The 226,105-nt window shown below is 69.9% G+C and carries 205 protein-coding genes, 4 tRNA genes and 3 pseudogenes (2 of these 212 cut by a window edge); 72 read left to right on the forward strand and 140 right to left on the reverse strand.

Translation table 11 applies throughout. From position 1 onward, the window contains the following. On the forward strand, positions 1-1,089 hold the 3' portion of the coding sequence (locus tag H9I38_RS05325; protein WP_226337724.1) for a C4-dicarboxylate ABC transporter substrate-binding protein. Its footprint begins 75 nt before the window's first position; 1,089 of the gene's 1,164 nt are visible here — the last part of the coding sequence; the start codon falls outside the window, past its left edge; it ends in the stop codon at positions 1,087-1,089. Positions 1,090-1,228: 139 nt separating this feature from the next. Here the strand turns inward: H9I38_RS05325 and H9I38_RS05330 are convergent, their stop codons facing one another. From H9I38_RS05330 to H9I38_RS05360, 7 genes are all read right to left on the reverse strand, one after another. Further along, entirely contained in the window at positions 1,229-1,717 is a 489-nt protein-coding gene (locus tag H9I38_RS05330; RefSeq protein ID WP_226337725.1) for a hypothetical protein, read from the reverse strand. A gap of 88 nt (positions 1,718-1,805) precedes the next feature. Beyond that, the gene (locus H9I38_RS05335) at positions 1,806-2,330 is read right to left on the reverse strand and encodes a DUF6328 family protein (RefSeq protein WP_226337726.1); all 525 of its coding nucleotides are present in this window, start codon (positions 2,328-2,330) and stop codon (positions 1,806-1,808) included. 9 nt (positions 2,331-2,339) lie between these two features. Next, complete coding sequence (locus H9I38_RS05340; protein ID WP_226337727.1) at positions 2,340-2,630, reverse strand: Rho termination factor N-terminal domain-containing protein; 291 nt, start codon at positions 2,628-2,630, stop codon at positions 2,340-2,342. Positions 2,631-2,690: 60 nt separating this feature from the next. Further along, entirely contained in the window at positions 2,691-5,117 is a 2,427-nt protein-coding gene (locus tag H9I38_RS05345; protein ID WP_226337728.1) for an ATP-binding cassette domain-containing protein, read from the reverse strand. Positions 5,118-5,192: 75 nt separating this feature from the next. Beyond that, a complete protein-coding gene (locus H9I38_RS05350) occupies positions 5,193-6,047 on the reverse strand; it encodes a hypothetical protein (protein ID WP_226337729.1) in 855 nt (284 codons plus the stop codon). Between the two features lie 178 nt (positions 6,048-6,225). Then, a complete protein-coding gene (locus H9I38_RS05355) occupies positions 6,226-7,602 on the reverse strand; it encodes an NAD-dependent succinate-semialdehyde dehydrogenase (protein WP_226337730.1) in 1,377 nt (458 codons plus the stop codon). 233 nt (positions 7,603-7,835) lie between these two features. Continuing rightward, positions 7,836-8,723, reverse strand: a complete 888-nt coding sequence (locus H9I38_RS05360) for a fructosamine kinase family protein (protein ID WP_226337731.1) — start codon at positions 8,721-8,723, stop codon at positions 7,836-7,838. 136 nt (positions 8,724-8,859) lie between these two features. Between H9I38_RS05360 and H9I38_RS05365 the strand changes: the two genes are divergently transcribed. The 3 genes from H9I38_RS05365 to H9I38_RS05375 all read left to right on the forward strand — a co-directional run bounded on the left by H9I38_RS05365 (position 8,860) and on the right by H9I38_RS05375 (position 11,823). Beyond that, entirely contained in the window at positions 8,860-9,750 is an 891-nt protein-coding gene (locus H9I38_RS05365; RefSeq protein WP_226337732.1) for a trypsin-like serine peptidase, read from the forward strand. A 51-nt stretch (positions 9,751-9,801) separates the two neighbouring features. Beyond that, positions 9,802-10,743, forward strand: coding sequence for an L-lactate dehydrogenase (locus tag H9I38_RS05370; RefSeq protein ID WP_226337733.1), 942 nt, complete (start codon positions 9,802-9,804; stop codon positions 10,741-10,743). Positions 10,744-11,031: 288 nt separating this feature from the next. Next, positions 11,032-11,823, forward strand: a complete 792-nt coding sequence (locus H9I38_RS05375; protein WP_226337734.1) for a trypsin-like serine peptidase — start codon at positions 11,032-11,034, stop codon at positions 11,821-11,823. 124 nt (positions 11,824-11,947) lie between these two features. On the opposite strand, the gene H9I38_RS05380 is transcribed toward H9I38_RS05375, so the two are convergent. Both H9I38_RS05380 and H9I38_RS05385 read right to left on the reverse strand, forming a co-directional pair. Continuing rightward, complete coding sequence (locus tag H9I38_RS05380; RefSeq protein WP_226337735.1) at positions 11,948-12,250, reverse strand: HigA family addiction module antitoxin; 303 nt, start codon at positions 12,248-12,250, stop codon at positions 11,948-11,950. Between the two features lie 11 nt (positions 12,251-12,261). Then, positions 12,262-12,543, reverse strand: a complete 282-nt coding sequence (locus H9I38_RS05385) for a type II toxin-antitoxin system RelE/ParE family toxin (protein ID WP_226337736.1) — start codon at positions 12,541-12,543, stop codon at positions 12,262-12,264. Between the two features lie 700 nt (positions 12,544-13,243). Between H9I38_RS05385 and H9I38_RS05390 the strand changes: the two genes are divergently transcribed. Continuing rightward, complete coding sequence (locus H9I38_RS05390) at positions 13,244-14,215, forward strand: DUF3644 domain-containing protein (protein ID WP_226337737.1); 972 nt, start codon at positions 13,244-13,246, stop codon at positions 14,213-14,215. A 1,877-nt stretch (positions 14,216-16,092) separates the two neighbouring features. Here H9I38_RS05390 and H9I38_RS05395 read toward each other — a convergent pair. From H9I38_RS05395 to ychF, 3 genes are read right to left on the reverse strand one after another with little or no spacing between them, the layout of a single operon-like run. Then, on the reverse strand, positions 16,093-17,091 hold the full coding sequence (locus H9I38_RS05395) for a restriction endonuclease subunit S (protein WP_226337738.1): 999 nt from the start codon (positions 17,089-17,091) through the stop codon (positions 16,093-16,095). Next, on the reverse strand, positions 17,088-18,950 hold the full coding sequence (locus H9I38_RS05400; RefSeq protein ID WP_226337739.1) for a class I SAM-dependent DNA methyltransferase: 1,863 nt from the start codon (positions 18,948-18,950) through the stop codon (positions 17,088-17,090). The genes H9I38_RS05395 and H9I38_RS05400 overlap by 4 nt, the downstream gene beginning before the upstream one ends. A gap of 35 nt (positions 18,951-18,985) precedes the next feature. After that, on the reverse strand, positions 18,986-20,089 hold the full coding sequence (gene ychF, locus H9I38_RS05405) for a redox-regulated ATPase YchF (protein WP_226337740.1): 1,104 nt from the start codon (positions 20,087-20,089) through the stop codon (positions 18,986-18,988). Positions 20,090-20,181: 92 nt separating this feature from the next. Here ychF and H9I38_RS05410 point away from each other — a divergent pair, with 92 nt between their 5' ends. From H9I38_RS05410 to H9I38_RS05425, 4 genes are all read left to right on the forward strand, one after another. Next, complete coding sequence (locus tag H9I38_RS05410; protein WP_226337741.1) at positions 20,182-21,111, forward strand: ABC transporter ATP-binding protein; 930 nt, start codon at positions 20,182-20,184, stop codon at positions 21,109-21,111. Beyond that, positions 21,112-21,873, forward strand: a complete 762-nt coding sequence (locus H9I38_RS05415; RefSeq protein ID WP_226337742.1) for an ABC transporter permease — start codon at positions 21,112-21,114, stop codon at positions 21,871-21,873. Positions 21,874-21,940: 67 nt separating this feature from the next. After that, positions 21,941-23,158, forward strand: coding sequence for a sensor histidine kinase (locus H9I38_RS05420; RefSeq protein ID WP_226337743.1), 1,218 nt, complete (start codon positions 21,941-21,943; stop codon positions 23,156-23,158). Beyond that, positions 23,155-23,766 (forward strand): response regulator transcription factor, encoded by a 612-nt coding sequence (locus tag H9I38_RS05425; RefSeq protein ID WP_226337744.1) that lies wholly within the window; start codon positions 23,155-23,157, stop codon positions 23,764-23,766. Before H9I38_RS05420 ends, H9I38_RS05425 begins: the two co-directional genes overlap by 4 nt. Here the strand turns inward: H9I38_RS05425 and H9I38_RS05430 are convergent, their stop codons facing one another. From H9I38_RS05430 to H9I38_RS05440, 3 genes are all read right to left on the reverse strand, one after another. Continuing rightward, a complete protein-coding gene (locus H9I38_RS05430) occupies positions 23,767-24,549 on the reverse strand; it encodes a DUF4184 family protein (protein WP_226337745.1) in 783 nt (260 codons plus the stop codon). 162 nt (positions 24,550-24,711) lie between these two features. Beyond that, on the reverse strand, positions 24,712-25,809 hold the full coding sequence (locus tag H9I38_RS05435; protein WP_226337746.1) for a 4-hydroxy-3-methylbut-2-enyl diphosphate reductase: 1,098 nt from the start codon (positions 25,807-25,809) through the stop codon (positions 24,712-24,714). A gap of 41 nt (positions 25,810-25,850) precedes the next feature. Beyond that, positions 25,851-26,699 carry a hypothetical protein gene (locus tag H9I38_RS05440; protein ID WP_226337747.1) on the reverse strand — a complete coding sequence of 283 codons (849 nt, stop codon included), beginning with the start codon at positions 26,697-26,699 and terminating at the stop codon, positions 25,851-25,853. Between the two features lie 90 nt (positions 26,700-26,789). On the opposite strand from H9I38_RS05440, the gene xseA reads away from it, so the two are divergent. Continuing rightward, on the forward strand, positions 26,790-28,046 hold the full coding sequence (xseA, locus tag H9I38_RS05445) for an exodeoxyribonuclease VII large subunit (protein WP_226337748.1): 1,257 nt from the start codon (positions 26,790-26,792) through the stop codon (positions 28,044-28,046). Positions 28,047-28,136: 90 nt separating this feature from the next. Beyond that, on the forward strand, positions 28,137-28,457 hold the full coding sequence (locus H9I38_RS05450; RefSeq protein WP_226337749.1) for an exodeoxyribonuclease VII small subunit: 321 nt from the start codon (positions 28,137-28,139) through the stop codon (positions 28,455-28,457). Positions 28,458-28,695: 238 nt separating this feature from the next. On the opposite strand, the gene H9I38_RS05455 is transcribed toward H9I38_RS05450, so the two are convergent. From H9I38_RS05455 to H9I38_RS05465, 3 genes are all read right to left on the reverse strand, one after another. After that, positions 28,696-29,511: a PPK2 family polyphosphate kinase gene (locus H9I38_RS05455; protein ID WP_226337939.1), complete on the reverse strand. Its 816-nt coding sequence runs from the start codon at positions 29,509-29,511 to the stop codon at positions 28,696-28,698. 383 nt (positions 29,512-29,894) lie between these two features. After that, positions 29,895-31,133, reverse strand: coding sequence for a pyridoxal phosphate-dependent aminotransferase (locus H9I38_RS05460; protein WP_226337750.1), 1,239 nt, complete (start codon positions 31,131-31,133; stop codon positions 29,895-29,897). A 45-nt stretch (positions 31,134-31,178) separates the two neighbouring features. Further along, positions 31,179-32,144 carry an ABC transporter substrate-binding protein gene (locus tag H9I38_RS05465; RefSeq protein WP_226337751.1) on the reverse strand — a complete coding sequence of 322 codons (966 nt, stop codon included), beginning with the start codon at positions 32,142-32,144 and terminating at the stop codon, positions 31,179-31,181. Between the two features lie 133 nt (positions 32,145-32,277). Between H9I38_RS05465 and H9I38_RS05470 the strand changes: the two genes are divergently transcribed. Then, the gene (locus H9I38_RS05470) at positions 32,278-32,751 is read left to right on the forward strand and encodes a MarR family winged helix-turn-helix transcriptional regulator (RefSeq protein WP_226337752.1); all 474 of its coding nucleotides are present in this window, start codon (positions 32,278-32,280) and stop codon (positions 32,749-32,751) included. A gap of 19 nt (positions 32,752-32,770) precedes the next feature. On the opposite strand, the gene H9I38_RS05475 is transcribed toward H9I38_RS05470, so the two are convergent. Continuing rightward, positions 32,771-33,748 carry an N-acetylglucosamine kinase gene (locus H9I38_RS05475; RefSeq protein ID WP_226337753.1) on the reverse strand — a complete coding sequence of 326 codons (978 nt, stop codon included), beginning with the start codon at positions 33,746-33,748 and terminating at the stop codon, positions 32,771-32,773. 76 nt (positions 33,749-33,824) lie between these two features. Between H9I38_RS05475 and H9I38_RS05480 the strand changes: the two genes are divergently transcribed. Further along, positions 33,825-35,648 (forward strand): hypothetical protein, encoded by a 1,824-nt coding sequence (locus tag H9I38_RS05480; protein WP_226337754.1) that lies wholly within the window; start codon positions 33,825-33,827, stop codon positions 35,646-35,648. Between the two features lie 31 nt (positions 35,649-35,679). On the opposite strand, the gene H9I38_RS05485 is transcribed toward H9I38_RS05480, so the two are convergent. The 3 genes from H9I38_RS05485 to galU form a co-directional block, all read right to left on the reverse strand. Further along, positions 35,680-36,543, reverse strand: a complete 864-nt coding sequence (locus H9I38_RS05485; RefSeq protein WP_226337755.1) for a hypothetical protein — start codon at positions 36,541-36,543, stop codon at positions 35,680-35,682. Positions 36,544-36,607: 64 nt separating this feature from the next. After that, entirely contained in the window at positions 36,608-37,240 is a 633-nt protein-coding gene (locus tag H9I38_RS05490; RefSeq protein WP_226337756.1) for a GNAT family N-acetyltransferase, read from the reverse strand. Positions 37,241-37,249: 9 nt separating this feature from the next. After that, positions 37,250-38,140, reverse strand: a complete 891-nt coding sequence (gene galU, locus H9I38_RS05495) for a UTP--glucose-1-phosphate uridylyltransferase GalU (protein WP_226337757.1) — start codon at positions 38,138-38,140, stop codon at positions 37,250-37,252. Positions 38,141-38,225: 85 nt separating this feature from the next. Between galU and H9I38_RS05500 the strand changes: the two genes are divergently transcribed. Next, the gene (locus tag H9I38_RS05500) at positions 38,226-38,897 is read left to right on the forward strand and encodes a 5-formyltetrahydrofolate cyclo-ligase (RefSeq protein WP_226337758.1); all 672 of its coding nucleotides are present in this window, start codon (positions 38,226-38,228) and stop codon (positions 38,895-38,897) included. A 23-nt stretch (positions 38,898-38,920) separates the two neighbouring features. Continuing rightward, positions 38,921-39,559: a hypothetical protein gene (locus tag H9I38_RS05505; protein WP_226337759.1), complete on the forward strand. Its 639-nt coding sequence runs from the start codon at positions 38,921-38,923 to the stop codon at positions 39,557-39,559. Between the two features lie 380 nt (positions 39,560-39,939). On the opposite strand, the gene H9I38_RS05510 is transcribed toward H9I38_RS05505, so the two are convergent. The 9 genes from H9I38_RS05510 to groES form a co-directional block, all read right to left on the reverse strand. Then, positions 39,940-43,734: an AAA family ATPase gene (locus H9I38_RS05510; RefSeq protein ID WP_226337760.1), complete on the reverse strand. Its 3,795-nt coding sequence runs from the start codon at positions 43,732-43,734 to the stop codon at positions 39,940-39,942. A gap of 49 nt (positions 43,735-43,783) precedes the next feature. Then, the gene (gene guaA / locus H9I38_RS05515; protein ID WP_226337940.1) at positions 43,784-45,361 is read right to left on the reverse strand and encodes a glutamine-hydrolyzing GMP synthase; all 1,578 of its coding nucleotides are present in this window, start codon (positions 45,359-45,361) and stop codon (positions 43,784-43,786) included. A gap of 138 nt (positions 45,362-45,499) precedes the next feature. Further along, positions 45,500-45,922 (reverse strand): DUF3817 domain-containing protein, encoded by a 423-nt coding sequence (locus H9I38_RS05520; RefSeq protein ID WP_226337761.1) that lies wholly within the window; start codon positions 45,920-45,922, stop codon positions 45,500-45,502. After that, the gene (locus H9I38_RS05525; RefSeq protein WP_226337762.1) at positions 45,919-46,788 is read right to left on the reverse strand and encodes an SURF1 family protein; all 870 of its coding nucleotides are present in this window, start codon (positions 46,786-46,788) and stop codon (positions 45,919-45,921) included. The genes H9I38_RS05520 and H9I38_RS05525 overlap by 4 nt, the downstream gene beginning before the upstream one ends. Before the next feature lie 14 nt (positions 46,789-46,802). Continuing rightward, positions 46,803-47,933, reverse strand: coding sequence for a GuaB3 family IMP dehydrogenase-related protein (locus H9I38_RS05530; RefSeq protein ID WP_226337763.1), 1,131 nt, complete (start codon positions 47,931-47,933; stop codon positions 46,803-46,805). Between the two features lie 94 nt (positions 47,934-48,027). Further along, positions 48,028-49,551, reverse strand: a complete 1,524-nt coding sequence (guaB, locus tag H9I38_RS05535; RefSeq protein ID WP_226337764.1) for an IMP dehydrogenase — start codon at positions 49,549-49,551, stop codon at positions 48,028-48,030. Positions 49,552-49,633: 82 nt separating this feature from the next. After that, positions 49,634-50,026 carry a hypothetical protein gene (locus tag H9I38_RS05540; protein WP_226337765.1) on the reverse strand — a complete coding sequence of 131 codons (393 nt, stop codon included), beginning with the start codon at positions 50,024-50,026 and terminating at the stop codon, positions 49,634-49,636. A 123-nt stretch (positions 50,027-50,149) separates the two neighbouring features. Then, on the reverse strand, positions 50,150-51,763 hold the full coding sequence (gene groL, locus H9I38_RS05545; RefSeq protein WP_226337766.1) for a chaperonin GroEL: 1,614 nt from the start codon (positions 51,761-51,763) through the stop codon (positions 50,150-50,152). Between the two features lie 101 nt (positions 51,764-51,864). Next, positions 51,865-52,161, reverse strand: coding sequence for a co-chaperone GroES (groES, locus tag H9I38_RS05550; RefSeq protein ID WP_226337767.1), 297 nt, complete (start codon positions 52,159-52,161; stop codon positions 51,865-51,867). A gap of 239 nt (positions 52,162-52,400) precedes the next feature. On the opposite strand from groES, the gene H9I38_RS05555 reads away from it, so the two are divergent. After that, on the forward strand, positions 52,401-53,711 hold the full coding sequence (locus H9I38_RS05555) for a class I SAM-dependent methyltransferase (RefSeq protein ID WP_226337768.1): 1,311 nt from the start codon (positions 52,401-52,403) through the stop codon (positions 53,709-53,711). Positions 53,712-53,735: 24 nt separating this feature from the next. On the opposite strand, the gene H9I38_RS05560 is transcribed toward H9I38_RS05555, so the two are convergent. Both H9I38_RS05560 and H9I38_RS05565 read right to left on the reverse strand, forming a co-directional pair. Continuing rightward, positions 53,736-54,575 carry a shikimate 5-dehydrogenase gene (locus H9I38_RS05560; RefSeq protein ID WP_264177455.1) on the reverse strand — a complete coding sequence of 280 codons (840 nt, stop codon included), beginning with the start codon at positions 54,573-54,575 and terminating at the stop codon, positions 53,736-53,738. An 8-nt stretch (positions 54,576-54,583) separates the two neighbouring features. Beyond that, positions 54,584-56,311, reverse strand: coding sequence for a glycoside hydrolase family 3 N-terminal domain-containing protein (locus H9I38_RS05565; RefSeq protein WP_226337769.1), 1,728 nt, complete (start codon positions 56,309-56,311; stop codon positions 54,584-54,586). A 62-nt stretch (positions 56,312-56,373) separates the two neighbouring features. Between H9I38_RS05565 and H9I38_RS05570 the strand changes: the two genes are divergently transcribed. Continuing rightward, on the forward strand, positions 56,374-57,546 hold the full coding sequence (locus H9I38_RS05570; protein WP_226337770.1) for a glutamate--cysteine ligase: 1,173 nt from the start codon (positions 56,374-56,376) through the stop codon (positions 57,544-57,546). Here the strand turns inward: H9I38_RS05570 and tsaD are convergent. Genes tsaD through alr form a run of 4 tightly spaced genes read right to left on the reverse strand, consistent with a single transcriptional unit; the run spans position 57,543 to position 61,688 of the window. Beyond that, on the reverse strand, positions 57,543-58,661 hold the full coding sequence (tsaD, locus tag H9I38_RS05575) for a tRNA (adenosine(37)-N6)-threonylcarbamoyltransferase complex transferase subunit TsaD (protein ID WP_226337771.1): 1,119 nt from the start codon (positions 58,659-58,661) through the stop codon (positions 57,543-57,545). The genes H9I38_RS05570 and tsaD overlap by 4 nt on opposite strands. Next, the gene (gene rimI / locus H9I38_RS05580) at positions 58,658-59,167 is read right to left on the reverse strand and encodes a ribosomal protein S18-alanine N-acetyltransferase (protein WP_226337772.1); all 510 of its coding nucleotides are present in this window, start codon (positions 59,165-59,167) and stop codon (positions 58,658-58,660) included. The genes tsaD and rimI overlap by 4 nt, the downstream gene beginning before the upstream one ends. After that, complete coding sequence (tsaB, locus tag H9I38_RS05585; protein ID WP_226337773.1) at positions 59,164-59,919, reverse strand: tRNA (adenosine(37)-N6)-threonylcarbamoyltransferase complex dimerization subunit type 1 TsaB; 756 nt, start codon at positions 59,917-59,919, stop codon at positions 59,164-59,166. Before tsaB ends, rimI begins: the two co-directional genes overlap by 4 nt. After that, on the reverse strand, positions 59,916-61,688 hold the full coding sequence (gene alr / locus H9I38_RS10955; protein WP_226337774.1) for an alanine racemase: 1,773 nt from the start codon (positions 61,686-61,688) through the stop codon (positions 59,916-59,918). The genes tsaB and alr overlap by 4 nt, the downstream gene beginning before the upstream one ends. A 318-nt stretch (positions 61,689-62,006) precedes the next feature. Between alr and H9I38_RS05595 the strand changes: the two genes are divergently transcribed. Beyond that, positions 62,007-63,404, forward strand: a complete 1,398-nt coding sequence (locus tag H9I38_RS05595; protein WP_226337775.1) for a sugar transferase — start codon at positions 62,007-62,009, stop codon at positions 63,402-63,404. Between the two features lie 61 nt (positions 63,405-63,465). Here H9I38_RS05595 and H9I38_RS05600 read toward each other — a convergent pair whose 3' ends face one another. After that, positions 63,466-63,819 carry a holo-ACP synthase gene (locus tag H9I38_RS05600; protein WP_226337776.1) on the reverse strand — a complete coding sequence of 118 codons (354 nt, stop codon included), beginning with the start codon at positions 63,817-63,819 and terminating at the stop codon, positions 63,466-63,468. A gap of 188 nt (positions 63,820-64,007) precedes the next feature. After that, complete coding sequence (glmS, locus tag H9I38_RS05605; RefSeq protein ID WP_226337777.1) at positions 64,008-65,897, reverse strand: glutamine--fructose-6-phosphate transaminase (isomerizing); 1,890 nt, start codon at positions 65,895-65,897, stop codon at positions 64,008-64,010. Positions 65,898-65,968: 71 nt separating this feature from the next. On the opposite strand from glmS, the gene coaA reads away from it, so the two are divergent. After that, positions 65,969-66,952, forward strand: coding sequence for a type I pantothenate kinase (gene coaA / locus H9I38_RS05610; RefSeq protein ID WP_226337778.1), 984 nt, complete (start codon positions 65,969-65,971; stop codon positions 66,950-66,952). A 183-nt stretch (positions 66,953-67,135) separates the two neighbouring features. Then, a complete protein-coding gene (gene mscL, locus H9I38_RS05615; protein ID WP_226337779.1) occupies positions 67,136-67,513 on the forward strand; it encodes a large conductance mechanosensitive channel protein MscL in 378 nt (125 codons plus the stop codon). A 206-nt stretch (positions 67,514-67,719) separates the two neighbouring features. Here the strand turns inward: mscL and glmM are convergent, their stop codons facing one another. Both glmM and nagB read right to left on the reverse strand, forming a co-directional pair. Beyond that, positions 67,720-69,069, reverse strand: a complete 1,350-nt coding sequence (glmM, locus tag H9I38_RS05620) for a phosphoglucosamine mutase (protein WP_226337780.1) — start codon at positions 69,067-69,069, stop codon at positions 67,720-67,722. Positions 69,070-69,175: 106 nt separating this feature from the next. Continuing rightward, positions 69,176-69,916, reverse strand: a complete 741-nt coding sequence (gene nagB / locus H9I38_RS05625) for a glucosamine-6-phosphate deaminase (protein WP_226337781.1) — start codon at positions 69,914-69,916, stop codon at positions 69,176-69,178. 111 nt (positions 69,917-70,027) lie between these two features. Between nagB and nagA the strand changes: the two genes are divergently transcribed. The 8 genes from nagA (at position 70,028) to H9I38_RS05665 (ending at position 79,613) form a co-directional block, all read left to right on the forward strand. After that, positions 70,028-71,191 (forward strand): N-acetylglucosamine-6-phosphate deacetylase, encoded by a 1,164-nt coding sequence (nagA, locus tag H9I38_RS05630; RefSeq protein WP_226337782.1) that lies wholly within the window; start codon positions 70,028-70,030, stop codon positions 71,189-71,191. Between the two features lie 157 nt (positions 71,192-71,348). After that, positions 71,349-72,950 carry an ABC transporter substrate-binding protein gene (locus tag H9I38_RS05635; RefSeq protein ID WP_226337783.1) on the forward strand — a complete coding sequence of 534 codons (1,602 nt, stop codon included), beginning with the start codon at positions 71,349-71,351 and terminating at the stop codon, positions 72,948-72,950. Between the two features lie 137 nt (positions 72,951-73,087). After that, on the forward strand, positions 73,088-74,041 hold the full coding sequence (locus tag H9I38_RS05640; protein WP_226337784.1) for an ABC transporter permease: 954 nt from the start codon (positions 73,088-73,090) through the stop codon (positions 74,039-74,041). Positions 74,042-74,044: 3 nt separating this feature from the next. Further along, on the forward strand, positions 74,045-76,087 hold the full coding sequence (locus H9I38_RS05645; protein WP_226337785.1) for a dipeptide/oligopeptide/nickel ABC transporter permease/ATP-binding protein: 2,043 nt from the start codon (positions 74,045-74,047) through the stop codon (positions 76,085-76,087). After that, a complete protein-coding gene (locus H9I38_RS05650) occupies positions 76,084-76,950 on the forward strand; it encodes an ATP-binding cassette domain-containing protein (protein WP_226337786.1) in 867 nt (288 codons plus the stop codon). The genes H9I38_RS05645 and H9I38_RS05650 overlap by 4 nt, the downstream gene beginning before the upstream one ends. Next, a complete protein-coding gene (locus H9I38_RS05655) occupies positions 76,947-77,873 on the forward strand; it encodes a dihydrodipicolinate synthase family protein (protein WP_226337787.1) in 927 nt (308 codons plus the stop codon). The genes H9I38_RS05650 and H9I38_RS05655 overlap by 4 nt, the downstream gene beginning before the upstream one ends. After that, entirely contained in the window at positions 77,857-78,924 is a 1,068-nt protein-coding gene (locus tag H9I38_RS05660) for an ROK family protein (RefSeq protein ID WP_226337788.1), read from the forward strand. The genes H9I38_RS05655 and H9I38_RS05660 overlap by 17 nt, the downstream gene beginning before the upstream one ends. Continuing rightward, positions 78,921-79,613 carry an N-acetylmannosamine-6-phosphate 2-epimerase gene (locus H9I38_RS05665; protein ID WP_226337789.1) on the forward strand — a complete coding sequence of 231 codons (693 nt, stop codon included), beginning with the start codon at positions 78,921-78,923 and terminating at the stop codon, positions 79,611-79,613. Before H9I38_RS05660 ends, H9I38_RS05665 begins: the two co-directional genes overlap by 4 nt. On the opposite strand, the gene H9I38_RS05670 is transcribed toward H9I38_RS05665, so the two are convergent. The 40 genes and pseudogenes from H9I38_RS05670 to rpoB all read right to left on the reverse strand — a co-directional run bounded on the left by H9I38_RS05670 (position 79,597) and on the right by rpoB (position 115,294). Next, positions 79,597-80,706: a low temperature requirement protein A gene (locus H9I38_RS05670; RefSeq protein ID WP_319002203.1), complete on the reverse strand. Its 1,110-nt coding sequence runs from the start codon at positions 80,704-80,706 to the stop codon at positions 79,597-79,599. The genes H9I38_RS05665 and H9I38_RS05670 overlap by 17 nt on opposite strands. Before the next feature lie 277 nt (positions 80,707-80,983). Next, positions 80,984-81,481: a 30S ribosomal protein S9 gene (gene rpsI, locus H9I38_RS05675; RefSeq protein WP_226337790.1), complete on the reverse strand. Its 498-nt coding sequence runs from the start codon at positions 81,479-81,481 to the stop codon at positions 80,984-80,986. Between the two features lie 42 nt (positions 81,482-81,523). Further along, positions 81,524-81,967: a 50S ribosomal protein L13 gene (gene rplM, locus H9I38_RS05680; protein ID WP_226337791.1), complete on the reverse strand. Its 444-nt coding sequence runs from the start codon at positions 81,965-81,967 to the stop codon at positions 81,524-81,526. 306 nt (positions 81,968-82,273) lie between these two features. Next, a complete protein-coding gene (gene truA / locus H9I38_RS05685; RefSeq protein WP_226337792.1) occupies positions 82,274-83,299 on the reverse strand; it encodes a tRNA pseudouridine(38-40) synthase TruA in 1,026 nt (341 codons plus the stop codon). 24 nt (positions 83,300-83,323) lie between these two features. Then, a complete protein-coding gene (gene rplQ / locus H9I38_RS05690; protein ID WP_226337793.1) occupies positions 83,324-83,791 on the reverse strand; it encodes a 50S ribosomal protein L17 in 468 nt (155 codons plus the stop codon). Between the two features lie 77 nt (positions 83,792-83,868). After that, entirely contained in the window at positions 83,869-84,876 is a 1,008-nt protein-coding gene (locus H9I38_RS05695) for a DNA-directed RNA polymerase subunit alpha (protein WP_226337794.1), read from the reverse strand. 159 nt (positions 84,877-85,035) lie between these two features. Then, complete coding sequence (gene rpsK / locus H9I38_RS05700; protein WP_226337795.1) at positions 85,036-85,437, reverse strand: 30S ribosomal protein S11; 402 nt, start codon at positions 85,435-85,437, stop codon at positions 85,036-85,038. A 95-nt stretch (positions 85,438-85,532) separates the two neighbouring features. Continuing rightward, positions 85,533-85,910 (reverse strand): 30S ribosomal protein S13, encoded by a 378-nt coding sequence (rpsM, locus tag H9I38_RS05705; RefSeq protein ID WP_226337796.1) that lies wholly within the window; start codon positions 85,908-85,910, stop codon positions 85,533-85,535. Positions 85,911-86,120: 210 nt separating this feature from the next. Beyond that, positions 86,121-86,342, reverse strand: coding sequence for a translation initiation factor IF-1 (gene infA / locus H9I38_RS05710; RefSeq protein WP_226337797.1), 222 nt, complete (start codon positions 86,340-86,342; stop codon positions 86,121-86,123). Positions 86,343-86,564: 222 nt separating this feature from the next. After that, the gene (gene map / locus H9I38_RS05715; RefSeq protein ID WP_226337798.1) at positions 86,565-87,395 is read right to left on the reverse strand and encodes a type I methionyl aminopeptidase; all 831 of its coding nucleotides are present in this window, start codon (positions 87,393-87,395) and stop codon (positions 86,565-86,567) included. A 3-nt stretch (positions 87,396-87,398) separates the two neighbouring features. Beyond that, entirely contained in the window at positions 87,399-87,980 is a 582-nt protein-coding gene (locus H9I38_RS05720; RefSeq protein WP_226337799.1) for an adenylate kinase, read from the reverse strand. Next, positions 87,977-89,293 carry a preprotein translocase subunit SecY gene (gene secY, locus H9I38_RS05725; RefSeq protein ID WP_226337800.1) on the reverse strand — a complete coding sequence of 439 codons (1,317 nt, stop codon included), beginning with the start codon at positions 89,291-89,293 and terminating at the stop codon, positions 87,977-87,979. Before secY ends, H9I38_RS05720 begins: the two co-directional genes overlap by 4 nt. Before the next feature lie 287 nt (positions 89,294-89,580). Beyond that, positions 89,581-90,045 carry a 50S ribosomal protein L15 gene (gene rplO / locus H9I38_RS05730; RefSeq protein ID WP_226337801.1) on the reverse strand — a complete coding sequence of 155 codons (465 nt, stop codon included), beginning with the start codon at positions 90,043-90,045 and terminating at the stop codon, positions 89,581-89,583. A gap of 2 nt (positions 90,046-90,047) precedes the next feature. Beyond that, positions 90,048-90,254, reverse strand: coding sequence for a 50S ribosomal protein L30 (gene rpmD / locus H9I38_RS05735; protein WP_226337802.1), 207 nt, complete (start codon positions 90,252-90,254; stop codon positions 90,048-90,050). A 2-nt stretch (positions 90,255-90,256) separates the two neighbouring features. Beyond that, positions 90,257-90,931, reverse strand: a complete 675-nt coding sequence (gene rpsE / locus H9I38_RS05740) for a 30S ribosomal protein S5 (protein WP_226337803.1) — start codon at positions 90,929-90,931, stop codon at positions 90,257-90,259. A gap of 29 nt (positions 90,932-90,960) precedes the next feature. Then, positions 90,961-91,344 (reverse strand): 50S ribosomal protein L18, encoded by a 384-nt coding sequence (rplR, locus tag H9I38_RS05745; protein ID WP_226337943.1) that lies wholly within the window; start codon positions 91,342-91,344, stop codon positions 90,961-90,963. A gap of 2 nt (positions 91,345-91,346) precedes the next feature. Beyond that, positions 91,347-91,883 carry a 50S ribosomal protein L6 gene (gene rplF, locus H9I38_RS05750; protein ID WP_226337804.1) on the reverse strand — a complete coding sequence of 179 codons (537 nt, stop codon included), beginning with the start codon at positions 91,881-91,883 and terminating at the stop codon, positions 91,347-91,349. 27 nt (positions 91,884-91,910) lie between these two features. After that, positions 91,911-92,309 (reverse strand): 30S ribosomal protein S8, encoded by a 399-nt coding sequence (gene rpsH / locus H9I38_RS05755; RefSeq protein ID WP_226337805.1) that lies wholly within the window; start codon positions 92,307-92,309, stop codon positions 91,911-91,913. Between the two features lie 64 nt (positions 92,310-92,373). Continuing rightward, a complete protein-coding gene (gene rplE / locus H9I38_RS05760) occupies positions 92,374-92,940 on the reverse strand; it encodes a 50S ribosomal protein L5 (RefSeq protein WP_226337806.1) in 567 nt (188 codons plus the stop codon). Further along, a complete protein-coding gene (gene rplX / locus H9I38_RS05765; RefSeq protein ID WP_226337807.1) occupies positions 92,940-93,299 on the reverse strand; it encodes a 50S ribosomal protein L24 in 360 nt (119 codons plus the stop codon). The genes rplE and rplX overlap by 1 nt, the downstream gene beginning before the upstream one ends. A 3-nt stretch (positions 93,300-93,302) precedes the next feature. After that, positions 93,303-93,671 (reverse strand): 50S ribosomal protein L14, encoded by a 369-nt coding sequence (gene rplN / locus H9I38_RS05770; RefSeq protein WP_226337808.1) that lies wholly within the window; start codon positions 93,669-93,671, stop codon positions 93,303-93,305. 189 nt (positions 93,672-93,860) lie between these two features. Next, positions 93,861-95,492 carry an ATP-binding cassette domain-containing protein gene (locus H9I38_RS05775; protein WP_226337809.1) on the reverse strand — a complete coding sequence of 544 codons (1,632 nt, stop codon included), beginning with the start codon at positions 95,490-95,492 and terminating at the stop codon, positions 93,861-93,863. Positions 95,493-95,601: 109 nt separating this feature from the next. Next, positions 95,602-96,807: a hypothetical protein gene (locus tag H9I38_RS05780; protein WP_226337810.1), complete on the reverse strand. Its 1,206-nt coding sequence runs from the start codon at positions 96,805-96,807 to the stop codon at positions 95,602-95,604. A 364-nt stretch (positions 96,808-97,171) separates the two neighbouring features. After that, positions 97,172-97,462 carry a 30S ribosomal protein S17 gene (gene rpsQ, locus H9I38_RS05785; RefSeq protein ID WP_226337811.1) on the reverse strand — a complete coding sequence of 97 codons (291 nt, stop codon included), beginning with the start codon at positions 97,460-97,462 and terminating at the stop codon, positions 97,172-97,174. Positions 97,463-97,484: 22 nt separating this feature from the next. Continuing rightward, positions 97,485-97,701: pseudogene (rpmC, locus tag H9I38_RS05790) on the reverse strand (50S ribosomal protein L29); the annotation flags it as partial. 2 nt (positions 97,702-97,703) lie between these two features. Further along, positions 97,704-98,120 (reverse strand): 50S ribosomal protein L16, encoded by a 417-nt coding sequence (rplP, locus tag H9I38_RS05795; RefSeq protein ID WP_226337813.1) that lies wholly within the window; start codon positions 98,118-98,120, stop codon positions 97,704-97,706. Further along, a complete protein-coding gene (gene rpsC, locus H9I38_RS05800; RefSeq protein WP_226337814.1) occupies positions 98,121-98,927 on the reverse strand; it encodes a 30S ribosomal protein S3 in 807 nt (268 codons plus the stop codon). It abuts the gene before it with no gap. Continuing rightward, complete coding sequence (gene rplV / locus H9I38_RS05805) at positions 98,928-99,296, reverse strand: 50S ribosomal protein L22 (protein ID WP_226337815.1); 369 nt, start codon at positions 99,294-99,296, stop codon at positions 98,928-98,930. A gap of 31 nt (positions 99,297-99,327) precedes the next feature. Next, entirely contained in the window at positions 99,328-99,609 is a 282-nt protein-coding gene (gene rpsS / locus H9I38_RS05810; RefSeq protein WP_226337816.1) for a 30S ribosomal protein S19, read from the reverse strand. 12 nt (positions 99,610-99,621) lie between these two features. Beyond that, complete coding sequence (rplB, locus tag H9I38_RS05815) at positions 99,622-100,458, reverse strand: 50S ribosomal protein L2 (protein WP_226337817.1); 837 nt, start codon at positions 100,456-100,458, stop codon at positions 99,622-99,624. Between the two features lie 34 nt (positions 100,459-100,492). After that, positions 100,493-100,798, reverse strand: coding sequence for a 50S ribosomal protein L23 (gene rplW, locus H9I38_RS05820; RefSeq protein WP_226337818.1), 306 nt, complete (start codon positions 100,796-100,798; stop codon positions 100,493-100,495). Further along, entirely contained in the window at positions 100,795-101,409 is a 615-nt protein-coding gene (gene rplD, locus H9I38_RS05825) for a 50S ribosomal protein L4 (protein ID WP_226337819.1), read from the reverse strand. The genes rplW and rplD overlap by 4 nt, the downstream gene beginning before the upstream one ends. Positions 101,410-101,413: 4 nt before the next feature. Continuing rightward, positions 101,414-102,067: a 50S ribosomal protein L3 gene (gene rplC, locus H9I38_RS05830; protein ID WP_226337820.1), complete on the reverse strand. Its 654-nt coding sequence runs from the start codon at positions 102,065-102,067 to the stop codon at positions 101,414-101,416. Between the two features lie 11 nt (positions 102,068-102,078). Next, positions 102,079-102,387, reverse strand: coding sequence for a 30S ribosomal protein S10 (gene rpsJ / locus H9I38_RS05835; protein ID WP_013349689.1), 309 nt, complete (start codon positions 102,385-102,387; stop codon positions 102,079-102,081). 511 nt (positions 102,388-102,898) lie between these two features. After that, the gene (gene tuf / locus H9I38_RS05840; RefSeq protein ID WP_226337821.1) at positions 102,899-104,089 is read right to left on the reverse strand and encodes an elongation factor Tu; all 1,191 of its coding nucleotides are present in this window, start codon (positions 104,087-104,089) and stop codon (positions 102,899-102,901) included. Positions 104,090-104,321: 232 nt separating this feature from the next. Then, positions 104,322-106,436 carry an elongation factor G gene (gene fusA, locus H9I38_RS05845; protein ID WP_226337822.1) on the reverse strand — a complete coding sequence of 705 codons (2,115 nt, stop codon included), beginning with the start codon at positions 106,434-106,436 and terminating at the stop codon, positions 104,322-104,324. A gap of 87 nt (positions 106,437-106,523) precedes the next feature. After that, positions 106,524-106,994, reverse strand: a complete 471-nt coding sequence (gene rpsG / locus H9I38_RS05850) for a 30S ribosomal protein S7 (protein ID WP_226337823.1) — start codon at positions 106,992-106,994, stop codon at positions 106,524-106,526. Beyond that, positions 106,994-107,365, reverse strand: a complete 372-nt coding sequence (gene rpsL, locus H9I38_RS05855; RefSeq protein WP_226337824.1) for a 30S ribosomal protein S12 — start codon at positions 107,363-107,365, stop codon at positions 106,994-106,996. Before rpsL ends, rpsG begins: the two co-directional genes overlap by 1 nt. Positions 107,366-107,784: 419 nt before the next feature. After that, positions 107,785-111,675, reverse strand: a complete 3,891-nt coding sequence (locus H9I38_RS05860) for a DNA-directed RNA polymerase subunit beta' (RefSeq protein ID WP_226337825.1) — start codon at positions 111,673-111,675, stop codon at positions 107,785-107,787. A gap of 112 nt (positions 111,676-111,787) precedes the next feature. Continuing rightward, positions 111,788-115,294, reverse strand: coding sequence for a DNA-directed RNA polymerase subunit beta (rpoB, locus tag H9I38_RS05865; protein WP_264177443.1), 3,507 nt, complete (start codon positions 115,292-115,294; stop codon positions 111,788-111,790). Positions 115,295-115,617: 323 nt separating this feature from the next. Between rpoB and H9I38_RS05870 the strand changes: the two genes are divergently transcribed. Together H9I38_RS05870 and H9I38_RS05875 are read left to right on the forward strand one after the other, a co-directional pair. Further along, a complete protein-coding gene (locus H9I38_RS05870) occupies positions 115,618-116,817 on the forward strand; it encodes an acetyl-CoA C-acetyltransferase (protein ID WP_226337827.1) in 1,200 nt (399 codons plus the stop codon). Then, positions 116,814-117,452: a YdcF family protein gene (locus tag H9I38_RS05875; RefSeq protein WP_226337828.1), complete on the forward strand. Its 639-nt coding sequence runs from the start codon at positions 116,814-116,816 to the stop codon at positions 117,450-117,452. Before H9I38_RS05870 ends, H9I38_RS05875 begins: the two co-directional genes overlap by 4 nt. On the opposite strand, the gene H9I38_RS05880 is transcribed toward H9I38_RS05875, so the two are convergent. Next, a complete protein-coding gene (locus H9I38_RS05880) occupies positions 117,449-118,195 on the reverse strand; it encodes a FadR/GntR family transcriptional regulator (RefSeq protein WP_226337829.1) in 747 nt (248 codons plus the stop codon). The genes H9I38_RS05875 and H9I38_RS05880 overlap by 4 nt on opposite strands. Before the next feature lie 214 nt (positions 118,196-118,409). On the opposite strand from H9I38_RS05880, the gene eat reads away from it, so the two are divergent. The 5 genes from eat to H9I38_RS05905 all read left to right on the forward strand — a co-directional run bounded on the left by eat (position 118,410) and on the right by H9I38_RS05905 (position 124,219). Further along, the gene (gene eat, locus H9I38_RS05885) at positions 118,410-119,843 is read left to right on the forward strand and encodes an ethanolamine permease (RefSeq protein ID WP_226337830.1); all 1,434 of its coding nucleotides are present in this window, start codon (positions 118,410-118,412) and stop codon (positions 119,841-119,843) included. Positions 119,844-119,909: 66 nt separating this feature from the next. Further along, on the forward strand, positions 119,910-121,283 hold the full coding sequence (locus H9I38_RS05890) for a glutamine synthetase family protein (protein WP_226337831.1): 1,374 nt from the start codon (positions 119,910-119,912) through the stop codon (positions 121,281-121,283). Beyond that, positions 121,270-122,034 (forward strand): gamma-glutamyl-gamma-aminobutyrate hydrolase family protein, encoded by a 765-nt coding sequence (locus tag H9I38_RS05895; protein ID WP_226337832.1) that lies wholly within the window; start codon positions 121,270-121,272, stop codon positions 122,032-122,034. Before H9I38_RS05890 ends, H9I38_RS05895 begins: the two co-directional genes overlap by 14 nt. Before the next feature lie 6 nt (positions 122,035-122,040). Next, positions 122,041-123,396 (forward strand): aldehyde dehydrogenase family protein, encoded by a 1,356-nt coding sequence (locus H9I38_RS05900; RefSeq protein ID WP_226337833.1) that lies wholly within the window; start codon positions 122,041-122,043, stop codon positions 123,394-123,396. Between the two features lie 43 nt (positions 123,397-123,439). Further along, a complete protein-coding gene (locus H9I38_RS05905) occupies positions 123,440-124,219 on the forward strand; it encodes a 3-oxoacyl-ACP reductase (protein WP_226337834.1) in 780 nt (259 codons plus the stop codon). A gap of 86 nt (positions 124,220-124,305) precedes the next feature. On the opposite strand, the gene rplL is transcribed toward H9I38_RS05905, so the two are convergent. Continuing rightward, the gene (gene rplL, locus H9I38_RS05910; RefSeq protein WP_226337835.1) at positions 124,306-124,683 is read right to left on the reverse strand and encodes a 50S ribosomal protein L7/L12; all 378 of its coding nucleotides are present in this window, start codon (positions 124,681-124,683) and stop codon (positions 124,306-124,308) included. A gap of 103 nt (positions 124,684-124,786) precedes the next feature. Next, complete coding sequence (rplJ, locus tag H9I38_RS05915) at positions 124,787-125,308, reverse strand: 50S ribosomal protein L10 (protein ID WP_226337836.1); 522 nt, start codon at positions 125,306-125,308, stop codon at positions 124,787-124,789. Between the two features lie 336 nt (positions 125,309-125,644). Between rplJ and H9I38_RS05920 the strand changes: the two genes are divergently transcribed. Further along, the gene (locus H9I38_RS05920) at positions 125,645-128,035 is read left to right on the forward strand and encodes a hypothetical protein (protein ID WP_226337837.1); all 2,391 of its coding nucleotides are present in this window, start codon (positions 125,645-125,647) and stop codon (positions 128,033-128,035) included. Between the two features lie 200 nt (positions 128,036-128,235). Here the strand turns inward: H9I38_RS05920 and rplA are convergent, their stop codons facing one another. The 5 genes from rplA to H9I38_RS05945 all read right to left on the reverse strand — a co-directional run bounded on the left by rplA (position 128,236) and on the right by H9I38_RS05945 (position 131,009). Next, positions 128,236-128,943 (reverse strand): 50S ribosomal protein L1, encoded by a 708-nt coding sequence (gene rplA, locus H9I38_RS05925; RefSeq protein ID WP_226337838.1) that lies wholly within the window; start codon positions 128,941-128,943, stop codon positions 128,236-128,238. Between the two features lie 121 nt (positions 128,944-129,064). Beyond that, positions 129,065-129,496, reverse strand: coding sequence for a 50S ribosomal protein L11 (gene rplK / locus H9I38_RS05930; RefSeq protein ID WP_226337839.1), 432 nt, complete (start codon positions 129,494-129,496; stop codon positions 129,065-129,067). A 130-nt stretch (positions 129,497-129,626) separates the two neighbouring features. Continuing rightward, a complete protein-coding gene (gene nusG / locus H9I38_RS05935; RefSeq protein ID WP_226337840.1) occupies positions 129,627-130,412 on the reverse strand; it encodes a transcription termination/antitermination protein NusG in 786 nt (261 codons plus the stop codon). A 128-nt stretch (positions 130,413-130,540) separates the two neighbouring features. After that, the gene (gene secE, locus H9I38_RS05940) at positions 130,541-130,798 is read right to left on the reverse strand and encodes a preprotein translocase subunit SecE (RefSeq protein WP_226337841.1); all 258 of its coding nucleotides are present in this window, start codon (positions 130,796-130,798) and stop codon (positions 130,541-130,543) included. A gap of 138 nt (positions 130,799-130,936) precedes the next feature. After that, positions 130,937-131,009 (reverse strand) — tRNA-Trp (locus H9I38_RS05945). A 139-nt stretch (positions 131,010-131,148) separates the two neighbouring features. On the opposite strand from H9I38_RS05945, the gene H9I38_RS05950 reads away from it, so the two are divergent. The 3 genes from H9I38_RS05950 to H9I38_RS05960 all read left to right on the forward strand — a co-directional run bounded on the left by H9I38_RS05950 (position 131,149) and on the right by H9I38_RS05960 (position 133,848). After that, positions 131,149-132,381, forward strand: coding sequence for a pyridoxal phosphate-dependent aminotransferase (locus tag H9I38_RS05950; RefSeq protein ID WP_226337842.1), 1,233 nt, complete (start codon positions 131,149-131,151; stop codon positions 132,379-132,381). A 2-nt stretch (positions 132,382-132,383) separates the two neighbouring features. Continuing rightward, positions 132,384-132,665 (forward strand): PspC domain-containing protein, encoded by a 282-nt coding sequence (locus H9I38_RS05955; protein ID WP_226337843.1) that lies wholly within the window; start codon positions 132,384-132,386, stop codon positions 132,663-132,665. 154 nt (positions 132,666-132,819) lie between these two features. Beyond that, a complete protein-coding gene (locus tag H9I38_RS05960) occupies positions 132,820-133,848 on the forward strand; it encodes a 6-phosphofructokinase (protein ID WP_226337844.1) in 1,029 nt (342 codons plus the stop codon). Between the two features lie 53 nt (positions 133,849-133,901). On the opposite strand, the gene H9I38_RS05965 is transcribed toward H9I38_RS05960, so the two are convergent. From H9I38_RS05965 to H9I38_RS05980, 4 genes are all read right to left on the reverse strand, one after another. Beyond that, complete coding sequence (locus tag H9I38_RS05965; protein ID WP_226337845.1) at positions 133,902-134,420, reverse strand: ankyrin repeat domain-containing protein; 519 nt, start codon at positions 134,418-134,420, stop codon at positions 133,902-133,904. Beyond that, the gene (locus tag H9I38_RS05970; RefSeq protein ID WP_226337846.1) at positions 134,417-135,565 is read right to left on the reverse strand and encodes a YgfZ/GcvT domain-containing protein; all 1,149 of its coding nucleotides are present in this window, start codon (positions 135,563-135,565) and stop codon (positions 134,417-134,419) included. The genes H9I38_RS05965 and H9I38_RS05970 overlap by 4 nt, the downstream gene beginning before the upstream one ends. Further along, the gene (locus H9I38_RS05975) at positions 135,562-136,242 is read right to left on the reverse strand and encodes an FABP family protein (RefSeq protein ID WP_226337847.1); all 681 of its coding nucleotides are present in this window, start codon (positions 136,240-136,242) and stop codon (positions 135,562-135,564) included. The genes H9I38_RS05970 and H9I38_RS05975 overlap by 4 nt, the downstream gene beginning before the upstream one ends. Positions 136,243-136,433: 191 nt before the next feature. After that, positions 136,434-137,201 carry a hypothetical protein gene (locus H9I38_RS05980; RefSeq protein WP_226337848.1) on the reverse strand — a complete coding sequence of 256 codons (768 nt, stop codon included), beginning with the start codon at positions 137,199-137,201 and terminating at the stop codon, positions 136,434-136,436. A gap of 82 nt (positions 137,202-137,283) precedes the next feature. On the opposite strand from H9I38_RS05980, the gene H9I38_RS05985 reads away from it, so the two are divergent. From H9I38_RS05985 to asd, 8 genes are all read left to right on the forward strand, one after another. Next, the gene (locus tag H9I38_RS05985) at positions 137,284-137,985 is read left to right on the forward strand and encodes a winged helix-turn-helix domain-containing protein (protein ID WP_226337849.1); all 702 of its coding nucleotides are present in this window, start codon (positions 137,284-137,286) and stop codon (positions 137,983-137,985) included. 327 nt (positions 137,986-138,312) lie between these two features. Beyond that, on the forward strand, positions 138,313-139,374 hold the full coding sequence (mshD, locus tag H9I38_RS05990) for a mycothiol synthase (RefSeq protein WP_226337850.1): 1,062 nt from the start codon (positions 138,313-138,315) through the stop codon (positions 139,372-139,374). Between the two features lie 63 nt (positions 139,375-139,437). Further along, on the forward strand, positions 139,438-141,660 hold the full coding sequence (locus H9I38_RS05995; RefSeq protein WP_226337851.1) for an RNA degradosome polyphosphate kinase: 2,223 nt from the start codon (positions 139,438-139,440) through the stop codon (positions 141,658-141,660). Positions 141,661-141,697: 37 nt separating this feature from the next. Beyond that, positions 141,698-142,657 (forward strand): NUDIX hydrolase, encoded by a 960-nt coding sequence (locus tag H9I38_RS06000; RefSeq protein WP_226337852.1) that lies wholly within the window; start codon positions 141,698-141,700, stop codon positions 142,655-142,657. A gap of 17 nt (positions 142,658-142,674) precedes the next feature. Beyond that, entirely contained in the window at positions 142,675-143,199 is a 525-nt protein-coding gene (locus tag H9I38_RS06005; protein ID WP_226337853.1) for a hypothetical protein, read from the forward strand. Beyond that, complete coding sequence (locus H9I38_RS06010; protein WP_226337854.1) at positions 143,196-144,011, forward strand: thymidylate synthase; 816 nt, start codon at positions 143,196-143,198, stop codon at positions 144,009-144,011. Before H9I38_RS06005 ends, H9I38_RS06010 begins: the two co-directional genes overlap by 4 nt. Continuing rightward, positions 144,011-144,514 carry a dihydrofolate reductase gene (locus H9I38_RS06015; protein ID WP_226337855.1) on the forward strand — a complete coding sequence of 168 codons (504 nt, stop codon included), beginning with the start codon at positions 144,011-144,013 and terminating at the stop codon, positions 144,512-144,514. Before H9I38_RS06010 ends, H9I38_RS06015 begins: the two co-directional genes overlap by 1 nt. Before the next feature lie 10 nt (positions 144,515-144,524). Then, positions 144,525-145,643, forward strand: a complete 1,119-nt coding sequence (gene asd, locus H9I38_RS06020; RefSeq protein WP_226337856.1) for an aspartate-semialdehyde dehydrogenase — start codon at positions 144,525-144,527, stop codon at positions 145,641-145,643. 102 nt (positions 145,644-145,745) lie between these two features. On the opposite strand, the gene H9I38_RS06025 is transcribed toward asd, so the two are convergent. The 6 genes from H9I38_RS06025 to H9I38_RS06050 form a co-directional block, all read right to left on the reverse strand. Further along, on the reverse strand, positions 145,746-146,840 hold the full coding sequence (locus H9I38_RS06025; RefSeq protein WP_226337857.1) for a UDP-N-acetylmuramate dehydrogenase: 1,095 nt from the start codon (positions 146,838-146,840) through the stop codon (positions 145,746-145,748). Beyond that, complete coding sequence (locus H9I38_RS06030; RefSeq protein ID WP_226337858.1) at positions 146,837-147,280, reverse strand: MaoC/PaaZ C-terminal domain-containing protein; 444 nt, start codon at positions 147,278-147,280, stop codon at positions 146,837-146,839. Before H9I38_RS06030 ends, H9I38_RS06025 begins: the two co-directional genes overlap by 4 nt. Beyond that, entirely contained in the window at positions 147,277-147,732 is a 456-nt protein-coding gene (locus tag H9I38_RS06035) for a MaoC family dehydratase N-terminal domain-containing protein (protein WP_226337859.1), read from the reverse strand. The genes H9I38_RS06030 and H9I38_RS06035 overlap by 4 nt, the downstream gene beginning before the upstream one ends. 103 nt (positions 147,733-147,835) lie before the next feature. Continuing rightward, positions 147,836-147,909 (reverse strand) — tRNA-Met (locus tag H9I38_RS06040). A gap of 56 nt (positions 147,910-147,965) precedes the next feature. Continuing rightward, a tRNA-Thr gene (locus H9I38_RS06045) sits at positions 147,966-148,037 on the reverse strand. A gap of 75 nt (positions 148,038-148,112) precedes the next feature. Then, positions 148,113-150,344, reverse strand: coding sequence for a DEAD/DEAH box helicase (locus H9I38_RS06050; RefSeq protein WP_226337860.1), 2,232 nt, complete (start codon positions 150,342-150,344; stop codon positions 148,113-148,115). 335 nt (positions 150,345-150,679) lie between these two features. Between H9I38_RS06050 and H9I38_RS06055 the strand changes: the two genes are divergently transcribed. After that, entirely contained in the window at positions 150,680-151,138 is a 459-nt protein-coding gene (locus H9I38_RS06055; protein WP_226337861.1) for a hypothetical protein, read from the forward strand. A 572-nt stretch (positions 151,139-151,710) separates the two neighbouring features. On the opposite strand, the gene H9I38_RS06060 is transcribed toward H9I38_RS06055, so the two are convergent. Further along, entirely contained in the window at positions 151,711-152,916 is a 1,206-nt protein-coding gene (locus H9I38_RS06060; RefSeq protein ID WP_226337862.1) for a cystathionine gamma-synthase, read from the reverse strand. A 130-nt stretch (positions 152,917-153,046) separates the two neighbouring features. Continuing rightward, positions 153,047-154,498: a pyridoxal-phosphate dependent enzyme gene (locus H9I38_RS06065; protein WP_226337863.1), complete on the reverse strand. Its 1,452-nt coding sequence runs from the start codon at positions 154,496-154,498 to the stop codon at positions 153,047-153,049. 48 nt (positions 154,499-154,546) lie between these two features. Between H9I38_RS06065 and H9I38_RS06070 the strand changes: the two genes are divergently transcribed. Next, entirely contained in the window at positions 154,547-155,479 is a 933-nt protein-coding gene (locus H9I38_RS06070) for a DNA-3-methyladenine glycosylase family protein (RefSeq protein ID WP_226337864.1), read from the forward strand. A 100-nt stretch (positions 155,480-155,579) separates the two neighbouring features. Here the strand turns inward: H9I38_RS06070 and trxA are convergent, their stop codons facing one another. The 3 genes from trxA to H9I38_RS06085 form a co-directional block, all read right to left on the reverse strand. Next, positions 155,580-155,957 (reverse strand): thioredoxin, encoded by a 378-nt coding sequence (gene trxA, locus H9I38_RS06075; protein WP_226337865.1) that lies wholly within the window; start codon positions 155,955-155,957, stop codon positions 155,580-155,582. 27 nt (positions 155,958-155,984) lie between these two features. Further along, the gene (locus tag H9I38_RS06080; RefSeq protein ID WP_226337866.1) at positions 155,985-156,551 is read right to left on the reverse strand and encodes a MarR family winged helix-turn-helix transcriptional regulator; all 567 of its coding nucleotides are present in this window, start codon (positions 156,549-156,551) and stop codon (positions 155,985-155,987) included. Between the two features lie 117 nt (positions 156,552-156,668). Next, positions 156,669-156,753 (reverse strand) — tRNA-Tyr (locus H9I38_RS06085). A gap of 215 nt (positions 156,754-156,968) precedes the next feature. Between H9I38_RS06085 and H9I38_RS06090 the strand changes: the two genes are divergently transcribed. Further along, positions 156,969-157,460, forward strand: coding sequence for a YajQ family cyclic di-GMP-binding protein (locus H9I38_RS06090; RefSeq protein WP_226337867.1), 492 nt, complete (start codon positions 156,969-156,971; stop codon positions 157,458-157,460). 8 nt (positions 157,461-157,468) lie between these two features. Here H9I38_RS06090 and efeB read toward each other — a convergent pair whose 3' ends face one another. The 3 genes from efeB to efeU form a co-directional block, all read right to left on the reverse strand. Continuing rightward, positions 157,469-158,782, reverse strand: coding sequence for an iron uptake transporter deferrochelatase/peroxidase subunit (gene efeB / locus H9I38_RS06095; RefSeq protein WP_226337868.1), 1,314 nt, complete (start codon positions 158,780-158,782; stop codon positions 157,469-157,471). Continuing rightward, positions 158,779-159,939, reverse strand: coding sequence for an iron uptake system protein EfeO (gene efeO, locus H9I38_RS06100; protein WP_226337869.1), 1,161 nt, complete (start codon positions 159,937-159,939; stop codon positions 158,779-158,781). Before efeO ends, efeB begins: the two co-directional genes overlap by 4 nt. A 103-nt stretch (positions 159,940-160,042) precedes the next feature. Next, positions 160,043-160,903 carry an iron uptake transporter permease EfeU gene (gene efeU / locus H9I38_RS06105; RefSeq protein WP_226337870.1) on the reverse strand — a complete coding sequence of 287 codons (861 nt, stop codon included), beginning with the start codon at positions 160,901-160,903 and terminating at the stop codon, positions 160,043-160,045. A gap of 372 nt (positions 160,904-161,275) precedes the next feature. Between efeU and H9I38_RS06110 the strand changes: the two genes are divergently transcribed. From H9I38_RS06110 to H9I38_RS06125, 4 genes are read left to right on the forward strand one after another with little or no spacing between them, the layout of a single operon-like run. After that, a complete protein-coding gene (locus H9I38_RS06110) occupies positions 161,276-162,256 on the forward strand; it encodes an ABC transporter permease (RefSeq protein WP_226337871.1) in 981 nt (326 codons plus the stop codon). A gap of 1 nt (position 162,257) precedes the next feature. After that, a complete protein-coding gene (locus H9I38_RS06115) occupies positions 162,258-163,241 on the forward strand; it encodes an ABC transporter permease (RefSeq protein WP_226337872.1) in 984 nt (327 codons plus the stop codon). Beyond that, the gene (locus H9I38_RS06120) at positions 163,238-165,472 is read left to right on the forward strand and encodes an ABC transporter ATP-binding protein (RefSeq protein WP_226337873.1); all 2,235 of its coding nucleotides are present in this window, start codon (positions 163,238-163,240) and stop codon (positions 165,470-165,472) included. The genes H9I38_RS06115 and H9I38_RS06120 overlap by 4 nt, the downstream gene beginning before the upstream one ends. A gap of 20 nt (positions 165,473-165,492) precedes the next feature. After that, the gene (locus H9I38_RS06125) at positions 165,493-167,211 is read left to right on the forward strand and encodes an ABC transporter family substrate-binding protein (protein WP_226337874.1); all 1,719 of its coding nucleotides are present in this window, start codon (positions 165,493-165,495) and stop codon (positions 167,209-167,211) included. Positions 167,212-167,365: 154 nt separating this feature from the next. On the opposite strand, the gene htpX is transcribed toward H9I38_RS06125, so the two are convergent. Continuing rightward, positions 167,366-168,259, reverse strand: coding sequence for a zinc metalloprotease HtpX (gene htpX / locus H9I38_RS06130; RefSeq protein ID WP_226337875.1), 894 nt, complete (start codon positions 168,257-168,259; stop codon positions 167,366-167,368). A 172-nt stretch (positions 168,260-168,431) separates the two neighbouring features. Next, positions 168,432-169,211, reverse strand: coding sequence for a type 1 glutamine amidotransferase domain-containing protein (locus tag H9I38_RS06135; protein ID WP_226337876.1), 780 nt, complete (start codon positions 169,209-169,211; stop codon positions 168,432-168,434). A gap of 165 nt (positions 169,212-169,376) precedes the next feature. Here H9I38_RS06135 and H9I38_RS06140 point away from each other — a divergent pair, with 165 nt between their 5' ends. Further along, positions 169,377-169,916 (forward strand): Fur family transcriptional regulator, encoded by a 540-nt coding sequence (locus H9I38_RS06140; protein ID WP_226337877.1) that lies wholly within the window; start codon positions 169,377-169,379, stop codon positions 169,914-169,916. Continuing rightward, entirely contained in the window at positions 169,909-171,354 is a 1,446-nt protein-coding gene (locus tag H9I38_RS06145) for a catalase (protein ID WP_226337878.1), read from the forward strand. Before H9I38_RS06140 ends, H9I38_RS06145 begins: the two co-directional genes overlap by 8 nt. A gap of 277 nt (positions 171,355-171,631) precedes the next feature. Here H9I38_RS06145 and H9I38_RS06150 read toward each other — a convergent pair whose 3' ends face one another. After that, positions 171,632-172,318 carry a TetR/AcrR family transcriptional regulator gene (locus H9I38_RS06150; protein ID WP_226337879.1) on the reverse strand — a complete coding sequence of 229 codons (687 nt, stop codon included), beginning with the start codon at positions 172,316-172,318 and terminating at the stop codon, positions 171,632-171,634. A gap of 327 nt (positions 172,319-172,645) precedes the next feature. Next, a complete protein-coding gene (locus H9I38_RS06155; RefSeq protein WP_226337944.1) occupies positions 172,646-174,484 on the reverse strand; it encodes a sigma-70 family RNA polymerase sigma factor in 1,839 nt (612 codons plus the stop codon). A gap of 158 nt (positions 174,485-174,642) precedes the next feature. On the opposite strand from H9I38_RS06155, the gene H9I38_RS06160 reads away from it, so the two are divergent. Beyond that, positions 174,643-175,365 carry a hypothetical protein gene (locus H9I38_RS06160; protein WP_226337880.1) on the forward strand — a complete coding sequence of 241 codons (723 nt, stop codon included), beginning with the start codon at positions 174,643-174,645 and terminating at the stop codon, positions 175,363-175,365. A gap of 70 nt (positions 175,366-175,435) precedes the next feature. Here the strand turns inward: H9I38_RS06160 and H9I38_RS06165 are convergent, their stop codons facing one another. Further along, positions 175,436-176,833 (reverse strand): FAD-dependent oxidoreductase, encoded by a 1,398-nt coding sequence (locus H9I38_RS06165; protein ID WP_226337881.1) that lies wholly within the window; start codon positions 176,831-176,833, stop codon positions 175,436-175,438. Positions 176,834-176,963: 130 nt separating this feature from the next. Between H9I38_RS06165 and rarD the strand changes: the two genes are divergently transcribed. Then, positions 176,964-177,977, forward strand: coding sequence for an EamA family transporter RarD (rarD, locus tag H9I38_RS06170; protein ID WP_226337882.1), 1,014 nt, complete (start codon positions 176,964-176,966; stop codon positions 177,975-177,977). Positions 177,978-177,989: 12 nt separating this feature from the next. Here the strand turns inward: rarD and H9I38_RS06175 are convergent, their stop codons facing one another. The 3 genes from H9I38_RS06175 to H9I38_RS06185 all read right to left on the reverse strand — a co-directional run bounded on the left by H9I38_RS06175 (position 177,990) and on the right by H9I38_RS06185 (position 182,044). Beyond that, positions 177,990-179,093: an SseB family protein gene (locus H9I38_RS06175; RefSeq protein ID WP_226337949.1), complete on the reverse strand. Its 1,104-nt coding sequence runs from the start codon at positions 179,091-179,093 to the stop codon at positions 177,990-177,992. A 138-nt stretch (positions 179,094-179,231) separates the two neighbouring features. Continuing rightward, the gene (gabT, locus tag H9I38_RS06180) at positions 179,232-180,566 is read right to left on the reverse strand and encodes a 4-aminobutyrate--2-oxoglutarate transaminase (RefSeq protein ID WP_226337883.1); all 1,335 of its coding nucleotides are present in this window, start codon (positions 180,564-180,566) and stop codon (positions 179,232-179,234) included. Between the two features lie 50 nt (positions 180,567-180,616). Continuing rightward, positions 180,617-182,044: a gamma-aminobutyraldehyde dehydrogenase gene (locus tag H9I38_RS06185; protein WP_226337884.1), complete on the reverse strand. Its 1,428-nt coding sequence runs from the start codon at positions 182,042-182,044 to the stop codon at positions 180,617-180,619. A 119-nt stretch (positions 182,045-182,163) separates the two neighbouring features. Here H9I38_RS06185 and H9I38_RS06190 point away from each other — a divergent pair, with 119 nt between their 5' ends. Both H9I38_RS06190 and H9I38_RS06195 read left to right on the forward strand, forming a co-directional pair. Then, positions 182,164-183,687 (forward strand): PucR family transcriptional regulator, encoded by a 1,524-nt coding sequence (locus tag H9I38_RS06190; RefSeq protein WP_226337885.1) that lies wholly within the window; start codon positions 182,164-182,166, stop codon positions 183,685-183,687. 7 nt (positions 183,688-183,694) lie between these two features. After that, positions 183,695-184,348: pseudogene (locus H9I38_RS06195) on the forward strand (trimeric intracellular cation channel family protein). 111 nt (positions 184,349-184,459) lie between these two features. On the opposite strand, the gene H9I38_RS06200 reads toward H9I38_RS06195, so the two are convergent. Then, positions 184,460-185,305, reverse strand: a complete 846-nt coding sequence (locus H9I38_RS06200) for a class II glutamine amidotransferase (protein ID WP_226337886.1) — start codon at positions 185,303-185,305, stop codon at positions 184,460-184,462. 175 nt (positions 185,306-185,480) lie between these two features. On the opposite strand from H9I38_RS06200, the gene H9I38_RS06205 reads away from it, so the two are divergent. Both H9I38_RS06205 and H9I38_RS06210 read left to right on the forward strand, forming a co-directional pair. Then, positions 185,481-185,906: a hypothetical protein gene (locus H9I38_RS06205; protein ID WP_226337887.1), complete on the forward strand. Its 426-nt coding sequence runs from the start codon at positions 185,481-185,483 to the stop codon at positions 185,904-185,906. Beyond that, on the forward strand, positions 185,906-186,445 hold the full coding sequence (locus tag H9I38_RS06210; RefSeq protein WP_226337888.1) for an HIT family protein: 540 nt from the start codon (positions 185,906-185,908) through the stop codon (positions 186,443-186,445). Before H9I38_RS06205 ends, H9I38_RS06210 begins: the two co-directional genes overlap by 1 nt. Before the next feature lie 11 nt (positions 186,446-186,456). Here H9I38_RS06210 and H9I38_RS06215 read toward each other — a convergent pair whose 3' ends face one another. The 3 genes and pseudogenes from H9I38_RS06215 to H9I38_RS06225 all read right to left on the reverse strand — a co-directional run. After that, positions 186,457-187,488, reverse strand: coding sequence for a polyprenyl synthetase family protein (locus tag H9I38_RS06215; protein ID WP_226337889.1), 1,032 nt, complete (start codon positions 187,486-187,488; stop codon positions 186,457-186,459). Between the two features lie 61 nt (positions 187,489-187,549). Then, entirely contained in the window at positions 187,550-188,836 is a 1,287-nt protein-coding gene (locus H9I38_RS06220) for a geranylgeranyl reductase family protein (RefSeq protein WP_226337890.1), read from the reverse strand. A 173-nt stretch (positions 188,837-189,009) separates the two neighbouring features. Next, positions 189,010-189,741: pseudogene (locus tag H9I38_RS06225) on the reverse strand (demethylmenaquinone methyltransferase); the annotation flags it as partial. Between the two features lie 55 nt (positions 189,742-189,796). On the opposite strand from H9I38_RS06225, the gene H9I38_RS06230 reads away from it, so the two are divergent. The 4 genes from H9I38_RS06230 to H9I38_RS06245 all read left to right on the forward strand — a co-directional run bounded on the left by H9I38_RS06230 (position 189,797) and on the right by H9I38_RS06245 (position 193,774). Continuing rightward, complete coding sequence (locus tag H9I38_RS06230; RefSeq protein WP_226337892.1) at positions 189,797-191,257, forward strand: isochorismate synthase MenF; 1,461 nt, start codon at positions 189,797-189,799, stop codon at positions 191,255-191,257. Between the two features lie 81 nt (positions 191,258-191,338). Next, complete coding sequence (locus tag H9I38_RS06235) at positions 191,339-192,124, forward strand: ABC transporter substrate-binding protein (RefSeq protein ID WP_226337893.1); 786 nt, start codon at positions 191,339-191,341, stop codon at positions 192,122-192,124. A 75-nt stretch (positions 192,125-192,199) separates the two neighbouring features. Further along, positions 192,200-192,991 (forward strand): amino acid ABC transporter permease, encoded by a 792-nt coding sequence (locus tag H9I38_RS06240; protein WP_226337894.1) that lies wholly within the window; start codon positions 192,200-192,202, stop codon positions 192,989-192,991. A gap of 9 nt (positions 192,992-193,000) precedes the next feature. Beyond that, positions 193,001-193,774: an amino acid ABC transporter ATP-binding protein gene (locus H9I38_RS06245; protein WP_226337895.1), complete on the forward strand. Its 774-nt coding sequence runs from the start codon at positions 193,001-193,003 to the stop codon at positions 193,772-193,774. Between the two features lie 50 nt (positions 193,775-193,824). Here H9I38_RS06245 and menD read toward each other — a convergent pair whose 3' ends face one another. The 6 genes from menD to H9I38_RS06275 form a co-directional block, all read right to left on the reverse strand. Beyond that, entirely contained in the window at positions 193,825-195,528 is a 1,704-nt protein-coding gene (gene menD, locus H9I38_RS06250; protein WP_226337945.1) for a 2-succinyl-5-enolpyruvyl-6-hydroxy-3-cyclohexene-1-carboxylic-acid synthase, read from the reverse strand. Positions 195,529-195,564: 36 nt separating this feature from the next. Then, positions 195,565-197,577 (reverse strand): PhoX family protein, encoded by a 2,013-nt coding sequence (locus H9I38_RS06255; RefSeq protein ID WP_226337896.1) that lies wholly within the window; start codon positions 197,575-197,577, stop codon positions 195,565-195,567. 254 nt (positions 197,578-197,831) lie between these two features. Continuing rightward, complete coding sequence (locus H9I38_RS06260; protein ID WP_226337897.1) at positions 197,832-199,040, reverse strand: enolase C-terminal domain-like protein; 1,209 nt, start codon at positions 199,038-199,040, stop codon at positions 197,832-197,834. A gap of 583 nt (positions 199,041-199,623) precedes the next feature. After that, positions 199,624-200,307 (reverse strand): hypothetical protein, encoded by a 684-nt coding sequence (locus tag H9I38_RS06265; RefSeq protein ID WP_226337898.1) that lies wholly within the window; start codon positions 200,305-200,307, stop codon positions 199,624-199,626. A 244-nt stretch (positions 200,308-200,551) separates the two neighbouring features. Next, entirely contained in the window at positions 200,552-201,781 is a 1,230-nt protein-coding gene (locus H9I38_RS06270; RefSeq protein WP_226337899.1) for an MFS transporter, read from the reverse strand. Further along, positions 201,782-202,660: an MBL fold metallo-hydrolase gene (locus H9I38_RS06275; protein WP_226337900.1), complete on the reverse strand. Its 879-nt coding sequence runs from the start codon at positions 202,658-202,660 to the stop codon at positions 201,782-201,784. It lies immediately after the preceding gene. Positions 202,661-203,199: 539 nt separating this feature from the next. On the opposite strand from H9I38_RS06275, the gene ptsP reads away from it, so the two are divergent. Then, on the forward strand, positions 203,200-204,975 hold the full coding sequence (gene ptsP, locus H9I38_RS06280) for a phosphoenolpyruvate--protein phosphotransferase (RefSeq protein WP_226337901.1): 1,776 nt from the start codon (positions 203,200-203,202) through the stop codon (positions 204,973-204,975). 1,028 nt (positions 204,976-206,003) lie between these two features. On the opposite strand, the gene H9I38_RS06285 is transcribed toward ptsP, so the two are convergent. The 7 genes from H9I38_RS06285 to H9I38_RS06315 all read right to left on the reverse strand — a co-directional run bounded on the left by H9I38_RS06285 (position 206,004) and on the right by H9I38_RS06315 (position 214,380). Further along, positions 206,004-206,276 (reverse strand): HPr family phosphocarrier protein, encoded by a 273-nt coding sequence (locus tag H9I38_RS06285; protein WP_226337902.1) that lies wholly within the window; start codon positions 206,274-206,276, stop codon positions 206,004-206,006. A gap of 159 nt (positions 206,277-206,435) precedes the next feature. Continuing rightward, positions 206,436-207,575, reverse strand: a complete 1,140-nt coding sequence (locus H9I38_RS06290) for a mannitol-1-phosphate 5-dehydrogenase (protein ID WP_226337903.1) — start codon at positions 207,573-207,575, stop codon at positions 206,436-206,438. Further along, positions 207,575-209,668 (reverse strand): PTS mannitol transporter subunit IICBA, encoded by a 2,094-nt coding sequence (locus H9I38_RS06295; RefSeq protein WP_413463525.1) that lies wholly within the window; start codon positions 209,666-209,668, stop codon positions 207,575-207,577. The genes H9I38_RS06290 and H9I38_RS06295 overlap by 1 nt, the downstream gene beginning before the upstream one ends. Further along, positions 209,649-210,509 (reverse strand): TetR/AcrR family transcriptional regulator, encoded by an 861-nt coding sequence (locus H9I38_RS06300; RefSeq protein ID WP_226337905.1) that lies wholly within the window; start codon positions 210,507-210,509, stop codon positions 209,649-209,651. Before H9I38_RS06300 ends, H9I38_RS06295 begins: the two co-directional genes overlap by 20 nt. A 120-nt stretch (positions 210,510-210,629) precedes the next feature. Beyond that, positions 210,630-212,078 carry a dihydrolipoamide acetyltransferase family protein gene (locus tag H9I38_RS06305; RefSeq protein ID WP_226337906.1) on the reverse strand — a complete coding sequence of 483 codons (1,449 nt, stop codon included), beginning with the start codon at positions 212,076-212,078 and terminating at the stop codon, positions 210,630-210,632. Position 212,079: 1 nt separating this feature from the next. Beyond that, the gene (locus tag H9I38_RS06310; protein WP_226337907.1) at positions 212,080-213,072 is read right to left on the reverse strand and encodes an alpha-ketoacid dehydrogenase subunit beta; all 993 of its coding nucleotides are present in this window, start codon (positions 213,070-213,072) and stop codon (positions 212,080-212,082) included. 3 nt (positions 213,073-213,075) lie between these two features. Next, positions 213,076-214,380, reverse strand: a complete 1,305-nt coding sequence (locus H9I38_RS06315; RefSeq protein WP_226337908.1) for a thiamine pyrophosphate-dependent dehydrogenase E1 component subunit alpha — start codon at positions 214,378-214,380, stop codon at positions 213,076-213,078. A gap of 235 nt (positions 214,381-214,615) precedes the next feature. Here H9I38_RS06315 and H9I38_RS06320 point away from each other — a divergent pair, with 235 nt between their 5' ends. Beyond that, a complete protein-coding gene (locus tag H9I38_RS06320; protein WP_226337909.1) occupies positions 214,616-215,065 on the forward strand; it encodes an Lrp/AsnC family transcriptional regulator in 450 nt (149 codons plus the stop codon). Positions 215,066-215,124: 59 nt separating this feature from the next. Here H9I38_RS06320 and H9I38_RS06325 read toward each other — a convergent pair whose 3' ends face one another. Both H9I38_RS06325 and H9I38_RS06330 read right to left on the reverse strand, forming a co-directional pair. After that, positions 215,125-216,402 carry an MFS transporter gene (locus H9I38_RS06325; protein ID WP_226337910.1) on the reverse strand — a complete coding sequence of 426 codons (1,278 nt, stop codon included), beginning with the start codon at positions 216,400-216,402 and terminating at the stop codon, positions 215,125-215,127. Further along, positions 216,399-217,118, reverse strand: coding sequence for a siderophore-interacting protein (locus tag H9I38_RS06330; protein ID WP_226337911.1), 720 nt, complete (start codon positions 217,116-217,118; stop codon positions 216,399-216,401). Before H9I38_RS06330 ends, H9I38_RS06325 begins: the two co-directional genes overlap by 4 nt. Positions 217,119-217,223: 105 nt before the next feature. Between H9I38_RS06330 and H9I38_RS06335 the strand changes: the two genes are divergently transcribed. The 3 genes from H9I38_RS06335 to H9I38_RS06345 all read left to right on the forward strand — a co-directional run bounded on the left by H9I38_RS06335 (position 217,224) and on the right by H9I38_RS06345 (position 220,767). Beyond that, a complete protein-coding gene (locus tag H9I38_RS06335; RefSeq protein WP_226337912.1) occupies positions 217,224-219,305 on the forward strand; it encodes a penicillin acylase family protein in 2,082 nt (693 codons plus the stop codon). Positions 219,306-219,456: 151 nt separating this feature from the next. Next, positions 219,457-220,032 (forward strand): GNAT family N-acetyltransferase, encoded by a 576-nt coding sequence (locus H9I38_RS06340; RefSeq protein ID WP_226337913.1) that lies wholly within the window; start codon positions 219,457-219,459, stop codon positions 220,030-220,032. A gap of 204 nt (positions 220,033-220,236) precedes the next feature. Then, on the forward strand, positions 220,237-220,767 hold the full coding sequence (locus H9I38_RS06345) for a hypothetical protein (RefSeq protein WP_226337914.1): 531 nt from the start codon (positions 220,237-220,239) through the stop codon (positions 220,765-220,767). Positions 220,768-220,942: 175 nt separating this feature from the next. Here H9I38_RS06345 and H9I38_RS06350 read toward each other — a convergent pair whose 3' ends face one another. The 6 genes from H9I38_RS06350 to paaA all read right to left on the reverse strand — a co-directional run bounded on the left by H9I38_RS06350 (position 220,943) and on the right by paaA (position 225,760). Then, positions 220,943-221,719, reverse strand: coding sequence for an enoyl-CoA hydratase/isomerase family protein (locus H9I38_RS06350; protein WP_226337915.1), 777 nt, complete (start codon positions 221,717-221,719; stop codon positions 220,943-220,945). A gap of 150 nt (positions 221,720-221,869) precedes the next feature. Next, positions 221,870-223,051: a 1,2-phenylacetyl-CoA epoxidase subunit PaaE gene (paaE, locus tag H9I38_RS06355; RefSeq protein WP_226337916.1), complete on the reverse strand. Its 1,182-nt coding sequence runs from the start codon at positions 223,049-223,051 to the stop codon at positions 221,870-221,872. Continuing rightward, complete coding sequence (gene paaD / locus H9I38_RS06360; protein ID WP_226337917.1) at positions 223,052-223,546, reverse strand: 1,2-phenylacetyl-CoA epoxidase subunit PaaD; 495 nt, start codon at positions 223,544-223,546, stop codon at positions 223,052-223,054. It lies immediately after the preceding gene. An 11-nt stretch (positions 223,547-223,557) separates the two neighbouring features. Further along, positions 223,558-224,469, reverse strand: a complete 912-nt coding sequence (gene paaC, locus H9I38_RS06365; RefSeq protein ID WP_226337918.1) for a 1,2-phenylacetyl-CoA epoxidase subunit PaaC — start codon at positions 224,467-224,469, stop codon at positions 223,558-223,560. Beyond that, positions 224,466-224,756: a 1,2-phenylacetyl-CoA epoxidase subunit PaaB gene (gene paaB, locus H9I38_RS06370; RefSeq protein ID WP_226337919.1), complete on the reverse strand. Its 291-nt coding sequence runs from the start codon at positions 224,754-224,756 to the stop codon at positions 224,466-224,468. The genes paaC and paaB overlap by 4 nt, the downstream gene beginning before the upstream one ends. Continuing rightward, the gene (paaA, locus tag H9I38_RS06375; RefSeq protein ID WP_226337920.1) at positions 224,753-225,760 is read right to left on the reverse strand and encodes a 1,2-phenylacetyl-CoA epoxidase subunit PaaA; all 1,008 of its coding nucleotides are present in this window, start codon (positions 225,758-225,760) and stop codon (positions 224,753-224,755) included. The genes paaB and paaA overlap by 4 nt, the downstream gene beginning before the upstream one ends. A 129-nt stretch (positions 225,761-225,889) precedes the next feature. Between paaA and H9I38_RS06380 the strand changes: the two genes are divergently transcribed. After that, positions 225,890-226,105, forward strand: the beginning of a protein-coding gene (locus tag H9I38_RS06380; RefSeq protein WP_226337921.1) for an FAD-binding and (Fe-S)-binding domain-containing protein. 2,745 nt of this gene lie beyond the right edge of the window; the window shows 216 of its 2,961 coding nt (coding positions 1-216); its start codon is at positions 225,890-225,892; its stop codon lies off the right edge, out of view.

Consider the following 226,105-nt stretch of genomic DNA (forward strand, 5'->3'; position numbering starts at 1 on the left):
TCCCCCGCGGGGCCGGTCAGCGCCGCTCCAGAACCTGCCGCAAGCACCGCGGACCTCGACGGCGACGGCATCCCCGACGCCTGGGAGGCGAACGGCTATGACGCGGACGGAGACGGCGTCGTCGACATCGACTTCCCCGCGCTCGGCGCGCACCCGCACCGCAAGGACATCTTCGTCGAGATGGACGAGATGCCCGGCCTCATGGCCAGCGAGGCGGAGCTGGACGAGATCGTCCAGGTCTTCGCCCACCTCCCGGTCCGCAACCCGGACGGCACGCGCGGCATCAGCCTCCACCTGGACGCCGGCCCACTCCGCAGCGCCAAGTACAACCTCGGAGGCGGCGGAACCCAGATCGAGCACCGGAACCTGGACGGCGGCATTCGCGATGTCGTCACGCTGCGCGGCGAGAACTCGGATCCGAACCGCAAGGGCCTCTTCCACTACATGGTCTGGGCGGACAGCTACGGAACGGGGAGCTCCTCCGGGATCGCGTGGCTCAACGGGCGGGAGTTCCTCGTCACGGTGGGGCCGCGCTTCTGGGGACAGGCCTCCTCCGCCGTTCGCGTTGGCACGTTCATCCACGAGTTCGGCCACAACCTGGGCCTCGGCCACGGCGGCGACGACTCTCTCAACTACAAGCCCAACTACTTCAGCGTCATGAACTACCGCTACCAGCTCACCGGTGTCCCCAAGCCGGGCGGAAAGCGCTACCGGGGCTACTCGATGCGCGTGTTCGGCCCCCTGGACGAGAGCGCGCTCAACGAGCAGAAGGGCATCGGCGGCACCGCCAAGGGCTATGAGGCCGTCTTCAAGACGGGCGGGAAGCTGCGCAAGGGGCGGGCCGACCTCCCCCTGGACTTCGACGGGGACGGAGTGATCAGCGAGTCGCCCGTCTCCGTCGACCTCAACGGGGACGGCAAGCTCAGCGTCCTCACGGGCCCGAACGACATGGCCCTGCTCCGCTTCCAGGCGACCGCCGGCGCCCGAGGCCTGGACCGCTCCTCCCGGGACTCGCACGAGGAGCACCTCGAGGAGGAGCCGAACGAGCTCACGGCGGAGATCGCCCGCGAGATGAACGCCATCCCGTAGGGCTGACCCACGTACAGCGCCGCCAGAAGGAAGCACGGCGCCGGTCAAGGGAAACACAGCACCGCGAGACAAGGGGAAGGCCCCGCCCCCGTTCTGACCGGGGCGGGGCCTTCTGCCGTCTCAGGGCGTGCAGAGCGCGTCAGCGCGATTCGAGGTGCGTGTTGCCCTCGGCATCGGTGACGACGGCGGCGTTGCGCACCTGCGGGGTCACCGTCGGGTCGTCGAGGGCGGCCCGGCGGTCACCGGGCGCCGACTCGTGCGCGGAGCGGTCCGCCTCCCCGTACACGGAGCCCAGTCCGCTGGAGCCCTCCGTGGTGCGGCCGTCGAGGCGCTGGTGCTCGTCGACGGGGCCGGTGACGCCGTCCGCGCCGCTGCCCACGGGAACCGGGGCCACGGGACCGCTGAAGTCGTCGAAGCTCCGCACGCCGTGGTGGTGCCACGAGACGCGGACGTCCACGGAGCCGTCGTCGAGCTCGTCCACGTCCGTCCGGAGCTCGGGCACGGTGGCGCCCATGCTGATGAGCTGCTCCTTGTAGGAGGCGATGAGCGCTTCGACCGTCTCAGGGGTCCACTCGCCCTCGCTGAGGTGCGTGGACACCTGGACGGGCTCGCCTGACAGTTCTTCCATGATCGTTCCCCCTCTGCTCGCGTGGGTGTGTTCGAAGCCACACCCCTTTGTCCCTTCACAGCCTAGGACATCCGCCGGGCGGCGTGAATCAGCCCCGGCCGCCTCCGCCGCGGCGCAGCACCCGCGAGGGATAGACGACGAGCGCCCCGACGAGACTCGCGCCGAAGAGCAGCGCGACGACGACGGCGGCCGCGGGGCCCACCACGACGTACGCCACAAGGGAGGCCACGCCGAGCAGCAGCAGGCCGACGAGCACGAGGACCGCCCTCAAGACGAGGTGGCCCGAGGCGACGAGCCGGTCCTTGACGTGGCGGCCGAAGAGACGGCGGTGCATCGCCACGGGGACGAGCATGAGGATCGCCGTCGAGACGGTCACGAGCAGCGTGGCGAGGTAGATCGCCCGCGCCGTCGCGTCCAGCTCCCCGAACCGCTGCTGAAACGGCAGCGTAAGGAGGAACCCCGCCAGGATCTGCGTCCCCGTCTGCATGACGCGCAGCTCCTGGAGGAGGTCGGTCCACTGGCGGTCCCGCTGCTCGTCCGGCGTCTCGTGACGGCCCTGCCGCGCCTGCTCCTGCTCGTGCTCCTGCTCGTGCGGGAGGTGCGTTCCCGGCACCGAGTCCCCCTAGGAGTTCCGGAGGGCCGAGATGAGCTCCTCCTTGCGCAGGTCGGAGTATCCCTCCACGCCGATCTCCTTGGCCCGGTCTCTCAGCTCGTCCACCGTCCAGTCCTCGTAGGATCCGGACTCGCCGCCCTTGCGGCCCACGGAGGAGCGGCCCTCTTTCGCGGCGGCGTTGGAGATGCGCGCCGCCTTCTCCTCGGACTCGCCCTGCTTGACGAGCTCCTCGTACATCTCTGGGTCCTTGATGCTGGGATTCCCGCCCTGATTTCCGGTTCCGTTCTTCTGCTCAGCCATGCCGAGCCTCCTCGCGTCGAATCGGTGTCGAGCTCTGTCTCATCTATTGTTCACCGTCTGTCAACGGGTGGCCGCGGTGTACTCAGCGAGGTGCCGCCCGGTCAGCGTCGAGTCCTCGGCCACGAGCTCCGCGGGCGTTCCCTCGAAGACCACCCGGCCGCCGTCGTGCCCAGCACCCGGCCCGATGTCCACGATCCAGTCCGCATGGGCCATGACGGCTTGGTGGTGCTCGATGACGATGACGGACTTGCCCGCGTCCACGAGCCGGTCGAGGAGCTCGAGCAGGTTCTGGACGTCCGCGAGGTGCAGTCCCGTGGTCGGCTCGTCGAGGACGTACACGCCGCCCTTGTCCGCCATGTGCGTGGCGAGCTTGAGGCGCTGGCGCTCGCCGCCGGAGAGGGTCGTGAGCGGCTGGCCGATCTTGAGGTAGCCGAGCCCCACGTCGTCGAGCCTCTCGAGGATCCTGAGGGCGGCCGGTATGCGGGTCTCCCCCTCGGAGAAGAACGCCTTGGCCTCGGCCACGGACATCCCGAGGACCTCGGCGATGGTCCGGCCGCCGAGGCGGTATTCGAGCACCGAGGCCATGAAGCGCTGGCCCTCGCAGTCATCGCAGGGCGTGGAGACGGTGTCCATGAACCCCAGCTCCGTGTAGACCACGCCCGCGCCCTTGCAGGTGGGGCACGCACCCTCGGAGTTGTTGCTGAAGAGCGCCGGCTTGACGCCGTTGGCCTTGGCGAAGGCCTTGCGGATCGGCTCGAGCAGGCCCGTGTAGGTGGCCGGGTTCGAGCGCCGGGAGCCCTTGATAGCGCCCTGGTCCACGAACACCACGCCCTCCTCCGCCGAAATGGACCCCTGGACGAGCGAGCTCTTGCCCGAGCCCGCCACGCCGGTCACGGCCACGAGGACGCCGAGCGGGAGGTCGACGTCGACGTCCCGGAGGTTGTTCGCCGAGGCGCCGCGGATCTGAAGAGCGCCCTTCGGCTCGCGGACGCTCTCCTTGAGGCGGGCGCGGTACGCGAGGTGCCGGCCGGTCAGGGTCCCGCTCTCCCGCAGGCCCTCCACGGTGCCCTCGAAGCAGATCTCGCCTCCCTCGCTGCCGGCGCCCGGCCCGAGGTCCACCACGTGGTCCGCGACGGCGATGGTCTCCGGCTTGTGCTCGACGACGAGGACCGTGTTCCCCTTGTCCCGCAGCTGCGTCAGGAGGCGGTTCATGCGCTCGATGTCATGGGGGTGCAGGCCCGTGGTCGGCTCGTCGAAGACGTAGGTGACGTCCGTGAGGGAAGAGCCGAGGTGGCGGATCATCTTGGTCCTCTGCGCCTCGCCGCCGGAGAGCGTGCCGCTCGAGCGGTCCAGCGAGAGGTACCCGAGGCCGATGGACACGAAGGAGTCCAGGAGGTCCGCGAGCGAGCCGAGGAGCGGCCCGGCCTGGGGCAGGTCCAGGCCCGCCACCCACTCCGTCAGGTCCGTCAGCTGCATGGCGCAGACGTCCGCGATGGACTTGCCGGCGATCCTCGAGGTGCGGGCGGGCTCTGCGAGCCGCGTCCCCTCGCAGTCCGGGCAGACGATGAATGTGACCGCTCGGTCCACGAACGCGCGGATGTGCGGCTGCATGGACTCGCGGTCCTTGTTGAGCATGGACTTCTGGAGCTTGGGGATGAGACCCTCGTAGGTCATGTTGATCTTGTCGATCTTGACCTTCGTGGGCTCCTTGTAGAGGAAGTCGTGGCGCTGGCGCTTGGTGAAGTCCTTGATCGGCTTGTCAGCCGGGAAGAAGCCGGAGTTCGCCATGATGCGCACGTTCCAGCCGTCCCCCGTGTAGCCGGGGATCGTGAAGGGGTCCTCGCTGAGGGACTTGGACTCGTCGAAGAGCTGCGCGAGGTCCAGGTCCGTCACGGACCCCATGCCCTCGCAGCGCGGGCACATGCCGCCCACGCGGGACCACGTGGTCTTCTCCGCGATGGTCTTGTCCCCGCGCTGGACGGTGACGGCGCCGGAGGCGGAGACGGACGGGACGTTGAAGGAGTAGGCGTTGGGCCCGCCGATCCGCGGCTCGGCCAGGCGGCTGAAGAGCAGCCGCAGCATGGCGTTCGCGTCCGTCACCGTGCCCACGGTGGAGCGGGAGTTGGCGCCGAGTCGCTCCTGGTCCACGATGATCGCCGTCGTCAGCCCCTCGAGGCGGTCCACGTCGGGCCGCGCCATCGTGGGCATGAACCCCTGGACGAACGTCGAGTACGTCTCGTTGATCATGCGCTGGGACTCCGCCGCCACCGTGCCGAAGACGAGGGAGCTCTTGCCCGAGCCCGAGACGCCCGTGAAGACCGTCAGCCGCCGCTTCGGGATCTCGAGGCTCACGTCCTTGAGGTTGTTCTCCCGGGCGCCGGAGACGCGGATGAACTCGTGCCGGTCGGCCGCATGGACGCGCGAGGGGCCGGCGGCCGCCGGATCGGCGGCGAGAGGGTCAGTGACAGTGCTGTCAGCGGGATGCATGGGGCTCCGGGGGGGGGACGACGGCGAGAGGGCCCGCCGCTGTTCGCGCCGGGCCCTCTCATCATACGAACCGGGTCAGACGGAGCGGCCCTTGGCGGAGACGGCCTTGAGCAGGGCCTCGGCGTCCGAGGAGACCTGAGCGCTCTCCGAGACGACCGTGTAGTACCCCGTGTCCGTGAAGCGGATGTACTGGGACTGGTTCTGCGTGCCGCGGCCGCCGGCGCCGTTCGCGGTCATCGTGGTCTGGACGGTGTAGTTCGTGCCGCCGTCCGCCTCGGTCTTGGTCACATCGTTCTCCACGGTGGCCGAGCCGCCGTCCGCGGAGACCGTGAAGGTCTTGCACTTCGCCAGCAGGCCTTCCATGGCCTTCTGGGCCGCCTTGCCGTCGATCCCCTCCTTGCCCGTCACGACGAGCCGGCCCTTCACGTTCACCGCCGCCTCGTAGTAGCCCTCGCTCGCCGGCGAGACGGACTCGGGATCGGAGAACTTCGCGCACTCCTTGGGCGAGACCTCGAAGCCGGCCTTGCTCCAGGCCGAGACCTTCTGGGTGAGGCTCTTCTTGAACTGCTCCGCTCCGAGCGGCGAGTAGGCGCCACCGGCGCGCTCGGCGAGGTCCTGCGAGGCCGAGGCGGAGAAGCGCTCCCCGTGCGGTCCGGCGGGGCGGGCGTCCGAGGGCGTCTCGCTCGCCGAGCCGGAGGAGGAGCCGCCGGACGATGGGTTCTCAGACGGGCTCTCGGAGGGGCTCTCAGAAGGACTCTCCGAGGCGCTGGGAGTGCCTGAGGAGGATTCAGACGCAGACGAGCTGGACGAGGGCGAGGAGCTGCCCGATCCGCCGCCCTTGGACTCCTGTCCGCCGCCGAGTCCGCATCCGGCCAGAATGAGCGCCAGAGAGGCAGTGCCTGCCGCGAGCGCGTTCGCCTTCGTGTTCATGTCAACCCCCGTGTGACGTCCGGCACCTTCTTGGTGAGGTGCCCTCATTGTAGCCAGGGGCAGACGACAGCGCCGGACGCACGAGCGCCCTCACGCCCGGGCCCGCCCACGCAACCCGGACCAGACGCACGAGCGCGCCCGCGGCCTCAGGCCGGGGCGCGCTCGCAGGGGGGCGGAATCAGAGCGCGTCCGCCACCCGGACCAGACGCTCGTTGACGAACTCGCGGACGCCCTGCTCCGCGAGCTCCCGGCCGTAGCCGGAGCGCTTGACGCCGCCGAAGGGCAGGCCGGCCTTCGTGGTGCCGTGCTCGTTGACGTAGACCATGCCGGCGTCGATCCGGCGGGCCACCTCGGCGGCCTTCTCCGGGTCGGCGCTCCACACGGAGCCGCTCAGGCCGAACGGGGTGTCGTTGGCGAGCTCGATGGCCTCCTCCACGTCCTTGACCGCGTAGACCACGGCCACGGGGCCGAAGAGCTCCTCCTCGAAGGCCCGCATCTCGCGGGTGACGCCCGTGAGGACGGTGGGCTGCATGAAGGCGCCCGGGCCGTCCTGCGCGGAGCCGCCGGTGTGGACGGTGACGCCCTTGGACGTCGCGTCGTCGAGCAGCTCCACGAGCGTGTCTCGCGCGCCGGTGGAGGAGAGCGGGCCCATGTCCGTCTCCTCGTCCAGCGGGTTCCCCACCTTGGTCGCCTTGACCGCGTCCACGAGGACGTCGAGGAACCGCTCGTAGTGCTCCTCGAGCACGATCATGCGCTTGGGCGAGTTGCAGGCCTGCCCCGCGTTGCTGAGGCGGGCCGTGGCGGCCGTGTTGGCGATGGCCTCGATGTCGCCGTCGAGCACGATCATGGGGTCCGAGCCGCCGAGCTCGAGGAGGGACTTCTTGAGGTTCCGCCCCGCGCCTTCCGCGACCTTGGCGCCGGCCGCCTCGCTGCCCGTGAGGGACACGCCGCGCACTCCCGGGTCCTCGAGGGCGGTCTGGATCTGGTCGGGATCGGCGAAGAACGGCTGGAACACGTCCTCGGGCAGGCCCGCGGCCGTGAGGATCTCGTCGATGACCAGGCAGGACGCCGCGCAGATGCCCGCCGGCTTGAGGAGCATCGTGTTGCCGAGCAGGATGTTCGGCGCCGCGAACCGGGCCACCTGGTAGTACGGGAAGTTCCACGGCATGACGCCCACGAGGACGCCGAGCGGCATCTTCTCGACGACGGAGCTGCGCGCGCCCTGCGGGTCCAGCTCCTGCGGGGCGAGGAGACCCTCTGCGTTGTCCGCGTAGTAGCGGAAGATGCCCACGCAGATGCCGATCTCGGCGCGGCCCTGCTCGAGCGGCTTGCCCATCTCGCGGGCGATGAGCTGGGCCATGGACTCGGTTCGGCGCTCGAACTGGTCCGCGGTCTTGCGCAGGACGTCCGCGCGCTCCTGGACGGACGAGCTCCTCCAGCGCTCGAACGCAGCCTGCGAGCGGTCCACGGCCTTGCCTGCGTCCTGGTTCGAGAGGGACTCGAACTCCTTCTCGACCTCTCCGGTGGCGGGGTTCTCGGTGCGGTACTGAGCCATGCTTCCTCCTTGGGTGGAACCGGAAGCGCGGTTTTCCTTCTGAACATATTTTCTAACGCGCAACCGGAGCGTTTCTTTTTCACTCGAGCGGACTATTCCGCCCGGGGCGATGAAATCATTTTGTACGGTCCACGTTGCCCCTGCTCACTCGGCAGGTCAAGGGGCGGGGCCTCCCATACGGCCCGTTTCGCACGCAGAGGAATTCCGGTTTCCTGCCGGGATCCGGGAATTCCTCAGGCGTATTCGCGGAGCACCGCGAGCGCCTGGTTCCCATATCCTCCGCCGAAGAGGATCGCGTGCACCAGCAGCGGGGTGAGCTGGTTCCAGCGGATGCGCTCGCGCCAGCCGTCCGCGGGCGGGTTCTCGGCCTCATACGCCTCGAACGCCGCGTCCCCGAAGCCGCCGAACAGCTGCATCATCGCGAGGTCCGCCTCCCGGTGGCCCCAGAACGCGGCCGGGTCGATGAGCCAGGAGCGCCCCGAGCCGTCCACCATGCGGTTCCCCACCCAGAGGTCACCATGGACCAGCGCCGGCTTCTCCTCCGGCCCGCAGATCTCCTCCGCCCGGCGCTCGACGGCGTCCAGGAGGCCCAGCGCCTCACTCGGCATGGCCCCGGAGTCCACCGCCTGCCGGGTCAGCGGGCGCAGGCGGCGCTCGAACAGGAACTCGGGCCACGTCCGGGCCGGGGTCAGGTCCGTCTCCACGGCGCCGAGGTAGCCGGTGCGCGCGCCGTCGATCCCTCCGAACTGGGAGTTCGAGGCGCGGTGGAGCTTCGCGAGGCCGCGTCCGAGCTCCTCCTCCGTCTCCCGGGCGCTGAGGCGAGGCTCCTCTGAGGGGTGGGAGCCCTCGGGGATCCATTCGAGGACGATCCCCTCGCCCGTGCCGCGGACCACCTCGGGAACGCGGAGCTCGGCGGGAGCGTGCTCGCGGAGGGCCTCGAGCCCGCGGGCCTCGCTGAGGAAGAGCTCCGGCGGGTGGTCGCCGGTCTTGAGGAAGAGCGGTCCGGAGTCCGTCTCAAGGCGGAAGGACCGGGCGATGTCCCCGCCCGCCACGGGCCGGGCGCTGCGGACGCCGAGGCCCTCGGTGAGCGCGGACGGGATTCCCTGCGCGAGATCAGCCATGCGGCCAGGCTAGACCCGAGCCCGGCGGCCCTGCCAGAGCGCGTCTCATGGCTCTGTCTCAGGCAGCCCCGGTACCCTGGGAAGGCCGGGCCCCTCCCGGTTTCCCCGCCCAGCGCAGAAGAGACACCGCCCTCCCGTGCCCGCTCGCCGCCTCCCCTCCCCGTCCCCCAGCAACGCCCGCCTCCGCGCCGCGACGCCCCAGCGCGCCTCGCAGCGCCGTTCGCGTCGCGCCTCGGGGCTGTCAGCGGGACGCCGGTTCCGGAGGGCTCTGGCCATCGCGGTCCTCGCGGGCTGCCTGGCGCTGCTCGGCTTCTCCCCTGCGTCCGTGGGCTCCACGCAGGCCACGGAGTTCCAGGGCACGCTCCCCACGGGCGCCCTCTTCGACAACCCGGACGGGACCGGCGACCACAGCTGCACGGCCTCCGTCATCAAGAGCGAGTCCCGGGACACGATCATCACCGCGGCCCACTGCGTGACCGGCGACGGCACCTCGATGTCCTTCGTCCCGGACTACGATCAGGGGAAGGCCCCGTACGGCGTCTGGAAGGTGGCCAAGGCGTACGTGGATCCCCACTGGAGCAGCTCCCAGGATCCGCACTATGACGTCGCGATCCTGACCGTCGCGCCCCACACCGTCAAGGGCCGCTCCGTGGACATCCAGGACATGACGGGCGGCTATGCGCTCGGCCAGCTTCCGCGCAACGACGAGCGGGTCTTCATCCCCGCGTACAACGCCGGCTCCGGCGACAGGCCGATCCGCTGCACCACCAAGATCTACTACACGGCGGGCTACCCCGGCTTCGACTGCAGCGGCTACGACACCGGCGTGAGCGGCGCTCCCCTGCTCACCACCGTGGACGGCGTCCGGTACGTCTCAGGCGTCATCGGGGGCCTCTACCAGGGCGGCTGCTCCTCCTCCACCTCCTACGGGACCCCCTTCGGCCAGCAGGTCAAGGCGCTTCTTGCGCGGGCGGCCGGCCACAAGCCGACGACGGCGGTGCCCGAGCCCGAGGGCAACGGCTGCTGAGGCACCCTCACCGTCTCTCAGGGCGGGGCCGTTCTCACTAGAGTTGAGGACATGAGCGATCGCGTTGTCCTGATCGGCGCGGGAGATGTGGGCGTGGCCTATGCGTACGCCCTCGTCAACCAGGGGCTGGTCCATGAGCTGTCCGTCATCGACATCAACGAGCAGAAGGTCCGGGGCGAGGTCATGGACCTCAACCACGGCGTGGTCTGGGCGCCGAGCCCCACGCGGGTCAAGGCGGGCACGTATGCGGACTGTGCGGACGCGGACGTCGTCGTCATCACGGCCGGCGCCGCGCAGAGGCCCGGCGAGACGCGGCTGGACCTGGTGGGCCGCAACGTGCAGATCTTCCGCGGGATCGTGGGGTCCGTCATGGAGGCGGGGTTCTCTGGGATCCTGCTCGTGGCCACAAACCCCGTGGACGTCATGGCGTACGCGGCGTGGCGGTTCAGCGGGCTGCCGGCGGAGCGGGTCATCGGGTCCGGGACCGCGCTGGACTCGGCGCGGCTGAGGTTCATGCTGGGACAGCTCTACGGGGTGGCGCCGGGGTCGGTACACGCGGCCATCATCGGCGAGCACGGGGACACGGAGGTGCCCGCGCTCTCCTCGGCGAACATCGCGGGCGCTCCCCTCTCCCGGGACCTGGACGCGGTGCCGGGGCGGCGCGAGGAGATCGAGCGGATCTTCGACGAGACGCGGACCGCCGCCTACCAGATCATCGACGCGAAGGGCTCCACGTCCTACGGGATCGGCATGGCCCTGGCGAGGATCACGCGGGCGCTGCTGAGGGACGAGGACGCGGCGCTGCCCGTGTCCACGCTGCTCTCGGGGCAGTACGGGATCGATGACCTCTACATCGGCGTTCCGGCGGTGCTGGGGCGGTCCGGGGTGAAGAGCGTGGTGGAGCTGTCGCTGTCTGCGGACGAGTCGGAGGCCCTGAAGCACTCGGCCGAGGTGCTGTCCGGGATCGTGGAGGACGCGGGGCTGCGCAGGTAGCCGCTCCTCCCCCGTTGAGGCCCGGGCGGGCGCGGGGCGGGGCAGGGCGCGACGAGCGGGGCCGGGCGCGGAAAGCGGGGCCGAGCGCGGAAAGCGGGGCCGAGCGCGGGGAGCCGGGAGCCGGGAGCCGGGACACATAGTTTCTTTTGAAGTCTCTGGCGAATGCGTACCATCCGGTCCTTGAGCGGGTCGCGCTCCCCAAGCGGGGTTCACAGCGCCGCGGGCCCGTCTCACAGGATGGCTGGATAGTCTCAGGGGCGTTCTTGCTCTCTTCCCCCGGGAGAACTGATGCTGTTCCGCCGTCGCCGTTCGCTCCTCTCAGCCCTGACCGCCCTCGCCGCCTCCGCCGGACTCGCGGCTGCTGGCTCCGGCGCGGGGGCCGCTGTTCCCTCCGCGACCTCGTTCGGCGGGCATCCTGCGGTGGGCGCGCTGTTCTCCAACCCGACGGCGACGGGATCGCACGGCTGCACAGCCTCCGTGGTGGCGAGCACGTCCGGGGACACCGTCCTCACGGCGGCGCACTGCCTGCGTGGGAACGGAACGGGCTACTCGTTTGTGCCGCAGTACCGGGCCGGGGCCAAGCCGTTCGGCCTGTGGAGCGTGACGCGGGCGTACGTGGACCCGCGGTGGGTGGCGACCCAGGACCCGAAGTACGACGTCGCCATTCTCACCGTGGCCCCGCACACCGTGAACGGCGTTTCTCGGAACATCCAGTGGTTCACGGGCGGGTACCGGATGCACTGGGCGCCGTACACGGGCAATTCCCTATATGTCCCGGCGTACAACGGCGGCTCCGGCGATATGCCGATTCGCTGCACCGCACCGAACTACTACACGTCCGGGTTCCCGGGCTTCAACTGCAACGGCTACTACGACGGCGTGAGCGGAGCCCCGTTCATTCTCATGCAGGGCGGCGTGAACTATGTGGCGGGTGTGATCGGCGGTCTGCACCAGGGCGGGTGCTACCCGCAGACGTCCTACAGCTCGCCGTTCGTGACGGCGCAGCAGAATCTCCTGGCGCGGGCGCAGTCCCACGCGGCGGCGGATGTACTACCGGTGCCGGGATCGGATGGGTGCTGAGGGGTTCTGGTTTTCGGGCGCCGGAGGCGGGTGCGCCGGGGGTGCCTAGTATATTTGGAATTCCCTGGCAGATGCGTACCATCCGGCACTGAAGCGAGTCAGAGCCCTCGGGCGGGTCCGCCGGTCACGCTGGAGTCAGCGTCTTGATCTCCCTCAGCTGCTCCTCCAGAAGATCATGCTGGACGCGCAACTCATAGTGCGACTGCAGGTTGGCCCAGTACTCAGCAGACGTGCCGAAGTACTTGCCAAGCCTCAGCGCAGTGTCAGCCGTGATGGCGCGCTTGCCATGGACGATCTCGTTGATCCGCCGAGGCGGAACCCCGATTGCCACCGCAAGCCGGTTCTGGGTAATGCCAAATCCCTGGATAAAGTCCTCCATCAGGACCTCCCCGGGATGGATCGCTGGAATCTTCTCTGTCTGCCTCATGCCCGCTCCTCTCAGTGATAGTCCGTCAGCTCAACGTCTTCAGCGGATCCGTCCCGCCACGCGAAGCAGATCCGCCACTGGTCATTGACTCTGATGCTGAACCGCCCGCTTCTGTCTCCCTTGAGGCGCTCAAGCCTGTTGCCGGGCGGGACTCGCAGATCCATGACGTCCACGGCCGCGTGCAGCGACTCAAGCTTCCGCAGGGCCCCCCGCTGAATCCTCTGGTCCACACCGGCGACGAAGCGCCGGTCCCAGACCCGGGCTGTCCGCTTGTCTCGGAAGGATCTGATCACGATACCCAGTATATAACGCTGTACGTTATTAACGCAATGCGCTACTCTGAAGAATCTGCTGCGTGTCGGTCGCCTACGAGTCGCGGCATCGAGCGTACACACGGCCGAGCTCGGACTGACTCGAGGAGTAGAAAGGCAAGAGGCCAGCCGCCTAGCACGCAATACCTAGCCGACGGCGCAGGTCAGCAAGCGGAAGTGCACCAATCGAGAGGGTCGCTCGCCCCATCCGCTCACTGGACTTCGGCCATCCTTCACCGTCAGACCACGACCCCGGGGCATTGAATCAACATGGCGCCTCGTAGCTGATTCTCTCTTCCGCTGATCAAGACCGACGCACGATAGCCCACCACCTTCATGGGGACGCTCGTGAAGGCTAAAGAACCGGCCTGTGGGCCCTCGGGGACTCGTGCGCTTCGAGACCACAGACCCTGGCCGAACCTGCGACCCGACCCCCGACACCCGAACGGGGCAGTGCATGAACGGCGGGTTACGGATTCCCCCTCACCCCACAGGCGCACGCTGCAACCGCGCACTGTCGAGACCAATCGGGCGAAGCCTTTGACCACAGGCCGAGACAAATACAATGACACAGCCTGCCATCTCCCCAGAAATGTCAATGTAGGCACCTACTCTCAATGAGGTCACCGATAGTGCACTAAGGAGCACAGCAATGCCTAGGCCTTCCGTCTCGTCCCGCCGCATGGTGGCCAACTCTCTCTCCGCCATGCTCGCAGCCATTGAAATTTACAACAAGCCGCGCGTGGAGTACCGGGATGAGGTCACAACGCTACTGGTGGTCAATGCATGGGAGCTGGCCTTGAAGGCAGCACTCAAGAAGGCCAACAAGCCGATCTTCTATAAGAAAAAACGCGGCGAGCCCTACCGGACATTGGCCGCCGAAGATGCCCTAAAGCAGGTAGTCAATCACAAGCTGTTTCCATCCAGCATTGACGGCAACTCCCTTTCCGCAAACGTCAGCGCCCTCATCTCGTACCGCAATCGAGCCACGCATCTCTACGCCGCCGACCTCGGCGAGATGATCTACCCCTTCCTGCAGACTAGCGTCCTAAACTTTCGAGACTTCGCGCTCAGCCACTTCCGCAAAGACCTCGCCGACTCGATCACATGGCAGTTGCTCCCCCTGGGGGCCAAGGCCCCTTCCGAACCGGTGCAATTCATGACGGCAGGGCCGTCGACCACCGCAGTCGCAGAGGTGCAAGAATTCATCGACGAGCTTCGCGGCATCATCGACCGAGCCGAGGCTCACGGCGCAGACATGCAACGTGTCGCCGCCGTGTACGACGTGCACCTCCAATCGACAAAGACAGTATCCACCGCCGACCTTGTGGTATCGGTCAACCCCGAAGGCCAGCGCGTTGTCGTAAGAAAGACAGACCCCAATCAGAGCCATCCCTTCAGTGCAACCGAGCTGCTGGAGCGCGTCAACGCTAAGCGCGAGGGGCGCAAACTAACCTCCTACGACCATCAGGTCATCTGCTGGAAAGAGAACCTGCGCGCCAACTCCCGTATGGCCTGGAAGCACAAGAAGGGACTTACGCACAACTGGTCAGGAGAAGCCGTTAGCCACATGGCTCAATTGAGCGACGCCTACTACGAAAAGATTCGCAGCGAGTATCGCGCCCATCAGAACGGAAATCGCAAGAGGCGCTAACGAGGTTGCCGAAAAAATCAGCAGTGCCTTCGCTACAGTCCGACTGCTCAAGCAGGGCCGTGTTCGACAACCAGACACACGAACTCTGACAATCGAAGATCGAAGCAATGCAGGACTCTTAGGCGCCACGAAGCCTCTCGACGTCGTCCACACCTGCACAGCGAGCCGGGCGATCTGCCGACTTTCTGCGGCGTTACCCCTGATGGAGACAACCTGCCCCGAGGCGAGCAAATAGGAACATATATAGCCACCATCACCGATACTTCATAACCTGAATTTCGGACTAATATCCTGCACGACCTCCACCCGGGTGAGGTCAAGAACCATGTTACCCGCGGGAGGACCACCGTGATAACACTTTGAGAACTTCTATTACGCAGCACAAGAGCATGAGGTCGACTTTACCGAATGCTTGCACGGCATCTGGAACTTAAATGCTTTTTCGGGCCACTCAGTACTGTCAACGACCGACGTTCCATCCCAGGAAGTCAACGTAAACGTTCTCACCTTCCCTGATGGAATTGGAGATTCCTCGCCATTGACTTATTCCTCGTAAAAGTTGGACCACGCATGCGTCATGTGAGCTTGATTGTTACTGATCCGAGCTTTGATCGTCTGACCCGCGCCTTGTCACTTCAGGAGCTCGTGCCGGTGAGGCAGGCTGGCGAAAATATTCGGGCATAATTTCAAGCATGGACTGGTGATACTGTTCACCCGAATTCAAGATGGGCCCATACAGTGATAGCTCAGGCCGCAATCCTTGACCGATTCATTGTGTTGGGGCCGTTCTCGAAGAGACCCGATCCGCTGTCACTGGGCGCAATGAAGCCTGAGCGATTCGCGAATCGCCGGGGGCTTGCTGACCACTCTTGCGCTCCACCACTCATCCGACCCACGGCTGGTTGAACTCTGGCCGATACCTGAAACGCTGTCCTTGTTGCGCACGATGGAGAGGCAGCAAGTTGGGCGCATCTTCTCGGCACGGACGTTTCAGCCTGTGTAGCTCGAATAGCAGGCCAAGATGATACCGCGAGAGCCCTGAGCATAGTCGACGAGTCCGAGGAGCCCGTTGACCGGAAAGGGCCCCTCACCATTGGCTGCCGTGCACAAGTTGTCCGTGGTTGCCGACTTTCTTCTACTTTTGACAGCCAGGCTAGCATGTAGTTGGGGCTAGCACTTGGCAAGGAGGGGACCACAGTAGCTTTCATCGCTGGCTAGCAGTCAGTAGATCTAATGCACGACATCTGTCTCGGCCCCGAGAATTTCGTTATTGGTGCCATAGCCCAAGAAAACCCGCACACAGCACGACCTCCTTCACCTGCCCCCTCCTTGGAATGACACCCAGCCCCACCACACAGCTCGAAACCAGATGCATCGACCAGATCGAACGCGCGGAACCTGCCACCGTCGATTGGCAGATCGATGACAGCGCTCACGGTGATTCCATGAGGTTGTTCTTGATTTAGACGAGCAACCACTGGGCACATGGCAGGAATCACCCTGAATCATAGCCCATGAGCGGCCTGATTATTACAGTGCCTGCATCAGCGAGGACCCTCACCTTCTTCGACTCATGACGCAACTCTTGTATGCACAAAATCCGTCGTCGACGATGAACTAGCCGGGCCCCAATTTCCTGATGTAAATAAGTTAGCGTTTGACGCCCTTTCAGGGCGAGGCTTGTACCGAAGGACAATTAAATCAGCGTGAGACTGTTCAGATTTCAAATGCAGAACAGATTCGGCAAGACCGTCAATGACGCACATTCTAGAACTGTTTCCCAAGCAAGTAAAACGCCGAAGAAATTCACCAACAATAATTACGGCCCCGATTAATATGCAACGTACTCGGATTTGAATACTAAAAACGCTGGCGCATCATATAGCCAGTGACGCAATTCTTTCCTCTTCAGGCGTGCGAACGTCTCCAATGCGAGAGGCCACGGCGGCAGAGAAGGGAAGGCCTCGCATGACGGACTCCATGTAGCTCCAGTCGGGGAGACCTTCGGTAGTAATGGGAAGCCTAACCGTCGTCTTCTTCATCCGCGCCATGTTCCACTTGTAGCCATAGCTGAAGCGCGAACGTTCGAAGCGAATCAACGTAGCAACGAATAACAGTGTCCAACGACTCACTTCGCTCCGCGGGATAAGGACCTGAACGTCATCCGACGCGAAGAACGGCTTGTCCTGATAAGACGCAAATCCGACAGAACCATTGTAGGGCACCGTCAGACAGTGTGGGTCGAACAGTGGTTCCAGATCACACATATCCGTAATACCATGATTCTTCTCCGATGCGCCGATAAATCGGGTCTCACCCGGAGCGCGTTGTGCCTTGGTGACTCTCTTGCCTTTTTTCACACTGAAGAGCTCGTCAATTGAGAACCGGCCCCAGCCGGACACGGGAGACAACGAAACCGACGGTTCAATCGCTCTCGCGAGACCTTCATGGGTCGGGATTTTCATCTCGGATACCCAGGCTGGCGGCGCATCAGGCATGAGTAGCGATCCGAGCGTGCGGTTCGCCTGACGCCCATATGAGAAACGATGTCTATTCTGCCAGATACACCGACACCACCACAGCTTCTCAACAGTCGACATATTAGGATCCTTGGCTTTAAGGATCATGACATGAAATCCGGTCACAAATGGTTCCGGTTGCACGAAACTAGATAGAACACCGTTGCCAGAAAGAGCGACCGTAATCTCCCCTGGAATTCCAAAGGGCTCTGTCGCCAACACCCTGCTGGTTACACCATTATTTCCCATTGCGCGGGATACAAAATTCACGCCAGAAGGGGCCTTGACTTTCGTCAAGGAATTGAGCTCAAGATTGGTTCCATATCGCAGATCAAATATCTCATCGAGTCGTCTCATACGTCACCCTCGTCCTCAGCACCCAAGTCACCACGAAGCACGAACAATGCATGCTCTAGAAGCACCTGCTCCAGATCTGAGGGACCGAGGCTCGAATAGTCGGTCTCCATGTACGCCTCGGCGACCCATTCATCATCGGCCTCGACCTTTTGCATGACAGCTTCGTCAGGGTTTACTTCCCGGTTGCGGTACATTTCGACCCATCGATCACGAACTGTTGCCCAGGTGTGGTTCCTATCGACTCGACCAAGGTTCTTGACCTTGATGAAGGTGTCATCACGCCAGTAGCCAAACCAGGTCTTGCGCTTCGACTTCTCATGTGGAACCCGAGCCCTAAACACCATAATGCAAGTGATAACTCCAACAGGGTAGAAGACCTCAGGCGGCATCGACATCACGGCCTCAAGAGTGTGCTTCTTCAACAGGTCCCGCTTGTAGACGCTCGCTGCCGTGGCGCAGGACATCGGCACGATAGCGATGCCCGTGCCACCTACGTCGAGCGCATCGAGCATCTGCTCCACAAACCGTAGTTCGTGAAGATCTTCTTTAGTCTTGGCGTACGGTGGGTTGATCATTCCGATGTTCGCCTTGTGCTTCTTCACGCCAGCGAAGATCGCCGGATCGAAGCACGAACCTTGGTAGAGGTTGGCCTTGCCGTCACCGCGCAGGATCATGTTCGACGCAGCAAGGGCATACATCGTCGGGTTCTGCTCAACGCCGATGAGCTGGTTTTTCTTGATGTCCTCGACTTCAGCTTCAGTGGTTGCCGACCGGGTCATTTGCACCATGGCCGATATCAGAAATCCGCCAGTACCTGCGCAAATATCCAAGACCTTGTCATCTTTGCCAACGTTGGCGATAAGCCCGAACAGCTCGGTGACATGCTTCGGCGTCAGGACAATACCCAGTCCCTTGCCATCTCCACCAGTGTATTTGAGGAACTCGCCATAGAACGCACCCACCACATCGAAGTCCTGGTAGATCGTTAAGAAAGGCATGACCTTCTCGGCAAGCATGCTGACAATCTCGTTGAGAAGGCCCTTCGGGTACCCTTTGGTCGGCTTGCGCAGCTCGGGGTGAACCTGGATGTTGGTGAACGGCTGGGTGATGTTCTCCAGCTTCGACACAGGCAGATTAGCCTCTTTGATGACCCTCTTAATCGACTGGATCCAGAACTCAGGAAGATCCGAAGCCGGATACGAGTCGTAGGTTTTAGCGAAAATTTGATCCTTGAGCGCGATCAGCGTACCGGCGACAGCCAGCGGCTTCTCCTTCTCTTCAAGCTCCGCCTCGTCACGCATGAATTCATGCATCTCCATCGAGAATGCGATCAGGTCTTGCTCGCGCCGTTTCTGGACTTTGGGGTCAAAGGACGCGGCTGCGAAGAGGTCATTGAGACCAATCATCTCAGTGATCGGCGCACCCATAGGCGAGACCAGATCGTGTTCCTGTGTCGTCCCCTTCGGCGTCACAAAGAAGGACCATTCGTTCGACTGCGGAGTGCCAGATACCGCAATCGAGATCACTGTGTAGTGCGCGGTAAGGTGTCTCGCGTAATGAAGGACACCATCCACGGCATAGTCTTTAGCTAGGTTTCGTTTAGCCGACCTGTGGTAACGAACATCAGCTTTGCACTCGACCAGCACGACCATGTCGGGGGTTCCGGGTGAGGTGATGATGAACTCGGGGTATCCAGCAGACTTGCCCTTACCCGTCTTCGAGGCCTTCGAGAGTCCCCTGCGGATGGCCTGCACGACTGACTGTTGCTTCTCCACGACGATCCGTTCGTCATCGTCATAGAAGCCGAGTGCCCGCAGGCGCTCGTCAACAAGATCTTCGGTGATCCGTTCGTTGGCCATCGATCACTCCCCCGAGATAACGCTTGACTGGAGCATCACTTCTTGCTCGCAGAGGTTGTATTAAACCGGAACTCCACCACGTCCCCGTCCTGCATGACGTAGTCCTTGCCCTCCATGCGGACCTTGCCCTTGGACTTGGCCTCGGCCTTGGAGCCGGCCTCCTGGAGATCCTCGAAGGAGACCACCTCGGCCTTGATGAAGCCGCGCTCGAAGTCGGAGTGGATGACGCCGGCGGCCTGCGGGGCGGTGTCGCCCTTGCGGATGGTCCAGGCGCGGGCCTCCTTGGGCCCGGCGGTGAGGTAGGTCTGCAGGCCGAGAGTGTGGAAGCCGACGCGCGCCAGCTGATCCAGGCCGGACTCGGTCTGGCCGTTCATCTCGAGCATCTCGCGGGCCTCCTCCTCGTCCAGCTCCACAAGGTCGGCCTCGAGCTTCGCATCGAGGAACACGGCGTCCGCCGGGGCCACGAGGTCCCGCAGCTCCTGCTGCCGTTCCTCGCTGCCGAGGACGGAGTCGTCCACATTGAACACGTAGATGAACGGCTTGGCCGTGAGGAGGCCGAGCTCCCGCAGGCGGTCCATCTCGAGCCCCTCGCTCTGAACGGCCGAGTAGATGGTGTCTCCGCGCTCCAGGACGGCCAGGGCGGACTTCAGCGCCTCGAGGTCAGCGGCCTCGCGCTTCTTGCCCTTGACCTCCTTCTCCACGCGGGGGATGGCCTTCTCCACGGTCTGCATGTCGGCCAGGATGAGCTCGGTGTTGATCGTCTCGCGGTCGGACGCCGGGTCCACCTTGCCGTCCACGTGGACCACATCGGGATCGTCGAACACGCGGATGACCTGGGCGATGGCCGCCGCCTCGCGGATGTTCGCGAGGAACTGGTTGCCGAGCCCCTCGCCCTCAGACGCACCGCGCACAATGCCGGCGATGTCCACGAAGGACACGGTGGCGGGCAGAATCGCCTGGGACCCGAAGATCTCGGCCAGCTTCCCCAGGCGCTCGTCCGGAAGGTCGACGATGCCCACGTTCGGCTCGATCGTCGCGAACGGATAGTTCGCCGCGAGCACGGTCTGGCGGGTCAGGGCGTTGAACAGGGTTGACTTGCCGACGTTGGGCAGTCCGACGATTCCGATAGTAAGAGCCACGGCACACCATCCTACCGGCCTGACATTTGTCATGCCGAGGACGTGACAGGCGGCCTCCTCCCCCGGCCCGCGCTGCCGGAAGACTCAACAGCATGAACACCACAGCCGCTCCCGCCGTCGTCCTCGACGGGGTCTCCAAGCGCTTCGCCTCCCGCGGCGGAAAGCCCGTGGACGCCGTCGCCGACGCCACCTTCACCCTCCGCCGCGGCGAGATCGCCGCCCTCCTCGGCCCCAACGGTGCCGGGAAGACCACCACCCTGGACATCCTCCTGGGACAGTACGCCCCCACCTCCGGCACGGCCGAGCTCTTCGGCGAGGCGCCGGGGCGCAGCGTCAAGGCCGGCCGCGTCGCCGCCCTCCTGCAGACCGGCGGCCTCCTCCCCGACTACACCGTCCGGGAGACCGTCTCTCTCATCAGCTCCCTCTACCCCAGCACGATCGGCGTGGACGACGCGATGGAGCGGGCGGGCATCGCGGAGATCGCGGGCCGCCGCATCGGCAAGTGCTCCGGCGGCCAGCAGCAGCGCGTCAAGTTCGCGCTGGCGCTCCTGCCGGACCCGGACCTCATCGTCCTCGACGAGCCCACCACGGGCATGGACGTCTCCGCCCGCCGCGAGTTCTGGACGGCCATGCACGAGCAGGCCTCGCACGGCACCACGGTCCTCTTCGCCACGCACTACCTCGACGAGGCCGAGTCCTTCGCCGAGCGGGTCATCCTCATGAGCCGGGGCCGTGTCGTGGCGGACGGCGCCACCCACGAGCTCCGCGAGCGCGTCGGCGGCCGCCGTGTCTCCTTCGTCTGGGACCCGGCGGACGGGGACGTCCGCGCTCTCCCCGGCGTCACGGACGTCCAGGAGACGGGCTCCCGCCTCAGCGTGCGGACGGAGGACTCGGACGGCCTCGCCCGCCACCTCCTCACGCGCACCCGCGCGCACGACCTCGAGGTCCGCTCCACGAGCCTCGAGGACGCCTTCTTCCAGCTCACCGGCGATTCCCTGACCTCCGAAAGCGAGGCGATCTGAATGAACATCGTCACCTTCCTCTCCCTCGAGCTGCGCCGCGCCCTGCGGAACCGCTTCCAGATCCTCTTCGCGGTTCTCATGCCTGCGTTCCTCTACATGACGTTCGGCGCCACGCAGGACTACAAGGACGTGGGCATCCACGAGGGCAACGTGGGCGCCAGCATCATGATCGGCATGGCCCTCTACGGCGCCATCGTCGCCTCCACGGCGCAGGCCGCCAACGCCGCCGTCGAGTTCGGCCACGGCTGGGGCCGGCAGCTCCAGCTCACCGCGATGCGCCCGCTGGCCTACGTGCTCGTCAAGTTCCTCCTCTGCCTTCTCCTCGCGGCCCTGCCCGTCACAGTGGTGTTCGTGCTCGGGGCCTTCACGGGCGCGCACATGCCCGCGGGCCAGTGGATCGGCACATTCCTCCTCTCGTGGCTGCTCTCCGGCGTGTTCGCGCTCTACGGCCTCGCGGCGGGGCTGCTCTTCAACAGCCAGGCGGCGCCCGGCATCGCCTCCGGCACGCTCGTCATCTGGGCGTTCCTCGGCAACCTCTTCGCGCCGCTGAGCGGCGGGATGCTCGTCCTCGGACGCTTCACGCCCCTCTACGGCATCAACGCCCTGGCGCGCTATCCTCTGACGCGAGGGGACGTCATGGACGGCTCCACGCAGACCACGGACCCCCTGGGGCTCATGGTCCTCAACGCCGTCGCGTGGCTCGTGGTCCTCGCGGGCCTCTGCGCTCTGGCGTTCCGCCTTCGCGCCGGCCGCCGCGCGTGAGGCTCGCAGCGGTGAACGACGACGACGGCCCCGCCCCGCCATCCCCAACCCACAGACGGAGACCCCGATGACCACCTCGCAGCGCAGACCCTCCCGCCGGCGCCCCGGCGGCTGGGTCTCCGCCCTCTTCGCGGCGGTCTGGCTGGTCTTCCTCTGGATCCCGCTGGCCACGGCCCTCGTCTCGAGCGATCCGCTCGGCCTGCGCGTGCTCGCGGTTGCGGCGGTGGTGCTCTTCGGCGCGGTGTACGTGGTCTACTGGGTGGCCCTCGGCTCCGGGGCGGCCTCGCGCCGCCGGTGGACCCTTCCAGGCGTCCTCGGGGTCATGGCCCTCCTGACGGCAGCCGCGTGGCCGGTCATCGGCCTGGCCGTGCTCTCGATGGCCCCCTATTTCGTGGCGGTCCTCGTCTTCTCCCGGCCGCTCCGCCAGGCGCCCGCCGTCGTCGTCGGCCTGACCGCGGTGGGAGCCGCGCTCATCCTCCTCAACCCGGAGGCATGGCGCGAGGCCGGCTCCTGGTGGGTGGCGGGCGGACCGCTCATCGGGATGCTCGCGGTGATGGTGGGCCGCACGGCCGAGGAGTTCGGCTCGCGGGAGGAGAGGGCGCGGAAGGCGCTCGAGCTCTCGCGGCAACGCGAGGAGATCGGGCGGGACGTGCACGACATCCTCGGGCACTCCCTCACCGTCCTCGCCGTCAAGGCCCAGCTCGCCGAGCGGCTCGTGGAGCTCGACCCGGAGCGGGCCCGCGCCGAGATCGCCGACATCGGGCGCATCTCCCGCGAGGCCCTCGCCGAGGTGCGGACCACCGTGACGGGACTCAAGTCGCCGGACCTGGACGCGGCGCTGCGCTCCTGCCGCGAGGCCCTGGAGTCCCAGGGGCTGCGGGTGAAGGTGACCGAGCGCGGCGAGCCCTCCGAGGCCCGCTCTCGCCTCTTCGCCTGGGTGCTCCGCGAGGCGAGCACCAACATCCTGCGCCACGCCCGCGCCTCCCGCGTCGAGATCGCCGTCACGGAGGACTCGCTGCGGGTCGCGGACAACGGCGTCGGGCTGCCGTCTCCCGTCTCCGCTCTCGGAGACTCAGCTCCGGGCGGGAGCGCGTCCGCCGACCCCGGCAACGGGCTCGCAGGCATCCGCGAGCGCGTGGCGGCCGCGGGCGGGGAGGTGGCCTTCTCCCCCGCCCCTCCCTCCAGGACCCCAGAGCACGACGACGACGGCGGCCGTCCGGGCCTGGCCGTGACCGTCACGATGAGCCGCGCTGCGCGCCAGCCGGCCGAAGGAGGCCCCCGATGACCCCGATCCGCCTGCTGCTCGCCGATGACCAGGGACTCGTCCGCGGCGCCCTCGCGGCGCTGCTGGACCTGGAGCCGGACCTCGAGGTGGTGGCCCAGGTGGACCGCGGGGACGAGGTGCTGGATGCGGTCCGGGCGCACCGGCCGGGCGTGGCCCTGCTGGACATCGAGATGCCGGGGATGGACGGCATCGAGACCGCTCGGGCCCTCAAGGAGTCCGGGCTGGAGTGCCGGTCCCTCATCGTGACCACGTTCGGGCGCCCCGGCTACCTCAAGCGGGCCCTCGACGCGGGCGCGAGCGGCTTCACCGTCAAGGACATGCCGGCGGAGCAGCTCGCCAACGCGGTCCGGAGGGTGGCCCAGGGGCTGCGGGTCATCGACCCGCAGCTCGCCGAGGCCTCCCTCGTGGCCGGGGAGTCCCCGCTCACGCCCCGCGAGGCGGACGTGCTCAAGGCGGCCGAGCTCGGGCAGAGCCTCAAGGACGTGGCGCGAGCCGTGTTCCTCTCCGAAGGCACGGTGCGAAACCACCTCTCCTCGGCCATCGCCAAGACGGGCACCGGCAACCGGTTCGAGGCCGCCCGGACGGCGCGGGAGAACGGCTGGCTGTAGTCAGGCCGCTCTCCGGGCCCGCCGGGTCCTCGCGCTGCGCCCCCACAGCACCAGCATCCGCACCCCCGCGGCCAGCACTGCCGCGCACAGCGCCGCCCGGCTCGTCTCCACGAAGAACGCGTAGGCCAGGGTCCGCTTCGTCATCCAGCCGAGCAGCGCATACATGACCAGCTTCCCGCTCATCGCGGCCGCGGCCGCGCACAGAGGGGCCCAGGTGAGCACGGCCCGGTCCACGTCCCGTGACCAGGCCCAGCGGGTGTTCTCCGGGGCGGCGCGCGCCGGCGTCGTCGTCCACCGCCTCCACCCGAGGAGCGCGAGGGCCGCAAGGCCGAGCGCGGAGCTGCCGTACTGGATGAGGGCGAAGACGCGGAACGGGCCCACCTCGGCCCGCAGCGCGGGGACGGCCGCCACCACGGGAGAGTCCCAGTGCGCCAGGAGGTCCCAGCCGAGGTGCGTGAGACCGCCGAGGAGGACCGAGGCGCTCGCCAGGGGCAGCCACCCCTGCCAGCGCGGCCGGGACTGAGGCCATCGGCGCCAGCGGGCGGGCATGATCTCGTCATACGCGGGGGCCAGAATCCACTGCCACGCGGCCAGGAGGAGAAGCCCGGCGACGAGGTCCAGGGTGAGGAGCCCAGGGATGCTGTGGGCGAACCCATACCCTCCGGGGACCTCCGCGAAGTGCGCCAGGTCCGGGACCATGGACCCCACTGCCATCCCGGAGACCATGAGGCCGGTGCGGCGGAACGGGTAGACGGCCAGAGGATGCGCCATCGTCAGGGGCATGGAGAGACGTCGCCTTTCGTCGGGGAGCCAGCTCGGAGAACTCGGGTGAGCCGTTCATCCCCGGCGACGTCGGCGAGGCGTTCGGCAGCGGCGGTCAGCGGCCCCGCCGCGGGGCCGGACTCGTGCAGGTCAGGACCCGGCGCGGGGCCGGACGCGTGCAGGTCAGGAGCGGGGGCGCACGCCGCGGCCGCCGAGGCCGCGGGACTCGTCCCCGTGGGCCTTGAGGGTGGCGCGGAGCTCCTTGGGGAGGGAGAAGAGGATGTCCTCCTCGGCCTCCACGACCTCCTCCACGTCCTCGTACCCGTACTCGGCGAGGAGGCTGAGCACGTCCCTCACGAGCACCTCGGGCACCGAAGCGCCAGAGGTCACGCCGACGGTCTGCGCGTCCGAGAACCAGGACTCGTCCACCTGGTGGGCGAAGTCCACGCGGTAGGCCGCCTTGGCGCCGTACTCGAGCGCCACCTCCACGAGGCGCACCGAGTTGGAGGAGTTCGCGGAGCCCACCACGATGACGAGGTCCGCCTGCGGGGCGATCTTCTTGATGGCCGCCTGGCGGTTGCTCGTGGCGTAGCAGATGTCGTCCGAGGGCGGGTCCTGGAGGTTCGGGAACCGCTTGCGGAGGCGGCGGACGGTCTCCATGGTCTCGTCCACTGACAGGGTGGTCTGCGAGAGCCAGATGAGCTTGTCCGGGTCCTTGACCTCGATGGTGTCCGCCTCGTCCGGGTTGTTGACGATCTGCGTGGCCTGAGGCGCCTCCCCGAACGTGCCCTCGACCTCCTCGTGGCCCTCGTGGCCGATGAGCAGGATCTCGTAGTCGTTCTTCGCGAACCGCACGGCCTCGCGGTGCACCTTGGTCACGAGCGGGCAGGTCGCGTCGATGGTCTGCAGGCCGCGCTCCTCCGCGGAGTTCACGACGGCGGGCGAGACGCCGTGGGCGGAGAACACGACGAGCGCGCCCTCCGGGACCTCGTCCGTCTCCTCGACGAAGACGGCGCCCTTCTCCTCGAGCGTCTCCACGACGTGGCGGTTGTGGACGATCTGCTTGCGCACGTACACCGGCGGTCCGTAGTGCTCGAGCGCCTTCTCCACGGCGATGACCGCCCGGTCCACGCCCGCGCAGTACCCGCGGGGAGCCGCGAGGAGCACCTTCTGGGCGCTCGTGCCGCGGCGATCGGCGTCGACCTCGGCCTTGGAGCGCCGCGTCCGCGGCATCGGAGGCAGGCCCAGGGAGACGGGCGTTCCGGTGGCAGTTTCGGTCATGGCTCCAGCCTTGGTGTCGAGTGCATGGACGTCCCTCCAGTCTAGGAGGTGACGTAGGAGTGGCGCCGTTCCTTCGCGGTCAGCCCAATGCCGATGCCGACGACGACGAGCACCGCCCCCGCGTACACCACCCAGAGGGACTCCTCCCGGGCGCTGCCGACCCCCTGCTGGCCGAGAGCCCGGAACAGATCCGCCCCGAGGCCCTGGCCGCCGAGCAGGGCGGCGAACAGCTCCGGAAGGCCGGCGGAGAGGAGCCAGGCCAGGCCGCCCGCGAGCGCCGTCCAGAGCCCGAGGACCACTGCCGCGCGGCCGTGGCGGTGGGCGGACACGATGCAGAGGAGGGCCGCGGCGCACGCGATCGCGAGGAGCATCGGCCAGGCCTCGGCGAACCGGGAGATCGCGTCGAACACGCCCACTCCCCCGATGGAGGGCGACCCCAGCTGCACGGACATGTCCCCCGCCTGCGGCGCGCCGACGCCGAAGGGGCGGGTCACGGAGTCCAGAACCAGCTGGGACAGCGGCCTGAGGTCGACGGCGACGGCGTGGTCCGGGCTGAACGCAGAGTCGTGCAGGGACATGAGCGTGTCCGTGGCGGCGCGCCCCGTTGCCCCGTCTCCGGAGACGGCCGTGAGGGCGCTGCGCGTGGTGTCCGTGATCTGGTTCCGCAGGCCCTCGAGGAAGGGCGCGGCCTGCACGAGGCGGTCCCCGGCCTGCGAGGACGCCTGGTCGATGAGGCTGCGCCGCACGCTCGGATCGCTGGAGAGCGGCTCCGCGAGCGCCCGGAAGCCCTCGCGGTCCACGAGGTGGCGGGCGGTCCAGGACGCGGCCGAGGCGGCCAGGCCCGCGAGCACGGCGATGAGGCCGAACAGGCCGGAGAGGAAAGTGCGCACGCATCCATGGTGGCAGTGCTGTCTGAGAGAGTTGTCCACGTTCGGGCGGTCGGCTGTCCCCCGGCGCCGTCCGTCCGCTTAGATGGAGACATGAGCGCTGAACAGCCCCGAGAGCTTCCGCCCACGGCGGACCAGACCACGGCGGAGAGCCCCTGGCCCCTGCGCGTGTTCGCGGAGAAGCTGAAGTTCCACATCGAGCGGGCGCCGCGCGCCTGGGTGGAGGGCCAGCTCATCGAGCTGAACCGGCGCGGGCAGAACACCTTCATGACCATCCGGGACGCGGACCAGGAGGTCTCGCTGTCCGCCAACGCCTGGGGCGGGGCCGTGGACTCCACCGCGCCGGGGATCGAGGTGGGCGCCCGCGTGGTAGCCCAGATCAAGCCGCAGATGTGGCTCAAGGCGGGCCGGCTGAGCATGAACACCACGGCCCTGCGCCCGGTGGGCCTGGGAGACCTGCTCGCGCGGATCGAGCGGCTGCGGCGCTCTCTGGCGGACGAGGGCCTGTTCTCCCCGTCCCGGAAGAAGCGGCTCCCCGCCCTCCCCCAGCGGATCGGACTCATCACGGGCCGGGACTCGGACGCGGAGAAGGACGTGCTGCGCAATGCGGGCCTGCGCTGGCCGGCCGTGCAGTTCGAGGTCCGGAACGTGGCGGTCCAGGGGCAGCGGGCCGTCCCTGAGGTGACCGCCGCGCTGGCTGAGCTCGACGCGGACCCGGCCGTGGACGTCATCGTCATCGCCCGCGGCGGCGGTGCGCTCGAGGACCTGCTGCCGTTCAGCGACGAGACGCTGGTGCGCGCTGTCGCCGAGGCCCGCACCCCCGTGGTCAGCGCCATCGGGCACGAGGCGGACCATCCGATTCTGGACGATGTGGCGGATCTGCGCGCGTCCACGCCCACGGACGCCGCCAAGCGGATCGTCCCGGACATCTCCGAGGAGCGGGAGCGGATCGCCAACGCCCGGTTCGCCGCCTCGCGGAGCGTCTCCCTGCTCGTGGAGCGGCAGAGGGAGAGGATCTCCGCGCTGCGGTCCCGGCCCACGATGCTCCGGCCGGAGTCCATCGTGGACCCCCACCGGGATCGCACCGCCATGCTCACCGAGCGTCTGCGCCGCGCAGCCCAGATCCGGACGGACCGCGAGCGCACCGGGGTGGAGCATCTTCTGGAGCGCGTGCGGAGCCTGTCCCCGCAGCAGACCCTCGAGCGCGGTTATGCGGTGCTCCAGCGGGGCCCCGAGGTCATCACGGACGCGGAGGCCGTCAGCACGGGCGAGGACGTGAGCGTGCTCGTGGCCCGGGGCCGGGTCAGCGCCACGGTCACCGGTACCCGCGGCGGGCCGGGCTCGGATTAGGTGTCGCACCGCCGAGGACCTCGCTCGCCGAGCGTCCCCTCGACCAGACCAGACTTCACTCGTCACAGATCACTCGACCAGGAGGACCACATGGCCGATCAGAACCACACCCATTCATCCCAGTCCGCGCAGACACCCCAGTCCACGCCGACGTCCCAGGCCGCCAAGACCGAAGGCCCGGACGTCGAGTCCCTCTCCTACGAGCAGGCCCGGGACGAACTCGTCTCCGTGGTCACCCGCCTCGAGTCCGGCGGAGCGCCGCTTGAGGAGTCGATTGCCCTCTGGGAGCGCGGCGAGGCCCTCGCCCAGCGCTGCGAGTCCCTGCTGGACGGCGTGCAGAAGCGGTTGGACGCGGCCCGCGAGTCCAAGGAGTCCGGCTCCGGCGAGGAGGGCTCAAGCGGCGAGGAGTGACGAGCTCGGCCTCCTCACCCAGCCCCTTCACCCGCCCCCTCACCCAGCCCACTCATCTGTTGCAAGTTGGAGGAAAGAGACGGGCCATTCCTCCAACTCGCAACAAACGAGTTCGGGGCGGCCGGAAGCTTCGGGGCGGTCAAGGCCGAGCCTCACGGCCCCGGGAGCTGAGGACGGCCCCGCCTGGAGACACCCCTACAGGCTGACGCCCCCCCCAGGACGGCCCTACAGGCCTCCCCTACAGGGTCGCGGCGAGGCGGGCCCGCTCGGCTCCGCGGTTGAAGGAGGCGGCCGGCCACTGCGGGTCGATGTCCCGGAGCGCCTCGAGCAGGATGGTCTGCACGGCCAGGCGGGCGTACCACTTCCGGTCGGCCGGGACGATGTGCCACGGAGCCGCCTCAGTGCTCGTCTCCGAGACCGCCTTCTCGTAGGCGTCCTGGTAGTCGTCCCAGAGCTTGCGCTCGGTGACGTCGCCCGGGTTGTACTTCCAGAACTTGTCCGGACGGTCCAGCCGCTCCAAAAGACGCTCTCCCTGCTCGGTCTGGGAGATGTGGAGCATCACCTTGACCACGCGCACGCCACGGGAGGCCAGGTTCTCCTCGAACTCCCGAATGGCCGCATACCGGCGCTCCAGTTCAGGCTCGTCCGCCCAGCCGTGGACGCGGTGGATGAGGACGTCCTCGTAGTGGGAGCGGTCGAACACGCAGATCATGCCCGCGCCCGGCACGTGCTTCTCGATCCTCCAGAGGAAGTCGTGCTTCTTCTCCTCGTCGGTGGGAGCCTTGAACGAGGTGTGCTCCACGCCCTGCGGATCCACCGCGCCCACGACGTGCCGGACGATGCCGCCCTTGCCCGAAGTGTCCATGCCTTGCAACACGAGCAGCACGGCGGGAGCGTCGTCGTCATCCCGGCTCGCGGCGAAGAGCCGCTCCTGAAGGTCGGAGAGCTCCAGGGCGCCCTTCTCCAGGGCCTTGGCTGCCTTCTTCTTCCCCTTGTCGAACCCAGGGGTGGAACGCGGGTCAACCGTGGCGAGGTTGAGAGGACCGGCCGTCACGGTGACGCCCGAGGGCGTCGTGGCGCTCGCCGCGCGCTTCGCGGCCTTCTTGGCCGCCTTCTTCGCGGCCTTCTTCTCCGCAGCCTGCTTCTCGGCGGCCTTCTTCGCCGCCTTGCGCTCTGCCTTCGCGAGCTTCTCCGCCTTCTTGCGCTGGTCCGCCTTCTTCTCTGCCTTCACAGCAGCCTTCTTCTCAGCCTTCTCGGCAACGGCCTTCTTCTCCTGCTTGGCGAGCTTCGCCAGCTCCTTCTCGGACAGGGCGGCCTTCGCCGCGCGCTTCTGCGCAGCCTTCTCGGTCCGCTTGTCCGCGGATTTCTTGGAATTCGCGGAGCTCTTCTCCGACTTCTTCGGTTCTGACTTCTTCGGGGCTGATTTCTTGGGGGACATCAATCGGCCTTTCGGGGCTTCGAGGGTCGATAGGAGGAGAGGTAGTCGCCGATGCGGGAGACCGCCTCGGCCAGCAGCGTGTCCTCGGGGAGGAACACGAGCCGGAAATGGTCGGGGTTCCGCCAGTTGAAGGCGGTGCCGTGGCTGATGAGGATCTTCTGGCTGCGGAGGAGGTCGAGCGCGAAGTCCTCGTCGTTCTCGATCGGATAGACCTCCGGGTCCAGCTTCGGGAACAGGTAGAGCGCTCCCTCGGCCTGCTGCGTGCTCACGCCAGGGATCTCGTTGAGCATCGAGTACGCCAGGTTGCGCTGCTCCAGCAGGCGTCCGCCCGGGTTGATGAGGTCGTTGATGGACTGGTACCCGCCGAGGGCGGTCTGGATCGCGTGCTGCGCCGGGACGTTGGCGCAGAGCCGCATGTTGGCCAGGAGGTTGATGCCCTCGATGAAGTCGGACGCGTACTTCTTGGGCCCCGTGATGGCCATCCAGCCGGCGCGGAAGCCGCAGACGCGGTAGGCCTTGGAGAGACCGGAGAAGGTGAGCGTGAGGACGTCGTCGCCCGCCACCTCGGCGGTGTGGATGTGCTCGGCGCCGTCGTAGAGGATCTTCTCGTAGATCTCGTCGGAGAACACCACGAGGTCGTGCTTTCGGGCGATCTGCATGAGCTTGGTCAGCATCTCGCGGCTGTAGACCGCGCCCGTCGGGTTGTTCGGGTTGATGACCACGAGCCCCTTGGTGTTGGGCGTGATGCGGGACTCGAGGTCCTCGAGGTCCGGCTGCCAGCCGTCCTCCTCGTCGCACGAATAGTGGACCGGCGTGCCTCCCGCGAGCGCCACGGACGCCGTCCAGAGGGGGTAGTCCGGCGAGGGGATGAGGACCTCGTCCCCCTGGTTGAGGAAGGCCTGGAGCGAGAGGGTGATGAGCTCGGAGACGCCGTTGCCGATGTAGACGTCGTCCACACCGATCGTCTGGATGCCCCGCAGCTGGTAGTGCTGGGAGACCGCCGTGCGCGCCGAGTAGATGCCGCGCGCGTCCGCGTACCCCTGGGCGTTCGGCAGGTTCTTGATCATGTCCATGAGGACCGCCTCGGGCGCCTCGAAGCCGAACGGGGCGGTGTTGCCGATGTTCAGCTTGATGATGCGGTGCCCCTCAGACTCCATCTGCTGGGCCGCCTGCATCACCGGCCCGCGGATGTCGTAGAGGACGTTCGCGAGCTTGGACGACTGCCGGTACTCAGGCATGTGAATCCCCTCACTTGGAAATGACGCCGTTGTCCCAGGGTAGCCCTACTTGGCAATCCCCTTGGACTTCAGCCATTCCGCCGCCGCCTCGGCCGGGGAGATCTTGTTGTGCCCCGAGACCTTCCGGTTGAGGTCGACGAGGTCCGCCGTGGTCAGCTTCGACTGGACCTGCGCGATGGCCGCCTTGGCCGCGTCGTCCATCTTGGCGGTGCGCCCCACCGGGACCACCTGCTGCGCGGCCCAGTTGTGCTTGGTGTCCTCGAGCGCCACGAGGCCGTTGTCGTCGATCGCCGGGGACGTGGAGAAGATGTCCGCCACCTGGACGGCGTCCGAGGTCAGCGCGTTGACGGTCTGCGGTCCCCCGCCGTCCTCGACGGCCGTGAAGGACTTCGGCTCGCACCCGTAGGTCTCCTTGAGGCCCGGAAGGCCGCCGGGGCGCTTGGCGAACTCCGCCGGCGCCGCGAGCGCGAGCTTCCCGCACACGCGGCCGAGGTCCTCGAGCGAGGCGAGCTTGTACTTCTCCGCCGTGACGGCCGTGACCACGAGCGAGTCCGTGTTCTCCGCCTGCGCCGCCGGAAGCACGGTGAGACCGCTCGGCGTCTTCTCGGCCAGGGCCCGGGTCACGTCCCCCGCGCTCTTCTCGGTGGCCTTGGGGTCCAGGAACACGAGGAGGTTCCCGCTGTAGTCCGGCACCAGGTCCACCTTCCCGTCCCGGAGGGCCGTGATGTAGGCCTCGCGGGTGCCGAGCCCCGCCGTGACGCTCGCGTCGAATCCGCGGGCCCGCAGGGATCCTGCGTACAGGTTCGCGATGACCTGGGACTCCGGGAAGCTGGCGGCGCCGACGACGACGCTCGCGCCGTCGGGCGCCTTCGTCTCGCTGGGAGTCGAACCCGGAGCTCCGCCGTCCGCGCATCCCGCAAGCGCCGCGCCGAGGAGAACCGCCCCGCCCGTGAGGACCGCTCGGCGGGAACGGCGCGACGGCGGGTGCGGACTCGGAGTCGGGGCAGTCATGGAAGAGGGTCCTCGCAGTCTGCGGGCCGGCTCAGCCCGCGGGTGGTTCGTCGAGGCGATTCTATGCGGGCGGCCCGAGTGTCGGGCTCAGCAATCCCCGGCATCCTTCAACCACTGCTTTAGGGTTGGAGCTGTGGAGTTCAAGGACAGCACCTTCTACAAGCTGGGGCAGGCCACCCAGCTCATCACCCATGTGGCGGACACGTACCTGGAGGCCCATCACGGCCTGCGGTACTCGTCCTTCCTCGTGCTGCTCATCCTGCGCACCAAGGGCCCGTGCCCTCAGCACGTCATCGCCGAGTCCCTCGGCGTGTCCCGCCCGTCCATCACGCAGCGCATCTCGCCGCTCATGGAGCGCGGGCTCGTCCACGGCGAGCGGAGCCCGGAGTCGCCGCGGTCCATCGTCGCCTCCCTCACGGAGGACGGCCTCGCGCTCATCGACGCCGCGTGGCCGGGCCTCGAGCAGGCGTTCGTGACCGTGGACCGCGAGATCGACCACGAATTCCTCACCGACCAGCTGGACCTGCTCATCGCCAACGCCACCCAGGCGCTCGACGAGCTCCCCGCCGCGCCGGCCGTTCCGCTGCGCTCCGGCCAGACGGCCTGAGTTCACGGCTTAACCGGCCTCAGCCCTCGGCCGCCCGCTCCCCGAGCCGCTTCGCCGCAAGGCGCAGGGCCCCGATGACCGGCTCGTCGTCGAGCACCTGGATCGGCGTGAAGCCCTCCACGGAGATCCGCTCCCTCAGCCGCTCGGCGTAGAGCGGCTGGTTCTGGACCAGTCCGCCGCCGAAGACGATGGGCCCCTCGAGCTGCAGGCGGTCCCCCACCGAGGTGACCGACTCCGCCACGAGCTCCACGGCCGCCTCGAGGATCGCGGCCGCGCGCTCGGATCCCTGCTCGCGCGCCGTGAAGACGATCCTGGCGCACTGGGCCCAGCGCGTGCGGCTCGGGTCCTGGTAGAACGCCGCGATGAGCTCCTGCGGCTCGGTGACTCCCGTGGACTCGAGCATGAGGGGGACGATCGGGTCCTCCTCGTCCAGCTCGTCCGCGCCGAGGGCCGCTCGCACGGCCTCGCGCCCGAACCAGTAGGCGCTGCCCTCGTCGCCGAGGAGGTAGCCCCAGCCTCCGGACCGCTCCGTCTCGCCCTCCTCGTTGCGGCCCCAGGCCACGGATCCGGTGCCGAGGATGACCCCGACGCCCGTGTCGTGGCCGCCCGCGGCGAGGATGAGACGGGTGTCATGGACCACGCCGATGAGGGACTCGTCCAGCCCGGTCGCCTCCGCCACGAGCGCCGAGAGCGCCCGCGCGTCCTTCTCCGTGTCCACTCCCCCGGAGCCGACGGCGACCGCCGCGACAGCCTCTCGCCAGCCGGGAGACTCCGCCGAGAGCCGATCCGCGATCTCCGCGAGCGCGGTCCGGGCGGTGCCGCGGGAGACGTTCTGCACGTTCGCGCTTCCGGCCCGGGCGACGACGAGAGGAGCGAGCGGGCTCTCCGCCGCCGCGAGCGCGGCGAGCGACTTGGTTCCGCCGATGTCCAGGCCGAGCAGCAGGCTCTCGGGCAGCGGCTTCTCCGGGGACAGTCTGGAATCGGGAGCGGTGCTCATGCGCCCACAGCGTAATGGAGGCGGGGGCGCTCTCCAACTTTGGGCCCTCCGGCGCCGCCTCTCGTACCCTGGTGGAATGAGCATTCCGGCCGATCACGAGCACGTCGAGCCCCAGGTCTCCGCTCAGCTGGCCGCCGACATCGCGGACCGGCTCCGAGAGCTGGACACCTCGGACGTCGGCTCGGCGTTCGCCCTGGAGACTCCGCGGGACCGCCTCAACCGGGCCTCGGAGCTCATGTGCGGCGACAACGTGCGCGGCGCTCTCGAGACCCTCCTCACCGGCTGGCCCGCCGTCGAGCGGGAGGCCGCCCGGGAGGACCCGGAGCGGAGGGCCCACGCTCAGATCACGGCGCTCGAGTTCGCCGCCGCTCTCATCGACTGCGCCGAGCAGGCCAAGGAGGAGCCGCTCTCCGCCGAGTGGAGGGCGCGCCGCATCGCCCTGCTCGAGGAGATGGGCCGGGACCGCCAGGCCGCCCTGGAGCGCACGCTCGGAGCCACGGCCTTCCGCGAGCCCGCGCCCGAGTCCTTCCCGGAGATCGAGCGCGCGGCCTCGGGGCTCTCGGAGGACGACGTCGAGGGCATGGACATCCGCGTCCAGTGGGGCATGGCCCTCGCCCGCCAGAACCGCCACGCCGAGGCCATCCAGGTCCTCGAGGGGGTCCGCGCCCTCAGCGAGCGGCTCGAGCGCCCGGAGAGCCGCGTGCTCGCCCAGTTCCTCGTGGAGGACTCGTACGTCCAGCTCGGCGACGAGGAGACCTCCCTCGCCTACATCCAGGAGATCATCCGGACCACGGACAACCGCGCCGTGATCGCCATGGTGCTCATGAAGCGCGCCCGCCTCTCCATGGGCACGCCGAGCAAGACCGCGGCCACGGTCTACGACCTCACGCACGCCCTGGAGCTCTTCACCGCCTGCGGCATCCGCTCCGGCGCGGTCCTCGCCGCCCTCGCCCTCGCGGGCCAGCTGCAGGAGACGGGCGCGCTCGAGGCCGCCGTGCTCGCGTTCGAGGTGGCCGTGGACCATGCCGAGCGCTCCGAGAGCCATCTCCTCCCCTCCTCCCTCGTGGCCCTCGCCAACGCCTACAACCAGACCGAGCGCTTCGCCGACGCGGACGAGCGCCTCACCCGCTACCTCGAGACGCTCGAGCCGCAGGACGGGAGCCAGGACTCCGAGCGCGCGGCCGCGTACGGCGCGCTCGGCCACGCGAGGATCGGCCTGGGAGACGCCGACGGCGCCGGCTCCGCCTGGGCGAGCGCCTTCGAGCGCTATGAGGACTCCGAGGACGCCGAGTCGGCGGCTGCCACGGCGGCCAACATCGCGAAGCTGGACTTCTCGGCCGGCCAGATCGCCGAGTCCCTCGAATGGTCGGAGAAGGCGGTCTCCCTGGCCCAGGCCGGGGGCGTCCATCCGCTGCAGATCGCGGAGCACGTGGCGTTCCGCGCCACCGTGGCCGCCAAGGCGGGCGACGCCTCTGCGCTGGAGGCCATCGACAAGGCCCTCGAGGTGGCAACGCAGTTCGAGGCCGAGTTCCACGCCGCCCAGTTCCTCGAGCTGCGCTCGGTGGTGCTCTATGACCTGGGCAGGCCCGACGAGGCCATTGCGGCCACGCTCCTCGCGGGAGACGCCTATGCGGAGGCCGGGCTTGCCGACGAGGGCGCGCGGTGCGACGTGCGCGCCGGAGACCTGCTGCGGCACCGCGAGCGGCTCGTCGAGGCGGCGAGCGTCTACCGGTCGGCCGCTGACCGCCGCCCCGACCGCGCAGACTGCCTGTACGCGGCCTCGCACGGACTCGCGCTCGCCCTCGAAGCCCTGGGCCAGGAGCGGGAGGCCGCCGAAGCGGCGGCGCAGGCCGAGGAGTGGAAGAAAAAGGCCCACTCGCAGGGGCTGAGCCTGGAGTGAGCCTGATTCGGAAGGGCCGCGGCCGGCCTGACTAGGCGCGGCGGCGGCGCAGGACCTCGTCGAGGTCCACCTTGGACGGCACGGCCGTGGAGGACTCCTCCGGCTGAACCGGGGCCGGCATGTGGCGGGAGGCCTGGGGCGCGCTGAGGTAGGTCGGCTTCGGAACCTGGACTGGGTCCCACGTCGAGCCCTCGCTGCCGCGCGCTCCGGCAGACGCGGCCTCGCCGCCGTCCTGAGCCGTCTCGACGGAGCGGGCTGCGGACTCGTCTGCCGCGTCCGGCGTCGTCGTCTCGGAGCCCTCCTCCGCGCGAGCGTCGAAGAGGACGGCCTCCCGGCGCTTGCGGGCGCGCTCCTCGATGAGGCGCGGGTCGTCCTGCAGGTGAGCCACCATGGCCAGCTGCTGCCGCTCGCTGTTCATCGCCTCGGCGAAGGCGGCGTCGATCCGCGCGCGGCGCTCCCGGACGGTGGAGACGCGCATGGCCACCACGCACCCGAAGGCGGCGAGGACGGCCACCAGCGGAACGGCGAAGGAGACCCCGCCCATCACGGCCGGGATGAGGGTCAGAAGCGCCACCAGCGCGGCGAGCGCGCCGGCCGCGGCCACGAGACGGCGCGTGCGGAGTGCGTCAGAGCGCCCGGCGCGACGCTGCGGCGCGTCCTGCGAGTCGCTGGCCTGAGGCGCTGCGGCCGACGTTGTCATGGGATAGTCCTGTCCTGGATTCTCGTCTTCTGCTGCCCCTGACGGGGCGGTCTGGAGCGCGGGGCCTCGTTCGAGGGCCGGGACGATCAGCCCGAAGACCCCGAGCACGAGGAGGACGAGCGGCAAGAGGCGGGGAGGATCCGCCTCCCAGGGCATGACCCACGCCTCGGCCAACTGTCCCCCGTTCCAGTTCACACCTTAACGGTACGGGAATATGCGCGGGAATCGGCGGCGATCGCGGCGTGTCCCGCCGGGATCCTCAGAGCGGACGGGTGCGAGGCTCCCCGTCCTCGAGCCAGCGCCGCAGCACGCCCTCCGGTGCCTCCTCCGCGGTGAGGGCGAAGCTCAGATGGTCCCGCCACTCGCCGTCGATGTGGAGGAAGCGCCGGCGCAGCCCCTCGCCGCGGAAGCCGAGCTTCTCGACCACGCGCAGGCTCGGCGCGTTCTCCGGGCGGATGTTGATCTCCACGCGGTGCAGGCCGAGCTCGGAGAAGCAGTGGTCCGCGGCGAGCGCCACCGCCGTCGGGGTGATGCCCCGCCCGGCCACGGCGGACGTGACCCAATAGCCCATGGTGCAGCTGCGGAAGGCCCCGTAGGTGATGCTCGAGACGCTGAGCTGGCCGACGATCCGCGGCCTCTCCCGGGGAGACTCGGAGAGCGTCACCGCGAACGGCAGGCACTGTCCCGCCTTCGCCTGGCGGTTGAGCTCCCGCCACATCGCGCCGTAGGTCCGCGGTCCCGATCCCTCCACCGGGGAGGTGGCGTCCCACGGCCCCAGCCAGTCCGCATTCTCCCGCCGGACCCGCATCCACTCGGCCTCGTCGCGGCGCCGGAGAGGACGGAGGCCGATGTCCCCCGCTTCGAGGTACACCGGCCACCGTGCTCGCGTCATGCGGGCAGTCTACTTCGCGAACTCCTTGAGCCAGGCGGTGAGGCCCGGGCCCAGGTCGTCGCGCTCGCTCGCGAGCGTGACCACGGCCTTGATGTACTCGAGCTTGTCGCCCGTGTCGAACCGGCGGCCCTTGTAGACCACGGCGTAGACGCCGGAGCCCTCGCCGTCGGCCTGCGCAAGCGTCTCGAGCGCGTCCGTCAGCTGGATCTCGTTGCCGCGGCCCGGAGGGGTCTCGTCGAGGACGTCGAACACGCGCGGGTGCAGCACGTAGCGGCCGATCACGGCGAGGTTGCTCGGGGCGTCCTCCTTGGCCGGCTTCTCCACGAGCATGTTGACCTTGACGAAGTCCTCGCCGTCCACCGGCTCGGCGTCCACGACGCCGTAGGAGCTGACCTGCTCCGGGTCCACCTCCATGACGGCGACGACGGAGCCGCCGGTCTTCTGCTGGACCTCGATCATCTCGGAGAGGAGGTCGTCCTTCGGGTCCATGAAGTCGTCGCCGAGGAGGACAGCGAACGGCTCGTCTCCCACGTGGGCGCGGGCGCAGTTGACCGCGTGTCCGAGGCCGCGCGGGTCTCCCTGGCGGACGAAGTGCATCTGGCCGAGGTCGTTGGACTCGCGCACCGTGGAGAGCTTCTTCTCGTCCCCCTTGGCCTCGAGATTAGACTCGAGCTCGGGAGCGCGGTCGAAGTGGTCCTCCAGCGCCCGCTTGCCGCGGCCGGTGATCATGAGCACGTCCTGGAGCCCGGCCTTGGCCGCCTCCTCCACGACGTACTGGATTGCCGGACGGTCGACCACCGGAAGCATCTCCTTCGGCGTCGCCTTGGTGGCCGGCAGGAACCGGGTGCCGAGGCCGGCCGCGGGGATGACTGCCTTGCGCACAGTCTTCGATGAATTCATAGTCCAATTCCTCGTGGGTCTTGGGCGTCGACCCTCACTGGTCGTCGCCGAGCACAGCCCCACTGTATGCCAGAAGGGAAAGGTCATGACAACGGAGCACGCCGCCGAGGGGAAGTCGCAGGCGAGGGCGCAGGTCCGCGCCCGCCGTCGCGCGCGGACTCCCCACGAGGCCGAGAGCGCCGCCGCCGGCCTTCAGCGGGCCGTGCTCGCGTACGTGCACCGCTGCCGCGCCGCCGATCCGAACCTCGGAGCCGTCCTCGCGTTCCTCCCGTTCGGCGCAGAGCCGCCGCTCGAGCCGGCCCTCGCCTCCCTGTGCGCCGAGGGCTTCCGGGTGCTCGTTCCCCGGTCCCGTCCCGGACGGCGGATGGAGTGGGTGCGCTGGGTCCCGGGGACCGAGCTGGTGCCCTCCGACGTGGTCCCCATGCCCGAGCCCGGCGGCCCCGCCGAGGAGCCTCCCGCGAACGCACCCGTCCTCGTCCCGGCGCTCGCCCTCGGCGACGACGGCGTCCGCCTCGGCCAGGGCGGCGGCTTCTACGACGCGTTCCTCGCGGACCGCCCGCGCCCCCTCCTCGCCGCGGGGGTGGTGTTCGACGACGAGCTGGGGCTTCCCGGCCTTCCCGCAGACCCGTGGGACGCGACCCTGCAGTGGGCCGTCACCCCCGCAGGCGTCCACCGGTTCACCCCTCCACAGGCCGGGAATCCGGGGTCTGAAGACGGCGCCCGTCCACAGAAGAGCGAGTGGCGGCTCGCGGAGTGACGGCTCCGGCTTAGCCTTCCGGCATGAGCCCTGCCCTCTCGACGCACACCGCCCCGTCTCGCCCCGCCTCCCCATCTCGCGCAGCCGCCTCGCCCAGAGCGGGGACGCGGCGCTTCCCGTCTGAGGCCGCCCGCCACCCGGGCGTGTCCTCGGCCCGGGGCCGCTCGCCGGCTGTGCCCGCGCGGGGAGACCTCGTGGAGCGGGTGACGTCGCACCTCTCCCCTGGCACGGTCCGAAGACTGCGGATTCTCGCCTTCCGGTGGCGCCGGGCGGCCCTCGCTCTGACCGGACTCGCCGTCCTGGGCCTCCTCGCCCTGAACGCCCTTCTCCTGCTCGCCCCGCAGGCTTCCCGGGAGGGACGCACGGCGGAGCGGTCGGCTCCCCGTGAGAGCGCGGTCAAGGCCCTGGGCGAGGGGGAGCACGCTGTCTCCGTCCGGATTCCCGCGCACGAGGCGCTGCCCCTCGTACCGGGCGGCCGGGTCCGGCTCTCCCCTGCAGACGCGCGAGCACGGTGGAACGGCCGAGTGCTCTCCCTGCCTCCGGGGAGCTCGCGCACAGCTGAGCGCGAGGCCCTCGTCATCGTTGCTGTGCCGGACGACGCGGCTGCGGAGGCCGCGGCGGCAGCCCGGCAGGGCAGGCTCATCGTCACCGCCGTCCGGTGAGGGAGCGTCGGCACGCGTCGCAGATCGTCGCCGACCGTCACAGTCGGCCAGCCCGCCAGGGCGTCACCAGTGCGGCGGCCGCTCCCGCTTGAGCGCCTCGCCGAGATCGTCCGGAGCGTCGCCCCAGGCCTCGGGCCGGTCGTCACGGGCCCGGGGAAGCGAGAATCGTCTACCCTCCTGCGTGGACCGCGTCCCGTCCTGCACGGCAGCGGAGCTGGTCCGGGGGCACGGTTCCGCCTCCCCCGCGCCGGAGCGGGCTCCGTCGGCCGCCGGCGCCCCCTGCTCACGCGTCGCCGGAAAGGTGAAGACGAGCGGCTGGGCCGAGGCCGGGCCTGCGGGGCGCGCCGGCCCGGACTCGGCACGCCGCCGGGGCCTCGGGGTCACTCGGTCGGCTCTTCGCGCGCCGACTCAGCGGAGGCCACGGCGTCGGGATTCGCGTCCGCCTGGCTCGGCGGCTCCTCCTCGGCCGCGATCGACGTCGCGGAGATGACCGGAGTCAGCCCCATGGCGGCCAGGATGCGGTCGGCGGACTCCTCGGGGTCAGTGAAGACCTCGAGGGACCAGGCCGGCATCGAGGTCCACCCGAAGCGCTCCAGCCGCTGCGGACGCAGACGGACCCGCTCCCGGACCCCGGTCTCCCGGTAGCGCCGGGTGGAGTCCGAGATGACGGCCACGGGAGCCTGCCCATGCGCGTCCGGACGCTGGTCGAACACCGCGATGTCGATGACGTCGTTGACGTTCTCCCGCACGCGCACGCCCCGGCGGCGCAGGCGCGCCGAGAGGTCGCTGAGAAGCGGGCTCGGAGGCGAGTCCACCGTCCCGGTGGCCGTCGGCTCGCTCTCGCTGCGGAGGAACTCGTAGAGGTCCAGCGCACCGTAGCCCACCGCGGTCTCGTCCACGTCCTGCGGACGGAAGCAAGAGAGCACGTGCATGGCCAGACGGGCTCGTGTCATCGCCACGTTGAAGAGCTCGCGGCCGCCGGGCTCGGAGAGCGGGCCGAACCACTGGGCGGGCTCGCCGGAGGCCGAACGGCCGTACCCGATGGAGAAGACGATGTGGTCCCTCACATGGCCGCTCGCCCGCTCGAGGGGCAGCACGAGGAAGGGCTCCGTGCCCGAGCGGAAGAACGGCGCCGCCCACGGCTCGTGCTCCATGCGGATGCGCACGGCCTCGGCCACCCGCGCGGCGTGCCGCTGGCTGGCCGTGACCACCGCGAGCGAGCGCTCGGGCGTGCTGCGGATGTGGTCGAAGACGAGCTCCACACACCGCTCGACCTCGGCCTGGACCGACTCGATCTCCACCGTGCGGGCCGTCTGAGGGCCGAAGCCGTCCTGGATGTACTCCACGCGAACCCGGCGCAGTCCGCTCGCAAGGGCGTCTCCCCGCGGCAGCACCTCCACCTGGTCCCCGTAGAACTCGTGGCTGAGCCGGGAGGCGAGCCGGGAGTCCACGCACCGGTAGAGGTGCTCCAGGGCCATGGTCGGGCGCACCCGTGCCAGCGAGTCGAGCAGGCTGGAGGGCGCCTCGGTCTCGGAGTCCGCCTCGTCCCGGCCGGCGGCGAAGCTCCGCGGCCCGGGCAGCTGGGCGTCGCCGAACGCGATCACCTGCCGGCCGCGAGCCACGGCGCCGAGCGCATGGGCGGTGTTGAGCGAGTGCGCGTCGAGGACGATCACCGCGTCCGCGGAGAACTGCTCCCCGAGGATCATGGGCAGCGTGTGCACGGATCCGAGCCAGATCGGGTGGACGCTCGTGACCAGCTCGCCGTCCTCCTCGCCCAGGTTCCGGACGCTCACGTGGCCGTCCAGCAGGAGGGCGCGCAGCGAGGCGGCCGCGGCGCGCCGGCTCTCCACGGAACGCCGCCACCGGTCGGAGACAGCCTCGATGAGCCGGTGGGATCCCGAGGCAATGTGCTGCTCGTCCGCGTCCCGGTACTCCGCCTCGAGGGTCATGAGGGCGTTCGCGTCGAAGCTCGTGAGGTTCGGGTCAGCGGACATGATGGCCTCGAGCACCGAGCTCCACCACGCGAGCTCCAGCTCGGACCCCACCTCGTGCTCGGTGAGCCCGCGCTGGGTCATGTCCTCCACGAGCGGCTTGAGCCCGAGTCCCGTCAGGTGGTCGTCGAGATGCGTCCGCTCCGGGAGGGTGGAGAGCGCGGCGCGGTCCTCCACGAGAGTCGCCGTCACCGCGGCGAGACGGTCGATCGGCGCGCGGCCCGGGTTCCGGGGGAACTGCGTCCCTTCCGCGTGCTGCGCCAGGGACTCGGCGTCCCGGTGCAGGCGCTCCACCATCCGCTTGAGCTCGGTGACGCTGCCCACGGTCTCCGGGAGCCGGTCCTTGACGGCGTACGCCTTCCAGGCGCCGTACTGCTCGTTGACCTGCGCCAGAGCCTCGTTGAGGTCCTCGATGTACACGTCAGGCCGGATGAGCTCCTTGGCCACACGGCGCAGCCGAGAGCGGGTGAAGGAGCCCATCTGGACGCCGTGCTGGCGGCGCCAGGCTCCCGTCGACGTGGCCGCGAGGAGGTCCTCCACACCCCGGTCGAAGATGTCCGGCGAGAACCGCTTGAGCGACTCGTCGACGCTCTCGACGATGTCCAGCTGCTCCCGCCACTCGTCCAGGGTGTTGCCGGGGCGCATGCCCGCCGTCTCCGCGACGCTGCGCATCCTGTCCGCGACCCCGTCCAGGAAGCCGTGGATGTGGGTGGCCGCCGAAAGGGCCTCGAGGGTCGCCTCTCCGCTCGCCATGCGCGATCCGTGCCAGGCGTTCTCGCGCAGCCGCGCGTCCAGTCCCCCGAGCTCCGCGAAGCGGCGCAGCCTGGCTGTGGCGCTCGTGCGGTCCTTGAGCCGCATGAGAACGGCCTGCGGGAGGCGGACCGTGGTGGCCGGCGGATGCTCCTCCGCCATGAGGTCCGCGAGCGCCTGCATCGCGTCATGCGCGGAGACGCCCCACTGCGGCCGCTCGTCGTGGAGCGAGCGGACGTTGTCCTGGAGCAGCTCCCGCCGGCGGGTGAGGAGGCGGTGCAGGTCCGTGAGGTCCCGCTTCTCAGAGCGCTCGTTCCGCGCGACGGCGGCGATCGCATGGCGGCGGATGTCCGCGGGGTCCGCGTCGTCGTCCACCAGCCGGGTCAGCGTGCCGAGCCCGAGCTCCTCGAGGGTCTGGTGGAACTGCTTGATCGCGGCGCGCCGCTCCGCCACGACGACGACGCGGCGCCCGCGGTACGCGAGCCGCGCGGCGACGTTGATCGCGGTCTGGGTCTGGCCCGTGCCGGGAGGAGCGGAGACGGCGAAGGACTCGCCGGACTCCGCGCGGTCCACGACCGCGTGCTGGGAGGCGTCCGCATCGAGGACGAGCATCTCCTCGCTCGGGTGGAGCTGGTCAGGGCTGACGGGTCCCGCGTCCCGGAAGCGCGGCACGCTGCCGTCTTCCTCCCCGCCCGCGGCGAGGTCCCGGATGACCGGGTGGTCGGCGCTCACGTGAGGATCGTCGCTCGGGTCCAGGAGGCGGACGAAGGTGCCCACGAAGACCTGCTGCACCACCTGGGCGTCGGGCAGGTGCTCCGTGAGCTGGCGGATCTTGTCCAGGACCGGGAGCGGGTTGAGGCGGGCCGTGGCGTACGCGCTCGCCTCGATCGCGGCCCGGTCCAGGGTGATCCCCTGGTCCTGCTTGAGGTGCCGGACGAGCAGCGGGTTCAGGCGGGCCGGCCCGGCCAGCTGGACCTCGTACTCGTTGTGGCCCGGGTGGATCGTGAGCCGGATCGGCGAGAGCAGCACGGGCGCCGCCACGGGCGCGGAGCGTCCGCCGGCTCCCGTGAAGCGCCAATAGGCCATGCCGGAGGCGAGGAACCCGGCGTCGATGCCGCGCTCCTGTCCCAGGTCGAAGATGCGGGAGCGGATGCCGCGGCCCGCCCGCATGGCCTCCTCGAACTGCTCGCGGTCCCGCAGCATGGTCGAGAGCCGCGTCTTGCGGCCCGAGAGCAGCTGGGTGAGGCCGGACGGGTGGGCGGCGGTCAGGTCGATCGCCGTCCGGGAGGTCGGCGTGAAGTGGAGGAGCTCCGCCGAGTCGAATCCCCCGTCCCCGCGCGTGAGAGACCGGAGCCAGCGCTTGACCTGCACCTTCTCCGCGTCGGAGGGCGGGAGGCCTGCGGTGTTCTGTCTCGGGTTCCGTTCGTCAGTCACTGGGTGTCAGTCTTCCTTGCACAGGGGTCGGGGGTTCAGCGCGGCGGGACTACTCCCACTCGATGGTTCCCGGGGGCTTGCTCGTCACGTCGAGGACCACTCGGTTGACGCCGTCCACCTCGTTCGTGATCCGGTTGGACATGCGCGCGAGCAGATCGTACGGCAGACGGGACCAGTCGGCCGTCATCGCGTCCTCGCTGGAGACGGGGCGCAGGACGATCGGGTGGCCGTAGGTCCGGCCGTCGCCCTGGACGCCCACCGAGCGGACGTCTGCGAGGAGGACCACGGGCATCTGCCACACGTCCTCGTCGAGGCCGGCCGCCGTGAGCTCCTCACGGGCGATGGCGTCCGCCTTGCGGAGCAGGTCGAGGCGCTCCTCGGTGATCTCTCCGACGATCCGGATGCCGAGGCCCGGGCCGGGGAACGGCTGGCGTCCGACGATCTCCTTCGGCAGGCCGAGCTCCGTGCCCACAGCGCGCACCTCGTCCTTGAAGAGGGCCCGCAACGGCTCGACGAGCTCGAACTGCAGGTCCTCGGGAAGGCCTCCCACGTTGTGGTGGCTCTTGATGTTGGCCGCGCCCTCGCCGCCGCCGGACTCGACGACGTCCGGGTACAGCGTGCCCTGGACGAGGAAGCGGATCTTCTCGCCCTCGGCGGCGGCCTCGGCCATGATCTGCCGCTCCGCCTCCTCGAAGGCGCGGATGAACTCGCGGCCGATGATCTTGCGCTTGGTCTCCGGGTCCGAGACGCCCTCGAGCGCGGAGAGAAAGCGCTGCTGCTCGTTGGCCACGTGGAGCTTGACGCCGGTGGCGGCCACGAAGTCCCGCTCCACCTGCTCAGCCTCGCCCTGGCGCAGGAGGCCGTGGTCCACGAACACGCAGGTGAGCTGGTCCCCCACGGCGCGCTGGACGAGCGCCGCGGCCACGGCGGAGTCCACGCCGCCGGACAGACCGCAGATGACGCGGCCGGAGCCGACTTGCTCGCGGATGAGGGCCACCTGCTCCTCGACGATGTTGTCCGTCTTCCAGTCGCGGGCCACGCCGGCGGCGTCGAGGAAGTTCTCGAGGACCTTCTGCCCGTGCTCGGAGTGCTTCACCTCGGGGTGCCACTGGACGCCGTACAGCTTGCGCTGCTCGTCGGCGAAGGCGGCCACGGGCGCGCCCGCCGTCGTCGCCAGGACCTCGAAGCCCTCGGGCGCGGCGTGCACCGAATCGCCGTGGCTCATCCACGTGCTCTGCGTGGCCGGGACGCCCGCGAGGATCGAGCGGGACTCGCCCGTGGCGCGGGTGTCCGTGGCGCCGTACTCGCGCAAGCCCGTCCGGGCCACGTTGCCTCCGAGCGCGTTGGCCATGGCCTGGAAGCCGTAGCAGATGCCGAGGACGGGAATGCCCTGCTCGAACAGGTCCGCGCCCACGCTGGGCGCTCCCTCGGCGTACACGCTCGAGGGGCCGCCGGAGAGGATCACGGCGGCGGGGTTCTTCGCGGCGATCTCCTCCGTGGAGAGCGTGTGCGGCACGATCTCGGAGTACGCATCGGCTTCGCGGACGCGGCGGGCGATGAGCTGGGCGTACTGAGCGCCGTAGTCGACCACGAGGACGGGACGGTGGTTCGCCGTCGCCTCCTCGATCGTCGGGTCGTCCCCGGGGCTCAGGCCAGGCTCGTGGGCGGGATCAGGCTGAGAAGTCACGCCTTAACAATAGTCGGCCCCGCCCGCTCCCCTGAAGGAGCGGCGCGGGGCCGAGTGCATTCGGATGCTGAGGGGCCCTCAGTACCGGGGGCCTCGCTCCTCGATGCCTTCGAGCTGAGCTTCAACCTCGCGGTGAACCCTGTGCTCCAGGATGAAGGAGAGGAAGGGGACCACGCCGCCGAGCGCCACGAGCAGGAACTTCCCGAGCGTCCAGCGCAGCTTGTTGAACAGGTTGTAGTCCGCGATGAGGTACACCACGAACAGCCAGCCGTGGATGAACTGCACCGCGCGGGAGAGGTTGACCCCTCCCACGAAGAGCTCGTACCCGAAGGCGTACTTGGCGATGATCTCGGCGACGAGCAGGAGCAGGAACGTACCCGTCAGAATGGCCGAGATCTTGTAGAACTTCAGGGCGCCGCGGATCTGGCCCGCCGTCGCGCGGATCGGACGGCCGGTGCGCTCGGCGCGCGGGCGCGCCTCGGGGCGGTCGGACTGGGTCATCGGGATGCTCCTTCGCTGTCGGTCTCACTCGGGCGGCTCGTCTCGGCCTGCCGGCCTCCGTCCGCGTCTCTGTCTGCCTCGGAACCGGCCGGGACTCCGTCTCCTCCTGCCCCGCGGGCGGCGGCCTCCGCGTCTTCCGCGTCCTCAAGCCGCCGCTGGTGGTCGTCCCTCATGAGGCGGAACCAGACGAAGTAGGCGAAGAGCGCGAACGCCACCCACTCGATCGCATAGAAGACGTTGAGCCAGTTGATGCCGCCGTTCTCCGGCTGCGGGCCGACGACGACGCGCTCGAGGCTCGCGTCCGCCGTCGCGGGGACCTTGTCCTGCGGGACGAGGAACGCGTCGTACATGGACACGTCCCACCGGTTGGTCAGCTCCGAGGGAGAGACTGCTCCGACCTCGCCGGGCCCGAGCTTCGCCGTGCCGTCCGTCGCCGGGGCCTCCGGCGGCAGGATGCGGGCCACGAGCTTGACGCTGCCCTTCGGCAGGCTCCCCGGGACGGCGGCGTCCCGGCTCCACCCGCGGACCACGGGAATCCACTCGTCCGAGCCGGCCACGCGGAAGGCCGCCACGGTCCAGTAGCCCTTGTCCCCCGACTGCAGCCGGTTGGGGACGAGGAGCTGCTTGGACTCGTCGAACTCCCCCGTCACGGACACCATGTGGTCCGCCTGCTTCTGCAGGAGCGCGGTTCCCGGCTTGTACACGGAGGAGAGCGGCCTGACCGTCTCCGTGATGGCCGCGGGCGGCGGAGGCGCCTCATGGGAGCGGGACCACTGCCAGCGCGCGAGGAAGCCGAAGCAGCCCGCGACGAGCGTCGCGAGGACGAACCCCGCGATCCAGCGCGGCGTGAGGGCGGTCTTCAGCATGGGCGCGTCAGGCCTCAGCGGTGCGCGGGGTACGGGGAGACGACGACCTCGCAGCGCTGGAACTCCTTGAGGTCCGAGTAGCCCGTCGTCGCCATCGCGCGCCGCAGCGCCCCGAGGATGTTGCTCGTGCCGTCCGGGCGCTCAGCGGGCCCGAAGAGCAGCTGCTCGAGCGGCGCCACGGTGCCCACGTGCTTGTGGTCTCCGCGCGGGAGCTCGTGGTGGTGCGCCTCCGGGCCCCAGTGGTAGCCCTTGCCGGGCGCCTCCTCCGCGCGGGCCAGCGCGGTGCCCAGCATGACGGCGTCCGCCCCCATGGCGACGGCGCGCGTGAGGTCGCCGCTCGTCCCGAGGCCTCCGTCGGCGATGACGTGCACATAGCGTCCCCCGGACTCGTCGAGGTAGTCCGAGCGGGCGGCGGCCACGTCGGCGATCGCCGTCGCCATCGGCGCGTGGATGCCGAGCGCCCGCCGCGTCGTCGAGTTCGCGCCGCCGCCGAAGCCCACGAGCACGCCCGCCGCGCCCGTGCGCATGAGGTGCAGCGCCGGCGTGTAGCCGGCCGCACCGCCCACGATGACGGGGACGTCCAGCTCGTAGATGAACTTCTTGAGGTTGAGCGGCTCGGCCTGCGTGGAGACGTGCTCCGCGGAAACCGTCGTGGCGCGGATGACGAAGATCTCCACGCCCGCGTCGAGCACCGTCTTGTAGAACTCCTGCGTGTTCTGCGGCGTGAGGGAGCCGGCCACGGTCACGCCGGCCTCCCGCATCTCGTTGAGGCGGGCCTTGATGAGCTCCGCCTTGATCGGCTCCGCGTAGATCTCCTGCATGCGCCGCGTCGGGTTGACGCCGGAGCTCTCGAGCTCGGCGATCTCGTCGAGGAGCGGCTGCGGGTCCTCATAACGGGTCCACAGGCCCTCGAGGTTGAGCACGCCGAGGCCGCCGAGGCGGCCCAGCGCGATCGCCGTCGCCGGGCTCATGACGCTGTCCATCGGCGCGCCGATGACGGGCATGGAGAACGAGTACGCGTCGATCTGCCAGTCGAGCGAGACGTCCTCGGGGTTCCGCGTGCGGCGGGAGGGCACGACGGCGACGTCGTCGAGCGAGTAGGCCCGGCGGGCTCGCTTGTTGCGGCCGATCTCAATCTCAGTCACGGGTGCAGCTTTCTGTGGGTCGTGGTCGGACGCCCTCGCGGGACGGCGCGCCCCGGACGGGCCGGGAGCGGCCCGCGGGACAGCGCGGGGCGGCTCAGCGGGAGCGGTAGTTCGGGGCTTCGACGGTCATCATGATGTCGTGCGGGTGGGACTCCTTGAGCCCCGCCGGCGTGATGCGCACGAACTTGCCGCGCTCCTTGAGCTCGCCGATGCTCGGCGCGCCCACATAGAACATCGTCTGGCGCAGGCCGCCGGTGAGCTGGTGCACCACCGCCGAGAGCGGGCCGCGGTACGGCACCTGGCCCTCGATGCCCTCCGGGATGAGCTTCTCGTCATCCGGAACGTCCGCCTGGAAGTAGCGGTCCTTGGAGTAGGAGGTGTTCTTTCCGCGGGACTGCATGGCGCCGAGCGAGCCCATGCCGCGGTAGGCCTTGAACTGCTTGCCGTTCATGAAGACGAGGTCGCCCGGGGACTCCGCCGCGCCCGCGAGGAGCGAGCCCAGCATGACCGTGTCCGCGCCGGCCACGAGCGCCTTGCCGATGTCCCCCGAGTGCTGCAGGCCGCCGTCGGCGATGACGGGCACGCCCGCCGGCCGCGCCGCCTTGGCCGACTCGTGGATCGCGGTGATCTGCGGGACGCCGACGCCGGCGACCACGCGCGTGGTGCAGATGGAGCCCGGGCCGACGCCGACCTTCACCGCGTCCGCGCCCGCGTCCACGATCGCCTGGGCTCCCTCGCGGGTGGCGGCCTGGCCGCCGATGACGTCCACGTGGGCCGCCGCCGGGTCCTTCTTGAGGCGGGAGATCATGTCCAGGACGCCGTGGCTGTGGCCGTTGGCGGTGTCCACCACGAGGACGTCCACGCCCGCGTCGATGAGGGACATGGCGCGGTCGTAGCCGTCGCCGAAGAAGCCGATCGCGGCGCCGACGCGCAGGCGGCCCTCCTCGTCCTTCGTGGCCTCCGGGTAGCGGTCCGCCTTGTCGAAGTCCTTGACCGTGATGAGGCCCTTGAGCTTGCCCGCCTCGTCGATGAGGGGCAGCTTCTCGATGCGGTGCCGGGCGAAGAGCCGCGTGGTCTCCTCGCGGGTGATGCCCGGGTGGCCCGTCACGAGCGGCATCTTGGTCATCGCCTCGCGGACCAGCTTCGTGTCGAACTCCGCCTCGTCGATGAAGCGCGTGTCCCGGTTGGTGATGATGCCCACGAGCGTGTTGTCCGCGTCCACCACCGGCAGACCGGAGACGCGGTACTTGGCGCAGAGGTCGTCGAGCTCGCGGAGGGTCGCGTCCGGGGCCACCGTCAGCGGGTCGGAGATCATGCCGGACTCCGAGCGCTTGACGCGGTCCACATGCTCGGACTGCTGCTGGATGGAGAGGTTGCGGTGAATGATGCCGATGCCGCCGAGCCGCGCCATGGCGATCGCCATGCGGGCCTCCGTCACCGTGTCCATCGCGGCCGAGAGCAGCGGCGTCTTCACCCGGATGCGCTTGGTCAGCTGCGAGGACGTATCCGCGTCCGAGGGGATGACGTCCGTGTGCCCGGGCAGCAGGAGCACGTCGTCATACGTCAGTCCGAAGAAGCCGAAGGGGTCGTTCTCAGCGGGGAGCGCGGGGTCAGTCACAGGGCACGCAGCTTTCGTTCGACGGGCGTTGTCATCGTGGTCCGGGGTCTGGGTCCAGTCTAGAACGCGCGCCCGCCCCGGGCTATTCCGCCGTGTCGCCCCGCCTCCTCCGGCGCAACCGGATCGCGAGGGCGATCACAGCGAAGCAGATCCCGAAGAGAGCAACGTCCAGCCAGCCCCACGACTCAGTCACCACCGAGGGCAGAGCCGCCCCTCCCAGCCCCGCAGCAGCGAAGGCGAGCGGCCACCTGCGCATCTCCGGGATCAATGCCTGTGGCCGCCCTCGGCGCCGACGAGCGACGAGCAGCGAGGCGAACACCACAGCCCCGGCCACCGCCAGCACCACGAGGGGAGCTTCCCCGCCCTGCCCGCGGAGCATCCGCTTGACGGCCGACGAGGCCGCCGCGCACGCCGTCACGAGAGCACCCCAGGCGATGACGCTGCGCTGCGTCCCAGAGCGACACAGATCTTCCATTCCTCGTTATTATCACGCTTCAAGATGAACGTGCGAGGGCCCCGCCCCGCGAGTCTCCTCGCGGGACGGGGCCCTGGTGCGCGTCCCCGTCAGCCGGCTCTGCCGGCCTCAGGAGCGGTCAGCCTAGTGCTGGTGGCCGTGGCCTTCCTCGTCCTCGGCCGGCTTCTCGACGACGAGAGTCTCCGTCGTCAGCACCAGCGAGGCGATGGAGGCGGCGTTGCGCAGAGCCGAGCGGGTGACCTTGACCGGGTCGATGACGCCGGCCTGGATGAGGTCCTCGTACTCGCCGGTCGCGGCGTTGAAGCCGTGGCCCAGAGGCAGCTCGCCGACGCGGTGGGCGACGACGTAGCCGTCCTCCCCCGCGTTCTGCGCGATCCAGCGCAGCGGCTGCACGAGGGCGCGGCGCACAAGGCCCACCGCCGTGGCCGCGTCGCCCTGGAGCGCCTTGACCTCAGAGCTCTCGTCGAGCGCCTTGAGCGCCTGGACGAGCGCGGAGCCGCCGCCCTGGACGATTCCCTCGTCGAGGGCCGCGCGCGTCGAGGACACGGCGTCCTCGATGCGGTGCTTCTTCTCCTTGAGCTCCACCTCGGTGGCTGCGCCGACCTTGATGACGCCGATGCCGCCCGAGAGCTTCGCGAGGCGCTCCTGGAGCTTCTCGCGGTCCCAGTCGGAGTCGGTGCGCTCGGCCTCGGCCTTGAGCTGCTTGACGCGGTCCGCCACGTCCTGCTCGCTGCCGGCGCCGTCGACGATCGTCGTCGAGTCCTTCGTCACCGTGACGCGGCGGGCGGAGCCGAGCACCTCGGTGCCCACCTGGTCCAGCTTGAGGCCGAGATCCGGGGAGACCACCTGCGCGCCCGTGAGCGTGGCGATGTCCTGCATCATCTGCTTGCGGCGGTCGCCGAAGCCCGGGGCCTTGACGGCCACGGCGTTGAGCGTGCCGCGGAGCTTGTTGACCACGAGCGTCGAGAGGGCCTCGCCGTCCACGTCCTCGGCGATGATGACGAGCGGCTTCTTCTCCCCGAGCACCTTCTCCAGCAGGGGCAGGAACTCCTGCACCGTGGAGATCTTGCCCTGGTTGATGAGGATGACGGCGTCCTCGAAGACCGCCTCCTGGCGCTCCTGGTCCGTCACGAAGTGCGGGGACAGGAAGCCCTTGTCGAACTGCATGCCCTCGGTGACGTCCAGCGTGGTGTCCGTCGTCGAGGACTCCTCGATCGTGATGACGCCGTCCTTGCCCACCTTCTCGAAGGCGGAGGCGAGGAGCTCGCCGATCTCCTGGCTCTGGGCCGAGATGGCGCCGACGTGCGCCACCTGCTCGTGGCCCTGGACGTCCTTCGCGTTCTCGAGCAGGCGCTGGGCCACGGCCTCCACGGAGACCTCGATGCCCTTGCGGAGCTCGGCCGGAGCGGCGCCCGCAGCCACGTTGCGCAGGCCCTCGGTGAGGAGCGCCTGGGCGAGGACGGTGGCCGTCGTCGTGCCGTCGCCGGCGACGTCGTTGGTCTTGGTGGCGACCTCCTTGGCGAGCTGCGCGCCGAGGTTCTCGTACGGGTCGTCGAGCTCGATCTCGCGGGCGATCGTCACGCCGTCGTTCGTGATGGTGGGGGCGCCCCACTGCTTGCCGAGCACGACGTTGCGGCCGCGCGGGCCGAGGGTCACCTTGACGGTGTCGGCGAGCTTGTCCACGCCCGCCAGGAGGGAGCGGCGTGCTTCCTCGTTGAATTCAAGCTGTTTGGCCATGGCTGTTCTCCTTAGCTGTCCGTGTGAGCTGCTCTGGACTGACGAGGACCGGCCCCGGCCGCCCCTGGCGGGGAGGCGCGGAGCCGGCCTGTCACACGGGCTTACTTCGTGACGATCGCGAGGACGTCACGGGCGGACAGCACGAGGTACTCCTCGGAGCCGACCTTGACCTCGGTGCCGCCGTACTTGGAGAAGAGGACCGTGTCCCCCTCGTTGACGTCAACCGGGATGCGGTTGCCCTTCTCGTCGAAGCGGCCGGCGCCGACGGCGACGACCTCGCCCTCCTGGGGCTTCTCCTTGGCGGTGTCCGGGATGACCAGGCCGGACGCTGTGGTCTGCTCGGCCTGGAGCGGACGGACGACGATGCGATCCTCGAGGGGCTTGATAGAGACCGACACTTCGGCTCTCTCCTTTGCTGTTAGCGTCAGAAGTTCTGCGCTCCCCCGGTTCGCGGCCGTGAAGGTCCGTGCGTCGTCGCGGTGCCGCGCGGACGGCCATGAGGGGCGAGCGTTAGCACTCGCATGGTCCGAGTGCTTGTCTTGAACTCTAGGCCCGCTGTTAGCACTCGGTCAAGGCGAGTGCCAAGGGGCAGACAGGCCGCCTCCCGGGCCGGCAGCGAGCCGATACGGTGGAGGCCATGAGCCTTCCCGCGCCCCCGCCGCTCGATCCCGCGCGGCTCGCCGCCCTCGACGCGGCCGACGAGGCCCGACTGCCCCTCGACGATCCGCTCGCGGCCTCGTCCTCTCTCCGCGCGGCCGGGCACGGCGCCGACGCGACGGCCTGGGCCCTCTCCCAGCGCTCCTTCCGCGCCAGCGCGCGGTCCAAGCTCGGGGACCGTGCCGAGCAGATGCTCTTCACGCGCGCGGGCCTCGAGCAGGCCTCTCGGGCCGAGCTCGCCGCCCGCCATGCGGCGACTCTCCGCGCGGCGGGCGCCTCCGCCGTCGTCGACGCCGGCTGCGGTCTCGGCGCGGACTCCCTCGCGTTCCTCGACGCGGGGCTGGACGTGCTCGCCGTGGAGATCGACGAGGAGACGGCGGCCTTGACGGCGTGGAACCTCGCCCGGCACCCCCGTGGCGAGCACGCCCGCGTCGTCGTCGCGGACGTCCTCGAGCTCCTGGAGGGCGGGACCCTCGCGGCCGACGGCGAGTGGGGCCGCTTCGCCCTGTGGTTCGACCCGGCGCGGCGCGAGGCGGGCGCCTCCGGGCGGCGCAGGACGTTCGACCCAGAGGCCTTCTCTCCCCCGCTCTCCGCGCTCACCGGCCTGAGCGCCGCCGATCCGGGGCGGGTCATCGCGGCCAAGCTCGGCCCCGGCCTCGAGTCCGGCTCGGTCCCCGGCCGGTTCGACATCGAGTGGATCACCCACCGCCAGGACACCGTCGAGGCGGTCATCTCCACACCCCCGGCGCACCCGGGACACCCGGCGGCGCGGGCCGTCCGCCTCGAGCCGGACGCCGTTCTCGAGCGGCCGCGCGAGCCCCTCGAGGCTCCGGAGGGCTCGCGTGAGGCCCACGACGACGGCGCCGCCCCGGACCTCGCACCCGAGATCCGCCCCGGGGACACCCTCTGGGAGCCGGTGGGATCGGTCCTGCGAGCCGGCTTCGTCCGGGACCTGGCCGCTGAGCTGGACGCCGATCTGCTCGACCCGGAGATCGCCTACGTCCTCAGCGCCCGCGAGTCCCGGTCCGCTCCGGCCTCCCATCCTCTGGCCACGGGGTACAGAGTCCTCGAGACCCTGCCCCTCCACACGAAGAAGCTCAAGTCCTGGGTGCGGACCGAAGGCGTCACGGAGCTGACCGTGAAGAAGCGCGGCGTGGACCTGGACCCCGCGGCCGTGCGGCGCCAGCTGTTGGCGGGATCGAAAGCCTCGGGGAAGGCCCGGAAGCCCGCAACGCTCGTCCTCACCCGGCACGCGGGCAAGCGGGTGGCACTCGCCGTCGAGCCCCTTTGACGGGAGCCGCTCTGAGGCCGCCGCTCAGGCCCGGTCCGCGGGCGCAGTGCCCGTGCGCATGTACTCGGCCGCCTCGGCCACCTGCTCCGGGGAGGGCCGGACGCCCGTGTAGAGGACGAACTGCTCGAGCGCCTGGAGCACGGCCACCTCGGCGCCCGTGACCACGTCCTTGCCCCGCTCGCGAGCCGCCTTCACCAGCGGCGTCTCGGCGGGCAGCGCGACGACGTCGAACACCGCCCCCGCCGCCTCGATGACCGGCTCGGGGAACGCGAGCGTCTCCGCCTCGGGACCGCCCTCCATGCCGAGGGGCGTCGCGTTGACCGCGATCTCCGCGCCGGGTTCCGGACTGGGGACCCAGCGGGCGCCGTACTGCTCCGCGAGCGCCCGGCCCCGGGACTCGGTCCGGGCCGCGACGGTCACGTCCTCGAACCCCGCGTCCGCGAAGGCCGCCACCACGGCCTTGGCCATGCCGCCGGCCCCCTGGACGAGGACGGGAGCGCTCGTGGGGCGTCCGAGCCGTTCGATGAGCTGGGCCACGGCCGAGTAGTCGGTGTTGTAGGCGGTGAGGACGCCGTCGTCGTTGACGATCGTGTTGACCGAGTGGATCGCGGACGCGCTCGGCGCGAGCGCGTCCACAAGCGGGATGACGGCCTCCTTGTACGGCATGGAGACGGCCGCGCCTCGGATCCCGAGGCCGCGCACTCCGGCCACCGCCGCCTCGATGTCGCGCGGCGCGAACGCCTTGTAGACGTAGTCCAGCCCCAGCTGCGCGTAGAGGAAGTTGTGGAACCGGGTGCCGTTGTTGCTGGGCCTCGCCGAGAGCGAGATGCAGAGGCGGGTGTCCTTCGAGACCATCCCGATCATCGTGGGCTTCACGAGGAGCACCCTGTTCCGGCCTTGTACGGCCCGACCTGGGTCGTCAGCTTGCCCGTCGCCGTGACCTTGCCGCGCAGCACGGCCACGAGGGCGCTGAAGGAGTTCGGCGTGGCCGAGTAGAGGGCCACCTTCGCGGGGGCCGTCGAGTCCGCGAGCACCCAGGGGCCGTCGGTGGCGACGACGACGTCCGCGTTCATCGGAGCCGATCCGTACCCCGCGAGCGCCACCGTCGGACCGGAGGAGCCGACCTTGAGCCCGGACTCCTTCGCCGCCGCCGCGAAGGCGGCCCGGTCCGCCGGATCCCCGCCGACCAGCCGGACGGAGTCGCCCTTGACCAGCGGCGCCGAGCACTGCCCCGTCAGGATCGTGGCGCCGGCCACGCTGTCCTCGCGGGAGAGCTCCTCGCTGCTGCCGGGCTGCGCCGGGGGAACGCGCTTCTCGGCCAGCCGCTTCTGCCAGAGGCCCATGGCGACGACGCGCTCGGCGGCCTCGTTGAGGCGGGACTCGCTCACCTTCCCGCTCTTGACCGCGTCCACGATCCCGGAGCGGGCCGCGTCCACGTCCGCGGGCATGAGCAGGAGGTCCGCGCCGGCGCCGAGAGCACGTGCGGCGGCCTCGCCGGGACCGTAGGACTCGGTGATCGCGCCCATGTTGAGCGCGTCGGTCATGGCCACGCCCTTGAAGCCCATCGAGCGCAGCTGGCGGTAGGCCACCGGGGAGAGGGAGGTGGGGACGCCCGGCTCGAGCGCGGGGACGTCGAGGTGGCCCATCATGACCACGTTCGCGCCGCCGTCGATCGCGCCCTGGAAGGGCTTGAGGTCCCTCGCCTTGAGCTGGTCCAGGCTGGCGTCCTGCTCGGGGAGGCCGATGTGGGAGTCCCCGGTCACGGACCCGTGTCCCGGGAAGTGCTTGACGCTGGAGAGGACGCCGGCCTTCTTGGCCCCGTCCACGCTGGCCCTGGCCATCCTGGAGACGAGCGCAGGGTCCTCGCCGTAGGAGCGGGCCCCGATGGTCGGGTCGTCGGCGCCGATCGTCGCGTCCGCCACCGTGCCGTTGTTGAGCGTGAAGCCGAGCTGCGCGAGCTCGGAGTTCATGGCCATCGAGGCCTTCTCCGTCCGGGCGGGGTCGCCGGCGGCCCCGAAGGTCATCGGCGTGGGCCACTGCGTGAGAGGCGCGCGGAGCCTGGCGACGGTTCCGCCCTCCTGGTCCACGGTGACGATGGTCCCCCAGGGGCGCTTGTCGGTCACGGCCCGGAGATCGGCGATGTCCTTCTTCATCGCCTCGACGTCGGCGGTGCCGTTCTTCGCGGTGGGGACGTTGTCCCCCATGATGATCGTGCCCGCGAGCTTCAGCTTCGCCGCCTTGGCCGCAGCGGCCTTGGCGTTCCTCCCCTTGTACTCCTGGATGAGCACGGCCCCGGCGCGGTCCTCCACGCTCATCCCCTTGACGTAGCCCTCGGCCCGTCGGCGGTCGTCGTCGTTCGGGCCCCGGAAGTCCGGGTCGTCAGACTTGAGAGAGGAGGTGGGAACAGGCGTCGGAGAGTCGCTGTCGGACGAGGACGCCGACGGCGAGGCGGACGCCGTCGAGGACGAGCTCTTGCTGCCGGACGAAGACGGCGCGCTGTTCGGGGCGGAGGGCTTGGAGCAGCCCGTCGCCAGAAGGCTCGTCGCGGCGAACAGGGCGGCGGAGGCGGCCAGCGGTCGGGGCATCAGTCGTCGGAACACCCGGCCAGTCTAGCCGCGGGCCGTCTATACAATGATGTGACCCCGCAATTGCAAGGAGCCTTGTGAACATCGAATTCAGCTCGTCGGAACAGTCGACCCTGGGCCTCGAGTGGGAGCTCGCCCTGGTGGATCCGGGGACAGGAGACCTCGTGTCCGTGGCTCCCGCGGTGCTCAAGGCGGCCCTCGCCCGCAGGCCCGAGCTCGGGGTGGAGGACGAGCACCCCTTCATCAAGCGCGAGCTCCTCGAGAACACGGTGGAGCTCGTGACCGGCGTGAACCGCGCGGTGCCGGAGGCCGTCGAGGACCTCGGCCGCTGCCTTGCGGAGCTGCGCGCCGTCACGGACGAGCTCGGGGTGGAGCTCTTCTGCGCGGGGTCCCACCCGTTCTCGGGAACCCAGCTGCAGTCCGTCTCGGACAAGGAGCGCTACCAGCGGCTCATCGACCGCACCCAGTGGTGGGGCCAGCAGATGCTCATCTACGGGGTGCACGTCCATGTGGGCGTGGACTCGGTGCACAAGGCCCTCCCCGTGGTCAACGGGCTCACGTACTACCTCCCCCACTTCCAGGCGCTCAGCGCCTCCAGCCCGTACTGGAACGGCGAGGACACGGGCTACGCCTCCCAGCGCGCCCTCATGTTCCAGCAGCTGCCGACGGCGGGCACGCCGTGGTCTTTCACCGAGTGGTCGGAGTTCGAGCGCTACGTAGAGGACATGATGCACACGGGCGTGGTGGACCTCCTCAACGAGATCCGCTGGGACATCCGCCCGGTTCCGAACCTCGGAACCGTGGAGATGCGGGTCTGCGACGGCCTGACCACGCTCCGCGAGATCGGCGCCGTCACGGCGCTCACGCAGTGCCTCGTGGAGGAGTTCTCCCGGCGGATCGACGCCGGTGAGACGGTGGAGCCGATGCAGCCGTGGTTCGTCAAGGAGAACAAGTGGCGCGCGGCCCGCTACGGCCTGGACGCCATCGTCATCCTGGACCGCGAGGGCAACGAGGAGCTGGTGACGGACCACCTGAGGAACACCGTCCTCCCCCGCCTGCGCCCCATCGCCGAGGACCTCGGCTGCTCGGACGAGCTCGAGGACGTCCTCGCGATCATCGACGCCGGCGCCGGCTACCAGCGCCAGCGGTGGATGGCCGAGCAGACCTCGGGCGACCTCACCGCCGTCGTCCTCGACGGCGTCGCGCGGATGCGCTCCAACGAGCTGCCGGACGCCGCGGCCGGCCACTAGGCCGGCGGCAGGCTTACGGTGGAGACGGGCAGGGACGGGTCGGTCCCGAACCCGAGCCCGCTCGGCTGAACGCCGTCCGCGACGAGGCGGGCGCCGAGCGCCGCCACCATCGCGCCGTTGTCGGTGCAGAGGCTGAACGGCGGCACGCGCAGGCTGATCCCCGCCGAGGCGCAGCGCGCCGCGAGGAGGGAGCGCAGACCGCTGTTCGCGGCCACGCCTCCCCCGAGGAGCAGGTGCCCGATCCCGTGCTCCCGGCAGGCTCGCACCGCCTTGGCGGTGATGACGTCCGCCACGGCGGCCTGGAACCCGGCGCACACGTCCTCGACCGGAACCTCCTGACCCTGCCGCTCGAAGTGCTCGATGCTGCGCGAGACGGCCGTCTTGACCCCGGAGAAGCTGAAGTCGTTCCGGTGGGGCCCCGGCTCCTCCGCGGTGCCGACGAACTTGGGCTGGGTGAGGCCCCGCGGATAGCGGATGGCCTTCGGGTCCCCCTCGGCGGCGAGCCGGTCGATGACCGGGCCGCCCGGATATCCGAGCCCCAGCATGCGAGCCACTTTGTCGTACGCCTCGCCCGCCGCGTCGTCGATAGTGGAGCCGAGGAGCTCGACGTCCCGGGTCAGCGAGCCGACCCGCAGGATCTCGGTGTGCCCTCCGGAGACGAGCAGGGCGCCGAGCCCCTCCGGAAGATGCCCGCCCTCGAGCGCCGCGGCGCCCACGTGGGCCACGAGGTGGTTGACGCCGTAGAGCGGCTTGCCGGTGGCGAGCGCGAGGGCCTTCGCCGCGGCCACCCCCACCATGAGCGCGCCGTTGAGCCCGGGGCCCGCGGTCACCGCGATGGCGTCCACCTCGTCCAGCTCCACGCCCGCCGTCGCCAGCGCCTCGGCGAGCGTGGGCCGGAAGGCCTCGACGTGAGCGCGGGCCGCGATCTCCGGGATGACACCGCCGAACACGGCGTGCTGGTCCATGGAGCTCGCCACCGCGTTGGCGAGCAGCTCCGTGCCGCGGACGATCCCGACTCCGGTCTCGTCGCACGAGGTCTCGATGCCGAGGACGAGGGGCTCGGCCCCCTCCTGCGGAGTCGGCACGGCGGCCGCGCCTGCGGTCTGCTGGGTCATGCGTCCTCCTCGGACAGGTCGAGCTGCATGATGACGGCGTCCTGGCCGCCCCGGTAGTAGCGCTTGCGCACGTGGATCTCGCGGAAGCCCCGGCGCGTGTAGAGGTCCCGGGCTCTCGCGTTGTCCTCCCGGACCTCGAGCAGGATGTCCTCGGCCGCTCGGCGGCGGGCGGCGTCGATGAGGATCTCAAGCAGCCGGCGGCCGGCTCCCCGGCCCTGGAACGAGCGGGCGACCCCGATGGTCTGGATGTCCGCGACCGGCGGGACGCACATCACGCCGCCGTAGGCCGCAACCTCGCCTCGTCCTCCGCCGTCCGGGTCCTCCCGGACCTCGCCGACCCAGTACTCCCGCGTCTCGGGCTGGAACAGCTCGGCCTCGAAGGCGCTGCGGGGCCACGCGTCCTCGCCGAAGAGCTCGTCCTCGAGCTCCATGATCCTCTCGAGGTCCTCCGCGTCCATGAGCCGGAATTCAATGCCCGGCGCCTTCGCGCCCGCCCCGCCGGTCACGGCCGCTCCCCCGCAGCAGTCCGGGGGCTGAGGGGCTTGCGCGGAGCCGGCACCTTGGCGTCCGAGGCCCTGAGGTACTGCGGGCTCAGGCGGGGCAGCTCCGCCCCTCGCGCTCTCGCCTCGAGCACGAGCGCGGCCACGCCGAGCGCATGCGGCCGCCGGGCCGCCGCCCGCTCCGCGTTCGGGAAGGCCTCGTCGAACGCCTCCGGATAGAGCTCCGCTCCCTCGCCCGCCAGAACGGCTCGCTCGCCGACGACGGAGGCCGCCGCCCCGGCTGCGACTCCCGGAACGTCCACTCGGGGCCCTTCGACGCGGCGCCCTTCGGCGTCGTAGGCGGCCCAGTACACCTCGCGCCGTCGCGCATCGGTGGCGACGACGACGGGCGCCGGCGCGCTCCCGGCCCGTTCGCGGCGCACGGCCCACGCGAGGGCATCGAGGGAGTCCACGGTCTCGCAGGGCACTCCCCAGCCGAACGCGAGGGCGTCCGCCGTCGCCATGCCCACGCGGAGACCGGTGAAGGGGCCGGGGCCGGCGCCGACGGCCACTGCGTCCGGCACGCCGCCCGCCTCGAGGGCGGCGCGGACCATGGAGGCCGCGTCCTCGGCGTGGGAGGTCGAGTCGAGGCTCTCGCCGGCGTAGACCGGCTCCTCGGGGCGGTCCGAGCGGACGAGCGCCACGCTCGCCCGGGCGGACGTGTCCACGGCGAGCAGCAGGACCGGCTCGGTGCTCTTGGGGGTCGCTGTCTCGGTCATGCTCGGCCGGCCTCCGTTCCGTTCTCCGTCGATGTCCTCCCCGGGCCCTCTTCCCGGCCCGGGCCGCCGTCTCCGCGCACGAGGGTCACGGAGACGGTCCGGACGTCCGCGCCCTCGTCCTCGTCCTCGTCGAAGGAGAGGCCGCCGTCCTCCCGCTCCGGATTCGCGCTCAGCCCGGCCCGCTCGATCTCCACGCGCAGCCGGCGCTCGCCGAAGGCCGGGTCCACGGACTCGCCCCACTCGATGACGGTCACGGACTCGCCGGCCGTGTCGTCCAGGCCCAGCGAGTCGAGGTCGCCGTGCGGGCCGAGGCGGTAGGCGTCCACGTGGACGAGGTCAGGCCCTCCCGGCCGGGGCCCCTCCGGATCGTTGCGGTGGATGCGGCTCAGCACGAACGTCGGGGAGATGACGCGGCCCTCAGCGCCCAGCCCGCGGGCGATTCCCTGGGTCAGCGTCGTCTTCCCCGCGCCGAGCGGCCCGGAGAGGACCACCGCGTCCCCCTTCCGGAGCGCGCGCCCGAGCCGCTCGCCGAGCCGTCTCATGTCCTCCGCCTCGGGCGCCTCGTGGCGGCCCAGGGGCAGGGACTCGGCCTCGCGCCCGAGGGCGCCTCGCACCACGCGGTCCACACGCTGCGAGATCCGCGTGACGATCTCGTAGTTGATCGTCTGGGCCGCCTCGGCCCAGACCTCCACCGGCGTGCTCCCGGGGGCGCCGAACACCGTGACCGTGCGCCCCTGGAGGGAGAGTGCCGACTCGTCCGGGCCGAGGTCCACGACGAACTGGTCCATGGCCACGCGCCCCACCACCGGATGCTCCCGGCCGTCCACCGTGACCCTGGCGCCCTCGGCGATGCGCGGGATCCCGTCCGCGTAGCCGAGCGGGACGAGGCCGAGGTGAGTGGGCGACTCCGCCACGAACCGGTGCCCGTAGGAGACGCCGAGCCCCGTCGGGGCCCTCTTGACGAGGGTGAGCGTCGTCTCGAGCGACATGGCCGGCGTCAGTCCGAACTCGGCGGCAGGCCGGTCCGGGAAGGGGCTGAGGCCGTAGAGCCCGAGCCCCACGCGGCAGACGTCGTAGCGGAGGTCAGGGCGGAGCAGGGCCGCGGGGGTGTTCGCGGCGTGCTTCTCCAGGCCGGCCAGCCCGCAGCGCTCCGCGAGCGCCGCGGCCCGCTCGAACGCCTCGCGCTGCAAGTCCGTCTCGGGGCGCTCCGGCTCGTCCGCCACGGCCAGGTGGGTCATGAGCCCGACGACGCGCACCCGCCCCTCGCGCTGGAGCTCCGCGAGGCGCTCCATGAGCCCGGCCCACGCGTCCTCGAGCGCGCCGTTCCGCCCGAGGCCGGTGTCCGCCTTGAGGTGGAGCCGCGGGACCTCTCCCGTGGCCTCGGCAGCCTCGAGGACCCGCTCGATCTCCGTGCCGTTGACGCCGAGCTCGATCCCCGCGCGGAGGGCGGCGGCGAAGTCAGTGTGGGGCGTGTGGAGCCAGGCGAGGACCCGTGCCCCCTCGCCAATCCCGTGCTCCTCGAGCCCCCGGATGAGGTCGAGGCCCTCGCGCACATGGGCGACGCCGAAGCGGCGGACGCCCGCGCTCCAGGCCGCCCGGGCCGCTGTGACGGCGCCGTGCCCGTACCCGTCCGCTTTGACCACGGCCATGAGCTCGGCCGGGGAGATCCGAGCTGCCAGGGCGGCGGCGTTGGCCGCCAGGGCCTCGAGGTCGATGACGGCCGCGCGCTCGGGGGCGAGCGCGGACGAGTGAGTCGATGCCTTTTCCACCGGTCCATCATCTCATCCGCACAGGCGCCGCCCGGAGCGGTGGGCATGGGATAACATTGCAGTCGATTGCCATTTTAAAGTCCGATGCGCCCTCTGGACTGCGGCGCGGCCTCCTCGCGCACGTCCGGCTGAGACGGCCAGTCCCCCGCTGGCCTGTCCGCCGAGGGCCGCGTCCAGCCTGCTCGAGGAGTCTTCTCGTTGGTCCCAACGCCCCCTGGCCGCGCGAATCCCTTCCCTGAAACCCGTCCGCCCCGCGGAGCCGCTGACAGCCTCTCCCGCTCCCCCGCCCCGGAGCCGGCCTCGGCGCCTCGGCTCCTCATGGCCAGCGATGCCGTCGTGCTCGTCGTCGCGCTCGCCATCGCGAACCTCTCGCGGTTCGGCAGGCACACGGGCGAGCTCCACGTGGAGGAGCACTCCGCTGACTATTGGACGGTCACGGCCGTGACCGCGGCCCTCTGGTGGGTGTTGCTCACGGCCTGGGGCACTCGGGAGCAGCGCGTGCTCGGCCAGGGGTCGGAGGAGTACAAGCGCGTCGCCTCGGCCACGGCGTGGCTGTTCGGCGTCATCGCCGTCGTCTCCTACGTCCTGCGGATCGACACCTCCCGCGGCTATGTCGGCATCGCCTTCCCCGCGGGGCTGTTCCTCCTGCTCGTCTCGCGGTGGCTGTGGCGGCAGTGGCTGGTGCGAGCCCGCACCGCGGGGCGCTTCACGTCCCGCGTCATGCTCTTGGGCGGGCCCGGCGCGGTTCTGCACCTCCACACCTCGCTCACCGGCCAGCCCGGCTCCGGGTACCAGCCGGTCGCGGCCTATCTGCCCGGGTATTCCGCCACCTCACCAGACGGCGAGGAGCTCCCGCTGCCCGTCGTCGGAACGAGCCGGAGCGTGGACGAGATCCTGACGGCCCTCGCCGACTGCGACGCGGACGCCTTGGCCATCTCCACCGGCGCGGCCCTGTCGCCGCGAGCCATCCGCCGCCTCGGCTGGGAGCTCTCGGACCGGCAGATCGGCCTCATCATGGCGCCGGCCCTCACGGACGTCGCAGGCCCTCGCATCCACACGCAGCCCATCGCGGGCCTGCCCCTGATCCACGTGTCCACGCCCCGCCTCAGCGGCATCAACGCCTCGATGAAGCGGACCCTGGACCTGGTGCTCGCCTCCGCCGCCCTCCTTCTGCTCCTGCCGGTCTTCGTCCTCACGGCAGCCGCCGTCAAGGCAGACTCCCGCGGTCCGGTCTTCTTCGCCCAGGAGCGCGTCGGCCGGGACGGGAAGCGCTTCCGGATGTTCAAGTTCCGGTCCATGGTCACGGATGCGGAGGCGCGTCTGGCCGGTCTCGAGCGCCGAGCGGGCGCAGGCAACGATGTGCTGTTCAAGCTCAAGGACGATCCGCGCATCACGCGCGTCGGCGGCTTCATCCGCCGCTACTCGCTCGACGAGCTGCCGCAGCTGCTCAACGTCCTCCGGGGAGAGATGAGCCTGGTGGGCCCGCGGCCCCCGCTGCCCCGCGAGGTGGAGAAGTACGAGGCCCATGTGCACCGCAGGCTCCTCGTGCTCCCCGGCATCACAGGCCTCTGGCAGGTCTCCGGGCGCTCCAACCTCTCCTGGGATGACACGGTGCGCCTGGACCTCTACTACGTGGAGAACTGGTCCGTGGCGCAGGACCTCCTCATCATGCTGAAGACGGTCCGGGCCGTCGTCGCCTCCCGCGGCGCCTACTGAGCGCCCCGCACCGGCTCCGCGCCCTTCGGCCTCCCGACCTCCAGGCGGCTGCGGGTGCAGTTCAGCCCTCGAGGAGGACGATCGCCTGCGCCACCGGGTCGTCGTGGGTCAGCGAGACGTGCCACGTCCTCGCCCCCAGCTGCGAGGCCCGCTCGAGGCAGGTCCCGCGCAGCTCCAGCCGCGGCGGCTCGCCCCTGCCGCCGAGCACGAGCGCGTCGTGCCACCTCAGCCCGCCGGGGGCTCCGAGCGCCTTGGCCAGCGCCTCCTTCGCGGCGAACCGCGCCGCCAGGGAGCGGACCGGCAGGTCCCTGCTCTCCTCCGGCGCGAGGAAGCGCTCGAGGAGCCCCGGCGTGCGAGCGGAGAGCTCCTCGAATCGCTCGATGTTGACCACGTCGATGCCGATGCCGACGATCACAGCTCCTCCCTCCCGCACCCCGCTTCGGCGGAGGCGTGTGCGCTCTCAACGTTAACGCGGCCGCGCCCCCGAGGGCCCAGGGGCCTTCGGGGGCGCGGCGAACCGGCTGAGCGGGCGGGGCATCCCGGCTGGCGCACAGCCGGCCGACGGGCTCGAGGCGGGCAGCCCGGCCGCCCGCCCGTTCAGCTTTATTCGACGGTGACGGACTTCGCGAGGTTGCGCGGCTGGTCCACGTCGTAGCCCTTCGCCCCGGCGAGCTCGGCGGCGAAGATCTGCAGCGGGACGATCGCGAGCAGCGGCGCGAGCAGCGGCTGCGTCTCCGGGATGGAGAAGACCTGCTCGGCGTACGCCTTGACGGCCTCGTCCCCCTCCTCGGCGATGACGAACGTGCGGGCGCCGCGAGCGCGGATCTCCTGGATGTTGGAGACGACCTTCGAGTGCAGGGAGTCCCGTCCGCGCGGGGAGGGCACGACGACGAACACCGGCTGCCCCTCCTCGATGAGCGCGATGGGCCCGTGCTTGAGCTCGCCCGCGGCGAAGCCCTCAGCGTGGATGTACGCGATCTCCTTGAGCTTGAGCGCGCCCTCGAGCGCCACCGGGAAGCCCACGTGGCGGCCGAGGAAGAGCACGGACTCGGCGTCCTTCATGCTCCGGGCGAGCTCCTTGATCGCGGAGTCCCCATCGAGGATCTGCTGGATCTTCGCCGGGATCTTGCCGAGGTCCGCGAGGATGTCCTTGATCTCGCCCTGGAACTTGTTTCCGCGCAGCTGCGCGAGGTACAGCCCGAGCAGGTAAGCGGCCACGATCTGGGCGAGGAAGGCCTTGGTCGAGGCGACGGCGATCTCCGGACCCGCGTGGGTGTAGAGGACGGCGTCCGACTCGCGGGGAATCGTGGACCCGTTCGTGTTGCAGATCGCCATCGTCCGGGCGCCCTGCTCCTTGGCGTAGCGGACCGCCATGAGCGTGTCCATCGTCTCGCCGGACTGGGACAGGGAGACCACGAGCGTCGTCGGCGTGATGATCGGCTCGCGGTAGCGGAACTCGTGGGCGAGCTCCACCTCGGTGGGGATACGGCACCACGTCTCGATGGCGTACTTGGCCACGTGGCCGGCGTACGCGGACGTGCCGCAGGCGAGCACGATGATCTTGTCGATCTTCTTGAGCTCCTCCGGGTCGATCCTCATCTCGTCGAGCGTGAGGCGGCCCTCGATGTCGGAGCGGCCGAGCAGCGTCTGGAGGACGGCCTCGGGCTGGTCGTGGATCTCCTTCTCCATGAAGGAGGGGAAGCCGTCCTTCTCCGCGGCGGCGGCGTCCCAGCTGACCGTGAACTCCTTGCCCTCCGCGGCGTTGCCCGCGAAGTCGGTGATCTCGAAGGACTCGGGCGTGATGGTCACGACCTGGTCCTGCTCGAGCTCGACGGCGCGCTTGGTGAAGTCGATGAAGCCGGAGACGTCCGAGCCGAGGAAGTTCTCCCCCTCGCCGAGGCCGATGACGAGCGGCGAGTTGCGGCGCGAGGCCACGACGACGCCGGGGTGGTCCTTGTGGATCGCGAGCAGCGTGAACGCGCCCTCGAGGCGCTGGGACGTGAGCTGGAGGGCCTTGGTCAGGTCCCCCTTCGCCTCGGTCTCGTAGACCTTGGCGAGCAGGGCCGCGGCCACCTCGGTGTCGGTCTCGGAGAGGAACTCGACGCCGTCGGCGATGAGCTGGGCCTTGTGCTCGGCGAAGTTCTCGATGATGCCGTTGTGGATGACGGCGAGGCTGCCGCCCGCCACGACGTGGGGGTGTGCGTTCCGGTCCGTGGGTCCGCCGTGCGTGGCCCAGCGGGTGTGGCCGATGCCCGTCATCGACTCGGGCAGGGGGTGCTCCTTGAGCTCCGCCTCCAGGTTGGAGAGCTTGCCCGCCTTCTTCCGGCTCTCGACTCCGTTGTCCGTGAGAACGGCGACGCCGGCCGAGTCGTAGCCCCGGTACTCCAGGCGGCGGAGCCCCTCGAGGAGGACGTCAAGCGCCGAGTGGCCATGGGGCTGAGCGCCGTCGGGGGAACCCTGCGCTCGTCCTACGTATCCAACAATTCCACACATGCAAGTCATCCTATCTGTTTCGCACCCTGGCCCTGCGCCTCGGCCACGGCGGTGAGGCACAATGGTTCTCCGTGACTGTTCGAGACCCCTCCTCCGCCGTCAAGGGCCATTCGTCCGTCCACGGGTCCTCGCCGTTCGTCGAGCTGAGCCGCGAGGACTGGGCGCGCCTCTCCAACGAGATCGAACAGCCCCTGGACGCCGCAGACGTGGCCCGGTTGCGCGGAACCGGCGACCGCCTCGACCTCACCGAGGTCGCCGAGGTCTATCTCCCGCTCTCGCGGCTGCTCAACCTCTACGTCTCCGGCGCCGAGCAGCTGCACCGTGCCACGAGCACCTTCCTCCGGGAGGACGTCGAGCGGACCCCGTTCGTCATCGGCGTCGCGGGATCCGTGGCCGTCGGCAAATCGACGACGGCGCGCGTGCTGCGCGAGCTGCTCCGCCGCTGGCCCGGGACCCCAGACGTGCAGCTCATCACGACCGACGGCTTCCTCTATCCGAACGCGGAGCTCGAGCGCCGGGGTCTCATGCAGCGCAAGGGCTTCCCCGAGTCCTATGACCGCCGCCGCCTCCTGCGCTTCGTCAGCGAGGTGAAGTCCGGCGCACCGGACGTCACGGCCCCCTGGTACAGCCACCTGACCTATGACATCGTCCCCGAGCGCGAGGTCGTGGTCTCCCGACCCGATGTGCTCATCGTCGAGGGCCTCAATGTGCTCGCCCCGGCGCGGCTGCGCAGCGACGGCACCCAGGGCCTCGCCCTCAGCGACTTCTTCGACTTCTCGATCTACGTCGACGCGCCGACGGACTACATCGAGAAGTGGTACATCGAGCGCTTCATGAAGCTGCGCAGCGGCGCCTTCAGCGACCCGGAGTCCTACTTCCACCGGTACGCCTCCCTCTCCGACGAGGAGGCTGCGGCGACTGCGCACGACATCTGGACGCGGATCAACGAGCCGAACCTCCGGGAGAACGTCCTGCCCACGCGGGGCCGGGCCAAGCTCGTGCTCTCCAAGGACCGGGACCACGGCATCCGGCGCATGCTCCTGCGCAAGACCTGAGGCCGAGACCGCGCACGCACGCGCGTCCTCTCGGAGCCCGCGTCCGCCGCCTCGCCTGGAGGCCGGCACTCGATTTCGAGAATCATTTGCTTTTTGCAATGTGTGAAGCGAGACTTCACACACATTTCAACCTGGATGAAGATTTATCTCGATTCCCTAACGATTTACCGCTATTCTGGAATCATGCTTCAAGGTTTCAAAGATTTCATCATGAAGGGCAACGTCGTCGACCTTGCCGTGGCCGTCATCATGGGCGGCGCGTTCGGCAAGGTGGTCGACGCTCTCGTCGCGAACGTGCTCATGCCCCTCATCGCGATGCTGGTGGGCCAGCCGAACTTCGACAACTGGCTCGTCTTCGGCTCCGTCAAGGTCGGAATGCTCCTCACGGCGGTCGTCAACTTCCTCATCATCGCCGCCGCCCTCTACTTCGTCGTCGTCATGCCGATGAACAAGATGATCGAGCGCCGCAACCGCAAGCTCGGCATCAACCCGAACGAGGAGAAGGAAGATCCGCAGGTCGCCCTTCTCACCGAGATCCGCGACTCGCTGCGCACCCGGTAGGGACTCCCCCTTCCCCCGATTCGCGGACCGCAGGGAAAGGCTGTCGGTCTCGCGCATTCCCAGCGCAGCGCATGAACACGCAGCGCGGCCCTCAGGGCGCCGCGCACGCAGGACACAGCAAGGGCCCCTCGCCAGACGGCGAGGGGCCCTTGCTGTGTGGGAAGCCGGCGCCGCATGCGGCCGCGTGCCGCCCGCCGGCGCTCCGGTCAGCCGAGCGAGAGGCGCTCCTTCACGGAGTCCGCGAGCGACTCGGCGAGGCGGCGCGCAGCGTCCTCGGCCGGCGCCTCGACCATGACGCGCACGAGCGGCTCGGTTCCCGACGCCCGCAGCAGCACACGGCCGGTCTCTCCGAGCTCTGTCTCGGCTGCGGCCACGGCCGACTGGACTCCCTCGTCCGAGGACACCTTGGTCTTGTCCACGTTCTTCACGTTGATGAGCACCTGCGGGAGCCGCGTCATCTGAGCGGCGAGCTCCTTGAGGGACCTCCCGGTCTGAGCCACGCGGGACGCGATCTGAAGCCCGGTGAGCACTCCGTCCCCCGTCGTCGCGAAGTCGCTGAAGATGACATGGCCGGACTGCTCCCCGCCGAGGCTGAAGCCGCCCTCTCGCATCCCCTCGAGCACGTAGCGGTCCCCGACGGCGGTCTGCTTCACGGAGATCCCCGCCTCCTGCAGGGCGAGCGTGAGGCCGAGGTTGCTCATGACCGTGGCCACGAGCGTGTCGTCCTTCAGGCGGCCCGCCTCCTTGAGGGCGAGGGCCAGAATGGCCATGATCTGGTCGCCGTCCACCACGGCCCCCTCGTGGTCCACGGCGAGGCAGCGGTCGGCGTCGCCGTCGTGGGCGATGCCGAGGTCCGCCTTGTGCTCGAGGACGGCCTCTTGCAGCTTCTCCAGGTGGGTCGAGCCGTAGCCGTCGTTGATGTTGACGCCGTTGGGGTCGGCGCCGATGACCACGACCTCTGCGCCGGCGTCCGTGAAGACCTCGGGCGAGCACCCGCTGGCCGCGCCGTGAGCACAGTCCAGCACCACCTTGAGGCCGTCCAGCCGGTGCGGGAGCGTGGCGAGAAGGTGCAGGACGTACCGGTCCTCGGCGTCCGAGAAGCGGCGGACCTGCCCCACGTCTCCGCCCTGGGGACGGGGCGCCTCGAGCTCCATGCGCGCCTCGATCCGGTCCTCGTCCGCGTCCGAGAGCTTCTTGCCGCCCCGGGCGAGGAACTTGATGCCGTTGTCCGGAGCGGGGTTGTGGGAGGCAGAGATCATGACGCCGAAGTCGGCATCGAGATCGGCCACGAGGAAGGCCGTGGCGGGCGTCGGCAGGACGCCGGCGTCATACACGTCGATCCCGCTGCCGGCCAGGCCCGCCTCAATGGCGGCCGAGATGAACTCGCCGCTGATGCGCGGGTCCCGTGCCACGACGGCGACGGGCCTCTCCCGCTGCGACTGCTCGTGACCGAGCACGACGGCGGCCGCCTGGGCCAGCTTCATCGCCAGCTCGGGCGTGATGAGATCGTTTGCCGTTCCTCGCACGCCATCGGTGCCAAATAACCTAGTAGCCATCGGGAACATCTTAGGCCCGCCTGCCGCTGACCTCCCAGATTCCCGCGCCGCACGTGTCAGCTCCATGCCCACGCCCTCTCCCGCGGCCTCGACCCGCGCCGCCCCGTCAGATCCGCCGGGCCAGCTGTGACGCGGCGGCTTCGTCGGCCACGACGAGGACGCTCGGATGCCTCTGCAGGATGCTCGCCGGGCACTCCGGGGTGACGGGGCCGTTCACCATGGCCGCCAGCCCGCCGGCCTTCGACTCGCCCTGGGCCAGCAGCACGATCCTCCGCGCCTCCAGGATGGTTCCGATCCCCTGCGTCACGCACTCCTCGGGAACGTCCTCCACCCTTCCCCCGAAGAACCTCGCGTTGTCCTGCCGGGTCTGCGGGGTGAGCCTCTGCACGCGCGTCCGGCTCTCCGGCGAGGAGCCCGGCTCGTTGAAGCCGATGTGCCCGTTCGACCCGATGCCGAGGATCTGGACGTCCACGCCCCCGGCCGCAGCCATCGCGGCCTCGTACTCCGCGCAGGCCGAGACCGGATCCTCGGCGCTCCCCGGCGGAACCCGGACGTGCTCGGGCAGGAGCCCCACCCGCTCGCAGACCTCCCGCCGGATGACGGCGTGATAGCTCTCAGGGTGCTCCGGGCTGATGCCCCTGTACTCGTCCAGCGCGAAGGCCCGGACCGGCGCCGGATCGAACCGCCCCGCCGCTGCCGCCTCGGCAAGGTGCCGGTAGGTGGAGAGGGGGCTCGAGCCCGTCGCCACGCCCAGAACAGGCGAGGAAGAGTCCGCGAGCGCCTCGATGACGGCCTCGGCGGCCGCACGTCCTGCCTCGTATTCGTCCTTGACGACCAGTATCTCCATAACCCGTCATGATATCTCCTGCCGGCCGAGACTCTGCACTCGGATGTCACAGTTCTTCATCTCCGCCGATCTGTCACCCCCGCCGCGTTCGGGAACCCTATGATCGGGCACATGCACCCTGATCCGCCGCTCGCCGGCCACGCCCCTCTTTCCGTCGAGCCCCTCTGCGAAACCGCCTCGCGGGCAGCAGACCCCCTCCTTGTGACCGGCGCCAGGCCGTGGAGGCCAGGAGCGCCGACCTGGGCCCTCACCACGGCGGACAGGGTGCTGGACGCCGGCACCGGGGCCCCTCCGGCCGATGTCGAGCCGCGGACGCGCATCGACGCCGCCGGACGGACGCTCGCGCCGTCCTTCACGGACATCCACTGCCACGGCGGCGGAGGAGCCTCCGCCGAGGAGGGCGGCGTCGAGACCCTGCTGCGCACCCATCGCGGGCACGGAACGGGCCTGCTCGTGCTCTCCCTCGTCTCCAATCCGGTCGAGGAGATGGCCGCCACGGCCGCTCGTATCGCCTCGGAGGCCCGCCGGCTGCCGGGGTTCGCGGGCATTCACCTGGAAGGCCCCTGCCTCTCCCCCACGCACAAGGGGGCCCACGACCTCCGGCACCTGGCACGTCCCAGCGCCCGGGCCCTGGAGCCCGTGCTCGAAGCCGCCGAGGGCCTCGTCCGCCAGGTCACGCTCGCCCCTGAGCTCGACGACGGCCTCGAGGCGACGCGTTTCCTCGTGGAGAACGGCATCGCCGTGGGCGTGGGCCACACCGGCGCCGACTACGCGACCGCGAGCGCGGCGTTCGATGCAGGAGCGAGCCTGCTGACACACGCGTTCAACGCCATGCCCGGCCTGCACCACCGCACCCCGGGGCCCGTCGCCGCCGCCCTCGACGCCTCGCACGTCACCCTGGAGCTCATCGCGGACGGAGTGCACGTCCATCCGGCAATGATTCGCCTCCTCTTCGCGGCCGCACCCGGACGGGTCGCCCTCGTCACCGACGCCATGGCGGCCGCCGGACAGCATGACGGGACGTACCGCCTCGGCGGTCTCGCCGTCGAGGTGACCGACGGAGTCGCCCGCCTCGCCGGCACGGAGACCATCGCCGGCAGCACCCTCACGATGGACCGGGCCGTCGCCGTCGCGGCGGCGAGCGGCGCTCCCCTCTCGGCCGCGCTCGAGGCGGCGACGACGACCCCCGCCCGCGCCCTGGGACTGGACGCCTCCGCCGCAGCAGGCGGCATCGCCGCAGGAGCGCCCGCTCCCCTGCTCGTCGCGATGCCGTAGCCGCCCCCCTCCCCGAGGCTGCACGGGCGCCGCATCAGCCGACGTGAGTCTTGAATTAGAGAGTTTGACTAACGTTTGTGGCCTCTATTACATTCATGGTGGGCGCGGGACTCCGGTCCCCGCGCCCCGCCTCATCACGACCATCAAGGTGGCAACCATGAAAACTCCTGAGATCCTGAGCACGGAGAACAGCCGTCGCTCGTTCCTCAAGCTCGCGGGAAGCATCAGCGCAGCGGGGGCCTTCGCCGCGACCATCTCCGCCTGCGGCGGCAGCCCGTCGAGCAGCGCCGGAGGCTCCGGCGGCAAGAAGTCGCTCGAAGCGGGCATCTCGTACGCGCTCTCGACCGGCTTCGATCCCGCCACGTCGTCCGGGGCCACGCCCATGGCCGCCAACCTCCACGTGTTCGAGGGGCTCACGGAGCTCCACCCCGCCACGCGGAAGCGCTACCTCGCTCTGGCGGCCGAAGAGCCCAAGATGGTCTCTCCCACGCAGTACGAGGTGACCCTCCGCTCGGGGGCCAAGTTCCACAACGGTGACCCGGTCACGGCCGAGGACGTCGCGTTCTCCTTCGAGCGCATCCTCACCCCGGAGAACAAGTCCCTCTTCCGCCAGTTCATCCCGTTCATCAAGGGCGTGAAGGCGAAGGACGAGAAAACGGTCTCCTTCGAGCTCAAGCACGAGTTCGCCCTCTTCGCCGACCGCATCAGCGTGGTCAAGGTCGTGCCGAAGAAGGTCGTCGAGAAGGACCAGAAGGCCTTTGACGCCGCTCCGGTCGGATCCGGCCCGTACAAGCTGGTCTCGGCCGTCAAGGACGACAAGATCACCTTCGAGAAGTTCGCGGACTACAACGGCTCCATGAAGGCCAAGGCGGACACGATGACCTGGTTCCTCCTCTCGGACGCCTCGGCTCGCGTGAGCGCGGTGGAGACCAACCGGGTCCAGGCCATCGAGGACGTGCCGTACCTCGATGCGGACCGCCTCAAGAAGAACGCCAAGGTGGAGGCCGTCCAGTCCTTCGGACTGCTCTTCCTCATGTTCAACTGCGAGGAGAAGCCGTTCTCGGACAAGCGTGTGCGTCAGGCCCTCCACTACGGCCTGGACACGGAGAGCGTCATCAAGAAGGCGCTTCTCGGCAACGCCACCGCCGCCACGGGCTACGTCCAGAAGGAGCACCCGAACTACAACAAGGCCAAGACGGTCTACGACTACGACCCGGACAAGGCGGCGTCCCTCCTCAAGGAGGCCGGAGTGGACAAGCTCGAGTTCGAGCTGCTCACCACCGACACCTCCTGGGTGAAGGACCTCGCCCCGATCCTGCTCGAGTCGTGGAACAAGATCCCCGGCGTCAAGGCCACGGTGAAGAGCCTGCAGTCCGGCGCGCTGTACTCGGACCACGTCAACCCGGGCAAGTTCACCGTCGTGGCGGCGCCGGGCGACCCGTCCGTCTTCAGCAATGACATGGACCTGCTCCTGTCCTGGTTCTACCGCGGAGACGTCTGGCCGGCCAAGCGCTACCGCTGGGCGTCCACCGAGGCCTACAAGACCGTGCAGAAGAAGCTGGACGAGGCCGCCATGGCCACGAAGGACGAAGACGCCCAGAAGGCCTGGAACGAGATCGTGGACATCATCTCGGACGAGGTCCCGCTGTACCCCGTGTTCCACCGTCAGCTCCCCACGGCGTGGAAAGACGACAAGCTGGACGGCTTCAAGCCGCTGCCCACCACCGGCATGTCGTTCATCGACGTCGGGCGCAAGTAGCCCGGACTCTCTCGGGAGGGCGCAGGCGGACTTCTGCCCCCAGCAGCGCCTGCGCCCTCTCCTTCCCCGTCTGCGCGCTCCCCCTCGGGGAGGCGCCCCCGCATTGATTTCCACTCGAGACAAGGGAGAGAGCCCTCGTGGCGAACATCCTCCGACTGCTCGGGCGGCGGCTCGCCGCTCTGCCGTTCATGATCCTGGGCGTGACGCTCCTGGTCTTCGTCGTCCTCCAGTTCGCTCCCGGCGACCAGGCCACCACGGCCCTCGGCGAAGGCGCGAGCGAGGAGGCCAAGGAGGCCTACCGCGCCGAGCACGGGCTGAACGATCCGCTCATCGTCCAGTACATCGCCTTCCTCTCCCGCCTGGCCCGGTTCGACCTCGGATCCACCACGCCGCCGGCTCAGCCGATCACGGGCATCATCGCGGGGGCGTTCCCCATCACGCTCCAGCTGACCTTCTGGGGTGTTCTCCTCGCCGTCGCGGTCTCGCTCACCCTCGGCGTCACGGCGGCCCTGTACCGAGACCGGTGGCCGGACCAGGCGATCCGCGTGTTCTCGATCGCCGCTGTCGCCACACCCTCCTTCTGGCTGGGCATCCTCCTCATCCAGTGGCTCGCCATCGGCACGCCGGTCTTCCCCGCCGGCGGCCTGACTCCCTTCGCGGAGAGCCCTTCCGAGTACTTCCGGTCGATGGCACTGCCGGCCGTCGCCCTGGCCGTGCCCGTGTGCGCGTCGCTCATCCGCGTGGTCCGCACCTCGATGGTCGAGGAGATGGACCGGGACTACGTCCGCACCGCGATCGGCAACGGGGTTCCCCGCGGCGAGGTCATCCGGCGCAACGTGCTGCGGAACGCGCTCATCACCCCTGTCACCGTGCTCGGCCTGCGGATCGGCTACCTGCTCGGCGGCGCCGTGGTCATCGAGATGATCTTCTCCCTGCCGGGCATGGGACAGCTCATCCTCAACGGCATCACGAACAACGACGTCAACCTCGTGCAAGGCGTGACCCTGACGATCGCGCTGACGTTCGTGCTCGTCAACATCGTCGTCGACCTCCTCTACCTCGTCATCAACCCCCGCCTCAGGACGGTGTGATCCATGCGCTTCGGACTTGCAGACCGGCTCAGCCGGCCAGGCATCGCCTTCAGGGCCCTTCCCAACGCCTCCAAGGCGGCCCTTCTCTTCCTCGTGGCCGTCAGCCTCATCGCGGTGCTGGCGCCGGCCATCGCACCGCATGACCCTCTCTCCTCGGGGGCTCCGGCCCAGGCGCCGAGCGCCGAGCACCCGTTCGGCACGGACCGCCTCGGCAGGGACGTCCTCTCGCGGCTGCTCTACGGCGCCCAGACCTCGCTCGTGATCGGTCTCGGCGCTGTGGGCCTGGCCGTGCTGACCGGCGCGGTCATCGGGTCCTTCGCGGCCACGAGCCGCAAGGTCGTGGACGAGTCCACGATGCGCGTCATGGACGTGGTCATGGCCTTCCCGGGCATCGCCCTCGCCGCAGTGCTGCTGGCCACCATGGGCAACTCTGTTCCCGTCATCATCGTGGCCATCGCCGTGATCTACACGCCGCAGCTCGCACGAGTGGTCCGGGCCAACGTCCTCTCGCAGTGGAACGAGGACTACGTCCGGGCTGAGCGTGTGCTCGGTGCCGGCCGGATCCACATCCTGGTCCGGCACATCGTCCGGAACACGGCGGCGCCGATCCTCGTCTTCGCCACGGTCATGGTGGCGGACGCCATCATCTTCGAGGCCTCCCTCTCCTTCCTCGGGGCGGGCGTGCAGGATCCGGCTCCGAGCTGGGGCAACGTCATCTCCTACGGCCGCACGATCGTCCTCAACGGGGCCTGGTGGGCCACGACGTTCGCCGGCATGGTCATCCTGTCCACGGTGCTCAGCCTCAACGTCCTCGCCGAGGGGCTGACCGACGCGATGGTCAACCCCCGCCTGCGCTCGGCCGTGAAGATCCAGGAGAAGGACAACACGAAGGAGGCCGTGCGCGCGGAGGCCGCCGAGCGTCCCGAGGGCGGCTCGAGCGCAGCGGCGGTCGAGCCGGCGGCGCTGACCGAAGCCCTCGGAGCCCTTCGGGAGACGGAGTCTCGGCGCACCGACCGCCTGTCCCTGACCGGTGAGCCCAGGGCCATTCTGGAGGTCCGCGACCTCTCCATCTCCTTCCCGCAGCGCTTCGGAGACGTCCCCGTGGTGGACAGGGTCTCCTTCACCGTCCGCGAGGGCGAGACCATGGGCCTCGTCGGCGAGTCCGGCTGCGGCAAGTCCATCACCTCGCTCGCGATCATGGGCCTGCTGGCTCCGAGCGCCGTCGTCACGGGATCGATCCGCTTCGACGGCCGGGAGCTCGTGACGCCTTCGCGGAAGCCGCACGAGATCGAGAAGACGTATGCGGGCCTGAGGGGCGAGCAGATCGCCATGGTCTACCAGGACGCCCTCAGCTCGCTGAATCCGTCCATGCTCATCAAGGACCAGATGCTGCAGCTGACCCGGCGGGGCGGCCGCCTCTCCCCGGAGGAGCTGCTGAGGCTCGTCAAGCTCGACCCCGAGCGCACGCTCAAGTCCTACCCGCACGAGCTCTCCGGCGGTCAGAGGCAGCGAGTCCTCATCGCGATGGCGCTCTCCCGATCGCCGAAGCTCGTCGTGGCAGACGAGCCCACGACGGCGCTCGACGTCACCGTTCAGAAGCAGGTGGTGGACCTCCTCAACGAGCTCCGCGAGCAGCTGGGGTTCGCCATGGTCTTCGTCAGCCACGACCTCGCGCTCGTCGCCTCCCTCGCACACCGGGTGACGGTCATGTATGCGGGCCAGGTCGTGGAGTCCGGGGCCACGGCGGAGGTCCTCGCCGATCCACGGCACGAGTACACCCGCGGTCTCCTCGGCGCCGTGCTGTCCATCGAGGCAGGCTCGGGCCGCCTGCACCAGATCCCCGGGTCGGTTCCGAGTCCGCGGGACTTCGCCTCCGGCGACCGATTCGCTCCGCGTTCGCTCCGGCCGGACGCGGATCCCGAGCAGCCCCTCGATCTCGTCTCCCTCGAGGGCCGAGACCACGCCTACGCCGCACCGCGCCCCGCCTCCTCGGAGTCCGGCGCGGTGGAGTCGGGCCCCGAGCAGTCCGAAGGAGCCATCGCATGAGCAACGCCGCTGATCAGTCCGAAGAGACGCCCGTCATCGAGCTGAAGGACGTCCGCGTTCACTTCAAGGCCCGAGCCGGCTCGCTGTTCCGGCCGAAGATCGTCAAGGCCGTCGACGGAGTGGACTTCTCGGTCCGCCGGGGCGAGACCATCGGCATCGTCGGCGAGTCCGGGTGCGGCAAGTCCACGATGGCCAGCGTCCTGGTCGGCCTGCAGGCGCCCACGTCCGGCCAGCGTCTCTTCCGCGGCCGCCCGCTCGGGCCCCGCGCCGCGGAGAGGCGCGCATTCGGACGGGCCGTGACCATGGTGTTCCAGGACGCCTCCACGGCGCTGAACCCGCGGATGACGGTCCACGACATCCTCGTGGACCCGCTGCGCGTCCACGGTGTGGGAGACACAGCCTCGCGGACGCGCCGAGTCCACGAGCTCCTCGAGCTGGTCGGGCTGCCGAGCTCGGCCGCGGAGGTCTCCCCCACCCAGATCTCGGGCGGTCAGCGCCAGCGCGTGGCCATCGCCCGAGCCCTGGCCCTCGAGCCCGAGGTCGTCGTGGCGGACGAGCCGACCTCAGCGCTGGACGTCTCGGTCCGCGCCCAGGTCCTCAACCTGCTCAGCGACCTCAAGTCCAGGCTCAATCTCGGCATGGTGTTCATCTCGCACGACATCCAGACCGTCCGCTACGTCTCAGACCGGATCTGCGTCATGAACGGCGGACGGATCGTCGAGGAGGGACCCGCCCAGCAGGTCTTCGACTCGCCGGCGGACGCCTACACCCGGACCCTGCTCGGCGCAGCGCCCAGCCTGCTCCACCTCGCCCCCGAAGAAGACCGGGGCACGCACGAACTTCGAACCAAGGAGAACGCATGACCGCAGCACGCCCGCTCTACTCCGGCGTCATTCCGCCCGTCGTGACCCCTCGGACGCCGGACGGGGAGGTGGATCTCGCGGGGGTTGAGGCCGTCACCGACCACCTCATCTCCGGCGGGGTGCACGCTCTCTTCCCGTTGGGCTCGTCGGGCGAGACCCCCTATCTCACCGCCTCGGAGCGGGACGCCGTGCTCGCCTCCGTGGTGAGCGCGACGGCGGGGCGGGTGCCCCTCCTCGTCGGGGCAAACGAGCAGACCACGTCCCGCACCATTGAGGAGGCTCTCCGGGTCGCGGACTTCGGCGCCGACGCCGTCGTCGTGACCAGCCCCTACTATGCGCTCGTCGACGACGCGGAAGTGCGCGAGCACTTCCGGGCAGTGAAGGCCGCCGTCGGAATCCCCGTCCTGGCCTACGACGTCCCTGTGAGGACGGGTTACAAGCTCTCCGCCGCGCTGCTCGCGGACCTCGCGGAGAGCGGCATCATCGACGGCGTCAAGGACTCCTCAGGAGACGACGTCGCCTTCCGCCAGCTTGCGCTGCAGACCCGGGGCCTGGAGCGGTTCTCGGTGCTCTCGGGCCACGAGGTGGTGTGCGACGGCGCCCTGCTCGGCGGTGCGCACGGCATCGTCCCGGGCCTCGCCAATGTGGACCCGGCCGGCTACCGCCGCCTCTACGACGCGTCCCAGCGCGGCGACTGGGACACCGCACGGTCCGAGCAGGACCGCCTGGCGCGGCTCTTCTCCATCGTGAACGTGCCGGACCGCCGCCGTGTCTCGGCCGGAGCGGCCGGACTGGGCGCCTTCAAGACCGCGCTCGTGGAGCTCGGTGTCATCCGGTCGAACAGGATGAGCGCCCCCATGGCGTCGCTCACGTCGGAGGAGTCTGCTGAGATCCGGGAGATCCTCCATGCCTGCGGTCTCTGACCGCGTGCCTGCGGGAGCAGACCCAGCGCCGCAGGGCTCGGTGCCCGGGCCGGCCGCCGCGGACGCGACGCTGCCGCCGCGGGTGCGGACGGCCGTCGGGGTGGACCTCGGCGGGACGAAGATCGCGGCTGCGGTCGTCGACGAGCACGCTCGGATCCTTGCCCGGGCCACGGTGCCCACCCCTGCCCAGGACGGCCCTGCAGCGGTTCTCGACGCCGCCGCCGAGTCCGTGCGGCAGGCCCTCCGCTCGGCGCCGGTGTCGGATTCCGCCGTGCTCGGCGTCGGAATCGGGTCAGCAGGAGTCATCGACCCGGTTCGGGGCACCGTGGTGAGCGCCACGAGCGCACTCAAGGACTGGGCCGGAACCGCGCTGTGCGCCGAGCTCGCCGCCCGTCTCCGCGGAGAGATCCCGACTCTCCGAGGCCCGGGCTCCTGTCTCGCGGTCAACGACGTGCACGCGCACGCCCTCGGGGAGGCGAGCGCCGGCGCCGCTCGTCGTGCATCGTCCGCGCTCCTCGTGGCGTTCGGGACCGGTGTGGGAGGCTGCTTCGTCCTGAACGGACGCGTGCTCACCGGACACAGGTCGGCGGCAGGACATCTGGGCCACCTCCCCTCCCCCGCCGCCGCAGGGATGCCCTGCACGTGCGGGGCGCAGGGACACCTCGAGGCGGTGGCCTCCGGACCGGCCGTCCACGCCGCCTTCGTCCGCTCGGTCCGCGACGCCGCCCCAGCCGACACGCGCGGCGTCTTCGAGCTGGCCCGGGCCGGGTCGCCGGAGGCGCGGCGCATCATCGAGGCGGCTGCCGCAGCCGCCGGCGAGGCCCTCGCCGGCGTGGCCAACACCCTGGACCCTGAGGCCGTCGTCATCTCCGGCGGACTCGCCGGCTCGGGAGAGCTCTGGTGGACGCCGCTGCGGCAGGCTTTCGCCGCAGGCCTCATTCCAGCGCTCCGGGGCCTGGAACCGGTGCCCGCTGCCCTGGGACCGGACGCAGCAGTGCTCGGCGCGGCCTCTCTCATCCTGAATCCGTCCGCCACCGAGGAGATCCCGTGATTCTCACGCCCGAAGCCCTTTCGTCCCTGGAGGGGCGCCTCATCGTGTCCGCCCAGGCCTATCCCGGAGAGCCGATGCGCGACCCTCGCACCATGGCCCAGGTGGCCGCTTCAGCGGTGCGGGGCGGGGCGGCGGCCGTTCGCGTTCAGGGCCTGGCGGACATCCAAGCGGCCCGTTCGGCTGTGGACGTGCCCGTCATCGGCCTCTTCAAAGACGGCGCCTCGGGCGTGTTCATCACGCCGACCGCGCACCACGCCATCGCCGTCGCACAGGCCGGGGCGCACGTGGTCGCACTCGACGGCACACGCCGGCCCCGCCCGGACGGCCGCACGCTGACAGAGACGGTCCGGCTGCTCCGCTCGGCCACGGGCGCCTCCGTCATGGCGGACTGCGGATCGCTCGCGGACGCTGAGGCGGCCGCGGAGGCGGGAGTCGATCTCATCGGCACGACCCTCGCGGGATACACGGGCGAGCGTGCACGCACGGTCGGGCCGGATCTCGAGCTCATCGCAGACATTTCCGCCGCTGGACTGGGCCTGCCGCTCATTGCAGAAGGACGGGTCCACACCCCGGCCCAGGCTCAGGCGGCGAGGGCCGCGGGGGCGTTCGCCGTCGTCGTCGGGACCGCCATCACGCACCCGGCCACGATCACGGGGTGGTTCGCGGAGGCGCTCACGACGACGGACTGACTCCTCGCTCCGGCGTCGGCGGGCACGCCACCAGGACGACGACGATCACCACGAGGACGGCAGCCGTGACGACCATGGGGAAGCTGACGAGCGGTTCCGCCAGGATGCAAAGCGCGCCTGCGGGCACCGCAATGTTGACGGCCCGTGGAGCGTGGTCGCGCATGGCCACCCACCAGACGCCGAGCAGGAAGACGGCCACGGGCAGGCTCATCGTGTAGGAGACCAGAAGATGGTTGAGGTGGGCCCCGTGCGCGATGGAGTCGATCTGCACTTCCACCCCGGCTGAGAAGGCTCCCGCGGCGGCAAAGATCGCATAGTGCGCGTAGCCGTAGCGCAGGGAGCGGGCGAAAGTCGAGATCGAGCGGTGGTGCGGCGCCCAGAAGTAGATCCACCACAGCGACGCCGTCACCACCAGGGTCAACGCGGCGATGCCGAGCAGGGGCAGCAGCTCCACGTCGCTGCTGAGCGCCTCGATGACCGCGTTCGAGGAGGCGAGGAGGCTCTCGCCGAGGAGGATCAGCGTGAACAGGCCATAGCGCTCTGTGATGTGGTGCGGGTGCCACGGCGTGCCTCCCACGTTCTCCGCGATCACGGGCACCGCGAGCTCCATCAAGGCGAAGAGGACGAACAGCGGGACGAGGATCCCGTGCGGAAGGAACAGCCACACGACCCACAGCACCTGGACGACCGCGATGCCTCCCGCATAGAAGAGCGCAGCCCGGCGGGAGCGTCCCGGAGCTCTTGCGGCCCGCAGCCATTGGAGGACCATGGCCACGCGCATGATGATGTAGCCCGCCACCACAATCCGGAAGTCCTCGTGCTCGAAGGCGGGCGACGTGCCGGCCGCAAGCGTGAGCACGCCGGCCATCTGGAGGATCGTGACCACGCGGTAGAGCCAGTCATCGGTGTCGAACGACGTGGCGAACCACGTGAAGTTCATCCAGGCCCACCAGACGCCGAAGAAGACGAGCACGTAGGACTGGATCCCGTGGGCCGTGTGGCCTTCGACGAGAGCATGGTGGAGGCTCGACGCCGCGGCGCTCACCGCGACGACGAAGACGAGGTCGAAGAACAGCTCGAGAGAGCTCGCCACCCTCCCCCGCTCCTGCGGATCTCGGGGGCGCATGACAGTGAGGCCCAGCCGGGGCGTCCGGCGGGAAGCAGGCCTGGTGCGGGCGCAGGACGCGCCGGCGGAAGGAGTGTGCATGGGGGCTCTTTCGGGAAACGAGCGGGGATCTGAAGCATCCTATCCGCGAGCTCTCTCCGCAGCCGAGCGCGAGAGCGCAGGAGACGCAACGAGGGCCACCCGCCGAAGCGGATGGCCCTCGAGACAGCCGGGCCGGCACAGGCCGACCGGCGTGGAAGCGTGTTTAGCGCTTCGAGTACTGCGGCGCCTTGCGGGCCTTCTTGAGGCCGGCCTTCTTGCGCTCGATGACGCGAGCGTCACGCGTCAGGTAGCCGGCCTTCTTGAGGGCCGGGCGGTTGTTCTCGCGGTCGACCTCGTTGAGGGCGCGCGCGATGCCGAGACGGAGCGCACCGGCCTGGCCGGAGGGGCCGCCGCCGTCGATGCGGGCGACGACGTCGTACGCGCCCTCAAGCTCAAGGAGCTTGAACGGCTCGTTGACGTCCTGCTGGTGCAGCTTGTTCGGGAAGTAGTCCGCGAGCTCGCGGCCGTTGATGCTCCAGGTGCCGGTGCCCGGGATGATGCGGACGCGGGCGATGGCCTCCTTGCGGCGGCCGACGGCCTGGCCCGAGACCGTGAGCTCGCCGCGCACGCGCTGGACGGCGCCGGCGGTCTGCTCCGGGGACTCGGAGGTGTAGCTGGTCATCTGCTCTTCGGACACGAGCTCTTCAGTGTTCTGAGCCACGTTGGTCTCCTCAGTTCGTGGAAAAGTGTTCGGTGGCCAGGACTACTGGGCGACCTGGTTGATCTCGAAGGCCTTGGGCTGCTGCGCCGAGTGCGGGTGCGACGGGCCAGCGTAGACCTTGAGCTTGGACATGTAGACGTCGTTGAGCTTGTTCTTCGGGAGCATGCCGCGGATCGCCTTCTCGACGGCGCGGGTCGGGTGCTTCGCGAGGAGCTCGGCGTAGTTCATCGACGAGAGGCCGCCCGGGTAGCCCGAGTGGCGGTAGGCGCGCTTCTGCTCGAGCTTGGCGCCGGTGAGGGCGACCTTGTCGGCGTTGATGATGATGACGAAGTCGCCCATGTCCTGGTGCGGAGCGAAGGTCGGCTTGTGCTTTCCGCGCAGCAGTGTTGCGGTCTGGCTGGCAAGACGACCGAGGACGACGTCAGTGGCGTCGATGACGTGCCACTGGCGATCTGCATCGCCGGGCTTCGGAGTGTACGTACGCACAGTTTCTGCCTTTACGTTGTTGTTCTCGGTGGCCGAGGGTTCGTGAGGTAACCGTTGGCTAAGATCTCTTCGATCAGTGCGTGGGGCGTTGACGATCCAGGTGAGGACTGGAGGGCCGCCGCTCCCTGGCTACCGGCACCGATCCGCACCGGCTACGCGACCCTGCAACTGGGCCACCGGGCGGAGGTTCTGCCGAAACAGGACACGCACAACGACTCTCCATGATACCTCAGAACCCGCTCAAGGCCCAAGTTGCCGAGACTGGGAGCCCCGTCCCGTCTCAGGCCCCGCCCGCAGGCCCTACCCTCACTCGCGCAGCGCTCGCGTCACGAGGTTCCGCGCCTCGAGCTCTTCGTCCCCGGGATACCCGATCGAGTCCAGGGTGAGCCCGTGCGGAGGCGCCATCGCCGGCAGGCGCCCCGTCCTGCGGCCGTCGAGCCGCTCGCTCAGGACCTCGGGCTCGTCCCGCCCCGAGCCGACGCCGACCAGCGCGGCCACGATGTTGCGCACCATGTGGTGGCAGAAGGCGTCGGCCCGCAGCCGGATCTCGATGATGCCGGTGTCCGCGCGGCGCACGGAGGCCTCGTGGAGCCCGCGGATCGTCGTCGCCCCCTCCCGCGGCTTGCAGAAGGAGAGGAAGTCGTGGAGGCCCGTGAGCCGCTGCGCGGCGGCGTGCATGACCTCGACGTCGAGCTCCTGGGGCACCCACCACGTCATGCGGCGCGTCAGCGGATCCCATTCGTCGCGAGAGTCCGAGACGCGATAGACGTAGGTGCGGTCGAGCGCCGAGAAGCGGGCGTCGAACGCCGGCGGGACCGTGCGGACCCGATGGACGACGACGGCGCCCCTCAGCGAGCCGAGGACCCTGGCGAGCGTGCCGTCGATCCGGCGCAGTAGCGCCGTCTCGAGGGGAAGCCCCGAGCGGCCGACGACGGCGGCGGCCTCAGCCTCCGTGACGTCCGTGTGGACCACCTGCCGCCGGGCGTGCACGCCCGTGTCCGTCCGGCCCGCGACGACGACGCGGACGTCCCTGCGCAGGATCATCGCCAGAGAGTCCTCAAGGCTCGACTGGACCGTGCGCAGGCCCGGCTGGGAGGCCCACCCGTGGAAGTCCGTCCCGTCATAGCCGAGCGTCAGCGCCAGGCGGAGGCGAGGCTCGGCCTCCCCTCCCCCGGTGGCGGGAGCCGAGCCCGACGCGGGGCTCGGAGCCGGCCCTGCGGCCGGCTCGAAGGACCCCGGCTTGCGCGGGGGCGATCCGGTCCCGGACACGGCGAGGGACGCCGCCCGACCCTCAGGGTCTGGACGGCGTCCCTCGTGCGGTGCTGCGTTCACCGGGTCCAGCGGACGAGCGGAGGACTACTCCGACTCGGTCTCCGCGGCCTCGGCGGCCGGAGCCTTCTCCTCAGCCGGAGCGGCGGCCTTCGTGGCGTTGGACGCCTCGTTGACCACAGCCTGCTTCGGGGAGACCGGCTCCATGACGAGCTCGATGACGGCCATCGGAGCGTTGTCGCCGTTGCGGTTGCCGATCTTCGTGATGCGGGTGTAGCCGCCCTCGCGCTGGGCCATGGCCGGCGCGATCTCCTCGAAGAGCTCGCGGACGACGAGCTTGTCCTGGATGGAGCGCAGGACACGACGGCGAGCCGAGAGGTCGCCGCGCTTCGCGAACGTGATGAAGCGCTCGGCCACCGGGCGGAGGCGCTTGGCCTTCGTCACCGTGGTGGTGATGCGCTTGTGCTCGAAGAGCTGCGCCGAGAGGTTCGCGAGCATCAGGCGCTCGTGTGCCGGACCGCCTCCGAGGCGGGGACCCTTAGTGGGCGTAGGCATGGTGTTTCTCCTTGGTGTACTCCGCAGTGCGCGCTGGCAGCTGGGAAACGATGAATGGGAACGTCGAGTTCAGCGGCTTAGAGCTCGTCGTTGCTGAAGACGGACTCCTCCTCGATCTCCTGCGCACGAGCGGCGAGATCGAAGCCGGGAGGCGAGTCCTTGAGAGCCAGGCCGAGCTCGACGAGCTTGTCCTTGACCTCGTCGATCGACTTGGCGCCGAAGTTGCGGATGTCCATGAGGTCCGCCTCGGAGCGGCCGACGAGCTCGCCGACCGTGTGGATCCCCTCGCGCTTGAGGCAGTTGTACGAGCGCACGGAGAGCTCGAGCTCCTCGATCGGCAGCGCCAGATCGGCCTGCGCCGCCTGGTCCACCGGGCTCGGGCCGATCTCGATGCCCTCGGCGGCCGTGTTCAGCTCGCGGGCGAGGCTGAAGAGCTCGACGAGCGTGGAGCCAGCGGAGGCGATGGCGTCACGCGGCGAGATGGCCGCCTTGGTCTCGACGTCGACGATGAGCTTGTCGAAGTCCGTCCGCTGCTCGACGCGAGTGGCCTCGACGCGGAACGTGACCTTGAGGACCGGCGAGTAGATCGAGTCGACCGGGATGCGGCCGATCTCCTGGTCTGCCGACTTGTTCAGAGCCGCCGAGACGTAGCCGCGCCCGCGCTCGATGATGAGCTCGAGCTCGAACTTGCCCTTCTCGTTGAGCGTGGCGATGTGGAGATCCGGGTTGTGGATCTCGACTCCGGCCGGCGGAGCGATGTCCGCGGCGGTCACGACGCCCGGGCCCTGCTTGCGCAGGTAGGCGACGACCGGCTCGTCATGCTCCGACGAGACGGACAGGTTCTTCACGTTCAGGATGATCTCGGTGACGTCTTCCTTGACACCTTCGACCGTGCTGAACTCGTGGAGAACGCCGTCGATGCGAACGCTCGTGACAGCTGCGCCCGGGATGGACGAGAGCAGCGTGCGGCGGAGCGAGTTGCCGAGCGTGTAGCCGAAGCCGGGCTCGAGCGGCTCGATGGTGAACCGGGACCGGTTCTCGGAAACGACTTCTTCAGTCAGCGTGGGGCGCTGTGCAATGAGCACGTAGTCTTCCTTTCGGCGTGCGTCCGCTATATGACGCAACACAATGGATGGAAAGGTGTGACGGCGACAGACCGTCTGGCAGGCGCATCACCCGCCGGAGCCTCCCTCGCCTGATTCCCAGGCTAGACGAAGTCCGGCGGGCAACACAGACTGAGGAAACTAGCCGCGGCGGCGCTTCGGCGGACGGCAGCCGTTGTGCGCGCTCGGGGTGACGTCCTGGATCGTGCCGATCTCAAGGCCGGTCGCCTGGAGCGAGCGGATGGCCGTCTCGCGACCCGAGCCCGGGCCCTTGACGAACACGTCCACCTTGCGGACGCCGTGGTCCTGCGCCTTCTTGGCGGCGGACTCGGCGGCCATCTGAGCGGCGTACGGCGTGGACTTGCGGGAGCCCTTGAAGCCGACCTCGCCCGAGGAGGACGACGAGATGACGGCGCCCGTGGTGTCGGTGATGGAAACGATGGTGTTGTTGAAGGTGCTCTTGATGTGCGCCTGGCCCATCGAGATGTTCTTCTTGTCCTTGCGACGCGGCTTGCGGACAGCTGCGCGTGTCTTCGGGGGCATTTCTCTCCTACGGAATTGTGATCTGTGGTCCGACGGCGGATGATCCGCGCTGCGGTGCCGGGGCCCTCAGGCCCAGCGGGCTCCGTCAGCGGTGATCAGCGACCGGCCTTCTTCTTGCCTGCGACCGTGCGCTTCGGGCCCTTGCGGGTGCGAGCGTTGGTCTTGGTGCGCTGTCCGCGGACCGGGAGGCCGCGGCGGTGGCGGAGGCCCTCGTAGGAGCCGATCTCGACCTTGCGGCGGATATCGGCGGCAACCTCGCGGCGGAGGTCGCCCTCGACCTTGAAGTTGCCCTCAATGTAGTCACGCAGCTGCACGAGCTGATCGTCGGTCAGATCCTTGACGCGGATGTCCGGGGAGATGCCCGTCTCCGCGATGGTCTGCTCTGCACGGGTCTTGCCCACGCCGTAGATGTAAGTGAGCGCGATGACGACCCGCTTTTCGCGCGGGATGTCTACGCCAGCCAGACGTGCCATAGTGGCAGTCCTCCTTGGTTCTCATACGGAGGTGTGAAGCAAGACACCTGCACCCGAGGGGCAGCCCCGGCCTCCGTGCCGGGGGTGTGCACTGACGCGTCCCAGTGCTGTCTTGCCGGATTCAGTTGCTACGCGTGAACGGGCTGGCCTCGGTTCCGAGACCGGCCGCCCTGGTGCGCAATCCGACGACGCCGCGCGGCGCCGCAGGGATCACTTGTAGCGGTAGACGATACGTCCTCGGTTGAGGTCGTACGGGCTGAGCTCGACGACAACCCGGTCCTCCGGGAGGATGCGGATGTAGTGCTGCCGCATCTTGCCCGAGATGTGCGCGAGCACGATGTGACCGTTGCTCAGCTCAACGCGGAACATCGCGTTGGGAAGGGCTTCGGTCACCGTGCCCTCGGTCTCGATGACACCGTCTTTCTTGGCCATGTCCTCCGCTAACGTTTGGGGTGACGGCGGGACGTCCCGCCTGTCTCTGCGCCGCACGAAGCGGCTCTGGAGCGGGTGGTGGACGCACCCGGGCCGCCAACGCACGACAAGCACCGGATGTTGCCAAACACCCAGCGTTCCACTATATCCGAACCGACGCTGACTTTCCACACGCCCCAGCCGACGGACGTCCTCGTGACAGAGGGGGCTCTGACGGGCGGCTCAGCCCTCGGCCAGCGGAACGGGCGTCACGCCGTAGCGGGCAAGCCGCTCCGCGCCGCCGTCGTGCGCGGTGAGCACCCAGATGCCCCCGGCGTGGACGGCCACCGTGTGCTCCCACTGGCTTGCACGGCTGCCGTCGACGGTGACGACCGTCCAGTCGTCCTCGAGCGTGGCCGTCTCGATGTCCCCCCGGACGAGCATCGGCTCGATGGCCAGGCACATGCCGGGCTTGAGGCGCGGGCCGCGATGGCCGGTGCGGTAGTTGAGGACGTCCGGGGCCTGGTGCATCTCCGAGCCGATGCCGTGCCCCACGTAGTCCTCGAGGATGCCGAGGGGCTCGCCGTCCTGCGCGGAGACGAAGTCGTCGACAGCGTTCCCGATGTCACCGACGTGGCGGCCCTTCGCCGCAGCGGCGATGCCGGCCCACATGGCCTCCTCGGTCACGTCCGAAAGGCGCTGGTCGGCCGGATCCGCCGACCCGACGAGCACGGTCCGCGCCGAGTCCGAGTGCCAGGAGTCCACCACGGCTCCGCCGTCGATCTTGAGGACGTCCCCGTCCTTGAGCTCCCTCTCCCCCGGGATCCCGTGGACGACCTCCTCGTTGACCGAAGCGCAGATCGTCGCAGGAAATCCGTGGTACCCGAGGAAGTTGCTCGTGGCGCCACGGCGCTCCAGCACCGAGCGGAAGACCCGGTCCAGGTCAGCGGTGGTGACGCCGGGACGCGCGGCCGCGACCGTCTCGTCCAGCGCCTCGGCGAGCACAAGGCCCGCGCGGCGCATGACCCGGATCTGGTCCTCGCTCTTGTACTCGATCTTCGGCTGGCCGAACATCGTCTACTTCCGGCCGCCCTTGCCCTTGAGGGCCTCGAGAATGCGCTCGGTGACCTCGGAGATCTCGCCGAGGCCGTCCACGCGCACCAGGAGGCCCCGCTCCGCGTAGACGTCCACGAGTGGCTGCGTCTCCTTCTCGTACAGGGACAGACGGTGCTCGATGACCTCGGCGGTGTCGTCGGCACGCCCCTCCTGCTCGGCGCGGCCCAGGAGGCGCTTCACCAGCTCCTCGTTGTCCGCGGTGAGCTGGAGGACCACGTCGAGCTGCTTGCCCGCCCGCTCGAGAATGCCGTCGAGCGCCTCGACCTGGCCCTTGGTGCGCGGGTAGCCGTCAAGCAGGAAGCCGTCTGCCACGTCCTCCTGGTTGAGGCGGTCCTCCACCATGCGGTTCGTCACCGAGTCCGGCACGAAGTCTCCGGCGTCGATGTACTTCTTCGCCTCGACGCCGAGCGGCGTGCCCTCCTTGACGTTGAAGCGGAAGATGTCTCCCGTGGAGATCGCCTCGATGCCGAGCGACTCGGTGATCCGGGACGCCTGCGTCCCCTTGCCCGAGCCGGGAGGACCAATGATGAGCATGCGTGTCATCGCAACAACCCTTCGTAGTGACGCTGCTGGAGCTGAGCGTCGATCTGCTTGACGGTCTCCAGTCCGACGCCGACCATGATGAGGATCGAGGTGCCGCCGAACGGGAAGTTCTGGTTGGCGCCCACCGAGACCAGCGCCACGAGCGGAACCGCGGCGATGAGGCCCAGGTAGAGCGCGCCCGGAAGAGTGATCCGGCTGATGACATGGCGCAGGTAGTCCGCCGTGGGGCGGCCCGCTCGCACGCCGGGGATGAACCCGCCGTACTTGGTCATGTTGTCCGAGACCTCTTCGGGGTTGAAGGTGATCGTCACATAGAAGTATGTGAAGAAGATGATGAGGACGAAGTACAGGATCATGTAGAGCGGGTGGTCGCCCTTGACGAGGTTCCCGTTGATCCACTGGACCCACTCCGGGGGCGTCTTGCCCGGCTCGTGCGGCGTGTTGAACTGCGCGATGAGAGCCGGCAGATACAGCATCGACGAGGCGAAGATGACCGGGATGACGCCGGCCATGTTGACCTTGAGCGGGATGTAGGTGGTGGTTCCGCCGAAGGAGCGGCGGCCGATCATGCGCTTCGCATACTGCACGGGGATGCGCCGCTGGGACTGCTCCACGAAGATGACGCCGACGACGATGACGAGTCCGATGGCGATCACGATGGAGAACACGCCCCAGCCCTTGGCCTGCTGGATGGCGCCCATCGAGGACGGGAAGCCCGAGGCGATCGAGGTGAAGATGAGCAGGGACATTCCGTTGCCCACGCCCTTCTCCGTGATGAGCTCGCCCATCCACATGATGAGGCCCGTGCCCGCCGTGAGCGTCACGATCATGAGCAGGATGGTGACGATGTTGTCGTCCGGGATGATCGGCAGCGGGCACTGGTTGTTGAACAGGGCGCCGGTGCGAGCCGTGGTGATGAGCGTGGTGGCATTGAGCACGCCCAGCGCGATGGTCAGGTAGCGCGTCCACTGCGTCAGCTTGGCCTGGCCCGACTGGCCCTCTTCGTGGAGCTCCTGGAAGCGCGGGACGATGACCCGGAGGAGCTGCACGATGATGCTCGCCGTGATGTACGGCATGATGCCCAGGGCGAAGATGGAGACCTGGAGGAGCGCGCCGCCGGAGAACAGGTTGATGAACTGGTAGGCGCCGCCCTGGGTGACGTTCAGGTTGAGGCACTGCTGCACGTTCGTGTAGCTCACTCCGGGCGCCGGGATGAAGACGCCGAGGCGGTACACGGCGATGATCATGAGCGTGAACAGCAGCTTGCGGCGCAAGTCCGGCGTTCGAAAGGCACGGCCGATTGCTGTCAGCAAGTGTCCTCCTCAGACAGGTTTGTGAATTCGAGGCGAAGCTGCGCCTTCTCTTCAGCCTGCGCAGAACACAAGCCCAAGATCAGTAGTCTACCGGCAGCAGCAGGGGGCGGGGTTCTCCCCTGGCGGAATCGGAGGGTCCTCTCAGCGTGAGGGGCCTGAGTCTCCGAAGGCCGCCCAGGTGACGAGCGAGGCCCGCGGGCATCCACTGGGGACGCCCACGGGCCTCTCATCTCACACGAGTCCCCGCCAGGCGGGGCCGGTGATCAGTCGTGATGCGACAGCGAGCTTCAGAGCTCGCCCTCGATCGAGCCGCCGGCGGCGGTGATCTTCTTCTCAGCCGACGCGGAGAAGGCGTGGACCTTCAGGTCGACCTTGACGTTGATGTCACCGCTGCCGAGCACCTTGACGAGCTCGTTCTTGCGCACGGCGCCCTTGGCGACGAGGTCGTCGACCGTGATGGTGCCGCCCTCCGGGAAGAGCTCCTGGATGCGGTCCAGGTTCACGACCTGGAACTCGACGCGGAACGGGTTCTTGAAGCCGCGCAGCTTCGGCAGGCGCATGTGCAGCGGAAGCTGACCGCCGGCGAAGCCTGCCTTGACCTGGTAGCGGGCCTTCGTGCCCTTGGTGCCGCGGCCGGCCGTCTTGCCCTTCGACGCCTCGCCTCGACCCACGCGGGTCTTGGCGGTCTTGGCGCCGGGAGCCGGACGGAGGTGGTGCACCTTGAGCGCGTGCTCGTTGGTGTTCTCTGCCATTGTTACTTCGCCTCCTCGACCTGCACGAGGTGGGAAACAGTGTTGACCATGCCCACGGTCACCGCATCGGCCTTGCGCACGACGGAGTCGCCGATGTGCTTGAGGCCGAGGGAACGGAGCGTGTCACGCTGATTCTGCTTTCCGCCGATGCTGGAACGAATCTGAGTGATCTCGATGTTCGCGTCGCTTGCAGCCAAACGCTTAGCCATGGTTACGCACCTGCCTTTTCGTTCTGCATTGCACGCAGGACGCTGGCCGGGACGACCTCGTCGAGCGCGAGGCCGCGGCGAGCGGCCACGGCGGCCGGCTCCTCGAGGCCCTTGAGGGCGGCGACGGTTGCGTGGACGATGTTGATCGCGTTGGACGAGCCCAGCGACTTCGAGAGGACGTCGTGGATGCCAGCGCACTCGAGGACGGCACGCACCGGACCGCCGGCGATCACGCCGGTACCCGGGGAGGCCGGACGCAGGAGGACGACGCCGGCGGCGTCCTCGCCCTGCACGAAGTGCGGAACCGTGCCAGCGATGCGCGGGACGCGGAAGAAGTTCTTCTTCGCCTCCTCGACCGCCTTCTGGATGGCCGAGGGAACTTCCTTGGCCTTGCCGTAGCCGACGCCGACCATGCCGTCGCCGTCGCCCACGACCACGAGGGCCGTGAAGCTGAAGCGGCGGCCGCCCTTGACGACCTTGGCGACGCGGTTGATGGTCACGACGCGCTCGAGGAACTTGTCCTTGTCGTCGTTCCGGCCGTTGTCACGGGAATCGCGGCCGCGGCCGCCGTCGCGACGGCCTCCGCGCTCGCCGCCGCGGCGCTGGCCGCGACGGTCCTCGTTCGAGCCGGCGCCTGCGGTGGCTTCAGTTGCCTCAGCAGCGTTTGCTTCAGTCACCTGAGTGTCCTTTTCCTTGTTTGCTTCGGTCACAGTGCCAGCCCACCTTCCCGTGCGCCGTCCGCCACAGCCGCGATGCGGCCGTGGTAGCGGTTGCCGCCGCGGTCGAACACGACGGACTCGACGCCGGCCGACTTGGAGCGCTCGGCCACGAGCTCGCCGACGCGCTTGGCCTTGGCCGTCTTGTCACCGTCGAAGGAGCGGAGGTCCGCCTCCATGGTCGACGCCGACGCGACGGTGACGCCGCGGGAGTCGTCGACGACCTGGACGAAGATGTGACGAGCGGAGCGGTTGACGACCATGCGGGGCCGTGCAGCCGTGCCGTTGATGCGCTTGCGGATGCGGAGCTGACGGCGTGCGCGGGCAGCCGACTTGCTCTTCGAGTTGCGCTTCTTGTTGATGTTGATCGCCATGGTCACTTACCAGCCTTTCCGACCTTGCGGCGGATCTGCTCGCCGGCGTAACGGACGCCCTTGCCCTTGTAGGGGTCGGGCTTGCGCAGCTTGCGGATGTTGGCGGAGACCTCGCCGACCTGCTGCTTGCTGATGCCCGAGACCGAGAACTTGGTGGGGCCCTCAACAGTGAAGGTGATGCCCTCCGGCGCCTTGACGGTGATCGGGTGCGAGTAGCCGAGGGCGAACTCGAGGTCCGAGCCCTTGGCCTGAACGCGGTAGCCGGTACCGACGATTTCGAGCTTCTTTTCGTATCCCTGGGTCACGCCGATGATCAGGTTGTTGATCAGCGAACGGGTCAGACCGTGGAGGGACCGGGACTCACGCTGGTCGTCGGGACGGGACACCTCGATGGTGTTGTCCTCGAGCGAGACGGAGATCGGCGATGCGACCTTGTGCTCAAGCGTGCCCTTCGGGCCCTTGACGGAGACGAGGTTGCCCTCGAGCTTGACCTCAACGCCGGCGGGAACCGAGATGGGGAGACGTCCAATGCGGGACATTGTTTATTCCTTTCCCTTGTTCCCTGGTTACCAGACGTAGGCGAGGACTTCGCCGCCCACGCCCTTCTTGGCAGCCTGGCGGTCCGTGAGGAGACCGGAGGACGTGGACAGGATGGCGATGCCGAGTCCGCCCAGCACGTGCGGGAGGTTGGTCGACTTCGCGTACACGCGGAGGCCCGGCTTGGAGATGCGGCGGATGCCGGCGATCGAGCGCTCGCGCTGCGGACCGAACTTGAGGGTCAGCGTGAGGGTCTTGCCGACCTCAGCCTCTTCCTCGCTCCAGTCCTTGATGTAGCCCTCTGCCTTCAGGATGTCGGCAACGCGGGCCTTGAGCTTGCTGAACGGCATCGAGACGGACTCGTGGTATGCCGAGTTTGCGTTGCGCAGACGCGTCAGCATGTCTGCGACGGGATCTGTCATGGTCATGACGGGGCCTTAGCCCTTCCTCATAACGGTTTCCGCGGGTTTCGCGGACCTGTTACGTAGTGGTTTAGTTCTCGGTCTTGAACGGGAAGCCCAGCGCCTTGAGGAGCGCACGGCCTTCGTCGTCGGTCTTCGCGGTCGTGACGACCGTGATGTCCATGCCGCGGACGCGGTCGATCTTGTCCTGGTCGATCTCGTGGAACATCGACTGCTCGGTGAGACCGAAGGTGTAGTTGCCGTTGCCGTCGAACTGCTTGCCCGAGAGGCCGCGGAAGTCGCGGATACGCGGGAGAGCCAGCGTGACGAGGCGGTCGACGAACTCCCACATGCGGTCGCCGCGGAGCGTGACGTGGGCGCCGATCGGCATGCCCTCACGCAGCTTGAACTGGGCGATCGACTTGCGGGCCTTCGTGACCATCGGCTTCTGACCGGTGATCGCGGTGAGGTCGCGGACAGCGCCCTCGATGAGCTTGGAGTCCTTGGCGGCGTCTCCGACACCCATGTTGACGACGACCTTCACCAGGCCGGGGACCTGGTTGACGTTGCCGTAGTTGAACTCGCCCTGGAGGCTCTCGCGAATCTCCGAGGCGTACTTGGCCTTCAGGCGCGGGGCGACTGCGGTGGTCTCAGTCATCAGAGATCCTTTCCAGTGGCCTTGGAGACGCGGATGCGGACGGTCTTCTCCTTGCCGTCACGCGTCACGGTCTCGAGTCGGTAGCCGACGCGGGTCGGCTTCTTGGTCTCGGGGTCGACGATGGCCACGTTGGAGATGTGGATCGGCGCCTCGACCTCGACGATGCCGCCCTCGGTGGTGCCCGAGGCAGTCTGGCCCGCGCGAACGTGCTTCTTGATGCGGTTGACGCCCTCGACGAGAACGCGGTTCTCCTTCGGGAGCACCTGCAGGACCTTGCCCTGCTTGCCGCGGTCACCGCCGCGCTCGGCCTTGGCGCCCGTGATCACCTGGACGAGATCGCCCTTCTTGATCTTTGCCATGAGTTAGAGCACCTCCGGGGCGAGCGAGACGATCTTCATGAAGCGCTTGTCACGCAGCTCGCGGCCCACCGGGCCGAAGATGCGCGTGCCGCGGGGGTCCCCGTCGTTCTTCAGAATGACCGCTGCGTTCTCATCGAACTTGATGTAGGAACCATCCGCGCGGCGGCGTTCCTTGCGCGTGCGAACGATGACCGCCTTGACGACGTCACCCTTCTTCACGTTTCCGCCAGGAATGGCATCCTTGACGGTGGCGACGATCACGTCGCCAATGCCTGCGTAGCGGCGTCCGGAACCGCCGAGAACACGGATGGCAAGGATCTCCTTGGCGCCCGTGTTGTCAGCGACCTTGAGCCGCGACTCCTGCTGAATCAATGTCTACTCCTGTCGTCGCGCCGGTTCTCACGCACTCGCGTGAGCCTTGCGGAACGGTCTGTGTACAACCCGCATTCCATGGCGTGACGCACTGGTCCGACCAGAGGGGCTGCGGGGTCTGCCGCCTGCCAGACTCCTCGGCGCAGAAGTGGGCGCGCGAAAAGGGCACAGGCGTACAGATCTTCCAGTCTACCCCCTGGTGCCAACCTCTGGCGAATCCTCCGAGACGAGCACTCCGTCATGCATCCTCAGCACCGCGTCGAACGCCGGCAGGAGCGCGAGATCGTGGACCACGCTGACCGTCGTCGTCCCTTCGGGGAATGCCGAGAGGATGCGCTGCTGCTCCGGGAGGCTGTTTCCCGCGAAGGCCTCGTCGATGAGCACGACGGCGGGCCGGCACCAGAGGACCCGCAGCAGCGAGATGTCCCGGAGCTGCTTCACCGTGAGGTCGTCGCGCGTCATCGCCGCCTCGAGGTCCATGTCTGCGAGGGAGTCGAGCCCCGCGCCGCAGATCAGCTCCCCCACCTCCTCGGCAGCCCGGCCTCCCGAGCCGTCTGGCCCCATGAGGACGTTCTCGACGACGCTCCCGGCGAAATAGAACGGCTCCTGGCACACGTAGAGCATCTGCGGACGCCCGTCTGGTCCGAGGGAACGGCGCGCCTCCTGGGGCGGGAGGCCTTCGATGCGCACATCGCCCCGATCGGGCACGAGCTGACCCGCCAGGATGCGGATGAGCGTGCTCTTGCCCGCTCCGGACAGCCCCACCAGCGCCGCGTGGGCGCCCGGGGGAACACGGAGGTCCACCCCGCGCAGGGTCGCCGCCGCCTCCGTGCGCGGCTTTCCGTCACGCGCCGCCGAGGGGTAAGAGAAGACGAGGCCCCGGCACTCGAGCGCATTCGCCGCGGTCTCCTTGCGGTCGGGGCGCCTTTCCGGCTCGCCGACCTGGGGGACCAGCCCGAGGCCGATGACCCGCCGGAAGACGAGGCGGCACATCTGGACCTCCCCTGCCCAGAACGCCAGCTCGTTCAGCGGGTTCTTCAGCGACACTCCGAGCGCCGCGGCACTCGCCACCGCGGCCGCGGAGACCGCGCCCTGCGGAGCGGCGAGGGCCAGGAGCACCGGCCCGACGACGAGCAGGGCCGCTGCGAAGCCCTGGACGAGGTTCAGCTCCTTCACGAGCCTGCGGTCCTCCGTCTGGACGGTGAATCGCCCGTCGATGGCCCGGACAGCGTCGCGGCGCGTCTCCTGCAGCCATCCGGCCTGAGCAAGGAGTGCTCCGCCGAAGGCGAGTTCTGACGTGCGAGCCGTCACTGCGGCGTCGGCGCCCACAAGCCTGAGATTGACCGCGGCTGCCCGCGGAAGGTGAAGCCCCACCGCGGCAGCCGTCACTGCCACCGCTGCGAGCAGCGGAAGGACGAGCACTGGGGAGAGGAGCCAGAGGAACACCGCACCGGCGAGGGCATTGACGCCGAGCAGGAGAACCGAGGGCACGCCGTTGGCCACGAGGTCCTCGACCCGCCGCGCATCGTGAACCGCCCGGGAGGTGAACGCGGACGCCCCCGCCCGCTCCACCTCGCGCGGCTCCGCCTTCAGCGTTCGGGCCACGCTGGTCCGGGTCAGCTCCCGGTAGACGGCGAGGCCGAACCCGAAGCTCATGCGCGTCTGCAGAGCCTCTGCCGTGGGCGCCACGAGGACGGTGAGCGCTCCCAGCAGGACAAGCAGCGCAAGGCTCCCGCCCTCACCGGTCACCAGACCCGTGGCCTCGCCGACCATGGCGGGACGCACCAGGAAGAGCGCAGCTCCCGCACTGGCCAGCGCCACACTCCACAGCGCAGCAGCCCGGTGAGGGCGCGCACAGGAGAGGAGCTCCCGGAGGACACGCCGGTCATCGGCCAAGGGAAGGCCGTCAGGAGCTGCGGAGGCTGTCCGCTCACGGCGTGTCATGATGCGGCCTCCCCTCCGGCATGCCCTCGCCGTGCAGCACCACCCCGTCCATGGCGGACAGACGTTCCAGGATCGCGGCTCGCGTCAGCTCGTCGACGGAGTCCAACGCTCCGTCCAGGACCAGAGGAGCCTGCGGTTGGGGCTCTGCATCCGGACTGGTGCCCTCCAAGCGCCCTCCCGCCAGGGCCTTCGCCAGGACCAGCCGTTGGCGTTGGCCTCCCGAGAGCACGGCCGCGGGACTCTCGCCCGAATCGAGGCCACCCGAAGGAAAGCGGTCCAAGATCTCGCGCGCACACGCAACATCCAAGGCGGCCGCCGTCGCCGGCTCCTCTGCCTCCTTGATGAGACGCGTGAACGCACCCTGAGTCAACGGCGTGTCGAAGAAGATCCTGGCCGGAGCGTGCGGCAGCTGCACCTCTGCACCCATCTCCTCCGCGCCTCCATCCTCCGCACTAGGGCCGAGGATCTCCGCGATGCGGGTCTCCCCCTCAGCCCCCGCCTGGCGGAGATGGAACAGCTCGACGAGCCACGGCAGCGGTGCGGCCACAAACGGGAACAGGAGAAGCGCACCTGTCGCGCCGGCTGTGTCCACCAGCCCGGCCTGCGACAGAAGAAGGCAGGCCACAACGAAGGCGACGAACGAGAGACCTCCGAGTGCGGCCTGGATTCCACCGTGGTTCGCGTGGACGCGCAGGACCCGGAGATCGTGCCGGAGGGAATCGTCCAGGCTCACGCGGTGCCACTCCGCCATCCCCTCAGCCGCTCGCAGACCGCTGATGAGGCGGGAGGAGCGGGAGATCTCCTCGATCCGCTGGACGGACGACCCATACGAGGTACGGGCTGCGGCGATTCCGGACGTGGATCTGCGACCGACCGTGACCATGACGGCATAGGACACCGAGGCGAAGACGGCGATGACCGCGGCAAGCCAGATGCTGACCCAGCCGATCCCGATGAAGGCTGCCCCCGCGACGAGGCAGCGTGACAGAGCGTCGGGGACTGCACGGCGCGCCCGTGCCACACCCGGAACATCCGAGGTGAGCACCGACGTGTAGCCCCGCGAGTCCGGACGGCCGCCCAGCACCACAGCCGATCCGAGGAATCGGCTCCACTCCATTCCGATAGCCGTCACGGTGGAGAAGCCGAAGGCCGAGAGGACGCCTTCCAGGAGAGCCAGCGCGACCAGCAGCATGACGAGCTCCCCTTGGACGTGCCCGCGCGCCAGTCCCTCGAGCACCTGCCCTAGAACGAGGCCCAGCGACGTCGCGGTTCCCGCACTGAGCAGTCCGATCAGGACCGCAGCAGCGAAGCGGGCACGGCGCGGCTGCCGGTCCACCGAAAATGACCTCCAGCGAGGGCCGGAACCACGAGCCGTCCTCACAGCCGCCCGTCCTGATGTGAGCGGTCTCCGAGAGATGCACTCGGAGGTTCCGACGTGTTGCACATACGCACGTCTTATCACATCGGCTGGCTCAGACGAAAACGAGGCCCCGCTCCCCCGGTGTTCCGGGGAGGCGGGGCCTCGGTGGTTCGGCGGTGCCGAGTCGGGACGGCTCTTAGCGAGCGCGCTCCACGATCTCGACGAGGCGCCAGTTCTTCGTCGCCGCCATCGGGCGGGTCTCGGCGATCACGACGAGGTCGCCGACGCCGGCGGTGTTCTCCTCGTCATGGGCCTTGATCTTCGACGTCCGGCGGATGACCTTGCCGTACAGGGCGTGCTTCACGCGGTCCTCGACCTCAACCGTGATCGTCTTCTCCATCTTCGTGGAGACGACGTAACCGCGGCGGGTCTTGCGGTAACCGCGCTCGGTGGCCTTCTCAGTCACTGCGACTTCCTTCTCGCTCACTTGTCATCACCCTTCACGTCCTCGACGATCTTGAGCTCACGCTCGCGCAGCACCGTGTAGATGCGTGCGATGTCGCGACGGACGGCGCGCAGGCGGCTGTTGTTCTCCAGCTGGCCGCTGGCGGCCTGGAAGCGCAGGTTGAACAGCTCTTCCTTGGCCTTCTTGAGCTCCTGCGTGAGGCGCTCGTTGTCGAAGCTCACGAGCTCCTTGATACCGAGATCCTTGGATCCGATAGCCATGATCATTCACCACCCTCACGACGGACGATACGTGCCTTCAGCGGCAGCTTGTGGATCGCGAGGCGAAGAGCCTCGCGGGCCACGTCCTCGCTGACGCCGGAGAGCTCGAAGAGAACCCGTCCCGGCTTGACGTTGGCGACCCACCACTCCGGCGAGCCCTTGCCGGAGCCCATGCGGGTCTCGGCGGGCTTCTTGGTCAGCGGACGGTCCGGGTAGATGTTGATCCAGACCTTGCCGCCGCGCTTGATGTGGCGCGTCATGGCGATACGGGCCGCCTCGATCTGACGGTTCGTGACATACGCGGGCGTGAGAGCCTGGATGCCGAACTCGCCGAAGTTGACGGTCGTGCCGCCCTTCGCAGCTCCCGTGCGCTTCGGGTGGTGCTGCTTGCGGTGCTTCACTCGACGTGGGATAAGCATTTAAGCCTCTCCTCCCTCTGCCGCAGCGGGGGCCTCGGCCGGAGCCTGGGCCTGCTGCTGCGACGCCTGACGGTCGTTGCCACGACGACGGCGCTCGCCGCCACGGCCCGGACGGTCGCCGCGGCCGCGCGACGGAGCGGCGGCGGCCTGAGCAGCGAGCTCCTTGGCCGTCATGTCGCCCTTGTAGATCCAGACCTTCACGCCGATGCGGCCGTACGTCGTCTTGGCCTCGAAGAAGCCGAAGTCGATGTTGGCGCGCAGCGTGTGAAGCGGAACGCGGCCCTCGCGGTAGAACTCCTTGCGGCTCATCTCCGCGCCGCCGAGGCGGCCGGAGCACTGCACGCGGATGCCCTTGGCGCCGGCGCGCTGAGCGGACTGCATGGCCTTCTTCATCGCGCGGCGGAACGCCACACGCGAAGCGAGCTGCTCGGCGATGCCCTGAGCGACGAGGGTCGCCTCGGTCTCCGGGTTCTTCACCTCGAGGATGTTCAGCTGCACCTGCTTGCCCGTGAGCTTCTCGAGCTCGCCGCGGATGCGGTCGGCCTCTGCGCCGCGACGGCCGATGACGATGCCCGGACGAGCCGTGTGGATGTCCACGCGGACGCGATCGCGGGTGCGCTCGATCTCGATCTTGGCGACAGCGGCGCGGTCCATGTTCGGACCGGTGAACATGTTGCGGATCTTGACGTCTTCGACGACGAAGTCCTTGTAGCGCTGGCCGGCCTTGTTGCTGTCAGCGAACCAGTGCGACGTGTGGGCCGTCGTGATGCCGAGGCGGAATCCGTTCGGGTTGATCTTCTGTCCCATTTACTTCTCCCCACCCTTCTCTTCCGGAAGCGCGACAACGACGGTGATGTGGCTGGTGCGCTTGTTGATGCGGTAGGCGCGACCCTGGGCACGGGGCTGGAATCGCTTCATCGTGGGACCCTCGTCGACGAAAGCCTCGCTGATGAACAGCTCGTCTTCCTTGAACGCGATGCCGTCACGGTCTGCTGCAACGCGAGCGTTCGCGATGGCAGACGCCAGAACCTTGTAAACCGGCTCCGAAGCGCCCTGCGGGGCAAACTTCAGGATCGCCAGCGCCTCATTCGCCTGCTTGCCACGAACGAGGTTGACGACGCGCCGGGCCTTCATAGGCGTTACGCGAATGTGGCGCGCAATAGCCTTGGCTTCCATTGCTTTCCTTCTCTCTGAAAGGCAGCCCCGCTTAGCGGCGCTTGCCCTTCTTGTCGTCCTTCACGTGGCCGCGGAAAGTCCGCGTGGGGGCGAATTCGCCGAGCTTGTGCCCGACCATCGACTCCGTGACGAAGACCGGGATGTGCTTGCGTCCGTCGTGAACAGCGATCGTGTGGCCGAGCATGTCGGGCACGATCATCGAACGGCGGGACCACGTCTTGATGACGTTCTTGGTGCCCTTTTCGTTCTCGGCAGCGACCTTCAGGTAGAGGTGCTGGTCAACGAAAGGACCCTTCTTCAGGCTGCGTGGCATGGTTGCAGGCTCCTATCGCTTGTTCTTGTTACGACGGCGACGCACGATGAGCTTGTCGCTTTCCTTGTTCGGACGACGGGTGCGGCCCTCGGGCTTGCCGTTCGGGTTGACCGGGTTGCGGCCGCCGGACGTCTTGCCCTCACCGCCACCGTGCGGGTGGTCGACCGGGTTCATCGCGACACCGCGGACGGTCGGGCGGACGCCCTTCCAGCGCATGCGGCCGGCCTTGCCCCAGCTGATGTTGATCTGCTCGGCGTTGCCGACCTCGCCGACCGTGGCGCGGCAGCGCACGTCGACGTTGCGGATCTCGCCGGAGGGCAGGCGGAGCTGCGCGTAGCGGCCCTCACGGGCGACGAGCTGAACGCTCGCGCCAGCGGAGCGGGCCATCTTGGCGCCGCCGCCCGGACGGAGCTCCACACAGTGGATGACCGTGCCGACGGGGATGTTGCGCAGCGGGAGGTTGTTGCCCGGCTTGATGTCAGCGTTCGGACCGGCCTCGACCACGTCGCCCTGCTTGAGGCGGTTCGGAGCGATGATGTAGCGCTTCGTGCCGTCCACGTAGTGCAGGAGCGCGATGCGCGCGGTGCGGTTGGGATCGTACTCGATCTCCGCAACGCGGGCGTTCACGCCGTCCTTGTCTGCACGGCGGAAGTCCACGAGACGGTACTGGCGCTTGTGGCCGCCGCCCTTGTGACGCGTCGTGATCTTGCCGCTGTTGTTGCGGCCGCCGGTCTTGGAGAGCGGACGCAGCAGCGACTTCTCCGGCGTGGACCGGGTGATTTCTGCGAAGTCGGCTACGGACGAGCCGCGGCGGCCCGGCGTAGTCGGCTTGTACTTACGGATTGCCATAGTTCAATTCCTCGTTAAAGTGGTCTCCGCTTTTCTAGGAAAGCGGACCGCCGAAGATGTCAATGGACTCGCCCTCACGAAGCGTGACGATCGCGCGCTTCGTGGCCTTGCGGGAGCCCCAACCGAAACGGGTGCGCTTGCGCTTGCCCTCGCGGTTGATGGTGTTGATCGAGACGACCTTGACGGAGAAGATCTTCTCCACGGCCTGCTTGATCTCGGTCTTGTTCGAGCGCGGGTCCACGAGGAACGTGTAACGGCCCTCGTCGATCGCGCCGTAGCTCTTCTCAGAGACGACCGGGGCGATGATCACGTCATGCGGAGCCTTGTTGAGCGTGCTCACTTGGCGGCCTCCTTCGCGGCAGTCTTGGCTGCAACGAACGCCTCGTAGGCAGCCTGGGTGAACACCACGTCGTCGTTGACCAGCACGTCGTACGTGTTGAGCTGGTCCACGTACAGGCAGTGGACGTTCTCGATGTTGCGGACCGAGAGGGCCGCGACGTCGTTCGAGCGCTCGATGACCACGAGCACGTTGCGGCGCTCGGTGAGCTGCTTGAGGCTCGCGATGGCGTCCTTCGTGCTCGGCTTCTCGCCGGAGACGAGGGAGTCGACGACGTGGATGCGATCGTGGCGAGCGCGGTCCGAGAGGGCGCCGCGGAGTGCAGCCGCGATCATCTTCTTCGGGGTGCGCTGCGAGTAGTCGCGCGGGGTCGGGCCGTGGACGATGCCGCCGCCGGTCATGTGCGGAGCGCGGATCGAGCCCTGACGAGCGCGGCCGGTGCCCTTCTGCTTGAACGGCTTGCGGCCTGCACCCGAGACCTCTGCGCGGGTCTTCGTCTTGTGCGTGCCCTGGCGAGCAGCCGCCAGCTGGGCGACGACGACCTGGTGCAGCAGCGGAACGTTCGTCTGAACGTCGAAGATCTCGGCGGGAAGATCAACCTTGACAGTTGCCATTTCCTTATGCTCCCTTCACTGCGGAACGGACGAGGACGACCGAACCGCGGGCACCCGGAAGAGCGCCCTTGATGAGCAGCAGGTTCTTCTCGGCGTCAACGGCGTGAACCGTGAGGTTCTGCGTCGTGTGACGGACGGCGCCCATGCGGCCTGCCATGCGGAGGCCCTTGAAGACGCGCGACGGCGTGGAGGCGCCACCGATCGATCCCGGCTTGCGGTGGTTCTTGTGCTGGCCGTGGGACGCGCCGACGCCGGCGAAGCCGTGACGCTTCATGACGCCTGCGAAGCCCTTGCCCTTCGACTTGCCCACGACGTCGACCTTCTGGCCGGCCTCGAACAGGTCCACGTTGAGCTCCTGGCCCAGCGAGTACTCGGCGGCGTCCGCGGTGCGGAGCTCGACGAGGTGACGGCGGGGCGTGACGCCCGCCTTCTCGAAGTGGCCGGCGAGGGGCTTGGTCACCTTGCGCGGGTCGATCTGGCCGTAGCCGATCTGGACCGACGTGTAGCCCTCGGAGTCATCCGTGCGGAGCTGGGTCACGACGTTCGTGTCCGCCTGGACGACGGTCACGGGGATGAGGCGGTTGTCCGCATCCCACACCTGGGTCATGCCGAGCTTCACGCCGAGCAGGCCCTTGAAAGTACGCTGAGTGGTCGACATTGCCTCTCCCCCTACAGCTTGATCTCGATGTTGACGTCAGCCGGCAGATCGAGACGCATGAGCGAGTCGACGGCCTTCGGCGTCGGGTCCACGATGTCGATGAGGCGCTTGTGGGTGCGCATCTCGAAGTGCTCGCGGCTGTCCTTGTACTTGTGCGGAGAGCGGATGACGCAGTACACGTTCTTCTCCGTGGGGAGGGGAACGGGTCCCACGACCGTCGCGCCTGCGCGCGTGACCGTCTCAACGATCTTCCGAGCCGAAACGTCAATAACCTCGTGGTCATACGACTTCAGCCGGATGCGGATTTTCTGTCCCGCCATGGCGTCGTGCCTCTTTCTTCTTCTTGACACTGTCGAAGTGCGTCCATCACGCCCGGCTGCGGGAGCCCCGCAGGCTGGTCGCTGTCAACGCTCCGGCTGAGCTGAATCCTCCCCTTCCGGGGCGGGTTCCTCAGAACCGCCGGACACCGTACCCCGCGCTCGGGCGTGTCGCCAATCCTCCAAGGATCCGCGGCTCGCATTCGAGAGGGGCCGGACTGTTGCGCTCGCTCCCCCGGCGGCCGCCCCGCACCGGGCATTATCCCGGCCGGGCTTCCAGCTCGCGGGAAGCGATCTCTCACGGACGAACCGTGACGTGAGGGCACAGCTGTGCGCACACAACTTCTCTAGTCTGACAGATTCGGAGCCACTTGGCCAATCCCCTTCCCGCCAAGGTCACGAGGGTCACACGACACCCCCCCCTGAATACAGAGAAGAGCCCCGAACACTCCGTGGAGTGTTCGGGGCCCTTTCAGACCGTGACCCGTTGCCGGGTCAGACCATCAGCAGAGAACTACTTGATGATCTTGGTGACGCGGCCCGAGCCGACCGTACGGCCGCCCTCGCGGATGGCGAAGCCGAGGCCCTCCTCCATGGCGATCGGCTGAATGAGCTCGACCGACATCTCGGTGGTGTCGCCCGGCATGACCATCTCGGTGCCCTCGGGCAGCGTGATGACGCCCGTGACGTCCGTGGTGCGGAAGTAGAACTGCGGACGGTAGTTCGAGTAGAACGGGTTGTGGCGGCCGCCCTCATCCTTGGAGAGGATGTAGACGTTGCCCTCGAACTCGGTGTGCGGGGTGATGGAACCCGGCTTCACCACGACCTGGCCGCGCTCGACATCGTCGCGCTTGAGGCCGCGGAGGAGAAGACCGCAGTTCTCGCCGGCCCAGGCCTCGTCGAGCTGCTTGTGGAACATCTCGATGCCCGTGACCGTGGTCTTCTGGATCGGACGGATGCCGACGATCTCGACCTCGGAGTTGAGGGCGAGGGTGCCGCGCTCGGCGCGACCCGTGACAACGGTGCCGCGGCCGGTGATCGTGAAGACGTCCTCGATCGGCATGAGGAACGGCTTGTCGCGATCGCGAACCGGGTCCGGGATGGACTCGTCGACGGCCTCCATGAGGTCCTCAACGGACTTGACCCACTCCGGGTCGCCCTCGAGAGCCTTGAGGCCCGAGACGCGGATGACCGGGGCGTTGTCGCCGTCGAAGTCCTGCGAGGAGAGGAGCTCGCGCACCTCCATCTCGACGAGGTCGAGGAGCTCCTCGTCCTCGACCATGTCGGACTTGTTGAGGGCCACGAGGAGGTACGGAACGCCGACCTGGCGGGCCAGGAGGACGTGCTCGCGCGTCTGGGCCATCGGGCCGTCAGTGGCGGCCACAACGAGGATGGCGCCGTCCATCTGAGCAGCACCGGTGATCATGTTCTTGATGTAGTCAGCGTGACCCGGAGCGTCGACGTGCGCGTAGTGGCGCTTGTCCGTCTGGTACTCAACATGCGAGATGTTGATGGTGATGCCGCGCTGGCGCTCCTCCGGAGCCGAGTCGATCGAGCCGAAGTCGCGCGTCTCGTTGAGGTCCGGGAACTTGTCCGCGAGAACCTTGGAGATGGCAGCCGTCAGCGTGGTCTTGCCGTGGTCGACGTGACCGATGGTGCCGATGTTAACGTGCGGCTTGCTCCGCTCGAACTTTGCCTTCGCCACTTGTTCCTCCTAGAACGTATTCAGAAGACTGAGGTGACAGCCGAGTTTCCCGGCTGATGCTTGTTCAAGTCTACTGTGGGCTTGAATTTTCTCGAAATCTCGGTCCGAAGACTCGCGGCGGTACCGGAGCGGACCGATGGTGTTCCTCGCAGCCGTCCGGGCGGCGAGGAGGTTTCCGCTCTCCCCCGGGGCGCCGGGCGAACCCGACGCCCCGGGATGAGCGGACCCAGAACTACTCGCCGCGAGCCTTCTGGATGATCTCGTCCGCCACGGCCTTCGGGACCTCAGCGTAGGTCTCGAACGTCATGGAGTAGACGGCACGGCCCTGCGTCTTGGAGCGCAGGTCGCCGATGTAACCGAACATCTCCGAGAGCGGGACGGAAGCGCGGATGATCTTCACGCCGGCGGCATCCTCCATCGACGCGATCTGGCCGCGGCGGGAGTTGATGTCGCCGATGACGTCGCCCATGTACTCCTCAGGAGTGCGGACCTCGACGGCCATGACCGGCTCGAGGAGAACCGGGTTGGCGCGGCGCACGCCCTCCTTGAAGACCTGGGAGCCGGCGATCTTGAACGCCATCTCCGAGGAGTCGACGTCGTGGTAGGCGCCGTCGATGAGGGTCGCCTTGACGCCCACCATCGGGTAGCCGGCGAGAACGCCGAGCTGCATGGCGTCCTGGATGCCCGCGTCCACCGACGGGATGTACTCGCGCGGGATGCGGCCGCCCGTGACGGCGTTCTCGAACTCGTAGAACGTGTCCTCGGTGACCTCGAGCGGCTCGAACGTGACCTGCACCTTGGCGAACTGGCCGGAACCGCCGGTCTGCTTCTTGTGCGTGAAGTCGACCTTCTCGACCTTCTTCTTGATGGTCTCGCGGTAGGCGACCTGCGGCTTGCCGACGTTGGCCTCGACCTTGAACTCGCGCTTCATGCGGTCCACGAAGACGTCGAGGTGGAGCTCGCCCATGCCGCCGATCTCCGTCTGGCCCGTCTCCTCGTTGAGGGACACCGTGAAGGTCGGGTCCTCGGCGACGAGCTTCTGGATGGCGGTGGAGAGCTTCTCCTGGTCGCCCTTCGTCTTCGGCTCGATGGCCACGAAGATGACCGGCTCCGGGAACTGCATCGACTCGAGGACGATCGGGTGGTCCGGGTTGCAGAGCGTGTCGCCCGTCGTCGTGTCCTTGAGGCCGATGACCGCGTAGATGTGGCCGGCGAAGATGTCCTCCACCGGGTTCTCCTTGTTCGCGTGCATCTGGAAGAGCTTGCCGATGCGCTCGCGCTTGCCCTTCGTGGAGTTGAGCACCTGGGCGCCCGACTTGAGGGAGCCCGAGTAGACGCGCACGAAGGTGAGCGTGCCGAAGAACGGGTGCGAGGCGATCTTGAACGCGAGGGCGGAGAACGGCTCGTCCTTGGACGGCTTGCGGGTGAGCTCGACCGACTCGTCCTTCGGGTCGTGGCCGATCATCGGCGGCACGTCGAGCGGGGACGGGAGGTAGTCGATGACCGCGTCGAGCATCGGCTGCACGCCGCGGTTCTTGAACGCCGAGCCGCAGAAGACCGGGTAGACCTCGGAGTTGACCGTCATCTTGCGGATGCCGGCCTTGAGCTCCTCGAGCGTGAGCTCCTCGCCCTCGAGGTACTTCTCCATGAGCTCCTCGGAGGACTCGGCAACCGTCTCGACGAGCTGGTTGCGGTACTCCTCAGCGCGCTCCTGGAGGTCCGCGGGGATCTCCTGGACCTCGTAGGCGGCGCCCATCGTGACGTCGCCCTTCGCGTCACCCGGCCACACCTGGGCCTTCATGGTGAGGAGGTCGACGACGCCGACGAAGTCGTTCTCAGCGCCGATCGGCAGCTGCATGACGAGCGGCTTCGCGCCGAGGCGGCTGACGATGGTGTCGACGGTGAAGTAGAAGTCCGCGCCGAGCTTGTCCATCTTGTTGACGAAGCAGATGCGGGGGACGTCGTACTTGTCCGCCTGGCGCCAGACGGTCTCCGACTGGGGCTCGACGCCTTCCTTGCCGTCGAAGACGGCGACCGCGCCGTCGAGGACGCGGAGGGATCGCTCGACCTCGACCGTGAAGTCGACGTGGCCCGGGGTGTCGATGATGTTGATCTGGTTGTCGTTCCAGAAGCAGGTCACGGCGGCCGACGTGATCGTGATGCCGCGCTCCTTCTCCTGCTCCATCCAGTCGGTCGTCGAGGCGCCGTCGTGCGTCTCGCCGATCTTGTGGTTCACACCCGTGTAGAAGAGGATGCGTTCCGTCGTCGTCGTCTTGCCGGCATCGATGTGCGCCATGATGCCGATGTTGCGGACCTTGTTGAGGTCGTTGAGCACGTCCTGTGCCACGGTTTCTCCCTGTGTTGAGGCGAGTGAAGCGGAACGACCGGCGCCGGGGGCTGATCTCTCAGCGGCTCCGGCGCCGGTCCCCCACGGTTACCAGCGGTAGTGGGCGAAGGCCTTGTTGGACTCGGCCATCTTGTGCGTGTCCTCGCGGCGCTTCACAGCGGCGCCGAGACCGTTGGAGGCGTCCAACAGCTCGTTCATGAGGCGCTCCGTCATCGTCTTCTCGCGGCGAGCCTTCGAGTAGCCGACGAGCCAGCGGAGGGCCAGCGCGGTGGCGCGGCCCGGCTTGACCTCGACCGGCACCTGGTAGGTGGCGCCGCCGACGCGGCGGGAGCGGACCTCAAGGGTCGGGCGGACGTTGTCCATGGCCTTCTTGAGCACCGTCACGGCGTCTCCGCCGGACTTGTTGGCAACGCCCTCGAGTGCACCGTAGACGATGCGCTCGGCCGTCGACTTCTTGCCGTCGACGAGAACCTTGTTGATGAGCTGCGTCACGAGCGGCGAACCGTACACCGGGTCGTTGACGAGCGGACGCTTGGGAGCGGGACCCTTACGAGGCATTACTTCACCTTCTTCGCGCCGTAGCGGCTGCGTGCTTGCTTGCGGTCCTTGACACCCTGGGTGTCAAGCGCGCCGCGGATGATCTTGTAGCGGACGCCCGGAAGGTCCTTCACACGGCCGCCGCGGACGAGCACGATGGAGTGCTCCTGGAGGTTGTGGCCGACGCCCGGGATGTAGGCGGTGACCTCGACGCCGCCGTTGAGGCGGACGCGGGCGACCTTGCGGAGAGCCGAGTTCGGCTTCTTCGGCGTGGTGGTGTAGACGCGCGTGCAGACGCCGCGTCGCATCGGGCTGCCCTTGAGGGCGGGGGCCTTGGTCTTCTCGACCTTCGGCGTGCGGCCCTTGCGGACCAGCTGCTGAATAGTAGGCACTATGCGATCTTTCTGAAGTGAGTTCAGGGGCGGATCTGCCCGGCGTTGGCCGAGCGGATCCAGACGTGCAAAAGCGTGGCATTTGTCGCGCAAGTTCCCCGCGACCCGGAAACAGGCACATGCACATCCTGGGATGCGCAGCCATCATCCTCTGCCACACAAATCAAATCTTTGCCAGTCTATCAGATGCGGAGAGGCCCGGCCGACCGAGCGCCCACTCGCCCCTGCCCCTTCCGGATCGCTATGGAGCCCCCGCGCCGGCCTCGCACGGGGTAACGGCTTCATCGCAACTGCTCGTCCTGGAAGGCCCAGTCGCCGCTCGTCCCCTGACCGGCCAGAGGCGGCGCGGCCGCACAAGAAAGGGGCGGGACCGCGCCGGAAGCGCAGCCCCGCCCCGTTCAGGCGGCGGAGTTCAGGACTTAACCGTTGTCCTGGCCCATCGAGAAGTCGTCCAGGCTCATCGCGTGGAAGTCCGGCGCCAGCGAGTCGTCAAGACCCGCGTACCCGAAGTCCGGGAAGGACGTCGGAGCCGAGTAGAGCGCGGACTTGGCCTCCTCGGTCGGCTCAACAGACACGTTGTTGTACCGATCCAGACCGGTGCCGGCCGGGATGAGGTTGCCGATGATGACGTTCTCCTTGAGGCCGAGCAGCGGATCGCTCTTCGCCTCCATGGCGGCCTGCGTGAGGACACGCGTGGTCTCCTGGAAGGACGCGGCGGAGAGCCACGACTCGGTGGCGAGCGACGCCTTGGTGATGCCCATGAGCTCCGGGCGGCCCGAGGCGGGGTTCTTGCCCGCCTGGACGGCCTTCCGGTTCTCGGACATGAACCGCGCGCGGTCCACGAGCTCGCCCGGGAGCAGGTTCGTGTCGCCCTGCTCGATGACCGTCACGCGGCGGAGCATCTGGCGGACGATGACCTCCACGTGCTTGTCGTGGATGCCGATGCCCTGCGAGCGGTACACGCCCTGGACCTCGTCCACGAGGAACTTCTCCGCGGCGCGCGGGCCGAGGATGCGCAGAACCTGCTTCGGGTCCACCGGGCCGTTGACGAGCTGCTGCCCGACCTCGACGCGGTCGCCGTCGGCCACGAGCAGCCGCGAGCGGCGGAGCACGGGGTACGCCATCTCCTCGTCGCCCTCGTCCGGGGTGACGATGATGCGCATCTGCTTCTCGCCGTCCTCGATCGTCACGCGGCCGGCGGCCTCGGCGATCGGGGCCACGCCCTTCGGCGTGCGCGCCTCGAAGAGCTCCTGGATGCGCGGGAGACCCTGCGTGATGTCCTCGCCGGAGGCCACGCCGCCGGTGTGGAACGTGCGCATGGTCAGCTGCGTGCCGGGCTCGCCGATGGACTGGGCGGCGATGATGCCCACGGCCTCTCCGATGTCCACGAGCTTGCCCGTGGCCAGCGAACGGCCGTAGTCGAGGGCCGAGATGCCGACCTCGGAGTCGGACGTGAGCACCGAGCGGACCGACACCTCGCGGATGCCGGCCTTGAAGAGCTTGTCGATGAGCTCCACTCCGACGTCGTCGTTGCGGCGGGCCAGCACGGTGCCGTCCTCCGCCACGACGTCCTTCGCGAGGTTGCGCGCGTAGACCGAGGTCTCCACGTTCTCGTGCAGGTGCCAGTTGCCCGCGGCGTCCTGCTCGGCGATCGGCAGCGTGAGGCCGCGCGTCGAGCCGGAGTCGTGCTCGCGGACGATGACGTCCTGCGAGACGTCCACGAGGCGGCGGGTCAGGTAGCCCGAGTTCGCCGTGCGGAGCGCCGTGTCGGCGAGGCCCTTGCGGGCGCCGTGCGTGGCGATGAAGTACTCGAGAACGGTCAGGCCCTCACGGTAGGAGGACTTGATCGGACGCGGGATGATCTCGCCCTTCGGGTTGGCCACGAGGCCGCGGATGCCGGCGATCTGGCGGATCTGGTTCCAGTTGCCTCGGGCGCCCGAGGTGACCATGCGGTACACGGTGTTGAGCTTCGGGAAGCTCTCCTCCATGGACGTGGCGACCTCGGCCGTGGCCTTGTTCCAGATGTCGATGAGCTCCTGGCGGCGCTCCTCGTCCGCGAGCAGGCCCTTGTCATACTCCCGCTCGACCTTGGAGGCGCGAGCCTCGTAGCCCGCCATGATCTCCGGCTTCTGCGGAGGCGCGGCGATGTCCGAGATGGCCACCGTGACGCCCGAGCGCGTGGCCCAGTAGAAGCCGGCGGACTTCAGGTTGTCCAGCGTCTCCGCCGTGACGACCTTCGGGTAGCGCTCCGCGAGGTCGTTGACGAGGCCCGAGAGGGAGCCCTTGTCCGCGACCCGCTCGAACCACGGGTAGTCCTCCGGCAGCGTCTCGTTGAAGATGACCTGGCCGAGCGAGGTCTCGATGAGGGCCGGCTGGCCCTCCTCCCAGCCCTCGGGGGCCGGCTGGTCCTCGGACGGCACGAAGCCCTCGACGCGGATCTTCACGACGGCGTTGAGGTGGATCTCCCCGGCGTCGTGCGCCATGACGGCCTCGGCCGCAGACGTGAACACGCGGCCCTCGCCCTTGGCGCCCTCGCGCTTGGTCGTCAGGTGGTGCAGGCCGATGATCATGTCCTGCGAGGGCAGGGTGACCGGCTTGCCGTCCGACGGCTTGAGGATGTTGTTCGAGGACAGCATGAGCACGCGGGCCTCGGCCTGCGCCTCCGGGGAGAGCGGCAGGTGGACGGCCATCTGGTCGCCGTCGAAGTCGGCGTTGAAGGCCGCGCAGACGAGCGGGTGCAGCTGCAGGGCCTTGCCCTCGACGAGCTGCGGCTCGAACGCCTGGATGCCGAGGCGGTGCAGCGTGGGCGCGCGGTTCAGGAGAACCGGGTGCTCGGTGATGATCTCCTCGAGCACGTCCCAGACCTGCGGGCGGTAGCGCTCCACCATCCGCTTGGCGGACTTGATGTTCTGCGCGTGGTTGAGGTCCACGAGCCGCTTCATGACGAACGGCTTGAAGAGCTCGAGCGCCATCTGCTTCGGCAGGCCGCACTGGTGCAGCTTGAGCTGCGGGCCGACGACGATGACCGAGCGGCCCGAGTAGTCGACGCGCTTGCCGAGCAGGTTCTGGCGGAAGCGGCCCTGCTTGCCCTTCAGCATGTCGGAGAGCGACTTGAGCGGGCGGTTGCCCGGACCCGTCACCGGACGGCCGCGGCGGCCGTTGTCGAACAGCGAGTCCACCGCCTCCTGGAGCATGCGCTTCTCGTTGTTGACGATGATCTCCGGCGCGCCGAGGTCCAGCAGGCGCTGGAGGCGGTTGTTGCGGTTGATCACGCGGCGGTAGAGGTCGTTGAGATCGCTCGTCGCGAAGCGTCCGCCGTCGAGCTGGACCATCGGGCGGAGCTCCGGCGGGATCACCGGAACGGCCTCGAGGACCATGCCGAGCGGGCTGTTGTTCGTCGACAGGAACGAGTTGACCACCTTGAGGCGCTTGAGCGCGCGCGTCTTGCGCTGGCCCTTGCCGTTGGCGATGGTCTCGCGGAGGACCTCCGCCTCGGCCTCGAGGTCGAAGTTCTCGAGGCGCTTCTTGATCGCCTCGGCGCCCATCGAGCCCTCGAAGTAGAGGCCGTAGCGGTCGCGGAGATCGCGGAAGAGCGCCTCGTCTCCCTCGAGGTCGGCGACCTTGAGGTTCTTGAAGCGGTCCCAGACGCGCTCGAGCTTCTCGATCTCGGCGTCGGCGCGCTTGCGGACCTGCGCCATGGCCTTCTCGGCCTGGTCGCGGACCTTCTTCTTCTCCGGGGCCTTGGCGCCCTCGGACTCGAGACGCGCGAGGTCGTCCTCGAGGTCCTTGGCGATGGCCGCGATGTCCGAGTCCCGGGTGGACTCGAGGTTCTTCTTCTCGAGGTCGTGCTCGGCCTGGAGGTTCGGGAGGTCCGCGTGGCGGCCCTCCTCGTCCACGCTGGTGACCATGTAGGCCGCGAAGTAGATGACCTTCTCCAGGTCCTTCGGGGCGAGGTCCAGGAGGTAGCCGAGGCGCGAGGGGACGCCCTTGAAGTACCAGATGTGCGTCACCGGCGCGGCGAGCTCGATGTGGCCCATCCGCTCGCGGCGCACCTTGGCACGCGTCACCTCGACGCCGCAGCGCTCGCAGACGATGCCCTTGAAGCGGACGCGCTTGTACTTGCCGCAGGCGCACTCCCAGTCGCGGGACGGGCCGAAGATCTGCTCGCCGAACAGGCCGTCCTTCTCCGGCTTGAGGGTGCGGTAGTTGATGGTCTCGGGCTTCTTGACCTCGCCGTAGGACCAGGCGCGGATCTGCTCTGCGGTGGCGAGGCCGATGCGCATCAGGCTGAAGGAGGATTCAGTGGACATAGGTCCTTGTCTCTCTTCTCTCGTGAAAGTTGCAGTGAAGTCTGTGGGATGGGGGCCTGCGGCGGCCGCCCGGGCGCGGGGTCTCCCCCCGTCAGACCGGACGGCCGGCTCGTCAGACCTCCTCGACGGAGCTCGGCTCGTTGTGAGACAGGTCGATGCCGAGTTCTTCCGCGGCCCGGAAGACTTCATCGTCCGAGTCACGCATTTCAACAGCGGTGCCGTCCGCGGAGAGGACCTCCACGTTGAGGCAGAGCGACTGCATTTCCTTGATGAGCACCTTGAACGACTCCGGAACGCCGGGCTCCGGGATGTTCTCGCCCTTGACGATCGCCTCGTAGACCTTGACGCGGCCGTGGATGTCGTCCGACTTGATGGTCAGGAGCTCCTGCAGCGTGTAGGCCGCGCCGTACGCCTCGAGGGCCCACACCTCCATCTCGCCGAAGCGCTGTCCGCCGAACTGCGCCTTTCCGCCCAGCGGCTGCTGGGTGATCATCGAGTACGGGCCGGTGGAGCGCGCGTGGATCTTGTCGTCCACGAGGTGGTGCAGCTTCAGGATGTACATGTAGCCGACCGAGATCGGGTCCGGGAACGGCTCGCCCGAGCGGCCGTCGATGAGACGGGCCTTGCCGGAGGCGCCGATGAGGCGCTGTCCGTCACGCGTCGGGTTGGTCGAGTCCAGGAGCGCGGTGATCTCGTTCTCGTGGGCGCCGTCGAACACCGGGGTGGCGACGGTGGTGGGGCCGGTCTCCCGCGGGAGGTTCGGAAGGGACTTGGCCCACTCCGGCTCGCCCTCGATCTTCCAGCCCTGCTTGGCGGCCCAGCCGAGGTGGATCTCGAGGACCTGGCCGATGTTCATGCGGCCCGGAACGCCGAGCGGGTTGAGCACGACGTCGACCGGGGTTCCGTCCTCGAGGAACGGCATGTCCTCGACCGGCAGGATCTTCGAGATGACGCCCTTGTTGCCGTGGCGTCCGGCGAGCTTGTCGCCGTTCGTGATCTTGCGCTTCTGGGCCACGTAGACGCGGACCAGCTGGTTCACGCCGGGCGCCAGCTCGTCGTCGTTCTCGCGGTCGAAGATGCGCACGCCGATGACGGTGCCGGACTCGCCGTGCGGCACCTTGAGGGACGTGTCGCGGACCTCGCGGGACTTCTCGCCGAAGATGGCGCGCAGCAGGCGCTCCTCCGGGGTCAGCTCCGTCTCGCCCTTCGGGGTGACGCGGCCGACGAGGATGTCGCCCGCCTCCACCTCGGCGCCGATGTGGATGATGCCGCGCTCGTCGAGCTGGCTCAGCATCTCCTCGGAGACGTTCGGGATGTCCCGCGTGATCTCCTCGGCTCCGAGCTTGGTGTCTCGAGCGTCCACCTCGTGCTCCTCGATGTGGATCGAGGTGAGCATGTCGTCCGAGACGACGCGCTGCGAGAGGATGATGGCGTCCTCGAAGTTGTGGCCCTCCCAGGACATGAACGCCACGAGCATGTTGCGGCCGAGCGAGAGCTCGCCCTCGTCCGTCGAGGGGCCGTCCGCGAGGACCGTGCCGGCCTCGACGCGCTGGCCCTCGTCCACGACGACGCGCATGTTGTACGCGTTGCCCTGGTTCGAGCGGGCGAACTTCATGATCGGGTAGCTCGACTGCGTGCCGTCGTCGTTGAGGACGGTCACGAGGTCAGCCGAGACCTCCTTGACGACGCCCGGCTTGGCCGAGAGCGCGGAGTCTCCCGCGTCGATCGCGGCGTAGCGCTCCATGCCGGTGCCGACGAGCGGGCGCTCCGTCTTGAGGAGCGGCACCGCCTGGCGCTGCATGTTGGCGCCCATGAGGGCGCGGTTCGCGTCGTCGTGCTCGAGGAACGGGATGAGCGCGGTGGCCACGGAGACCATCTGCCGCGGGGAGACGTCCATGTAGTCCACGCGGTTCGGCTCGATGAGCACCGGCTCGCCGTCGCCGCCGCGCTGGCGCACGAGGACGAGGTCCTCGGCGAAGCGGAGGTCGTCCGTGAGCGGAGCGTTCGCCTGGGCGATGTAGTTCTCCATCTCGTCGTCAGCGGTGAGGTAGTCCACCTCGTCCGTGACCTGGCCGTCCCGCACGCGGCGGTACGGCGTCTCGATGAAGCCGAACGCGTTGATGCGGCCGTAGGAGGCCAGCGAGCCGATGAGGCCGATGTTCGGGCCTTCAGGCGTCTCGATGGGGCACATGCGGCCGTAGTGCGACGGGTGGACGTCACGGACCTCCATGCCCGCGCGGTCGCGGGAGAGGCCGCCCGGGCCGAGCGCCGAGAGGCGGCGCTTGTGGGTCAGGCCCGCGAGCGGGTTGTTCTGGTCCATGAACTGCGAGAGCTGGGACGTTCCGAAGAACTCCTTGATCGCAGCGACCACGGGGCGGATGTTGATGAGCGTCTGCGGCGTGATGGCCTCGACGTCCTGCGTGGTCATGCGCTCGCGCACGACGCGCTCCATGCGGGACAGGCCCGTGCGGACCTGGTTCTCGATGAGCTCGCCGACGGCGCGGATGCGGCGGTTGGCGAAGTGGTCGATGTCGTCCACCTCGACGCGGATCTCGACCGGCTCGCCGTCCCGCTCGCCCTTGACCGTCTTCTCGCCGGCGTGGAGGGCCACGAGGAAGCGGATCATGGCGGCGATGTCATCCACCGAGAGGACCGACGCATCCGGGTCGTCCAGCGGACGGTCCACGCCCACCTTGCGGTTGAGCTTGTAGCGGCCCACCTTCGCAAGGTCGTAGCGCTTCGGGTTGAAGTAGAGGTTGTTGAGGAGGTTCTCCGCGGCCTCGACGGTCGGCGGCTCGCCCGGACGGAGCTTGCGGTAGATGTCGAGCAGCGCGTCCTCACGGGTCTCGACGCTGTCCTTCTCGAGGGTGGCGCGGATCGAGTCGTACTCGCCGAACTCCTCGAGGATGCGGGACTCGGTCCAGCCGAGGGCCTTGAGCAGAACCGTCACGGACTGCTTGCGCTTGCGGTCGAGGCGGACGCCGACCTGGTCGCGCTTGTCGATCTCGAGCTCGAACCAGGCGCCGCGGGACGGGATGACCTTGGCGCTGTAGATGTCTTTGTCACTCGTCTTGTCCGGGGCCTTCTCGAAGTAGGCGCCCGGGGAGCGGACGAGCTGCGAGACGACGACGCGCTCGGTGCCGTTGATGATGAACGTGCCCTTGTCCGTCATGAGCGGGAAGTCGCCCATGAAGACCGTCTGCTGCTTGATCTCGCCCGTGTTGTTGTTCATGAACTCGGCCTTGACGTACAGCGGAGCCGCGTAGGTCGCGTCGCGGTCCTTGCACTCGGCCATCGTGAACTTCGGGTCGGCGAACTCCGGGTCGGAGAAGCTGAGGGACATCGTCTCCTGGAAGTCCTCGATCGGGGAGATCTCCTCGAAGATCTCCGCGAGGCCCGAGGTCAGGTTGACGCCCTTGTCCCCGGAGTCGACGGCGCGCTGCACGCGCTCCTGCCAGCGCTCGTTGCCGACGAGCCAGTCGAAGGACTCCGTCTGCAGAGCGAGGAGGTTGGGGACGTCCAGGGGTTCCGGGATCTTCGCGAACGAGTAGCGTTCAGCGGCTTGCGCGCGCGCGGGCACGCTAGCGGTTTCAGAGTGTGAGGTGCTCGAGGCGACCAAGAGGGATCCTTTCACAGACCTTTTTCGAGTCAGCTTCAGACACGTTCGGGCCCACCGCTATATGAAGGCACGCGAAATGAACACAGAAGCAAAGCACCAGTCTATGGGGTCGGAGCTTCCCTTGTCCAGCCCTCGTGTGGTATGTGACGCGCGGCGACACAGAACGGCTCGGAGCGGAGCCCCGAACCCCTCCGCTCGAACCCGCCGCCCGGCACTGTGCCTGCCGCCGCACGGGGCGCTAGGGTGGCACACAAGCGACGCGCGTCACATTCAGGCCCCCAAGGCCGGGGCGCGCCCCACTCCCTCTGACCAAGGAGCACCTCATGACCCAGAGCAACGGCAGCCCGGACGACGTCGTCATCGTCGGCGGAGCGAGGACCCCGCAGGGCCGCGTCAAGGGCCAGCTCGCCTCCTTCAGCGCGGTGGACCTGGGCGGCGCCGCCATCCGGGGCGCCCTCGAGCGCAGCGGCGTCTCCCCCGAGGCCGTGGACTTCGTGCTCATGGGGCAGGTGGTCCAGGCCGGCTGCGGACAGAACCCGTCCAAGCAGGCCGCGGTCAAGGCCGGCATCGCGCTCGACGTCCCCACGATGACGCTCAACAAGGTCTGCCTCTCGGGCCTCAGCGCGGTCATCGACGCCGCGAGGATGATCCGCCTCGGCGACGCGGAGGTCGTCGTCGCCGGCGGCATGGAGTCGATGACCAACGGGCCCCACCTGCTCCCCGGCTCCCGCATGGGATGGACGTACGGAGACGTGACCGCGAAGGACTCCGTGGCGCACGACGGCCTGACGGACGCGTTCGACGACGAGTCGATGGGCGCCTCCACGGAGCGCCACAACACCCGGCTGGGGATCGGCCGCGAGGTGCAGGACGAGATCGCGGCGGCCTCCCACCAGCGGGCGGCCAAGGCTCTCGACGCCGGCCGCCTGCAGCGGGAGATCGTGCCGATGGCCGTTCAGCAGCGCAAGGGCGAGCCGCTCGTCCTCGACGCGGACGAGGGCGTCCGCCCTGAGACGACCGCCGAGGGGCTCGGCCGACTCCGCCCGGCCTTCGCGAAGGACGGGACCATCACGGCCGCCTCCTCCTCGCCGCTCTCCGACGGCGCTGCAGCCCTCGTGCTGACCTCCCGCCGGCGGGCCGAGGCCGAGGGCTGGGAGGTGCTCGCCACGGTGCGCTCCGCCGGCCAGGTGGCCGGCCCGGACAACTCCCTCCAGTCCCAGCCTGCGAACGCCATCGCGGCGGCCGCCCGGCGCGAGGGGATCGAGACGGATGCGCTCGACTTCATCGAGATCAACGAGGCCTTCGCCGCCGTGGTCCACCAGTCCGCCCAGGACCTCGGCTGCCCCCTCGAGAGGATCAACGTGAACGGCGGCGCCATCGCGCTCGGCCACCCGATCGGCGCGTCCGGTGCGCGCCTCGCCCTCACCGCCGCGCTCGAGCTCGCCGAGCGCGGCTCCGGGACGGCCGCCGTGGCCCTCTGCGGAGGCGGCGGACAGGGCGAGGCCCTCATCCTCTCGCGGTGACGGCGCGCGCGCTCGCGGCGGCGGCCCTGGCCTACGGCGCCTGCTGCGCCGCCGCCTACGCGGCCGCCGTCCGGCGCGGGCGCGAGCTCCCCGCGGGGTTCCGCCCGGAGGCCGTCGTCGTGCTCGGAGCGGGGCTCGAGGGGGAGCTCGTCACTCCCCTGCTCGCCTCTCGCCTTGACCGGGCCCTCGAGGTGCTCGAGGCCGAGGAGCAGCGGGGACGGCGCCCGCTCGTCGTCGCGAGCGGCGGACGGGGGCCGGACGAGGCCGTTCCGGAGGCGGTGGCCATGAAGCGCTACCTCGAAGCCCGGGGAGTCGGCGCCGAGCGGATTCTCTGCGAGGACCGCTCGGAGAGCACCCGGGAGAACCTCGAGCTGAGCCGCCGGCTCCTCCCTGACCCGAAGGCGCCCGTCTGCATCGTGACGAGCGGCTTCCACGGACCCCGCGCGGCGCTGCTCGCCCGCCGGGTCGGGCTCCGAGCCCGCACCGCCGGGGCCCGGACAGCCCTCCACAGCCTGCCGAAGGCCGTGGCGCGGGAGTCGGCGGCCCTCGGCGTCGCCACGCTCCCCGTCCACGCGGCGGCGGGGCTCGCGCTCGCCGGGGCGCTCGCCCTGCGCGCCGCCGCCCGGAGGGGCTAGCCGGAGCGGCCTTCGTCCCCGAGGAGGAACCCCCTCAGCAGGGACTCGGTGCCCTCGAGGTGCTCGCAGGCGAGCGCCTCGGCCTGCTCGGCGTCCCCTTCGAGGACGGCGGCGAGGATGCGCTCGTGCTGCCGGTTGGAGTTCTCGAGGTTCGAGGGCAGGAGGGGGATCCTGTTGAGGAGGCCGTTGGCCAGCGAGCGGGCCTCGACCGCGGCGTCCACGAGGTGCTGGGAGCCGGTGGCCTCCGCGAGCGCAATGTGGAACCTCGAGTCCAGCCTGCGGTAGTGCGCCGCCTCCCCCTCGCGGACCGCCCGGCAGGCCGCCCTCAGGGCGGAGCGGCGCTCGGCGGTGAGCGTGGACTGCGCGGCCACGCGGGCGACTCCCGCCTCGATGACCCTGCGGTACACGAGGATCCCATTGATCTCCGCGGGCGAGTGGACGGCCGTCTCGGACGCCTCGGGGACGGCGTCCGTCACCACGGTTCCGCCGTAGCGCCCCCGCCTCACCTCGAGGAAGCCGGCCGCCTGGAGGTCCTGGAGGACGCTGCGCAGGGTGGTCCGCGAGACGCCGAGCCGGGCGGCGAGGTCCCGCTCCGGCGGAAGGCGCCATCCGGGAGGGAAGGCGCCGACCTTGATGAGGTCGAGCAGCGCCTCGAAGGTGGTCTCGAGCGCGTTGCCCGGGCGGACAGGACGGATGAGGGGCCCTGCGGGGACTCCCTCCCCCTCGGCCTCGGACGCTTCCACGAGCCTGTCCCCCTTCCCTCGGCGCGCACGGAGTCCGCCGCCAGCGGTCCGTTTTCAGACCTCCAGCCTAGCCGAGACGGATGCGGCTGCCGCCCTGCGAACAGAGTCCGACGACGGACGGGCAGACAGTGCTTGACAGAGTGATGTGACCTGGATCATGCTTTCACCCAAGCCCAATGGTTTGAATCTCAACCATTAAGACCGGAGGTGCCGCATGGCCCGCACACACATCGAGTACTCGGCCGAGGACTCGGACTACCTCGCCAAACGGCAGCTCAACAAGGGCGCCGCCGGGTGGCTCCTCCTCGCCGGGCTCGGCGTGGCCTACGTCATCTCGGGCGACTTCTCCGGCTGGAACCTCGGTCTCGCCGTCGGCGGGTGGGGCGGCCTCCTCATCGCGTTCGCGCTCATGGGCCTCATGTACACGTGCATGGTGTTCGGGCTGGCGGAGCTCTCCTCGACCCTGCCCACCTCGGGCGCCGGGTACGGCTTCGCCCGCCGGGCGCTCGGGCCTCTCGGCGGCTTCGCCACGGGCGTGGCCATCCTCATCGAGTACGCGGTGGCCCCGGCCGCGATCGCCACGTTCATCGGCGGATACATCGAGTCGCTCCACCTCTTCGGCATCACGAACTCGTGGCCGGTGTACCTCGTGGCCTACGTCGTCTTCATCGGCATCCACACCGTGGGCGTCGGCGAGGCGCTCAAGGTCATGTTCGCCATCACGGCCGTGGCGGTCGCGGCCCTGCTCCTCTTCATCGGCGCGATGATCCCGCACTTCCACGGACACAACCTCGTGGACATCGCTCCCACGTCCGCTCCCGGCGCCTCCGCGTTCCTGCCGTTCGGGATCACCGGCGTCCTCGGGGCCCTCGTCTTCGGCATCTGGTTCTTCCTCGCCGTGGAGGGCGTTCCGCTCGCGGCCGAGGAGTCCGCGAACCCCCGCAAGGACATGCCGCGCGGCATCATCGCGGCCATCCTCGTCCTGCTCGTGACGGGCCTCGCCGTCCTTCTGCTCGCCCCCGGAGGCGCCGGCGCCCAGGCGATGTCCTCCTCCGAGTCTCCGCTGCCGGACGCTCTGCGGCACGCCTACGGCCAGAACAGCTGGATCGCCACAGCCGTCAACTACGCCGGGCTCGCCGGGCTCGTCGCGAGCTTCTTCTCCATCATCTTCGCGTACTCGCGGCAGCTCTTCGCCCTCTCCCGGGCCGGATACCTCCCCACGTGGATCTCGCTCACCACGCGGCGCAGCACTCCCGCGATCGCGCTCATCATCCCCGGCACCATCGGGTTCATCCTCGCGGCCGTGCTCCGGGACGGATCCCTCCTCATCAACATCGCCGTCTTCGGCGCGACCGTCTCCTACGTGCTCCTCAACCTCTCGCACATCGTGCTGCGCGTCCGCGAGCCCGAGCTGCCCCGGGGCTACCGCACTCCCGGCGGGATCGCGACGACGTCGGTCGCGCTCGTCCTCTCCCTCGTCGCCGTCGTCGCGACCTTCGTGGTGGACGTGACCGCCGCCTCGATCACCCTCGGCATCTTCGCCCTCGCCCTCGCCTACTTCTGGTTCGTGAGCCGCCACCGGATCGTCGGCGCGGCTCCCGAGGAGGAGTTCGCGGCCCTCGCCGAAGCCGAGTCGAAGCTCCACTGACCGTCTACAGCGGCCCGAACCTGACCCCTGCCGCTCCCCGACACCCCACCGAATGAAGGACTGACCATGACAGCACCCACCGCAGCCCCCGGCATGCTCACCGAGCAGGAGCTCCGCTCCCTCGTCGAGTCCGGGGAGATCGACACCGTCGTCGTCGCCATCACCGACCACCTCGGGAGGCTCCAGGGCAAGCGCTGCGGCGCGCGGCACTTCCTCGACGACGTCCTGGCCCACGGGGTGGAGGGGTGCAACTACCTCCTCGCCGTCGACGTGGACAACAACACCGTGGACGGCTACGCCCTCTCCTCCTGGGAGAGCGGCTACGGAGACCTCAAGATGGTTCCGGACCTCTCCACCCTCCGCCGCCTCCCCTGGGCGCCCGGGTCCGCGCTGGTCCTCTGCGACATCGTGACGATGGAGGACGAGCCGATCCCGATGTCCCCGCGGCAGATGCTCAGGCAGCAGCTCGAGCGCCTCGAGAAGCTCGGCTACCGGGCCAACGCCGCCACGGAGCTCGAGTTCATCCTCTTCGAGGACGACTTCGACACGGCCCAGCAGCTCCACTACACGGACCTCACCCCCTCCACGCAGCACAACGTCGACTACTCGCTCCTCGCCACGAGCCGGATCGAGCCCGTCATCCGGGACATCCGCGTGGGCATGGAGGGCGCGGGCATGACCGTGGAGGCCGCCAAGGGCGAGTGCAACCTCGGCCAGCAGGAGATCACGTTCCGCTACGGGCCGGCCCTGCGCACCGCGGACAACCACTCCGTCTACAAGACCGGGGCCAAGGAGATCGCGGCCGCCCACGGGCAGTCGCTCACCTTCATGGCCAAGTTCAACGAGCGCGAGGGCAACTCGTGCCACGTCCACTTCAGCCTCACAGACCTCGAGGGCAACCCCGTCTCCACGGGCGACCGCGAGCACGGCTTCAGCGAGGTCATGGAGCAGATGATCGCGGGCCAGCTCGCCTGCCTCGAGGAGTTCGCGCTCTTCTTCGCGCCGAACATCAACTCCTACAAGCGCTTCCGCGAGGGCAGCTTCGCCCCGACGGCGATCGCCTGGGGCATGGACAACCGCAGCTGCGCCGTCCGCGTCGTGGGGCACGGCCCCTCGCTGCGGATCGAGCACCGCGTGGGCGGCGGCGACGTCAACCCGTACACGATCCTCGCCGCCATCGTCGCGGCCACCTGCCACGGCATCGAGAACGGGCTCGAGCTCGAGCCGATGACCCAGGGCAGCGCGTACACCACCGACGCCCCGCGCATCTCCACGACCCTCCGCGAGGCCCGGGACCGCTTCCGGGGCGCCGAGAAGGCCAAGGCGGCGTTCGGGGAGGACGTCGTGGAGCACTACGCCCACGCCGCGGACATCGAGATCGCCGACTTCGAGGCGGCCGTCACGGACTGGGAGAGGAGCAGGGGCTTTGAGCGGCTCTGAGACGCGCCCGGTCATCGGCATCACCACCTACCTGCAGCAGGGCTCGTGGGGCGTGTGGAACGGCATGGCCGCCATCGTCCCCCTCCAGTACGCCACGGCGATCGTGGACTCCGGCGGCACACCCGTCCTCTTCCCGCCCCTCGGGGACGACTACCGGGTGCTCGACGGCGTCGACGGCCTCATGCTCATCGGCGGCGGAGACGTGGACCCCGGCCGGTACGGGGCGGAGCCGCATGAGAAGACCGTCTCGGACCAGGCGCGGGACGCCTACGAGTTCGGGCTCCTCGCCGCCGCCGAGGAGGCCGGGCTCCCCACCCTCTGCGTGTGCCGCGGAGCCCAGGTCCTCAACGTGGCCCGCGGGGGCACGCTGCACCAGCACCTGCCGGACGTGCTCGAGCACGCCGACCGCTACCGCCCGGCGCCCGCGGTCTTCGGGGACACCCCCGTGACCACCGATCCGGGATCCGCCGCGCGGGGGATCCTCGGGGAGCGCGCCGTCGTCTCCTCGTACCACCACCAGGGCATCGACCGCGTCGGGCGCGGGCTCTCCGTCACGGCCCGCTCGGAGGACGGGCTCCCGCAGTTCCTCGAGGCCGAGGGCCCCCAGTGGCTCGTGGCCACCCAGTACCACCCGGAGGAGCGCCCGGACGAGGCGGGCGTCTTCGAAGAGCTCGTGCGCCAGAGCGCCGAGTTCGCGCGCCGAGGACGGCGCCTTCCTGAGACCACCGCACGGCCGACGACGAAAGGCTGAGAAGACATGACGAGACACGACGTCCTCAACCCGGCGACCGAAGAGGTCGTCAAGACCATCGAGCTCGCCGACGAGCGGGCCGCCGACGAGGCGATCGCCCGCGCCCAGAAGGCCTTCGAGACCTGGCGGAACACCGACCCGTCCGACCGGGCCCGCCTGCTGCGCCGGTTCGCGGACCGGCTCGACGCCGCGAACGAGGAGCTCGCCCGGCTCGAGGTGGCCAATGCCGGCCACACGATCGGCAACGCCCGGTGGGAGGCGGGGAACGTCCGGGACCTCATGGAGTACTCCGCCGGCGCCCCCGAGCGCCTCACCGGAGACCAGATCCCCGTGCCCGGCGGCATGAACGTCACCTTCCACGAGCCGATCGGGGTCGTCGGCGTGATCGTTCCCTGGAACTTCCCCATGCCGATTCTCGGCTGGGCCCTCGGCCCCGCCCTGGCCGCCGGAAACACCGTGGTGGCCAAGCCCGCCGAGCTCACGCCGCTGACCGCGATGCGCATCGCGGAGCTCGCCCTCGAGGCCGGACTCCCCGAAGGCGTCTTCCAGGTGGTGCCGGGCTCCGGGGCCGTCGTCGGCGAGCGGTTCACCTCCCACCCGGCCGTCCGGAAAGTGGTCTTCACCGGGTCCACGGCGGTGGGCAAGCACATCATGGCCCGCTGCTCGGACCAGCTGAAGCGCGTCACGCTCGAGCTGGGCGGGAAGAACGCCAACATCGTCTTCGCGGACGCTGACCTCGACGCCGCGGCAGCGGCAGCCCCCGGCGGCGCGTTCGACAACGCGGGCCAGGACTGCTGCGCCCGCTCCCGGATCCTCGTGCAGCGGTCCGTGCTGGATGAGTTCCTCGAGAAGCTCGAGCCGGCCGTCCGCGGCTTCGCCTGCGGCGACCCCTCGGACGAGTCCACCGGCATGGGCCCGCTCATCTCGGCGTCTCACCGGGACAAGGTTCAGGAGTACATCGAGGGCGGCGACGTGCTCGTCCGCGGCACCGCGCCCGAGGGCAAGGGGTACTGGGCGGCGCCGACGGTCCTCATGAGCCGCGGCCCGGAGGACCGGGCCTTCGCCGAGGAGGTGTTCGGGCCGGTCGTGTCCGTGCTCCCGTTCGAGGACGAGGCCGAGGCCGTTCGGATCGCGAACGACACGGACTACGGCCTCTCCGGGTCCATCTGGACGCGGGACGTGGGACGGGCCATCCGCGTCAGCCGCGGCGTCGAGAGCGGAAACCTCTCCGTCAACTCCCACAGCTCGGTCCGCTACTGGACCCCGTTCGGCGGCTTCAAGCAGTCCGGCCTCGGCCGCGAGCTCGGCCCGGACGCAGTTAAGGCCTTCACCGAGACGAAGAACGTCTTCTTCGCCTCCTGACCCTCCCCTTCTTCCGCAGACATCTCAGAAAGGAAACAGCCTCATGCAGGACGTCAAGGCACATCGACTCGAGGGGCGCGTCGCCGTCGTCACCGGCGGAGCATCGGGAATCGGCCTCGCGGCCTCCCGCCGCCTGGCCGCCGAAGGCGCTCGCGTGGTCATCGGCGACCTCACGGTCGAGCAGGGCGAGGCCGTGGCCGCGGAGCTCGACGGGCTCTTCGTCAAGACCGACGTGACCCAGGAGGACCAGGTCGCGAACCTCTTCGACGAGGCCAAGCGGGTCTACGGCAGCGTGGACATCGCCTTCAACAACGCCGGCATCTCGCCCGCGGACGACGCCTCCATCCTCGACACCGGCATCGACGCCTGGCGCAAGGTCCAAGAGGTCAATCTGACGAGCGTCTTCTACTGCTGCAAGCACGCGCTCGGGCACATGCGGGAGCAGGGGCGGGGCTCCATCATCAACACGGCCTCCTTCGTGGCCGTCATGGGCGCCGCCACCTCCCAGATCTCCTATTCGGCGTCGAAGGGCGGCGTCCTCTCGATGAGCCGAGAGCTCGGCGTCCAGTTCGCGCGCGAGGGGATCCGCGTCAACGCCCTCTGCCCGGGGCCGGTCAACACTCCCCTTCTCAAGGAGCTGTTCGCCAAGGACCCGGTCCAGGCGCAGCGCCGCCTGGTCCACGTCCCGATGGGCCGGTTCGCTGAGCCGGAGGAGCTCGCCGCCGCCGTCGCGTTCCTCGCCTCGGACGACTCCTCCTTCATCACCGCCAACACGTTCCTCGTGGACGGCGGCCTCTCCGGCGCGTACGTCACGCCGGAGTAGAGGACGACGGCGAACGCAGGAAGGCCCCGCACCGTGATCGGTGCGGGGCCTTCCGCGAGTCGGAGTCCGGACTGGCCGGACGGAGACTACTTGAGGGTGACGGTCGCGCCAGCGCCCTCGAGCTGCTCCTTGGCCTTCTCGGCCGTCTCCTTGTTGACGCCCTCGAGGACCGGCTTCGGGGCGCCGTCGACGAGGTCCTTGGCCTCCTTGAGGCCGAGGCTCGTGAGGGCGCGCACCTCCTTGATGACGCCGATCTTCTTGTCGCCAGCGGCCTCGAGGATGACGTCGAACTCGTCCTTCTCCTCCTCGGCAGCGCCGCCGTCGCCGCCCGCCGGGCCGGCAACCGCAACCGCGGCAGCGGTGACGTCGAACTTCTCCTCGAACGCCTTCACGAACTCGGAGAGCTCGATGATGGACATTTCCTCGAATGCTGCCATGAGCTCGTCGTTGCTGAGCTTCGCCATAATGGCTTCCTTCCTGTGTTCGGCCCGCGCTCACTCGGCGCCGGCCGGATGTCTTGTGTTCTCAGGGAGAGCGTGAGCTCTCGGTGCCGGAGTCCTGGGCGGACTACTCGGCCGGGGCTTCCTCGGCCGCCGGTGCGGCGCCGCCCTCTTCGCGCTTGGCGCGGAGAGCGTCCACCGTGCGGGCCAGCTGGGACATCGGGGCCTTGAGGACCGCTGCGACGCGGGCCAGCTGCTTCTCGCGGGACTCGAGCGCCGCGAGGGCCTCGACCTCAGACGGGCTGAGAGCGCTGCCCTCGAAGAGGCCCGTCTTGATGATGAGCTTCGGGTTCGCCTTGGCGAAATCCGTGAGGGACTTAGCGGCTGCAACAGCGTCACCCTTGACGAAGGCGATCGCGGTCGGTCCGACAAGCTGGCCGTCGAACGCGTCGACGCCGGCCTCCTTCGCGGCGATGCCCGTCAGCGTGTTCTTGACGACCGAGAACTTGGTGTCCTGGCCGAGGGAACGACGCAGCTCCTTGAGCTGTGCAACAGAAAGCCCGCGGTATTCGGTCAGGACAGCGGCGGTGGACTCCTTGAAGTCCGCGGCGATCTCCTGGATCGCAGCATTCTTGCTCGGCGTTGCCATAACCCTCCTTCCGGGGTGGTGTTCGTGCCCGGCGGACGGCTGGCGCATGGCTTCCGCAACAGAAAAGCCCCGTGCAGGCGCACAGGGCTCAAGGCTCCCCAGGGGAGCTTCAGTCTCATGTCACCTGCGTGGGCCATCCGAGTTCACGGAGTCTTCGCGGGCTGAGCGTGCGGATCACCGCGCACAGCCACCGACCGACGGTCATTGGTACTCAGACAGTCTACCAGAGGTTTGAGGTTTCCCCTTCGGGAAGACGTGGAAGAATCCCTCTGGGCGGATTCCCAGATCCGCTGAGCGGCTCGCTCGTCTCGACCCCGACAGGAAGCCACGTTCTCCATGACCACTCCCCTTGCTGAGCGCGCCTCGCGCGGATCGTCCCGCGTCAGGCGCCCCGTCCCCCGGCGTGCCGGAGCCGCCGCCTGCCTGCTCGGACTCGCGGCGCTGCTCGTCTGGGCTTTCGGCAGCACGGCCGCGCAAGGGCATGTGCCGCTCGCCGAGTCGCTCCTCTACGCGGCCGCCTTCACCGCCCTGGTGCTCGTCCCCGGACTCGCCTCCGCCCGGGCGCTCCTGCCCTCGCCCCGCACGTGGGCGGGCCTCGCGGGCCAGGCGTTCGGCCTCGGGCTCGTGGCAGGCGTTCTCGAGTGGGTCGCCGCCGTCGGCACCGGGCAGGTCTGGGCGGCGTGGGCCGCCGCCGCTCTCGTCACGGCCGCGGGCGCGTTCTCCGCCGTCCGGGGCGGACGGCTCCTGTTCAGGCCGCAGGCCCGGGTGAGCGCTTTCGCCTTCTGGGCCATGCTCGCTCTCCTCGCGGTGCAGGCGCAGCGCTTCGCGAACTCCTTCGACGGCGTCCCCCTCCTGCCCGAGCCCGGCTCCTGGTACCAGGACAACGTCTGGCACCTCGCGATCAACGCCGAGCTCTCCCACCGGCTCGTTCCCGACCTCCCCCAGGTCATGGGCGAGCAGCTGAACTACCACTGGCTCGCGAATGCGCACATGGCCCTGATGCACCTCGTCACGGGCCTTCCCCACGACGTGGTGCTCACCCGCCTGTGGTACTGGCCCATGCTCTTCGCCGGAGCCTTCATCGCCTGCGCCTTCGCGGAGCACTTCTCCCGGCGCGCGTGGCTCGGGCCCCTGGCCGGCGCCGCCGTCCTCTCCGCGCCGAGCCTGCACCTCAGCAGCTGGCTCGACGTCGCCGGCGCGGACATCTGGGTGCCGTACTCCCCCTCCCAGACCTTCGCCGTCCCCGTCCTGCTCTTCGCGGCCTTCCTCGCCTCCCTGCTCATCGCGGGTCCCCAGCCGCTGTCCCCGAGCGCGCGGGAGACCCGCGAGCCGGGGGTCCCGGCACGCACCGCTCCCGTCCTCTGGGCGACGGCAGGGCTCGTCTTCCTCATCGCCCCCGGCGCCAAGTCCTCGAACCTGCCCATGATCGGAGCCGCCGCCGCGCTCGTCCTGCTCGTGGCCCTCGTGGGGCGCTGGCCGCGCCGGCGCGTCCTCTCCGCCCTCGGGGTCGGGGCTCTCGCTGTGGGGGCCACGCTCCTCACCGCGCCGCTCTTCGCGGGCGCAGGCGAGGGCACGGGCATCCAGTTCGGCGCGACGATTCGCCGCATGCCGCTCTGGTTCGACGAGACGCATGCCAGCCCCTACTTCCGACACGGGCCGATCCTCCCGGGCCTCTCCTCCCAGCACGGGCCGCTGCTCCTCGCCGTGGTGCTCTGCGCCTTCGTGTTCGCCTTCGGCTGGGCCTTCGCCGCGATCGGAGCGCTCTCCCGCCGGTCCGCCGAGCCGAGGCAGTCCCGCAGTCTCGTGGTCTGGTTCTCCGTGGGCGTGGCCGTCGCCGGATTCTGCGCCATGCTGCTCATCGACCACGACGGGCTCTCCCAGGTCTACTTCCTCAAGGGGGCCACGGCGGTGCTCGTCTGCGGCGTCGTCATCGGGCTGGACATGCTGCTCGACACCGCGGCGGAGCACGCCTCCTCTCCCGCTGTCCGACGGCGCGGCGCCCTCGCCGTCGTGCTCGCCGGCCTCGCGATCGCCGTCGTGATCGCCCTGGTCCGCGCGCAGAACCCTGCGTTCCTGCCCTCGGGACAGTACCTCGCCCGCGGCCCGGTCCAGGCTCTGACGGCTCTGGGGGTCCTGGCGCTGCTTGCTGCCCTCGCCGTCGCCGCCCGCCGGCGGAGAGGCCTCTTCACGCGCCTGGCGGCCGGCGTGGCCGCATCCCTGCTCATGGCCGCTGCGCTCGCCCCGGTCCCGGTGCTCCTGGACAAGAGGGCCACTCTCCACGACGGGCATGTCCGCTTGTCGCAGGACGCCGTCGACGCGGGCCGGTGGGTCTCCTCCAACACCCCCGCGGACGCAGTGGTCGCCACGAACGCCCACTGCATGGGCATCGTGTCCGAGCCGCACTGCGACTCCCGGGGGTTCTGGGTCAGCGCGCTCACGGAGCGGCAGGCGTACATCGAGGGCTGGGGATACTCGTCTGAAGCCCACAAGGCCCACGGCGTCGGCGGGCGCATCTACTCGCAGCAGCCCTTCCACGACCCGGCCCGCTTCCAGGAGAACGAGCGGGCGTTCAGCGAGGCAGACCCCGCAGCCCTCCAGGCCCTCAAGAGCAGAGGGGTCTCCTACCTGCTTGCGACGACGGAGGCCTCCCCCGTGAGCCCGAAGCTCAAGGAGCGTGCTGACGAGGTGTTCCGGGAGGGCCGCGTCAGCGTGTACCGGCTGCGCTGAGGGACTGCTGCCCGGACAGCACGCCGTCGGCTCTGCTGTGGGCGCCTTCGACGGAAGGCGCCGGGCAACGGGGCCTGGACAGCAGAAAGGGGGCCGGACGCGTACGCGTCCGGCCCCCTTCTCCGTTCCCCGGGGTGCGCCCCGGGGAACGTCAGGCGGTAGGCTCCCGGACCGCTGCCGCCGTCCGGGAGCGGGCTCGACTAGGAGCCCATGACCACCTTGGTGACGTTCGGGTCGACGGAGATGCCCGGACCGAAGGTCGTGGCCACCGTCGACTTCTGGATGTAGCGGCCCTTCGAGGAGGCCGGCTTGAGGCGGAGGACCTCCTCGAGGGCAGCGGCGAAGTTCTCCGCGAGCTGCTCCACCGAGAAGGAGGACTTGCCGATGATGAAGTGGAGGTTCGAGTGCTTGTCCACGCGGAAGTCGATCTTGCCGCCCTTGATGTCGTTGACGGCCTTGGCCACGTCCATCGTCACCGTGCCGGTCTTCGGGTTCGGCATGAGGTTGCGCGGGCCGAGGACCTTGCCGAGACGGCCGACCTTGCCCATGAGGTCCGGCGTCGCCACCGCGGCGTCGAAGTCGGTCCAGCCGTCGGCGACCTTCGCGATGAGGTCGTCCGAGCCGACGTAGTCGGCGCCGGCGGCGACAGCGGCCTCGGCCTTGTCGCCGTTGGCGAAGACGACGACGCGAGCGGTCTTGCCCGTGCCGTGGGGGAGGTTGACCGTGCCGCGGACCATCTGGTCCGCCTTGCGCGGGTCGACGCCCAGGCGGAAGGCGACCTCGACCGTGGCGTCCGACTTGGACGGGTTGGTCTCCTTCGCGAGCTTCACAGCCTCGAACGGAGAGTACTGCTTCTCAGCCTCGATCTTGGCTGCAGCCGCCTCGTATGCTTTGCTGCGCTTTGCCATCTGCTTTTCTCCTTGTGCAGTTGTGGTCGTTGGACCGCGCTCGGCCCTGCCACTGGCCCGTGCTCTCGGCACGAGCCCCTTGATGATGGTGTGCGGCGGATGCCGCGAGGGTGTCGGAGGATCAGGCCTCGACGTTGATGCCCATGGAGCGGGCGGTGCCGGCGATGATCTTGGACGCGGCCTCGACATCGTTGGCGTTGAGGTCGACCATCTTCTGGTTGGCGATCTCCTCGACCTGGGCCTTGGTCAGCTTGCCGACCTTGGCCGTGTGCGGCGTGGCGGAGCCCTTCTGGACGCCCGCGGCCTTCTTGATGAGCTCGGCGGCCGGCGGGGTCTTGGTGATGAACGTGAACGAGCGGTCCTCGTACACCGTGATCTCCACCGGGATGACGTTGCCGCGCTGGGATTCCGTGGCGGCGTTGTACGCCTTGCAGAACTCCATGATGTTGACACCGTGCTGACCAAGCGCCGGACCGATCGGCGGCGCCGGGTTCGCGGCGCCAGCCTGGATCTGGAGCTTGATGAGGCCAGTGACCTTCTTCTTGGGAGCCATGTTCTGGTCCTTCTCTCTTTCTGTGACCTGCGGGGCAGGAGCGCCAAGCGCAGGTGGTGACCGCCCTGGCGAGGCGGTCGCCGTCTCCCCCTCCCCCAAAGCACGGGAGCGGGAGACGAAAACTGTGGGGCTACTGGATCTTCGTGACCTGGTTGAACGAGAGCGTGACCGGGGTCTCGCGCTCGAAGATCGTCACGAGGACGACGAGCTGCTGGGTGTCCAGCTTGATCTCGGAGATCGTGGCCGGCATGGTCGCGAACGGGCCGTCGTTGACCGTGACGGACTCGCCGACCTCGAAGTTGACCTTGACCTCCTGGACGTTCGGCTCGACCGGCTTCTTCGGGTCGGTGACCGGCTCCGCGATCTCGTGCTCGAGCATGGAGAAGACCTCCTGGAGCGAGAGCGGGACCGGGTCGTGCGCGTTGCCCACGAAGCCCGTGACGCCGGGCGTGTGGCGGACAACGCCCCAGGAGGCGTCCGTCAGGTCCATGCGGACGAGCACGTAGCCGGGGATGCGAACCCGGCGCACGAGCTTGCGCGTGGTGTTCTTGACCTCGACGACCTCTTCCATCGGCACGCGGGCCTCGAAGATGTAGTCCTCCATGTCCAGCGTCTGCGCGCGGGTCTCGAGGTTCTGCTTCACGCGGTTCTCATAGCCGGCATAGGAGTGGATGACGTACCAGTCGCCCGGCTGGCGGCGCAGCTTGGCGCGGAACTCCTCGAGGAGCTGCTCGCGGGACGGGCCCTCCTCCTCGGACTCTCCTGCGCCCTCGGCCGCGGGCTCGGCGCCCTCTCCGGCCTGATCCTGCACGCCTTCAGTGCTCTCGGACGCGACGGCGGAGTCCTCCGCGGCAGCGGACGACTCGACGGCGTCAGTCTGCTCGAGCTCCTGCTCGGACACTTCGTTCTCGGACACTGAATTCCTGCTTTCCTGTTGCGCCGGCGCGCTGGCCCTTCACAGGCGCGGCGAGCCGGACTCAAACACGCGGACAGCCCAGCCAGTTCACACTGCTGGGCTGCGCATTCCTCTCACGGAATTTTACGTCACTTTCCTGGGGATCCCCCGAAGAGCCACATCGCTCCCTTGCCGAACACGAAGTCCAGCCCGGTCACGAGAAGCATCATGAACGCCACGAACACCATGACGACGATGGTGAAGCGGAGGAGCTCCGGCCCTGTGGGGTACGTGACCTTCTTCAGCTCCAGCAGGACCTCGCGGAGGAACTGGACGATCCTCCCGAAGAACCCCTTGGACTCCCGTGCCTCGCTTGCCGAGGACGGCCTCGCTACGCTGTCAGACACTCAAACTTCCTCACCATGCAACGAAAGGCTCTCAGCCTGGCGGCGAGAACCTCGGTGCCGGGCGACGAGGGATCCGCCGCTCAGCTTGACTCAGCATGCCCGCCGGCCTTCCGGGGAAGACCGGAGCCGGCATGCTCGCAGGGCAGACAGGACTCGAACCTGCAACCTGCGGTTTTGGAGACCGCTGCGCTACCAATTGCGCCACTACCCTTCATTCTCGCGAGGAGAACGGCGCCGCGACGCCGGGCCTGAGCCCGACAGGGACGCGAGAATTCATTATACCGGAGAACCCGCGGAAGGTCGAACCGAACGCCTGGTGCCGCCCGGTTTCACACGCCTATGCTGGGGGCATGTCGAACTCCCGCCCTGCCCAGCACCGGCGCGTCAGCGAGCGCGTCTCCGCCATCGCCGAGTCCGCCACCCTCGCCGTCGACTCCAAGGCCAAGGCGCTCAAGGCCGCCGGCCGCCCGGTGATCGGATTCGGCGCCGGGGAGCCGGACTTCCCCACCCCCGACTACATCGTGGAGGCCGCCGTCGAGGCGGCGCGCGACCCGCGCAACCACCGCTACTCCCCCACCCCGGGCCTTCCCGAGCTGCGCAAGGCCATCGCGGAGAAGACCGTCCGGGACTCCGGGTACCCGGCTGAGCCGGAGAACGTGCTCGTCACGAACGGCGGCAAGCAGGCCGTCTACGAGGCCTTCGCCACGCTCGTCGACCCGGGCGACGAGGTCATCATCCCCGCCCCCTACTGGACCACGTACCCCGAGGCCGTGAAGCTCGCGGGCGGCGTGCCGGTCGAGGTCTTCGCGGGCCCGGAGCAGGACTACCTCGTCACGGTGCAGCAGCTCGAGGACGCGCTGACCGAGAACACCAAGGTCCTCCTCTTCGTCTCCCCCTCCAACCCCACCGGCTCCGTCTACCCGCCGGAGCAGATCCGGGCCATCGGCGAGTGGGCCGCGGAGAAGGGCATCTGGGTCATCACGGACGAGATCTACGAGCACCTCACGTACGACGACGCCGAGTTCGCCTCGATCGCCTCGGTCCCCGAGCTGAAGGACCGCGTGGTCATCCTCAACGGGGTGGCCAAGACCTACGCCATGACGGGGTGGCGCGTGGGCTGGATGGTCGCGCCCGCGGACATCGTCAAGGCGGCCGCGAACCTGCAGTCCCACGCCACGAGCAACGTGAACAACGTCGCCCAGCGGGCCGCCCTCGCCGCGGTGACCGGCGACCTGTCCGCGGTCGACGAGATGAAGAAGGCCTTCGACCGCCGCCGCCGGACCATCGTCTCGATGCTCAACGAGATCGACGGCGTCGAGTGCCCCACCCCCAAGGGAGCCTTCTACGTGTACGCCGACGTCCGCCCGCTGCTCGGCCGCACCCTGAAGACCGAAAGCGGCGAGGTCACGCCGACGACGAGCGCCGAGCTCGCCGAGGCGATCCTCGAGGCCGTCGACGTCGCCGTGGTCCCCGGAGAGGCTTTCGGCCCCAGCGGGTTCATCCGCATGTCCTATGCTCTCGGGGACGACGACCTCGTTGAGGGCGTCACCCGACTCCAGACCTTCCTCGGAAAGGAATCCTGACCATGAACTGGTTCTCCTTCGTGGCTCCCGTCTTCGGCGCCCTGCGCTCCATCCCCTTCAAGCGCTCCTCCCATGGCCTGCTCGGCGGCATCTGCGCCTCCCTCGCGGAGGCCACCGGCGCCAACGTCTGGATCGTCCGGGCCGTCGTCGTCGCGCTCGGCTTCCTCCCGGTCTTCGGGGTCGGCCTCTACGCCGTCCTGTGGATCCTCCTGCCGGACGGCCTCGGCAAGATCCACCTCGAGAACTGGCTGAAGGAGCTGGACTCGAAGCAGCCGCGCGCCTGACGCGCCCCTGACCGGGCCCGCCCGGCCCCTGCCCCGAGCAGGGCTTCCGGAGTAGCCTGGAAGCACAGACCGATTCGGCAACGGCGCCGCTTTCCATCCCAGGAGACGGCGCCGTTGCGCTGTCTCCGCATCGACAGACGAGGAGACGCCGAGCATGAGAATTGGCATCCTGACCTCCGGCGGCGACTGCCCCGGCCTCAACGCCGTCATCCGCTCCATCGTGTTCCGGGGAACGCGGCTCTACGACCACGAGTTCGTGGGCTTCCGCAACGGCTGGCGGGGCGTGGTCGAGGGAGACTTCATCGAGCTGCCCCTCGTGCGCGTCCGCGGCATCGGCAAGCACGGCGGCACCATCCTCGGGACCTCCCGCACCAACCCCTTCGAGGGGCCCCAGGGCGGGCCTGAGAACATCCAGGCGATGATGGACGCCAACGGGATCGACGCCCTCATCGCGATCGGCGGCGAGGGAACGCTCGCGGCCGCGCAGCGCCTGCACCGCGCCGGCATCCGCATGGTGGGCGTGCCCAAGACCATCGACAACGACCTCGACTCGACCGACTACACCTTCGGGTTCGACACCGCCGTCCAGATCGCCACCGACGCGCTGGACCGCCTGCGCACCACGGGCGAGTCCCACGGCCGCTGCATGGTCGCCGAGGTCATGGGCCGCCACGTGGGGTGGATCGCGCTGCACTCCGGCATGGCGGCCGGTGCCCACGCCATCCTCATCCCGGAGAAGAGGGTCTCCTACGAGCAGGTGGCCACCTGGGTCCTGGACGCCCAGGGACGCGGCCGCGCGCCGCTCGTCGTCGTCGCCGAGGGCTTCGTCCCGGAGGGCGAGGAGTCCGCGCACTCGCACCGGGGCCTCGACGCCTTCGGCCGTCCTCGCCTCGGCGGAATCGGCGAGATCCTGGCGCACGAGCTCGAGGAGCGGACGGGCATCGAGACGCGCTCCACGGTGCTGGGGCACATTCAGCGCGGAGGGACGCCGACCGGCTATGACCGGGTGCTCGCCACGCGCTTCGGCATGGCCGCGGCGGACATGGTGACGCGGAAGCAGTGGGGCCAGATGGCCTCGCTGCGCGGAACCGACATCACGGCCGTGGACTTCGACAACGCGCTCGGCAGCCTCAAGACGGTGCCCGAGGACCGCTACCGCGAAGCGGAGATGCTCTTCGGCTAGGCCTCAGGCGGGCAGCCACGGTCAGGGCGACCGGACAGCAGCGCAGCGGGCGGTCAGGCTCCAGCCTGGCCGCCCTTCGCATGGGCCTCGAGCCGCGCGGCGAGCTCCGGCTTGCCGAAGAACTGCGCCGTCTCGACGGCCGAGGGAGACCCGGCGTGCGGGTCCGCCCGGAGCTCGAGCAGCGCCTCGAGGACCTCGTCCTCGCCCTTGAAGACGGCTCCTGCCACGGGCGCCTGGCCGCGAGAGTTCATCTGGTCCGGGTCCGCGCCGCGTTGGCCCAGCGCGCGAACCGTGTCCGCGTGTCCGTGGTAGGCCGCGAGCATGAGCAGAGAGTCGCCGGTGGCGTTCGCGAGGTTCACCGGAGCCCCCGCGTCCACGTACGCGCAGAGCGCCTCGGTCCGGCCCTCGCGAGCCGCGTCGAAGAGACGGTCGGCGAGATCCATGACAGCCTCGCGGTGATCCGCGCTCATCGCGTCCGGCTGCGTCGGCGCTGCCTCGGCGGCGGTGTCCCCCGCGCCCGCCTGGGCGCCAGGCCTCTGGTTCGGGTCCGCGTGCATGCTGTCTCCGCTCACGAGAGCCTCCTCACGCCCTGCGGGCGTCCGACGACAGACCCGGAGTCGGCGCTGACCACCGGAAGCTGCCTGGCGGCGACGCGGCCGTGCTCCCCGACCACGGTGAGCTCGGCCTCCGAGTCCGCCGTCCGCTTGAGCACGGCCAGGCCGATCGGCCCGGCTTCCGAGTGCAGGGCCACGGAGGTCAGACGGCCGGCGGGACGGCCCTCCTCCGCGCCGCGGACGAAGACCTCGTCCCCGGGCTCCGGGAGCGTGTGGCCGCTGCCGTCCAGGTAGAGGAAGGCGAGGCGCCGCGGCGGGTGCCCGAGATTGTGCACGCGCGCGATGGTCTCCTGCCCCTTGTAGCACCCCTTGGCGAGGTGCACCGAGGTGCGCAGAAGGTCCAGCTCGTGGGGAATGGCCTTGTCATCCGCCTCCGCGCCGTGAAGGGGCTTGAGGGCGAACACCCGCAGGGCCTCTACAGCCTGGGAGCCGGCCGGCGAGACGCGCTCCCCCTGGAGCACCTCGAGCAGCTCCCCGAGGCGCTCGTTCGGCACGAGCGCCTCCTTCCACGAGTAGTCTGCCTCGGCCAGATGCTCGGCCGCCTCCGGGGTGGTGTACGCGAATCCCCCGGCGGCGCTCGTGCGCCACGGATCCTTGAAGACGACGACGGCGTCGTGCCGCACCGCGTCGCGGGCCCGGTCCGACCACTGGGCCGCGGAGGCGAAGCCCACGAGCGTGTGGCTGCCGGAGAGGTCCTCCACGTCTACGCGGAGCATGAAGCGCATGCGGCAGAGGAACGCGGCGAGCTGCTCGGCGTCCTGGCGGCGCGTCAGAAGGTAGACGCTGTCGATGCTGGCGACCACGTCCACGTCGAACTCGATGCGGCCCTGCGCGGTGAGGAAGAGGCCTCGGCGGCTCGAGCCCGCCTCGAGGGACTGCATGTCCTGGCTCATGAGCGAGTGCAGCCAGGAGAGGCGGTCCTCGCCGGTCACCCGGACGGCCGCGCGATGGCCCAGCACGGCGAAGGCCCGCCCCGCGGCCAGGGCGCGGTGCTCCGCCACCGGCTGGCCGTAGTGGGCGTCCGAGCCCGCCATGAGGCCCTCAGCCGGGACGCCGCCCGGCAGGACGCCTGCCCGGAATCCGCACGCGAACGAGTCCGTCACGACGATGCGGCTCCGTCCGCGTCCGAGCCTCCCTCGCTCTTCGGCTCGTCCTCCGAGCCCTCCGGGTCCGCCGAAGCGGGCTCCTGCACCTTGGACATCGCCACCGAGGCATGGGCTGCGAGCTCCCCGTCCTGCTGGACGTCCCAGCGGAAGAAGAGGCTGCCGTTGACGAGGCCGTAGAGGCGGGTGGCGGCCGCGTACTCCTTGGAGTTCTGGCCGCGCATCACCATGTCCGTGGCGAGCTCGATGACGGCGCCCTTGACCGTGCCGTAGTACAGCTCGGCGATGCCGCCGGGGTGGACGATCGTGGCGGTGACGTCGAACCCGTCCGAGTCATTGCGCTGCTGCTCCACCTCGTCCGCGGACTTGAGCTCCGGAACGATCTCGGCGGGCCGCATGCCGGGCCCCACGTCCGCGTCCGTCTGCTTGCGGTCCAGCGCCCAGAAGCCGGCCTCGCTCGTGAGCGGGCGCAACTCGGCGCCGTCCTCGTCGAGAAGCCAGGAGCGGGCCTCGTACCGCAGGAACGGCAGCCCGTCCTGGGAGAACGTGACCTCCTGGCGGAAGCGCGCGTCCCCCTCGTGGCCTTCTCCGAGGCGCCCCTCGCCGCTCCAGGTGCCGAGCAGCCAGGAGAGCGGGACGAGCTCCGGGGTCAGGTGCGTGGGGATCTCAATGGGCATCGGGACTACTTCTGGCCCTTGAAGAGGTTCTTCAGGACAAGGCCGACGAAGCCGAGGATGCTGACAGTGGCGAGGCCGAGGAGGGCCGTGAAGAAGATTTCAAGATTCGCGTACATGCCTCCATCCTAAGTCGTCCCGCTCTCACCCGGGCAACTCCCCTCGCCGTCCCGACGGCGGCCGGGGAACCCTGCTCAGGCGAATGTGGCGCCGAAGTACGCCATGGCGCCCAGGATGCCGACGGCGCTCAGTCCGGACGCCGCCACGACGCGCTTCGCGGGGACGAGATCGTACTGGCGGCTCAACGCCACGAGAGACCCGACCAGCGCCCCCGTCACGCTGCCGAGGGCCAGCCCGGACGGCAGCGGAAGCTCCGTGGTGAGCCCCACGAGCGCACCGAAGAAGAGGCCGACGCAGACGATGACGATCGGCGTGCTGGAGAACATCCGCGGCTGGATGAGCGGGATGACGGCGCCCACCACGGCGCTCACGGCCACGCAGATGACCGCTCCCTGCCCTCGGCTCGCCTGCTGGATGATGTCCTGCGACGTGAAGTCCCGGGCGATCCGCGCGACAGCCACCCACCCTGCGCCGGAGCCGGCAAGCAGCAGCCCCGCGCTGAGGCCGATGAGCGACTCCATGCGCCGCACCTGGCCGGTGCCGCGCAGCAGCTGCACGACGAAGCTCGCGGCCACGCCGAACCCCACGTAGACGGGCACGTACCTCAGCATGACATCGGGCGGGGCGTAGAGCGGGGAGGTGACCGCAAGCACGGAGCTCAGCGCCCCCACCGTGGAGATGGTCCGCTTGGCGGGAACGCCGAGGAGATAGGGCCAGGCATAGCAAAACACCACGGCGGCCGCGGACATGACGGCGGCCGCAGCCCACGGTCCGGCCCACACGGACCCGACGAGGGCCGCGAGGCCGACCGCCAGCACGAGCACGGCTCCAGAAAGCTTCACGCCTTGTATCCTCCCATGTCCGGCGGCGCTCCGTCTGTGGGATCGCGCTGCGCACCGTCGGGCGCTCTCTATAATCGAGGTGGTGTCCGCCCCACTGGAGTTCACGGAAGGGGACTGCGTGCGCGTCATCGTCCTCTCCGACTCCCCCGCCGGGGACAACCCGCTCTGCGAGGCTCTGGAGATCCTCGGGCACAGCGCGCACCTCCTCCCCCTCGACGCGCCGGTCCCCTCCGGCGAGGACCCCGTCGTCGTCGACGCCCGCGCCCACGTCCTGCGCGCGAAGAACGCCCTCGCCCGGGCGGCCGCATCGCGGGACTCGGCACGGCTCGCCCAGCTCGGCCCGCTCGGGTTCACCGGGGTCAATGAAAGCTGGCTGGCCGACGACTTCCTGTCCGCGAGCGCAGACCCGGCGGAGATCGACGCGCGTCTGAGGATCGCGGCGGCCCGGGGCGCGGACCGGCGCGGGGCCGCCCGGGGGCCCTCCCGGCTGCGGGAGTCGGGCATCGAGATCGACGAGGGCGCCTACACTGCTCGCGTCCAGGGGCGGGCCCTCAACCTGACCTACAAGGAGTTCGAGCTCATCAAGTTCCTCGCCTCCTCACCGGACCGGGTCTTCTCCCGCGAGGAGCTGCTCTCCGAAGTGTGGGGCTACGACTACTTCGGCGGCACCCGCACGGTAGACGTCCACGTCCGGCGGCTGCGGGCCAAGCTCGGCCCCGACCACGAGGGGCGCATCCGCACGGTGCGGAACGTCGGCTACCAGTTCGCGCGCGGCGAGAGCTGAACGGGAGGCGGCCCCGCTCGAGGCGGGCCCTCGGCAGCGGGCCCTCGGCAGCGGACCCACGGCACGGAAGCCGGCACAGAAAAAGGCGCCCGCCGAAGCGAGCGCCTTTCCAGTCCCTGCGAGATCCGCAGCGGATTCCGTGGAGGACATACGAATCGAACGTATCAAGGGCGTCCCGACTGACGCATCCCCCTTGTCTGGGTGAACCCCGGAACTCGTTCCGGTGAACAGCCGATGTCCCCACTCTACAGACGACCTCCCCCATCTCCAAACCGGAAAGCGCCTGCCCCGCGGCACGGGCCGCGTCCCAGGCCATAGGCTGGGTGCATGAAGGAATCGCAGGAGCAGGAGCGGACCCGCGAGCAGCCTGAGGCCACGGTCTGGAGCATCATGCCGGTGCGGGGCGCGCTCGAGTCGAACGCGCTGGCCGACGTCCTCGAGGTCGTGGACGCCGCGCAGCAGGCCGACGGCGCCAGGGCGCTCTCCGACCAGTCGCTCGTCATGCTGCGCAGCGGAGAGGCCGAGAGCGTGGAGACCCTCCTGGCCTACGCCCATGCGCCCGGACGGATCTCGGCGCGCGAGCCCTCCGCAGAGGACGGGCCCCGCCCGGAGACGGTGATCGAGCACCTCGCCGGCGTCGCCGTCGTGACGAGCGACTCCGAGGCGACCCTCGAGCTCGCCGTCCACCCGCACTACCGCCAGCAGGGCCTGGGACGGGCGCTCGTGGAGGCGGCGCTCTCCACCGTGGCCCATGACGGACTGGCGGACGCAGGCTCACTGCACGCGTGGGCGCACGGAAGCCTTCCGGCCGCCCTCCACCTCGCCGAGACGAGCGGCTTCACGGCGGTCCGCAACCTGGTCAAGATGGAGCGCCCGGCGGACCTGCCCGTCCCGGCCGAGGAGGCGCTGCCGGTGGGAATGGCGATGCGGGCCTTCGACCCGAGGCGGGACCTCTCCGCCTGGGTGCGCCTCAACGCGGAGGTGTTCGCCGACCACCCCGAGCAGGGGGCCATCACCGAGGCGGACGTCCGCGAGCGCATGCGGGAGCCGTGGTTCGATGCGGAGGACTTCCTCCTCGTCGTGGACGACGCAGACGAGATCGTCGCCTTCAACTGGCTCAAGCGCACCGCGGACGAGGCCGAGATCTACGCGATCGGCGTGAGCCCCTCCGCTCAGGGCCTCGGCCTGGGCACGCGGCTGACGGCCGCGGGGATCAGGCGGCTGCAGTCTGAGGGCGCGCGCGCCGTCGCCCTCTACACCGAGGGGGAGAACACGCGGGCCATCCACGTGTACTCCGGGTTCGGGTTCGAGCAGACGGCCTCGGACGTGATGTTCGCGAGGGACGCCGCCGAGACGGACGCCGAGGGAGCTCCCGCAGAGCTCGCGTAGGCTGGAGTGGGCCGTGCTCTGCCGTCGGGCGGGCGGCCTCGCACGAAGGAGGGAGCGCACCGCATGACGCTGGGACTGCCGACACCGGGCTCCTCGCCCCTGTCTGAGACCGAGGCCGCGAGCGCGCGGGCCACGGAGGACCGGATCGAGCTCCTCGAGGAGCAGCCCATGCCGGAGCCGGACGGCGGCTTCGGCTCCGAGCGCTTCCTGGACCGGGAGATCTCCTGGCTGGACTTCAACGCACGCGTCCTCGAGCTGGCAGAGGACGAGACCGTCCCGCTCCTCGAGCGCGTCAACTTCCTCTCGATCTTCGCCTCGAACCTCGACGAGTTCTTCATGGTCCGCGTCGCCGGGCTCAAGCGCCGCATCGCCACGGGCATCGCCGTGCCCTCGGCGGCGGGCATCAGCCCCTCGGACCAGCTCGACGAGCTGGAGCGCACCGCGCTCGAGCTCCAGCTCCGCCACGCCCGCGCCTTCTCCGAGGGCGTCCGCCCCGCCCTCGCGGAGGAGAACATCTTCCTCACCCGCTGGGAGGAGCTGGACGAGGACGCGAGAGCGCGGCTGACCGAGTACTTCAACGAGCAGGTGTTCCCCATCCTCACGCCGCTCGCGGTGGACCCGGCGCACCCGTTCCCGTACATCTCGGGCCTCTCGCTCAACCTCGCCGTCGTGGTGCGGAACCCGGTGAGCGGCAAGGAGCTCTTCGCCCGCGTCAAGGTGCCGGACCAGCTGCCGCGCCTCATCGCCGTCGACGGCGCGCGGGCCGCCGCCCACGCCTCCCGCGTGGCGCGCTACCTGCCGCTCGAAGACCTCATCGCCGTCCATCTCGACCAGCTCTTCTCGGGGATGGAGGTCGTGGAGCACCACGTCTTCCGCGTGACCCGCAACGAGGACGTGGAGGTCGAGGAGGACGACGCGGAGAACCTCCTCCACGCGCTCGAGAAGGAGCTGCTGCGGCGGCGCTTCGGCCCGCCGGTCCGCCTCGAGCTGACCGAGGACATCAACCCGAACGTGCGCGCTCTCCTGCTGCGCGAGCTCGGCGTGGGCGAGGAGGAGGTCTACACGGTCCCGGCCCCGCTGGACCTGCGCGGGCTCTCCATCCTCGGCTCGATCGACCGGCCCGCGCTGCGCTTCAGCCCGCACGTGGCCCACACGAGCCGCTACCTCAACGAGTCGGAGACCGCGGACGCAGCGAACGTCTTCGCCGCGATGCGCCGGCGGGACATCCTTCTCCACCACCCGTACGACTCGTTCTCCACCTCGGTCCAGGCCTTCCTCGAGCAGGCGGCCGCGGACCCGCAGGTGCAGGCGATCAAGCAGACGCTCTACCGCACCTCGGGCGACTCCCCCATCGTGGACGCCCTCATCGACGCGGCGGAGGCGGGCAAGCAGGTGCTCGCGCTCGTGGAGATCAAGGCCCGGTTCGACGAGCAGGCCAACATCTCCTGGGCCCGCAAGCTGGAGAAGGCCGGCGTCCACGTGGTCTACGGGATCGTGGGGCTCAAGACCCACTCGAAGCTGAGCCTCGTGGTCCGGGCGGAGAAGGACGGGCTGCGCCGCTACTGCCACATCGGCACCGGCAACTACCACCCCCGCACGGCCCGCTTCTACGAGGACCTCGGCCTCCTCACCTCGGACCAGCAGGTGGGCGAGGACGTCTCGCGCCTGTTCAACCAGCTCTCCGGCTACGCGCCGAAGACGACGTTCAAGCGCCTCCTCGTGGCGCCGCGCTCCCTGCGGTCCGGCCTCATCGACCGGATCGAGCGGGAGATCCGCAACGCGAAGGCGGGACTCGCGGCCCGCGTCGTCGTCAAGGTCAACTCGATGGTGGACGAGACGGTCATCGACGCGCTCTACCGCGCCTCCCAGGCGGGCGTGCAGGTGGACGTGATCGTCCGGGGCATCTGCGCGCTGCGCCCCGGCGTCCCCGGCCTCAGCGAGAACATCCGCGTGCGGAGCGTCCTCGGGAGGTTCCTCGAGCACTCCCGCGTCTTCCTCTTCGCCAACGGCGGCAGCCCGACGGCGCACATCGGCTCCGCCGACATGATGCACCGCAACCTGGACCGCCGCGTCGAGGCGCTCGTGGAGCTCACGGACCCGGACCAGGTCCGCTGGCTCGGCACCCTCGCGGACCGGTACCTCTCCGACTCGACCTCGAGCTGGCACCTGACCGGCACGGGGGAATGGGTGCGGCACTCCCGGGACGCCGAGGGGCGCCCGCTCGAGGACGTGCAGGAATGGCTTCTGGCGCGCGCCAGGAGCGGAGCCAAGAACGGAAAGGGCTGAGCGGATGCCCCACAGGAAGGCGAGGAGCTCGGGCGCGGTGTTCCCCCAGACCGTCGGCGTCCACGTGCGCCGGGAGAGCGACGACGTCGTCGCCGCGGGCGGCATCGTGTGGCGGCGCTCGGCCCGCGGGCTCAGAGTGCTGCTCATCCACCGTCCGCGCTATGACGACTGGTCCTGGCCGAAGGGCAAGCTGGACCCGGGCGAGACCGTGCCGGAGTGCGCGGTCCGCGAGATCCGCGAGGAGATCGGGATCGAGGCCCGGCTCGGCATCCCGCTGCCGTCCATCCACTACCGCGTCTCCGCCGGCGAGAAGTCCGTCTTCTACTGGGCCGTGCAGGCGGGCGAGCAGGTCCCGGACCCGGACGGCTCCGAGGTGGACCGCGTGGAGTGGGTCTCCCCCGCCCGCGCCCGGGAGCTGCTGACCAATCGGTCCGACGTCGCTCCCCTCGACTACCTCGAGGCCGCCGAGGCCGCGGGCCGGCTCGAGACCGTCCCGCTCGTGGTGACCCGCCATGCCAAGGCGAAGCCGCGGTCCAAGTGGACGCGCCCCGAGGCCGAGCGTCCCTTGGCCCCGTCCGGATTCCGGCAGGCCGCGGAGCTCGCGGACCTCCTGCGCTGCTGGCGCCCCACCCGCGTGGCCACGAGCCCGTGGGCCCGCTGCGTCCAGACCGTTCAGCCGTTCGTCTCCGAGTCCAAGCCGCGCGTCAAGCACGTGGACGCGTTCACGGAGCGCTCCGCGAAGGAGAACCCGGGCAAGACACAGGCCAAGTTCGCCAAGCTGCTCAAGCCGAAGCACGTGACCGTGTACTGCGGCCACCGGCCCGTCATGCCGACCATCCTCCCGGTGCTCCGCGCGGCCGCGCTCGGCGACAGCGCCGAGTCCCTGCCGGACGCCGATCCCTACCTGCGTCCCGGCGCAGTGCTCGTGGCCCACATGCCGGTCTCCGACCCGGGCCGGATCACGGCGTTCGAGATCCACGAGCCCTTCGACGACTGACGGGAGGCTTCGACAGCATGCCGACGACGCCTCTCGAGAGGCTCCGCTCGACCCGCCGATGGCTGCGCGCCGCCGGCGTCCTCGCCGTGGCCGCGCTCGCCGCGGGCCTGGTTCTGAGGCCGTTCATCGCGGATCCGATGCCGGCCGCCTGGCTCAGCCCCGGCAGCACCGCGGAGGTCGTCCGGCGGGACTCCCTGGCGTTCTTCGCCTACCCCCTGCTGGGGCTCGGGTTCTGGGTCATCGGCGCGGTCCTGCCCCGCGCGCTCCCCTCCCTCAACCGCCGCCTCGCACCGCTGCCGGCCCGCGCGTCCTTCCTGCTCGTCATGATGTGCGCCAACATCGCCGTGCTCGGGTGGCTGCAGCCGCAGACCTTCAACGCGTGGCTGGGCATCGTCTACCTGGGCCTGCTCGTCGGGCTCGTGGCCAACCACATCCGCGCCGCCCGCGGCGCCTCCCGTTCGCCCCAGCGCGTCCCCGCCTCCCCGGCCCGGAACGGCCGTTCCCGGGCAGCCGACACCGCCGAAGAGGAGACCCCGAGATGAGCGACTTCGCTCCCGTGCCCACCCCGTACGAAGACCTGCTGAGGCGCGTCCTCGAGGAGGGAACACACAAGTCGGACCGCACCGGCACCGGCACCACGAGCCTGTTCGGGGCGCAGCTGCGCTTCCCGCTCGGGGAGGGCTTCCCGCTCATCACGACCAAGCGGGTCCACTTCAAGTCCGTGGCGATGGAGCTCCTCTGGTTCCTCCGCGGGGACTCCAACGTCCGCTGGCTCCAGGAGAACGGCGTGCGCATCTGGAACGAGTGGGCGGACGAGAACGGCGAGCTCGGCCCGGTCTACGGCGTGCAGTGGCGCTCGTGGCCCGCCGGGGACGGCGAGACGATCGACCAGATCGCCCGCGTCGTGGAGCAGATCCGCACGAACCCCGATTCCCGCCGGCACATCGTCTCCGCCTGGAACCCCGCCCAGATCGACGAGATGGCCCTGCCCCCCTGCCACGCGCTCTTCCAGTTCTACGTGGCAGACGGCCGCCTCTCCTGCCAGCTGTACCAGCGCTCGGCGGACATGTTCCTCGGCGTGCCGTTCAACATCGCGTCCTACGCGCTCCTGACGCACATGGTGGCCCAGCAGACCGGCCTCAGCGTGGGAGACTTCGTCTGGACCGGCGGAGACGTCCACGTCTACGACAACCACCGCGAGCAGGTGGAGCTCCAGCTGACCCGCGAGCCGTACCCGCTCCCCCAGCTGGAGATCCTGCGCAGGCCCGACTCCATCTTCGACTACCGCTTCGAGGACTTCGCCGTCCACGGCTACCAGCACCATCCGGCCATCTCGGGGACGGTGGCTGTCTGATGCGCCTCGGGATGATCTGGGCGCAGGCCCGCGACGGCGTCATCGGCGCCGAGGGCGGCATGCCCTGGCACGTCCCCGAGGACATGGCCCACTTCGTCCGCACCACGACGGGCCACCCGGTCATCATGGGCCGCCGCACGTGGGAGTCGATCCCGGCGGCGTACCGCCCGTTCTCCGGCCGGACGAACATCGTCCTCACCGCCCGCGAGGGCTTCGAGGCCGACGGCGCCCGCGTCGTCGCCTCCCTCGACGAGGCCCTCGCCGTCGCTGCGGATTCGCCCGGCGGGGAGGAGGCCTGGATCGTCGGCGGCGGAGCCGTCTACCGCCTGGCCATGCCGCGGGCCGATCGGCTCGTGGTCACCGAGCTGGACCTCGAGGCGGAGGGGGACACGACGGCGCCCGGCATCGGACCCGAGTGGACGCTCGTCTCCGAGGACCCGGCCGGGGGCTGGCACGAGTCCCGCGCCGGGGTCCGGTACCGGATCCGGGACTGGCGAAACTAGACTGGCTCTCATGACGACTTCCGTGGGATTCATCGGCTGGCGCGGCATGGTGGGCTCTGTGCTCATGGACCGCATGCGCAGCGAAGGGGACTTCGAGGGCATCGACCCGGTCTTCTTCTCCACCTCGAACGCAGGCGGCCCGGCGCCCTCCTTCGCCGCCGGCGCCTCAGCGCTCCAGGACGCCTATGACGTGGACGCGCTCGCGAAGCTGCCGATCCTCGTCACGGCCCAGGGCGGCGACTACACGAAGGCCGTCTACCCGAAGCTGCGTGCGGCCGGCTGGGACGGCCTCTGGATCGACGCGGCCTCGACCCTGCGCATGGAGAGCTCCTCCGTGATCGTCCTGGACCCCGTGAACCGTCCCGTCATCGACACGGCCCTGAAGAACGGGGTCAAGGAGTTCGTGGGCGGCAACTGCACGGTCTCCTGCATGCTCATGGGCCTCGGCGGCCTGTTCAAGCAGGGCCTCGTGGAGTGGGGCACGTCGATGACGTACCAGGCGGCCTCCGGCGGCGGCGCGCGCCACATGCGCGAGCTCCTGACCCAGTTCGGGGACCTCCACGGCGCTGTGGCGCAGGAGCTCGAGGACCCGGCCTCGGCGATCCTCGAGATCGACCGGAAGGTCCTCCAGACGCAGCGCGGCGGTCTCGACTCCGCTCAGTTCGGCGTGCCGCTCGCCGGCTCCGTCATCCCCTGGATCGACGCAGACCTCGGCGACGGCATGTCCAAGGAGGAGTGGAAGGGCGGCGTCGAGACAAACAAGATCCTCGGCCGCACGTCCGGGGCCGAGATCCCCTTCGACGGGCTCTGCGTGCGGATCGGCGCCATGCGCAGCCACTCCCAGGCCGTCACACTCAAGCTCACCCGGGACGTGCCGCTCGACGAGATCGCCCAGATCATCGACGAGGACAACGAGTGGGGCTTCTTCGTGCCGAACACGAAGGAGGAGACGATGGCGCGCCTCACGCCGGTGGCGGTCACCGGATCGCTGGACATCCCGGTGGGCCGCGTCCGGAAGCTCGCCATGGGACCCGAGTACATCTCGGCGTTCACGGTGGGCGACCAGCTCCTCTGGGGCGCCGCGGAGCCGCTGCGCCGCATGCTCAAGATCGCGCTCGGGACGCTCTAGAGCGCACAGGCGGACGAGCGCCTCAGCAGGCACAACCGCAAGACGGCCGCGGCGCCGGCCCCCTGAGGGGCCGGCGCCGCGGCCGTCTTCGTTCTGCGGTGTCTAGAGCTGCGTGTTGATGAAGACCGGCTCGTTGTGCAGGCGCACCCCGAAGCGCTCCTCGACGCCGTCCCGCACGGCCCGGGCGATGGCCAGGACGTCGTCGCTCGAGGCCTCGCCGCGGTTGGTGATGGCGAGGGTGTGCTTCGTGGACAGGGAGGCACGGCCGCCTGCCACGTCCCGGCCCTCCTGAAGGCCGTAGCCCTTGCCGAAGCCCGCGTGGTCGATGAGCCATGCCGCCGAGAGCTTGACCATGCCCTCCCCCGCGGGGAAGCGCGGGGCGTCCTCGGGCAGGAGCGCGGCCGTCGCCTCGGGCACGATCGGGTTCGTGAAGAACGATCCCGTGGAGAAGGTGTCCCGGTCCTGCGGGTTGAGGACCATGCCCTTGCCCGAGCGGAGCTCGAGCACGGCGGCGCGCACGTCCGCCGTCGTCGCATTCCCGCCGGCGATCTCCTCCATGCGCCGCGCCAGCTCCGCGTAGCGGAACTCGGAGGGGCGCGTGCCGTGCAGCAGCTGGAACGTCACGGAGAGGACCACGTAGCGGGGGCTGCCGTTGACGGTGGAGCGCTTGAGCAGCGAGTCCCGGTAGGAGAACTCGAGCTCCGAAGCCGTGAACGTCTTCACGGCACGCCGTTCGCGGTCCCACGTGCGGACGGAGTGGATGAGGGACGCCACCTCGGTGCCGTACGCCCCGACGTTCTGCACCGGCGTGGCGCCCGTGGAGCCGGGGATGCCGGAGAGCGTCTCCAGGCCGCGGAGGCCGGCCTCGAGGGTGGCGAGGACCACCTCGTCCCACGGGTGGCCCGCCTGGGCCGTGACGAGCACGCCTCCGCAGGTCTCGTCCCCCTCGGGGATCTCGAGGCCGCGGGAGGCGATGTGGACCACCGTTCCGTCGAAGCCGTCGTCCGAGACGACGACGTTCGAGCCGCCGCCGAGGACGAGGACGGGGTCTCCGGCGTCGTCGGCCAGGGTGAGCGCCTCGATGACCGCCTGCTCCGAGTCCGCGGTGATGAGGCGCTTCGCGGGACCGCCGATCCCGAGGGTCGTGAGGCCGGCCAGGGTCTGCTCGACCGGCTGGCCCTCCTTGGGAGGCATCATGCGTCCACCCGGACCACGGCCTGGGTCTTCATGAGCACCTTCTGCGAGCCGTTGGCGACGGTCAGGTCCACGCGGGCCGTCCGGGCGTCCTCGTCCAGGGCGCCGATCTTGCCCGTGACCGTGAGCACTGCGCCGGGCTCGTCCGTGCCGGTGGTGTCCTCGACCGGGACGGGCTTGGAGAAGCGGGTGGAGTACCGAAGGATCCGGCCCGGGTCCCCGGCCCACTCGCCCACGAGGGCGCTCGCCGCGCCGAACGTGAACATGCCGTGGGCGATGACGCCGGGCAGGTCCACGCTCACCGCGAAGTCGTTGTTCCAGTGGATCGGGTTGAAGTCCCCGGAGGCCCCCGCGTAGCGGACGAGCTCCGCCCGCGTCACCGTGACCTCCCGGCTTCCGATCTCCTGTCCGACCTCGAGGTCCTTCATCTGCGGGATGCTCATGCGCCTGCCTCCTCTGCGCGGACCAGGATGGAGGACGTGGTCACGCCGACCTTGGCGCCGCTCGCATCCGTCAGGTGGGCCTTCGTGGTGACCATGGCGCCCGCGCCCATGACGCGGACCGAGTCCACGACGAGCTCGGCGAAGAGCTCGTCCCCCGCGACGATGGGCCGCTCCAGCTCGAACGACTGCTCGGCGTGGACCACGCGGGAGTAGTCGATGCCCGAGTCCGGGTCCAGCACCATGCGGGCCTCCGCGCGCTGCGCCGGGATGATGGCGTAGGTGGGCGGGGCCACGAGATCGGCGTGGCCCAGCGCTCGCGCCGCCTCAAGGTCTGTGTGCGCGGGATGCGTCGCCTTGACGGCCCGTGCGAAGTCCCGGACGGACTCGCGGCCGACGACGAAGCTCTCCGCAGCCGGGTACGTCCGGCCGACGAGGGACTCGTTGATGCTCATGGACTCCACTGTATCGCCCGCCCTGGGGCCGCCCGGCGTCCGGATCGCAGCGGGCCGGACACGCGAAAGGCCCGGAATCCCACAGGACTCCGGGCCTTGTCTGTAGCGGTGGGGGGGCTCGATCCCCCGACCTCACGATTATGAGTCGTGCGCTCTAACCAGCTGAGCTACACCGCCACGAACAGCACGCTCACGGCGGGCGTGCAGGACGCCGACGACGATGCGCTGTTCAGAGCCCCCGACGGGAATCGATCCCGTGACCTCCATCTTACCAAGATGGCGCTCTACCACTGAGCTACGGGGGCAACGTCCACCAACTTTACCAGCGAAGCAGGTGGACACAAAATCGGGCGTTCCCTATGGTTCGGCCCGATCGCGGCCTACCAGCGGGGCTTGCGACCCGACTTGGCGTGGCCCCGGGAGTCGCCGCGACCGCCGTCGCGCCCGAAGCCTCCGTCACGGCCGCCGAAGCCCCGGCCGCCCCGATCATCGCGGCGGTCGTCCCGGCGGTCGTGGCGCGGGCCGCGGTCCCAGCCGCGGTCATCCCGGCGCTCGCCCCGACGGTCGTCGCGCCGGTCGTCGCGCCGGTCCCAGCCTCCCCGTCCGCCGCGGTCCCGGTCGTCCCGGCGCGGTCGGTCGTCGCCGAAGCGGCCGCCGCGGTCGCCGCGGTCGTCCCGACGCGGACGGTCCTCGAAGCGGCGGTCCTGGCGCGGGCCCCGGCGGTCGTCGTCGCCCCGCTCGCGGCGGGGGCGGCGGCCGGTGTCCAGCTCGAGGTGGATGCGACGCCCGGCGATGCGCGTGTGGCTCAGCGTCTCCATCTGCTCCGGCGTGAGATCGGCCGGGAGCTCCACGAGGCTGTGGTCGCTGCGGATGTCGATGCCGCCGATCTGCGCGGCGGTCAGGCCGCCCTCGTTGGCGATCGCACCGACGATGGAGCCCGGCATGACCCGGTCCCGGCGGCCGACGGCAATGCGGTACGTGGCGTTGCCCTCCGTGACCGCACGCGACGGGCCGCGAGAGTTCATGCCGTCCTTGAACTTGCCGTCCTTGCCCATGCGGGCCTGCTTGGCCGGAGGCATCGGAGGCTCCTCGAGAAGGAGCGGGCGGCCGCCCTGCGCCATGAAGGCCAGGGCCGCGGCGACCTCGAGCGGGGTCGCCTCGTTCTCTTTGTCGTACTCGGCGACGAGCTCGCGGAAGACGTCGAGGTCCTCCGTGGCCAGCGTCGTCGTGATCTGGTCCGCGAAGCGGGCCAGGCGGCGGCTGTTGACGTGCTCCACGCTCGGGAGCTCCATCTGCTCCACCGTGGACTTCGTGGCGCGCTCGATCGAGCGAAGGAGGTACTTCTCCCGCGGCGTCATGAAGAGGATCGCATCGCCGCTGCGGCCAGCGCGGCCCGTGCGGCCGATGCGGTGGACGTAGGACTCGGTGTCATGCGGGATGTCGTAGTTGAAGACGTGGCTGATGCGCTCCACGTCGAGGCCGCGCGCCGCCACGTCCGTGGCCACGAGGATGTCGATCTTGCCCTCGCGCAGCGCCTCAACCGTGCGCTCGCGCTGCTGCTGCGGGATGTCGCCGTTGATGGCCGCCGCCTGGTAGCCGCGGGCCTTGAGCTTGTCCGCGAGGTCCTCCGTGGCCATCTTGGTCCGGACGAACGCGATGATGCCCTCGGACTCCTCCGTCTCGAGGATGCGGGTCATGGCATCCAGCTTCCGCGGGCCCATGACCTGGACGTAGCGCTGGCGGATGTTCGCGGCGGTGCGGGTCTCGGACTTGACCGTGATCTCGGCCGGGTCGTTGAGGTACTGCTGGGCGATCTTGCGGATCTGGCGCGGCATCGTGGCCGAGAAGAGGGCCACCTGCTTGTCCGCCGGGGTGTCGGCGAGGATCCGCTCGACGTCGTCCGCGAAGCCCATCCGGAGCATCTCGTCCGCCTCGTCGAGGACGAGGTAGCTCAGCTGCGAGAGGTCGAGCGAGCCCTTCTCGAGGTGGTCGATCACACGGCCGGGGGTGCCGACGACGACCTGCGCGCCGCGGCGCAGACCCGCGAGCTGCGGGCCGTAGGCCGATCCGCCGTAGACCGGCAGCACGGAGAAGGAGTCCATGTGCTTGGCGTAGGACGTGAACGCCTCGGCCACCTGGAGGGCGAGCTCGCGCGTAGGAGCGAGGACGAGCACCCGCGTGGCGGAGTCCCGGCCGTTGACCTCGGCCAGCTCGGCGAGCTTCGAGAGGACCGGGAGCGCGAACGCGGCGGTCTTTCCGGTGCCCGTCTGCGCGAGGCCGACGACGTCCCGGCCCTCAAGCAGCGTGGGGATCGTGGCGGCCTGGATCGGGGACGGCTTCTCGTAGCCGACGTCCTTGAGGGCGGCGAGGACGTGTGCGTCCAGGTCGAGATCCGTGAAGAGGACCTCGCCCTGGGCGCGGTCGGCGCTCTTCGACGCATCGGCGTTTGCCGACTCGGTCTTGGTCGTCTCGGTCGTTGCCGCCTCGGCGGAGGGGGAGGTCTCGGTGCTCTGCGCGGCCGCCTCTGCAGGCGTCTGTGCAGGCGAGGACTCCGGAGCCGACGAGGGCTCGACGGCGGAGGACCCGGCGTCGTCGTTCCGGTCAGAGGGCACGTCAAAGGACTGGTCAGAAGGCAAGGCTGTCTGCTTTCAGTGGGGGTGGGCGCGCGAGCAACCCATCACGCTCGCGCTCATCATCACCCGGTTCCCTCGACAGCTCTGCCCGCCACACACGTACGGGGCACACACAGGAGTCACTCCTGCCTCAAGAATTGGGCAGGACGTTGAAGAGCATTTCGCCTCACATGGGGTGGGCGGCCGTGAAGTGCGCGGACCGCCAAGGCGAATCGTGAACGTTTCCACACGCAAGGGAGGAAAACCGGTACGGACACCAGTCTACCGGGCTGCGGCGATTCGCACGAGCCCCGGAGCTCCGGGAGAATGGGTCTATGCCGAAGATCACGGACCGCCCGTTCACGCTGACCACGGGCCTTCTCGTCTACCTGCTGCTGGATCTCGCCCTGCTCGGCGTGGCCGCCAACACCCTCTTCGGCGACGCGTTCACGGGCGCGGAGGCCGGCATCGCCGCGGTCATCGGCGGGACGCTCGCGGCCGGGGCGGTCATCGTGGCCATCGAGGTGTGGCGTGCCTCCCGCGGCAAGCGCTCGGCCCGGACCACCCTCACGTACCTCACGGCGATCCTCGTCATGCTCTACGTCTGGCGGCGCCTCATGCCGTTCCTCGTCCTGGCCGTGCTCGGCGCGGTGGGACTGCTCCTCGTCTGGATGCCCTCGAGCGGCGCCTTCTTCCAGCGCGTCGAGCCCCGCCGGCAGAGGCTGCGCGGCTATGCCCGAGCCACGTCCAGGGCCGCCCGGACTCTCCGCGGGGGCGGGGCCCGCCGGGGCTGAGGCGGGGCGCAATCACGCCCGCTTCCGCGCGCCCAGGCCGATCCACACCCGTTTCCGTGCGCCCAGGCCGATCCACACCCGTTTCTGCTCAAAAACCTGCTCGGAAACGGGTGTTTTCACCTAGAACAGGGTGCAGTGGCGAAACAGGGTGCAATCGCTTCTGACAGAGAGCGGATCACACCCGTAGCCGATGCCTTGCCGGGGCACACGCAAGACGTGAGACAGTGCCTGAGATGCCGCCCCACATCGTCGCCCTGCGGCCCCCTGCGTTCCCCTTTTGGCGCCGCTTTCGCGCAACGGATCGACCGTCCGCTGGCAGTCACACCCGCTTCCGTGCGCCTAGGCCGATCCACACCCGCTTCTGCTCAAAAAAGCGCTCGGAAACGGGTGTTTTCACCTGAAACCGGGTGCAGTGACGAAAACGGGTGCGAACGGCCTCCACAGAGACCCGTTCGCACCCGTTCGCACCCGCTTACGCGGCCCGTGCCGCCGTTCACGGCCAGACGGCCCGGCGAGGGCGGCCGACCGAGGCACAGCCAGGCTGGCCGTCCGGCTCGGAGGAGCCCAGCCGCTCAGCCCTGGGCGGCCGCCTGGAGGGCCTGCTCGAGATCGGCCAGGATGTCCTCGACGTCCTCGATTCCCACGCTGAGGCGCACCAGGTCCGCCGGAACCTCCAGCTCGGTGCCCTTGACAGAGGCGTGAGTCATCTCAGACGGGTAGTTGACGAGCGACTCGATGCCGCCCAGCGACTCCGCGAGCGTGAAGACGCGCGTGGCCTCGGTGAAGCGCCGCGCCGCGGCCTCTCCGCCCTTGAACCGCACGGAGACCATGCCGCCGAACCGCTTCATCTGCCGCGCCGCCAGGTCGTGGCCGGGATGGTCCGGCAGCCCCGGGTACAGCACCGCGGAGACCTCGTCCCGGCCGGAGAGGTACTCGGCGACGCGCTCGGCGTTGTCGCTGTGCCGCTCCATGCGCACCGCGAGCGTCTTGAGGCTGCGCGTGGTGAGGAAGGCGTCCATCGGGCTGGACACGCCGCCGGCTGCGAACTGGAGGAACTGGATCTTCTCCCCCACCTCGGCGTCCTTGGCCACGACGGCGCCGCCGACGACGTCGGAGTGGCCTCCGATGTACTTCGTGGTCGAGTGGACCACGATGTCCGCTCCGAGGGAGAGCGGCTTCTGCAGGTACGGCGAGGCGAACGTGTTGTCCACCACGAGGAGCGCCCCTGCCTCATGCGCGATCTCCGCGAGCGCCGCAATGTCCGAGACCTTCATGAGCGGATTCGAGGGCGTCTCCACCCAGAGCAGCGGGACGTCGCCCGAGTTCACCGCGGCGCGCACGGCGTCCAGGTCCGCCATGTCCACGGGCTGGTTCTCGATGCCCCAGGGCCCGAGGATCTTGGAGATGAGGCGGTACGTTCCGCCGTACGCGTCATTGCCGAGGACCACCTTCTGGCCAGGCCGCATCAGGGCCCGCAGGAGGGCGTCCTCCGCGGCGAGGCCGGATCCGAAGCTGAGCGCCATCGCCCCGCCCTCGAGCGCCGCGAGCTGCGTCTGGAGGGAGTTGCGGGTGGGGTTGGTGCCGCGTCCGTACTCGTAGCCGCTGCGAAGCCCGCCGATCCCGTCCTGCGCGTACGTCGAGCTGAAGTGCACGGGCGGCACCACCGCTCCCGTCACCGGCTCGAACTCCTGGCCGGCGTGGATGGCCAGGGTGGCGAAGCCCTCGGCCGCCTCCGCCGCCTCGCCCTCGGGGCGCTGGGACTTGACCTCGTCAGTCATGACATCACTCCTTCCGCGCACACGGCGCGAACAACTGTTCCGAATGCCTGTTTCCGGCGCTCTTCTCCGTGCAACCGGCCTCGGGCCGGGTTTATGCCGCACCGTGATGCGGCTCTCGGCGCCGGCGCGCTCAGGCCCGCAGCGCCGGGAGCGCTTCGGCGGACGTGACAGCGCCGAGCACGCGCCCGTCCTCCGCCAGCGCGACGACGCCGTTCTCGCCCAGCCTCTCCGCCAGGACGCGGGGGCCCTGGCCCGTGCCGACGAGGACCGGAGCGCCGTCGAGCACTGCGTCCGCGAGCGCCTCGGCGAGGAGGGTGCCGCGCTCCGCTGTCCCGGCGAGCAGGGCCCTCCGGAGATCGTCCGCGGCAAGCACGGCCCGCATCTCGCCGAGTGCGGCGGGCAGGGCCTCCGGGCCGACGACGACGCCCCCGCGGCCGGCCGACTCCGCAGCGTCGAGCGCCTCGCCGACCGTGGCCGCCGACGGCACGCTCACAGAACCGGCTGCCGCGGCCCGCAGGCTGTCCCGGGCCGCCGCCTCTGCCTCGCGCGGGGTCCCGCCGTCCTCGGCGCCCGTGGCGATGAGCCCGGGCACACGAGGCAGCGACTCGCCGCGCTCGACGGGGAAGCCGCGCTCGGCCATCCACTCGTCGTTGAAGACCTTGCCCAGGTACCCGCGCCCGGAGTCCGGCAGGATGACGACGACGACGGCGTCCGCCGGAAGCGTCTTGGCCGCCTTGAGGGCCCCCGCCACGGCCATGCCCGAGGACCCGCCGACGAGCAGGCCCTCCTCCTTGGCGAGGCGGCGGGTCATCTCGAACGCCTCGGCGTCGGTCACCGCGTGGACCTCGTCGGGGACCTCGGTGTCATAGTTCGCGGGCCACATGTCCTCGCCGACGCCCTCGACGAAGTAGGGCTTGCCCGACCCGCCGGAGTACACGCTTCCCTCCGGGTCCGCCACGATGACCGTGACCGGGCCGCCCTCCCGGTCCGCGGAGACCTCCTTGAGGTACCGCCCGGTGCCGGTCACGGTTCCTCCCGTGCCCGCTCCGGCGACGAGGTGGGTGATCTTCCCCTCGGTGTCCCGCCAGATCTCGGGGCCCGTGGTCTCGTAGTGGGCTTGCGGCGCGGCGGGGTTGTTGAACTGGTCCGGCTTGAACCCGCCCTCGATCTCCCGGGCGAGCGCGTCCGAGACGCCGTAGTAGGACTCCTCCGACTCCGGCGGCACGGAGCTGGACACGAGAGCCACGCGGGCGCCGTACGCGCGCAGGGTGTCCCGCTTCTCCTCGCCGACCTTGTCCGGCGTCACGCAGACCATCCCGTAGCCGCGCGCCTGGGCCACCATGGCGAGACCCACGCCCGTGTTGCCGCTCGTGGGCTCCACGATGGTCCCGCCCGGCCTGAGGCGCCCCGACTTCTCAGCGCTGTCCACGAGCGCCGCCGCGATGCGGTCCTTCACGCTGCCGCCGGGGTTGAGGTACTCCAGCTTGGCGAGGACCGTGGCCTGCACCCCCTCCGCGACCGAGTTGAGCCGCACGAGCGGGGTGTTGCCGATGAGGTCGAGAACAGAATCCGCGTACTTCACTCCTCTAGTCTAGGCATCTGCCCCTGCCCTCCTTTCCGAAAGGCCCACGTGAAGCCGCTCTCCCGCGAGCTCGCCGTTCCGGCGGGCCACTCCGCGGACAGGGTCCTGCGCGCCCTGCGCAACGGCCCGTACGATCCGACGGCGCTCGTGGGCTCCCGCTACGGCACCTGGCTCGCGTTCCGCACTCCGGAGGGCCCGACGACCCTCCGCGTGCTCCAGCGAGGCCGGAGCGTGGCCGTGGGCGCATGGGGGCCCGGCGCACAGGCCGCCCTCGACGGATCCCCGGCCCTGCTCGGCCTCGAGGACGACTGGAGCGACTTCGACGAGCACGTCCTCCCCCGCCTCCCCGAACGGCTCGCCTCACTGCGGCGGCTGCACCCGGGCCTCGCCTCCCCCGCCAGCGGGCGCATGTGGGACGCCCTGTTCCCCGCGATCCTCGGCCAGAAGGTGACCGCCGAAGAGGCCCTCAACGCCTACGCGAGCCTGACCCGCCGCTTCGGGGATCCGGCTCCGGGCGCGGAGAACGGAACCGCGCCGCCGTGGCTGCGGCTTCCGCTCGCACCCGAGCAGGTGCGGCGAATCAGCTCGTGGGACTGGCACGCCGCGCGCGTGGACCGCTCCAGGGCGACGACGGCGATGGAGGCCGCACGGGCCTCAGGCCTCGGCACGCTGGGCGAAGCCGACGAGCGGACTGCCTACGCCCGCCTCCAGCACCTGCCCGGCGTCGGCCCGTGGACGGCCGCGGAGACCGTCCAGCGGACGCACGCGGCGAAGGACGCCGTGTCCGTGGGCGACTACCATGTGGCGCACCTCGTGGGCCAGGCGCTCATCGGGCGGCGAGTGGACGACGACGGCATGCTGCACCTGCTCCGGCCCTTCGACGGGCAGCGCCAGCGCGTGGTCCGGGTGATCTTCTCCCGCCCGATCCGCAAGCAGGCCTATGGGCCGCGGCTGGCCCCGGAAGACCATCGCGGGCGCTGAGACCGCGCGGATCCACCGCCTCGCGCCCGGACGGGCCGGCCAGCCGAGGGGCTCCTGGAGCGGGCTCAGCGGTTTTGGGGCTGGCTCAGGCGCCCGGGTCTCAGCCCTCCTGGGGCTTCTCCGCCTGCTCGGCCATGTCCTTGCGGACCTGGTCCATGTCGAGGCCCTTCACCTGTGAGATGAGGTCCTCGAGGGCCGGGGCCGGGAGGGCGCCGGGCTGCGAGAACACGAGGATCTTGTCCCGGAACGCCATGAGCGTGGGGATCGAGGTGATGCCGGCCATCGCGGCCAAGCGCTGCTCAGCCTCAGTGTCCACTTTGCCGAACACGACGTCCGGGTGGTTCTCGGAGACCTTCTCATACACCGGGGCGAACTGGCGGCATGGCCCGCACCAGCCCGCCCAGAAGTCCACGAGGACGATGCCGTTCTTCTCCAGCGTCTCGGAGAACTGTGCTTCAGTGAGGTCAACGGTGCTCATGTGCCCACGGTACCGGCCGCGGCCGCCTCAGACGGACGGCGACTCGTGGATGAGCTTGGTGAGCACCCGAAGGCCCCGTCCGAGCGAGCGCTTCTCCTCCTTGGTGAGCCCGGCGAGGCGATGGGCCAGGGACCGGGTCCGGACCTCGAGCTCCTCTTCCAGGATCTTCTTGCCGAACTGCGTGATGGCCACGAGGACGGCCCGCGAGTCCGTGGGGTCCGGGTGGCGGTCTACCAGGCCGTCCCTCTCCAGGCAGATCACCTGCTCGGTGACACTGGGAACCCGAATCGCCAGCTCGCGGGCCAGCGCGCTGACCCGCTGCGGCGCGTGGACCACGAGGGCGAGGAGGCTGACACGAGCCGCCGTGAGCCGGTACTTCCCGTCCATGCTGCGGAGCAGGTAGGTGGCGTCCCTCAGCCCCTTGCGCAGCTCCTCCGCCAGGATCTTGTCCGCGACGTCCGCGTCCGGCGGCATGACCGGGTCCTCATCCAGAGACGGCCGCCCGCTCGGTGCAGGCGGGGCCTTGATGACGGCAAGCGGAACGGCGGCAACCGGGTCCGGCTCGGGATCGGTGACGGGAGCGGCGATGGTCATGACCTGACTATATAAGACACTCGCTTGCATGGCATAACTTTCGTCATCCCTATGTCCGCCAGGTGGTCAGGCAACAGAAAAGACCGCGCTCCGGATCTCTCCGGAACGCGGTCTCCGTGGTGGCAGATGAGGGATTCGAACCCCCGTAGGCAATGCCAGCTGATTTACAGTCAGCCCCCTTTGGCCGCTCGGGTAATCTGCCCCGTGGCCGCTTCACACGCGCTGGAGAACCAGCGCCCGCGAACAGGCAACACGACAACTTTACACGAGTCGCCCCTCTGCCGCGAATCCCGTGCCTCTCGGCTCCGGGCGGGCGGCACCGGCGTCGTCGTCCTCCTCTCCCCCGATCCCAGTAGACTGGCGGCACGACACCGCCCGGCCGCCGCCGCGGCGCACGCACGAGCACAGGAGGCATCCATGGCCAGCGATTCCACGTTCGACATCGTGAGCAAGGTGGACAAGCAGGAGGTGGCGAACGCGCTCAACCAGGCGCAGAAGGAGATCGCGCAGCGCTACGACTTCAAGGGCGTGGGCGCGGACGTGGACTTCTCCGGCGAGAAGATCCTCGTCAAGGCCAACTCCGAGGAGCGCGCCAAGGCGGCGCTCGACGTGTTCCAGTCGAAGCTCGTCAAGCGCGGGATCTCCCTGAAGTCCCTCGATGCCGGCGAGCCCTTCGCCTCCGGCAAGGAGTACCGGATCGAGTGCTCCATCAAGGAGGGCATCGCGCAGGACGTGGCCAAGAAGGTGAGCAAGATGATCCGGGACGAGGCGCCGAAGTCCGTCAAGGCCCAGATCCAGGGCGACGAGCTCCGCGTCACCTCGAAGTCCCGCGACGACCTCCAGGAGACCATCGCGCTCCTCAAGGGCGCGGACCTCGACGTGGACCTCCAGTTCGTCAACTTCCGCTGACGCGCCGCCTAGGCGAAGAGCCCCTGCCCCACGTACTCGCCGGGCTTGGCGCCCGGCGGCACCGCATAGAGACCCGAGGCCACGTGCTGCAGGTACTCCACGTGCATCCGGTCCTTGGAGGAGAGCTGCATCTGCATCGGCGTGAAGTGCGTGCGGGGGTCGACGACGAAGGCGATGAAGAACAGCCCCGCGTCCAGCCGCCCGAGCCCGTCTGAGCCGTCCGTGTAGTTGTAGCCGCGGCGCAGCATCCGGACGCCCTTGTTGGCGTGCGGATGGGAGAGGCGCACATGCGAGTCCGCGGGCACGAGCGGCCCGTCCTTGCCCTTCATGGCGAAGTCCGGCTCGGAGAACTCGTGCCCGCCGGAGAGCGGGGCGCCCTCCGTCTTGGTCCTCCCCACGGAGGCCTCCTGCTCCTGGAGGGAGGTCCGGTCCCAGATCTCGATGTGCATCCGGATCCGCCGGGCCACCATGTAGGTGCCGCCTGCCATCCACTCGGCCGCCGCGTCCGCGCCGCGCTTGACCCAGACGTGGTCCTCAACCTGCTGCGCGTCCTCGGACTTCAGGTTCGCGGTGCCGTCCTTGAAGCCGAACAGGTTCCGGGGCGTGGCCTGAGCCGAGGAGGTCGAGGCCGTGCGCCCGAACCCCAGCTGAGACCACCGCACAGCCACGGTGGAGAAGCCGATGCGGGCGAGGTTCCGGATCGCGTGGACGGCCACCTGCGGATCGTCCGCGCAGGCCTGGACCACGATGTCCCCGTCAGAGCGGGCCGGGTCCAGCTTGTCGTTCGGGAAGTGCGGAAGCTTCTCCAGGGCCGCCGGCATCTTGTCCCGGATGCCGAGGAAGCCCTTCTCGAAGAGGCTGCGGCCGAACCCGAAGGTGATGGTGAGGTTCGCGGCCGTGAGCCCCCTGGCCTCCCCCGTGTCCTCCGGCGGCGCCGCGTAGGACTCGCTCCCGTCCCCCAGCGTGTAGCCCTGGGTCATCTTCTCCGCGGCCTCGGTCCACTCCTTGAGCAGGAGGATGAGGTCCGCACGTGACTTCGTCACCACGTCGAACGCGGCCATGTGGAGGCGGTCCTGCGCCGCCGTCGTGATCCCCGCCTGGTGGTGCCCGCGGAAGGGGACCACGGCGGGCGCCTGAGAGGCCTCGCGCTTTCTCGCAGCAGCCTCGTCCGCGGCGTGCACGGCGAATCCGCCGGCAACGGCCGCGCCGGTCACCCCGGCCGCGGTGAAGAGGCCGCGACGGCTGACGCCGCGGCGCCCTTCCTCGGGGCGGGAGCCGCCCTCAGCGGGCGCGGAGCCCTGGCGGGGATCACGCGATGTCACTTGGCGACGACCTCCTTGGTCAGCTTGGAGAGCGGCTCGGCCAGCCCGTCCACGCTCACGGAGAGCGCCTTGACGTCTTCCTTGCTCAGCTTCTCGTAGGAGACCCAGCCCTGGCCGGACTTGTGCTTGTCCAGCTCGGCCTGCGTCGCCTTGAAGCGGGAGTCCAGCTGCTGGGCGAGCTCGGGATTCCGCTTGGCGAGCAGCGGGCGGAGCTCCTCGTAGGCCACCTTGGCGCCGTCGAGGTTGCCCTGGAAGTCCCAGAGGTCCGTGTGGCTGAAGGCCTCCTCCTCGCCCGTGACCTTGCCGGAGGCGACCTCGTCGAGGAGGGTCTTGGCGCCGTTGGAGAGCTGGTCTGCGGTGAAGGTGACCTTCTTGGTACGCTCGGCGAGGTCCTTGGTGTCCGCCACGAGCTTGTCCGCCAGCTTCTTGCGCTCAGCCGGGCCCTGCGGCGTGAACCCCTTGGGCGCCCAGAGGTCCTTCTCCGCGCGGTGCCATCCGGTCCACTCCTGGCCCTTCTCGAGGTCCGCCTCGCGGGCGTCCAGCATCGGGTCGAGGTCCCCGAAGGACTCGGCCACGGGCTCGATCCGCTCCCAGTGCATGCGCGTCGAGGCGTAGAGCGAGCGCGCCTCCTCGTCCCGGCCCGCGGCGTAGGCCTCCGCGAACTTCTCCGTGCCCGCGACGAGCTGGTCCGTCTGCTCCCTCACATAGGCCGCGTAGTTGGCCGTGGCCGTCTGGATGAGCTTCTGGTCGTCAGCGCTCGCAGTGGGCTCGTTGGCGGACTTCTCCACGGTGAACTGGCCGCGGATGCCCTGACCGACCATGCCCGGCTTGCACGCCGTGGTGTACTTTCCGGCCGGAACGTGCACCGTGAGCTCGCGGCTGAGGCCCGGGCCGATGTTCTCCACCTCGCCGAGGATCCGGAGCCCGTCCTCTGCGAGCAGGTAGAACTCGGTGACCTGGGTTCCCTCGTTCTTGACGTTGAACGTCAGAGCGCCGGACTGGCCGGTGGTGGAGGACAGCCGGCACTCGTCCTGGGTGCTGGCCACCTGGACGGCCTTGTCCCCGGCTTCGGCCTTCTTGTTCTCCGTGCAGCCGGTGGCGAGGAGGGCGACGAGGACGGCGGCGGCGGGAGCGGCTGCCTTGACGGTGCGGTTCATTCTCTCTCTGGTTTCTGTGAGGGGCGGGGCCCTGGTTCAGCGGTGGTGCGGGGACCTCGTGGGGCCTGGCGGGGTACAGGCGGGGAGCGGAGGGCGGCCTGCGTTAGGCCGCGGCCTGCGGAGCGGGCTGCGAGGAGGGGGCCGGGGCAACGGGCGCACTCGCCGTGCGGATGGCGCGGGCGTAGAGCACGACGACGGGCACCGTGTACGCCCACCACGCGATCGCCTCGAGCCACGTGGTCTGCGGCGAGAAGTTGAAGATCCCCTTGAGCAGCGTGCCGTGCCAGCTTCCCGGCGGGACGGCGGCGGAGACGTCGAACGCCAGGGCGTGGAGGCCGGGAAGGACGCCTGCCTCCTGGAGGTCGTGCACCCCGTAGGAGAGCACCCCGGCCGCGACGAGGATGAGCGCGAACCCGGTGACCGAGAAGAAGCGCCCGAGGTTCACCTTGAGCATGCCGCGGTGCAGGAGGAACCCGAGCACCACGGCAACGGCGATCCCCGCCAGCGCTGCCAGCAGCGGCGAGCCGGACTGGCCGCCCTGCGCCTGGGCGGCGGCCCAGAGGAAGAGGGCCGTCTCCAGCCCCTCGCGGCCCACGGCCAGGGCCGCGACGAGGACGAGCGCTCCCCCGCCGGCGGCCACGGCGGTGTCCACGCGGCCCCGCAGGTCCGCCCCGAGGGAGCGGGCCGAGCGCGCCATGAAGAACACCATCCACGTGACGAAGCCGACGGCGATGATCGAGAGGCCGCCGCCGATGAGCTCCTGGGCCTCGAAGGTCAGACCGCGCGGGCCGAAGGTCAGAAGTGCCCCGAAGGCGGCCGAGACTCCGACGGCGGCGGCGATGCCCGCCCACATGAACGGAAGGCGGTCCCGCCGGCCGATCTTGATGAGGTACGCCATGAGCAGCACGACGACGAGGACGGCCTCCAGGCCTTCACGGAGTCCGACGAGGAAATTGGCGGTCACGGTGGGCTTCCTTGCAGGGGTGAGAGGGAGCAGGCCTGGAGTGATAAGGCAAGGCAGGCCTGACTGAGGTAAACCTTAGCCGAATCCGGCCCATTTACGAAATGCGCACGTTCCCTAATAGCAAGGGTTCCGACGTGAAGAACTGTGACGCCCCGGTCTCGTTTCTATAACGATCATGCTAGGAACCCTTGGCAGTCTCTTGCGATTGACCTTGCCCAATACCGGAGAATGTCCCGGCGCCCGCCTCAATCGTGTCGGAATGTGACGTTCCAGCCCCTGCAGCGCCGTCCTGCACGCACCTGCCCGAGACCTACTCTCTCTGAAAACAAAGAGACGCCCTGCGGGGCCCGGACACCGGAGACAAGCGGGGCGATGCTCAAATACCTGGCCAAGCGTGCGGCCGTCTACGCGGTGCTCATCATCGTCACGACGTCGATCGCGTACTTCCTCGCCTCGTCCTTCTTCCGCCCCGGAGAGCTCCTCGAGCAGCAGACGCCCCGGCCCACGAAGGAGCAGATCGACAACTCCCTCCGCGTCATCGGCCTCGACCCCCAGCTGAGCGCCTGGGAGCGCTACGTGCAGTGGATCAGCAACATCGTCTTCCACTGGGACTGGGGGCGGACGCCTGAAGGCGGATTCGTCAACCACGAGTTCGGCATCCGCGTGTGGGTCTCGGCCCGTCTGTTCTTCGCGACCACGCTTCTCAGCCTCGTCATCGGCGTGGCGTTCGGCGTCTACTCCGGCATCAAGCAGTACTCGTTCGGCGACCGCCTGCTCACCGGGTACAGCTACTGGATCTTCATCCTGCCCTCGCCCATCGCCTACCTCCTCATCCAGTTCGCCTTCGTGGACCTCAACCAGAGCCTCGGGGAACAGGTCTTCTTCGTCACCGGCTCCTCGAGCGTGGACGTCGAGGGATTCTGGAACGTCATCCTCGACCAGCTGAGGCACTACTTCGTCCCCACCTTCGCGATGACGGTCATGGCGTGGGCCGGCTACCAGGTCAGCATGCGGCAGTTCCTCCTCGACAACGTCAACGCGGACTACGTGCGCACCGCCCGCGCCACCGGGCTCACGCGGGGGCAGGCCATCTCCAAGCACGCCCTGCGCGTCTCGGCCATCCCCGTGGCCCAGTCCGTGGCCTACGTCATCCCCGGGATCTTCACCGGCAGCTTCTTCGCGGAGGCCATCTTCAACTGGCCGGGTGTGGGCCTGTGGGCGCTGCAAGCGCTCTACCACCAGGACATCAACTCGATGACAGCCCTCACGGCCTTCGGGTCCTGTCTGACGGCGGTCAGCTTCATCCTGGCCGACTTCGTCACCGTGCTCGTCGACCCCCGCGTGAGGATCTAACGTGAACAGCGCTCAGACCGAATCCGCCCGGCAGGACGCCGGCGTGCTCAGCAAGCGCGCCATCCTGGCCCGCCGCTTCCTCCGCAACATCCCGGCCGTCGTCGGACTCTTCGTCTTGCTCCTCGTGGTGCTCTTCGCCGCGTTCGGGCACCTGCTCACGCCGTGGGGCCAGCAGGAGCTCGACTTCGCGAACACGGGCGCCGCTCCCGGGGAGGGCGACCATCTCCTCGGCACAGACCTCGCCGGCGCGGACATGCTCGCCCAGCTCGTGGCGGGCAGCCGGGTCTCGCTCATCCTGGGCGCCGGGGTGGGCATCACCACCGCCTTGATGGCCGCCGTCTACGGATGCCTCATCGCCTTCAACCAGGGCCGCTGGCAGGAGAAGGCCCTCCTCTTCTTCCTCGAGCTCATGATCCTCATGCCGTCCTTCCTCATGGTGGCCATCTTGACCAACGGCAAGGGCGGCAACTGGGTGGTCCTCATGGTGATGCTCATCATCTTCGGCTGGATGGGCGGCGCTCGCCTCGTCCGCTCGCTGACCTCCTCGCTCATCGACCGGGAGTTCGTCAAAGCAGCCCGCTACATGGGGGTCTCCCCCTTCAGGATCATCACGCGCCACCTCATGCCGAACATCGCGAGCCAGCTCGTCCTCTCCATCACCACGGGCATCTGGTCCGCGATCCTGGCCGAGGTCGGCTTCTCCTTCCTGGGCATCGGGGTCAAGATCCCCGACACCTCGCTCGGCCTGCTCATGAGCCGCGCCGCGGACTCGTACCACGCGTATCCCTGGCTGTTCTGGGAGCCGGTCGTCATGCTCCTGCTCATCACCGGCCCGCTCGCTCTCATCAACGACGGTCTGCGCGACGCCTTCGACCCGACCTCTCGCGCCGGAGGCTCGACCCGCAAGCAGGCCAAGCTCCTGCGACGGAACAGCCCGAAGGCCCAGACCGCTCCGACACAGACGAAGGGAACGGCGACGTCGTGAACGCATCCGCCACCGCTCAAGACAGCGCCGCAGGCTCTCGGGCCTCCTCAGACGAGCCTCTGGTCTCCGTGCGGGACCTCAACGTGCGCTTTGCCACCGAGGACGGCGTGGTGCACGCCGTCCGCGGCATCGACTTCGACCTCGAGCCGGGCAAAGTCCTCGGCATCGTCGGTGAGTCCGGCTCCGGCAAGTCCGTGACGAGCCTCGCCGTCATGGGTCTGCTCACCGAGAACGCGGACGTGCGCGGCTCGATCCGGCTCGGCGGCCGCGAGCTCGTGGGGCTCAGCGACAAGGAGATGTCGCGCCTCCGCGGCAAAGACATCGCCATGGTCTTCCAGGATCCTCTCTCCTCGCTCACCCCGGTCCTGACGATCGGCCAGCAGCTCACCGACGCGATCCGCATCCACAACCGGGACTGGCCGAAATCCCGAGTCCACGAGCGGGCCGTCGAGCTCCTCACGCTCGTGGGCATCCCCTCCCCCGAGCAGCGCCTCAAGGCCTTCCCCCACGAGTTCTCCGGGGGCATGCGCCAGAGGGTCATGATCGCCATCGCGATCGCCAACAACCCCAAGGTCCTCATCTGCGACGAGCCGACGACGGCGCTCGACGTCACCATCCAGGCCCAGGTCCTCGAAGTCCTCAAGGTCGCCCAGCGCGAGACCGGCGCCGCCGTCATCATGATCACCCACGACCTCGGCGTCATCGCCGGCTTCGCGGACGAGGTGCTCGTCATGTACGCCGGCAAGGCGATCGAGACCGGAACCGTGGACGAGGTCTTCTACGACGCTCGGATGCCGTACACGATGGGCCTGCTCGCCTCGATTCCCCGCGTGGACCGGAGCGAGGACCGAGCGCTCATCCCCATCCACGGGACGCCGCCCAATCTGCTCCATCCCCCGACAGGCTGCTCCTTCGCCCCGCGCTGCCCGCTCGTCTCGGAGGAATGCCGGAAGGGCGAACCCCCTCTGCTGCAGATCGGGCCGCGCCCCGTCTCAGGCGCCGATGCGCCGGCAGGGGCTGACGAGACCGACAACGCCTGCTCCCGGGCGCTGGAGCGCACCACAGCCCACGCCTCCGCCTGCCTCAAGGCAGACGACCTCGTCGGCCTCGACGCGTACAGCGTGTACCACGCCCCGGAGATCGCCGAGTCCCCGTTGGCCGCGGTCGAGCGGTCCGAGCGGGCTGCGGTGCTCGAGCTCATCGACGTGAAGAAGCACTTCCCGCTCACCAAAGGCGCCCTGGTCAAAAAACGCATCGGCACCGTCAAAGCCGTCGACGGCCTCACCCTCGACATCCGCGAAGGAGAGTGCCTCTCCATCGTCGGCGAATCCGGATCCGGCAAAACCACCACCCTGCTCGAGATCATGGAATTCGCCCACACCACCGACGGCGAAATCCGCATCAACGGCCACAGCACCCGCGACAAAGCCAACACCACCGGCACCGCCAACCGCCGCATCCGCTCCGACCTGCAAATGGTCTTCCAAGACCCCTCCGGAGCCCTGGACCCCCGCTTCACCGTCTACGAGATCCTCGCCGAACCCCTCCAACAGTTCGGCCACCCCAAAGACCAGATCGAAACCCGCATCCGCGAACTGATGAAAACCGTCGGACTGCAGCCCGACCACGTCAACCGCTTCCCCTCCCAGTTCTCCGGAGGACAACGCCAGCGCATCGGCATCGCCCGCGCCCTGGCCTCGAACCCCAAACTCGTCGTCCTCGACGAACCCGTCTCCGCCCTGGACGTCTCCGTCCAAGCCGGCGTGATCAACCTCTTGGCCAGCCTGCGCGCCGAACTCGGCCTGTCCTACCTGCTCGTGGCCCACGACCTGTCCGTCGTACGCCACATCAGCGACCGCGTCGCGGTCATGTACCTGGGCAAGATCGTCGAGATCGGCACCAGCGACGAGGTCTTCGACCACCCCCGCCACCCCTACACCCAGGCTTTGCTCTCGGCCATCCCGATCCCGGACCCGAAAGCAGAGCGGGCACGACAGCGCATCATCCTCACCGGAGACCTGCCGAGCCCGTTGGACGCACCCGAAGGCTGCAACTTCGCCAGTCGCTGCCCCGTCTTCGCGCTGCTTCCCGAAGAGAAGAAGGACACCTGCCGCACCACCGTCCCGCCCCTGCAGCCCGACGGAACCGGCCAGTCCTTCGCCTGCTTCTACCCGGCCGACGCCGGGGAGATCGCACACTCACACTCCTTCATGACGTCCCCGGCGTCATAGAGAAAGGCACCACCATGAACATGGGCTCCAAGGCATTCGCCTCCCGCACGATGAAGGTCTCCGCCGTCGCTCTCGCATCGGCGCTCGCGCTCTCCGCCTGCGGCGGAGGGGGCAAGGGCTCGGGCCCCGAGGCCGGCAAGGAGGGCTCGACGAAGACGGCCACCAATCCCCAGGATGTGAGCAAGCTCGAGAAGGGCGGCACCCTCCAGCTCGCCGTCTCCGGCATCGGCCCGGACTTCAACCGCTTCTCCGCGAACGGCAACAGCGCGGACACCGCGGACATGCTCTCGCCGATGTACCAGGCCTCGGTCTTCAACTACAAGGCCGACGGCACGCCGGTGCTCAACAAGGACTTCATGGAGGACGCCAAGTCCGAGACGAAGAACGGGCAGCAGGTCATCAAGTACACCTTCAACCCGAAGGCGAAGTGGAACGACGGCACGCCGTTCGACTACAAGACGCTCAAGAACATGGCCGAGGTCCTCTCGGGCAAGAACCCCGAGTACGCCGTGGTCACCACGGCCGGGTATGAGGACATCGAGAAGGTCGAGCAGGGCTCCAAGCCCAACGAGGCGATCGTGACCATGAAGAAGGGCCACGACTTCTACCCGTGGGAGGACCTCTTCTCCGACGGCTCGGGCGAGGGCATGTTCCACCCGGCCATCAACTCCCCGGAGATCTTCAACAAGGGCTTCTCCAAGCTGCACCCCGAGTGGATGGCAGGCCCCTACAAGCTCGAGAAGTACGACGAGGCGGCCAAGAACGTCTCCATGGTGCCGAACGACAAGTGGTGGGGCGAGAAGCCGATCCTCAACAAGATCATCTTCCGCGCCATGGAGTCCACGGCGACGATCGCGGCCTTCAAGAACGGCGAGGTGGACACGGTCAACGTGGCCAACGAGAGCCGCTACAAGCAGGCCAAGGGCGCCGCCAACTCGGAGGAGCGCCGAGGACAGCGCCTCTCCGTGTTCGGCGTGGTCTTCAACGCGAAGTCCGACTCCCCGGCCAAGGACCTCGCGGTCCGCAAGGCGATCTGGCAGGCGACGGACCGCAAGGCCATGAGGGACGTCCGCTTCAAGGGCCTCAACTGGGACGAGACCCAGCCGGGCTCCTGGATGTCCATGCCCTTCTCCCCGCTGTACGAGGACAACATGCCCGTCAAGTACAACGCGGAGGAGGCCGGCAAGACCCTCGAGGCCGCCGGCTACAAGAAGGGCTCGGACGGCTTCTACGCCAAGAACGGCAAGAAGCTGACGGTCACGCTCACGGACTTCGGCCAGGGCGATCCGATGACGGCCGCGCTGGACCAGACGCTGCAGGCGCAGATGAAGGCGGCCGGCATCGACATGAAGCTCGACGTCCGCGGTGACAACCAGTTCAACGACACCATGGGCAAGAAGAACTTCCAGATGATCTTCATGGGCTACACCGTGGGATCGGACCCGACCAGCGCGCCGAAGCAGTACTACAAGTCCGGCGGCGAGAACATCTCCGGCACCGGCACCGCCGAGGTGGACAAGATGATCAAGGAGCAGAAGCTCGTCCCGGACGCGAAGGAGCGCGCGAAGTCCGCCAACGCGATCGAGAAGAAGGCCATGGAGCAGTACGGCATGCTCCCGATGTGGAACGGCCCGATCATCGGCCTGTACCGCAAGGGACTCGCCAACTTCGGCCCGCACCTCTACGAGTCGATCGACTGGACCAAGGTCGGCTTCGAGCAGGGCTCGACTCACAAGTAGGCGAGCGCAGGGCTCGAGATGACGACGGCGGCCAGCGCCGCCTGACGCCGAGAGGCCCGGATCCCCTGGACAGGGGGTCCGGGCCTCTCGTGCGCGGGGTGGAGGCGGGCGCCGTCGTCGTCCTCGGGGAACGGCCGAGGCACGGAGAGCGCGCCTAGAAGAATCCGACCTCGCTGCGGCCCTGGCCGCCGGCCATCTGCTCGAGGCGGGCGATGCGCTGGGCGGTGGGCGGGTGCGTGGAGAAGACGTTCGCGAGCCGCTCGCCGCGGAAGGGGTTGGCGATCATCATGTGCGCAGTGCTCTGCAGCCGCGTGTCCTCCGGGTTCATGGGATACCGGGAGATGCCCGTCTCCAGCTTGCTGAGCGCCGAGGCGAGGGCCAGAGGGTCCCCGGTGAGCTGGGATCCGTCCTCGTCTGCGTCGAACTCGCGGGTGCGGGAGATGGACATCTGGATGACGGTCGCCGCGAGCGGGGCGAGGAGGCTGACGGCGATGAGGGCGATCGGGTTGGCGCGGTTCTCCCGGCTCCCGCCGCCGAAGAACATGAGGAAGTGCGCCACGGAGGTGATGACGCCGCCGACGGCGGCCGCGACGGAGCTCGTCAGGATGTCCCGGTTGTAGACGTGCATGAGCTCGTGGCCGAGGACGCCGCGCAGCTCCCGCTCGTCGAGCAGGCGCAGGATGCCCTCCGTGCAGCACACGGCGGCGTGCTGGGGGTCGCGACCCGTGGCGAAGGCGTTGGGCGTCTCGGTGGGCGCCACGAAGATCCGCGGCATCGGCTGGCGGGCCCGGGCCGAGAGCTCCTCCACGATCCGGTAGAGCTGCGGGGCCTGCTGCGGCGAGACCGGGTACGCCCGCATGGAGCGGATGGCGATCTTGTCCGAGTTCCAGTACCCGTACGCGGTCATGGCGAGGCCGACGAGGGCGAACCCGAAGATGAAGACCGGCCGGCCCGTGGAGCTCGCGATGAGCGCTCCGATGAGCAGCAGGAGCGCGAACATCCCGCCGAGCAGGGCCGCCGTCTTCAGGCCGTTGTGGTGCTGGTGCATGCCCCCCATTGTCCCCGCCCTGCCTGAAACGGGGCTGGGCGGGGGCTTGATCCGAATCCGGCCTCGTTTGTCCCCGCTCCCGCTTGTATCCGGCCTCGTTTGTTGCGACTTGGAGGAATGCGACGGGCTATTCCTCCAAGTCGCAACAGATGAGCGGACAGGCCGGAGCGGGCTAGTGCTCGCCCGACTCCTTCTCGGCCTCCTCGGCAGCCTTGGCCGCGTCGTGCTCCGCGCGCAGGGCCTCGGACTCGGCCTGCTCCGCCTTCTTCTCGCGGCGGACGGCCACGGTGATGAGCTTGACCATCTCCTTGGCCACTCCCCCGGCCGAGGCGGGGTTCTGGCCGGTGACGAGGCGCTCGTCGACGACGACGTTCTCCTCGAAGTCCTCGCCCTCCTTGAACTCGGCGCCGTCCTCCTCGACCTTGGTCTGGAGGGCGAACGGCACGGCGTCCTCCTTCTTGACGGCCTTCTCCTCCGCGTTGGTGAAGGAGGTGGCCTTCTTGCCCTCGAGGATGCGCAGCCCGTTCTCGAGCTCGACCCCAATGAGGCCGGCCGGCCCGTGGCAGACGGCGCCGACGACTCCGCCGTCGTCGTACACGCTCGCCACGACCTTGTGCAGATCCGCGTTGTCCGCGAAGTCCCACATGGTGCCGTGGCCGCCGACGAGGTAGACCGCGTCGTACTGGTCCGGGTCGATCACGCTGATCTTGGGGGTGTTGTAGAGGGAGGCCTTGACGACCTCGTCCTCGAGGTACTCCTTGGAGAGCGGGTCCGACTCGTCCACGCCGTCCTGGGGAGGCTGTCCGCCGTCGATCGAGGCGAAGTCGACGAAGTAGCCGGCGTCCTTGAAGACCTTCCACGGGTGCGCGGCCTCGCCGACGAAGTAGCCGGTCTTCTCGCCGGTGTCGCCGAGGTCCTCGTGGCTCGTCAGAACAAGCAGAACCTTCTTCATGATGCGGTGCCTCCTTCAACAGGCGGTGTCTGTCCCCACACCGTAGGCACGCGTTCCTGAAGGTTTCCATACAGAACCCGGCGTGTCGGCGCCGAGTCGTGAAGGTAAGGCGAGGCTCTATTGTGAGTCATTCAGAAATAAGGAACAGTAGGAGACATGGATCGCATGACGCAGGACACACGTGCAGAGGCCGTCGCGCCTCCGCACCGCAGTGGCCGGCCTCATTCCGAGACCCGCCCCGAGGGCGCGCTGAGCCGCGACGCATGGGGAGCGCACCTGCGCTCCCGCGGCCTCAGGGTCACGCAGCAGCGGCTCGCCGTCCTCACGGCCCTCCACGAGCAGGGGCACCTGCTCGCAGACGAGGTGTCCCGGGCGGTCCGCACCGGCGGGGGCCGGGCGGCGGACATGTCCCTGCAGTCCGTCTACGTGGTCCTCGGGGACCTCGAGCGGACGGGACTGGTCCGCAAGGTGGACCTCGGCACCGGCGGCGCGCTCTTCGAGACGCGGGTCGGCGACAACCACCATCATGCGATCTGCCGCGTCTGCGGCTTTGTGGAAGACGTGCCCTGCGCCGTCGGCCGCACACCATGCCTCGACCCGGGAGCGACGAGCATCCGGGTCGACACCGCGGAAGTCGTCTTCCGGGGTGTGTGCAGCACCTGCGCTGCATCGGATTCCAACAACCTTGGAGTGAAGAATGACTGAATCGAAGTTCCCATCGACCACCGAGTTCGGCGCGCCTGCCGGCTCGGACCGCAACTCGCTGTCCGTGGGCCCCAACGGCCTCATCCCGCTGCACGACGTGCACCTGGTGGAGTCGCTGGCTCACTTCAACCGCATGAACGTCCCGGAGCGCCGTCCGCACGCGAAGGGCTCGGGCGCCTTCGGCACGTTCGAGGTGACGAACGACGTCTCGAAGTACACGAAGGCCTCGCTCTTCCAGCCGGGCTCCAAGGTGGACATGCTCGCCCGCTTCTCCACGGTGGCCGGCGAGCTCGGCTCCCCTGACACGTGGCGCGACGTCCGCGGCTTCTCGCTCAAGTTCTACACGGACGAGGGCAACTACGACATGGTCGGCAACAACACGCCGGTCTTCTTCGTCCGCGACCCCATGAAGTTCCCGCACTTCATCCGTTCCCAGAAGCGCCTTCCGGACTCCGGTCTGCGCGACGCGGACATGCAGTGGGACTTCTGGACGCAGAACCCCGAGACGGCCCACCAGGTCACCTACCTCATGGGCAGCCGCGGCATCCCGAAGACCTGGCGCCACATGCACGGCTTCAGCTCCCACACCTACATGTGGATCAACGAGGCCGGCGAGCGCTACTGGGTGAAGTACCACTTCCTCACCAACCAGGGCATCGAGAACCTCTCGGCGGACGAGGCTGAGCGGCTCGCCGGCGCGGACGCGGAGTACCACCGCCGGGACCTCTTCGAGGCCATCGAGCGCGGCGACTTCCCGTCCTGGACCCTCAAGGTGCAGATCATGCCCTTCGAGGACGCCAAGACGTACCGCTTCAACCCGTTCGACCTCACGAAGACGTGGTCCCAGAAGGACTACCCGCTCATCGAGGTCGGCACGATGACGCTCAACAAGAACCCGAAGAACCACTTCTCGCAGATCGAGCAGGCGGCCTTCGCTCCGAGCAACCTCGTGCCGGGCATCGGCATCTCGCCGGACAAGATGCTCCTCGGCCGCGTGTTCGCCTACGCGGACGCGCACCGCTACCGCATCGGCACGAACTTCGCGCAGCTGCCGGTCAACCGCCCGATCGTCCCGGTCAACACCTACAACTCCGAGGGCAACATGACGTTCGAGGACTCGGGCGACGCTCCGGTGTACGCCCCGAACTCCCTCGGCCGCCCGTACTCGGACGAGACCGGCGTGGTGGACAACAGCTGGGAGTCCGACGGCGAGATCGTCCGCTCCAGCTACGAGCTCCACGCTGAGGACGACGACTTCGGCCAGCCGGGCACCCTCTACCGCGAGGTGTTCTCCGACGCCGAGCGCGAGGAGTTCCTCGAGACCCTGACGGGCCAGCTCTCGAGCATCAAGCGGGATCACATCCGCGAGAACGCGATCGAGTACTGGACCAACGTGGACGCCGACCTCGGCGCCAAGCTGCGGGCCAACCTCAAGTAGCCCTCGGCTCCGCCGGACCCCGGCGGAACGCGCAGAGAGCGGCCGCTCGCCTCACGGCGGGCGGCCGCTCTTCTCTGTCTGCGACGAGCGCGACGGCGCCCGAGCCCGCGCGAACGCGCAGCGGGGTCCGGGCAGGGCCCGTGCGGGCGCGCAGCGGGGTCCAGGCAGGGCCCGGGAACGCGCTCGGGGCCGCCTTCCTGCGCGGAAGACGGCCCCGAGCACACGGGTCAGCGCCAAAACCCCTCTCCGGAGACGGCAGCGTCTCCGGCGCGCCGGTTCAGCGGGCGGGGTTCGGGCGGTTCTTGACGGCGACAGCCTGAGCCTCGAGCTCGAGCTTCACCTTGGTCTTGAGGGCGTCCTTGGCCTTGACGCCGTTCTCCTCCGCCGCGCGCTCGAGCGCCGTGCGGAAGCTCTTGAGAGCGAACTCGATCTCCTCGGCCGCCACGTCCTCATCCCCGTTGAGGACGAAGTCGAACCGGATGCCGGTGATCTCCGAGACGAACCCGCGGGCGATGGACGTGGCCGCCTTCTTCTTCAGGCCCACACCCGTGAGGTACGTGATGACGAGGTCCGTCCACAGCCGGTTGTACGTGGAGAGCGCGTTCTTCGGGTTCTCCGCGACGACGTCCATGGTGGCCGACTCCATCTGGAGCCGGAGCAGGTGACGGTTCTCCTCCGTCATGAGCTGGCGCAGGGTGCGCGAGGTGTTCTCCTCGAACACCTCGAAGTCCTGCTCCATGACCTCCGGGAGGTCATTGAACATCACCCGGTAGTCCACCTCGCGGACGATGTCGTTGATGAGGGCCTCGCGGTTGCCGAACTGGTACACGAGGACGTAAGAGCTGACGCCGAGCGCGTCAGCGAGCGTGCGGAACGTCACCGAGGCGAGCGTCCGCGTGCGCAGGTACTCGAGAATCTCCTCCAGCAGCTGCTGCTTCCGATCAAGAGCTTTTGGTCTACCCATGCTGTAGACAATATGAGATTTTGCAACAAAATGTCACATCTAGGACACGTTCTCTGTGAATTCGTGAAAACGATTGGTTTGACCCCTGAGCCGTGGTACAAGCTGGGGAGCTCTGGAGCCGGCACCGTGCCCAAATAGGCCCAGATGGAAGCGCTTTCGCCCTCGCCTCCCGGGAAGCCGATCCCCAGGCCGGCGAGTGTTCAAGGCGTTTGTTTGTGACACCCGCCAGACGCGTCTGCTCGGCGGCCAGAGGCTTTCCCGAGGGGTGGGCGCGACGCCTTCTCACACCCCCGCAGACGGGGGCACAAAGACGGAACAGAACCGGGATCAGCGGCTCCCGGCGGTCCCGCCGGAAGGCCGGATCCAGCCCCGGGACGGGTCCCAGTGAGGCGCCGCGGGGCGATCAGGCCGCGTTGAGCTGAACGGCGCCCTGCCCGGGGTGCCCGGACGCGTACGGGACGGAGCCCAGGACGCGGGATTCGAGGGAGCAGTGCCCGAAGGCAGCGAGTCCGAGGGGCCAGTGGCCGGGGGAAGCGACTCCGAGGGGGCAGGGGCCGAAGCTGAAGGAGCCGACGGCGACGCACTCGCGGGGGCCGTGCCGGAAGGAAGAGGGCTGGAGGACGCCGGAGCCGACGGAGGCGGACCGTTTCCATTCGAGTCCGAGTTCCCCTGGTTCTGGTTCCCGGTGTCGCCGTCATCGGTGCGGCCGCCGCCCGGCTTCGGCGTCTCCGAGCCGCTGGGGCGGGGGCCCGTGGGGCCTGAGGCCGACGGCGACGGCTTGGGCGATTCGCTCGACGACGGGGTCGGGACGTGCGACGGCGCGGGGGCCGCTGGACTCGTCGAGGAGTGAGTCGGAGCGCTCGGGGCCTGAGGCGGCTCCGACTCCGGGCTTTGCTGGCCGGCAGGGACAGCCGGGGCCTCCGGCGCGGCCGGGCGCTGAGTCAGACCGGCGGGCAGGCTCCACGGCGCCGACTGCGGCGCGGCGCCCTGCACAGCAGGCACGGGGGCCGCGGCCTGCGGCGAGCTCGGCGCCTCGGGAGCAGCCGCGGGAAGGGCGGGCGCCTGAGCGGCGCCGGCGGCGCGTGACGGAGCTGCAGCGCCGGGGGTCTTCGGCGACGCCGAGGAGCGGGGCGCTGCGGAGGCAGCCGAACCCGAGGACGGGGCGCCCGCCGCAGCCGCCGGGGCGGAGGCCGCTGCCGAGGGAGCCGACGGGGCGGAGGGCTTGGACGCGGGCCACAGGACGGCCGTCCCGGCCACAGCGAGCACGCCCGTGCCCGCGGCCGCCACGAGGGCCGGGCGCGGCACGGCCTTCCACCAGGGAACGTGGGAGAGCGCCGCGCCGGAGCCGGCGACGGTGCCGGTGACTCCGACGCCGACGAGCGGGGCGAACGAGGCGGCGACGCCGATGTAGAGAGGCAGGACGACGGCTCGCATCGACGAGCCCACGTCCTCGAGCTGGCCGATGAGCGCCGAGCAGCGCCCGCAGGACTCGAGATGGTCCGAGACCTTGGTCCGGTTGCGCGCGCTCAGGCCGTCACGCACGTAGGCGCCGAGCATGGAGGCGATGGGCGCGCACGCGTCGTCGTCGTCGACAAGATGGACGTGCTCCTGCACGTACGCGTTCCGGAGGCCCTCCCTGGCCCGCACGAGGAGCGCCGAGACGCCGTTCGGCGAGAGGCCGAGGAGCGGGGCGATGGCGGAGGGGGCCATCTCGTCCACGGACGAGTACCAGAGCACGGCCTGCCAGCGCTCGGGCAGCGAGCGGAAGGCCCGGGAGACCACGCCCGACTCGAACTTGGACATGACGGGGTCCACGTAGCGCTCCGAGGGGTCGTCGAAGAGCTCGGGCTCGTCCGTCAGCGCAGTCTGGGCCGCCTTGTCATTCTGGGCGAAGGCGAGGCGCGAGACCGTGGTGCAGACGTAGGCGCGGAAGAAGGAGTGCGGGCCCCCGCCGTTCTTGAGGAGCTCGAAGACCTTGGCGAACGCCTCGGACGTGAGGTCCTCCGCATCCGAGACGTTGCGCACATGGCGCCGCGCCACGGACTGCACGGCCGCGGCGTGACGGGCGTAGAGGACCTCGAACGCGTCCGTGTCCCCGACGCGGCAGGCTGCGATGAGCTCGGCGTCGGCACGCCCGTCATCAACAGCGAGTGCGGTGGTCTGCATGGTCACGAGGGACTCCAGGGGATCGGGATGGGGTGGCGAGCGTGCATCACGGACGTGCGGCACGCGCGCTGCAGACCCATTCTATAATTCTCAGTGGCATCTCCGCCTCCCAAAGGGCCTCCCCCGCCCCGCCTGTCCCCGCAGAACCGAGTTTCACCATGCCCCATGACGCCGAGTCCCTGATTGAGCGCTGGCAGTCCGTCTCGCTCGAGCGCGAGTGGCGCATGCCCGCCGACTGGCCGTGTGCCTCGGCCCGGGCCGTGGCAGACGTGGTCGCGGACGGAGGGAACGCGGCCGTGCCGCTCGAGGAGCTCGCCCGCTGGCGTGCGCTCCAGGGCGTGGGCATCGCGGAGGCCCTCTCCGACCTCTTCGCGCTCTTCGACGCCGCGGACTCGCCCTTCAGCTCGGCCGAGCGCCGCCGCCTGACGCAGGCGTACTCGGACGCCTGGGCGGACGAGAGCTTCGGGTTCGCCCCCACCGTCTCCTGCACGGACCCCGTCACCGGACTGGCCACGGCCGCTCACTTCACGCGGTGCCTCCACGACCTCTACGAGGACGTCTCGGAGAAGCCGGACCAGGAGCGGCTTCTCGCCTCGATCCGGATGGGCTTCGACCGCCTCACCACGCAGGAGCTTCAGCGGCGTGGTGCCCTGACGGGGACGAAGGCCCGCTCCTGCCTGGGCCCGCTCGGGGCGCTCATGACGCTCAAGAACGGGACGCTCGTGGCCGTCCTGCGCCGCTCGCCGGCGGCGTTCGAGCGGCTGCGGGACCTCCTCGGCTGGGCGCGGACGAACAGCCCCGATCCGGAGCGTGTGGGGCTCGACCTCGAGCCGCTCCCCCGCCGCCAGAGCCAGGTCCACCGGCTGCTGTCCGAGGTCTGACCCCGGCCCCCACCGGCCCCGCGGGGGCGGCGGCCGAAGCGCCGGGGCAGCGGCGCAGAGACGCCGGGACTTACGAGGTGGAGATCGAGACCATCTCGTCCCGGTCCACGACCTTGACGCGTTCACGCTCCACGGGCCACTCGCCCTCCGTGCCGAGCGCCTTCTCATGGGCGTCCAGCTTCTGCCAGCCCTCCCAGGTGGTGAAGGCGATGCCCCGCTCGCGGAGGGCGGCCACGATGGCGTCCTCCTCCGGCTTCTCCGCCGTGTAGAGCGCGTCCGCGTCCTCGAGCAGCATGCCCACGGTCTCCGAGGCGTCCGACTTGGTGTGGCCGATGAGGCCGACCGGGCCGCGCTTGATCCAGCCCGTGGCGTAGACGCCGGGGACCGGCTCGCCTGCGGCGTCGAGCACATGGCCGCCGTCGTTCGGGAGGACGCCGCGGCGGGAGTCGAACTCCAGGCCGTCCACCTCGGAGCCGAAGTAGCCCACGGCCCGGTAGACCGCCTGGAGCGGGTACTCCACGGTCTCCCCGGTGCTGCGCACGTTGCCCGTGCCGTCCAGCTCCTGGCGCTCGAAGGCCATGCCGCGCACCTTGCCGGACTCGTCCGTCAGGATCTCCTTCGGCGAGTGCAGGAAGTGCAGGTGGAGGCGGCGGGACGCGCCCGAGTCCTGGTCCTCGACGAGCCAGTTGGTCAGCGTGTTGACCATCGTCTTGACCTGGTTGTTCGTCTTGATGGCCTCGTCCGAGGCGTCGTCGAACTCGAAGTCCTCCTCGTAGAGAACGATGTCCACGTCCCGCGAGTGCGAGAGCTCGCGCAGCTCGAGCGGCGTGAACTTCACCTGGGCCGGGCCGCGGCGGCCGAAGACGTGCACGTCCGTGACCTGCGAGGACTTCAGGCCCTCGTAGACGTTCGCGGGGATCTCCGTGGTGAGGAGGTCGTCCGCGTGCTTGGAGAGGACGCGGGCGACGTCGAGGGCCACGTTGCCGTTGCCGATGACGGCGACCTCCTTGGCGGAGAGGTCCCACGTGCGCTCCACGTCCGGGTGGCCGTCATACCAGGAGACGAAGTCCGCGCCGCCGAACGAGCCCTCTGCGTCAATGCCCGGGATGTCCAGGTCGGCGTCCTTGACCGCTCCCGTGGCGAAGATCACTGCGTCGTAATAGGTCTTGAAGAAGGCGAGGTCCGCGTCCGCGCCGAAGTCCACGTTGCCGAAGAAGCGGATCTCGCTGCGCTCCATGACCTTGTGGAGGGCGTTGACGATGCCCTTGATGCGAGGATGGTCCGGGGCCACGCCGTAGCGGATGAGGCCCCAGGGGGCGGGGTAGCGGTCGAAGACGTCCACCGTCACGGGCCGCTCTCCCGAGGAGACCTCCTTGGATTTCAGGAGCAGATCCGCGGCATACACGCCCGCCGGGCCAGCGCCGATGACGGCGACGCGAAGAGGACGGATGGCCGTGGAGTCAGACACAGGAAATACCTCTGAAATCGAGAACGTTGGTCAGTGTGACAGGCGCGGCGGCCCGGACGGCCGAGCGCGAGCGCGCCAACTGCTCATTCTAGCGACCCCCGCTGAATAACGACACACAGGAGGGCCCTTTTTGGCTGAGTACCCTGCGAACCACGCCCCGGCCAGCGCCGAGGGGAGCTCCTCCCCTCCTGCGGCAGCGGGCGCGGAGAGCTCGGCCGAGAAGCGCGGCGTCCTCTACGGACTGGGCGCCTACACGCTGTGGGGCGCCATGCCCCTCTACTTCGCCCTCCTGCCTCCCGCGAAGGGCGTGGAGGTCGTGGCCTCGCGCGTCCTCTTCTCCCTGGTGTTCTGCGCGATCCTCATCGCCGTGATCCGGGGCTGGAGCCAGATCCGCTACGTCACCGCGAGCCGGGCGAGCATGGTGCGGCTCTTCATCGCGAGCCTGCTCATCGCGGCCAACTGGCTCACGTACGTGTTCGCCGTCCTCAGCCACCGCGCCCTCGAGGCGGCCCTCGGGTACTTCATCAACCCGATCGTCCCCGTGCTGCTCGGCGTCTTCATCCTCAAGGAGCGCCTCCGCCGGGCCCAGTGGATCTCGATCGCGCTCGGGGCGCTCGCCGTCGTCGTCCTCACGATCGGCTACGGGCGGCTCCCGTGGATCTCGCTGCTCCTGGCCCTGACGTTCGGCCTGTACGGCTTCGCGAAGAAGGGCCTGCGGAAGGGGACGACGGCGGCCGCGTCCCTCACCCTCGAGACGGTCTTCCTGGCGCCGTTCGCCGCGGTGGCGCTCGTGCTGCCGATGCTCGGGATCGGCACCGCGGTGCTCGGCGAGCCGACGCTCTTCCGGTTCGGCGCGGGGCACTTCTGGGCGATGGCCGCGAGCGGGATCGTGACGGCGGTGCCCCTCATCCTGTTCGGGGCGGCTGCGTCGCGCCTTCCGCTCAGCCTCATCGGCATGCTCCAGTACGTGGCGCCGATCCTGCAGTTCCTCACGGCCCTGCTTGTGTTCCACGAGGAGATGTCGGGGTTCCGGTGGGTCGGGTTCGGGCTCATCTGGGCCGCGCTGGCCGTGCTCACCGTGGACGCCGTCCACCATGCGAACCGCTTCCGCAGGGCGAGGAGGGCCGGCCTCATCCAGGGCTGACGCCGCGAGCGGTCAGAGAGAGTTCGCCGGGAGATCCAGGCTGGGGCCGGAGGGGTTGACCCGGAGGATCTCCACGCCGAGCTCCCGGATGAGGTCGCGGAGGCTGTCCGCGTCCATCGGCTGCGGGGCGAGCGACGTGCCGAGCGAGTCCGCCTCCGACTCTGACGTGAAGACGGGCAGCACCCGCTCCCCGTGGGGCCCCTCGAGGAGCATGTGCTCGTCCTCGGCAGCGGTCCTGCGCCGGACGACGAGGACCTTGGCGCCCTCCTCCCGCATGGCCTCGAGGCCGCGCTGAGGCGTGGGGCGTTCGGAGACGAGCACGTCCCTCAGCCCCGGGTTGACGAGGCCCTTGAGCGCTTCCGTGAGGTGGTCCCGGGTGAAGTCCTTGGGCGCGTCTTCCTCGGCCGGGTCGATGCGCAGTCCCTGCACCTTCGGCTGGGAGAGGACCCAGGCCATGAGCACCTGGCCCGGGATCTCCGCGACCTGGCCGTTCTTGGTGAGCGCCGCCTCGGCAGCGGACCGGTCCGAGTAGACCGTGAGCATCCGCTCCGAGTTCACGACGGCGGCCTTGATGGTCGGCTTCCCGTCTCCGCCCGGCCCGAGAACCGTGAAGTAGCCGGTTCCGATCATGTGGCGGCTCAGCTCGCGACGGGCGCGGTCCCTCTTGTTCCCCTCTGCGGACTCCCGATAGCGGGCGAGGGCTTCGGCCGGGCCCGCGGACGGGTGCCAGCCGTCCAGGTGGGAGAGGTTCGTCTGCGGCGCGGGGGCCGGCTGCGGTGCACGGCTCGGTTGGGGTGCGGGGCTCGGCCGCGGTGCGCGGCCGGGCTGACCCGCGTCGCGGCGGTCCGCCTGGAAGGCGCGGCGGGCGCGCCGGGGCTCGCTCGGCGACTCCGCCGGGGCGGGAGCGGTCTCCCCGGCAGGCGGAGCGGCGTCCGGCTCCCGAAGCGGCGCGACCGGCTCGGCTGGAGCGGGAGCGGGCCGTGCGTCGTCGGGCGCGGGGACCGCCGGGGCGTCCGGAAGCGCGGGCGACTCGTCAACCGGCGCCTGCGGCGCGTCCGGAGCGGGCTGCTGCTCGTCCTTCTTCCGGCGGCCGAACAGGCGATCGAAAATAGCCATGGAATCTCCCCTGGTGGACTCTCGTCCTCCAACATTTGCACATCTGAACGGACGAGGCGTCCCCGACAGCTGCCAGGGACGCCTCTCTGAGACCCTCTTCACGTGCGGCCGGAGCCCTCAGGCCCGGCGTCAGGAGCGTCAGGCGCTGCGGACGGCGTCCGCCAGGACCCCGAGACCGTCGCGGAGGAGGTCCTCGCCGATGACGAGCGGCGGAAGCAGGCGGATGACGTTGCCGTACGTGCCGCAGGTCAGGATGACCACTCCCTCCTTGAGGCAAGCGGCCGCGATGGACTTGGCCGCCTCCGGGTTCGGCTCCTTGGACCCCGGCTGCACGAGCTCGAGCGCCATCATGGCTCCCCGTCCGCGGAGTTCGCCCACGACGCCCTCGCCGACCAGCGGGCCGAGCACCTCCCGCGCGATCTCCTCGATGCGGCGCGCCTTGCCGTTGAGGTCCTGCTCCTTCATGACGTCCAGCGCCGCAACGGCCGCGGCGCAGGCGACGGGGTTGCCTCCGTAGGTGCCGCCGAGTCCGCCGCCGTGAACGGCGTCGAGAAGCTCGGCGCGGCCCGTGACCGCGGACAGGGGCATGCCGCCGGCGATGCCCTTGGCCATGGTGACGATGTCCGGGACGACGTCCTCATGGTCCACCGCGAACCACTCGCCGGTGCGGCAGAAGCCCGCCTGCACCTCGTCCGCGATGAACACGACGCCCTTGGACCGCGCCCACTCGGAGACCGTGGAGAGGAAGCCCTCTGCCGGGACGATGAACCCGCCCTCGCCCTGCACCGGCTCGATGAGCACGGCGGCGACCTGGTCCGCGCCGATCTGCTTCTCGATCATGGTGATGGCGCGCTGAGCGGCCTCCTTGCCCGTCATCTCCGGGTTCTCCTCCCGGAACGGGTAGCTCATCGGCACCCGGTACACCTCGGAGGCGAACGGGCCGAAGCCGTGCTTGTACGGCATGGCCTTGGCGGTGAGCGCCATCGTGAGGTTCGTGCGGCCGTGGTAGGCGTGGTCGAACACCACGACAGCCTGGCGGCCCGTGGCCGCACGGGCGATCTTGACGGCGTTCTCCACCGCCTCCGCGCCCGAGTTGAAGAGGACGGTCTTCTTCTCGTGGCCGCCCGGCGTCAGCTCGTTGAGCCGCTCGGCGACCTCCACGTACCCCTCGTAGGGGGTCACCATGAAGCAGGTGTGGGTGAAGTGGCCGGCCGCCTCCGCGACGGCGCCGACGACGGCGGGCTCCGAGGCGCCCACGCTCGTCACCGCGATGCCCGAGCCCAGGTCGATGAAGCTGTTGCCGTCGACGTCCAGGATGACGCCGCCGTCCGCGTCCGCGGCGTACACCGGAACGCTGGACGCGACGCCCGCGGCGACAGACCCCTTGCGGCGTTCCGCGAGCGCCGTGGACTTCGGGCCGGGGAAGTCCGCGAGGACCTGGCGCTTCTGTTCGAGCCGGAATTCAGGGGACATGGTCATGGTGCTCCTTTGCGAGTGGGGGTGTCCGGAGTGCGCGAAGCCGGTCAGGCCTCGAGCGAGCTCATGACGTGCTTGACCCGGGTGTACTCCTCGACCGAGTACATGGAGAGGTCCTTGCCGTAGCCGGAGCGCTTGAAGCCGCCGTGCGGCATCTCGGCGACCAGCATGATGTGCGTGTTGATCCAGACCGCGCCGAACTCGAGCCCCTTGCTCATCCGGAGGGCCCGGCCGTGGTCCGAGGTCCAGACCGAGGAGGCGAGGGCGTAGTCCACGCCGTTGGCCAGCTTGAGGGCCTCCTCCTCGGAGGAGAAGGTCTGCACGGTGAGCACCGGGCCGAACGTCTCCTTCTGGACGAGGTCGTCCTCCTGCTTCACGCCGGTGATGACGGTGGGCTCGAAGAAGAAGCCCTGCTCGCCTGCGCGGCGGCCGCCCGTCTCGATCTTCGCGTGGGAGGGAGCGTTCTCCACCGCCTGGCTGACCTGGTTGAAGTGGTTGATGTTGTTGAGCGGGCCGAAGTAGTTCTCCGACTCCTCCTGGCTGCCCGTCTTCAGGCCCTTCGCGGACTCGACGAGGTGGCCGAGGAACTCCTCGTACGCCTTCTCCTCGACGAGGACGCGGGTGACCGCCGTGCAGTCCTGGCCCGCGTTGAAGTACCCGAACTCGGCGAGCTGCTGCGCCGTGTCCTTGAGGTCCGCATCCGCGAAGACGACGGCGGGGGCCTTGCCTCCCAGCTCCAGGTGGGAGCGCTTGAGCGTCTTGGCGGCGGAGCTCGCGACGGCGATGCCCGCTCGGACCGATCCCGTGATGGACACGAGGCCGGGCGTCTTGTGCTCCGTCATGAGCGTGCCCGTGGAGGCGTCTCCCAGGACGACGTTGACGACGCCCTGGGGGAAGATCTCCCCGATGAGCCGTGCCAGGACGAGCGTGGACTCCGGCGTGGTGTCCGAGGGCTTGAGAACCACGGTGTTGCCCGCGGCGAGGGCGGGGCCGAGCTTCCAGACGGCCATGAGGAACGGGTAGTTCCACGGCGTCACCTGGGCGACGACGCCGATGGGCTCCCGGCGGACCCACGAGGTGAAGCCCTCCATGTACTCGCCGGCCGACTTGCCCTCGAGCAGGCGGGCCGCGCCCGCGAAGAAGCGGAACTGGTCTGCGCCGACCATGATCTCCTCCGCGCGGACGACCTCCTTCACCTGGCCGGTGTTGCGGTGCTGCGCCTCCACGAGCTCGTCCGCGTGCTCCTCCACGGCGTCCGCGAGCTTGAGGAGGAGGCTCTGGCGCGTGGAGGGGGTGGCGTCCCTCCACCCGTTGCGGAACGCCTCCTCGGCGGCGCCCATGGCGCGGTTGACGTCCTCCGCGTCCGAGACCGGGGAGACGGCGACGACCTCGCCGGTGACGGGAGAGACGACGTCGATGGTCTGGGTCCCGTGGGCGTCCACGAACTGGCCTGCGATGAAGTTCTGCAAAGTCATACCCTCACTGTAGTGAGCGAGAACACTTTAGGATTGTGCACGAGTACAAAAAGCCAGGCCGATTTTCGTTCCCATGCACGTTCGCTTAGCGTGTCCACCCCTCTCCGTAGATTGACGCCATGAGTGCCACCCTTGCTGATCTCCTCGCCGACTCCGCCCTCCGCCTCCGCCTCGCCGTGCCGGGAAGGCCGGGCGCCCTGGAGCGGACCGTCGCCTTCGCCGCCTCCTCGGAGCTGCCGGACCCGAGCGCCTTCCTCGACGGAGGCGAGCTCGTGCTGACCACGGGCCTGCGGCTCGGCTCGCGAGAGAGCCAGGAGACGTTCGTCCGCTCCGTCGCCGGCGCCGGCGCCGTCGGACTCGGCTTCGGCACGGGCAGCCCCGGCTCGCAGCTCCCCCACGCGGAGATCCCCGAGGCGGTGCTGGCCACAGCAGACGAGATCGGACTCCCCGTCCTCGAAGTGCCGGAGGAGACGCCGTTCGTGGGCGTGGGGAAGCTCGTGAGCCGCCAGACGGCGGAAGCGCACGCGAGCATGCTCTCCCGTCTGCTCGTGGCGCACGCCGAGCTCGCGTCCACGCTCATCGCGGGCGGCCGCGAGCGGGGCCAGCAGGAGATGCTCGCAGCGCTGTCGAGGGTGACACGGGGTCCCATCCAGCTGCACCGGTATGGGAGCACGGTGCTCGAGGTGCCCGCACCGGGAGAGCCGGAAGCGCAGACCGAGCCGGAGGCCGAGCCCGCGTGGCAGAAGCAGGCCATCGCCACAGGCTTCAAGGACCGGGCGGCCCTCTGGACCGTCCTCGGGGAGGGAGCGCCACCCCACGCCGCCGCCGCTGTGGACTACGCCCGCTCTCTGCTCGGAGTGGAACTGGCGAATGACAACCGGGCCCTCGTCCGCGAGCGCCAGGCTGCCGGACAGACGCTGAAGGACGTCATGTCCGGAACGGTCCGGGGCCCGGAGGCGGCGGCGCGCGTGCGAGCCCTGGGCATCGATGAGGGGCCTCACCACTGCCTGGTGGTCACGGTTCCCTCGGGGCAGCGCCGGGCGCTCGCATCGCTTCCGATCGCCGGCGGCCGGGAGGCGTCTCTGCGTGAGCTGGGGGTGGTGCGCACCGCGGTGGTCGAGGACGAGCTGCTCCTCGTGACCCTGGGTGACTCCACCGAGGAGCTCCTGGGCGTGCTGTACCGCGCGGGGCTCACCGCCCGGGTGGGCGTGAGCCGCTCCTACCAGTGGACTGGCCTCACCTGGGCCTGGCATGAGGCGAGAAGCGCGGCGCGCCGCGCAGGCGTGGGCGAGTCCGCGCAGGCGAACCGGGTCTCCATGACCTCGCTGCTCCTCGCGAGCTCGGACTCTCCCACCACGGAGCTCGCCGAGCAGACCGTCCGGGCCCTCGCGGGAGAGCACGGAGACCTGCTGAGGACCCTGCGCTGCTACCTGGACAAGAACGGGGCCGTGCAGGACGTTGCTGCTGAGCTCGGGGTCCACCGGAACTCGGTCCGGTATCGGATCGAGTCCGTCCGCCAGATCACCGGGCATGACGCCACGACCATCGAGGGCGCCGCCCACCTGCACTTGGCGCTGGCGGCCTGGGACCTGGCCCATCCGGAGGCCGCCTTCCGCCGGGACTCCACGGCTGCGGTGGGATGATCTCTCCATGACGATCTCCCTGGCCGCGGACCTCCTCGGCGTGTACTTCTTCGCCGTCTCCGGCTCCCTCATGGCCGCCCGGCGGGAGTTCGACATCATCGGCTCGCTGTTCCTCGCCTCCCTGGCCGGGCTCGGCGGAGGCGTGGTGCGGGACCTCGTCATCGCAGACATCGTCCCCAACGCGTTCGCCAACCCCGTGTACCTCATTCCCGTGGCCCTGGCCGCGCTCAGCGTCTACGCCGCCTCCGCGCAGTTCCTCAAGCAGGCCAACTGGCTGCTCGTGGCGGACGCCGCCGGGCTCGCGCTCTTCTGCGTGACGGGAACGTCCCGGGCGCTCCAGCACGGGATGCATCCCGTGCCGGCCACGCTGCTCGGTGTGACGACGGCGGTGGGCGGCGGCGTGCTGAGGGACATCGTGGCCAACGAGACGCCGAGCCTGTTCGACCGGCATGACATCTAAGCGATCCCGGCGCTCGTCGGCGCCTCGGCCACGTCGGCCCTGTGGTTCACGGGCTTGTACAACACCGGGACCGGCCTTGCCGCGGCGGCTGCGGTCTTCGCCTTCCGGATCACGGCCCACCGCCGCGGATGGCAGGCCCCTCTCTCCGTGCACGCCCGCTCCGCCGCCCAGGCCGTCCGCATGGGCTCGCGAAAACCCTGACGGGGCACCCGGGCGTTCAGGCTGAGCAGAAAACGCAGGCACTCAGGAGGCGCACTTCCCTCAGGAGGCACAGTCCCCTCAGGAGGAGCGGCCGCCGGAGGCAGACCTGTCCTACTGGGGCGTGTCGCCGGATCCCGGCTCGGTCAACTCAAGCCGCCGCCTGGGCTCGCCGCTGACGGCCACAGTCTTGGTGACGGCGAGCTGAGGGTCCACATGAAGCAGCGTGCCCGTGTCGATGAGGCGCCAGCCCGGGTCGTTGTCGAGCCGTTCACTGGCCACCACGACGCTCGGCTTGGACGAGAGCTCCTCGGAGCGCACACGGGAGCCCTCTGACGTGCCGGGAGCCACCGTCCCGCTACCCTGCGCAGCCGTCCGCTCCAGGACCCACAGCTCGTGCGTCTCCGGGTAGCGCAGCGCCCAGAGCTCATCGGGCGTGGTGAGGATGAGGTTCACCGCGAACACGGGAACGTTCTCGGCAAGCCACCGGACCGCTCGGGTCATGGCCTCTCCCACTCCTGCCCCGGCGCGGATCTCGCGGGTCACGAGCGCGAAGATCCGCTCCGAGTCGGTCTGGCCCTTGACGAGGGACATGGCGTCGCCGAGCTCGCGCTCAAGCCGATCCGTCTCCCCCACGGCGCCGTTGTGCGCGCAGAGGCGTCCGTCCATCTCGAAGGGATGGGTGTTCTCCACCGTGTGCGCCGTCCCCGTGGAATACCGCACGTGGGCGAGGAAGGTGGAGCTCTCGCGAGACGCTGCCTCCCGGGCGAAGGCCGCGTCCTCGAACGCGGCCAGCGGCTGCTTCTCCACCCGGGGCGTCCCGTCCTCGCGGAACGTCCCCAGCCCGGTCCCGTCCGGGTTGCGGCGGGACTGGCTCTCAAGGCTGTCACTCGCATCCAACAGCCAGAACTCGGCCTTGACCCTCTCCCGGCCCGACGTCATGCCGAACAGTCTGCACACGGCGGCTCCTCCGATCTCGTCGACGCCTGTCTCCCCGGCGGCTCTCCACCGCCTTCTCCCACAGTGAAGCACCCGGTCCCCTCTCACGGGAGCCGCCGCGGCAGGTTCCGGAGAGTTCACACGCAGGTCACAGGAGGGCCCTCCGGCCTTGTGCGCCGCGGGTAGGATCGGACACGTGCCTGAGTTGTTTGCGGAGAAGTTCAAGTCACTCGTCCCGAAGCACCTCGACGACCGGTGGACGCCGGCCGAGGGCTACACCCCCGAAGAGCTGGACCGGCTCCTCGACGAGGCCGGCGTGTCCGTCCCCTTCGCCCTGAGGGAGTTCTATCTGACCCTCGGCCGCTGCGAAGAGCTCATGGAGGCCTGCCACTACGTGTGGGACCCGGACGAGCTGGACGTGGACGACGAGGGCTTCCTCATGTTCCTCGAGGACGAAGAGGAGAAGTTCACCTGGGGCGTGCGCGCGCAGGACGCCGCCCTGCCGGATCCGATCGTCCACCGCCGCAACAACGCCCGCGGGCAGTGGGTCTCCGAGGACGGGACGGTCTCCGAGTTCATGCTGGACATGCTCGACTGGGCCTTCGAGGACGAGGAAGGCTGATGAGCCCCCGGGAGCAGGGACAGCCGCCTCGCCGCGCCGTGGCCGAGCGCCCCGGACTCTTCCGCTCCCATGCGCCCGACGGCTACAGCTGCCCCTTCTGCGGGCTGCGGGACGGGGACACGAGCGGCCCCCGGAACCTCTGCGAGCCGGGCGACCTCGTCCACCGGGATGCCGACGTGCTCGTGTTCATCGCCTCGCACGGCTTCGAGCCGCACCCCGGGCACCCGATGGTGGTGCCGGCGGAGCACGTCGAGTCCCTCTACACGATGACGGACGCCCACCTCCGCGCCGTCTCCGCGATGGAGCGGGACGTGGCCATCGCGTGCAAGATCGCCTGGGAGTGCGACGGCGTGACGATCCGCCAGAACAACGAGCCCCACGGCTCACAGCACGTCTGGCACTACCACGACCACGTCATCCCCCGGTGGGACGGGGACGGGTTCGGGCGCGGACTCATGAACCGGCCGATCGTGGACCCGGACCGCCGGGCGATGCTGGCGCGAGAGCTCGCCGACGCGCTGAGGCTCGTCCGAGGCTGAGCCAGCGGCTGTCAGACCTCGCGGTCCACCACGGCGAGCGCGAAGCTGCGCAGCGCCTCCTTGACGGTCCCGTCCGGCAGCGGCTCCAGCGTGGCGATGGCGTCCTCCGCCCACTGCCGCGCGATAGCCCACGACTCCTCCGCCACCGGGTGCGCGGCCAGGGCGGACACGGCCTCGGCGAGCGCCTCGTCCGAGGACAGGTCCCCGTCGATGAGCTCGAGCAGGCGGCGGGATGACTCGTCCTGCTTCTCCCGCAGCAACAGGACGGGCAGCGTGGGCACGCCCTCGCGCAGGTCCGTTCCGGGACGCTTTCCGGCCTTCTCCTTGGCGCCGGTGACGTCGATGACGTCGTCGGCCAGCTGGAAGGCAACGCCCACCTTCTCGCCGTACGCGACCATGGTTTCCACGTACTCGCGGGGCGCGCCAGACAGCATCGCGCCGAAGTGCCCGGCCGCGGCGACGAGGGACCCGGTCTTGTCCCGCAGGACGGAGAGGTAGTGCTCCCGGGGGTTCTCCCCCTCGGCGGGCCCCTGCGTCTCGTGGAGCTGGCCGAGGCAGAGCCGCTCGAACGTGTCGGCCTGGACGGCCAGAGCCTCTCCCCCGAGCCCGGAGACGAGGCGGGACGCGCGGGCGAAGATGAGGTCGCCGGTCAGGATGGCCACCGAGTTGCCCCACAGCTCGTGGGCCGTGGGGGCGCCGCGGCGCAGCGGGGCGGAGTCCATGACGTCGTCGTGATAGAGCGTGGCCAGGTGGGTGAGCTCGACGACGACGGCCGCCGTCACCACCTCCCGCCGGCTCGGGTCCCCGAGATGGCTGGCGAGCACGGCGAGCAGCGGGCGGATCCGCTTGCCGCCGGCCTCGACGAGGTGGCGCGCCGTGCGGTCCGCGAACGGATCGGTGCTCGCGACCGACTCGCGCAGCAGCTCCTCGATCTGCTCGAGGCTCTCCGACACCGCCGGCCCCACCTCAGGATCCTCCGAGATCAGCGCGAACCCGGCCGGCAGGGCGATGCCGGTCTTCGTCGTATCAGTCACAGGCTTCACTCTTGCTTTCGCGTTGGTCTGACGGCTTCGAGGTGCGCGTCCACGGGGCCGCGGGCATGTCTTACATAGTAGAGGCGCGAGGCGTGAATCGCTCAATGAGGCGGATCGCGCGGTCCTCGAGCCCGGTGGCGTCCTTCGTGGTCAGGTTGGCCATGAGGCGCACCACGAAGCGCATGAGCTGGGGCACCGGCATGCCCGTGGCGAGCGCGGCGCGCATGACCCGCGGCGAGCCGATGAGCTGTGCGAATACGGAGCCGAGCGTGAAGTGCGAGCCCCACTGCCAGCGCAGGTACTCCGCGTACTGGCCGAGCTGGGCGTCCGCGGCCTCGAGGGCGGCGTGCCCCGTCTTGCCCGCCGCGGCCTCGGAGGCCCGGAGGACGAAGTCGGCGGCGTAGCGCGCGGACTCCATCGCATAGGAGATCCCCTCGCCGTTGAACGGGGACACCATTCCGCCGGCGTCCCCGAGCAGCATGAGGCCCGGCGAGACGTGCGGCGTCCGGTTGAAGCCCATCGGCAGGGCGGCGCCCCGGACCGGGCCCACGCGGTGCTCCTCGTCCAGCGTCCACTCGGCGGGCATCGCCTCGGTCCACTCGCGCAGGACCTGCCGGTAGTCCAGCTTCCCGAACTGCCGCGAAGAGTTGAGGATGCCGAGCCCGACGTTCACGGTCCCGTCTCCCACGCCGAAGATCCAGCCGTAGCCCGGCAGCGGGTTGCCCTGCCGGTCGGGGAGCTCGAGCCAGCCCTCCATCCACTCGTCGTCCGTGCGGGGCGAGGTGTAGTAGGCGCGGTAGGCGACGCCGAGCGGGCGGTCGTCCCGCTTCTCGAGCCCCGCGGCGAGCGCGGTGCGCGTCGAGTTCCCGTCCGCGGCGAGGACGACGTCGGCCTCGAACTCCCGGGTCTCCCCGGTGCGGCGGCCGGACTCGTCCAGGACGGAGGCCGCGAGGCCGGTGACCCGGCCGGAGGCGTCCCGCAGGAGCTCGGACACCGAGTGGCCCTCGAGGATGCGTGCGCCGGCGGCGCGGGCGTGCTCGGCGAGCTGCTCGTCGAACCCGAGGCGCGTGCGCACGAGCCCGTAGTCCGGGAAGTCCGGCGAGGACCACGGCAGCTCGAGCTCCCGGCCCGCGGCGATGAGCTTGAGGCCCTTGGTCCGCCGGTACCCCTGCTCCGGGCCGTGCGGCAGGCCGAGGAGCTGCATCTCCCGGACGGCGCGCGGCGTCAGCCCGTCTCCGCAGACCTTCTCCCGCGGGAAGCGGGTCTTCTCGAGGACGGTCACCTCGGCGCCGCGGCTCGCGAGGTGCCAGGCGGCCGTGGACCCGGCGGGACCTGCTCCTGCGATGAGGACGCGCATCAGTAGGCGGCCCGTGCGGCGCGGCGGCGCAGGCGCTCCTCGCCGGTGGGCTCCGTGGTGCCGGGTGCGAGGCCCTCGGGCCCCAGGCCCGCGGCCCCGGAGGAGGCGGTCCCGGAGGAGGCGGCGCGCGCCGCGCCGCCCGGCGTCGTGCCGGAAGCGCCGTTCGGCCCGCCCGGCTTGACCGCGCGGTGGAGGGCCACGATGCCCCCGGAGAGGTTGCGGTACTCGACTCCCTCGAAGCCGGCCTGCGCGATGACGCGGGACAGCTCCTCCTGGCCCGGCCACACGCGAATGGACTCCGCGAGGTAGACGTAGGCGTCCGGGTTCGGCGTGATGGTCCGCGCCACGGACGGGAGGGCCCGCATGAGGTACTCGAGGTACACGGTGCGGAAGAGGGGGTTGACGGGCCGGGAGAACTCGGCGACGACGAGCCGTCCGCCCGGCTTGAGCACGCGCAGCATCTCCCGCAGAGCGCGGGACGTGTCCTGCACGTTGCGCAGGCCGTAGGAGATGGTCACGACGTCGAACGAGCCGTCCTCGAACGGCAGGTCCATGGCGTCCGCGTAGACGAACTCGATGTCCGGGCGGCGCTCGCGGCCCACCTGGAGCATGCCCTCGGAGATGTCCCCGGCCACGACGTCCACCCCGGCGTCCGCGTAGGGCTCGCTGGAGGTGCCCGTGCCGGCGGCGAGGTCCAGGACCCGCTCCCCCGGCCGTGCGCCGACGGCGGCCACGGTGGCCTTCCGCCAGCCGCGCGTCTGCCCGAGCGCGAGGATGTCGTTGAGGAGGTCGTACCTGGGGGCCACCTTGTCGAACATCTCGGCGACGTCCGAGGGCTCCTTGTCCAGGCCCGCGGAGGTGGCCGTCTTGACGTTGCGGGGTGCTGAGTCCGTGCGGTTGGTCATCACCCCGCCATTGTTCCATCTCCGGGCCCCGGCGGGCGATAAGCTGGCAGTCATCATGACCGCTTCCCCGACCCCTCCATGCCCGCGCCCGAGCACGGCCCAGCCGAGCAGGGATCACCAGAGCACGGAACAGCCGAGCACGGACCAGCCGAGCACGGACCGGGCGCCGCAGCTCCGCGAGGCCCATTTCCGCCTCGACCGCGAGCACGCGGAGCTCCTCGGGATCGGCGCCGGCACGCTCGGCCCGCTGGCGGCCCGCGCCGACGCACTGGCCTGGATCCGCCACGGCCGGGGCTTCGTGGGCTTCGGGGAGACGGCGCGCTTCACGGCCTCGGGCGCGGAGCGCTTCCAGGAGCTCTCCCGGCGCTTCTCGGCCGCCGCCTGCACCCGCACCGCTCCCCTGCCCGCGCCCCTGCCCGGCGTGGGCCTCATGGCCTTCGCCAAGTTCGCGTACTCCAAGCGCTCCGCCGTGCCGAGCGAGCTGATCGTCCCCCGCGTCGTCGTCGCCCACCCCGAGGAGGACTTCGCGCGGTCCGCGGCGGAGGGCACCGGCCCGTGGATCACGGTCATCTCGGACGACGGCGCCGAGGAGCTCACGCTCGAGCTGGCCCTCTCGGAGGCGCAGCGCCTCAGCTCGCGGCAGGAGGAGGACCGCGAGCGCTCGCCGCGGGACGCCGTGCGGCCCGGGGCCCTCACGGAGCGGGAGTGGACTCAGGCCGTGGCGCGCGCGGTCGAGGTGATCGGCCAGCGCGAGGTGACCAAGGTGGTCATGGCCCGGGACGTGGTGGTGGAGACCGAGCACCCCGTCTCCCGCTCGGAGCTCGCCCGCCGCCTCGCACGGGCCTACGACTCCTGCTGGACGTACTCGGTGGACGGCCTCATCGGCGCGACGCCGGAGATGCTCATCCGCCTTCTCGACGGGCAGGCGCAGGCGCGCGTGCTCGCGGGGACGATCGACCGCGGCGAGAACGCCGAGTGGAGCATCGACGACGCGCGCACCGAGCTCCTCGGCTCGGACAAGCAGGTCCACGAGCACCGGCTGGCGATCGACTCGCTCGTCGCGGAGCTCGCGCCCTTCGCGCCGGAGCTCGTCCACGACTCCGAGCCGTTCGTGCTCGAGCTGCCGAACGTCTGGCACCTCGCCTCGGACGTGTCCGTGCGCGTGCACGGGGCCCAGGGCACGCCGGGGATCCTCGACCTCGTGGAGAGCGTGCACCCGACGGCGGCCGTGTGCGGCACGCCGCGGAAAGTGGCCGAGCTGCTCATCCCGGAGCTCGAGCGGATGGAGCGCGGGCACTACGCCGGCCCCGTCGGCTGGGCGGACGCCGCGGGCAACGGCGAGTTCGGCATCGCGCTGCGCGGAACGTGGCTGACCTCGGAGCGCACGGCGCGGGTGTTCGGCGGCTGCGGCGTCGTCGAGGGATCCGTGCCCGAGTCGGAGCTCCTCGAGTCCTGGGCCAAGATGCGCCCGGTCCTCGACGCCTTCGGCCTCGCGCGGCCTGCCGACGCGATCTGAGCCACACGCGGTATCCTTGACCGAAGCCCGCCGCTCCCGGTGTGGCCGTCCCCGACCGCCTCACCAGGCCGGAAGCCACGCATGACCCACAGACGCCGCCTCACCGCCGCTGCCGCCCTCGCCGCCGCGCTCGCGCTGACGGGCTGTCAGTCCACGAACGTCCAGCCGACGCCGGACAACCCCTACGCGCTCCGCGAGAAGGGCCACCTCACGGTCTGCGCGGACATGCCCTACGCCCCGTTCGAGTTCCAGGACGAGCAGCGGCACATCGTCGGGTTCGACATGGACCTCGCGGACGCCATCGCGGAGAGCATGGGCGTCACGAAGGACGTCATCGTCACCCCGTTCGAGCAGATCCAGTCCGCCTCCGCGCTCAACGCCGCGGACTGCGACGTGGCGATCTCCTCCATCACGATGACGGACGCGCGCAAGACGAAGATGGACTTCTCGAAGCCGTACTACGACGACAACCTCGGCCTCATGGTCGCCTCGAAGAGCGGCATCAAGGACCTCGCCTCGGCGAAGGGACGCCGCATCGGCGTGGTGGCCGGCACCACGGGCGCGGACTTCGCCAAGGAGAAGAAGGTCAACGCCACGATCTTCAAGGACACGGGAACGCTCATCCAGGGGCTCAAGTCCGGCCAGGTCGAGGCCGCGATCGGCAACAAGTCCGTTCTCGGCTACACGCGCGGCGGGGACAGCCGCTTCACGTTCGTCGAGGAGTACGACACGGGCGAGCAGCTCGGAGTCGCCGTCAAGAAGGGCAACTCCCGCATGCAGAAGAAGGTGAACGAGGCCCTCCAGGAGTACGTCCGCTCGGGACGCATGGAGCAGGCCAAGAAGAAGTGGTTCGCCGCCGCCGAATGACCCGGGAGCCCGGCCGGGACTCCCGCCGAGACCGCACCGACCTGATCCGACCGACCTGATCTGAAGGGACACCCCATGGCACTGTCCGCCCGCACACGGGCCCGATACTGGCGCTGGGCGCAGTACGCCCTGCTCGCCGTCATCGTGCTCGTCGTCGTCTTCGCGACGGACTGGAAGCAGATCGGAGCCTCGTTCTTCAACTTCCGGGCCGCGAAGACGCTCTTCCCCGACATCATCACGACGGCGCTCGTCAACACGATCCTCTACACGGTCTGCGCTTTCGTGGCCGGCTCCCTCCTCGGCCTGCTCCTCGCGCTCATGAAGATGAGCAGCGTGGCGGTGTGGCGGTGGATCGCCACGGTCTACATCGAGTTCTTCCGCGGCGTGCCCGCGCTGCTCGTGTTCGCCGCCGTCGGCATCGGCGTGCCGCTCGCGTTCCAGGTGCGGTTCGAGCTCGTGGCCTCCGTGACCATCGCGCTCGGCATGGTCTCCGCGGCCTACGTGGCGGAGACGCTGCGCGCCGGGCTCCAGGCGGTGCCGCCGGGGCAGATGGAGGCCGCCCGCTCGCTCGGCATGCCGGCGTGGCGCGCCATGGTGTCCATCATCATCCCGCAGGCCTTCCGGATCGTCCTCCCGCCGCTGACCAACGAGTTCGTCATCCTGACGAAGGACACCTCGCTCGTCTACATCATCGGCATGAGCGCCAGCCAGTTCGAGCTGACCAAGATGGGCCAGGACGGCCTCCAGCAGCCGAACATGGGCCTCACGTCCCTCGTCATCGCGGGCGCCCTCTACCTCGTCATCACGATCCCGCTCGGCTTCCTGGTCCGCCGCCTCGAGGCCCAGGCCGCCAAGACCAAGCGATAGGAGACAGCGATGGAACAGACCCGCACCTCCCGGGCCGAGGGCGTCAGCATCTCCGGCCTCCACAAGCGCTACGGCTCCAACCACGTCCTCAAGGGGATCGACCTGAGCGTGGAGCCCGGACAGGTGGTCTGCCTCATCGGGCCGTCCGGCTCCGGCAAGTCCACGCTCCTGCGCTGCGTCAACCTCCTCGAGGTCCCGAACGAGGGCAGCGTCCACGTGGGCGGCTTCGAGGCGACCGACCCGGACGTGGACCTCGACGCGATGCGCCGCCACGTGGGCATGGTCTTCCAGCACTTCAACCTGTTCCCGCAGCTGACGGTGCTCCAGAACTGCACCGTGGCGCCGGTCAAGGTCCTCAAGAAGTCCAAGGAGGAGGCCGAGGAGACCGCTCGCCTCAACCTCTCCCGCGTGGGCCTCGAGGACCTGGCTGACCGCTACCCCGCCCAGCTCTCCGGCGGCCAGCAGCAGCGCGTGGCGATCGCCCGCGCGCTCAGCATGGAGCCGGGCCTCATGCTCTTCGACGAGCCCACCTCGGCGCTCGACCCGGAGACCGTGGGCGACGTCCTCGCGATCATGCGCCGCCTCGCGTCCGAGGGCATGACCATGCTCGTGGTGACCCACGAGATGGCGTTCGCCCGCGAGGTCGCGGACCGCGTGGTCTTCATGGCCGACGGCGTGGTGGTCGAGGAGGGCCCGGCCGACGAGGTCATCGGGAACCCGCAGCACGAGCGCACCCAGAACTTCCTCTCCCGCGTGCTCAACCCGAGCGGCGTGGAGCTCTAGGAGAAGGGTCCGCGAAGCACCGGGCTCTCCACGGGGCCCGGCGCGGGCCTCTAGGCGAAGAGCTCGCGGACGGCCTCGGCCATCTCCCCAGCGCGTCCCGGCGCCACGCGCACCTCGACGACGCTGAGTCCCTTCGCCTGGCCCTCGAGCGCCTCGAAGAGCTCGTCCGCGCTCTCCACGAGCCGGTGCTCCGCGCCGTAGCCCGCGCAGAGCGAGGCCAGGTCCGCCCGGTGCGGCGTGCCGAAGTAGCGCTCCACGGCGGCCGCGGCCTCCTCCCCTCCGCTGCCGACCCGGCCGTGCTCGAGGAGCCCGAAGATGCGGCCGCCCTCGTCATTGAGGACCACGGCCTGGACGTCCGGCTGCGCCTCGCCGGGCCCGAGCAGCAGGGCCCCAGCGTCGTGGAGGAAGGTGAGGTCTCCGAGCAGCACCCGCGTGGGGATGCCGGAGCCGAGCGCGATGCCCACGGCCGTGGACAGCGTGCCGTCGATGCCCGCGAGGCCGCGGTTCGCGTAGACGTCGATGGGGTGCCAGCCGGGCGAGGCCACGAGGTCCGCGTCCCGCACCGGGTTGGACGCGCCGACGACGAGGTTCCCGTCCGAGGCCTCCCACACCGCGTCCGCCACGTGGAGCCCCGAGAGCGAGTCCTCCTCCTCCGCGAGAAGCGTCTGCAGCGCGGCCTCCGCGTCCGCTCCCGCCTCCTGCCAGGACGCGAGCCAGCCGGCCGGCCCGTAGCCCGCGAACGCGCCGAGCTCGGTCAGGTGCGCGACGACGCGCTCGCTCCGCTTCCCCGGCTCGTGCCAGGGCGCGGGCCGCGGCTGGTAGAGGACCCGTTCCACGTCCCGGCGGCTCATGAGCCGGGCCACCGGCCGGGAGAGCGTGGGCCGGCCGAAGACCGCCACGCGCTCGATCTGCTCCTCGAACTCCGGGAGCAGCGCGCGGTAGGCGGGGATGGCGTTGGGGCCGAAGCGGGCGTTCGAGCTCGGCTCGGCGAGCAGAGGCAGGCCGTGGCGCCGGGCGAAGAACGCGGCCGCCTCCCCCGCGCCGTGGCCCGCGAGGACCACGGTCCGCCGCTCGGCGTGTTCCCCGGGCTCGGTCTCGACGTCGACGAGGGGGTCGGCCGTCACCGCGTCCGCCGTCGTCGTCTCCTCCGGGGCGCGGGAAGCGGGGGTCTCTCCGGCGGAGTCCGGGGCGCCCGCCGAGGGCGACCACCCCTCCTCCGGCACGAGGGGGTCCCGGAAGCAGACGTTGACCTGGACCGGGCCGGCCGGCAGGGAGGGGGTGCCGGCGCCGAGGCCGACGGCGGTGCGGAGGTCGGAGAGGACGGTGTCCCGGTCCTCGGGCTCGGCGGGGATCTCCGCGCTCGCGCGGACGTGCCGCGGGAAGAGGCCGTCCTGGCGGGTGGTCTGGTTGGCGCCCGTGCCGCGCAGCTCCTCGGGGCGGTCCGCGGAGAGGACGATGAGGCGCACCCCCGCGTGGGAGGCCTCCATGACGGCGGGAAGGAGCTCGCCGACGGCGGTGCCCGACGTCGTGATGACCGGCACCGGACGGTGCGTGGCCAGGCTCAGGCCGAGGGCCGTGAACCCGGCCACGCGCTCGTCCGTGCGGATGTGCACGCGGACGCGGCGGCGGTGCTCGAGCTCCGCGAGCGCGTACGCGAACGGGGCGCTGCGGGAGCCGGGAGCGAGGACGGCGTCGCGCACGCCCAGGTCGATGAGATCGGCGAGGAGGGTCCGTGCAGTGTCGAGGGCATTCATCGCAACCACACTGTCAGCCTACTGGCCGAGCGGCCGCTAGCGGCCGGCTTTGCGCATGACCTGGACCACCGAGGGGCGCGGGCAGGGGCCGCCCGCGTACGGGAAGGCGGACTCCTGCTTCTCCCACGTGCCGTCCTCGCCCGGGTGCTGGACGGAGACCATCGCGTAGCCCTCGTCCGAGTGGACGATCGGCCCGCACGTCTCGGCCTGGTTCGGCACGGCGAGGAACTGCGTCACGTGCCCGCGCTCCCGGCCGCTCAGCGGAACCCGGAAGAGGCCGTCCGCGTACCCGATGCCGTCCGGCGCGCCGTCCGTGGCGATCCAGAGGTTGCCCGCCTGGTCGAACGTCACGTTGTCCGGGCAGGAGATCGGCGAGACCTTGTCCGCCGGGTAGCCGGAGAAGTAGGTGACGTCGCCCTGCTTCGGGTCGCCGGCCACGAGGAGGAGGTCCCAGGAGAACGTCCTCGAGGTCTGGTCCCCGCGGTCCTCGGCGATCTCGACGATGTGGCCGTCGCGGTTCGCCGTCCGCGGGTTGGCCTCGTCCGCCTGGGTGCGGTTGGAGTTGTTGGTGCACGCCACGTAGACGCGGCCCGTGGCGAGGTGCGGCTCGACGTCCTCGCAGCGGTCCATCTTCGTGGGGCCCACGAGGTCCGCGGCGAGGCGGGTGAAGACGGCCACCTGGTCCACGCGCATGCCCGGGACCATGGACTTTCCGTCCTTGATGAGCGGCAGCCACTCGCCGCGGCCGTCGAACTTCCCGTCCGAGGGGACCTTGCCCGTGCCGTCGATCTCGGACGCCGGCGAGTTGCCGGTGAACTTGGCCACGTAGAGGTCGCCCTCGTCGAGGAGGGTCATGTTGTGGGCGCGGTCCCCCTCGCGGTACGTCTTCTTCGAGACGAACTTGTAGAGGTAGTCGAACTTCTCGTCGTCGCCGGAGTAGGCCACGACCTTTCCGTTCGCCGCGACGATGACGTTGGCGCCCTCGTGCTTGAAGCGGCCGAGCGCCGAGCGCTTCTTGGGCGTGGAGGACGGATCGAACGGATCCACCTCGACGACCCAGCCGAAGCGGTGGGCCTCGTTCTCGTAGCCGGGGTTCTTGGCGCTGAAGCGCGGATCGTCCTGCTCCCAGCCCTGGGCCGTGGGCTTCGAGGAGATGCCGTAGCGCTTGTCCTCCTTCGTGTCCCGGCCCACGAAGTAGCCGTGGAAGTTCTCCTCGCCGGAGAGCATGGTGCCCCAGGGCGTGACGCCGCCGGAGCAGTTGGCGAACGTGCCGAGGATGCGCGTGCCGCTCGGGTCCGCCTTGGTCTTGACGAGGTCGCTGCCCGCGGCCGGGCCGGTCAGCTGGAACTCAGTGCTGAGGAGGAAGCGGCGGTTCCGCGGGGCGCCCTTGACGTAGCGCCACGGGCCGTTCTTGTTGTCCCGCTCGAGCTCGACGACGGTGAGCCCGTGCGCGTTCCGGGAGACGGCCCGCTGCTCGGCCTTGTCCATCGATGGCGGGAACATGATGGCCGGGTTCGTGTACTCGTGGTTGACGAACATGAGGCCGCGGCGGCCGTTGCGGTGGGCCGGGTCCACGATGACCTGCGTGTAGTCGTTGTTGTAGCCGAACTGGCGGGCCTGCGACTCCGCGGTCTGCTTGTTCGGGTCGAACGCCGGGGAGTCGTTGAAGAGCGGATCGCCCCAGCGGATGATCGGGTGCCAGTCGTAGCCGTCCGGCACCGTCATGGCGTCCACGTTCGCCGGCACCGGCGCGATCGGCGTGAACTTCAGCTTGCCGTCCCCCGTGAACGGGCGCTTCGGGGCGGCGGGAATCGCGGCGGAGGCGTCCGCGGTGTCGAGCGTGACGGCCGCGGCGAAGGCCGCGGCTGCGCCCGCGCCGAGGGCGGCGCGGCGGGAGACCTCGGAGGCGACGACGTCCGGGAAGTACGAGTTCGAGCTCGTGTTGCAGACCGGGCCCGCGCACTGGCTGTCGCACTTGAGCGCGCAGGTGACCGCGGAGCGCTTGCCGCGGGTGTGGCCGAGCATGGGCAGGAAGCGAGGGGTGCTCATGGAATCCTCCGTCGGAGCGGACCGCAGCGGGTCCTCGAGTGGTGCAGCTCCCAACAGACCACTCACAGGAGACACACAGCTGAGGGGTCTGTGAACCCAGGGTGAACGGCGGGTCAACTGTGGCGGAGGGGGCGGAGACGGGGCGGGCGGGTCGGGCCCCCTGGCCCCGCACCCCCGGTTTCGGCCTTGCCGCGTGGCTGTCCTTGCCGCGTGGGCCTCCCGGCCTGCCCTCGCCGTGCAGCCCCGGCTTCGGCCTACCCCTCCCGCTCGGCCCGCTCCGCGAGCACGGCGTGGCACGCCCGGATGCGCTCCTCCCACGCCTGGCGGCGGTCCGGAGCAGCTTCGAGCCGGGCGACGCTCTCCTCACTCACCTCCACGGGACCGGGCCGCAGCTCGAGCCCCCGCTCCCCTCCGGCGCGCAGGGGACGGACGGCGACGTCGTCGTCCGCGAGCGAAAGCGTCCCCAGCCCGCAGGCGTAGTCGAGGCGCGGCAGGGCCGCGGCGAGGGCCACCCCCGCGCTGAGGCCCACGGACGTGTCCAGAGCACTGGAGACGACGGCGGGCAGGCCGGACTCCTCGATGACCGCGAGCGCCCGTCGGGCTCCCCCGAGCGGCGCGTACTTCACGACGATGAGGTCCGCCGCCTCCTCCCGGGCCACCCGCAGGGGGTCCTCGGCCTTGCGGATGGACTCGTCCGCGGCGACGGGCACCGGGACCTCGCGCTCGGCGAGGACGAGGCGGACGCGCCTCAGGCCGTCGACGCTCGCGACAGGCTGCTCGGCGTACTGCAGGCCGAAGTCGCTGAGGCGGGTGAGGGCCTCGACGGCGCGGTCGACGGGCTCGGGGGCGGGGCCGCCGGGGCGGCCGGCGATGGGGCCGTCGGGCCGGCCTGGAGCGGGGGCGCCGGGCCGGCCTCCCGGGCGAGGCGTCTCCCCTGCCGCCGGCGAGAACCGGCCGGGCTCGCCCCACCCCATGTTGGCGTCCACCCGGATCATGGCCTCCGGGACGAGGCGGCGGACTTCGGCGACGCGGGCGACGTCGTCGTCCACCGACTGGCCCCGCTCCGCGACCTTGACCTTGACGGTGAGCCCGGCGCCCCCGGCGGCGAGAGCGCGCTCGCCGTAGCGGAGGAGAACGGCCTCGACGCGGCTCGGGTCCACGGCGGGGACGGTGGCGTTGACGGGGACGCTCTCGCGGCGCGGCGCGGGAAGGCCGGTGTATGCGGCCTCGCAGGCGGCGGCGAGCCAAGCGGCGGCCTCCTCGGGGCCGTACTCGAGGAACGGCGAGAACTCGCCCCAGCCGGCGGGGCCCTGGATGAGCGCCGCCTCGCGCTCGGTCACGCCGCGGAAGCGCACCGCGAGGGGGATGCGGACGACGACGAGCCGGTCCAGGAGGTCGCCCAGCTCGGGAAGGGGGGCCTGGAGGGGGCGGGACTGCTGGCGGGGGCGGCGGGGCTCAGGCATGCGTCCACTCTAGGCCGGGCCGGTGTTGGGCGGAGGCGGTGCCGGCCGGGGCGGTCGAAGATGGGCCGGCCGAGGACGAGGCCGCATGGGTTCACACCCGTTTTCGTCACCGCACCCGTTTCCGCCGCGGGCGACGGCCCGTTCACACCCGTTTTCGCCACCACACCCCTTTTCCGGCGAATACACCCGGAAACGACGCCGATTCTGAACAGAAACGGGTGTGAACCGCCGGCGTGAACAGAAACGGGTGTGAACGGGACCAAAGGGACTGCCGTCCTGCCAGGCGCGACCTGGAACGGGCCTGGACGCTCGCGGTCAGTCGCAGGCCCCAAGGCACGGCAGGCGGTAGAGCGCCGACCACCGGGCCGCAGCGCGTCCTCACGTAATTCAGCTTCAGCCGCACCCGCTTCTGCCGGGAGCGGCGGCCCTTTCACACCCGTTTTCGCCACCACACCCCTTTTCCGGCGAATACACCCGGAAACGACGCCGATTCTGAGCAGAAACGGGTGCGAACGACAGGAAGATGGCAGACGACGGGCGGGGGCGGTGGCAGCCCGGGGATGCGCGCGGTGCCGGCGCGGCCTCAGCCTTCGAGCGGGTAGCCGGCCGCGAGGGCCACGGCCCGGGCGCGGTCTTGGGCCGAGCCGAGCCGGGAATGCCGCTCGGGGAAGACGCCCTCGAGGGCGGTGAGCACGTCCGCGACGAGGCCCGGCCGGACGTGGAGCTCGTCGGTGAAGGGGTCGGCCTCGTACGCCGCGTAGACCTCGCCGAGGACCGCGATCGCGGTGAACGCCTCCGCGAGGTTCTCGAAGACGGGGACGGGCTCCTCCTCGCGGTCCTCCCAGCCGAGGTCGCCGTCGGGCAGGAGGACGGCGGACGTGCGGGAGTCGAAGATCCAGGGGACGTCCCCGTGGAGAGCGACGGCGAACCACTCGTCGTCCCAGTCCACCAGCCGGGCCCCGGTGCGGCGGTTCCACCGGAATCCGGCCTGCGCGCCCCAGAGGGAGTCGAGGGCGAAGGTGAGGATCGGGTCGCCGAGGGAGTCGATCCACATGTTCTCCGGCCCCACCGTCCGGTAGAACGCCGCGAGCTCGGAGGGAAGCGCGGGCTCGCCCTGCCACTCCTCGGGCCGCTGGCGGCTCATGAGGCCGAACCGGGACAGGCGGGCGGCCAGGGGAGATTCGGGCTGGAGCCCGGAGCGGGACTCGTCGACGAGGGGTGCAGCGGAATGGGTCTGGGCGGTCTCGGAGGTCTGCTGCTGGGTCACGGTGCCACGTCCGTTCCGGTCGGGATTCGGCGGGTGCGCTGCGCGGCGGGGGCCCACGCACGCCTCGAGCGTAGCCGTGCGCTGTGGCCGCGAGGCGGCAGCGGCGTGAACCCTGGTCGACGAGCCGGTGACCGTCAGCGCCCGCCGGAGATGAGGACGGCACCGCCCACGCCTGCACCCGCCGGAGAAGAGGACGACGACGCCCAGGCCTGCGCCCGCCACAGCGGAGGACGACGGCGCCCCGTCAGCGCGCCTCGAGCGGCGGCACCGGCCCGGGCCTGCGCGGCATGAAGGAGACGAGCACCGCCGCGCCCGCCGCCGCGACGAGGGCCGTCCACCACAGCCCCGCCGCCAGCGAGAGCAGGTCCGTCACGAGCGCGAACGCGGCCGGCCCGAGCAGCGCCCCTCCCTCCTGGAGGAAGCGCCACAGGCCGAGGAACTGCTGCCGCCCCGGCTCGATGCTCACGTCCGCCGCGATGGTCATCGCGATTCCCGAGCCCAGCCCGTTGCTCAGCCCGAGCGCCACCGCCGCGGCGGTCAGCGCAGGCAGCGCTGCGGTGAGCGTCATCGCGCCGAGCGAGAGGGCCATCCCGCCCAGGCACCCGAGGGCCATGAGCCAGCGTCCCTTGAGGTCCATGAGCCGCCCCGCCGGGTAGAACAGCAGCATGTCCGCGGCGCTCGAGAGCCCGACGACGACGGCCGCCCCCTGCGCGTCCATCCCGATGTGCGAGGCCCAGAGCGGCACCACGGAGTACTTGGTCTGGCGGACGGCGGCGAGCAGGACCATGCCCGCGCCGATGGTGAGCAGGGTCCTCCTCCGCTGCGCCCAGACGTCGCGGATGCGGACGGACGCGGCGGCCGGCGTCGTCGTCTCCTGGACGGTCTGCCCGTAGCGGCGGGCGAGGCGCTCCTCGTCCGGCACCGTGGCGCTGAGGACGGCCGCGAGCGCCGCGAGCCCCGCGGTGAGGAGGAAGGCGCCGCGGAGGGTGGTGAACTCCATGAAGAGGGCCATGAGGAACGGGCCCGTGAACATGCCCACGCGCGCCACGCCGCCGAGGGTGGAGAGGGCGCGGGCGCGCATGGTCGGCGGGGCCACGAGCGTGAGAAAGGACTGCCTCGCGATGCTGAAGACGCTGTTGCCGAGCCCCGCCGCGAAGAGCCCCACGCAGAGGGCCCAGAGGCTCGTGGTCAGCCCCGTGACGGACATGCCCGCCGCGGCGAGCAGGCCCGAGCCCACGAGCGCCGCCCGCTCCCCGAAGCGCGCGATGACGAGCGACGCCGGGATGGTCATGACGAGCGAGCCCACGCTGTAGAGGGTCATGGCCATCGCGGCCACGCCGAGGCTGGCGCCGGCGTCCCGGGCGGCGAGCGCCACGAGCGGCAGCATTCCGCCGGTGGCCGTGGAGAAGAGGACGGTGGGCCCGTAGGCGGAGAGGGCGATCGAGCGGAGGGTGAACTCTCGGGAGTCCGTCATCTAGCCGCGCCCGGCGGCGTCCGGCTGCCGGCGGTAGCCCTCGAGCCAGGTCCACTCGGCCAGCTCGCGCAGGCGCGTCAGGAGGGCCCGCGACTGGGTGGGGCCGTACGGGAGGATCGGGACGGCCTTGGTCAGGTCCGTGGAGGCCTCGTTCATGGCGGTGCGGGTGACGCGGACGGCCTGGCGCATCGTGGCGCGCTCCACCTTGACGGCGTCCATGCGCATCGGGCGGCCGTGGCCGGGGATGACGGTCTCGTAGAGGTCCTCGAGCGCGGTGATCTTGCCGAGGGTGCGGATCCACTCGTCCGGGTGGGAGTCGGCGAAGTGGGGGTCGCCGCTCTCCTCGACGAGGTCCCCCGCGAAGAGGACGCTGCCGCAGCCCACGAGGAGATCGTGGTCCGTGTGCCCGCGGCCGAGGAAGAAGAGGGAGGCCGTGACGCCTCCGAGGTCCAGCTCCGTGGGCTTCACCGTGCCGGCGTCCGAGACGGGCACGAGGCGGTTGGGCACGAGCACCTCCGCGTCCGGGCTCCCCTCGGCCGCCGAGGGGTCGACGGCGACGGCGGCCTTGCGCTCCCCCGCGTCCTCCCGCTCCAGTGCGGCGGCGATCCCGGGGTGGGCCCAGAACTCCTCGACCCCGAGGGCCTTGAGGCGGGCGTTGCCGAACGTGTGGTCGAAGTGCGCGTGGGTGTTGACGACGACGATCGGCAGCTCGGTCACCTCCCGCGCCTCATCCCAGATGCGCTGCGCGGACTCGGGGCCCGCACCGGAGTCGACGAGGAGCGCGCGCTCGCTGCCGACGACGAGGCCGACGTTGAGGTGCAGGCGCGCGTCCCGGGCGACGAAGACGTTCTCAGAGACGGTCTCGAAAGGTGTCAGCATGGGGCCCCCGGAGTGGATCAGTGGTTCCCTCCAGGGTACGCCGGGGCCGGGCGGAGCGGGTGTCCGGGCAGACAAAAGGCCCACCCAGCTCGTCCCCCGACGCTGTGGGTGGGCCTTGGATCCCTGCTCCTCATCCCCCGATCAAGAGCTGCCGAAATAGGCTGGATCCGGCTGTCTGCGGGACAATCCGGGCGTCATCCCCTGGCCGCCCTTGTGTCTTCACTGGATTTGTTCAACCGCCTGACAACGTATCCATCGTATCAGGAGAATCTGAGAAGTGAAACCTGTGGTCAGACCACCTTCATCGAGTTTCGGATCCCTTATTTTGCGGGGTTTCCTGGACCTCATCTCCGGTTCGCGACGACGCCGCCCCCGCGGCCCGCCCACGCCCCGCGGCCCGATTCGGGACCCGACCGGGGCGGATTCCACGCCCGACCGAGACGGCTTCCGTGCCCTGCCAGGTCGGATTCCGTGCCCGGCCGGGCCGAAAGAGCCCTCGCGTAGGCTGGGTGCACGAACCACAGCTTCGAAGGACGGTTATGAGCACCCCTCACGCATCCCCCCAGTCCGTCATCGCCGGCACTCCGGTGAGCGCAGGCCGCGTCGTCGGCACCGTCAAGGCCATGGCGGGGCCCGTCACGGAGCCGAGCCCCGGCAGCCAGGTGCCCGTGGACTCCAGCCCGGAGGCGGAAGCACAGCGCATCAAGGACGCCGCAGCCGCCGTCAAGGCGCAGCTGAGCGAGCGCGCCGCGACCGCGTCCGGCAGCGCGAAGGACGTGCTCAAGGCCACCGCCCTCATGGCGTCCGACCCCACGCTCACGAAGTCCGCCGTCAAGCTCGTCAAGAACAGCGGGCTCAGCGCGGAGCGCGCGGTCTGGGAGGCGGCGGACGGCGTCGTCGAGCAGCTCGTCTCGCTCGGCGGGTACATGGCCGAGCGCGCCGCGGACGTCCGGGACGTGCGCAACCGGATCGTCGCGGAGCTGCGCGGCGAGCAGGCGCCCGGCATCCCCGCCTCTGAGACGCCGTTCGTGCTCGTGGCGGTGGACCTCGCGCCCGCGGACACGGCGACGCTCGACCCGGCCAAGGTCCTCGCGCTCGTCACGAGCGACGGCGGCCCCCAGTCCCACACCGCCATCCTGGCCCGCCAGCTCGGCCTCCCCGCGGTCGTGGCCGCTCCCGGCGCGGACAAGGTCGAGTCCGGCACCGAGGTCTACGTGGATGGGGCGGCCGGCACGATGAGCCTCACCGTCTCCGACGAGCAGCGCGAGGCCGCCCGGAAGTTCGCCGAGCTCGCGGCGAACCCCCTTGTGTTCGACGGCGACGGCCGGCTCGCCGACGGGACCCGCGTGCCGCTGCGCGCGAACATCGGCTCGGCGGCGGACGCACGTGCCGCCGCGGAGAAGAAAGCCCAGGGCGTGGGCCTCTTCCGCACCGAGTTCCTCTTCCTGGACCGCGAGGACGAGCCGAGCGTCGAGGAGCAGACCGCCTCCTACGCCGAGATCTTCTCCGCGTTCGGGGGCGCCGGGGCCGCCGGGGCTGCCGGGGCTGCCGGGGCTGCCGAGGCCGAGCGTCCCAAGATCACCGTCCGCACGCTGGACGCCGGTGCGGACAAGCCGCTGCCCTTCCTCACCGAGGCCGGGGAGCCCAACCCGGCGCTCGGCGTGCGCGGCTACCGCACCCACACCCGCTCGCTCGAGGTCCTGACCAACCAGCTCGCGGCCATCTCCGCGGCGGCCCAGACCACCGGGGCGGACGTGTGGGTCATGGCCCCGATGATCGCGACCGTGCCCGAGGCGAAGCACTTCGCCCAGCTCTGCGCGGACGCGGGGATCGAGCACGCGGGCGTCATGGTCGAGGTGCCGAGCGCGGCCATCCGCGCCGAGTCCATCCTGGGCGAGTGCGAGTTCGCCTCGATCGGCACCAACGACCTCACCCAGTACGCCATGGCCGCGGACCGCATGCTCGGCGCCCTGGCGGAGCTCAACGACCCGTGGCAGCCGGCGGTGCTCGACCTCGTCAAGGCCACGCACGTGGGCGCCGCCGCAGCGGCTGCCTCCTCCGGCGAGGAGCGCTCCGTGGGCGTGTGCGGCGAGGCCGCGGGCGATCCGGCGCTGGCCGTGGTCCTCGTGGGCCTCGGCGTCAACTCGCTGTCCATGACCCCGCGCTCCCTGCCCGCCGTGGCGGAGGTGCTCAAGTCCGTGACGCTGGAGCAGGCTCGGGATCTCGCGGAGCTGGCCCTGGAGCAGGCCTCTGCCGCCGAAGCCCGCGACGCCGTCCGCGCCGCTCTCCCGATCCTGGAGGACCTGGGCCTGTAGGCCCGGGGGCAGTTTCACGCAGCCGGGGCCGGGCGGGCGAACCCCGCTCCGCCCCGGCCGCTCTGTGTCCGGGCCGTTCCCGGATCCGCACTCGTGTGCCGGCGGCCAGGGCACGGTACGCACCCCTTTTCGCCACCACACCCGGTTTAGGGGCTAAACACCCGGAATCGAGCAGGATTCTGAGCAGAAACGGGTGCGGATGCGCGGGAGGGGCGAAAACGGGTGCGGCCTGAAACCTGGCAAGCGCAGCGCCCGCCAGACCCACCCATCAGAGGCGAGGCGACCCCGTTCGCCGTCGTCGTCGCCCACGACACCCTGACCAGGATCCACCGGCAGGCCTCGAGCCGACCCAGGCGCCTGCACTTCCGCACCCCTTTTCGCCACCACACCCGGTTTAGGGACTAAACACCCGAAATCGAGCAAGATTTTGAGCAGAAATGGGTGTGGTCGCGCGGGAGGGGCGAAAACGGGTGCGGCCTGAAGCCTGGGAAGCGCAGCGCCCGCCAGACCCACTCATCAGAGGCGAGGCGGCCCCGTTCGCCGTCGTCGTCGCTGACGACTTCATGCCCTGAATCCGCCCCCGGGCCTCGAGCCGACCCGGGCCGCTGCGCTTCCACACCCCTTTTCGCCACCACACCCGGTTTGAGGGCTAAACACCCGGAAACGAGCAGGATTCTGAGCAAAAACGGGTGCGGATGCGCTGGAGGGCACGGAAACGGGTGCGGACGCGCGGGAGGGCACGAAAACGGGTGTAGCCGCCCCCTATGTGCGCGCAAGCGGACGGGCCAGGACGTGCCAGGACGGGCCCGGGCTGGGAGACGATCGGACGCGCCAGGACACGCGAAAAGGGGCGCCCGGCAGAACCGAGCGCCCCTCAGGGCCCCTCATGGAGGCGAGACGGCGGAGGCGAAGCGGCGCGGTCGAGGCGGCGGGACGGGCGGCAAGGAAGCCGAAGTCCCGGCCCCGCACCAGGCCCCTCGCACCCGGCCCCTCGCACCCGGCCCCGCGCGCCCGGCGCGACGCCGGGACTACTCCGCGTCGAGGTCGCGGGAGAGGAGGTCGACGAGCTCGTCGAGGGCCTTGTCCGCGCCATCGCCCTCGGCTCGGAGGGTGACCTCCTCGCCGTGGCCGGCGCCGAGGCCCATCAGGGCCAGGATGGAGGCGGCGTCGACGGGCTCCTCGCCCTGCTTCTCGATGGTGATGTCGAGGTCCTCGTACTCGCCTGCGGCCTCGGCGAAGATGGCCGCCGGGCGGGCGTGCAGGCCGGACGAGGATGCGATGGTGACGGTGCGTGCTGCCATGGTGGTGCTCCTTTGTCGGTGTGGCGTGCCCAGGCGGGGTGCCTGCGCGGCGGCTTCTGCCGCGCGGTGTCCGCCTGGCGGCTGCGGCGCGCGAGGCGCCTTTCAGCCGAGTCTAGGGGGTGGGTGTTGGGTGTCCGCGGGTGGTCTGCCGCGATGCCGTCAGCGGCCCTGGGCCTCGGTGACGACGCCGACGACCCCGGCGAACAGCGGGTGCTGCGCGTCGAGGCCCGTGACCTTGGAGGCGAACTCCTCGGCCCCGAGCTCCTTGAGGTCCTTCTGCAGCTCGACGGACTCGGGGTCCGAGGGGACGTCGAACCGCAGGGCCGCGCCGACCGCCGCGAGCAGCGCCGACGTGGAGAGGCCTCGCTCGGCCGCCTCCGCCGCCGGGCCGATGAACCGCTCGTGCCGCGAGATCTTCCGCAGCGGCGCGCGGCCCACGCGGGTCACGGTGTCCGGGAGGTGCGGGTTGGCGAACCGGGCCAGGATCTTGTCCACGTAGGCCTGCTGCTCCTCCGGGGAGAAGCCGTGCTTGGCCACGAGGAGGTCCTTGGTCTCCCCCAGGACGGCCTCGACCTTGGCGTGCACGTCCGCGTCCTCGAGGGCGTCCGAGAGCTTCTCGAACCCGGCCGCGAAGCCGAAGTAGGCGCTCGTGGCGTGCCCCGTGTTCACGGTGAACAGCTTCCGCTCGATGTACGGGCCGAGGTCCTCGACCCACGTGACGCCCGGGATCTCGGGCCGGTTCTCGCCGAACGGACCGGACTCGATGGCCCACTCGAAGTAGGTCTCCACCTTGACGTCCAGGCCCTGGCCCGGCTCCTGGTTGGGGACGATCCGGTCCACCGCGGTGTTCGCGAAGACCGCCTTGCCCTCGATCTGCGACTCCGAGAGGTGCTCGCGGATGTGCTCGGCGAGGGTGTCCGTGGCGTTGATGGCGTTCTCGCACGCCATGACCACAAGGGGCTTCGAGCCCTGCGGGCGCGCCGCGATCCCAGCCGCGATGGCCGGTGCCACGAACTTGAGGATCGAGGGCCCCACGGCGCAGGTCACGATGTCCGCGCTCGCGATCTCCTCGATGAGCTTCTCCCCCTCGGTCGCCGAGTTGACGGCGGAGAAGTCCGTGACGACGACGTCGCGGCTCTCCTGCCCCACCTCGTGGACCGTGTAGGAGTCGGCCGCCTTGAGCTGCTCGATGAGCTCCTCGTTGACGTCCGCGAAGACGATGTGGATGCCCGCCCCGTGGAGCAGCGAGCCCACAAAGCCCCGCCCGATGTTTCCGGCGCCGAAGTGAACTGCCTTCATCAGCCGTTGACCTTTCCGAGAATGCTGAGGATGTCCTCGTCAGTCCGCGCGTCCAGGAGCTGCTGGACCGCCGTCTTGTCCGAGAAGACCTTGGCGATCTTCGAGAGGATGCTGAGGTGGTCCTTGCCCTTGCCGGCGATTCCGACGACGAACTTGACCTCCTTGCCGTTCCAGTCGATGCCGTCCGGGTAGCGGACGAACGAGAGGGCCGACGACGAGATCAGGTTCTTGGCCTCATTCGTACCATGCGGGATGGCGAGGAGGTTGCCCATGTAGGTGGGCACGGACGCCTCGCGCTCGTGCATGGACTCCACATACGAGGGCTCGACGGCGCCGGCGTCCACGAGCAGGCGCCCGGCCTCGTCGATCGCCCCGGACTGGGACGCGGCAGAGCCGCTCAGCACGATCGTGCGCGCAGAGAGGACTCCGTCCTGCGGGGCGTCCGCCGTCGTCGTCCCGTGGGAAGCGGCCGCCGCCACACCGGCCGTGCCCGCCGCGGTGGCCCCGACCGCCGAGGAGCCCGCAGCGGCGGAGCCGGAGGCAGCGGGAGCGGACGCGGGGGCAACAGGCTCGGCGGACTGGGGCTCGGCCGGAGCTGCGCCCTGCTCGTCGAGGGACTCGACGATCTCGTCGTAGCGCGGCGAGCCCATGAAGTTGTCCACGGTGACCATGCGGGCGGAGGGGACGCGCTGGGCGGCGCGGTCGGCGAGGTCCTGGTGGACGACGACGAGGTCCCACTCGTCCTTGAGGTTGGCGATGGCCGAGTTGGTCACGGAGACCTCGCTGTGGCCGGCCGCCTTGATCTTGTTGCGGAGCACGGAGGCGCCCATGGCGGAGGAGCCCATGCCGGCGTCGCACGCGAAGACGATCTTGCGGATCGGGCCCGAGGCCGCGGCGCCCGCGCCGGCGCCCGTGAGAGCGGAGGCCACGGAGGACTTCTTGCCCTTCATCTCCTCCATGCGGGCGGTGGCGGCGTTGAGGTCGCCCTCGCCCTTGTCCTTGGAGAACCGCAGGATGAGAGAGGAGACCGCGAACGAGACCGCGGTGGCTGCGAGGACCGACATGATGACGCCGAAGTGGCTGCCCGGCGCGGTCATCGCGAGCACCGCGATGATCGAGCCCGGGGCCGGCGAGCCGACGAGGCCCACGTGGGTCATCTGCAGCACGGCCACGCCGGTCATGCCGCCGGCGATCGTGGCGAGGATGAGCTGCGGCTTCATGAGCACGTACGGGAAGTAGATCTCGTGGATGCCGCCGAGGAAGTGGATGACGCCCGCGCCGATGGACGAGGTCTTGGCGGCGCCGCGGCCGAAGATCATGTACGCGAGGAGGACGCCCATGCCCGGGCCGGGGTTGGCCTCGAGGAGGAAGAGCATGGAGCGGCCGGCGCTCTGGACCTGCTCGGTGCCGAGCGGCGTCAGGATGCCGTGGTTGATGGCGTTGTTGAGGAAGAGGACCTTGGCCGGCTCGATGATGATCGAGGTCACCGGCAGGAGGTCATGGGAGACGAGCCACTCGACGCCCTTGGACACGGCCTGCGTGCCCGCGCTGACGAGCGGCGCCACGAGGAAGAAGCCGAAGACCGCGAGCAGGCCGCCCCAGATGCCGGCGGAGAAGTTGTTGACGAGCATCTCGAAGCCCGGCTTGATCTTGCCGTCCCAGAGCTTGTCCCACTGCTTCATGGACCAGCCGCCGAGCGGGCCCATGACCATGGCGCCGATGAACATCGGCACGGAGGAGCCCGTGATGACGCCCATCGTGGCGATGGCGCCGACGACGCCGCCGCGGTGCTCGTGCACCATCTTGCCGCCGGTGTAGCCGATGAGCAGCGGCAGGAGGTAGGTGATCATCGGGCCGACGATGCCGGTCCACGGCACCTCCTGCCCGTCCACCGTGTGGGTCCCGAAGCCGCCGAGCTGGGCCACCGGGAAGTAGCCCTTCTCGATGAACAGGGCCGTGATGAGGCCCCACGCGATGAACGCGCCGATGTTCGGCATGACCATTCCGGAGAGGAACGTGCCGAACTTCTGGACGCCCGTGCGGGCGCCGGCCGCGACGGAGCGCCGCGGCGTTTCAGTGGTTGCTGCCATGATCATCCTTTGTGCCCGCGGACTGAGCGGGGTCGGGGTTGGAGATGTCCGCCCGGCGGCCGGCGGAGACGGCGTGCGGGGCCGGGGCCCCTGCCGAGTCAGCCGCACCGGGGACGGCCGGAGCCGCCAGACGGTCGAGCCATTGGAGGAACAGCGCGAACTCCGGCTCGGAGAGCTGCTGCGGATTCGCGGACTGGAGCGTCGCGTTGAGCGCGATCGCCGCGGAGACGAGCGACTTCTGGCCGTCCTCGGCCGTCCATCCCGTCTCGGTGAGCAGGGAGCGGAGGATCCCGTCCCTCGAGGCCCGGGAGACGGCGAGCTCCTCCCCCTCCTCCGGGTCTGCGATGAGCATGAGCGCCGCGCCGATGTTGGCCGCGAGGAAGGACCGCTGCGCGGCCTCCGGGCTCACGGCCAGCCCGCCGAGACGGGCGAGCGCGCTCATCGGCTGCTCGCTCAGGCGCTCGGCGATCTCCACTCCGGCCTGCCGCGTGCGGGTGGCGCCGAAGAGGAGCTCGAAGAGCTGCGGGTGCCGGCGCCCGTAGGCGACAACGGCGTCCCACGCCTGCTCCAGCGCGAGCCGGGGCGGGCAGGAGGCGGAGGAGGAGTGCCGCTCGGCGTAGGCCGCGAAATGCTCCGCGGCCGCCGCCTCGAGCAGCGGGTCCTTGCCCCCGAAATGGTGGTACAGCGTGGGCGCGGTGACCTCCGCCCGGTCCGTGATGGCCCGGGTGGAGACGGAGGCGGCGTCCTGCTCCGTGAGCAGCTCCAGGGCGGCGCGCACGAGCCTCTCCCGGGCGGGGACCCGGGTTCTGCTGTGCAGCTCTGATGCCGCCATGAGATCAGTCACGAGCGATATAGTACGCCATATAGCAACGCTATATGAACCCCGTCACAATAAACGGGGACGGCGGGCGCCTTGGCCCGGGCCGGCCCGGCGCGGATCGAGCCGGGGCACCGGGCCCGCCGCCTACAGGTGGGCGAGGAGCGCCTTGGGATTCTCGATGCAGTCCGCCACGAAGCGGAGGAAGCCGCCGGCCGCGCCGCCGTCGCACACGCGGTGGTCGAAGGAGAGGGTGAGCTCCATGACCTGCCGGACCCTGACCTTGCCCTTGTGGGCCCAGGGGCGCTCCACGATCCGGCCGAGGCCGAGGATGGCCGCCTCCGGCGCGTTGATGATGGCGGCCGAGCCGTCCACGCCGAAGACCCCGTAGTTGTTGACCGTGAAGGTCCCGCGCGTGAGCTCGGCGGGCGTGCACCTGCCCTCGCGGGCCTTGGCGGTCATGTCCCGCAGGGCCGCGTCCAGCTCCGCGGCGCTCATCCGGTCCGCGCGCTCGAGGGACGGGACCACGAGGCCGCGGTCCGTCTGCGCGGCGAAGCCGAGGTTGACGCCGTCGAACCTGACGATCTCGCTGCCGCCGTCCGTCTCCTCGATCCTCATCGCAAGCTCGGGGTGCCGCTCGAGGCCCGCGAGGACGAACCGGCTGACGAACGCGAGCAGCCCTGGTGCGGAGCCGGTCTGCTCCTTGAGCGAGGCGCGGAGCTTCATGAGCCGCGTGGCGTCCACGTCCACCCAGACGGTGGCCTCCGGGATCTCGCGGCGCGAGCGCGTCATCGCCTCGGCCACGGCCTTGCGGACTCCCTTGACCGGGGTGCGCTCGGCGACGCCGAGGCCCGTGCGGGGGTCGGCGGTTCCCTGCCCCGACGTGGTGGCCGGACCCGACGCGGCTGCCGGCGCGGACGCGGACTGCATGGCCTTCTCCACGTCGGCGCGCAGGACGAGGCCGTCGGGGCCGCTGCCCGTCAGGCTCGCCACGGCCACGCCGTTGTCCCGGGCGAGCTTGCGCACAAGCGGGCTCGAGACGCGCGGCGCATCGGCTCCGGCACGCCTCTCGCCGGAGGCGGCGCCACCGCCGTCGTTCTCAGGAGCAGAGGCGCCGGAACCGGAGACCGGCGCAGCCGAGCGCGGGGCCCGGCGCCGCCGGGACGCCGCTGCCCCGCCCGGGGTGCCGTAGCCGATGAGGACGGCGCCGGATCCGCCGTTGTCGTCGGACGGGCCGGGGGCCGCAGCCGCCTCGGCGGACGGGGAGGTGGCCACCTCGGGGCGGTCGGACGGGGAGGCGGACGAGGACGCGGGCGCGGCCGAGTCCCGGGGTGCGGAGGCCTCCGGAGCAGCCTCGCCCTCCTTGGCGATGGTGATGAGCGGCGACCCCACCTCGAGGGTCTCGCCGGGCTCGCCGTGGAGGGTCGCCACGGTGCCCGCGAAGGGCGAGGGGACCTCGACGGCGGCCTTGGCCGTCTCCACCTCGACCACCGGCTGGTCCACCGCGACCGTGTCCCCCACGGCCACGAGCCACTGCGAGACCTCGGCCTCGGTGAGGCCCTCGCCGAGGTCCGGGAGCATGAATACCTGGCTCATCTCAGTCCTCCCACTGGAGCGAGTCGACGGCGTCGAGGATGCGGTCCACGCTCGGGAGGAAGTGCTCCTCGAGCTTCGGCGCCGGGTACGGGATGTCGAATCCGGTCACGCGCAGCACCGGCCCGCGCAGCGAGTGGAACGCGCGCTCCTGCACGCGCGCCGTGATCTCGCTGGCCACGGACGCGAAGCCGGGCGTCTCGGCGATGACGACGGCGCGGCCGGTCTTGCGGACCGAGGCGGTCATCGTGGCGTCGTCGAGGGGGACGATGCTGCGCAGGTCCACGACCTCGAGGCTGCGCCCCTCGGCCTCGGCGGCCTGGGCGGCGGCCATCGCCGTCGGGACGGACGGGCCGTACGCGATGAGCGTGGCGTCCGTGCCCTCCCGGGCCACGACGGCCTTGCCCTCGTTCGGCGCGGCGCCCTGCTGCGGGGTGTGCTCGAGCTCGGCCTCGGCCTTGGACCAGTAGAGCTTCTTCGGCTCGAAGAAGACCACGGGGTCGTCCGAGTCGATGGCCTCGCGGAGCATCGTGTAGGCGTCCTGCACAGTGGCGGGCGTGTACACCTTGAGGCCGGGCGTGTGGGCGTAGTAGCTCTCGGACGAGTCGCAGTGGTGCTCCACGCCGCCGATCCCGCCCGCGTACGGCACGCGGATGACCATCGGCACGGAGAGCTTGCCGCGCGTGCGGTTCCGCATCTTGGCCACGTGGCTGAAGATCTGCTCGAGCGCGGGGTACGCGAACGCGTCGAACTGCATCTCGACGACGGGCCGCAGCCCGTTCATCGCCATGCCGAGCGCCGTGCCGATGATGCCGGACTCGGCGAGCGGCGAGTCCCAGCAGCGCTGCTCGCCGAACCGGGCCTGGAGGCCGTCCGTGATGCGGAAGACGCCGCCGAGGCGCCCCACGTCCTCGCCGAACACGACGACGGACGGGTCCGCCTCCATCGCGTCCGCGAGCGCCGTGTTGAGGGCCTTCGCGAAGGTGGTCTGTGCCATGGCCTAGGCCTCCGTTCCGTGCTCGGCGCCGCCCGCGACGGTGCCGGCCTGCTCTGACGCGTGCTGCTCGCGGGAGAGCTCCTCGCGGAGCATCTCCTGCTGCTCCCGCATCTGCGGGGTCTTCTGGCTGTAGACGAAGTCGAAGAGCTCCTCCGGGTTTGGCTCGAGGTCCGCGTTCATGCCCTCGCGCAGCTCGGCGGCGGTCTTCTCCGCAGCGTCCTTGATGCGGGCCTCGGCGGCGGCGTCGAGCAGTCCCCGCTCGGTGAGATAGGCGCGGGCGCGGAGGACCGGGTCCTTGGGCGCCCACTCCTGGACCTCGGAGTCCTCGCGGTAGCGGGTCGCGTCGTCGGCGTTCGTGTGCGCCTGCATGCGGTAGGTCTGCGCCTCGACGAGGAGCGGGCCCTGGCCGGCGCGGCAGAGGGAGACCGCGCGCTCGAGGACGGCGAGGAGGGCCACGAGGTCGTTGCCGTCCACGCGCTCGCCCGCCATGCCGTAGCCGACGGCCTTGTGCGCGAGCGAGGGCGCCGCCGTCTGCGCCTTGAGCGGCACCGAGATGGCGTACTGGTTGTTCTGGACGAAGAAGATCACGGGCAGCCGGTACACGGCGGCGAAGTTGAGGGCCTCGTGGAAGTCGCCCTCGGAGGTGGCGCCGTCGCCGCACATCGCGAGGACCACCGTGCCCTCGCCCTTGAGCTTGGCCGCGTGGGCCACGCCGACGGCGTGGAGCAGCTGCGTGGTGAGCGGCGTGGACTGGATGCCGACCTTGTACTGCTGCGGGTCGTAGCCGCCGTGCCAGTCGCCGCGGAAGAGCGTCATCGTCTCCAGCGGCGTGACCTTGCGGGTCATGACGGCCACGGAGTCGCGGTAGGTGGGGAACATCCAGTCGTTCTCCCCGAGGCAGAGCGCGGCCGCGACCTGGCAGGCCTCCTGGCCGTGGCTGCTCGGGTAGACGGCCATGCGGCCCTGGCGGACGAGCGCCGAGTTCTGGTCGTTGACCCTGCGGCCGACGACGAGCGCCTCGTACGCCGCGAGCAGGTGCTCGTCCGCGGGGATCGGGTACTCGTGGCCGGGCTCGGTGCCCTGCTCGTTCTCCGGCAGCAGGCGCCCCTCGGGGCTGATCATGCGGATCTGGCCGCGGGCGGGCAGAAGGTAGTCCTCCGCCGTGATGCCGAACTGCTTCCAGGCCTGGGGCTCCGGGGCCTCGGTGTTCTCCGGGGCGGCCGGAGCGCTGGCGCCCTCGGGGGCTGCGGTCTCCGTGCCCTCGGGCGACGGCGCGTCCGCCGGGTGAGGCTGTGGCTCGTGAGGCATGGTGCTCCAATCCTCAGGGGTCTGCACGTGTGGCGGCGGTCTCGCTGGGGTGTGACGCACACGACACGCAATTTTGTTAGGTTCATTCTGCTTTTGGTGCGCCAATCGTTTCCACTCGAGGGGTGAATCGAGGACGGAATGTCCGCACAGAGCCCATGCGGAGGTCAGAATGCGCGTCAGAGGATAGAATCAGCGCAGAACGGCTTCCGGAACGGAAAGGACGGCGCGCCACAGCATGGACCACAGCCCCCTCGACGAGACCGACCTCGCGATCCTCCGCGAGCTCCGGGCGGACGGCCGCCTCTCCGTCTCCGCGCTGGCCGAGGCGGTCCACATCTCCCGCTCGCACGCCTACTCACGGCTCACCCGCCTCACGGAGGCCGGGGTCATCACGGGGTACCGGGCGGTGGTGGACCCGTCCAAGGCCGGCCGCCCCGAGAGCGCCTACGTCTTCCTCAAGGTCCGGCAGTCAGCGTGGCGCGAGCTGAAGAGCGCCCTCCTGGAGCTGGACGAGCTCGAGCACTACGCGCTGGTGGGCGGCGAGTTCGACGTCGTCCTCCTCATCCGCGCGCGCGACTCGGCGGACCTGCGCAGGATCGTGTTCGAGCGGATCCAGCCGCTGCCGGGAATCGTGGACGCGCGGACGTCGATCGTGTTCGAGGACGGCCCCGGCCCGAGCTGGTAGCCGGCGAGGGCCCGCCGCACTCCCCGCCGCTCTCCGTTTGTGGCGCGTTTCGTGCGATTTCAGGCGTCAGAATGCACGGAACGCGCCACAAATCCAGGGGAGGCCGGGGCAGGGGTGGCCGGGGAAGCAGGCGAAGGGCCCTCCGCCGGGCGGCCCAGCATCCGGAACGCGGCCCCGCTGCCGCAGAGGGCCACGGCGGTCATGATCCACGCCGAGGCGGTGTAGCCCGCACCCTGCGCCACGGTGAGCGCAACCCACGCCGAGAGGAACGAGAGGCCGAGCGGGATGCAGGTGAGCAGGGTGAAGTCGGAGCCCGCGTGCGTCCGGCGGGCGAAGCGCAGCGCCTGGGTGTAGACGGTCACGTTGAGCATCGTGTAGCCGGAGAGCAGCAGCGCCACGCCCGCGCCGGACCCGACGAGGGTCCCGCCGCCCGTGAAGACCGGCGTCAGCGCCGCGGCGCCTCCGGCCAGGAGCAGACTGCCGAGGACGATGCCGCCCCGCCGGCCGAGCCGAGCGTCCACCTGTCCGGCAAGAAGTCCGGCGAGCAGGGCCGGGATCGAGGCCCACGTCAGCGTGATGAGCCCGATCTCCGAGAGGCTCCGCCCGGCGTCCCCGAGCGCGGGGGTCACAAGCGAGTACACACCGGCCGCCCCGGCGTAGAGCAGCGGCATGACCGCGAGGCACCACCTGCGGCAGGCGGGGTCCCGGAAGACGCCCCAGAAGTCCCTGCGCCACGGCGCCGCCCCGCCGGCCCCGATCTCGGCGGCGGCCAGCTCAGGCTCGCGGTAGCGGAAGACCGGGACGAGGACGAGCGCCGTCGCGCCCGCGAGGAAGAGGGCCGCCGCCGGGAGGCCCCAGCGGTCTGCGATGACCACGGCGCCTGCGCCGCCCACGAGGTTGCCGAGGTAGCTCGCGGAGACCTGGATCGAGCTGCCGATGTCCCGCAGCCGCCCCTCGAGGCCGCGCACGGAGATCGCGTCCGCCGCGATGTCCTGGGTGGCGCTCATGACCACGAAGAGCGCGACGACGGCCGACAGCGCCCCGAGCTGCTCCCCCGGACGCGAGAAGAAGGCGAGGCCGAGCAGCGAGAGCACCATGCCCGACTGCAGCACGAGCAGCCAGGAGCGGTAGTGGCCGGCGCGGCCCCGCGGCGAGAGCCGGTCCACGAGCGGCGCCCAGAGGAACTTGAGCGGCCAGAAGAGGCCGAGCAGCTGGATGAGCCCGAGCGAGGCGAGGCTCACGCCCTCCTGGCGGAGGATCGCAGTCAGGCCGACGGTCAGGAAGCCGACGCCGATGAACTGCGCCGTGTAGAGCGAGGCGAGGAGGCGGATGGTCACGCGTCCGCCCTCCAGTAGCCGAGCGCGGAGACCTGCTTCTTCGCAAGGCCCGCCTCGGAGCGGAGCCGCTTGACCACGCCGCGGGTCTTGGCCGCCTCGAGCGCCACCCAGACGCGCTGGTCGCCGCGGCCGGCCCGGCGGAGCAGCTCGTCCTCCACGCGGCGGCCGCCGGGCAGGCAGCGGACGAGCTCGTGGCGGTCCTTGAGGCGGACGGGGACGGCTGGGTCGTCGTCGTGCACGCTCTCGAGGAGGACGGTGACGGGGGTCTCGCCGAGGCGGTCGAGGAGGGAGTTCACGGCAGGGAGGGAGGCCATGTCCCCCGCGACGAGGGTGGAGGCCCACTCGTCCGTGCCGGGGGCGTCCGCGTCCCAGTCGTAGCGGCTGCCGAGGAGCGAGGCCTCGATGGTCTGGCCCGGCTGGGCCGCGCGGGCCCAGTCCGCCGCCACGCCGTCGTGCAGGGCGAACTCGAGCCACGCGCGGCCGGTCTCCGGGTCGGGGTCCACGAGCGTGAAGGCCCGCTGGTGCGGGCGCCCCGCGTCCTCGAACCAGAGGCGCAGCCACATGGTGGGGTGGATGTCCGTCTCCGCGAGCAGGCCGCCGCAGTCGACGAGGAGGCGCAGGAAGTGCCCGCTCACCTGCTCGCGATCCAGCACCGTGAGCACGGTCTGCTTCGACCCCATGGCCCTGACCACGAGGCGCTCCCAGCGCGGACTCATCCATTCCCCTTCCCGTGAATGCAATAACGCAACAATGCTATGCTCCAATTATTTGTTTAGGCAAGGCTACCCTCAACACCTCCTCACGCTCCGAAAGACTCTCCCGTGCAGATCTCCGTGAACCGCTGCCGTCTCGGCATTCCCACCGTGACCGCCGACGGCCCGGAGGGGCTCGCATTCGGCCAGGGCGCCGCCACCGCGCAGGACCGGGCCTGGCAGCTCACGGTGGACGCGTGGCGGCTGGGCGGCCTGGCGGAGGAGGCGCTGGGGGCTGAGCACCGGGGCCTCGACGAGCTCGTCTCCGCCGTGGACCTCCCCGGCATCGCGCGGCGCTGCCTCGAGCGGGCCGAGCCCCGCGCCCGGGACTACTGCGCCGCCTATGCCCGCGGAGTCAACGAGCACCTCGCGGCAGGGCTGGCCGGGGACCCGCTCTCCCGGGGCGCCGCGCTGCCCGCGCCGGAGTGGGAGGAGTGGACGCCGGTAGGCATGATGCTGCTGGCGCACCTGCTCTTCGGCGCCTTCCCCGAGAGCCTCTGGCGTCTCAAGGCCGGTTCCGCGCTCGGCGAGGAGCGGGCGCGGGCGTTCCTCTCCGACCCGGTCCTCACCTCCGGCAGCAACGCCTGGCTCGTCCCGGGCAGCCTCACGAGCACAGGGCGGCCCCTCCTGTGCGCCGACCCCCACCGCCTCCTCGAATGGCCCGGCCCCTACCAGCAGGTCCGCCTCCGCGCGCCGGGCATCGAGGCGGACGGCCTCGCCTTCCCCGGGTTCCCGGGCGTCCCGCACTTCGGCCAGACGCCCTCGGCGGCCTGGGCGGTCACCAACGCCATGGCGGACTCCCAGCCGCTCGTGCGCCTCGGGCCGGGGGCCGGCTTCGAGAGCCCGGCGCGCTCCGCTCCGGGCGACGACGACGGCGGGCCGTGCGGGCGGGAGCACGACGGCGGCTGGCCCGTCGTCGCCCACGACGCGCACGGGCCGCTCGGACTCGCCTGGAGCGCGGACCGGATCGGGGACGGCGGGCTCGGCACGAGCCTCGCCCTGCTCACGGCCCGCAGCACGGAGGACGTGGCGGAGGCCTTCGCGGCCTGGACCGATCCCGTCGACGACGTCCTCGCCGCCGACGCCGCCGGGTCCGCCGTGCGCTTCACCGCCGGGCGGGTTCCCCGACTGGACCCCGAGGCCCGGGCGCGACCCCTCTCCCCCGGCGAGCTCGAGGCCGCCGGGTGGGAGGAGTTCGAGGTCCGGCCCCTGCACGCCCCCGAGGCCGCGGCGAACGAGAGGAAGGCGGACGGACCCCGGCTCGGCTGGACGTACTGCTCCCCGCAGCGGGCGCTGCGCATCCGGGAGCTGCTTCACGGGCTGTGCGAGGCCGGCCCCGTGCGGCCAGAGGACGCGGCGGGGATCGCGGCGGACACGCTCGACGCCGAGCTGCGCTCGCTCGTGCGGGCCCTGCTCGGGGGCCCGGTGAGCCCGTCAGACTCCGCACCCGCGGCAGACCGAGAGGCCGTCGAGGGGGTCGGCGAGGTCGGTGAGGCGGTCGGCGAGTCCGTCGAGGCGGTCGGCGAGGCGACGGAGGCGCTGCGTCAGCGGCTGCTCGCGTGGGACGGGCGGTTCGAGGCGGACTCCGAGGCGGCCGGGGAGGTCGCCGCGTGGAGACACGAGCTCGTGCGGATCGTGGCGGGGCTGCCCGCCTTCGCCTCGCTGTTCGAGGAGAGCGGCCTGCGCCCGGTCGGCGGAGAGCTGTTCGCCCCGTGGCTGGACCCGCTGGTCCGGATCGGCCTCTCGCTGCCCGGGGTTCTCGCCCGGGCCGACCTCTTCGGGTTCGACGCGGCGGAGGCGGCACGGCAGGCCGTCGTCGTGCTCGCGGAGAAGCAGTCCGTGCGGAGGACGTGGGGCGAGACGCACCTGGCCGTTCCGCTTGTGACGTCCGCGGCGGCGGAACCGCGGCCGGCGCCGGTGGGCGTGGGCGGCGACGCGCAGGCCGTGCTCTCCGCAGGCTCGATCCCGGGCGTCGCGGACGCGTGCCTGCGGGCGCCGGTGGCGAGGGTGCTGTGGGACGTCGGCGCGCCCGAGCGCTCCGCGTGGGTCATCCCGTGGGGCGCGAGCGGGCGGCTCGACTCGCCGCACTCCGGCGACCAGACCTCGGCCTGGGCCGCCGGCCGGCTCTTCCCCGTGGCGGCCTCCTCCTGACCCCGTCCTTCCCGCCCCTTACCGTTCCATCCGCCGTTCCGACCAGCCGCCCTTTCCGTTCAACCCCGCCTTTCCAACCAGCCGCCCTTCCCGTTCCGCCCCGCTTTCGCCGCCCACTCCACCCGATCCCGACCTTTCAAGGAGCATCACCGTGCACGAGCACTTCCCCGCCCCGGAGCCCCTCGGCTTCGGCTTCGCCATCCGGCCGCTGGACCCCGCGTCCGACGCCGAGACCGTCCACCGCTGGACCCGCGAGTCCCGGGCGCGATTCTGGGGCATGGAGCCGAAGGGCCTGGAGGAGATCCGGGACATCTATGCGTGGATCGGGGACTCCCCGACGCACCACGCCTACGTCATCAGCCTGGACGGGCACGACGTGGCTGTCTTCCAGACCTATGACCCCGCACATGACGAGGTCGGCGAGGCCTACGCGTCCCGCCCCGGCGACCTCGGCGTCCATCTCATGGTGGCCCCGCGCGAGGAGACCCCGGCGAGCGCCTCCCCCTCGGGCGGCGACCCGGGGCTGACGACGGCGCTCCTCGGCGTCCTCGCCCCGGCCGTGGTGGCCCGCACGGGGTCGCGCCGCATCATCGCCGAGCCGGATGCCCGGAACCGCGCCGCAATCGAGCGGCTGCGCTCCTTCGGGTTCGAGCTCGGGGACCAGGTGTGGCTCGAGGGCCAGGGCAAGACCGCGCAGATCGCCGTGCTCGACGTGGCCCATTCATAGCGCTCATCTGTTGCGAGTTGGAGGAAAGAGCGGGCCCATTCCTCCAACTCGCAACAGACGAGGGGCGCCGGGCAGAGCAAGGGGCAGAGACGACCGCCCCGCTGACTTCAACTCGGACCCCGCTGACGAAGAATGTGTGCCGCATCACATACCAGGGAGTAGATTGAGTGCACCCTGCATCTCTCGCATCCCCCGGGCGGCACCATGGTCCTCAACGGCTTCATCTCCGACATCCACCACTGGATGGGCGGCCTCAGCCCTGTGCTTCAGTGGCTCATGCTCATCGTGCTCGGCGCCGTGCCGTTCGTCGAGGCGTTCCTCAGCGCGATGGTCGGAACGCTGCTCGGCATCCCGGCCCCGCTCAGCATCGCGGCCGGCATCGCGGGAAACCTGCTCGCCGTGAGCCTCTGCACCGTGTTCGGGAAGACGGTGCGGGGGTGGTGGCAGCGTCGTCGTGCTCGGCTCGCGGAAGAAGGGCGCGGGCACCGCTTCTCCCCGAGCGCCGTGGAGGGCCGGGAGGAGACGAAGCTCGCGCGGGTGCTGCGGCGGTATGGCGTGCCGGGGCTGTGCCTGCTCGGCCCGCTCACGGTGCCGAGCCAGGCTGTGGCCCTCGTGGCGGCCGGGACGTCGGCGCCGCGCTCGCGGGTCCTGCTGCTCATCGCGGTGCCGGCGGTGGTGCTGGGCGTGGTCGGCGGCGTGCTCGGGGCCCTGGGGGTCAACCTGCTGACCCGGTGAAGGGTCCGGCACCGGCCCCGGCTGCTCCGGCCGTCCCCTCCTCCTCTCTCCTCGTTTGTTGCGAGTTGGAGGAAAGAGAGGGCTCATTCCTCCAACTCGCAACAAACGAGGAGCTGAAGACGAGGGACTGGAGGGACCCGAGGAAGGAGGGAAAGAAGGAGAGTGAGGCAGGCCCCTACTCGAAGGACGGCGTCCGCTTCTCCTGGAAGGCGGCGAGGCCCTCGCGGTAGTCGTGGGTGTCGGCGAGCTCGACCTGCTCGTCGCTCTCCATCTGCAGCGCGTCCCAGAACCCGAGCGACTTGTCCCGGATCTCGCCGAGCACGCGCTTGGACGCCGCGAACGCCTTGGCCGGCCCGGCGGCGATCCGCTCCACGCGCTCGCGGGCGAACGCCTCGAGCTCCTCGGCCGGCACCGCCCGCGAGAAGAGGCCCGCCTGGACGGCCTCGGCACCGGACATGAACTCGCCCGTGAGGATGAGGTCCATGGCCCGCTGCGTCCCGAGCCGTGTGGCGAAGAGCCAGTGCCCGCCGCAGTCGAGGATGAGCCCGAGCGCACCGAACGGCGAGCCGAGCTTGGCGTTCTCCGCCACGTAGACCACGTCCGCCGCGGCCAGCACACCGAGTCCCGCGCCGAGCGTGGCGCCCTGGGCCGCGGCCACGATGGGCACGGGCAGCTCGGACATCGTGCGCATGAGCGGGATGACGTGCTCGGTGAGGTACGAGCCCGTGTCCTCCGCGCCCGGCTCGAGGTTCTTGAGATTCCGCCCGGCCGAGAACGCGCGCCCCTTCGCGCGGAGGAAGACCACGCGGGTGTCCCCCGACTCGATCCGCCCGGACAGGGACTCGAACGCGCGGGTCAGTTCCGCGATGTCCTCCTCTCCCAGCGCGTTCATGCGCTCGGGCGCGTTGAGGACGATCTCGGCCACGCGGCCGGAATGGGTCAGCTCGATCATGCGGTCTCCTGGGGTTTCCTGAGGTCTCGGCTCGGGCGTGGGGCAAGGGGCCGGCGGGCGACGACGGCGGCCGGACCTGCAGCGGCACAGCCGGACCGGGCGCAGCCTCTAGCCGCACTGCCGGGCCGGGTTCAGCCCGCCGCCGCGCCGCTACTGGTCGTAGTCGACGAGCACCTTGTCCGTCGTCGGGCGCGACTGGCACGTGAGCACGTAGCCGCGCTCGATCTCGTCCTTCTCGAGGGCGTAGTTCTCCTCCATGTCCACGTCGCCCTCGACGAGCTTGGCACGGCACGTGCCGCAGACGCCGCCGGCGCAGGCGAACGGGACGTCGGGGCGGGCCCGCAGCGCCGCGTTGAGGATGGTCTCCCGCGCGGACTTGGGGCTCTTGACGGTGCCCTGGAGCCCGTCCAGGTTGAAGTCGATCTGGAAGGACGGCCCGTCCGTGTCCTCCACGGCGCGGCCGCGCTGGCCCTCGACCCGGCCGGCGCTCGGCCCGGTGGTGAAGAGCTCGAACCGGACCTTCTCCTCCGGGACGTCCTTCTCCGTGAGGGTGTCCCGGACGAGCTGCACGAGCTCGAACGGCCCGCAGAGGAACCACTCGTCCACGAGGTCCGTGCGGATGACGCTGCCGAGGAGGGTCTGGATCTTCTCCTCGTCGATCCGGCCCGTGAGCAGGGGCGAGATCCGCTGCTCCCGCGAGAGCACGTGGTGCACCGCGAACCGCGAGGGGTACCGGTCCTTGAGGTCCGCGATCTCCTCGAGGAACATGACGTCCGTGGCGGACTTATTGGCGTAGACGAGGTCCACGCGGGCGGAGGAGTTCTTCTCCAGGAGCGTGCGCGTGATGGACATGATGGGCGTGATGCCGGAGCCGGCCGCCACGGCCACGAACATGTCCTCGTCCTTGGCGAGCACGTCCTCCGCGAGGCCCTCGGGGTTGTTGAGGGACGTCATCTCGTGCTTGGAGACGAAGGACCCCGTGGGGCTCATGACGTCGATGACGTCGCCGGCCTTGAGGTGGTCGTTGGCCCAGTTGGAGAAGAGCCCGCCGAGGTCCCGCTTGATGGCCACGCGGACCTCCCCCGTGCCGTCCTCGTGGACGGTGGGAGCCGCGCAGATCGAGTAGGAGCGGCGCAGCTCCTTCGTCTCGCCGTGGACCTCGATGTCCTTCCGCAGCGCCACGTACTGGCCCGGGACGTAGTTGTACGCCTCGGCGAGCTCCGCGGGGACCGCGAACGTGACCTCGATCGAGTCCGGCGTGAGCGAGCGGACCTCGGACACGGTCAGCTCGTTGAACGTGCTCCGCCGCTTGGACGTGGCTTGCTCAGTCATCTAAAGCACCTTGAAGTAGTCGAAGGGTTCCCTGCAGTCCTGGCAGACGTACAGGGCTTTGCAGCTCGTGGAGCCGAACCGGGACATCTCCCGGGTGTTGAGCGAGTGGCACTGCGGGCACTTGACGGCCATGCCGACGGCGACGGGCCCCGCCGCCGCCTTGCCCGTGGGCGGCGCGATGCCGTACTCCTCGAGCTTCGCCCGGCCCTCCTCGGTCATCCAGTCCGTGGTCCACGCCGGGGAGAGGACGAGCTCCACGTCCGGCTCGCCGAGCCCCTCCTTCCGGAAGGCCTCCTTGAGGTCCGCGGTGATCGTCTCCATGGCCGGGCAGCCGGAGTAGGTCGGCGTGATGGTGATGACAGCCCCGCCGTCGTCGTCCCCGCGGACGTCCCGCAGGATCCCGAGGTCCTCGATCGTGAGCACGGGGATCTCGGGGTCGACGACGGTCGCGGCCACCTCCCAGAGCCGGGTGTCGGCTGCGCTCGGGGCAGTCATCTCAGGTCACCTCACCAGGTTGCGTCGGGGTGCCGGCGGGCCAGCACCTGCATCTCGGCCAGGATGTAGCCGAGGTTCTCCGAGTGGCGTCCGCTGCGGCCGCCGCCGAGCGAGGACGGGACCTGCGGGACCTCCACCTCGGCGCCCTCGAGGACCTCGCGGAGCTCCTCCAGGACGGGCTCGCGCAGGCTGCTCGGGAGGACGGCGACGCCCTCCTCGGCGAGGCGGCGCGTGAGGTCGTCGTCCTCGAAGAGCTCCTCGACGGCGGGCCACGTGAGCTCGAGGCCGTGGACGAAGCGCTCGCGGGACTCGTCCGTGCCGAGGGCGAGGCGGCGGGTCCACTGCACGCTGTGGTCCCGGTGGTAGTCCACCTCCTTGACCGCCTTGGCGGCGATCGCGGCGAGGGTCGGGTCCGTGCTCTGCATGAGGCGGGTGTAGAGCGCGTTGAGGTACACGCTCATGACGAGCTGGCGCGCGATCGTGCGCCCGAAATCGCCATTGGGGTGCTCCACGAGGTGCACGGACCGGAACTCCTCCTCGTCCCGGTGGTACGCGAGGTCGTCCTCCGTCTTGCCCCAGGCGTGGCCCGCATAGGTGAGGAGGCTGCGGGCGTGGCCGAGGTTGTCGAGGGCGATGTTGCCGAGCGCGATGTCCTCCTCGAGCTCCGGCGCCCGTGAGACCCAGTGCGCGAGGCGCTGGGCCAGGATGAGGGCGTCGTCGCCGAGGCCGAGCGCGTAGAGCGCCACGTCCTCGCTCGGCTTCTCCTTCTGCACCGCGATGTCCTCGGGGCGCAGGGCGAACCCGGGGGTGATGCGCGTGGCGGAGGCCGCGGAGTCCCCGGTGGAGCCCTCGTCCTTGAGGCCGAGGCTCACCTCGCCGTTGCCCACCGTGCGGGGGGCCTTCTGCTCGGTCTGCTCGCTCACAGGTGCTTCACGCCTTCGCTCTTCGTGTAGTACATCGCGTGGCGGTAGTCCTTGCCCTTGGGGGACTCGAAGAACTGCCCCTTGGCGTCCGGATCCGAGGACACGACGGCGTCGGACGGCACCACCCAGAGGGAGACGCCCTCGTTGCGCCGCGTGTAGAGGTCCCGGGCGTTGCGGACGGCCATGTCCGCGTCCGGCGCGTGGAGCGAGCCCGCGTGGACGTGGGACAGGCCGCGCGAGGAGCGGACGAAGACCTCCCAGAGAGGCCAGGATTCATGCTGGGTCACGCTGCGGACTCCTTCTGTGCCTGCTTGGCGGCGTACGCTGCGGCCGCCTCTCGGACCCACGCGCCCTCCGCGTGGGCTTCGCGGCGGCGCTCCATGCGCTGCGCGTTGCACGGGCCCTGGCCCTTGAGGACGTTCTTGAACTCGTCCCAGTCGAGCGGGCCGTGCTCCCACTTGCCCGTCTCCTCGTTGTACCGGATGTCCTCGTCCGGGAGGGTGAGGCCGAGCACCTTCGCCTGCTCCACCATCATGCCGAGGAAGCGCTGCCGCAGCTCGTCGTTGGAGAAGCGCTTGATGTTCCACGCCATGGACTGCTTGGAGTTCGGCGAGTCCTCGTCCGGCGGGCCGAACATCATGAGCGCGGGCGCGTACCAGCGGTTGACGGCGTCCTGGGCCATCTTCTTCTGGGCCGGGGTGCCGTTGGAGAGCTCGAGGAGGATCTCGAAGCCCTGGCGCTGGTGGAAGGACTCCTCCTTGCAGATGCGGACCATCGCGCGGCCGTAGGGGCCGTAGCTGGCGCGGCAGAGCGGCACCTGGTTGCAGATGGCGGCGCCGTCCACGAGCCAGCCGATGGCGCCCATGTCCGCCCACGTCACCGCGGGGTAGTTGAAGATCGAGGAGTACTTCGCCTTGCCCGCGATGAGGTCCTCCATCATCTGGTCGCGGCCCTGGCCGAGCGTCTCGGCGGCCGAGTAGAGGTAGAGGCCGTGGCCGGCCTCGTCCTGGACCTTGGCGATGAGGATGGCCTTGCGCTTGAGGCTCGGCGCGCGGGTGATCCAGTTGGACTCCGGCTGCATGCCGATGATCTCGGAGTGCGCGTGCTGGCTGATCTGGCGCAGCAGGGTCTTGCGGTAGGCGGCGGGCATCCAGTCGCGGGGCTCGATCCGGGAGTCCTCCGCGATGATGCGGTCGAACAGCTCCTGCCCCTCGGCGTCGTGGGCCGCCTGCTCGGGCGAGACCTCCGCCTCCGGGACGCTGCGCAGCGGGGTCGCGTTGCGCTCAGTCATGGTTCCTCACTCTTCTCGACAGCCCGGGCGCCTCAGGGCGCGCCCGGTCGTGCGGCGAATTACTGACCGCTCGTTCAGTATATGGAAACACTGTGACGTGCGCAACGCTCTGCGCGTAGCGTGGGAGGCATGGGACGGCTCTTGGAGAAGAACGCGCGGAGAATCGGACGGCCTGAAGCGGCGGAGGGGACGCCGGGCGGCGGCGTGCAGCCCGACCGCTTCCCCGAGGAGCTCGCCGGGGGCACGCCGGAGGACCTGACGCGCGGCCTGGCCGAGGCGCTCGGCCCCGAGCAGGTCCGCACGCGCGCCCTGGACCTCGTGCGCTTCGCCTCGGACGCGAGCCCC

Origin of the sequence: Arthrobacter sp. UM1, assembly GCF_020483305.1 — a bacterium.
Taxonomy (GTDB): domain Bacteria; phylum Actinomycetota; class Actinomycetes; order Actinomycetales; family Micrococcaceae; genus Falsarthrobacter.

What these genes read in the sequence shown, in the direction of transcription:
- H9I38_RS05780 (WP_226337810.1), bottom strand. Translation starts at nt 96,807, where the DNA reads ATGCTGCTGGTCGCGCTGGCTCTCCTGGAAGGCGTCCTCTCGGCCTTC.
- H9I38_RS05635 (WP_226337783.1), top strand. Translation starts at nt 71,349, where the DNA reads ATGAAAACTCCTGAGATCCTGAGCACGGAGAACAGCCGTCGCTCGTTC.
- H9I38_RS05480 (WP_226337754.1), top strand. Translation starts at nt 33,825, where the DNA reads ATGAGCATTCCGGCCGATCACGAGCACGTCGAGCCCCAGGTCTCCGCT.
- rpmD (WP_226337802.1), bottom strand. Translation starts at nt 90,254, where the DNA reads ATGGCTAAGCGTTTGGCTGCAAGCGACGCGAACATCGAGATCACTCAG.
- H9I38_RS06175 (WP_226337949.1), bottom strand. Translation starts at nt 179,093, where the DNA reads ATGGCTATTTTCGATCGCCTGTTCGGCCGCCGGAAGAAGGACGAGCAG.
- H9I38_RS06210 (WP_226337888.1), top strand. Translation starts at nt 185,906, where the DNA reads ATGAGCCCCCGGGAGCAGGGACAGCCGCCTCGCCGCGCCGTGGCCGAG.
- rplJ (WP_226337836.1), bottom strand. Translation starts at nt 125,308, where the DNA reads ATGGCAACGCCGAGCAAGAATGCTGCGATCCAGGAGATCGCCGCGGAC.
- rplE (WP_226337806.1), bottom strand. Translation starts at nt 92,940, where the DNA reads ATGACTGAGACCACCGCAGTCGCCCCGCGCCTGAAGGCCAAGTACGCC.
- H9I38_RS06135 (WP_226337876.1), bottom strand. Translation starts at nt 169,211, where the DNA reads ATGAAGAAGGTTCTGCTTGTTCTGACGAGCCACGAGGACCTCGGCGAC.
- H9I38_RS06025 (WP_226337857.1), bottom strand. Translation starts at nt 146,840, where the DNA reads ATGATGCCTCCCAAGGAGGGCCAGCCGGTCGAGCAGACCCTGGCCGGC.
- nagB (WP_226337781.1), bottom strand. Translation starts at nt 69,916, where the DNA reads ATGGAGATACTGGTCGTCAAGGACGAATACGAGGCAGGACGTGCGGCC.
- H9I38_RS06185 (WP_226337884.1), bottom strand. Translation starts at nt 182,044, where the DNA reads ATGACTTTGCAGAACTTCATCGCAGGCCAGTTCGTGGACGCCCACGGG.
- H9I38_RS06240 (WP_226337894.1), top strand. Translation starts at nt 192,200, where the DNA reads ATGGCACTGTCCGCCCGCACACGGGCCCGATACTGGCGCTGGGCGCAG.
- ptsP (WP_226337901.1), top strand. Translation starts at nt 203,200, where the DNA reads ATGAGCACCCCTCACGCATCCCCCCAGTCCGTCATCGCCGGCACTCCG.
- H9I38_RS06125 (WP_226337874.1), top strand. Translation starts at nt 165,493, where the DNA reads ATGGGCTCCAAGGCATTCGCCTCCCGCACGATGAAGGTCTCCGCCGTC.
- gabT (WP_226337883.1), bottom strand. Translation starts at nt 180,566, where the DNA reads ATGTCCCCTGAATTCCGGCTCGAACAGAAGCGCCAGGTCCTCGCGGAC.
- rpsM (WP_226337796.1), bottom strand. Translation starts at nt 85,910, where the DNA reads ATGGCACGTCTGGCTGGCGTAGACATCCCGCGCGAAAAGCGGGTCGTC.
- paaD (WP_226337917.1), bottom strand. Translation starts at nt 223,546, where the DNA reads ATGACTGCCCCGAGCGCAGCCGACACCCGGCTCTGGGAGGTGGCCGCG.
- H9I38_RS05960 (WP_226337844.1), top strand. Translation starts at nt 132,820, where the DNA reads ATGAGAATTGGCATCCTGACCTCCGGCGGCGACTGCCCCGGCCTCAAC.
- infA (WP_226337797.1), bottom strand. Translation starts at nt 86,342, where the DNA reads ATGGCCAAGAAAGACGGTGTCATCGAGACCGAGGGCACGGTGACCGAA.
- H9I38_RS05905 (WP_226337834.1), top strand. Translation starts at nt 123,440, where the DNA reads ATGCAGGACGTCAAGGCACATCGACTCGAGGGGCGCGTCGCCGTCGTC.
- H9I38_RS05555 (WP_226337768.1), top strand. Translation starts at nt 52,401, where the DNA reads ATGAGCCTTCCCGCGCCCCCGCCGCTCGATCCCGCGCGGCTCGCCGCC.
- rpsK (WP_226337795.1), bottom strand. Translation starts at nt 85,437, where the DNA reads ATGCCCCCGAAGACACGCGCAGCTGTCCGCAAGCCGCGTCGCAAGGAC.
- H9I38_RS06350 (WP_226337915.1), bottom strand. Translation starts at nt 221,719, where the DNA reads ATGATCGAGCTGACCCATTCCGGCCGCGTGGCCGAGATCGTCCTCAAC.
- paaE (WP_226337916.1), bottom strand. Translation starts at nt 223,051, where the DNA reads ATGACTGAGCAAGCCACGTCCAAGCGGCGGAGCACGTTCAACGAGCTG.
- htpX (WP_226337875.1), bottom strand. Translation starts at nt 168,259, where the DNA reads ATGCACCAGCACCACAACGGCCTGAAGACGGCGGCCCTGCTCGGCGGG.
- map (WP_226337798.1), bottom strand. Translation starts at nt 87,395, where the DNA reads ATGTTCGGCCAGCCGAAGATCGAGTACAAGAGCGAGGACCAGATCCGG.
- H9I38_RS06005 (WP_226337853.1), top strand. Translation starts at nt 142,675, where the DNA reads ATGCCGACGACGCCTCTCGAGAGGCTCCGCTCGACCCGCCGATGGCTG.
- H9I38_RS06035 (WP_226337859.1), bottom strand. Translation starts at nt 147,732, where the DNA reads ATGAGCATCAACGAGTCCCTCGTCGGCCGGACGTACCCGGCTGCGGAG.
- H9I38_RS05420 (WP_226337743.1), top strand. Translation starts at nt 21,941, where the DNA reads ATGACCACCTCGCAGCGCAGACCCTCCCGCCGGCGCCCCGGCGGCTGG.
- H9I38_RS05955 (WP_226337843.1), top strand. Translation starts at nt 132,384, where the DNA reads ATGAACTGGTTCTCCTTCGTGGCTCCCGTCTTCGGCGCCCTGCGCTCC.
- rplX (WP_226337807.1), bottom strand. Translation starts at nt 93,299, where the DNA reads ATGGCAAAGATCAAGAAGGGCGATCTCGTCCAGGTGATCACGGGCGCC.
- tsaB (WP_226337773.1), bottom strand. Translation starts at nt 59,919, where the DNA reads ATGACCGAGACAGCGACCCCCAAGAGCACCGAGCCGGTCCTGCTGCTC.
- mscL (WP_226337779.1), top strand. Translation starts at nt 67,136, where the DNA reads ATGCTTCAAGGTTTCAAAGATTTCATCATGAAGGGCAACGTCGTCGAC.
- H9I38_RS05350 (WP_226337729.1), bottom strand. Translation starts at nt 6,047, where the DNA reads ATGAACACGAAGGCGAACGCGCTCGCGGCAGGCACTGCCTCTCTGGCG.
- H9I38_RS06275 (WP_226337900.1), bottom strand. Translation starts at nt 202,660, where the DNA reads ATGCTGACACCTTTCGAGACCGTCTCTGAGAACGTCTTCGTCGCCCGG.
- rplC (WP_226337820.1), bottom strand. Translation starts at nt 102,067, where the DNA reads ATGTCGACCACTCAGCGTACTTTCAAGGGCCTGCTCGGCGTGAAGCTC.
- rplD (WP_226337819.1), bottom strand. Translation starts at nt 101,409, where the DNA reads ATGGCAACTGTCAAGGTTGATCTTCCCGCCGAGATCTTCGACGTTCAG.
- H9I38_RS05410 (WP_226337741.1), top strand. Translation starts at nt 20,182, where the DNA reads ATGAACACCACAGCCGCTCCCGCCGTCGTCCTCGACGGGGTCTCCAAG.
- asd (WP_226337856.1), top strand. Translation starts at nt 144,525, where the DNA reads ATGACGACTTCCGTGGGATTCATCGGCTGGCGCGGCATGGTGGGCTCT.
- H9I38_RS05450 (WP_226337749.1), top strand. Translation starts at nt 28,137, where the DNA reads ATGGCCGATCAGAACCACACCCATTCATCCCAGTCCGCGCAGACACCC.
- H9I38_RS06140 (WP_226337877.1), top strand. Translation starts at nt 169,377, where the DNA reads ATGACGCAGGACACACGTGCAGAGGCCGTCGCGCCTCCGCACCGCAGT.
- H9I38_RS05465 (WP_226337751.1), bottom strand. Translation starts at nt 32,144, where the DNA reads ATGACTGCCCCGACTCCGAGTCCGCACCCGCCGTCGCGCCGTTCCCGC.
- H9I38_RS05655 (WP_226337787.1), top strand. Translation starts at nt 76,947, where the DNA reads ATGACCGCAGCACGCCCGCTCTACTCCGGCGTCATTCCGCCCGTCGTG.
- H9I38_RS05460 (WP_226337750.1), bottom strand. Translation starts at nt 31,133, where the DNA reads ATGCCTGAGTACCGGCAGTCGTCCAAGCTCGCGAACGTCCTCTACGAC.
- H9I38_RS05720 (WP_226337799.1), bottom strand. Translation starts at nt 87,980, where the DNA reads ATGACACGCATGCTCATCATTGGTCCTCCCGGCTCGGGCAAGGGGACG.
- H9I38_RS05355 (WP_226337730.1), bottom strand. Translation starts at nt 7,602, where the DNA reads ATGGCTCAGTACCGCACCGAGAACCCCGCCACCGGAGAGGTCGAGAAG.
- H9I38_RS06110 (WP_226337871.1), top strand. Translation starts at nt 161,276, where the DNA reads ATGCTCAAATACCTGGCCAAGCGTGCGGCCGTCTACGCGGTGCTCATC.
- rplL (WP_226337835.1), bottom strand. Translation starts at nt 124,683, where the DNA reads ATGGCGAAGCTCAGCAACGACGAGCTCATGGCAGCATTCGAGGAAATG.
- xseA (WP_226337748.1), top strand. Translation starts at nt 26,790, where the DNA reads ATGAGCGCTGAACAGCCCCGAGAGCTTCCGCCCACGGCGGACCAGACC.
- H9I38_RS05995 (WP_226337851.1), top strand. Translation starts at nt 139,438, where the DNA reads ATGACGCTGGGACTGCCGACACCGGGCTCCTCGCCCCTGTCTGAGACC.
- H9I38_RS06220 (WP_226337890.1), bottom strand. Translation starts at nt 188,836, where the DNA reads ATGCGCGTCCTCATCGCAGGAGCAGGTCCCGCCGGGTCCACGGCCGCC.
- rplV (WP_226337815.1), bottom strand. Translation starts at nt 99,296, where the DNA reads ATGGAAGCCAAGGCTATTGCGCGCCACATTCGCGTAACGCCTATGAAG.
- mshD (WP_226337850.1), top strand. Translation starts at nt 138,313, where the DNA reads ATGAAGGAATCGCAGGAGCAGGAGCGGACCCGCGAGCAGCCTGAGGCC.
- paaA (WP_226337920.1), bottom strand. Translation starts at nt 225,760, where the DNA reads ATGACTGAGCGCAACGCGACCCCGCTGCGCAGCGTCCCGGAGGCGGAG.
- H9I38_RS06080 (WP_226337866.1), bottom strand. Translation starts at nt 156,551, where the DNA reads ATGACCATCGCCGCTCCCGTCACCGATCCCGAGCCGGACCCGGTTGCC.
- H9I38_RS06230 (WP_226337892.1), top strand. Translation starts at nt 189,797, where the DNA reads ATGACCGCTTCCCCGACCCCTCCATGCCCGCGCCCGAGCACGGCCCAG.
- rpsG (WP_226337823.1), bottom strand. Translation starts at nt 106,994, where the DNA reads ATGCCTCGTAAGGGTCCCGCTCCCAAGCGTCCGCTCGTCAACGACCCG.
- H9I38_RS05520 (WP_226337761.1), bottom strand. Translation starts at nt 45,922, where the DNA reads ATGACCCAGTCCGACCGCCCCGAGGCGCGCCCGCGCGCCGAGCGCACC.
- H9I38_RS05645 (WP_226337785.1), top strand. Translation starts at nt 74,045, where the DNA reads ATGCGCTTCGGACTTGCAGACCGGCTCAGCCGGCCAGGCATCGCCTTC.
- H9I38_RS05540 (WP_226337765.1), bottom strand. Translation starts at nt 50,026, where the DNA reads ATGGAAGATCTGTGTCGCTCTGGGACGCAGCGCAGCGTCATCGCCTGG.
- H9I38_RS05890 (WP_226337831.1), top strand. Translation starts at nt 119,910, where the DNA reads ATGACAGCACCCACCGCAGCCCCCGGCATGCTCACCGAGCAGGAGCTC.
- H9I38_RS05490 (WP_226337756.1), bottom strand. Translation starts at nt 37,240, where the DNA reads ATGACGCGAGCACGGTGGCCGGTGTACCTCGAAGCGGGGGACATCGGC.
- H9I38_RS05950 (WP_226337842.1), top strand. Translation starts at nt 131,149, where the DNA reads ATGTCGAACTCCCGCCCTGCCCAGCACCGGCGCGTCAGCGAGCGCGTC.
- eat (WP_226337830.1), top strand. Translation starts at nt 118,410, where the DNA reads ATGGCCCGCACACACATCGAGTACTCGGCCGAGGACTCGGACTACCTC.
- H9I38_RS05330 (WP_226337725.1), bottom strand. Translation starts at nt 1,717, where the DNA reads ATGGAAGAACTGTCAGGCGAGCCCGTCCAGGTGTCCACGCACCTCAGC.
- groL (WP_226337766.1), bottom strand. Translation starts at nt 51,763, where the DNA reads ATGGCCAAACAGCTTGAATTCAACGAGGAAGCACGCCGCTCCCTCCTG.
- H9I38_RS06285 (WP_226337902.1), bottom strand. Translation starts at nt 206,276, where the DNA reads ATGGCAGCACGCACCGTCACCATCGCATCCTCGTCCGGCCTGCACGCC.
- H9I38_RS05395 (WP_226337738.1), bottom strand. Translation starts at nt 17,091, where the DNA reads ATGAGACGACTCGATGAGATATTTGATCTGCGATATGGAACCAATCTT.
- rplB (WP_226337817.1), bottom strand. Translation starts at nt 100,458, where the DNA reads ATGGCAATCCGTAAGTACAAGCCGACTACGCCGGGCCGCCGCGGCTCG.
- H9I38_RS06255 (WP_226337896.1), bottom strand. Translation starts at nt 197,577, where the DNA reads ATGAGCACCCCTCGCTTCCTGCCCATGCTCGGCCACACCCGCGGCAAG.
- H9I38_RS05860 (WP_226337825.1), bottom strand. Translation starts at nt 111,675, where the DNA reads ATGTCCACTGAATCCTCCTTCAGCCTGATGCGCATCGGCCTCGCCACC.
- H9I38_RS05375 (WP_226337734.1), top strand. Translation starts at nt 11,032, where the DNA reads ATGCTGTTCCGCCGTCGCCGTTCGCTCCTCTCAGCCCTGACCGCCCTC.
- tsaD (WP_226337771.1), bottom strand. Translation starts at nt 58,661, where the DNA reads ATGACCCAGCAGACCGCAGGCGCGGCCGCCGTGCCGACTCCGCAGGAG.
- H9I38_RS06060 (WP_226337862.1), bottom strand. Translation starts at nt 152,916, where the DNA reads ATGACTGACGAGGTCAAGTCCCAGCGCCCCGAGGGCGAGGCGGCGGAG.
- H9I38_RS06305 (WP_226337906.1), bottom strand. Translation starts at nt 212,078, where the DNA reads ATGAGCCAGGTATTCATGCTCCCGGACCTCGGCGAGGGCCTCACCGAG.
- H9I38_RS05345 (WP_226337728.1), bottom strand. Translation starts at nt 5,117, where the DNA reads ATGCATCCCGCTGACAGCACTGTCACTGACCCTCTCGCCGCCGATCCG.
- rplP (WP_226337813.1), bottom strand. Translation starts at nt 98,120, where the DNA reads ATGCTTATCCCACGTCGAGTGAAGCACCGCAAGCAGCACCACCCGAAG.
- galU (WP_226337757.1), bottom strand. Translation starts at nt 38,140, where the DNA reads ATGAATTCATCGAAGACTGTGCGCAAGGCAGTCATCCCCGCGGCCGGC.
- efeO (WP_226337869.1), bottom strand. Translation starts at nt 159,939, where the DNA reads ATGAACCGCACCGTCAAGGCAGCCGCTCCCGCCGCCGCCGTCCTCGTC.
- H9I38_RS06320 (WP_226337909.1), top strand. Translation starts at nt 214,616, where the DNA reads ATGGACCACAGCCCCCTCGACGAGACCGACCTCGCGATCCTCCGCGAG.
- rplA (WP_226337838.1), bottom strand. Translation starts at nt 128,943, where the DNA reads ATGGCAAAGCGCAGCAAAGCATACGAGGCGGCTGCAGCCAAGATCGAG.
- H9I38_RS06315 (WP_226337908.1), bottom strand. Translation starts at nt 214,380, where the DNA reads ATGCCTCACGAGCCACAGCCTCACCCGGCGGACGCGCCGTCGCCCGAG.
- H9I38_RS05560 (WP_264177455.1), bottom strand. Translation starts at nt 54,575, where the DNA reads ATGATCGGGATGGTCTCGAAGGACACCCGCCTCTGCATCTCGCTCTCG.
- H9I38_RS06030 (WP_226337858.1), bottom strand. Translation starts at nt 147,280, where the DNA reads ATGAGCATCCCGCAGATGAAGGACCTCGAGGTCGGACAGGAGATCGGA.
- H9I38_RS06055 (WP_226337861.1), top strand. Translation starts at nt 150,680, where the DNA reads ATGCCGAAGATCACGGACCGCCCGTTCACGCTGACCACGGGCCTTCTC.
- H9I38_RS05435 (WP_226337746.1), bottom strand. Translation starts at nt 25,809, where the DNA reads ATGACCGAAACTGCCACCGGAACGCCCGTCTCCCTGGGCCTGCCTCCG.
- H9I38_RS05525 (WP_226337762.1), bottom strand. Translation starts at nt 46,788, where the DNA reads ATGCTGAAGACCGCCCTCACGCCGCGCTGGATCGCGGGGTTCGTCCTC.
- H9I38_RS06015 (WP_226337855.1), top strand. Translation starts at nt 144,011, where the DNA reads ATGCGCCTCGGGATGATCTGGGCGCAGGCCCGCGACGGCGTCATCGGC.
- rpsS (WP_226337816.1), bottom strand. Translation starts at nt 99,609, where the DNA reads ATGCCACGCAGCCTGAAGAAGGGTCCTTTCGTTGACCAGCACCTCTAC.
- H9I38_RS06190 (WP_226337885.1), top strand. Translation starts at nt 182,164, where the DNA reads ATGAGTGCCACCCTTGCTGATCTCCTCGCCGACTCCGCCCTCCGCCTC.
- H9I38_RS05380 (WP_226337735.1), bottom strand. Translation starts at nt 12,250, where the DNA reads ATGAGGCAGACAGAGAAGATTCCAGCGATCCATCCCGGGGAGGTCCTG.
- H9I38_RS06010 (WP_226337854.1), top strand. Translation starts at nt 143,196, where the DNA reads ATGAGCGACTTCGCTCCCGTGCCCACCCCGTACGAAGACCTGCTGAGG.
- H9I38_RS05370 (WP_226337733.1), top strand. Translation starts at nt 9,802, where the DNA reads ATGAGCGATCGCGTTGTCCTGATCGGCGCGGGAGATGTGGGCGTGGCC.
- H9I38_RS06290 (WP_226337903.1), bottom strand. Translation starts at nt 207,575, where the DNA reads ATGAAGGCAGTTCACTTCGGCGCCGGAAACATCGGGCGGGGCTTTGTG.
- rplF (WP_226337804.1), bottom strand. Translation starts at nt 91,883, where the DNA reads ATGTCCCGCATTGGACGTCTCCCCATCTCGGTTCCCGCCGGCGTTGAG.
- H9I38_RS06235 (WP_226337893.1), top strand. Translation starts at nt 191,339, where the DNA reads ATGACCCACAGACGCCGCCTCACCGCCGCTGCCGCCCTCGCCGCCGCG.
- H9I38_RS05920 (WP_226337837.1), top strand. Translation starts at nt 125,645, where the DNA reads ATGACCACTCCCCTTGCTGAGCGCGCCTCGCGCGGATCGTCCCGCGTC.
- H9I38_RS05595 (WP_226337775.1), top strand. Translation starts at nt 62,007, where the DNA reads ATGGCCAGCGATGCCGTCGTGCTCGTCGTCGCGCTCGCCATCGCGAAC.
- H9I38_RS06150 (WP_226337879.1), bottom strand. Translation starts at nt 172,318, where the DNA reads ATGGGTAGACCAAAAGCTCTTGATCGGAAGCAGCAGCTGCTGGAGGAG.
- H9I38_RS06090 (WP_226337867.1), top strand. Translation starts at nt 156,969, where the DNA reads ATGGCCAGCGATTCCACGTTCGACATCGTGAGCAAGGTGGACAAGCAG.
- H9I38_RS05900 (WP_226337833.1), top strand. Translation starts at nt 122,041, where the DNA reads ATGACGAGACACGACGTCCTCAACCCGGCGACCGAAGAGGTCGTCAAG.
- H9I38_RS06245 (WP_226337895.1), top strand. Translation starts at nt 193,001, where the DNA reads ATGGAACAGACCCGCACCTCCCGGGCCGAGGGCGTCAGCATCTCCGGC.
- rplQ (WP_226337793.1), bottom strand. Translation starts at nt 83,791, where the DNA reads ATGCCTACGCCCACTAAGGGTCCCCGCCTCGGAGGCGGTCCGGCACAC.
- menD (WP_226337945.1), bottom strand. Translation starts at nt 195,528, where the DNA reads ATGAATGCCCTCGACACTGCACGGACCCTCCTCGCCGATCTCATCGAC.
- trxA (WP_226337865.1), bottom strand. Translation starts at nt 155,957, where the DNA reads ATGAGCACCGTTGACCTCACTGAAGCACAGTTCTCCGAGACGCTGGAG.
- rpsC (WP_226337814.1), bottom strand. Translation starts at nt 98,927, where the DNA reads ATGGGACAGAAGATCAACCCGAACGGATTCCGCCTCGGCATCACGACG.
- H9I38_RS05660 (WP_226337788.1), top strand. Translation starts at nt 77,857, where the DNA reads ATGCCTGCGGTCTCTGACCGCGTGCCTGCGGGAGCAGACCCAGCGCCG.
- H9I38_RS05650 (WP_226337786.1), top strand. Translation starts at nt 76,084, where the DNA reads ATGAGCAACGCCGCTGATCAGTCCGAAGAGACGCCCGTCATCGAGCTG.
- H9I38_RS05360 (WP_226337731.1), bottom strand. Translation starts at nt 8,723, where the DNA reads ATGGCTGATCTCGCGCAGGGAATCCCGTCCGCGCTCACCGAGGGCCTC.
- H9I38_RS05505 (WP_226337759.1), top strand. Translation starts at nt 38,921, where the DNA reads ATGAGCCCTGCCCTCTCGACGCACACCGCCCCGTCTCGCCCCGCCTCC.
- H9I38_RS05430 (WP_226337745.1), bottom strand. Translation starts at nt 24,549, where the DNA reads ATGCCCCTGACGATGGCGCATCCTCTGGCCGTCTACCCGTTCCGCCGC.
- H9I38_RS06270 (WP_226337899.1), bottom strand. Translation starts at nt 201,781, where the DNA reads ATGACGGACTCCCGAGAGTTCACCCTCCGCTCGATCGCCCTCTCCGCC.
- nagA (WP_226337782.1), top strand. Translation starts at nt 70,028, where the DNA reads ATGCACCCTGATCCGCCGCTCGCCGGCCACGCCCCTCTTTCCGTCGAG.
- H9I38_RS05390 (WP_226337737.1), top strand. Translation starts at nt 13,244, where the DNA reads ATGGTGGCCAACTCTCTCTCCGCCATGCTCGCAGCCATTGAAATTTAC.
- rplK (WP_226337839.1), bottom strand. Translation starts at nt 129,496, where the DNA reads ATGGCTCCCAAGAAGAAGGTCACTGGCCTCATCAAGCTCCAGATCCAG.
- rpsJ (WP_013349689.1), bottom strand. Translation starts at nt 102,387, where the DNA reads ATGGCGGGACAGAAAATCCGCATCCGGCTGAAGTCGTATGACCACGAG.
- H9I38_RS06310 (WP_226337907.1), bottom strand. Translation starts at nt 213,072, where the DNA reads ATGGCACAGACCACCTTCGCGAAGGCCCTCAACACGGCGCTCGCGGAC.
- H9I38_RS06155 (WP_226337944.1), bottom strand. Translation starts at nt 174,484, where the DNA reads ATGCAGACCACCGCACTCGCTGTTGATGACGGGCGTGCCGACGCCGAG.
- glmS (WP_226337777.1), bottom strand. Translation starts at nt 65,897, where the DNA reads ATGTGTGGAATTGTTGGATACGTAGGACGAGCGCAGGGTTCCCCCGAC.
- H9I38_RS06160 (WP_226337880.1), top strand. Translation starts at nt 174,643, where the DNA reads ATGCCCCATGACGCCGAGTCCCTGATTGAGCGCTGGCAGTCCGTCTCG.
- glmM (WP_226337780.1), bottom strand. Translation starts at nt 69,069, where the DNA reads ATGGCTACTAGGTTATTTGGCACCGATGGCGTGCGAGGAACGGCAAAC.
- H9I38_RS06345 (WP_226337914.1), top strand. Translation starts at nt 220,237, where the DNA reads ATGGTCCTCAACGGCTTCATCTCCGACATCCACCACTGGATGGGCGGC.
- H9I38_RS05870 (WP_226337827.1), top strand. Translation starts at nt 115,618, where the DNA reads ATGACCCAGAGCAACGGCAGCCCGGACGACGTCGTCATCGTCGGCGGA.
- H9I38_RS05975 (WP_226337847.1), bottom strand. Translation starts at nt 136,242, where the DNA reads ATGCCCATTGAGATCCCCACGCACCTGACCCCGGAGCTCGTCCCGCTC.
- H9I38_RS05475 (WP_226337753.1), bottom strand. Translation starts at nt 33,748, where the DNA reads ATGAGCACCGCTCCCGATTCCAGACTGTCCCCGGAGAAGCCGCTGCCC.
- rplR (WP_226337943.1), bottom strand. Translation starts at nt 91,344, where the DNA reads ATGGCGATCAACATCAACAAGAAGCGCAACTCGAAGAGCAAGTCGGCT.
- H9I38_RS05500 (WP_226337758.1), top strand. Translation starts at nt 38,226, where the DNA reads ATGACAACGGAGCACGCCGCCGAGGGGAAGTCGCAGGCGAGGGCGCAG.
- H9I38_RS05340 (WP_226337727.1), bottom strand. Translation starts at nt 2,630, where the DNA reads ATGGCTGAGCAGAAGAACGGAACCGGAAATCAGGGCGGGAATCCCAGC.
- rpsH (WP_226337805.1), bottom strand. Translation starts at nt 92,309, where the DNA reads ATGACCATGACAGATCCCGTCGCAGACATGCTGACGCGTCTGCGCAAC.
- H9I38_RS06145 (WP_226337878.1), top strand. Translation starts at nt 169,909, where the DNA reads ATGACTGAATCGAAGTTCCCATCGACCACCGAGTTCGGCGCGCCTGCC.
- H9I38_RS06330 (WP_226337911.1), bottom strand. Translation starts at nt 217,118, where the DNA reads ATGAGTCCGCGCTGGGAGCGCCTCGTGGTCAGGGCCATGGGGTCGAAG.
- H9I38_RS05425 (WP_226337744.1), top strand. Translation starts at nt 23,155, where the DNA reads ATGACCCCGATCCGCCTGCTGCTCGCCGATGACCAGGGACTCGTCCGC.
- H9I38_RS05415 (WP_226337742.1), top strand. Translation starts at nt 21,112, where the DNA reads ATGAACATCGTCACCTTCCTCTCCCTCGAGCTGCGCCGCGCCCTGCGG.
- H9I38_RS05400 (WP_226337739.1), bottom strand. Translation starts at nt 18,950, where the DNA reads ATGGCCAACGAACGGATCACCGAAGATCTTGTTGACGAGCGCCTGCGG.
- rplO (WP_226337801.1), bottom strand. Translation starts at nt 90,045, where the DNA reads ATGGCAGAGAACACCAACGAGCACGCGCTCAAGGTGCACCACCTCCGT.
- H9I38_RS06260 (WP_226337897.1), bottom strand. Translation starts at nt 199,040, where the DNA reads ATGCCTGAGCCCCGCCGCCCCCGCCAGCAGTCCCGCCCCCTCCAGGCC.